At 46.3% G+C, this 230,686-nt stretch carries 204 protein-coding genes, 3 tRNA genes and 2 pseudogenes (2 of these 209 only partly in view); 61 read left to right on the top strand and 148 right to left on the bottom strand.

Annotation, left to right across the window (positions count from 1 at the left end; all coding sequences use genetic code 11):
- On the top strand, positions 1–402 hold the 3' portion of the coding sequence (locus AC0KUT_RS09120; protein WP_488835291.1) for a tellurite resistance TerB family protein. Its footprint begins 57 nt before the window's first position; the window shows 402 of its 459 coding nt (coding positions 58–459); its start codon lies off the left edge, out of view; its stop codon occupies positions 400–402.
- 19 nt (positions 403–421) lie between these two features.
- Here AC0KUT_RS09120 and AC0KUT_RS09115 read toward each other — a convergent pair whose 3' ends face one another.
- From AC0KUT_RS09115 to trmJ, 21 genes and pseudogenes are all read right to left on the bottom strand, one after another.
- Positions 422–904 carry an STAS domain-containing protein gene (locus AC0KUT_RS09115; RefSeq protein ID WP_488835289.1) on the bottom strand — a complete coding sequence of 161 codons (483 nt, stop codon included), beginning with the start codon at positions 902–904 and terminating at the stop codon, positions 422–424.
- Complete coding sequence (locus tag AC0KUT_RS09110) at positions 904–2,112, bottom strand: PP2C family protein-serine/threonine phosphatase (RefSeq protein WP_488835288.1); 1,209 nt, start codon at positions 2,110–2,112, stop codon at positions 904–906. Before AC0KUT_RS09110 ends, AC0KUT_RS09115 begins: the two co-directional genes overlap by 1 nt.
- A 182-nt stretch (positions 2,113–2,294) precedes the next feature.
- Positions 2,295–3,713, bottom strand: a complete 1,419-nt coding sequence (gene der, locus AC0KUT_RS09105; RefSeq protein WP_488835286.1) for a ribosome biogenesis GTPase Der — start codon at positions 3,711–3,713, stop codon at positions 2,295–2,297.
- A 166-nt stretch (positions 3,714–3,879) separates the two neighbouring features.
- Positions 3,880–5,106: an outer membrane protein assembly factor BamB gene (gene bamB / locus AC0KUT_RS09100; RefSeq protein WP_488835285.1), complete on the bottom strand. Its 1,227-nt coding sequence runs from the start codon at positions 5,104–5,106 to the stop codon at positions 3,880–3,882.
- Positions 5,103–5,798, bottom strand: coding sequence for a YfgM family protein (locus AC0KUT_RS09095; RefSeq protein ID WP_488835283.1), 696 nt, complete (start codon positions 5,796–5,798; stop codon positions 5,103–5,105). The genes bamB and AC0KUT_RS09095 overlap by 4 nt, the downstream gene beginning before the upstream one ends.
- Positions 5,799–5,883: 85 nt before the next feature.
- A complete protein-coding gene (hisS, locus tag AC0KUT_RS09090; protein WP_488835281.1) occupies positions 5,884–7,173 on the bottom strand; it encodes a histidine--tRNA ligase in 1,290 nt (429 codons plus the stop codon).
- Between the two features lie 43 nt (positions 7,174–7,216).
- Entirely contained in the window at positions 7,217–8,341 is a 1,125-nt protein-coding gene (ispG, locus tag AC0KUT_RS09085) for a flavodoxin-dependent (E)-4-hydroxy-3-methylbut-2-enyl-diphosphate synthase (protein WP_488835279.1), read from the bottom strand.
- Between the two features lie 25 nt (positions 8,342–8,366).
- Positions 8,367–9,251: a RodZ domain-containing protein gene (locus tag AC0KUT_RS09080; protein ID WP_488835277.1), complete on the bottom strand. Its 885-nt coding sequence runs from the start codon at positions 9,249–9,251 to the stop codon at positions 8,367–8,369.
- A 52-nt stretch (positions 9,252–9,303) separates the two neighbouring features.
- Positions 9,304–10,029, bottom strand: a complete 726-nt coding sequence (gene pilW / locus AC0KUT_RS09075; RefSeq protein WP_488835276.1) for a type IV pilus biogenesis/stability protein PilW — start codon at positions 10,027–10,029, stop codon at positions 9,304–9,306.
- Between the two features lie 91 nt (positions 10,030–10,120).
- Positions 10,121–11,311 carry a dual-specificity RNA methyltransferase RlmN gene (rlmN, locus tag AC0KUT_RS09070; protein ID WP_488835274.1) on the bottom strand — a complete coding sequence of 397 codons (1,191 nt, stop codon included), beginning with the start codon at positions 11,309–11,311 and terminating at the stop codon, positions 10,121–10,123.
- A gap of 54 nt (positions 11,312–11,365) precedes the next feature.
- A complete protein-coding gene (gene ndk, locus AC0KUT_RS09065) occupies positions 11,366–11,791 on the bottom strand; it encodes a nucleoside-diphosphate kinase (protein WP_488835272.1) in 426 nt (141 codons plus the stop codon).
- A 170-nt stretch (positions 11,792–11,961) separates the two neighbouring features.
- A complete protein-coding gene (locus AC0KUT_RS09060) occupies positions 11,962–12,393 on the bottom strand; it encodes a SufE family protein (protein ID WP_488835270.1) in 432 nt (143 codons plus the stop codon).
- A gap of 52 nt (positions 12,394–12,445) precedes the next feature.
- Entirely contained in the window at positions 12,446–12,982 is a 537-nt protein-coding gene (sufT, locus tag AC0KUT_RS09055) for a putative Fe-S cluster assembly protein SufT (protein WP_488835268.1), read from the bottom strand.
- A gap of 36 nt (positions 12,983–13,018) precedes the next feature.
- Positions 13,019–13,381: a HesB/IscA family protein gene (locus AC0KUT_RS09050; protein WP_488835698.1), complete on the bottom strand. Its 363-nt coding sequence runs from the start codon at positions 13,379–13,381 to the stop codon at positions 13,019–13,021.
- 26 nt (positions 13,382–13,407) lie between these two features.
- Positions 13,408–14,673 (bottom strand): aminotransferase class V-fold PLP-dependent enzyme, encoded by a 1,266-nt coding sequence (locus tag AC0KUT_RS09045; protein ID WP_488835266.1) that lies wholly within the window; start codon positions 14,671–14,673, stop codon positions 13,408–13,410.
- A gap of 3 nt (positions 14,674–14,676) precedes the next feature.
- Positions 14,677–15,969, bottom strand: coding sequence for a Fe-S cluster assembly protein SufD (gene sufD / locus AC0KUT_RS09040; protein ID WP_488835265.1), 1,293 nt, complete (start codon positions 15,967–15,969; stop codon positions 14,677–14,679).
- Between the two features lie 3 nt (positions 15,970–15,972).
- Positions 15,973–16,662, bottom strand: a pseudogene (sufC, locus tag AC0KUT_RS09035) (Fe-S cluster assembly ATPase SufC); the annotation flags it as partial.
- Between the two features lie 118 nt (positions 16,663–16,780).
- Positions 16,781–18,217, bottom strand: a complete 1,437-nt coding sequence (gene sufB, locus AC0KUT_RS09030) for a Fe-S cluster assembly protein SufB (protein ID WP_488835263.1) — start codon at positions 18,215–18,217, stop codon at positions 16,781–16,783.
- Between the two features lie 13 nt (positions 18,218–18,230).
- Positions 18,231–19,403 (bottom strand): aminotransferase class V-fold PLP-dependent enzyme, encoded by a 1,173-nt coding sequence (locus AC0KUT_RS09025; RefSeq protein ID WP_488835261.1) that lies wholly within the window; start codon positions 19,401–19,403, stop codon positions 18,231–18,233.
- 30 nt (positions 19,404–19,433) lie between these two features.
- Positions 19,434–19,922 (bottom strand): Fe-S cluster assembly transcriptional regulator IscR, encoded by a 489-nt coding sequence (gene iscR, locus AC0KUT_RS09020; protein WP_488835260.1) that lies wholly within the window; start codon positions 19,920–19,922, stop codon positions 19,434–19,436.
- A gap of 184 nt (positions 19,923–20,106) precedes the next feature.
- Positions 20,107–20,991: a tRNA (cytosine(32)/uridine(32)-2'-O)-methyltransferase TrmJ gene (gene trmJ / locus AC0KUT_RS09015; RefSeq protein WP_488835258.1), complete on the bottom strand. Its 885-nt coding sequence runs from the start codon at positions 20,989–20,991 to the stop codon at positions 20,107–20,109.
- A gap of 305 nt (positions 20,992–21,296) precedes the next feature.
- Between trmJ and AC0KUT_RS09010 the strand changes: the two genes are divergently transcribed.
- The gene (locus AC0KUT_RS09010) at positions 21,297–22,100 is read left to right on the top strand and encodes an inositol monophosphatase family protein (protein WP_488835256.1); all 804 of its coding nucleotides are present in this window, start codon (positions 21,297–21,299) and stop codon (positions 22,098–22,100) included.
- Positions 22,101–22,180: 80 nt separating this feature from the next.
- Here AC0KUT_RS09010 and AC0KUT_RS09005 read toward each other — a convergent pair whose 3' ends face one another.
- Complete coding sequence (locus AC0KUT_RS09005) at positions 22,181–22,477, bottom strand: hypothetical protein (protein WP_488835254.1); 297 nt, start codon at positions 22,475–22,477, stop codon at positions 22,181–22,183.
- 599 nt (positions 22,478–23,076) lie between these two features.
- Between AC0KUT_RS09005 and AC0KUT_RS09000 the strand changes: the two genes are divergently transcribed.
- The 3 genes from AC0KUT_RS09000 to AC0KUT_RS08990 all read left to right on the top strand — a co-directional run bounded on the left by AC0KUT_RS09000 (position 23,077) and on the right by AC0KUT_RS08990 (position 29,535).
- Positions 23,077–24,099 (top strand): alpha/beta hydrolase, encoded by a 1,023-nt coding sequence (locus AC0KUT_RS09000; protein WP_488835252.1) that lies wholly within the window; start codon positions 23,077–23,079, stop codon positions 24,097–24,099.
- Positions 24,100–24,257: 158 nt separating this feature from the next.
- Positions 24,258–26,957 carry a glycoside hydrolase family 3 protein gene (locus tag AC0KUT_RS08995; protein WP_488835250.1) on the top strand — a complete coding sequence of 900 codons (2,700 nt, stop codon included), beginning with the start codon at positions 24,258–24,260 and terminating at the stop codon, positions 26,955–26,957.
- 103 nt (positions 26,958–27,060) lie between these two features.
- Positions 27,061–29,535 carry a glycoside hydrolase family 95 protein gene (locus tag AC0KUT_RS08990; protein ID WP_488835248.1) on the top strand — a complete coding sequence of 825 codons (2,475 nt, stop codon included), beginning with the start codon at positions 27,061–27,063 and terminating at the stop codon, positions 29,533–29,535.
- A 564-nt stretch (positions 29,536–30,099) separates the two neighbouring features.
- Here AC0KUT_RS08990 and AC0KUT_RS08985 read toward each other — a convergent pair.
- From AC0KUT_RS08985 to queA, 5 genes are all read right to left on the bottom strand, one after another.
- Positions 30,100–32,106 (bottom strand): hybrid sensor histidine kinase/response regulator, encoded by a 2,007-nt coding sequence (locus AC0KUT_RS08985; RefSeq protein ID WP_488835247.1) that lies wholly within the window; start codon positions 32,104–32,106, stop codon positions 30,100–30,102.
- A 160-nt stretch (positions 32,107–32,266) separates the two neighbouring features.
- On the bottom strand, positions 32,267–33,427 hold the full coding sequence (secF, locus tag AC0KUT_RS08980) for a protein translocase subunit SecF (RefSeq protein ID WP_488835245.1): 1,161 nt from the start codon (positions 33,425–33,427) through the stop codon (positions 32,267–32,269).
- A 12-nt stretch (positions 33,428–33,439) separates the two neighbouring features.
- Positions 33,440–35,353, bottom strand: coding sequence for a protein translocase subunit SecD (gene secD / locus AC0KUT_RS08975; protein WP_488835243.1), 1,914 nt, complete (start codon positions 35,351–35,353; stop codon positions 33,440–33,442).
- Positions 35,354–35,501: 148 nt separating this feature from the next.
- Positions 35,502–36,623, bottom strand: coding sequence for a tRNA guanosine(34) transglycosylase Tgt (gene tgt, locus AC0KUT_RS08970; protein WP_488835696.1), 1,122 nt, complete (start codon positions 36,621–36,623; stop codon positions 35,502–35,504).
- Positions 36,624–36,710: 87 nt separating this feature from the next.
- On the bottom strand, positions 36,711–37,793 hold the full coding sequence (queA, locus tag AC0KUT_RS08965) for a tRNA preQ1(34) S-adenosylmethionine ribosyltransferase-isomerase QueA (RefSeq protein ID WP_488835694.1): 1,083 nt from the start codon (positions 37,791–37,793) through the stop codon (positions 36,711–36,713).
- A gap of 237 nt (positions 37,794–38,030) precedes the next feature.
- Here queA and AC0KUT_RS08960 point away from each other — a divergent pair.
- The 3 genes from AC0KUT_RS08960 (at position 38,031) to AC0KUT_RS08950 (ending at position 39,683) form a co-directional block, all read left to right on the top strand.
- Positions 38,031–38,117, top strand: a tRNA-Leu gene (locus AC0KUT_RS08960).
- Positions 38,118–38,271: 154 nt separating this feature from the next.
- Positions 38,272–39,207: an adenylate/guanylate cyclase domain-containing protein gene (locus AC0KUT_RS08955; protein ID WP_488835241.1), complete on the top strand. Its 936-nt coding sequence runs from the start codon at positions 38,272–38,274 to the stop codon at positions 39,205–39,207.
- Positions 39,208–39,224: 17 nt separating this feature from the next.
- Positions 39,225–39,683: an RDD family protein gene (locus tag AC0KUT_RS08950; protein ID WP_488835239.1), complete on the top strand. Its 459-nt coding sequence runs from the start codon at positions 39,225–39,227 to the stop codon at positions 39,681–39,683.
- Here the strand turns inward: AC0KUT_RS08950 and lptG are convergent.
- Positions 39,680–40,738: an LPS export ABC transporter permease LptG gene (gene lptG / locus AC0KUT_RS08945; RefSeq protein WP_488835237.1), complete on the bottom strand. Its 1,059-nt coding sequence runs from the start codon at positions 40,736–40,738 to the stop codon at positions 39,680–39,682. The genes AC0KUT_RS08950 and lptG overlap by 4 nt on opposite strands.
- Positions 40,731–41,828, bottom strand: a complete 1,098-nt coding sequence (gene lptF / locus AC0KUT_RS08940) for an LPS export ABC transporter permease LptF (protein WP_488835235.1) — start codon at positions 41,826–41,828, stop codon at positions 40,731–40,733. Before lptF ends, lptG begins: the two co-directional genes overlap by 8 nt.
- Positions 41,829–42,182: 354 nt before the next feature.
- Between lptF and AC0KUT_RS08935 the strand changes: the two genes are divergently transcribed.
- From AC0KUT_RS08935 to AC0KUT_RS08925, 3 genes are all read left to right on the top strand, one after another.
- Entirely contained in the window at positions 42,183–43,715 is a 1,533-nt protein-coding gene (locus AC0KUT_RS08935) for a leucyl aminopeptidase (RefSeq protein ID WP_488835233.1), read from the top strand.
- A 23-nt stretch (positions 43,716–43,738) separates the two neighbouring features.
- Positions 43,739–44,206 (top strand): DNA polymerase III subunit chi, encoded by a 468-nt coding sequence (locus AC0KUT_RS08930; protein ID WP_488835231.1) that lies wholly within the window; start codon positions 43,739–43,741, stop codon positions 44,204–44,206.
- 69 nt (positions 44,207–44,275) lie between these two features.
- A complete protein-coding gene (locus AC0KUT_RS08925) occupies positions 44,276–44,941 on the top strand; it encodes a hypothetical protein (protein WP_488835229.1) in 666 nt (221 codons plus the stop codon).
- A gap of 71 nt (positions 44,942–45,012) precedes the next feature.
- Here AC0KUT_RS08925 and AC0KUT_RS08920 read toward each other — a convergent pair whose 3' ends face one another.
- Positions 45,013–46,227 (bottom strand): sugar efflux transporter, encoded by a 1,215-nt coding sequence (locus tag AC0KUT_RS08920; protein ID WP_488835227.1) that lies wholly within the window; start codon positions 46,225–46,227, stop codon positions 45,013–45,015.
- 180 nt (positions 46,228–46,407) lie between these two features.
- Between AC0KUT_RS08920 and AC0KUT_RS08915 the strand changes: the two genes are divergently transcribed.
- The 3 genes from AC0KUT_RS08915 to AC0KUT_RS08905 all read left to right on the top strand — a co-directional run bounded on the left by AC0KUT_RS08915 (position 46,408) and on the right by AC0KUT_RS08905 (position 48,689).
- Positions 46,408–46,728 carry a hypothetical protein gene (locus AC0KUT_RS08915; protein WP_488835226.1) on the top strand — a complete coding sequence of 107 codons (321 nt, stop codon included), beginning with the start codon at positions 46,408–46,410 and terminating at the stop codon, positions 46,726–46,728.
- A 103-nt stretch (positions 46,729–46,831) separates the two neighbouring features.
- Positions 46,832–47,767, top strand: a complete 936-nt coding sequence (ylqF, locus tag AC0KUT_RS08910; RefSeq protein WP_488835224.1) for a ribosome biogenesis GTPase YlqF — start codon at positions 46,832–46,834, stop codon at positions 47,765–47,767.
- A 280-nt stretch (positions 47,768–48,047) separates the two neighbouring features.
- On the top strand, positions 48,048–48,689 hold the full coding sequence (locus tag AC0KUT_RS08905) for a hypothetical protein (RefSeq protein WP_488835222.1): 642 nt from the start codon (positions 48,048–48,050) through the stop codon (positions 48,687–48,689).
- A gap of 753 nt (positions 48,690–49,442) precedes the next feature.
- Here AC0KUT_RS08905 and AC0KUT_RS08900 read toward each other — a convergent pair.
- From AC0KUT_RS08900 to AC0KUT_RS08890, 3 genes are all read right to left on the bottom strand, one after another.
- Complete coding sequence (locus AC0KUT_RS08900) at positions 49,443–50,390, bottom strand: DUF4380 domain-containing protein (protein ID WP_488835221.1); 948 nt, start codon at positions 50,388–50,390, stop codon at positions 49,443–49,445.
- A 265-nt stretch (positions 50,391–50,655) separates the two neighbouring features.
- Positions 50,656–51,504 carry a thioredoxin gene (gene trxA, locus AC0KUT_RS08895; protein WP_488835218.1) on the bottom strand — a complete coding sequence of 283 codons (849 nt, stop codon included), beginning with the start codon at positions 51,502–51,504 and terminating at the stop codon, positions 50,656–50,658.
- A complete protein-coding gene (locus AC0KUT_RS08890) occupies positions 51,504–52,043 on the bottom strand; it encodes a YaeQ family protein (protein ID WP_488835216.1) in 540 nt (179 codons plus the stop codon). The genes trxA and AC0KUT_RS08890 overlap by 1 nt, the downstream gene beginning before the upstream one ends.
- 27 nt (positions 52,044–52,070) lie before the next feature.
- Here AC0KUT_RS08890 and AC0KUT_RS08885 point away from each other — a divergent pair, with 27 nt between their 5' ends.
- A complete protein-coding gene (locus AC0KUT_RS08885) occupies positions 52,071–52,952 on the top strand; it encodes an RluA family pseudouridine synthase (protein WP_488835215.1) in 882 nt (293 codons plus the stop codon).
- An 89-nt stretch (positions 52,953–53,041) separates the two neighbouring features.
- A complete protein-coding gene (locus AC0KUT_RS08880) occupies positions 53,042–54,262 on the top strand; it encodes a DUF418 domain-containing protein (RefSeq protein WP_488835213.1) in 1,221 nt (406 codons plus the stop codon).
- A 152-nt stretch (positions 54,263–54,414) separates the two neighbouring features.
- Here AC0KUT_RS08880 and AC0KUT_RS08875 read toward each other — a convergent pair whose 3' ends face one another.
- Entirely contained in the window at positions 54,415–55,869 is a 1,455-nt protein-coding gene (locus tag AC0KUT_RS08875) for a CotH kinase family protein (protein WP_488835212.1), read from the bottom strand.
- Between the two features lie 159 nt (positions 55,870–56,028).
- A complete protein-coding gene (locus AC0KUT_RS08870) occupies positions 56,029–57,240 on the bottom strand; it encodes an acyltransferase family protein (RefSeq protein ID WP_488835210.1) in 1,212 nt (403 codons plus the stop codon).
- A 204-nt stretch (positions 57,241–57,444) separates the two neighbouring features.
- On the opposite strand from AC0KUT_RS08870, the gene AC0KUT_RS08865 reads away from it, so the two are divergent.
- The 3 genes from AC0KUT_RS08865 to AC0KUT_RS08855 all read left to right on the top strand — a co-directional run bounded on the left by AC0KUT_RS08865 (position 57,445) and on the right by AC0KUT_RS08855 (position 59,664).
- Entirely contained in the window at positions 57,445–58,077 is a 633-nt protein-coding gene (locus AC0KUT_RS08865; RefSeq protein WP_488835208.1) for a LytR/AlgR family response regulator transcription factor, read from the top strand.
- Positions 58,078–58,130: 53 nt separating this feature from the next.
- A complete protein-coding gene (locus tag AC0KUT_RS08860; RefSeq protein ID WP_488829801.1) occupies positions 58,131–59,339 on the top strand; it encodes an IS256 family transposase in 1,209 nt (402 codons plus the stop codon).
- A gap of 76 nt (positions 59,340–59,415) precedes the next feature.
- The gene (locus AC0KUT_RS08855) at positions 59,416–59,664 is read left to right on the top strand and encodes a LytTR family DNA-binding domain-containing protein (protein ID WP_488835206.1); all 249 of its coding nucleotides are present in this window, start codon (positions 59,416–59,418) and stop codon (positions 59,662–59,664) included.
- An 11-nt stretch (positions 59,665–59,675) separates the two neighbouring features.
- Here AC0KUT_RS08855 and AC0KUT_RS08850 read toward each other — a convergent pair whose 3' ends face one another.
- The 5 genes and pseudogenes from AC0KUT_RS08850 to AC0KUT_RS08830 all read right to left on the bottom strand — a co-directional run bounded on the left by AC0KUT_RS08850 (position 59,676) and on the right by AC0KUT_RS08830 (position 63,804).
- Positions 59,676–60,656 carry a tetratricopeptide repeat protein gene (locus tag AC0KUT_RS08850; RefSeq protein WP_488835692.1) on the bottom strand — a complete coding sequence of 327 codons (981 nt, stop codon included), beginning with the start codon at positions 60,654–60,656 and terminating at the stop codon, positions 59,676–59,678.
- A gap of 7 nt (positions 60,657–60,663) precedes the next feature.
- Positions 60,664–60,798 carry a hypothetical protein gene (locus AC0KUT_RS08845; protein ID WP_488835838.1) on the bottom strand — a complete coding sequence of 45 codons (135 nt, stop codon included), beginning with the start codon at positions 60,796–60,798 and terminating at the stop codon, positions 60,664–60,666.
- Positions 60,750–60,887, bottom strand: a pseudogene (locus tag AC0KUT_RS08840) (group II intron maturase-specific domain-containing protein); the annotation flags it as partial. The pseudogene AC0KUT_RS08840 and the gene AC0KUT_RS08845, both read right to left, overlap by 49 nt.
- Positions 60,884–61,765 (bottom strand): group II intron reverse transcriptase/maturase, encoded by an 882-nt coding sequence (gene ltrA, locus AC0KUT_RS08835; protein WP_488835204.1) that lies wholly within the window; start codon positions 61,763–61,765, stop codon positions 60,884–60,886. The gene ltrA and the pseudogene AC0KUT_RS08840, both read right to left, overlap by 4 nt.
- A 758-nt stretch (positions 61,766–62,523) precedes the next feature.
- Positions 62,524–63,804: an ammonium transporter gene (locus tag AC0KUT_RS08830; RefSeq protein ID WP_488835690.1), complete on the bottom strand. Its 1,281-nt coding sequence runs from the start codon at positions 63,802–63,804 to the stop codon at positions 62,524–62,526.
- Positions 63,805–64,304: 500 nt separating this feature from the next.
- On the opposite strand from AC0KUT_RS08830, the gene AC0KUT_RS08825 reads away from it, so the two are divergent.
- Positions 64,305–65,306 carry an MraY family glycosyltransferase gene (locus AC0KUT_RS08825; protein WP_488835202.1) on the top strand — a complete coding sequence of 334 codons (1,002 nt, stop codon included), beginning with the start codon at positions 64,305–64,307 and terminating at the stop codon, positions 65,304–65,306.
- Positions 65,307–65,324: 18 nt separating this feature from the next.
- Here the strand turns inward: AC0KUT_RS08825 and AC0KUT_RS08820 are convergent, their stop codons facing one another.
- The 15 genes from AC0KUT_RS08820 to gyrA all read right to left on the bottom strand — a co-directional run bounded on the left by AC0KUT_RS08820 (position 65,325) and on the right by gyrA (position 84,620).
- A complete protein-coding gene (locus AC0KUT_RS08820) occupies positions 65,325–66,830 on the bottom strand; it encodes a polysaccharide biosynthesis protein (protein ID WP_488835200.1) in 1,506 nt (501 codons plus the stop codon).
- 487 nt (positions 66,831–67,317) lie between these two features.
- Positions 67,318–67,602: an integration host factor subunit beta gene (gene ihfB, locus AC0KUT_RS08815; protein WP_488835198.1), complete on the bottom strand. Its 285-nt coding sequence runs from the start codon at positions 67,600–67,602 to the stop codon at positions 67,318–67,320.
- A 186-nt stretch (positions 67,603–67,788) separates the two neighbouring features.
- Positions 67,789–69,468 carry a 30S ribosomal protein S1 gene (gene rpsA / locus AC0KUT_RS08810; RefSeq protein ID WP_488835688.1) on the bottom strand — a complete coding sequence of 560 codons (1,680 nt, stop codon included), beginning with the start codon at positions 69,466–69,468 and terminating at the stop codon, positions 67,789–67,791.
- Between the two features lie 380 nt (positions 69,469–69,848).
- The gene (locus tag AC0KUT_RS08805; protein ID WP_488835196.1) at positions 69,849–71,189 is read right to left on the bottom strand and encodes a UDP-glucose dehydrogenase family protein; all 1,341 of its coding nucleotides are present in this window, start codon (positions 71,187–71,189) and stop codon (positions 69,849–69,851) included.
- A 56-nt stretch (positions 71,190–71,245) separates the two neighbouring features.
- Positions 71,246–72,667 (bottom strand): mannose-1-phosphate guanylyltransferase/mannose-6-phosphate isomerase, encoded by a 1,422-nt coding sequence (locus tag AC0KUT_RS08800; protein WP_488835194.1) that lies wholly within the window; start codon positions 72,665–72,667, stop codon positions 71,246–71,248.
- 46 nt (positions 72,668–72,713) lie between these two features.
- Positions 72,714–73,613 carry a UTP--glucose-1-phosphate uridylyltransferase GalU gene (galU, locus tag AC0KUT_RS08795; RefSeq protein ID WP_488835192.1) on the bottom strand — a complete coding sequence of 300 codons (900 nt, stop codon included), beginning with the start codon at positions 73,611–73,613 and terminating at the stop codon, positions 72,714–72,716.
- 41 nt (positions 73,614–73,654) lie between these two features.
- Complete coding sequence (locus AC0KUT_RS08790) at positions 73,655–75,007, bottom strand: phosphohexomutase domain-containing protein (RefSeq protein WP_488835190.1); 1,353 nt, start codon at positions 75,005–75,007, stop codon at positions 73,655–73,657.
- Between the two features lie 270 nt (positions 75,008–75,277).
- Complete coding sequence (cmk, locus tag AC0KUT_RS08785; protein ID WP_488835188.1) at positions 75,278–75,970, bottom strand: (d)CMP kinase; 693 nt, start codon at positions 75,968–75,970, stop codon at positions 75,278–75,280.
- Between the two features lie 8 nt (positions 75,971–75,978).
- Positions 75,979–76,683 carry an orotidine-5'-phosphate decarboxylase gene (gene pyrF / locus AC0KUT_RS08780; protein ID WP_488835186.1) on the bottom strand — a complete coding sequence of 235 codons (705 nt, stop codon included), beginning with the start codon at positions 76,681–76,683 and terminating at the stop codon, positions 75,979–75,981.
- A 110-nt stretch (positions 76,684–76,793) separates the two neighbouring features.
- A complete protein-coding gene (locus AC0KUT_RS08775; protein WP_488835184.1) occupies positions 76,794–77,105 on the bottom strand; it encodes a ComEA family DNA-binding protein in 312 nt (103 codons plus the stop codon).
- 216 nt (positions 77,106–77,321) lie between these two features.
- The gene (gene cysN, locus AC0KUT_RS08770; protein WP_488835182.1) at positions 77,322–78,746 is read right to left on the bottom strand and encodes a sulfate adenylyltransferase subunit CysN; all 1,425 of its coding nucleotides are present in this window, start codon (positions 78,744–78,746) and stop codon (positions 77,322–77,324) included.
- A 76-nt stretch (positions 78,747–78,822) separates the two neighbouring features.
- Positions 78,823–79,731 (bottom strand): sulfate adenylyltransferase subunit CysD, encoded by a 909-nt coding sequence (gene cysD, locus AC0KUT_RS08765; RefSeq protein WP_488835180.1) that lies wholly within the window; start codon positions 79,729–79,731, stop codon positions 78,823–78,825.
- Between the two features lie 135 nt (positions 79,732–79,866).
- Positions 79,867–80,835, bottom strand: a complete 969-nt coding sequence (locus tag AC0KUT_RS08760; RefSeq protein WP_488835179.1) for a prephenate dehydrogenase/arogenate dehydrogenase family protein — start codon at positions 80,833–80,835, stop codon at positions 79,867–79,869.
- Positions 80,836–80,842: 7 nt separating this feature from the next.
- Positions 80,843–81,952 (bottom strand): prephenate dehydratase, encoded by a 1,110-nt coding sequence (gene pheA / locus AC0KUT_RS08755; RefSeq protein WP_488835178.1) that lies wholly within the window; start codon positions 81,950–81,952, stop codon positions 80,843–80,845.
- A gap of 4 nt (positions 81,953–81,956) precedes the next feature.
- Positions 81,957–84,620 carry a DNA gyrase subunit A gene (gene gyrA, locus AC0KUT_RS08750; protein WP_488835176.1) on the bottom strand — a complete coding sequence of 888 codons (2,664 nt, stop codon included), beginning with the start codon at positions 84,618–84,620 and terminating at the stop codon, positions 81,957–81,959.
- 436 nt (positions 84,621–85,056) lie between these two features.
- Here gyrA and AC0KUT_RS08745 point away from each other — a divergent pair, with 436 nt between their 5' ends.
- The 4 genes from AC0KUT_RS08745 to AC0KUT_RS08730 all read left to right on the top strand — a co-directional run bounded on the left by AC0KUT_RS08745 (position 85,057) and on the right by AC0KUT_RS08730 (position 88,648).
- Positions 85,057–86,388 carry a TRZ/ATZ family hydrolase gene (locus tag AC0KUT_RS08745; protein WP_488835175.1) on the top strand — a complete coding sequence of 444 codons (1,332 nt, stop codon included), beginning with the start codon at positions 85,057–85,059 and terminating at the stop codon, positions 86,386–86,388.
- Positions 86,389–86,439: 51 nt separating this feature from the next.
- Complete coding sequence (ubiG, locus tag AC0KUT_RS08740; RefSeq protein WP_488835174.1) at positions 86,440–87,144, top strand: bifunctional 2-polyprenyl-6-hydroxyphenol methylase/3-demethylubiquinol 3-O-methyltransferase UbiG; 705 nt, start codon at positions 86,440–86,442, stop codon at positions 87,142–87,144.
- Between the two features lie 3 nt (positions 87,145–87,147).
- A complete protein-coding gene (locus tag AC0KUT_RS08735) occupies positions 87,148–87,819 on the top strand; it encodes an HAD family hydrolase (RefSeq protein WP_488835172.1) in 672 nt (223 codons plus the stop codon).
- Between the two features lie 76 nt (positions 87,820–87,895).
- Positions 87,896–88,648 carry a YciK family oxidoreductase gene (locus AC0KUT_RS08730; RefSeq protein ID WP_488835170.1) on the top strand — a complete coding sequence of 251 codons (753 nt, stop codon included), beginning with the start codon at positions 87,896–87,898 and terminating at the stop codon, positions 88,646–88,648.
- A 165-nt stretch (positions 88,649–88,813) separates the two neighbouring features.
- On the opposite strand, the gene AC0KUT_RS08725 is transcribed toward AC0KUT_RS08730, so the two are convergent.
- From AC0KUT_RS08725 to fliE, 32 genes are all read right to left on the bottom strand, one after another.
- Positions 88,814–89,197: a DUF2802 domain-containing protein gene (locus tag AC0KUT_RS08725; protein ID WP_488835168.1), complete on the bottom strand. Its 384-nt coding sequence runs from the start codon at positions 89,195–89,197 to the stop codon at positions 88,814–88,816.
- A 45-nt stretch (positions 89,198–89,242) separates the two neighbouring features.
- On the bottom strand, positions 89,243–89,728 hold the full coding sequence (locus AC0KUT_RS08720; RefSeq protein ID WP_488835166.1) for a chemotaxis protein CheW: 486 nt from the start codon (positions 89,726–89,728) through the stop codon (positions 89,243–89,245).
- A gap of 167 nt (positions 89,729–89,895) precedes the next feature.
- Positions 89,896–90,987 carry a chemotaxis protein CheW gene (locus tag AC0KUT_RS08715; protein ID WP_488835164.1) on the bottom strand — a complete coding sequence of 364 codons (1,092 nt, stop codon included), beginning with the start codon at positions 90,985–90,987 and terminating at the stop codon, positions 89,896–89,898.
- On the bottom strand, positions 90,987–91,820 hold the full coding sequence (locus tag AC0KUT_RS08710; protein ID WP_488835162.1) for a ParA family protein: 834 nt from the start codon (positions 91,818–91,820) through the stop codon (positions 90,987–90,989). Before AC0KUT_RS08710 ends, AC0KUT_RS08715 begins: the two co-directional genes overlap by 1 nt.
- A gap of 329 nt (positions 91,821–92,149) precedes the next feature.
- Positions 92,150–93,028 (bottom strand): flagellar motor protein MotD, encoded by an 879-nt coding sequence (motD, locus tag AC0KUT_RS08705; protein WP_488835161.1) that lies wholly within the window; start codon positions 93,026–93,028, stop codon positions 92,150–92,152.
- 26 nt (positions 93,029–93,054) lie between these two features.
- A complete protein-coding gene (locus AC0KUT_RS08700) occupies positions 93,055–93,801 on the bottom strand; it encodes a flagellar motor protein (RefSeq protein ID WP_488835159.1) in 747 nt (248 codons plus the stop codon).
- On the bottom strand, positions 93,801–94,946 hold the full coding sequence (locus tag AC0KUT_RS08695) for a protein-glutamate methylesterase/protein-glutamine glutaminase (RefSeq protein ID WP_488835156.1): 1,146 nt from the start codon (positions 94,944–94,946) through the stop codon (positions 93,801–93,803). Before AC0KUT_RS08695 ends, AC0KUT_RS08700 begins: the two co-directional genes overlap by 1 nt.
- A 140-nt stretch (positions 94,947–95,086) precedes the next feature.
- Positions 95,087–97,354: a chemotaxis protein CheA gene (locus AC0KUT_RS08690; RefSeq protein WP_488835154.1), complete on the bottom strand. Its 2,268-nt coding sequence runs from the start codon at positions 97,352–97,354 to the stop codon at positions 95,087–95,089.
- Between the two features lie 25 nt (positions 97,355–97,379).
- A complete protein-coding gene (locus tag AC0KUT_RS08685; RefSeq protein ID WP_488835152.1) occupies positions 97,380–98,183 on the bottom strand; it encodes a protein phosphatase CheZ in 804 nt (267 codons plus the stop codon).
- 31 nt (positions 98,184–98,214) lie between these two features.
- The gene (gene cheY, locus AC0KUT_RS08680; protein ID WP_488835150.1) at positions 98,215–98,598 is read right to left on the bottom strand and encodes a chemotaxis response regulator CheY; all 384 of its coding nucleotides are present in this window, start codon (positions 98,596–98,598) and stop codon (positions 98,215–98,217) included.
- A gap of 236 nt (positions 98,599–98,834) precedes the next feature.
- Positions 98,835–99,545 (bottom strand): RNA polymerase sigma factor FliA, encoded by a 711-nt coding sequence (locus tag AC0KUT_RS08675; protein ID WP_488835686.1) that lies wholly within the window; start codon positions 99,543–99,545, stop codon positions 98,835–98,837.
- Positions 99,546–99,602: 57 nt separating this feature from the next.
- A complete protein-coding gene (locus tag AC0KUT_RS08670) occupies positions 99,603–100,427 on the bottom strand; it encodes a MinD/ParA family protein (RefSeq protein WP_488835148.1) in 825 nt (274 codons plus the stop codon).
- Positions 100,428–100,573: 146 nt separating this feature from the next.
- Complete coding sequence (gene flhF / locus AC0KUT_RS08665; protein ID WP_488835146.1) at positions 100,574–102,178, bottom strand: flagellar biosynthesis GTPase FlhF; 1,605 nt, start codon at positions 102,176–102,178, stop codon at positions 100,574–100,576.
- Positions 102,179–102,237: 59 nt separating this feature from the next.
- Positions 102,238–104,451 carry a flagellar biosynthesis protein FlhA gene (flhA, locus tag AC0KUT_RS08660; RefSeq protein WP_488835144.1) on the bottom strand — a complete coding sequence of 738 codons (2,214 nt, stop codon included), beginning with the start codon at positions 104,449–104,451 and terminating at the stop codon, positions 102,238–102,240.
- Between the two features lie 209 nt (positions 104,452–104,660).
- Positions 104,661–105,815: a flagellar biosynthesis protein FlhB gene (gene flhB / locus AC0KUT_RS08655; RefSeq protein WP_488835142.1), complete on the bottom strand. Its 1,155-nt coding sequence runs from the start codon at positions 105,813–105,815 to the stop codon at positions 104,661–104,663.
- A complete protein-coding gene (gene fliR, locus AC0KUT_RS08650) occupies positions 105,815–106,600 on the bottom strand; it encodes a flagellar biosynthetic protein FliR (protein ID WP_488835140.1) in 786 nt (261 codons plus the stop codon). The genes flhB and fliR overlap by 1 nt, the downstream gene beginning before the upstream one ends.
- A gap of 50 nt (positions 106,601–106,650) precedes the next feature.
- Positions 106,651–106,920 (bottom strand): flagellar biosynthesis protein FliQ, encoded by a 270-nt coding sequence (fliQ, locus tag AC0KUT_RS08645; protein WP_488835138.1) that lies wholly within the window; start codon positions 106,918–106,920, stop codon positions 106,651–106,653.
- A 29-nt stretch (positions 106,921–106,949) separates the two neighbouring features.
- Positions 106,950–107,807 (bottom strand): flagellar type III secretion system pore protein FliP, encoded by an 858-nt coding sequence (gene fliP / locus AC0KUT_RS08640; protein WP_488835136.1) that lies wholly within the window; start codon positions 107,805–107,807, stop codon positions 106,950–106,952.
- 8 nt (positions 107,808–107,815) lie between these two features.
- Positions 107,816–108,475 (bottom strand): flagellar biosynthetic protein FliO, encoded by a 660-nt coding sequence (gene fliO, locus AC0KUT_RS08635; RefSeq protein ID WP_488835134.1) that lies wholly within the window; start codon positions 108,473–108,475, stop codon positions 107,816–107,818.
- Between the two features lie 138 nt (positions 108,476–108,613).
- Positions 108,614–109,015 (bottom strand): flagellar motor switch protein FliN, encoded by a 402-nt coding sequence (fliN, locus tag AC0KUT_RS08630; protein WP_488835132.1) that lies wholly within the window; start codon positions 109,013–109,015, stop codon positions 108,614–108,616.
- Positions 109,005–110,012, bottom strand: a complete 1,008-nt coding sequence (gene fliM, locus AC0KUT_RS08625) for a flagellar motor switch protein FliM (protein WP_488835130.1) — start codon at positions 110,010–110,012, stop codon at positions 109,005–109,007. The genes fliN and fliM overlap by 11 nt, the downstream gene beginning before the upstream one ends.
- A gap of 12 nt (positions 110,013–110,024) precedes the next feature.
- Complete coding sequence (locus tag AC0KUT_RS08620) at positions 110,025–110,576, bottom strand: flagellar basal body-associated FliL family protein (protein ID WP_488835128.1); 552 nt, start codon at positions 110,574–110,576, stop codon at positions 110,025–110,027.
- Positions 110,577–110,843: 267 nt separating this feature from the next.
- The gene (locus AC0KUT_RS08615) at positions 110,844–112,457 is read right to left on the bottom strand and encodes a flagellar hook-length control protein FliK (protein WP_488835126.1); all 1,614 of its coding nucleotides are present in this window, start codon (positions 112,455–112,457) and stop codon (positions 110,844–110,846) included.
- A gap of 380 nt (positions 112,458–112,837) precedes the next feature.
- On the bottom strand, positions 112,838–113,188 hold the full coding sequence (locus AC0KUT_RS08610; RefSeq protein ID WP_488835125.1) for an Hpt domain-containing protein: 351 nt from the start codon (positions 113,186–113,188) through the stop codon (positions 112,838–112,840).
- Positions 113,189–113,266: 78 nt separating this feature from the next.
- The gene (locus AC0KUT_RS08605; protein ID WP_488835123.1) at positions 113,267–114,976 is read right to left on the bottom strand and encodes an ATP-binding SpoIIE family protein phosphatase; all 1,710 of its coding nucleotides are present in this window, start codon (positions 114,974–114,976) and stop codon (positions 113,267–113,269) included.
- A 49-nt stretch (positions 114,977–115,025) separates the two neighbouring features.
- Complete coding sequence (locus AC0KUT_RS08600) at positions 115,026–115,331, bottom strand: STAS domain-containing protein (protein WP_488835120.1); 306 nt, start codon at positions 115,329–115,331, stop codon at positions 115,026–115,028.
- A gap of 337 nt (positions 115,332–115,668) precedes the next feature.
- Positions 115,669–116,118, bottom strand: a complete 450-nt coding sequence (gene fliJ, locus AC0KUT_RS08595) for a flagellar export protein FliJ (protein ID WP_488835118.1) — start codon at positions 116,116–116,118, stop codon at positions 115,669–115,671.
- A gap of 26 nt (positions 116,119–116,144) precedes the next feature.
- Positions 116,145–117,503, bottom strand: a complete 1,359-nt coding sequence (fliI, locus tag AC0KUT_RS08590) for a flagellar protein export ATPase FliI (protein WP_488835684.1) — start codon at positions 117,501–117,503, stop codon at positions 116,145–116,147.
- An 83-nt stretch (positions 117,504–117,586) separates the two neighbouring features.
- Positions 117,587–118,594, bottom strand: a complete 1,008-nt coding sequence (locus AC0KUT_RS08585; RefSeq protein WP_488835116.1) for a flagellar assembly protein FliH — start codon at positions 118,592–118,594, stop codon at positions 117,587–117,589.
- Positions 118,595–118,657: 63 nt separating this feature from the next.
- Positions 118,658–119,686, bottom strand: a complete 1,029-nt coding sequence (fliG, locus tag AC0KUT_RS08580; protein WP_488835115.1) for a flagellar motor switch protein FliG — start codon at positions 119,684–119,686, stop codon at positions 118,658–118,660.
- Positions 119,679–121,370: a flagellar basal-body MS-ring/collar protein FliF gene (gene fliF, locus AC0KUT_RS08575; RefSeq protein WP_488835113.1), complete on the bottom strand. Its 1,692-nt coding sequence runs from the start codon at positions 121,368–121,370 to the stop codon at positions 119,679–119,681. The genes fliG and fliF overlap by 8 nt, the downstream gene beginning before the upstream one ends.
- Before the next feature lie 56 nt (positions 121,371–121,426).
- Positions 121,427–121,801, bottom strand: a complete 375-nt coding sequence (gene fliE / locus AC0KUT_RS08570; protein ID WP_488835111.1) for a flagellar hook-basal body complex protein FliE — start codon at positions 121,799–121,801, stop codon at positions 121,427–121,429.
- 238 nt (positions 121,802–122,039) lie between these two features.
- On the opposite strand from fliE, the gene AC0KUT_RS08565 reads away from it, so the two are divergent.
- Positions 122,040–122,240 (top strand): PA3496 family putative envelope integrity protein, encoded by a 201-nt coding sequence (locus AC0KUT_RS08565; RefSeq protein ID WP_488835109.1) that lies wholly within the window; start codon positions 122,040–122,042, stop codon positions 122,238–122,240.
- Positions 122,241–122,398: 158 nt separating this feature from the next.
- Here AC0KUT_RS08565 and AC0KUT_RS08560 read toward each other — a convergent pair whose 3' ends face one another.
- The 3 genes from AC0KUT_RS08560 to AC0KUT_RS08550 form a co-directional block, all read right to left on the bottom strand.
- On the bottom strand, positions 122,399–123,040 hold the full coding sequence (locus AC0KUT_RS08560) for a glycine-rich domain-containing protein (RefSeq protein ID WP_488835107.1): 642 nt from the start codon (positions 123,038–123,040) through the stop codon (positions 122,399–122,401).
- Positions 123,041–123,117: 77 nt separating this feature from the next.
- Positions 123,118–124,701 carry a sigma-54-dependent transcriptional regulator gene (locus AC0KUT_RS08555; protein WP_488835106.1) on the bottom strand — a complete coding sequence of 528 codons (1,584 nt, stop codon included), beginning with the start codon at positions 124,699–124,701 and terminating at the stop codon, positions 123,118–123,120.
- A 17-nt stretch (positions 124,702–124,718) separates the two neighbouring features.
- Positions 124,719–126,032, bottom strand: a complete 1,314-nt coding sequence (locus tag AC0KUT_RS08550) for a sensor histidine kinase (RefSeq protein ID WP_488835104.1) — start codon at positions 126,030–126,032, stop codon at positions 124,719–124,721.
- Positions 126,033–126,528: 496 nt separating this feature from the next.
- On the opposite strand from AC0KUT_RS08550, the gene rhlE reads away from it, so the two are divergent.
- Positions 126,529–127,941 (top strand): ATP-dependent RNA helicase RhlE, encoded by a 1,413-nt coding sequence (gene rhlE / locus AC0KUT_RS08545; RefSeq protein WP_488835103.1) that lies wholly within the window; start codon positions 126,529–126,531, stop codon positions 127,939–127,941.
- A gap of 146 nt (positions 127,942–128,087) precedes the next feature.
- Positions 128,088–129,419: a GGDEF domain-containing protein gene (locus tag AC0KUT_RS08540; RefSeq protein ID WP_488835101.1), complete on the top strand. Its 1,332-nt coding sequence runs from the start codon at positions 128,088–128,090 to the stop codon at positions 129,417–129,419.
- Between the two features lies 1 nt (position 129,420).
- Here AC0KUT_RS08540 and AC0KUT_RS08535 read toward each other — a convergent pair whose 3' ends face one another.
- From AC0KUT_RS08535 to fliS (AC0KUT_RS08510), 6 genes are all read right to left on the bottom strand, one after another.
- Positions 129,421–130,008 carry a hypothetical protein gene (locus AC0KUT_RS08535; RefSeq protein WP_488835100.1) on the bottom strand — a complete coding sequence of 196 codons (588 nt, stop codon included), beginning with the start codon at positions 130,006–130,008 and terminating at the stop codon, positions 129,421–129,423.
- Between the two features lie 54 nt (positions 130,009–130,062).
- On the bottom strand, positions 130,063–130,317 hold the full coding sequence (locus AC0KUT_RS08530) for a hypothetical protein (RefSeq protein WP_488835099.1): 255 nt from the start codon (positions 130,315–130,317) through the stop codon (positions 130,063–130,065).
- Between the two features lie 213 nt (positions 130,318–130,530).
- The gene (locus AC0KUT_RS08525; protein ID WP_488835098.1) at positions 130,531–131,982 is read right to left on the bottom strand and encodes a sigma-54-dependent transcriptional regulator; all 1,452 of its coding nucleotides are present in this window, start codon (positions 131,980–131,982) and stop codon (positions 130,531–130,533) included.
- 225 nt (positions 131,983–132,207) lie between these two features.
- On the bottom strand, positions 132,208–132,603 hold the full coding sequence (fliS, locus tag AC0KUT_RS08520; protein ID WP_488835096.1) for a flagellar export chaperone FliS: 396 nt from the start codon (positions 132,601–132,603) through the stop codon (positions 132,208–132,210).
- Positions 132,604–132,709: 106 nt separating this feature from the next.
- On the bottom strand, positions 132,710–133,000 hold the full coding sequence (locus AC0KUT_RS08515) for a hypothetical protein (RefSeq protein ID WP_488835095.1): 291 nt from the start codon (positions 132,998–133,000) through the stop codon (positions 132,710–132,712).
- Between the two features lie 25 nt (positions 133,001–133,025).
- Complete coding sequence (fliS, locus tag AC0KUT_RS08510) at positions 133,026–133,412, bottom strand: flagellar export chaperone FliS (RefSeq protein WP_488835093.1); 387 nt, start codon at positions 133,410–133,412, stop codon at positions 133,026–133,028.
- Between the two features lie 278 nt (positions 133,413–133,690).
- Between fliS (AC0KUT_RS08510) and AC0KUT_RS08505 the strand changes: the two genes are divergently transcribed.
- From AC0KUT_RS08505 to AC0KUT_RS08495, 3 genes are all read left to right on the top strand, one after another.
- Positions 133,691–134,053 (top strand): DUF2845 domain-containing protein, encoded by a 363-nt coding sequence (locus AC0KUT_RS08505; protein ID WP_488835091.1) that lies wholly within the window; start codon positions 133,691–133,693, stop codon positions 134,051–134,053.
- An 87-nt stretch (positions 134,054–134,140) separates the two neighbouring features.
- Entirely contained in the window at positions 134,141–134,746 is a 606-nt protein-coding gene (gene lexA, locus AC0KUT_RS08500) for a transcriptional repressor LexA (RefSeq protein ID WP_488835090.1), read from the top strand.
- The gene (locus AC0KUT_RS08495; protein WP_488835089.1) at positions 134,739–135,161 is read left to right on the top strand and encodes a cell division inhibitor SulA; all 423 of its coding nucleotides are present in this window, start codon (positions 134,739–134,741) and stop codon (positions 135,159–135,161) included. Before lexA ends, AC0KUT_RS08495 begins: the two co-directional genes overlap by 8 nt.
- A 184-nt stretch (positions 135,162–135,345) precedes the next feature.
- Here the strand turns inward: AC0KUT_RS08495 and AC0KUT_RS08490 are convergent, their stop codons facing one another.
- The 8 genes from AC0KUT_RS08490 to AC0KUT_RS08455 all read right to left on the bottom strand — a co-directional run bounded on the left by AC0KUT_RS08490 (position 135,346) and on the right by AC0KUT_RS08455 (position 144,657).
- On the bottom strand, positions 135,346–135,612 hold the full coding sequence (locus AC0KUT_RS08490; protein WP_488835088.1) for a hypothetical protein: 267 nt from the start codon (positions 135,610–135,612) through the stop codon (positions 135,346–135,348).
- Between the two features lie 100 nt (positions 135,613–135,712).
- A complete protein-coding gene (locus AC0KUT_RS08485) occupies positions 135,713–137,278 on the bottom strand; it encodes a hypothetical protein (RefSeq protein WP_488835087.1) in 1,566 nt (521 codons plus the stop codon).
- A 164-nt stretch (positions 137,279–137,442) separates the two neighbouring features.
- Entirely contained in the window at positions 137,443–138,618 is a 1,176-nt protein-coding gene (gene fadA / locus AC0KUT_RS08480) for an acetyl-CoA C-acyltransferase FadA (protein ID WP_488835086.1), read from the bottom strand.
- Between the two features lie 12 nt (positions 138,619–138,630).
- Complete coding sequence (fadB, locus tag AC0KUT_RS08475) at positions 138,631–140,778, bottom strand: fatty acid oxidation complex subunit alpha FadB (RefSeq protein ID WP_488835085.1); 2,148 nt, start codon at positions 140,776–140,778, stop codon at positions 138,631–138,633.
- Between the two features lie 132 nt (positions 140,779–140,910).
- A complete protein-coding gene (locus tag AC0KUT_RS08470) occupies positions 140,911–141,573 on the bottom strand; it encodes a helix-turn-helix domain-containing protein (RefSeq protein ID WP_488835081.1) in 663 nt (220 codons plus the stop codon).
- Between the two features lie 68 nt (positions 141,574–141,641).
- The gene (locus AC0KUT_RS08465) at positions 141,642–142,004 is read right to left on the bottom strand and encodes an MmcQ/YjbR family DNA-binding protein (RefSeq protein WP_488835080.1); all 363 of its coding nucleotides are present in this window, start codon (positions 142,002–142,004) and stop codon (positions 141,642–141,644) included.
- 58 nt (positions 142,005–142,062) lie between these two features.
- The gene (locus AC0KUT_RS08460) at positions 142,063–142,887 is read right to left on the bottom strand and encodes a UPF0149 family protein (RefSeq protein WP_488835079.1); all 825 of its coding nucleotides are present in this window, start codon (positions 142,885–142,887) and stop codon (positions 142,063–142,065) included.
- Between the two features lie 72 nt (positions 142,888–142,959).
- A complete protein-coding gene (locus AC0KUT_RS08455) occupies positions 142,960–144,657 on the bottom strand; it encodes an NAD-dependent malic enzyme (RefSeq protein WP_488835078.1) in 1,698 nt (565 codons plus the stop codon).
- 134 nt (positions 144,658–144,791) lie between these two features.
- Between AC0KUT_RS08455 and AC0KUT_RS08450 the strand changes: the two genes are divergently transcribed.
- Genes AC0KUT_RS08450 through AC0KUT_RS08440 form a run of 3 tightly spaced genes read left to right on the top strand, consistent with a single transcriptional unit; the run spans position 144,792 to position 145,938 of the window.
- A complete protein-coding gene (locus AC0KUT_RS08450; protein ID WP_488835076.1) occupies positions 144,792–145,145 on the top strand; it encodes a HopJ type III effector protein in 354 nt (117 codons plus the stop codon).
- A gap of 45 nt (positions 145,146–145,190) precedes the next feature.
- Positions 145,191–145,505: a hypothetical protein gene (locus AC0KUT_RS08445; RefSeq protein ID WP_488835075.1), complete on the top strand. Its 315-nt coding sequence runs from the start codon at positions 145,191–145,193 to the stop codon at positions 145,503–145,505.
- The gene (locus AC0KUT_RS08440) at positions 145,480–145,938 is read left to right on the top strand and encodes a secondary thiamine-phosphate synthase enzyme YjbQ (protein WP_488835073.1); all 459 of its coding nucleotides are present in this window, start codon (positions 145,480–145,482) and stop codon (positions 145,936–145,938) included. Before AC0KUT_RS08445 ends, AC0KUT_RS08440 begins: the two co-directional genes overlap by 26 nt.
- 69 nt (positions 145,939–146,007) lie before the next feature.
- On the opposite strand, the gene ffh is transcribed toward AC0KUT_RS08440, so the two are convergent.
- Complete coding sequence (gene ffh, locus AC0KUT_RS08435) at positions 146,008–147,396, bottom strand: signal recognition particle protein (protein WP_488835071.1); 1,389 nt, start codon at positions 147,394–147,396, stop codon at positions 146,008–146,010.
- A gap of 356 nt (positions 147,397–147,752) precedes the next feature.
- On the opposite strand from ffh, the gene AC0KUT_RS08430 reads away from it, so the two are divergent.
- Positions 147,753–148,550, top strand: a complete 798-nt coding sequence (locus AC0KUT_RS08430) for a cytochrome C assembly family protein (RefSeq protein WP_488835069.1) — start codon at positions 147,753–147,755, stop codon at positions 148,548–148,550.
- Positions 148,551–148,829: 279 nt separating this feature from the next.
- Here AC0KUT_RS08430 and AC0KUT_RS08425 read toward each other — a convergent pair whose 3' ends face one another.
- From AC0KUT_RS08425 to AC0KUT_RS08365, 13 genes are all read right to left on the bottom strand, one after another.
- Positions 148,830–149,687: a Cof-type HAD-IIB family hydrolase gene (locus AC0KUT_RS08425; protein ID WP_488835068.1), complete on the bottom strand. Its 858-nt coding sequence runs from the start codon at positions 149,685–149,687 to the stop codon at positions 148,830–148,832.
- Between the two features lie 18 nt (positions 149,688–149,705).
- Entirely contained in the window at positions 149,706–149,891 is a 186-nt protein-coding gene (locus AC0KUT_RS08420; protein ID WP_488835067.1) for a hypothetical protein, read from the bottom strand.
- Positions 149,892–149,906: 15 nt separating this feature from the next.
- The gene (cysS, locus tag AC0KUT_RS08415; protein WP_488835065.1) at positions 149,907–151,304 is read right to left on the bottom strand and encodes a cysteine--tRNA ligase; all 1,398 of its coding nucleotides are present in this window, start codon (positions 151,302–151,304) and stop codon (positions 149,907–149,909) included.
- A gap of 18 nt (positions 151,305–151,322) precedes the next feature.
- Positions 151,323–153,038: a glutamine--tRNA ligase/YqeY domain fusion protein gene (locus AC0KUT_RS08410; RefSeq protein ID WP_488835064.1), complete on the bottom strand. Its 1,716-nt coding sequence runs from the start codon at positions 153,036–153,038 to the stop codon at positions 151,323–151,325.
- Between the two features lie 156 nt (positions 153,039–153,194).
- Positions 153,195–154,265: an endolytic transglycosylase MltG gene (mltG, locus tag AC0KUT_RS08405; protein WP_488835063.1), complete on the bottom strand. Its 1,071-nt coding sequence runs from the start codon at positions 154,263–154,265 to the stop codon at positions 153,195–153,197.
- 79 nt (positions 154,266–154,344) lie between these two features.
- Entirely contained in the window at positions 154,345–155,199 is an 855-nt protein-coding gene (gene pabC / locus AC0KUT_RS08400; protein ID WP_488835062.1) for an aminodeoxychorismate lyase, read from the bottom strand.
- 72 nt (positions 155,200–155,271) lie between these two features.
- Positions 155,272–156,510 carry a beta-ketoacyl-ACP synthase II gene (fabF, locus tag AC0KUT_RS08395; protein WP_488835061.1) on the bottom strand — a complete coding sequence of 413 codons (1,239 nt, stop codon included), beginning with the start codon at positions 156,508–156,510 and terminating at the stop codon, positions 155,272–155,274.
- Between the two features lie 219 nt (positions 156,511–156,729).
- Complete coding sequence (gene acpP, locus AC0KUT_RS08390) at positions 156,730–156,966, bottom strand: acyl carrier protein (RefSeq protein ID WP_488835059.1); 237 nt, start codon at positions 156,964–156,966, stop codon at positions 156,730–156,732.
- A 191-nt stretch (positions 156,967–157,157) separates the two neighbouring features.
- Positions 157,158–157,901 (bottom strand): 3-oxoacyl-ACP reductase FabG, encoded by a 744-nt coding sequence (fabG, locus tag AC0KUT_RS08385; protein WP_488835058.1) that lies wholly within the window; start codon positions 157,899–157,901, stop codon positions 157,158–157,160.
- Positions 157,902–157,944: 43 nt separating this feature from the next.
- On the bottom strand, positions 157,945–158,886 hold the full coding sequence (gene fabD / locus AC0KUT_RS08380; protein ID WP_488835057.1) for an ACP S-malonyltransferase: 942 nt from the start codon (positions 158,884–158,886) through the stop codon (positions 157,945–157,947).
- 13 nt (positions 158,887–158,899) lie between these two features.
- Complete coding sequence (gene plsX, locus AC0KUT_RS08375; protein WP_488835056.1) at positions 158,900–159,883, bottom strand: phosphate acyltransferase PlsX; 984 nt, start codon at positions 159,881–159,883, stop codon at positions 158,900–158,902.
- A gap of 57 nt (positions 159,884–159,940) precedes the next feature.
- The gene (gene rpmF, locus AC0KUT_RS08370) at positions 159,941–160,123 is read right to left on the bottom strand and encodes a 50S ribosomal protein L32 (protein WP_488835055.1); all 183 of its coding nucleotides are present in this window, start codon (positions 160,121–160,123) and stop codon (positions 159,941–159,943) included.
- Positions 160,124–160,166: 43 nt separating this feature from the next.
- Complete coding sequence (locus AC0KUT_RS08365) at positions 160,167–160,697, bottom strand: YceD family protein (RefSeq protein WP_488835052.1); 531 nt, start codon at positions 160,695–160,697, stop codon at positions 160,167–160,169.
- A gap of 121 nt (positions 160,698–160,818) precedes the next feature.
- On the opposite strand from AC0KUT_RS08365, the gene AC0KUT_RS08360 reads away from it, so the two are divergent.
- Complete coding sequence (locus AC0KUT_RS08360; protein WP_488835051.1) at positions 160,819–161,427, top strand: Maf family protein; 609 nt, start codon at positions 160,819–160,821, stop codon at positions 161,425–161,427.
- On the opposite strand, the gene AC0KUT_RS08355 is transcribed toward AC0KUT_RS08360, so the two are convergent.
- Together AC0KUT_RS08355 and rluC are read right to left on the bottom strand one after the other, a co-directional pair.
- A complete protein-coding gene (locus AC0KUT_RS08355) occupies positions 161,404–162,048 on the bottom strand; it encodes an HAD-IA family hydrolase (protein ID WP_488835048.1) in 645 nt (214 codons plus the stop codon). The genes AC0KUT_RS08360 and AC0KUT_RS08355 overlap by 24 nt on opposite strands.
- A gap of 43 nt (positions 162,049–162,091) precedes the next feature.
- On the bottom strand, positions 162,092–163,090 hold the full coding sequence (gene rluC / locus AC0KUT_RS08350) for a 23S rRNA pseudouridine(955/2504/2580) synthase RluC (RefSeq protein ID WP_488835682.1): 999 nt from the start codon (positions 163,088–163,090) through the stop codon (positions 162,092–162,094).
- Between the two features lie 854 nt (positions 163,091–163,944).
- On the opposite strand from rluC, the gene rne reads away from it, so the two are divergent.
- The 7 genes from rne (at position 163,945) to AC0KUT_RS08315 (ending at position 169,548) form a co-directional block, all read left to right on the top strand.
- Positions 163,945–166,881, top strand: coding sequence for a ribonuclease E (gene rne / locus AC0KUT_RS08345; protein ID WP_488835047.1), 2,937 nt, complete (start codon positions 163,945–163,947; stop codon positions 166,879–166,881).
- Positions 166,882–167,059: 178 nt separating this feature from the next.
- Positions 167,060–167,150, top strand: a tRNA-Ser gene (locus AC0KUT_RS08340).
- Between the two features lie 244 nt (positions 167,151–167,394).
- Complete coding sequence (locus AC0KUT_RS08335) at positions 167,395–168,078, top strand: Bax inhibitor-1/YccA family protein (protein WP_488835045.1); 684 nt, start codon at positions 167,395–167,397, stop codon at positions 168,076–168,078.
- A 65-nt stretch (positions 168,079–168,143) separates the two neighbouring features.
- Positions 168,144–168,536 (top strand): sulfurtransferase complex subunit TusD, encoded by a 393-nt coding sequence (gene tusD / locus AC0KUT_RS08330; protein WP_488835043.1) that lies wholly within the window; start codon positions 168,144–168,146, stop codon positions 168,534–168,536.
- A 2-nt stretch (positions 168,537–168,538) separates the two neighbouring features.
- Complete coding sequence (gene tusC / locus AC0KUT_RS08325) at positions 168,539–168,901, top strand: sulfurtransferase complex subunit TusC (protein ID WP_488835042.1); 363 nt, start codon at positions 168,539–168,541, stop codon at positions 168,899–168,901.
- 1 nt (position 168,902) lies between these two features.
- The gene (tusB, locus tag AC0KUT_RS08320) at positions 168,903–169,211 is read left to right on the top strand and encodes a sulfurtransferase complex subunit TusB (RefSeq protein ID WP_488835039.1); all 309 of its coding nucleotides are present in this window, start codon (positions 168,903–168,905) and stop codon (positions 169,209–169,211) included.
- A 1-nt stretch (position 169,212) separates the two neighbouring features.
- On the top strand, positions 169,213–169,548 hold the full coding sequence (locus AC0KUT_RS08315) for a TusE/DsrC/DsvC family sulfur relay protein (protein ID WP_488835036.1): 336 nt from the start codon (positions 169,213–169,215) through the stop codon (positions 169,546–169,548).
- Positions 169,549–169,567: 19 nt separating this feature from the next.
- Here the strand turns inward: AC0KUT_RS08315 and AC0KUT_RS08310 are convergent, their stop codons facing one another.
- The 9 genes from AC0KUT_RS08310 to AC0KUT_RS08270 form a co-directional block, all read right to left on the bottom strand.
- Positions 169,568–170,917 carry an alanine/glycine:cation symporter family protein gene (locus AC0KUT_RS08310; protein ID WP_488835035.1) on the bottom strand — a complete coding sequence of 450 codons (1,350 nt, stop codon included), beginning with the start codon at positions 170,915–170,917 and terminating at the stop codon, positions 169,568–169,570.
- Between the two features lie 92 nt (positions 170,918–171,009).
- The gene (gene yajC, locus AC0KUT_RS08305; protein ID WP_488835033.1) at positions 171,010–171,354 is read right to left on the bottom strand and encodes a preprotein translocase subunit YajC; all 345 of its coding nucleotides are present in this window, start codon (positions 171,352–171,354) and stop codon (positions 171,010–171,012) included.
- A 92-nt stretch (positions 171,355–171,446) separates the two neighbouring features.
- The gene (locus AC0KUT_RS08300) at positions 171,447–171,890 is read right to left on the bottom strand and encodes a helix-turn-helix domain-containing protein (protein ID WP_488835032.1); all 444 of its coding nucleotides are present in this window, start codon (positions 171,888–171,890) and stop codon (positions 171,447–171,449) included.
- Between the two features lie 215 nt (positions 171,891–172,105).
- Positions 172,106–172,579 carry a thioredoxin-dependent thiol peroxidase gene (gene bcp / locus AC0KUT_RS08295; RefSeq protein ID WP_488835029.1) on the bottom strand — a complete coding sequence of 158 codons (474 nt, stop codon included), beginning with the start codon at positions 172,577–172,579 and terminating at the stop codon, positions 172,106–172,108.
- Positions 172,580–172,590: 11 nt separating this feature from the next.
- Positions 172,591–173,298, bottom strand: coding sequence for a GGDEF domain-containing protein (locus AC0KUT_RS08290; RefSeq protein WP_488835028.1), 708 nt, complete (start codon positions 173,296–173,298; stop codon positions 172,591–172,593).
- A 126-nt stretch (positions 173,299–173,424) separates the two neighbouring features.
- The gene (locus AC0KUT_RS08285; RefSeq protein WP_488835026.1) at positions 173,425–174,315 is read right to left on the bottom strand and encodes a carbon-nitrogen hydrolase; all 891 of its coding nucleotides are present in this window, start codon (positions 174,313–174,315) and stop codon (positions 173,425–173,427) included.
- A gap of 33 nt (positions 174,316–174,348) precedes the next feature.
- Positions 174,349–175,389 (bottom strand): agmatine deiminase family protein, encoded by a 1,041-nt coding sequence (locus AC0KUT_RS08280; RefSeq protein WP_488835023.1) that lies wholly within the window; start codon positions 175,387–175,389, stop codon positions 174,349–174,351.
- Positions 175,390–175,461: 72 nt separating this feature from the next.
- A complete protein-coding gene (locus AC0KUT_RS08275) occupies positions 175,462–176,019 on the bottom strand; it encodes a hypothetical protein (protein ID WP_488835020.1) in 558 nt (185 codons plus the stop codon).
- Between the two features lie 66 nt (positions 176,020–176,085).
- A complete protein-coding gene (locus tag AC0KUT_RS08270) occupies positions 176,086–177,852 on the bottom strand; it encodes a hypothetical protein (protein ID WP_488835019.1) in 1,767 nt (588 codons plus the stop codon).
- 249 nt (positions 177,853–178,101) lie between these two features.
- Between AC0KUT_RS08270 and AC0KUT_RS08265 the strand changes: the two genes are divergently transcribed.
- The gene (locus AC0KUT_RS08265) at positions 178,102–178,638 is read left to right on the top strand and encodes a J domain-containing protein (RefSeq protein WP_488835017.1); all 537 of its coding nucleotides are present in this window, start codon (positions 178,102–178,104) and stop codon (positions 178,636–178,638) included.
- A gap of 1 nt (position 178,639) precedes the next feature.
- Here the strand turns inward: AC0KUT_RS08265 and AC0KUT_RS08260 are convergent, their stop codons facing one another.
- Together AC0KUT_RS08260 and AC0KUT_RS08255 are read right to left on the bottom strand one after the other, a co-directional pair.
- Positions 178,640–179,059: an HIT family protein gene (locus AC0KUT_RS08260; RefSeq protein ID WP_488835015.1), complete on the bottom strand. Its 420-nt coding sequence runs from the start codon at positions 179,057–179,059 to the stop codon at positions 178,640–178,642.
- Between the two features lie 14 nt (positions 179,060–179,073).
- The gene (locus tag AC0KUT_RS08255; protein WP_488835014.1) at positions 179,074–179,919 is read right to left on the bottom strand and encodes a 4-alpha-glucanotransferase; all 846 of its coding nucleotides are present in this window, start codon (positions 179,917–179,919) and stop codon (positions 179,074–179,076) included.
- A gap of 767 nt (positions 179,920–180,686) precedes the next feature.
- Between AC0KUT_RS08255 and AC0KUT_RS08250 the strand changes: the two genes are divergently transcribed.
- Entirely contained in the window at positions 180,687–182,579 is a 1,893-nt protein-coding gene (locus tag AC0KUT_RS08250) for a DEAD/DEAH box helicase (protein WP_488835012.1), read from the top strand.
- 120 nt (positions 182,580–182,699) lie between these two features.
- On the opposite strand, the gene AC0KUT_RS08245 is transcribed toward AC0KUT_RS08250, so the two are convergent.
- From AC0KUT_RS08245 to rapA, 3 genes are all read right to left on the bottom strand, one after another.
- A complete protein-coding gene (locus tag AC0KUT_RS08245) occupies positions 182,700–183,518 on the bottom strand; it encodes a hypothetical protein (RefSeq protein ID WP_488835010.1) in 819 nt (272 codons plus the stop codon).
- A gap of 76 nt (positions 183,519–183,594) precedes the next feature.
- A complete protein-coding gene (locus AC0KUT_RS08240; RefSeq protein ID WP_488835009.1) occupies positions 183,595–183,879 on the bottom strand; it encodes a hypothetical protein in 285 nt (94 codons plus the stop codon).
- Positions 183,880–183,955: 76 nt separating this feature from the next.
- Positions 183,956–186,892, bottom strand: coding sequence for an RNA polymerase-associated protein RapA (gene rapA, locus AC0KUT_RS08235; RefSeq protein ID WP_488835007.1), 2,937 nt, complete (start codon positions 186,890–186,892; stop codon positions 183,956–183,958).
- Positions 186,893–187,047: 155 nt separating this feature from the next.
- On the opposite strand from rapA, the gene AC0KUT_RS08230 reads away from it, so the two are divergent.
- On the top strand, positions 187,048–187,977 hold the full coding sequence (locus AC0KUT_RS08230; protein ID WP_488835005.1) for a D-hexose-6-phosphate mutarotase: 930 nt from the start codon (positions 187,048–187,050) through the stop codon (positions 187,975–187,977).
- A 111-nt stretch (positions 187,978–188,088) separates the two neighbouring features.
- Here the strand turns inward: AC0KUT_RS08230 and AC0KUT_RS08225 are convergent, their stop codons facing one another.
- A complete protein-coding gene (locus AC0KUT_RS08225) occupies positions 188,089–190,281 on the bottom strand; it encodes a patatin-like phospholipase family protein (RefSeq protein WP_488835003.1) in 2,193 nt (730 codons plus the stop codon).
- A 302-nt stretch (positions 190,282–190,583) separates the two neighbouring features.
- On the opposite strand from AC0KUT_RS08225, the gene AC0KUT_RS08220 reads away from it, so the two are divergent.
- From AC0KUT_RS08220 to xthA, 4 genes are all read left to right on the top strand, one after another.
- The gene (locus AC0KUT_RS08220; RefSeq protein ID WP_488835000.1) at positions 190,584–191,657 is read left to right on the top strand and encodes a 3-deoxy-7-phosphoheptulonate synthase; all 1,074 of its coding nucleotides are present in this window, start codon (positions 190,584–190,586) and stop codon (positions 191,655–191,657) included.
- 313 nt (positions 191,658–191,970) lie between these two features.
- A complete protein-coding gene (locus AC0KUT_RS08215; protein ID WP_488834999.1) occupies positions 191,971–192,393 on the top strand; it encodes a hypothetical protein in 423 nt (140 codons plus the stop codon).
- Positions 192,394–192,728: 335 nt separating this feature from the next.
- Positions 192,729–194,858: a carboxy terminal-processing peptidase gene (locus AC0KUT_RS08210; protein WP_488834998.1), complete on the top strand. Its 2,130-nt coding sequence runs from the start codon at positions 192,729–192,731 to the stop codon at positions 194,856–194,858.
- An 85-nt stretch (positions 194,859–194,943) separates the two neighbouring features.
- Complete coding sequence (xthA, locus tag AC0KUT_RS08205) at positions 194,944–195,756, top strand: exodeoxyribonuclease III (protein ID WP_488834996.1); 813 nt, start codon at positions 194,944–194,946, stop codon at positions 195,754–195,756.
- Between the two features lie 125 nt (positions 195,757–195,881).
- Here xthA and AC0KUT_RS08200 read toward each other — a convergent pair whose 3' ends face one another.
- From AC0KUT_RS08200 to AC0KUT_RS08180, 5 genes are all read right to left on the bottom strand, one after another.
- Positions 195,882–199,400 carry a ThuA domain-containing protein gene (locus AC0KUT_RS08200; RefSeq protein WP_488834995.1) on the bottom strand — a complete coding sequence of 1,173 codons (3,519 nt, stop codon included), beginning with the start codon at positions 199,398–199,400 and terminating at the stop codon, positions 195,882–195,884.
- Between the two features lie 289 nt (positions 199,401–199,689).
- Entirely contained in the window at positions 199,690–201,879 is a 2,190-nt protein-coding gene (locus tag AC0KUT_RS08195) for a response regulator (protein WP_488834992.1), read from the bottom strand.
- Between the two features lie 90 nt (positions 201,880–201,969).
- Positions 201,970–202,167, bottom strand: a complete 198-nt coding sequence (locus AC0KUT_RS08190; protein ID WP_488834991.1) for a DUF2788 domain-containing protein — start codon at positions 202,165–202,167, stop codon at positions 201,970–201,972.
- A 215-nt stretch (positions 202,168–202,382) separates the two neighbouring features.
- The gene (locus tag AC0KUT_RS08185) at positions 202,383–203,390 is read right to left on the bottom strand and encodes an FAD-binding protein (protein ID WP_488834988.1); all 1,008 of its coding nucleotides are present in this window, start codon (positions 203,388–203,390) and stop codon (positions 202,383–202,385) included.
- Positions 203,387–204,142: an electron transfer flavoprotein subunit beta/FixA family protein gene (locus tag AC0KUT_RS08180; protein ID WP_488834987.1), complete on the bottom strand. Its 756-nt coding sequence runs from the start codon at positions 204,140–204,142 to the stop codon at positions 203,387–203,389. Before AC0KUT_RS08180 ends, AC0KUT_RS08185 begins: the two co-directional genes overlap by 4 nt.
- A gap of 326 nt (positions 204,143–204,468) precedes the next feature.
- On the opposite strand from AC0KUT_RS08180, the gene AC0KUT_RS08175 reads away from it, so the two are divergent.
- The 7 genes from AC0KUT_RS08175 to AC0KUT_RS08145 all read left to right on the top strand — a co-directional run bounded on the left by AC0KUT_RS08175 (position 204,469) and on the right by AC0KUT_RS08145 (position 211,752).
- Positions 204,469–206,130, top strand: a complete 1,662-nt coding sequence (locus tag AC0KUT_RS08175; protein WP_488834985.1) for an electron transfer flavoprotein-ubiquinone oxidoreductase — start codon at positions 204,469–204,471, stop codon at positions 206,128–206,130.
- Positions 206,131–206,145: 15 nt separating this feature from the next.
- On the top strand, positions 206,146–206,967 hold the full coding sequence (locus AC0KUT_RS08170; RefSeq protein WP_488834984.1) for a hypothetical protein: 822 nt from the start codon (positions 206,146–206,148) through the stop codon (positions 206,965–206,967).
- A gap of 283 nt (positions 206,968–207,250) precedes the next feature.
- A complete protein-coding gene (locus tag AC0KUT_RS08165) occupies positions 207,251–207,859 on the top strand; it encodes an HvfX family Cu-binding RiPP maturation protein (RefSeq protein WP_488834982.1) in 609 nt (202 codons plus the stop codon).
- Between the two features lie 57 nt (positions 207,860–207,916).
- Positions 207,917–208,552 (top strand): RNA polymerase sigma factor, encoded by a 636-nt coding sequence (locus AC0KUT_RS08160; protein ID WP_488834980.1) that lies wholly within the window; start codon positions 207,917–207,919, stop codon positions 208,550–208,552.
- Positions 208,546–208,797 (top strand): zf-HC2 domain-containing protein, encoded by a 252-nt coding sequence (locus tag AC0KUT_RS08155; RefSeq protein WP_488834978.1) that lies wholly within the window; start codon positions 208,546–208,548, stop codon positions 208,795–208,797. The genes AC0KUT_RS08160 and AC0KUT_RS08155 overlap by 7 nt, the downstream gene beginning before the upstream one ends.
- A gap of 51 nt (positions 208,798–208,848) precedes the next feature.
- Positions 208,849–209,601 carry a TSUP family transporter gene (locus tag AC0KUT_RS08150; RefSeq protein ID WP_488834977.1) on the top strand — a complete coding sequence of 251 codons (753 nt, stop codon included), beginning with the start codon at positions 208,849–208,851 and terminating at the stop codon, positions 209,599–209,601.
- A 273-nt stretch (positions 209,602–209,874) separates the two neighbouring features.
- The gene (locus AC0KUT_RS08145; protein WP_488834975.1) at positions 209,875–211,752 is read left to right on the top strand and encodes a cellulase N-terminal Ig-like domain-containing protein; all 1,878 of its coding nucleotides are present in this window, start codon (positions 209,875–209,877) and stop codon (positions 211,750–211,752) included.
- A gap of 149 nt (positions 211,753–211,901) precedes the next feature.
- On the opposite strand, the gene AC0KUT_RS08140 is transcribed toward AC0KUT_RS08145, so the two are convergent.
- A complete protein-coding gene (locus AC0KUT_RS08140) occupies positions 211,902–212,432 on the bottom strand; it encodes a CinA family protein (RefSeq protein ID WP_488834973.1) in 531 nt (176 codons plus the stop codon).
- A 111-nt stretch (positions 212,433–212,543) separates the two neighbouring features.
- Between AC0KUT_RS08140 and AC0KUT_RS08135 the strand changes: the two genes are divergently transcribed.
- Complete coding sequence (locus AC0KUT_RS08135; protein WP_488834971.1) at positions 212,544–214,127, top strand: serine/threonine protein kinase; 1,584 nt, start codon at positions 212,544–212,546, stop codon at positions 214,125–214,127.
- Between the two features lie 55 nt (positions 214,128–214,182).
- On the opposite strand, the gene AC0KUT_RS08130 is transcribed toward AC0KUT_RS08135, so the two are convergent.
- Both AC0KUT_RS08130 and AC0KUT_RS08125 read right to left on the bottom strand, forming a co-directional pair.
- On the bottom strand, positions 214,183–215,772 hold the full coding sequence (locus tag AC0KUT_RS08130; protein ID WP_488834969.1) for a sensor histidine kinase: 1,590 nt from the start codon (positions 215,770–215,772) through the stop codon (positions 214,183–214,185).
- Complete coding sequence (locus AC0KUT_RS08125) at positions 215,769–216,605, bottom strand: hypothetical protein (protein ID WP_488834967.1); 837 nt, start codon at positions 216,603–216,605, stop codon at positions 215,769–215,771. The genes AC0KUT_RS08130 and AC0KUT_RS08125 overlap by 4 nt, the downstream gene beginning before the upstream one ends.
- Positions 216,606–217,659: 1,054 nt before the next feature.
- Between AC0KUT_RS08125 and AC0KUT_RS08120 the strand changes: the two genes are divergently transcribed.
- A tRNA-Arg gene (locus tag AC0KUT_RS08120) sits at positions 217,660–217,736 on the top strand.
- Between the two features lie 227 nt (positions 217,737–217,963).
- Here AC0KUT_RS08120 and AC0KUT_RS08115 read toward each other — a convergent pair.
- The 5 genes from AC0KUT_RS08115 to AC0KUT_RS08095 all read right to left on the bottom strand — a co-directional run bounded on the left by AC0KUT_RS08115 (position 217,964) and on the right by AC0KUT_RS08095 (position 225,344).
- Positions 217,964–219,148, bottom strand: a complete 1,185-nt coding sequence (locus AC0KUT_RS08115; protein ID WP_488834965.1) for a glycosyltransferase — start codon at positions 219,146–219,148, stop codon at positions 217,964–217,966.
- Positions 219,149–219,254: 106 nt separating this feature from the next.
- The gene (locus AC0KUT_RS08110; protein WP_488834963.1) at positions 219,255–221,738 is read right to left on the bottom strand and encodes a glycoside hydrolase family 2 protein; all 2,484 of its coding nucleotides are present in this window, start codon (positions 221,736–221,738) and stop codon (positions 219,255–219,257) included.
- A 48-nt stretch (positions 221,739–221,786) separates the two neighbouring features.
- Complete coding sequence (locus AC0KUT_RS08105) at positions 221,787–223,088, bottom strand: alginate lyase family protein (protein WP_488834961.1); 1,302 nt, start codon at positions 223,086–223,088, stop codon at positions 221,787–221,789.
- A gap of 162 nt (positions 223,089–223,250) precedes the next feature.
- Positions 223,251–224,027, bottom strand: coding sequence for an SDR family NAD(P)-dependent oxidoreductase (locus tag AC0KUT_RS08100; RefSeq protein ID WP_488834960.1), 777 nt, complete (start codon positions 224,025–224,027; stop codon positions 223,251–223,253).
- Between the two features lie 48 nt (positions 224,028–224,075).
- The gene (locus AC0KUT_RS08095) at positions 224,076–225,344 is read right to left on the bottom strand and encodes a glycoside hydrolase family 88/105 protein (protein WP_488834959.1); all 1,269 of its coding nucleotides are present in this window, start codon (positions 225,342–225,344) and stop codon (positions 224,076–224,078) included.
- Between the two features lie 217 nt (positions 225,345–225,561).
- Between AC0KUT_RS08095 and AC0KUT_RS08090 the strand changes: the two genes are divergently transcribed.
- The 3 genes from AC0KUT_RS08090 to AC0KUT_RS08080 form a co-directional block, all read left to right on the top strand.
- Entirely contained in the window at positions 225,562–226,818 is a 1,257-nt protein-coding gene (locus AC0KUT_RS08090; protein ID WP_488834957.1) for a DUF4861 domain-containing protein, read from the top strand.
- 391 nt (positions 226,819–227,209) lie between these two features.
- A complete protein-coding gene (kduI, locus tag AC0KUT_RS08085; RefSeq protein ID WP_488834956.1) occupies positions 227,210–228,040 on the top strand; it encodes a 5-dehydro-4-deoxy-D-glucuronate isomerase in 831 nt (276 codons plus the stop codon).
- Positions 228,041–228,229: 189 nt separating this feature from the next.
- Positions 228,230–230,686 carry the 5' portion of a TonB-dependent receptor gene (locus tag AC0KUT_RS08080; protein ID WP_488834954.1) on the top strand. Its footprint extends 573 nt past the window's final position, so 2,457 of the gene's 3,030 nt are visible here — the first part of the coding sequence; its start codon is at positions 228,230–228,232; its stop codon lies off the right edge, out of view.

Raw genomic sequence — 230,686 nt, 5'->3', positions numbered from 1 at the left:
TCCGCGCCTCTCAGCACCCACCAGAAAAAACTGGCCTCTGCCGCACTTTTAATAGAAGTTGCTATGGCAGATCACGACTTCTCGCCCATAGAGTTAGAGCAACTGATTCGATCTCTGCAGCAGAAATTTGAACTGGATACAGAAGAAACACTTGCACTGGTTGATAACGCCAAAACTGAGCGTCGCGATGCAAGCTCACTGTATCAATTTACTCAGCTGATTAATCAACACTGTGATGAGACTGAAAAATTTGCCTTAATTAAAGCAATGTGGGAAATGGCTTACGCCGATGGGCAACTCGATAAATACGAAGATTATATTATTCGAAAAGTGGCAGACCTGATTCACATCACCCACTCTGATTTTATTCGCGCCAAGAGCCTCACCAAGACGACGCTCTAACGACATTCTCTCCTAGTCTCTAGCTGTTTTCTAGCATAGTAACCAAGTTACTAAATGTATCTGAATTTGATTTATTCAATCCCATCAAAATCTTGTGCGCCTCCAGCACCTTTTCCTTCACCAGCTGCTCATCACAGTCCATACAATTTAAAGGCGTAGCAGCCAATGCTGGTGAATCGAGACGCTCTACAATAGTAAATATATCAGCAAACCCCATGGTCGATAGTATTCGCTGAATGCTAGGGTTAGATGCCAAAATAACAGGCGTCATACCCTGGCGCTCTTGGCCTAAAATAGAAATCTTAGCCATCAGGCCTAGCGTAGTACTGTCTATAGCTTCCGCATCGGCAAGATCGAATAAGACTGACGTAAACTCTGGGTCAACAAACATGGCATCGATAAATTGATCAAAAGAAATGCACAGGGTTAGACGCACGTCCCCCAACATTTTAATCACATAGACACCGCCATGATCTGCAACCAGAATCTGACCTGGTTTCATTAACTAACACCTCGAGAGATGGTTAAAACAGCGATATCATCAGGATTATCGCGCATATCTTTAATAGCTAAAGTATTACAGACAGCGTTAAAACTGCCAGTTGTTCTAGCTACTCTTGCGAGCAGTTGCGCTTCTTTCTCCAAAAGCACCTCCTCTGGTAAAACTTCTAAAATACCATCAGAAAAACACGTCAACGCAAAAACATCAGGCAATTTATAGTGATATATTTGCCAGCTGACATCTTTGAAAATTCCCACTGGCTTGCCACAACCTTCTAAATACAAGGCTTTTCCACCCGTGCTAATTATAGGCAAAGGTAAATGCCCAGCCACCACATAGCGCATATCCTGAGTGTGAGTATCTATCACACCCACAAAAAACGTAAGATGGTGACCTAAGCGCGCCTCCAATAACTCACGATTGATATGCTGTAACATTCGATTTGTGTCCAGCTCAAAAGACTCTGCATCACCGAATAAACCCTCCTCTCGCACCATACGACTGACCAAATGCTTGAGCCAAATGGTAACAAAAGCAGAAGATGCACCATGGCCCGATACATCAGCCAGATAAAACGCGAGGTAACGGTCATTAATGTGCGCATAATCAACAAAGTCTCCACTCAAAAAAAGTGAAGGCGCTATGGCATGTGCTGCGGAATAACCCTCGGGAGTCAATAAGCCTGAGGGCATCATACGCCGCTGCACGCGACGCCCAGCGATTTGATCACGCTCAAGCGTACGCAGATTTTCTTTTAACTCGCGATTTACACGCTCAAGCTGTTCACGATAACGCAAATTCTCAAGCTCCAAATCACAGCGATCAAGCACTCTGTATATAGAATGCACGAGAACCTCTAAATCGACTATAGGTTTAATCAGGTAATCGCGTGCACCTAGACGTAAGGCCGTTACTACATCGCTCATAACACCAGCACCGGAAATCACTATGACGGGCAGCTTTGGCGATATATCGTGCAGTTCTTGAAGTAATTGCAGGCCATCTAAGCCAGACATACGTAAATCGGTAATAATAAGATCGGGATAGGTAGCAGAATGCTGGGTAATTGAGGCAAGTAGTTGCAAGGCACTGGCAGCATCCGCCAGCCCTTGAACTGCAAAGCCACTATCTTGGAGATAGGTCTCTATGCTTTGGCGGACGAGTGTGTCGTCATCGATGATAAGCAGTTTTCTGCTCGAGTTTGTCATCTGCTGCTCTGCATTTAGCGCTGGAGTTATAAGTGTGCTGAGGCGCGTAACACTACTCTTTCACCACCGCCAGTGCAAGCTTTAAAGGCGCTCAAAGCCTCCTCTAGGTATGGCAAAATCACCGAGAACTAAGCACCTGTAAGATGTGGTTTTTAAATCACATAAAGCCAGCAACCCCTAAATCATTTTTTTTTGTTCTCAAGTTGTTTTGCTAGATTTTTTTCACGCTCACTTTTACGTCTTACATCGATCAACTGACGCTGTGTCATTTTCTTTTTCTTTTCAGCATAAGGGTTTTCGTTATTTCTATACTCTATACGAATGGGAGTGCCATGTAAGTCCAACACGCGCCTATAGGTTTTTTCTAGGTATTTGGTGTAATGGCTCGGAATATCATTCGTTTGATTGCCGTGAATAACAATAATAGGCGGATTATGGCCACCAGGGTGCGCGTAGCGCAATTTAATCCGACGCCCTTGAATCATCGGAGGTTGGTGCTCGCGAACTGCATCCTGCAAAATTCGAGTTAAATAATTAGTACTGAATTTATCTGTTGCTGACTGGAAAGCCAACTCAATCGATTTGTAAAGATTACCCACGCCTGTGCCATGAAGTGCCGAAATAAAGTGAATCGTGGCAAAATCCACAAAACGCAAACGCCGCTCAATTTCACTTTTCACATACTGTTTGTGAGCGTCATCCAGACCGTCCCACTTATTCAACGCTATTACCAGCGCACGCCCAGCCTCAATGGTGGTGCCCATCAAATGCAGATCTTGCTCCACCACACCCTCGCTGGCATCCATCACTAAAATCACAACATTAGCGTCAGAAATAGCCTGCATCGTTTTAACAATTGAAAACTTCTCTACGACTAATTCTATATTTTTACGGCGCCGAACACCTGCCGTATCAATAATGGTATATGGCTTATCAAAACGGGTGTAATTGATATAGGTACTATCACGAGTTGTGCCTGGTTCATCATAAACCACCACGCGCTCTTCACCCAAAAGGCGATTCACCAGTGTCGACTTACCGACATTGGGGCGTCCTACTACAGCAATTTTGATACCCTTTGCTACTTCTGGTTGGTAATCCTCTGGCAGCTCGGGGATATCAGCCAAAACATCTTCCATCATAGATTTGACGCCGCGGCCATGAGATGCGGTTGTAGGATAAACCTCTCCTAGACCCAGCTCATAAAATGGCGCCAATGCAATGTCAGGATCCATACCATCAATTTTGTTGGCAACGAGATAGGTTTTTTTATTATTAACACGTAAATGCTTGGCAATTATATGATCCGCGCTGTTCAGGCCCGCGCGGCTATCCACTATAAACAGAACAATGTCGGCTTCCTGTATCGCAAGCAACGACTGCCCTGCCATCATATTGTCGATTCCCTCTTCTTCACCACTAATACCACCCGTGTCAATCAAAATAAACCGGTGGTTATCTATGGTTCCCTCACCATATTTGCGGTCACGCGTCAGACCGGGATAGTCAGCCACTAGAGCATCACGCGAGCGAGTGAGGCGATTAAACAAGGTGGACTTACCCACATTAGGGCGACCGACAAGAGCTATAACTGGAATCATAATGTGCATCAATTAGGAAAGGGTGAAACGGGAAAAATTGTAATCTAGATAAACTTTGCCTGACTTATAAACGGCCACTCAACAAACAAAACAAGCCGCAATGAATTTATGAGCAAAAAGCCCAATAAAATCAAGCGGCCAGAGTAACCAGCTTAAAAGCTAACGTTTATTTTTTCTGCTCGGCTTTGAATGCCATGAGTTTTCCACGGTTAGTGTATACATAGAGCATATCACCATTGGTAAGCATAGGAGCTCTTGCTCCCTTACGATCTAAACGCTTACGCGCCACAAACTCGCCGTCATTTTGATTGAGTACATGCATGTACCCTTGGAAATCGACTACGGCAACGTAGTCACCAAATACTTGGGGGCCATTTAAACCACGACGCAACATTTTGTCGTTAGTCCACAAAATCTCACCAGAACTTGCTGAATAAGCAATCAATTTACCATCTGCGTGAGCAACAAATAACTTACCTGATCCAAGTGCAAGGTTTTCGCTGGTTGATGCATCCTGCCCCCAAAGCGCCGAACCTGTACCGCGCGACAAGGCAGTCACACGACCCTGATAGCTACCTACATACAAAATACCCTCTTGGATAAGCGGGCTGGCAAAAATATCAACCATGCGTTCCAACTCAGAGCGACCTTTCGGTGCAGCTATGCGCTGATCCCACAAAATCAAACCATTTTTTGGATTAAATGCCATCAATCGACCCGTGGCAAAACCTGCATAAATGGCATTATCAGTCACTAACGGTGAAGGTGTTCCACGCAAAGTAAGAATGGGTGGTGGATTATCGTAAAACCATAACTGATCACCGGTTTTTGCATCAAATGCAAATAGCTTACCGTTAATGGTTTGGGCAGCAACGACTTGTCCATTAGTGCGTGGAGCAGCGACTACTTCACCAGGCAGCTGCTTACGCCAAAGCTCAGTACCATCTTCTTCACTTAAGGCAAGAACCTCACCCGCATAGGTCGCCACCAACAACAAACCGTGCTCAGCAGCTATACCACCAATGATTTGCAAGTTAGCATCTCGAGCTACAAAAAAGCTTTTTAACCAAGTCCACAGACCTTGCTGCGGTGCATTGATTTTACGCGACCAACGTTTTTTACCGGTTTCGCTGTCCACTGCTACAACCAAACCTAAATGATCGACAGCATAAATATGATCGCCATCAAGAGCTGGGGTAAGTCGACTAAAACTTTTGCCTTGACCATCGCCTATGCCACGCGACCAAACTTTATCCAGATCCAGTGTCTGTTTAAAATCGACCAACTCCATGGGTTCATTACCGGTTTTCTTACTAAACCAAGAACAACCAGAAACTGCGAAAGCGCAGAGCAATACTAACCAGTTAAAGTGCCTTACCGACAGCTGTATCATTGAGCCTTCTCCTCCGCCACAGCGGGAGCAGACTCAGACGTTTTCAAATCATCAACTTTCATTTGCAATAACATATAGCGCTCTTGTTGTTGAGGGTCGCTGGTATTAAGTGCGCGCTCATAAGCTGTACGCGCCGCCGCCAAATCACCCTGTAATTTTAAAATATCTCCGCCTGCTTCAGCATAATCCGAAGCAAATGCAGCAGCAGGTTCTGGGCTTAGCTGAGCTAATGCCTCATCGTAGGATTTTTGCGCAGTCAACACTCGCGCAAGACGCAAACGAGCTAATTGCTCAGTCGCGACCTCGGGTTTGGCAGATAAAATCCATTTAAGTTCAGCAGCTGCTTCATCTAATTTTTCATCCGTCACTGCTAATTTAGCGAGAAAGAATGCAGCGCTATGTGCATACATGCTGTGGCTATTACCATCTTTCAATTCTTGGGCTAAATGTTTAAACGTAGCGTGATCCGCCTCACTTAAGACTTTGCCTGGCGTAAAATCAGCCAATTTAATCAATTGTTCGTAAACTTCTGAGGCACTTTCTGCCTGCTGACGTTTATGATCTTGCCAGCTCGTAAAACCAAAATAACCTGCTATAGCAATAACACTCGCTACGACAATGGTTTTACCATGCTCTTTCCACCAGCGTTTCATGACTTCTAATTGTTCTTCTTCAGTTAAATGTACGCTCACAATTGACTCCTATTGGCCTTTAGCGCAATGCGCAAAAAATAAAATGTTTAGGTTATTCTTTTACTCAAATTACTTACTGGAAACTCTATAGATCAGTATCTTCCAAATCTAAGGTTTCGAGATAATCTATAGTTTCATCAAAACTTAAAGTTTGCTGCGGCAGCTCTTGGCGCAAAAACTTAATAGTCACCTTGCCAGCTGCAGACTCATCTTCACCGAGAATCAGCGCCAAATCAGCGCCTGACTTATCAGCTTTTTTAAGCTGACTTTTGAAGTTTCCGCCCCCGCAGTGACTCAGCAATCGCACAAAGGGTAATTCATCACGAATACGCTCTGCTAATTGCATAGCAGCTATCTGCACATTACCTACAGCAACTAAATAAACATCAGCCTGCTGCTCCAGACCTTCCGGCACCACAGCGACGGCCTGCAACAATAGCACCAAACGCTCTAGACCTATACCAAATCCCACTGCGGGCGTCGACTTGCCACCCAACTGTTCGACTAAGCCATCATAACGTCCACCGGCACATACCGTACTTTGAGCACCCAGTTTATCAGTAACCCATTCGAACGCCGTTTTACCATAATAATCTAAGCCGCGCACCAAGCGCGGATTAACCTCATAGGCAACACCCGCTGCATCAAGTAACACGCGCAGTCCAGCAAAATGCTCACGAGAAGCATCATCTAGGTAGTCTAAAAGTATGGGGGCATCACTTAACAGTGCCTGTGTGCTTTCAGCCTTAGAATCGAGAATCCGAAGCGGGTTTGTTTCCAAGCGACGAAGACTGTCTTCATCAAGCTGATCTTTAATACCACTGAGATAAGCAACTAACGCCTCTTTATAGGCTGCACGCGATGCGGTATCGCCGAGAGAATTAATTTGTAACTTTACATGCTCAGCAACACCTAAGTCACGCAATATACGGGCACTCAACAACAGCACTTCTGCATCAATATCCGGACCCTGAATACCAAAGGTTTCAACACCTATTTGATGGAATTGACGATAGCGTCCCTTCTGCGGGCGCTCATGACGAAACATGGGGCCCATGTACCACAGACGCTGAGTTTGATTATAAAGTAAACTATTTTCTTCACAGGCACGCACGCAGCATGCCGTTCCTTCAGGGCGTAACGTCAGTGAATCACCGTTACGATCCTCAAAGGTATACATTTCTTTTTCGACGATATCGGTAACCTCACCAATAGAGCGCTTAAATAATTCTGTAGATTCCACAATAGGGAAGCGAATTTCTTGATAACCATAGCGCAACAAAATATCTGAAACTACGGCTTCAACGTAATGCCAAAGCGGAGACTCGCTCGGCAAGAGGTCATTCATACCTCTAATAGCTTGAATTTTTTTCAATGTACAACCCTAGGACAAATTCGAATACAAAAAAGTGAGATTTTTAAGCCCGCGCAATAATATTTTCAGCATCTTTATCCATTTGAAGTTGCTTCTGTGCCGCTTTAGCGCGAATTAAACGCTCCAAATTATCAACTAAATTTTCATTACCCAACTTATGATTAGGCTCACCATCGATATATATTAAGTTGTTCGGGGTCCCACCAGCCAAACCTAAATCAGCCTCTTTGGCCTCACCCGGACCATTCACAACACAGCCAATAACAGCAACATCCAAAGGAACTGTAATATCTTCTACTCGCTGCTCTAAATCATTCATCGTTTTAATCACATCAAAGTTTTGACGTGAGCAGCTGGGGCAAGCGATAAAGTTAACGCCCTTACTGCGCAAACGTAAACTCCGCAACATATCCCAGCCGACTTTAATTTCTTCTACCGGATCAGCGGCAAGTGAAACGCGAATCGTGTCGCCTATACCATCCATTAACAGCGCGCCCAAACCGATCGATGACTTGACTGTTCCGGAGCGCAAACCACCCGCTTCTGTAATACCGAGGTGTAAAGGCTGATCGATCAATAGCGCCAGTTTGCGATAAGCAGCAACCGCCATAAAAACATCAGACGCCTTAACACTTACCTTAAAGTTATAGAAGTTTAATTTATCTAAGATTTCAACATGACGCATAGCTGATTCAACTAAAGCATCTGGCGTTGGCTCACCGTATTTTTTCTGAATATCTTTCTCTAAAGAGCCTGCATTTACGCCAATTCGAATAGGAATATTCAAATCACGCGCTTTATCCACTACAGCCTTAATACGTTTTTCACGACCAATATTACCTGGATTAATGCGCAAACAATCAACACCTAAATCTGCCACGCGCAACGCGATGCGATAATCAAAATGAATATCTGCCACTAGGGGAATGCTAACCCGCTTACGAATTGCACCAAAAGCTTCAGCAGCCTCCATAGACGGGACAGAAACACGAACTATATCTGCACCCGCAAGCTGTATGCGTTGGATTTGTTCGACGGTAGCGGCAACATCAGTGGTTTCAGTGTTGGTCATGCTTTGCACGCTGATCGGTGCATCGCCGCCAACGGGAACATTTCCCACCATTATCTGACGGGACTTACGACGTTTAATAGGAGATTCGCAGTGCATATTATTATCCGATTGCGACAACGACTTAGTTGTCAATACTCATATCTAAAACTCCGCTCGTAGTAGTTGGCAGGAGTGTAATCACTTGTTCATTAAGGCGAACCTGTGCAACACGCGCATTGCCCAGCTTTACTTTAAAAGGCGCAACGCCGCGCAAAGTCAATTGACTTCCTGCCGCCTGTAAATCTGTTGCCAAAACATCTCCCCGCGCATCACTTACCTCCAACCAACATTCGCCACTGAAGCTAAACGTTAGCAAATCCAGGCCATCAATTTGAGCGCTTTTAGAACTCGCAGCATGCTCTTGAGACGCAGCTGAAGATGCGCGTACCTCCACTGCAGGCTGCAACGCGACACCAGTAAGATCTTCGTCGACACCAGTAATAGAGACGCTATCGACCACATCAACAACGGCGTCCGAACTTACTGAAGATGAGGTGCCGATAGCTACCGACGGCGCAACAATAGCTGGAGGAGCATAAGATGACTGCTGACGATTATCAAAAAACCAAACAGAAACCAACCAGAGTCCAGCAAGGGCAGCCAATACGATTAACACAAACCGCCAATTCCCACGCCCTCCAATTTCTTGCGATTGCGGAGGATGAAGCTCATCAGCGAGCCCCACCTTTTGTAGATAGCGCTCATAGGCAGCCAGCACTTGCACGGCATCCAGCTTTAGCAGACCGGAGTAAGCGCGCAAATAACCACGTGCAAACGTTTGTGACGTTATATGCCGATAATCATCATTTTCAAGCGCGCGAACGCGTGTCAAGGTCATATAGAGCTCTTCGGCAACTTGCTCTTGGGTCAAGCCCGCACGCTCTCGCCCCCAAAGCAAAATTTTTCCCGGAGAAACCTCAACATTAGAGTTAGCTTTAGTGGGTTTTTTCTCATCTTCCAGAATCATTGAGTTCTCAATTTTACAGTTCAATTAAGCTTCAATGTCCAGCCATAAATGACTAGCGCATCATTGTTCGCTTATACTCCAGATACTCTTTGGAATAAGGGAATCGATTTTTCAAAATCAATAGGTAGCTAGCTTCCTTATCCTTATTGCCAAATATGCGCTCCAATCTTATACCTAACAGCAATCCACGCGGCGTATGCTGGCCTAAAGCCATAAAGCGATCCAAATTTTGCTTGGCACCCGCATACTCTTGCGCCTCAAAGTTCATTGCTGCTAATTCAATAAAAGCGTCAGGTAAATTACGATCTAAAATAGTGGCATGCTCAAGTGCTGACTTAGCACGCTCCTTATGACCGAGCTGCAAAGAAGTTCGCCCAACATTTACTAGGGCAAGAGCGCGCCCATCGTAATCCAAATCATTAGCTGCTTTTTCAAATTGAACTAAAGCCTCTTCATAGCGTTTGCTATCAAAAAGAAAAACACCGTAATTATTTTGCGCTAGCGTAAAGTCTTTTTTCCGCTTAAGCGACTTTTTGAAACTAGCCTCAGCTAACTCGCGCTCTCCCTCTAATTGATAGAGCAGCGCTAGCGTAGCTTCTGCTTCAGCAGACTTTTTGTCTATATCAAACGCTTTACGCAAATGATGACGTGCCGATTCACGATTGCCCTTATTAACATATCCCTGTGCTAATTTGATATGCAGTTCTAAGGCCTTATCCTTATCTACAGCTGCAGGCCCCATACCCGCCACATGACCACTCGATATACATCCGCTCACGCAAACCGTTAAAAATAAAATTACTAAAAGGTACTTTGTATGGCTCATTATTCGCTGCAACTGCATTGTTGACTCCATCCAAGATGTATAGCTATTGATTGAGAATTCTCACCGCTTGCTCTTCATCAAACTGTGCTCGATAGCGCTCACTACGCTTAGTAATGTCATTCACTGTACCTGCTAATTGACCGCAAGCTGCATCTATATCATCACCGCGAGTGGTGCGCACGGTGGTAATGTACCCTGCTTCCATCAATATATCTTGGAACTTGCGCAAAGCGTTGTTACTAACACGCTTGTAATTCGACAAATTAAATGGATTGAACGGAATAAGGTTGATCTTTACAGGCACATCGCGCAGCAATTCAGCTAATTCGTGGGCATGATGCGGGCGATCATTCACCTGATCGATCAACGTATATTCAATCGTAATTTTGCGATGAGTATCAGGCATGGACTCTATGTAACGCTTAGCCGAATCCAATAGCATCGCAATAGGATATTTGCGATTAATTGGCACCAGCTCATTGCGCAGGGCATCATTAGGCGCATGCAGAGAAATCGCCAAACAGGCATCGGTATACTGACTCAAACGATCCAACTGCGGCACTACACCTGAGGTACTCAAGGTAACACGACGCTTAGAGAGACCATAACAGTTGTCATGCATCATCAGATTCATGGAATCGACAACATTATCAAAATTAAGTAGCGGCTCGCCCATACCCATCATTACAACATTGGTCACCGACCGAGGCGCATTGGCCGCTAACTGGCCGAAGGATTTGGCTGCAATCCACACCTGTCCAATAATCTCTGCAGCGGTCAAATCGCGATTAAAGCCTTGCTTGCCTGTAGCACAAAAACTGCAATCCAACGAGCACCCCACTTGCGAGGAAACGCACAGAGTACCGCGATCACCCTCTGGAATATAAACAGTCTCAACTACACTGCCGCCAGTGACACGAATTAAGAATTTGCGCGTTCCATCAACAGAGTCGAGTTGCTTAATTACTTCAGGAGCGCGAATTTCCGCGCAGAGCTTCAACTTCGCACGTAAATCTTTACTGACATTGGTCATGTCATCAAAATTGTCAGCACCCAGTTGATGAATCCACTTCATCACCTGTACCGCACGAAATTTCTTCTCACCCAGAGTTTCAAAAAACTCGATGAGCTTCGTTTCGGGGAGCCCCAACAGATTAACCTTGGTCGAACCGCTATCGCCAACCCCAGCAGTATCCGCTGCGCTTGTTGATTCTGTAATAAGTGATTCGGTCATTGTGTTACCTGTTAGGTGCTACTGAAATAGATAGATATCTGTTATAAAAAAAACTTAACGAACTAAAACGTTATTTGCCGCAAAAAAATACGCAATTTCACGTGCAGCTGAAGCAGGCGAGTCTGAACCGTGAACAGCGTTGGCATCGATAGTTTGCGCAAAATCAGCACGAATAGTGCCGGGAGCAGCCTTAGAAGGGTCGGTAGCGCCCATCAAGTCACGATTGGCAAGGATAGCGTTCTCACCCGAAAGCACCTGAACTACAACAGGGCCTGAGATCATAAAATCTACCAGACTATCAAAAAATGGACGCCCTTTATGTTCAGCGTAGAAACCTTCCGCTTGCGCGCGACTGAGCTGCATCATACGCAAGGCAGCTATAGTAAGACCTGCAGCTTCAAAACGAGCAACTATGGCGCCAATGTGATTTTTACTTACTGCATCAGGTTTGATGATTGATAATGTCTGTTCGATCGCCATGTGTAACTCCGCACCCAAAAATTTAGTTAAATTCGACCTATTTTTTGCCACGTACGGCTACTTGAGGCCCTATGAAATACAAAACCCGCGGATTATACGCGGGTTTAGGTTATTTTTATATCTTAGCCATTGATTAATAAACAAAAAATGCTACCAACATGGGATCACGCTTAAGCCAACAACAATGCTTGCTGCGCCTTATCTTGAATTCTTTGCACCATAGATTTGAGCCCATTACCTCGCGTAGAGCTCAGATGCTGTAGAAGGTCTAGCTGCGCAAAATAGGTATCTATATCAAAATCCGCTATAGCGCGTGGCGACTTGCCGTTGTAGGCCGCCAACACAAGTCCCAGCAAGCCCTTCACAATAAACGCATCGCTATCCGCCTGAAAGTACAGCTTGCCATCGCGCAGATCGTCAACGAGCCACACCTGGCTTTGGCAGCCGCGCACCAATGAATCCTCTGTGCGTAAGGCCTCATGCATGGGCGGCAACTCTTTGCCCAAGTCGATAATGTATTTATACCTGTCCTCCCATGAATCAAAAAATCCGAGAGTATCAACTATGTCATCTACACTAACATCTATACCAAACTGGGTCATAAAAAAGTCTTTTTGCGGAAATTAGAAGAAGATGAACGAAGTAATCGGCAACCTAAAAGAACATTCCCGTCTCCAGCTGCGCCTCTTCACTCATCATATGACGCGCCCAAGGCGGATCGAAAACCAACTCCACCTTAACCGACTTCACATTGGGCACCTTACGCACACGATATTCAACATCCCCCACTAGCACCGGGCCCATACCGCAGGCGGGCGCCGTGAGCGTCATTTTAATCTGCACCTGCTGCGCAACTTGGTCGATCTCAACCCCATAAATCAAACCAAGATTTACAAGGTCGACCGGAATTTCAGGATCAAATACACTGGCCAGTGCCTGCCAGACCTGGGCTTCTACTATCTGATCATCTAGTGGTGCGGGAAAACTGATGGACTCAGCCTCAAGCCCAAGTTTATCAGCATCGGTACCGTCAACGCGCACCATCTGCCCATGATAGGTGACCGTATAGTTGCCACCCAATGCCTGAGTGATGGTAACAAAAGTATCTTGGGGTATAGTCAAAGGTGTTCCATCGGGAACGCGCCGCGCTGGGCAATCCGCCAGCGCTACTACCATGCGTCTTTCAGACATAATCTATCTCAGTTTGGAAGCAATTCACTTCAGACGTTAATTACTAACGCTGAAACTCTCGCCACAGCCGCAGTAATCTTCTACGCGCGGATTATTAAATTTTAATTGGCGATTAACGCCTTCAATGACGTAATCAATTTCCGTCCCACTGACCACAGGCAAGCTCGCCGGATCAACCAAAAGCTCTACCCCGCCTTCCAGCGCCAAATGGACATCCTCTGCCTTACCTTCGGCGACCAAGTCCACTACATACATCCAGCCGGTACAGCCACTCTGCTTAACACTCAGCCTGACTGCTTTAGCGTCCTCAGCAGCAGCAATTTGCCGCTTAAAGTGCGCCGCTGCGGCCGGAGTTACCGATACCGCATCTTGTTGCGGATTGAAAGATTCAACACCCATGATGACCTCGTTACGCTTGTGAAGAATCACAATAAAAACTGTTTCGCCTTTTCGATCGCCGCAAACAGGCGATCCACCTCGACAAAGGTATTGTAAAAACTAAAACTGGCGCGCACGGTTCCTGGAATTTTAAATTGCTCCATAATCGGTTGCGCACAATGATTACCGGTGCGCACCGCAACACCCTGCTTATCCAATAAGACACCCAAATCAGCCGGATGTGCGCCCTTGAGCATAAAGCTCATAACACCGGTTTTATGGGCGCTGGTACCAATCAATTCAAGTCCGTCAGTGGCACGAGCTTTTTCTTGAGCGTAGGTCAATAGCGCCTGCTCATGAGCCGCAGCGGCGACGCGATCAATAGAACTTAAATAATCCAGTGCAGCACCAAAGCCTATAACACCGGCAATATCTGGTGTACCCGCTTCAAATTTATAAGGGAGCTGATTAAATGTGGTTCCCGCAAAACTTACACTTTCAATCATCTCACCGCCACCCTGATAAGGCGGCATGGCTTCCAATAAATCACGCTTACCATAGAGCACACCCAAACCGGTAGGGCCAAATAATTTGTGCGCCGAAAACACATAGAAATCGCAATCGAGTGCTTGTATATCTACCGCCCAATGACTCACAGCTTGAGCACCATCTATTAGTACTTTTGCACCTACGCTGTGAGCCTGCTCAATTACAGTTTCAATTGGGTTGATAGTACCCATAGCATTTGATACATGCCCTAGCGCTACCATTTTAACGCGCGCATCCAACATGCCACTAAATGCCGCCAGATCTAAGGTGCCAGTTGCATCTACAGGAATCGCTTCAACTGTCGCGCCAGTCGCTTGAGCGATTAACTGCCAGGGCACTATGTTTGAGTGATGCTCCATAGCGGAAACTAAAATACGGTCGCCCGCCACTAGATTGCTACGCCCCCAAGACGCCGCTACCAAATTAATACTTTCAGTGGTGCCGCGCGTCCAAATAATTTGTGCAGAATCCGGTGCGTTTAAAAACTGCGCCGTTTTGGTACGTGCCGCTTCAAACTTAACGGTCGCGCGATCTGCTAAGGCATGAGCACCGCGATGCACATTGGAGTTGTCCGTGCGATAGTATTCGCTGATAGCATCTATTACAGCATTAGGTTTTTGCGTGGTAGCCGCGTTATCCAAATAAACCAAAGGCTGACCATTCACCTCTTGATGCAAGATAGGAAAGTCAGCGCGAATACGCTCCACATCAAAAACTGATGCAGGCTTTGATTCTTCAAATATAGTACCCGCGGTCACACTCATAACTTATACACTCATCTCTAACAGGGTTTGATCGCGACCAAAGAGTTTAGCCAAACGCGGCAGCAAATATTCTTGCACCGCTGGCTCAGCAACCTGCTGTAACAATTCATTGATGAAACCAAAACTCATCATAACTTCGGCCTCAGCACGCGATACGCCGCGGCTTTGCAAATAAAATAATGCACTCGCATTTAACTGGCTAATGGTTGCTCCGTGAGCACACTTCACATCATCTGCGTAAATTTCCAACTCAGGCTTGGTATTCACTTCCGCCCTGTTAGACGTGAGCAAATTTTTATTGCTCAACTCAGCCAGCGTTTTTTGCGCCTGTGGGTGAATATAAATACGCCCGTTAAAAATAGCTTGAGCCGAATCGGCAATAATGCCGCGAAACACCTCACTGCTGGTGCAATGAGGCACCCAGTGACAAACATTGGTATGGTAATCCACCATTTGCTTATTGCGCGGCAGATAAACACCCTGCAAATCCAGCTCAGCTCCTTCGCCGCGATGATTTATTTGGTAGTCGATACGCTTTAAACGGCTACCCAGTGCGAGAGTAAAACCGCGCAAGCGCGCACTGCGCTGCAAGTTCACATGCACAGCACCTATGTGTTGAATATTTTCTTCTTCAAGGTTCAGGCGATAATGCTGCAGATAGGCGTTATCGCCAACTACCACTTCAGTCAGCGCATTCACAAAACCATTCTGCACTTCACTGCTGGAAACATAATGCTCGATCACTTCTGCCTGCGCTGAATCTTCAAGCACTACCAACAAACGCTGATTGACTGAAGCAGGTTGCTCAGTAGCGGTAGAAATATGCACCACATAAATCGGCTTAGCTAATTGTTCAGCGCGCGGCACATGCACTAACACACCTTCATTCACCCATGTATTATTCAAGGTTGCAAAAAGATGCTGCACACCTTCCACGACCAACCCTAAGTGCCGCTTAATAATAGTTTGTTGTGCGCTATCCGCTTGTGAAAAACGCACCACACCCGCAGGCAAGTCACTCGAACGCGCGGCATCAAACACACCATCAACAAACACTAACCGGGTGGCATCTAGTGCAATAAACTCCACATCCTGTGTCGATAAAGAGGAAACCCAACTTAAGGTTGTCACTTTTTGCAACGCCGTTAGCGAGGTGTATTTCCAATGCTCAGTTTTACGCGTAGGCCAAGCCTGAGCCTGCCAATCATTCGCCGCTTGCGCGCGAAAATCTTGCAGCCAAGGCAAAGGCTGTTGCTGTTGCGCCAAGCGCAGTGCAGCTTGTTGAAAATCACTCATGAATTACACCGCCTCTTCTTCAAGCCAAGCATAACCCTTCTCTTCTAACTCCAGTGCCAATTCTTTGCCGCCCGTTTTTACGATGCGGCCATTGGCTAGCACATGCACATAGTCAGGCACTATGTAATCCAATAGGCGCTGATAGTGCGTCACAATAATAAAACTGCGCTCAGGCGAGCGCATGGCGTTAACGCCGTTAGCAACCACCTGCAATGCATCAATATCTAAACCTGAGTCGGTCTCATCGAGAATGCACAACTGCGGCTCCAACAACATCATTTGCATGATTTCGTTGCGCTTTTTTTCGCCGCCAGAGAAGCCTTCATTAACACCGCGTTTTAAAAAAGCTTGATCAAGGCTAACTTTTTTGCTCGCCTCGCGCGCCATTTTCATAAAATCGACTGCCGAAACATCCGGCTCACCGCGATGTTTGCGCTTGGCATCAACCGAGGCCTTGAGAAACTCCATGTTGCTCACACCAGGAATTTCTACTGGATATTGAAACGCTAAAAATAAGCCTTCACGCGCACGCTCTTCAATTTCTAAATCGAATAAATTTTTGCCATTAAACTCCACACTACCACCAGTAACTTCATAGCCATCACGGCCAGACAGGACATTACCCAAAGTACTTTTACCGGCGCCATTAGGGCCCATAATGGCGTGAATCTCACCCGGCTTAATCGTCAAACTTAAGCCTTTTAGTATGTCTTTTTCTTCAACCTTGGCGAACAAATCAGTAATGCGTAACATAAAATTCTTTAATCCAATAATGTTGATCTAATGCGAATTGGCAAAAAGGGCGCGGGACTTAACCCACCGAACCCTCGAGACTCACTTCCAGCAATTTCCCCGCCTCCACCGCAAACTCCATAGGTAGCTCTTTAAATACTTCGCGACAGAAACCATTAACAATCATAGACACGGCTTTCTCCGCATCTAAACCGCGCTGTTTGCATAAAAACAATTGATCATCACTCACCTTTGAAGTGGTAGCTTCATGCTCAATTACAGCACTGGGGTTTTTACTTTCGATATACGGAAATGTGTGAGCGCCACATTTGTCGCCAATTAACAGCGAATCACACTGGGTGTAGTTGCGCGCACCTTCAGCCCCTGGGTTCATGCGTACCAAGCCGCGATAAGCATTGGAGCTTTTACCCGCTGAAATCCCTTTAGAAATAATTGTCGAACGAGTATTTTTACCAATGTGAATCATCTTCGTGCCGGTATCGGCCTGCTGATAATTATTGGTTAAGGCCACCGAATAGAATTCACCCACAGAGTTGTCGCCGCGCAAAATACAGCTGGGATATTTCCACGTAACGGCAGAACCCGTTTCTACTTGCGTCCACGAGATTTTGGCATTGGTATGGCACACGCCACGCTTGGTCACGAAATTGTAGATACCGCCCTTGCCTTCTTCATTGCCGGGGTACCAGTTTTGCACCGTAGAATATTTAATTTCTGCATTATCGCAGCAGACTAATTCCACTACAGCCGCATGCAATTGGTTTTCATCGCGCATGGGCGCGGTGCAACCTTCAAGGTAGCTAACATGCGAACCTTCATCTGCCACAATCAAGGTGCGCTCAAATTGGCCAGTATTTTGTTCATTAATACGGAAGTAAGTCGACAGTTCCATAGGGCAGCGCACACCCTTGGGAATGTAAACAAATGAGCCATCCGAAAAGACGGCCGAATTCAGTGCGGCATAGTAGTTGTCTTTTTGCGGCACCACAGAGCCGAGGTATTTTTTTACCAGCTCAGGGTATTTATGCACAGCTTCACTGATAGAGCAGAAAATGACACCTGCCTCCATGAGCTTTTCACGAAAGGTAGTGACTACCGACACGGAGTCAAAGACTACGTCCATAGCAACACCTGCAAGCGCCGCTTGCTCGTGCAGAGGGATACCAAGCTTCTCGTAAGTGCGCAGCAACTCGGGATCAACTTCATCCAAACTTTGCGGCTTATCCGCCATAGATTTAGGTGCGGAATAATAAGACACAGCCTGAAAGTCGATATCTTCGTATTTCACATGAGCCCATTCCGGCTCATCCATTTCCAGCCAAGCGGCATAGGCCTTCAACCGCCACTCAAGCAGCCACTCTGGCTCATTTTTCTTGGCAGAAATAAAACGAATAACATCTTCATTTAAGCCAGGCGGCAAAGTTTCAGTATCAATGGTCGTATGAAAACCAGCGGCATATTCTTTCTTAATTAGATGTTCAACTTGTTCAGTCATGGCTAACCTCGGCTTATGACTTGTGTAGCTTAGTGACCAATGTGCGTACTTGATCAATAGCAAATTCGATCTCGGCAGCGCTGCTATAGCGCCCCAAACTGAAACGTAAAGATGCTTGCGCATCCTCATTGCTCAGGCCTATAGCCTTGAGCACATAACTCGGCGAGAGAGTTGCTGAGTTGCAAGCAGACCCACTCGATAACGCCAGATCGCGCAGCGACAACAAGAGCATCTCCCCATCGCAACCGCTAAACGCTACATTTATAATTCCACTTACACAGGATGTCGCAGAACCATTGCGTTTAATGCCTGGTAAATCCGCAAGGCCCTGCCAAAGCTGGTCACGCAAGGTAGCAATACGCACCGCATCCTGCTCTAGCTCAGTTGCAGCAAGCTGCGCCGCCAAACCCATTCCCACACATTGATGGGTCGCGAGAGTGCCCGAACGCATACCGCGCTCATGACCACCGCCATGCAATTGCGCAGCGATATTGACCTCAGGCGCACGCCGCACATAAAGCGCACCAACACCCTTAGGGCCGTAAAACTTGTGGGCCGATAGCGACAACAAATCCGCCCCGAGGGCTTTAACATCCACTGGAATTTTACCGGCAGCCTGAGCTGCATCCACGTGCAACAAACATCTGTGGGTTTTGCAGATATTTGCAAATTCTGCAACTGGGTTTATACAACCCAACTCATTGTTTACCAACATCAAGCTAACGAGAAAAGTGTCGCCCCGCAGCGCCGCAGTTAGGCTTGCAGCGCTGACAATACCATCGACTGAAGGCGCTAAGCGGGTGACACTGAAGCCCTGTGCCTCTAACCAAGTCGCTGGGTCAAGCACTGCCTTATGCTCAATCGCAGAGACAATGATATGACCACCTTTAGGATGCTGCGCTCGATAGTGCTCAGCGGCGCCTTTTAACGCCAAATTATTTGCCTCAGTGGCGCCGCTGGTCCAAACCACTTCGCGCGCATCCGCGTTAATCAATTCGGCGATCTGATCGCGCGCTGTCTCTACGGCTTCTTCGGCCTGCCAGCCATAAACATGGGAGCGCGATGCGGGATTGGCAAAGTTACCCTCTAGGGTCAAACACTCAGCCATAACTGCCGCAACTTGCGGTGCCACGGGCGTAGTGGCGGCATAATCAAGATACACAGGCTTAAGCAACGTAAGAAACACCTTTTAAAACTATGGATAACAAATTGAAAATTAAAGAATTTCACTGACAGAAATATGTTGATCTGAGCCCTGATGAGCACTGATACGCTGGCTCTGCCGCTGGCTCACCGCACGAATATCACCTCGCGCAACTAAATCGGCAAGGCTAATCCCACTTAAAAAATGATGTATTTGAGAGCTCAAATCCTCCCATAAATGATGGGTTAAGCAGACCTCACCATCATGGCAATTACCCTTGCCTTCACAGCGAGTGGCGTCTAAAGACTCACTCACTGCATCCACCACCTGCGCCACTGAAATGGTCGCCGTATCGCCCAACAAGCGATAACCGCCACCTGGGCCGCGCACGCTTTGTACTAGCTGTGACTGACGCAAGCGCGCAAAAAGCTGTTCAAGATAAGAGAGCGAGATACCCTGGCGCAATGAAATGTCCGCCAAGCTGACGGGGCCCTGCTCGCTATGTAGCGCGAGATCCAACATCGCCGTTACGGCGTAGCGTCCTTTGGTGGTGAGCCTCATAGCAAATATCCAGAGTAAATATTGAGAGAATAAAGGCAGCTGTACATCTAGCTAAGAGAGAACCAGCTACTAGCCTAAGCTAATCCCGAGTATTTTACTCAAGTATTCGACTTTTTCCAACAACTAGACACGAACGAGACGCTTTTCAACCCAAATACCTGCCCCTAAAGCGCTAATCCAACACCTAATCCTGTACTTTTGCATCAGCAGCCGCAGCGCGTTCGGCTTCTGTTCTTGGGGTTGGCGCTGTAGATTTATCCGCCAAGGCTTCCGCACGCAAGGCATCAACACCCGATGCAACGCCAAATTTAGCCAGCACCTTGCCGCTGTAATAGACGTAATTCTGCATGGCAGTTAAGACGCCACGCAAAATATTCACTTCCATCTGATCCATACGTACGCGATTGTAGAGGCGACGCAAGCGCGTCATGGTCTGCTTGGGATTGTCGCGATCCATGAAATCCAACTCCACCAGCGTTTTCTCTAGGTGCTCGTAATAGCTTTCTAAGGACTTAGCATCAGCAGGCGGCATATCCCATTGGTGCCCTGGTAGAGTGTTGCCCTCAGTTGCCTGCAAATACGCCATACGCACTTCGTAACTAATAACCTGCACTGCCGTCGCCAAATTGAGCGAGCTATAGTCAGGATTAGCGGGAATATGGACGTGAAAGTTGCACTTGTGCAGTTCCTCATTAGTCAAGCCGCGATCTTCGCGCCCGAATACAATCGCCACCTCATGCTGGCCAGCTTCATTAAAAACACTTTCTCCACATTGACGCGGATCCAGCAACGGCCAAGGAATACGGCGCTCCCGCGCACTGGTACCCACCACGAGCGAGCAGCCCGCAATGGCATCATCCAAAGTTTCAACAACGATGGCATCATCCAGTACATCGGTTGCTCCGGCGGAGCGCCAAACAGCCTTATCGGAGGGAAACTCTTTGGGATCAACGAGATAAAGACGAGATAGCCCCATGTTTTTCATCGCCCGCGCCGCGCCGCCAATATTGCCGGGGTGGGTGGTGTTCACCAAAACGATGCGAATATTCGCCAGAGGATTAGTGGTCATAAGCAGAATTCCAATAGTGCGCTCACGCGTAAACCATAGTGTTTAGGTCGCGCCGAGACAAAAAAGAGGCGCAGTATACAGTCACCCGCCCTCACTCACTAGTCGCGCACTGGTCAAATCGCATCATTACCGATTGGCAGCGAGCGCGAGCGCCTGTATACTCCGCGCCCTCGGCGAGAGATGTGTTTTTGACCATCTGCGGCCATGCTCTTTTACAATCCCGACCTCCTTCTTCATGTGCATCCGGCTTGCTGGAATCACATTGATATACCGACTTTGATATTCACTTTGAGAATTGGTGCTTTATGGAACCCATGTTGACTATTGCTCTGCGCGCAGGGCGCAAGGCAGCCGAATTGATTGAACGCGCATTCGAGCGCATTGATCTACTCACAATCGAAACCAAAAGTCGCAACGACTTTGTCACTGAAGTAGACAAAGCCGCTGAAAAAGAAATCATTTATCATCTGCGCAAAGCCTATCCGGATCACAGCATCCTGGGCGAAGAAGGCGGCTCACTTCCGGGCTCAAACCCCGACTATCAATGGATCATAGATCCACTCGATGGCACCACCAATTTCATTCACGGCCTCCCCCACTTTTCAATTTCGATTGCCTGTGTCTATAAAGGCCAACTCGAACATGCTGTAATTATCGACCCCATCAATCGCGAAGAATTTACCGCCAGCCGTGGCCGCGGTGCCATGCTTAACGATCGCCGCATTCGCGTTTCAACACGCCGTAATCTCGATGGTGCACTTATAGGCACAGGATTTCCGTTTAGCGGCTACGCCTTAGAAAATATCGTCCCCTACCTCGCCTGCGTACAAGAAATTGCCGGTCAAACCGCCGGCATACGCCGCTGCGGGTCTGCCGCGTTGGATTTAGCCTATATAGCAGCAGGCCGTTTCGATGCGTTTTGGGAAATGAATTTAAATAAGTGGGATATAGCGGCGGGAATATTACTCGTTAAAGAAGCCGGTGGACTTGTCAGCGATTTTAATGGCGGTAGCGACTTTTTTGAAACTGGCCACATAGTCTGTGGATCACCAAAAGTATTTAAGCCTATTTTGCAGGTCGTGCAAAAAAATCTTGGTCACATGAAATAGCTAACACCTCGCCAAGATTAAAAGAAAAAGCCCCCGTAGAATAGTACATCTGCGGGGGCTTTAATTTGTCAGCAAACTATTTATTCAGCTGCTTCTTCTAGTTCTTCTTTAGCTTCTTTAGCGGCTTTCTTCACTGCTTCGCTCGCATCTTCTGCGCCTTCACTGATAGCATCGCCCGCGTCATGCATGGCATCAACTGTATCGTCTTTCATTTCACCCATAGACTCCTTCATTGCTGAAGCAGCAGAGGAAATTTCTTGAGCCGCAATTGAAGCCGTTGCTTTCATCGACTCAGTTAGGGTTTCAGGTTCTTTTTTTGAACAAGCTACAAGTGTGCTCATGCCGATCACAGCAACCAACAAATGGATAGTTTTCATAATAATGCCCTTTAGTCGAAATATGCGTTGGACTCTCTGACCTCAACGCCAAAAGCCCGAGTCGTCCCGAGTCTACGCTACTTTAATGACTAAAATGTAATTCATCGCGATAATGCCAACTTCAGTCATGGATCACCTTCAGCAATTAAATGAAAGTAAATATCTATGCTCTTAGAACGTGGTTTTAATTACCCTCTATAAAGGGGTGCTGAGCCAAACCTTTTAGAAAGCTGGCAAAGCTATACCCATCCAAATAGGTGCACCTTCTCTATATCATTATTTATACCGGACAGTGAACTCGAACTTTGGAATATGCCATTTCCACGCTGGTAACACCATCTACAACACCATCTACTCCACCGTGATTTTTGGGCTCCCACTTGTCAAGAGCAGGCTCATCCAAATATTTCCAACTGATGCAGGCGAGCCCGCACCAGCACAAGGACTTGCTATTAATTTATCTTATAGTAATACTGACTATCAGCTGGCACTCTGTCCAGCTACAGAACCACGGCCCGCAAAATAAAATGGCCAAGGTCCAATAACACAACAGCAGCCAACAACAATAATTTAGATGCCAACTCCAATGAGGATAATAAATGCGCCAATCAACCCTGAAGCTCACCATCATTTCGCTTGTCACTTTTCTGTGCTCATCAGCCTTTGCCGATCACAACATTAAGCACTTTAAGGATATTCTTTGGGCTAGCCCCAAGGGTTTTGACCTGACTCTGGATATTGCCGTCCCCGACACCAAAACAAAAAACAAACCCGTGCTGGTTATTTTTCATGGCGGTGGCTGGCTGCTTAACAACAAATCAATCATGACTGACTTGGCTAACAGCATTGCCAGCCGCACCGATGTCATTACCGTAAACGCTAACTACCGTCTCTTATCTGACGTCAACAACACCACAACAGTAGAAGACATAGTGGAAGATGGTATGGGCGCGGTGCTATGGGTAAAAGACAACATTAAACGCTATGGCGGCGACCCGAAAAAAGTGGCGGTGACTGGCGATAGCGCCGGCGGACACTTAGCCGCCATGGTTGCACTTGGCGGCCGCAACCTCGGCAGCCATGGCTTTACCCAAAAGCCGCTGAAGTTTAAGCCCACTTATTTGCCCAAGGGAAAAACAGCAGAGCAAGTCGCGAAAAAAGATGGACTGAAACTCCAAGCAGTTATTTTAAGCTACGCTGGCTTCAGCATGGTCGATGTAGCCAAAAACAATTTTGAAACTGAAAAAAATCCCTTCTGGAAATATGCCAATGTTCAGCCGCGCGGCATGTTTGGTGACAAGATCAATCTCACCGACAATCTGGATTACTACGAGGCGGTATCGCCCAATCACTACCTCCCTAATACCAAAAAATATAAATTGCCACCGCAGTTTGTCCATGTGGGCGCGCTGGATGGTTTAACAACACCCGAGTCGGCAAAGCATTATGTCGAGCAACTGCAAAGCCTTGGCCAATCCGTGCAATTTAAAATTCACCCTGGCAAAAAGCATGGCTTTTTGGATAGCGGCTGCAACGACTATAACAACGGTTGTTTTAAAGAATTATCCGAACCAGCCGTGACCGATATGATTAATTTTTTAAACGATGTTTTCCATTTATAACCACTGGCTTTACCGCAACGAAAATTAGGAATTTAACCCTACCGAAAACAATCAATCACCTCGCAAGCTCTTAGCTTGCGAGGTGTATTTTTTGTCTGCCTATGCCGTTACTCGCATCGTTTTTTGCCGACAATCTAATGATAAGAATGGAATAAGTTATGTTTAAGGTCACGAATAAAAAAACACAACAGTCGCCAATGCAAGCATCCTTGCACTTTAAAAAGTCATTAATAAGCTGCCATAATCTAATACTGGCACTGCTGCTTTCCAGCGTCGTGCAGGCCCAGCCGCCAGCGCCAACCCCGCGCTATCAAGACACCTCACTTGACTTTGAAACACGCGCCCAAGATCTAGTCGCGCATATGACACGCGAAGAAAAAGTTCCGCAGCTAATCAATGATGCACCTGCAATTCCGCGTCTGGGTGTACGGGAATTTAACTGGTGGAACGAAGGCTTGCACGGCGTTGCAGCAGCGGGCGATGCCACCGTATTTCCCCAAACCATAGGCATGGCTGCCGCTTGGAATGAACAACTCATACACCAGGTCGCCGATGTCATCAGCACCGAGTTTCGCGCTAAGCACTATTCTCATTTGCATCGTTTCGGCGGCTCCGACTGGTTCGCCGGCTTAAGTGTCTGGTCGCCCAACATCAATATTTTTCGCGACCCGCGCTGGGGCCGCGGTCAGGAAACCTACGGAGAAGATCCTTATTTAACATCTCAACTTGGCGTTGCCTTTGTCAAAGGCCTGCAAGGCGATGATCCGCGCTATTTAAAAACCATTGCAACTCCCAAACACTATGCAGTGCACAGCGGCCCCGAAGCAACTCGCCACAGTGACAATGTAAATCCCAGCGCTAAAGATTTAGAAGAAACCTACTTGCCGGCATTTCGCGCCACAGTCACTCGCGGCGATGCACAGTCCGTCATGTGTGCCTACAACGCTGTAGATGGCGTTCCCGCCTGCGCTCATAAAGAGTTACTGCAAGAAAACTTGCGCAACAAATGGGGCTTTAAGGGCTATGTAGTTTCCGATTGCGGCGCAGTGTTTGATATTTATCACGCGACCAACCACGGTTACAGCACCACACCCGAAGCGGGTATTAAAGCTGCATTTGAAAGCGGCATGGATTTAATTTGCGGCGATGCCAGCGAAGCCAGCGAAGCCAACAATATCCTTAGCGCGCTTAAAAAAGGAATAATCAGCGAAGCGCAAATTGACACCTCACTGGTGCGCCTATTTACCGCGCGCATGCGTCTCGGCCAATTTGATCCACGCACTCAGGTATTCCCTAAAATTACCGCGAGCGATAATGACACTGATACTCACCGCCAACTAGCGCGCAAAATCGCCGCGGAATCCATGGTGTTATTAAAAAATGAGCAGGGTTTCTTACCTCTCAAAGCCGGTGAACATAAGCTTGCTGTTATAGGCCCTAATGCCGACAGCCTTGAAGCGCTGGTGGGCAATTACAACGGCTCCCCCTCACAGCCAGTCACTGCGCTTAAAGGTCTGCAAGCGCGTTTCGGCGCGGCCAATATTCACTATGAAGCCGGCACAGGCTTGCTGGTTCCGGTGCAAACGCCGGTGCCCGATACAGTGCTCTGCCGCGATAAAAAATGCCGCAAGCCGGGTTTAAATGCCGAATACTTTGCCGATAAAAATCTTAAAGCCAAACCCCGCACACAGCGAGTTGATAGCAATGCCAAACTTCATTGGCGCGGTGAAGTCGCCAGTGGCGCCGTTCGCTGGAGCGGCTATATCAAAGCACCAGAATCCGGCAGCTTCAGCCTGCGCTATCTTGCCGATGGCGGCTATCGTATTTGGCTTGACGATAAGTTGGTAATAGATGCTTGGAATGTGGATTGGCGTCCGGCAATTGTCAGCGGCACGCAAGATATGATCGCCGGCAAAACTTATCGCTTAACCATTGAAGCCTTTCAGCGCGGTGAACAAGGCGATGAGCAATTAGTCTGGAGTCTGCCCTCAAACGCCGCACAAGAGCGGGCGGTAACAGCGGCAAAAAATGCGGATGCAGTAGTATTTATCGGTGGCCTCACCGCGCAATTAGAAGGTGAGGAAATGCCAATACCCTCACCCGGCTTTACCGGCGGCGATCGCACCGATCTTGCCCTGCCGCGCGCCCAGCGTGAATTGCTAAAACGCCTTTATGCCACCGGCAAACCTGTGGTACTGGTATTGATGAATGGCAGCGCGCTATCCATCAATGAAGATGATACGGCTGCTACTGCCATCATCGAAAGTTGGTATCCCGGCGGCCAAGGCGGCGAGGCACTCGCATCACTCTTGGCCGGCGACTTCAGCCCCGCGGGACGACTGCCGGTAACATTTTATAAATCAGTCGATCAGCTGCCCGACTTTAACGACTACTCCATGGCCAATCGCACCTACAAATATTTCAAAGGCGAAGCGCTCTATCCTTTTGGCTACGGTTTGTCTTACAGTCAATTTCATTATGGCGCTGCCAAGTTGTCATCAAAGCAGTGGCAGCCAGGCAAAGCACTCAGTCTATCGGTAGATGTAACCAACAGCGGCGCTATGGATGCCGATGAAGTTGTGCAGGTCTATGCAACACGCAGCGATATTAAAAGCGCGCCGCTACGCACGCTAATCGGCTTTCAGAGAATTAATATTGCTAAAGGAAAAACCCAGAGCGTCAGCTTTAAACTCGACGACGAAAGTCTGAGCAGTGTCGACGACCAAGGTCAGCGCGCCATAGTTCCCGGCACGCTTTCGCTGTGGGTCGGCGGTGGTCAGCCGGCGCAACGTGAAGGCCTAATGCCAGCTGCAGGCAGTACGACAAGCCTAATTATCAAAAAAGGGAAACTGCTTTAAATCGGTACCTAGTGAGAGCTGTAAACACTGCAGCTCTCCACTTAAAAAACACAACGCCTTAGTACGCTAAAAAATTAAAACGACTGCAACACATGGCTCGCTTATGAAAGTATTTATTGTAATAGCCACACTCATCAGCGCGAGTTTGAGCGCACTACCTGCTGCCGCACAACAACTCTGGTACGAACAAGCTGCCAACCGCTGGGAGGAAGCCTTGCCGCTAGGTAATGGGCGACTCGGTGCTATGGTTTACGGTGGAGTAACGAAGGAGGAAGTTCAATTAAATGAAAACACCTTTTGGGCGGGCGGCCCGCACAACAATTTAAATCCAAATGCATTACCTGCATTGCCGAAAATACGTCAGTTGCTGAACAGTGGGGAATACCAAAAGGCAGAACAACTAGCCGCACAAGCCATTACCAGCCAAGGCGCCAACGGCATGCCCTATCAAACTGCAGGCAGCTTGCTATTGGAATTTCCCAGCCATGATCAATATAAAAATTATTATCGCGACCTGGATTTAAACACTGCCGTAGCCACCACGCGCTATTCAGTGGGAGATGTTCAGTTTACGCGCGAAGTCTTTACTTCTTTCGTTGATCAACTGGTAGTTATAAAACTCAGCGCCAGCAAAAAAGGCCAGCTAAATTTCACCGCGCACTTTTCTCACCCGGCCGCCATGCAATTCAGTCAGGATCAACAAGATCACAGCCTGACCATGAGCGGGCTAGCGCAGGATCACGAGGGAATAAAGGGTCAGGTAAAACTTGTTGCGCAAGCCCGAGTGCTCAACGAAGGCGGTAGCATTACCCTCGCCAATAATCGCCTTGAGCTTAGCCATGCCGACTCGGCCATTATCTTAATCGCCATGGCTACCAACTTTGTTAACTACGCCGATATCAGTGCCGATGCCAACGCCCGTGTTCAGCAGGCATTTGCTAAAGCTGAGAATTCATTTAAGGGCGGAAACTATGACGCTCGCAAACAGGCACACAGCGATTTTTATCAAAATTACTATTCCCGTGTCGCGCTAAACTTGGGAAAAAGCGAATACACCAATGAGCCAACCGATAAACGCATCGCTTTATTTGCCAGCCGTCACGACCCCGACTTAGCCAGCACCTACTTTCAATTCGGTCGCTACTTATTGATTTCATCATCGCAACCTAGCGGCCAAGCGGCCAACTTACAAGGCTTATGGAATCACAATGCGCAAGCTGCATGGGATAGCAAATACACGCTCAATATCAATGCTGAAATGAATTACTGGCCTGCAGAAGTTACCAACCTCGCCGAAATGCATGAGCCATTTATCAGCCTAATTCGAGACCTGGCGCAGACTGGGCAACAAAGTGCAAAGAACATGTACGGAGCACGCGGTTGGATGGCCCATCACAATACCGATATCTGGCGTGTGACGGGCGCTGTGGATGGCACCTGGGGCTCATGGCCAACCAGCAATGCTTGGTTAAGCCAACACCTGTGGCAAAAATATTTATACAGCGGCGATAACAACTATCTCGCCAGCGTGTACCCCATTATGAAATCGGCCTGTGCTTTTTTTGAGGATTTTTTAATTAAGGATGCTAAAACCGGCTGGCTAATAGTATCGCCCTCAATGTCGCCAGAAAATGCGTCTACAGCAACGGGAGTCAAAATTGCTGCAGGCGTAACCCTAGACAACCAATTACTATTTGATTTGTTTTCCAACAGCATAGCGGCAGCAAAAATTCTTAACCAAGACCGCGAGCTAATTGCAACCTGGCGCAAAATTCTCGACCAACTGCCACCCATGCAAATTGGCCAATATCATCAACTGCAAGAGTGGTTGCAAGATTGGGATGATCCACAAGACAAGCATCGCCATGTCTCACATCTTTATGGCCTTTACCCCAGCAACCAAATTTCACCGCTCAGCCAACCCGACCTATTCAATGCCGCACGAGTAAGCATGGAGCAGCGCGGCGACCCATCCACCGGCTGGTCAATGAACTGGAAGATAAATTTATGGGCGCGTCTGCTCGATGGCGATCGCGCCTTTAAATTAATGCGCGACCAAATCAAACCCGCAGGAGATACCCAAGGCGGCGTCGCAGAATCGGGCGGCACCTATCCCAATATGTTTGATGCTCACCCGCCTTTTCAAATCGATGGCAATTTTGGCTTTACCGCCGCCATGGCAGAAATGCTCGCGCAAAGTCACGATGGCGCCATACAGCTGTTACCAGCACTGCCCCACGAATGGCCAGAAGGCGAAATAAAAGGCCTAGTAATGCGCGGCGGCTTTGTCGTGGATATGCGTTGGGCCAAAAGCCAAATTCAGAAACTCACAATTCACTCTCGTTTAGGCGGCAACCTGCGCCTACGCAGCTATGCACCACTGCCCAAGCCTGTTGGTTTCAAAGTAAAAATGGTGCGCATCAACAGCAAAAATCCCAACCCCTTTTATCAGCGCGCGCACATTAAAACACCGCTAAAACACACAGCCATGCACTTGCCGCAATTATCCTTGGATAAGAGTTTGGTGGTTGAGTTGGCGACAGAGGCGGGGCGATCTTACCATTGGGGATCGCATTAGGTTTAACCAAATAAAATTGAGATGGCACTGCTAGGTTTAGTTATTATTCGGGTTAAACGCGACAAATTCGTAGGGCCGTTTTATTAGCCGAGTCAAGCACTTCACTTATCAACCCTAGTCGTTTGCTATGACACCCTACATTCAAAATCACCTAACTAATAAAGCTTATACAAAATTTAATGCCGACTTCGAAAAAAAATTTCGATCAATTTTAACCGTACGTCATTTTCTTCGCCATCAATAAAATGCGGGTAACGATGATCTATATGACACACAACTTTAAACGAGGGGTGTTATTGCCGCGTGAAGTTGATGAAGCTCAGATAGCTATGCCTGTTAAATGGGAACGAAAGAAAAAGCCCTCTCCAAGCGTGATTTACAGCCGATGTTGCGTAACAATCAGCTGAAAATAACGAATATCTGTTTTTCATTTTGATGGGTTCGCCTAAGAAAGCTCTTGAGATGAGTCGTGCAAAATTTTCAAAATCTAAATCATCGCGATAATGCCAACTTCAGTCACGGACCACCATTGCGAATTCAATGACAATAAACATCTCCCCAAGCTTATTCACCCAGCAACTCATTCAAAACACCAATTAAGCGATGAATTTCAACCGGCTTAGTCAGGTAATCATAAAAACCCGCACTTCTGCCGCGTTCTATGTCGTAAGGCATAGCGTTAGCGGAAAGGCCGACGACCGGAATTTTAGCGGTTTGCGGATCATTTTGGATGACTTGCAACACATCGTAGCCATCCATACCCGGCAAATTAATATCCAGAATAATCACATCGAATACTTGCGAGCGCGCTTTATAAATCCCCAAAAATGCCTCTTCAGCCACATCTAACTCCAACTGCGGATAGCGTGCAAATATTTGCTCTAACAAGCGAATATTGGTGGGGTTATCTTCCACATAAAGAATTTTACATTGCCGCTGCACCAGCAGCTTTGCCGGAACGTAATGCTCACTGTTACTCTTTTTCTCTAGCGTTTCATAATTCCATTCAGACGCGAGAGGCAAGTCAATCCAAAAGCGAGTACCGACACCATCAAGGCTGCTGAAATCCAAATCACCATTCATCATTTCTACCAACTGCTTGGTAATCACCAAGCCAACACCAGAGCCCTCGATGTTCGAGTTTTCTGCATTGAGACGATTAAATGGCTGAAATACTTGCGACTGCAACTGAGCGGGAATGCCGCGCCCAGTGTCGCGCACTTGAATACGCAGCAACTGGCCCAACTGGGCATTTAAGCTAACCTCCACCTCACCGCCAACATTATTGTATTTAACCGCATTACTTAGCAGGTTAAGCAATGCCTGCTTAAAACGCACATGATCAGCTACGATATAACTTTGTAAATAGCTCCCCAGCTCGGTTGATAAACGAATACCTCGCGCATCAGCTTGCGGCTGCACCAAGGTAAAACACTCCGCAATGACCCGTGACACCAACACTGGCTCCAAGGAGATTGTCATTTTGCCAGATTCGATTTTGGACAGATCCAATACATCATTGATCAGCTGCAAGAGATGCTCGCCTGCTTTGCGAATTTCACGCACATTGCCCATTTGCTGGCCACTGAGATTGCCATCGTATTCAAACAGCTGGGTATAACCGAGAATAGCGTTGAGCGGGGTACGCAACTCATGGCTCATACTGGAGAGAAATTCTGATTTGGCTTTATTCGCATTTTCAGCCTGCTCTTTTGCCTGAATAACACGCTCCTCTGCACGCTTCACTTCAGTCACATCCATATTACTGCCCGACATCATATGTGCTACGCCCTGCTCATCAAACACAGCACGTCCACGGGCACGTATCCAGCGAATCTCCCCTTGGCAGCTAATTAAGCGATACTCAATATCAAAGGGCGCTTCGCCTGCAAGGTGATCCCGCAGTGCATCATCAAAGATATGTAAATCTTGAGGATAGATATGCTTGCGCCAAATTTTTAAACGATCCTCACCCTGAGTGAGCACATCGTCGAGATCGTCATAGCCCAACAACTCCCAACAACGATGTGAAAAGTGAAAACCGCCACGGTCTGCATACCACTCCCAAATTCCATCACTGGAGGCTTGAATAATACGCACCTGGCGCGCCTCACTTTCACGCAGCGCGGCTTCCACTTTTTTCATTTCGGTAATGTCAAAGTTAACCCCTGACATAATCTGTGCCTTTCCATTCTCATCCCATTGAGAATCAGCACGCACCTGTGTCCAAATATAGTCACCATCTTTAATGCGGATGCGGTAACAAACATTCATAGGGAGCTTAGTGCGAAAGTGCTCACGCACCGCTTCAAGTGCAAATTCACGGTCTTCAGGATGAATAAAGTGTTGGATTTTAAAAGAGTCCGATATGGCCTCTGCATCCTCCTGACCATAGCCAAGGCGCTCCCAGAACTCCCCGGACCACTCAATATGCTGGGTCTGTAAATCCCACTCCCAAAAGCCGTAACCGCTGCCATTAAAAATACGCTGAAAACGCCCTACAGTGTTGCGCAGTAATTCAATGTCATTACTTGCGCGCAAGGCGGGGTTGAAACTGATGTGTTCAATCATGTTTATTATTAATCCATGTAGATAATCGCACGGGTTCTTACTGCAGCAAACGATAAACCACTTAGTGGTGAATAACCACTCTAGCCAGTTTTTTTATCAGGTGCCCAATACAAAAACAGCGCCCTAGGGCGCTGTTTTTGGCGATAAAGACAATCAAGCCCTAGGGCATATCGTCAAATTCCGCACCTTCTTTAGCGCGCGGCATCAAGTCTTCTTTAGCAATACCCAAACCCACGGTAATGTTTGCCGCAATATAAATGGAGGAATAGGTACCCACCACTATGCCAATGATCAGAGCACTGGAGAACCCGCGCAATAACTCCCCGCCAAACACAAACAAACAAACCAACACTAACATTACTGTCATTGAAGTCATGATCGAGCGACCTAAGGTTTGCGTCAGGGAGATATTGACCACCTCCAAAGGATCCATTTTGCGTAATATGCGAAAGTTCTCACGAATACGATCGTAAATTACGATGGTATCGTTAATGGAGTAACCAATCAGTGCCAATATCGCCGCCAACACGGTCAAATCGAAATCCCAACGGAAAAACGAGAAGAAACCTAAGGTGATAATAACGTCATGCACTAACGCTGTAATTGCCCCTACAGAAAACTTCCATTGGAACTGGATGGCAACATAAATGAACACGAGAACAAATGCGGTGAGCAAGCCCAAACCGCCATCATCGCGTAACTCATCGCCAATTTGTGGGCCAACAAACTCGCTCGAGCGAATATCAATCTTAGCCCCTGTCGCAACTTCCATTTTATCAATCAGCTGATCAACATAAGCCTTATCAAGGGAATTTTGCAGAGATACATGAGTTTTACCCTCATGCTCGGCGTATTCCACACGACCATAAGCTGACTCGGGGAAAATATTCTTTTGTTGTAACTCTTGCGCACTGGCACCCGCAATAATTACAACTTCCGCAAAAACATCTTGTCCCAGTTTTGGTCGCTCAACTTCAATTAATGAAGCCTTAGCACTTACCGTTGCAATCGCAGCTTCGGCCACTTCACGACCTTTCTTTTTCATTTCATCTTGGGTGCGGATCATAACTTCGTGCTCTGAACCAAACAGCACCGCAACAGGGCTCTCCAGTTTTTCTTCATGCAGTAAGTTACGCACTTTGTTCAGGTCAGCGGGGCGGTCAAACAAAACCTCCAGCTGTGTACCCCCGGTAAAATCCAAACCAAACTTCAACCCATTAATACTGAGTACGACAATAGAAGCTAGCACCAGAAAAATAGAGAGGCCGGACGTTAACTTCCGAACTCGCATAAAATCAATAATTTTCATTTCTTGAGACATGTCTGGGCTCTCTTATTGCAAACGGTTAAATGGCGGAAGCGCATCTATAGCAATGCTTTGCAGATTTTTACGGCGACCGTAAACCAAGTTAGCCAAGGCGCGGCTACCTACTATCGCGGTAAACATGGAGGTCAAAATACCCACGGTCAGCGTAATCGCAAAACCTTTTACTGGGCCTGTACCTATGGCAAACAAGATCACCGCCACAATTAAGGTGGTTAAGTTTGAGTCGAGAATGGTGACAAATGCGCGTTCGTAACCCGCATAAATGGCCTGCTGCGGCGAGGCTCCCGCTTTTAACTCTTCACGAATCCGCGAGAAGATAAGCACGTTGGCATCCACCGCCATACCTATTGTCAACACAATACCCGCGATGCCAGGCAAGGTTAGGGTTGCACCAAACATTGATAGGATTGTCATGAGCAAGAGTATGTTTAGCGCTAGTGCGATATTGGCGAAGACACCAAACATACGATAAAACACCAACATAAAGAGCACCACTATGCCCAAGCCCCAAAGGGTCGCGCTTACACCTTGTTGAATGTTCTGCGCACCTAAAGATGGACCAATGGTGCGCTCCTCAACAAAGTGCATAGGCGCAGCCAGAGCACCCGCGCGCAAGAGCAGCGCCAACTCAGATGCTTCACCGGGATTATCCAAACCGGTAATGCGGAACTGAACACCCAAAGCACTTTGAATAGTCGCCAAACTGATGACCTTTCGTTCTATATATTGTGTCGATTTCTCAACTTCTTCACCCGCCTCATTCTTACTCAGCACAGTACGTGTTTTGTATTCAATAAATAAAATACCCATGCCGCGCCCAACATTGTTGCGCGTTACACGGTGCATTTTGGTGCCGCCGAGACTATCGAGGGTGATATTCACCTGTGGTTGATTCGTCTCTGGATCAAAGCTGCTGGTCGCATTGGAAACACGATCACCCGTTACAATAATCTGCCGCTCTAGCACCGCGTTGCCGCGTTGCATTTGCGTCAGCTCATCTTTATAGGGAAACTCTTCTTTGCTTGAAACTAGCGTATCTTGCGATGCGCCTAAGCGAAATTCGAGATTGGCAGTTTTACCAATAACACGCTTAGCTTCTGCAGGGTCTTGAATACCAGGCAACTGAACAATAATACGGTTACGCCCTTGGCGCTGCACAATCGGCTCAGATACGCCCAGTTCATTAACACGGTTACGCAAAGTAATAAGGTTTTGGCTGAGTGCATAATCTTCAATTTCGCGCAGTGCTGCCTCACTCAAATTCGCCACAAATACAAAGCCGCCCGCTTCCACCTCGGCATCGGGTTTGCTGAACTGCATGGTGGGATAATCGCCGCGCAAGGTATCAAGTGCTTCGTCGCGAATTTCCACTGAGCGGAAACGCGCCACGATTTGATTCTCTTTATTGGCAGCAACTGAAGAGTAACGCACCTTAGCTTTGCGCAACTTTTCTTTCATCTCATCGGCACTAATGGCTTGGCGCTTGGCAACTGCATCGGCAGTATCAACTTCCAATAAGAAGTGAACACCACCGGCCAAATCCAAACCTAACTTCATAGGTTCCGCACCCAGTGACTGCAACCACTCAGGGGTCGTAGGCGCATTGTTAAGTGCCGCAACATAACCGTCACCCAGAGCTTGCTGAATACGCTTGCGCGCTAGCATTTGTTGCTCGCGATCAGCGATACGTATCATGGCACTTTTACCATTAGCCTCAGCGCCGAAGTATTCGATCTTAGCGTCTTTGAGGGCTGCTTCCATCGTCGCCAACACAGGGGCATCAATTACCCTTGCACTGGAGTCACCGGAAACTTGTACCGCTGCATCTGGCACATAGAGATTAGGAATGGAGTAAACGAAACCTACTGCTGTAATAAAAATCAGCATCAGGTATTTCCATAACGGATAGCGGTTTAGCATAGAGTTTCCCGTAATTATCCTGGCGAGTCGTAGCTCACCTGTTTTTTTGAGCACTGCACACAATGCGCTAGCCTGAACTGTGTGCGGCGGTATGGTCAAAGGCGCCGGATTATACCGATTAATTCACGTACAACAACGAACTCGTGACTCATTGTGGGGGCGCAGCGGGCACTTCCAACCCCTGGCGACCATAAAAGTCCGTCAAAAACGCGTCAAAGGTGTCATTACTGAGCGCTTCTCGCATATCCGCCATCAATATTTGGTAATGACGAAGGTTGTGAATAGTGTTGAGTTGGGCACCCAGCATTTCATTACACTTATCCAAATGATGCAAATAAGCGCGCGAGAAGTTTTTGCAGGTGTAGCAATCACAACGCTCATCGACTGGGCGCGTATCATCGCGATGCTTAGCATTCCGTAGCTTGAGTACACCTTCAGAGGTGAATAAATGCCCATTGCGTGCATTGCGACTGGGCATAACACAGTCAAACATATCAATGCCGCGACGTACACCTTCAACCAAGTCCGCTGGTTTACCAACCCCCATAAGATAGCGCGGCTTATCAACGGGCATTTCCGGTGCTATGTGCTCGAGCACTCGCAACATATCTTCCTTAGGTTCACCCACAGACAAGCCGCCAATGGCATAACCATCGAAACCTATATCGGCTAAACCGCGCAGCGACTCACTGCGCAAATTTTCGTACATTCCACCCTGCACTATGCCGAACAATGCGGAGGGGTTATCGCCATGGGCGACCTTAGAGCGCGCAGCCCAGCGCAAAGACAACTCCATGGAGCTGCGCGCCTCATGAATACTGGCCGGATAAGGCGTGCACTCATCAAAAATCATCACCACATCAGAGCCCAAATCGCGCTGTACTTGCATGGCAATTTCAGGGTCGAGGAAAACCTTATTACCGTTTATAGGCGATTTAAAGGACACTCCTGCCTCAGTAATTTTACGCAATTTGCCCAAGCTAAATACTTGAAAACCGCCAGAGTCGGTCAAAATGGGGCCTTTCCACTGCATAAAATCATGCAGATCACCATGCGCCTTGATCACCTCGGTGCCAGGGCGCAGCATCAAGTGAAAGGTATTCCCGAGGATGATATGCGCACCTATATCTTCGATATCGCGCGGCGTCATACCTTTTACCGTGCCATAGGTTCCCACTGGCATAAATGCGGGCGTTTCTACCGTACCACGGGGGAATTTCAACCGACCACGACGAGCGCGACCATGTTGGGTATCCAACTCAAACTGCATAAATGTATTGCTCAAGGTCTTATCTCTCGCAGAAGGTCGCGCAAAAGGTCGCGCAGATGGCGAAATCGCCGGGACATAAACAAACGGTTATTCACGTGCTCCTAGCAACTCAGTCTCAGCGGCAGGATTGGGCGTAATAAACATGGCATCGCCATAACTAAAAAAACGATACTGCTCCGCTACCGCAGCTTTATAAGCTGCAAAAGTATGACGGTAACCCGCAAACGCAGAAACCAACATAATGAGCGTCGATTCGGGTAAGTGAAAATTTGTCACCAATGCATCCACTACCGCAAACCTATAGCCTGGGTAGATAAAGATATTGGTTTCACCTTCATAGGGGTAAATTTCCCCCTTGTGCTCAGCATTCAAATAACCCTGAGCAGCGGACTCTAAACTCCTTACACTGGTCGTGCCCACGGCCACTACACGCTTACCGGCAGCCTTAGTTGCACGCACCAAGTCGCACACCTCTTGGGATACCTGCATAAACTCTGAATGCATCTGATGCTCAAGGATATTATCGGCGCGCATATTCTGAAAAGTACCGGCACCCACATGCAGAGTGACAAACGCAATCTGCACACCCTTGGCTCTTAGCTGCTCCAGCATCAGCTCATCAAAATGCAACCCTGCCGTGGGCGCGGCCACCGCACCCTGCTCCTGACTGTATACCGTCTGGTAGCGCTCGCGATCGGCCAACTCATCAGCGCGATCAATATAAGGCGGCAAGGGCATATGCCCTATTCGCTCCAATACATCTAGGGCCGATTCATCTCCCAAAAAAGCCCACTCGAAGAGTGCATCATGACGGGCCATCATTTTTACTTGGGTACCGTCCTGCAAAATAACGACACTATCGACCTTGGGCGCCTTGCTGGCACGGGTATGAGCTAACACATGGCGACTATCTAAAACCCGCTCCACCAGAATCTCCACTTGGCCTCCAGTCGCTTTTTGGCCGAAAACACGCGCGGGTATTACGCGGGTATTGTTAAACACCATGAGATCGCCTGGCGCCACCAAATCCAACAAGTCGGGAAACTGACGATGACTGAGAGAGCCGCTTGCGCCATTGAGACACAGCAACCGACTACCGCGCCGCTCAGCAGCGGGCGCGCGGGCGATTAATGCATCGGGTAAATCGTAAAAAAAATCCTGACGGCGCATAGATAAGGTCACAAAGACTCAACATAAGGAAATAAACGGCGGCAAGGGTATACCAATTCCCTGCAAGTGCAAAATCCATCCGCGTACTAATCGCCACCAGAAGCCCACAAAATAAACACCCTAACCGCTTTTTCACCAAACTGATCACTTCCTGTAATGAAGGTGAAAATAAAAGAAATATTTCTAAATTATTGTTTGACATACTTCGTCAAATCATTAGAATGCGCCCCACACATCGCCAGTGTGGCGGAATTGGTAGACGCACCGGATTCAAAATCCGGCGACCTTAAAATCGTGTCGGTTCGAGTCCGACCACTGGTACCAAATCTAAAAAGAGCCTGTAGCAATACAGGCTCTTTTTTTATGCATTAAACTGCCACAAGCACTCTACCAAGCCACCTCAACACAAAAAATACAAAATCGCTGCCCGCAACGCCTTTCCCTTTAGTGAATTTTGCACCCTGCACATAAAATGCTTATGATGCAACCCTTCTCCGCCCAAGCCTCCGCAAACCTTATGAACCAACAAAGCCAACCACAAGCCATTATGTTTGCCGATGTTTCTGGCAGCTCAGGGCTATATAAAAATATTGGCAATGAGCAAGCCAAGGCTATTATCGACCAAGCCATTGAATTTATGACCGCCCTGACCATAGTGCATGAAGGCACTCGAGTGAAAACGATAGGCGATGAAATCATGGCGCGCTTCAACAGAGCAAGCGATGCCTGCGAAACAGCCACCGCGATTCAACTGCGCTGCGCCAAAGAACCGCAACTTAAAGACCTCGGCGTGCGCATAGGTATTGCTTATGGCGCTGCACTCGTGACACACAATGACGTGTTCGGGGATACGGTCAATGACGCTGCCTATGTGGCTCATATAGCCCGCGCCAACCAGATTGTCCTAACCCAGTCTCTGGTTGATGAGCTGGATCAAACACAACGCCAAGACTGTCAAATGTTTGATCGAGTAAATATTAAAGGAGAGCACGAAAAAACACTGATTTATCGCTTGGACTGGGAACGAAGCGGCAAAAACAATCGAGCAACCCAGGTGATGTCACTGCAAGACATCACCCGATTTGTCACCAACTTTCAACTAAGTCTCTGGGTACAAGAACGGGAAATACAGATCCTACCCGATATAACACCTTATAGAATTGGGCGCGATCCCGAAAAATCCCAACTGTTAATTGAAAGCGATTTAGCGTCCCGCGATCATTGCCATATCGAATTTCGCCGCGGCAAGTATGTGCTAGTCGATCATTCCACCAACGGGACCTATGTGCGCGGCGATGATCAAACAGAGTTCTATTTGCGGCGCGAAGAACTCCCCCTGCAAGGCAGCGGGATCATAAGCCTTGGGCACACTACGCAACAAAATAGCGAATGGCTTATAGGCTACAAAATTTAATCCAACGAAAACTTAAAATGACAACAACATTCGAAGCACCTGCGCTTTGGCGCCGCTGCGCAGCCATAGTTTATGACACACTATTAATTGCTGCCGTCAGTATTTTATACGGTGCAATTATGGCGGGATTGCACAGCCTAATTTACGGCGCGCCTGCCGCGGGAGAAAGAATTAGCTGGGGCGCAGCCCAACCCCTAGTGTTTGGTGGTTGGCTGCTTAGCCTGTGCGGATTTTTTTGCTACTTTTGGCACAGTTCAGGCCAGACACTGGGCATGAAAACCTGGCGACTAAAAATAGTCAATATCGATACAAGCCTACCGAGCTACAAGCAATGCATGGTGCGCTGCTTACTTGCACCGCTATCACTATTATTTTTAGGTGCTGGTTACTGGTGGCTTTATGCGAATTCAGAGCGTCAAACCCTGCATGATCAGCTGAGTAAAACGCGTACATGGATGACCGAAAAAGCGCGCTAACCCGCGCGCTTAAGCAGGACAGCCCCAAGCAAAATACACAGGGAAATGGGGATCATGACGGCAATCAAAGGCGGAAAACCAAACACCAAACTCGATGGCCCCAATAACTTTTGAAACAGAACAAATACCACCCCAAAAACAACACCGGTAAAAATTCGCTGACCCATGGTCACACTGCGCAGCGGGCCAAATACAAATGAAATGGCAATTAGTACCAGGCTCGCTGTCGCCAGCGGTTGTAAACATTTCTGCCAAAAAGCCAAGCTATAATTGCTCGCTTTAAGACCTTGCGCGCCCAAATAATTCACATAGTAATGCAGGTTGCGCATAGACAAATCTTCTGGTGCCAACACCAATATATTAAACAAATTTGGTGTAAGCGGAGTCTCCCAGCGACGAGTAGCAAACTGCTCACTACGAACTGAATCCGCATTCAAATATGTGATGACTACATCCTCTTCCTGCCAATAACCTTGCTGATAAATCGCCTGCTTAGAAAAGCTGGCTGACGCCAACTGGTGTGCATCATTAAATTGATAACGTGTCAAACCGTAGATCACACCACTAGGCAAAACGGCATCTACATGCATAAATTCATTGCCTTCGCGATTCCACATATTTTGTGGCAAAGACTGAGTAATATTGTCTCGCAAAAAAACACGCCGACTATCTGCTGTTTGCTCAGTATAGGGCGCAATAAACTCCCCGATTAGCACCGCCAGCACAATAAAAAATAGCGCTGGACGCAACACCATCCAAGCGATTCGCTTTACCGAAACACCCGCCGCGCGAATAATCACCAGTTCACTGCTGCTCGCCAAGAGCCCCAGCCCCGCCAAACTACCGATCAAACAGGCATAAGGAATTAAATCATAAAGACGACGCGGCACCGTTAAGGCCATATAGTAAAATGCTTCCGTCGCGGTATAGTTACCCGCCACTTTTTCCAGCTGTGTGATGAGGCCAAAAATAAAATCGAGCGCTACAAACACCAAGAGCGTAACGGCAATACCACTGAACACAGTGCGCGATATATAAGCAGTAATTTTACGCATGTACAGCCCTCATTTGCTTAGCGGAGGGGCGCACTATGTAGTGCCAATTCAGCATCAATAAAGCCACCAATAAAAAGGGAATATGTACCACCCAAACACCCAACCACTCGGGCAGATCGCCTTTAGCCACAGCACCACGGGCGTTAATTAAAAAAGTGAGATAAAAAATATAAATCAAAATGGCGGGCAACATTTTAAGATAGCGCCCCTGGCGCGGATTCGTTTTACTCAAGGGCACCGCAAGCAAGGTCGCAATAAATACCATTAAGGGCATAGAAATACGCCACTGCAAAGCTGCACGACTTTCCAGCTCATCTTCGCGCAATAATTGTAAAGTCGACTTAGCATCTGATTTGCTTTCCAGTTCCGCCACACTGTTACTCGGCGGCAAATATCTACCCCACTCTTGAAAGCGAGTTACTTTAAATTCATTGGTACCCGGCTGCCCTTCGTAGCGATAACCATCGTGCAGTACTAGATAGCGCTGACCATATTCAGACTCATAAGACTGTTTGCCATTATTGGCCACCACAATAGATGCCATATTGCCATCCTGCTGCGCCACAAATACATTTTCAAGGCGCTTATTATCCTTCGCGACCGCTTCTATATAAGTCATGATGCGCCCCTGCCCTATAGCCTGAAACCGCCCTTCTTGTAAACTTTCAAACTCACTGCGATTACGCTGTTCGGCCAATACTTTCTCACTGAGCTGTGCACCCAAGGGGCTCAGCCAAAAACTAAATAGCGCCACAGTTCCCGCGACAAATAACGCAGGAAACAAAGTAATTTTTACCAGCTGCCATTGACTCATACCGCAGGCCGACAAGACGACCATTTCACTGTCCATATACATGCGCCCATAGGCGAGCAATATGGCAAGATAAAACCCAAGAGGCACAATCAATTCGAGCAGGCCCGGCATCCGATAAGTAATCACCGTAAACAGCACATCTACTGCCAATTTGCCCTTAGCCGCATCGTCGAGATAACTACTGAACTTACCCGAGAGAAAAATCGTCAAGAGCACTGCACTCACCGCCAAACAGGTGATCAACAATTCCCGAGAAAGGTAACGAAATATAATCAAAGTAATGTTTCCAATTGACAAAAAAAGAGTTCAACAACCTCTAACAACCTATTTGCAGTTGAGCTCTCACAAGTGCTCAGGCTGTCGAAAAACCGTACAAATAGTTGCGGCTTTGTGCAACGTACCCTATATGGTGATTAACAGTGCACAAGCTGCGACTACCTAGCCCGCACCAAGTTCATGATTTAGCCTCATCAGGTTCAAGTTTTGCCGTAATAAGGTGCCAAGGCATATTTAATCTGTGGCATTATCACGCACAGCACGTCATTTGTCTTGGTCGAATTCTTTTATCGCCATGTATAATTTAGACCTAAACCCATCTCCGACACACACGCTATTACCCAAGGGATCAATATGACCGCAACCAAGCCCGTCAAAATGCCTCGCTCTCACAGTGTTCAATACACAGCCAAAACTTTCGACCCCGTTAAACACAGCAGCCAATGCTTGGTCGTTGCCTGCTATGAGGGGCTACTTTTATCACCCTCAGCCGCGGCAATAAATGAGGCGGATGCACAGCAGCTGGAAACCCTTTTAAAACGCGAACATTTTCAAGGCAAACTCGGTCAAGCGCTACTGCTCTTAAATGTACAGGGTATTGCGGCGGAGCGCCTGCTTGTCGTGGGCATGGGCTCAGCCCACAAGGGCAAGATAAGCGCAGATGCTTATCGCAAAGCCATAGCCAAGATTGGAGAAAGCCTCAAGCCCACCCACTGCACAGAACTCAGCCTCGCATTTGGGGAAGTAGCCGTTGAGGATCAATCAGTAGAATGGCAAGCACGCCTCATCGCAGAAAGCCTCAGCCTCTTGGACTATCGTGCTGACAAGCTTAAAAGTAAGCCTGCTGACATTAGTCTGGATCTCAAAAAAATCATTTTTGGGGCAAGTAAAACCCAACTATCCAGCGCCACTCAAGGCTTAACCCTGGGCCAAGCAATAGGCAAAGGCGTCAACCTAGCCCGTGAGCTAGGTGATTTGCCAGGCAACATTTGCACCCCTAATTACCTCGCCAACCAAGCCAAGCAATTAGCACGCAGCCAAACCAAGCTCAAAGTAAACGTGCTTGAAGAGAAACAAATGAAAGAATTGGGGATGGGTTCACTGCTGTCCGTTGCGGCAGGCAGCGATGAACCCGCCAAACTCATCGTATTGGAATATAACGGCGGCACCAAAAAAGATGCACCTATAGCACTGGTCGGCAAAGGCATTACCTTTGACACGGGCGGCATCAGCCTCAAGCCTGGCCCTGGTATGGATGAAATGAAATACGATATGTGCGGTGCAGCGAGTGTGCTAGGCACTTTTCAAACACTTATAGAATTGCAGCTGCCGATTAATGTGGTAGGTGTAATTGCCGCCAGCGAAAACATGCCCAACGGCAAAGCCACCAAACCTGGCGACATAGTTACCTCCATGGCAGGTCTCACCATAGAAGTGCTCAACACCGATGCTGAAGGCCGCTTAGTGCTATGCGACGCCCTCACCTACAGTGAAAAGTTCAAGCCCAAAGCCGTTATTGATATAGCCACCCTCACCGGTGCATGTGTCATTGCACTTGGCGCCCATGCCACCGGGCTGTTCAGCAACAATGATGAACTCGCAAAAAATCTGCTTAAAGCGGGTGAAGAATCTGCCGATCGCGCGTGGCACATGCCACTTTGGGATGAATACCAAAAACAATTGGACAGTAACTTTGCCGATATCGCCAATATTGGCGGACGCGAAGCCGGCAGTGTCACCGCCGCGTGCTTCCTGTCTCGATTCACCAAAAAAGTCGCTTGGGCGCATCTGGATATTGCTGGCACCGCGTGGCGCTCCGGCAGCGCAAAAGGCGCAACTGGCCGTCCAGTGGGACTCTTAGTTCAATATTTGTTGAACCAACAATAAATGTAGGTCGGTACTAGCACACAATGACCCAAGTTGATTTTTATATACTGCCCGATGCTACTGAGGATGCCCGCTGGGTGTTCGCTTGTCGTTTAATCGACAAGGTGCAGCGGCTCGGGCACTCAGTATTAGTCGCACTGGACAATGAAACCCAGGCGCGTGCCTTTGATGAGTTGCTATGGACCTTTAAACCGGAGAGTTTTATTCCCCATCAACTCGTGGAGCAAGCGACGAGCAATGTTTCGCAGACCAAAGACAACCAAAAAGCACCTGAAGCCCAGCAAGCGAGCGTAGAAATCACCTACACCCCAAATGCCAATGGTCATCATGGCCTTTTGGTAAATCTGAGCAGCGAGATACCTAGCTACTTCAGCCGCTTTGAGCGACTCAGCGAAATCGTCATTCAAGCACCGCAAGAATTGCTTACTAGCCGCGAACGCTTTAGCTTTTATAAAAGTCGCGGCTACCCTATTGAAACAAGAAAGATATAAATGTAAAGCAAGATATAAATACGCTAAACCAATGAGCACACCCAAATTAGGGAACTGCAGGTAAAGATTATGGCCAACTCAAATAAAACTAAAGCCGAAATTTTGCAAGAGCTGGAATCTATAAAAGGTTTACTCTTAGAGAATGAACATATTCCGATACTGCAGGATATTTCCGCCCAACATCATCAAGATATATTTCAACCTGATACCCTTGCACATCACAACAATACCGCACACAGCATCGGCAGTACGCAAACTTCACTCTTCGAAGAAGCCATGCTTTTACATGAAGAAGCAACTACAAGTAGCATTGGAACAGCAGAGATTGCAGAGGCCTCGCTTGATCTTGATCTTGATCTTGATCTTGATTTCACGTCAACAGATAGCTTTCACAAAACCGACGCGCCTAGCAGCAACTTCACCTCTTTCAACGCGCAAACCAATAGCACGCCCCGATCACTGGTTAAAGCCAGCGGCGAGAATCCATTTTTACCACAACATATTCGCGAGCGTTTACACGGCAATAACCCACCGCCATTATTTGAATATGAAACGGCCAAAAAGATAGTTTCTGCTACAAAAAATATTCAACATAAAATCAACAAGCCGCGCCAACATCTCATCGATGAAGTTGTCGGCAGTATAATGCCGCAAATTGAAAGCGAGCTACGCCACCGGCTGTATACCATGAGCGTGGAAGACCTAACTGAATTACTCCAACAGGATGAGGAATAGTTAACCCGCAAGACCTCATCAATTCATAAAAAATGCCGCTTTTATGCGGCATTTTTTATTGTAAACATTGCTTATTTTTGCAGCCCCAACTCGCGCGCAGAGCGCACCCGCCCAAATGCCCAAATAGCAATCACCACCAGCAATATATTCACCAAAAATACTGAGCCATAACCAAATATGTCTGCGACCACCGCCACCATCAAGCTGCTGATTAAATTTCCCATGTGCGTTGTATTGGTATACAGCGCAGATGCGCCGCCCGAGCGGCCCGGCATTAAATCTTGAATCACAGAAACACCCAGCCCCGCCAATACACCCACAAAAACCGCATTAAAAATTTGCAAGGCAAACAATTGCCAGAGGGCTGTCGCAAAGTAAACACCGGTATACAACAGCAGCGCGGCAACACCCGCGCAACGGATTAAGTTAATCAAACGAAAGCGCGCCGCATAGTGGCCCGCTAAGAGCATAAAAGGAACCTCTAGCGCGGCAGTGGTACCCATCACCCAGCCCATCAGTTTTGTATCTACGCCCAAATTTTCTTTCAAATGTAACGGCAAGCTAATCAGGTACGCATTGTTAACGCCCCACATCAGTGAAAAGGCAATGGCGCACAGAATCAGTGACTGCTTCGCCTTGGGAGATAGGCTAGGAATAAGACTTGGAATTTCCTGCTCTGCTTCCGCGAGCTGCTGTTGCATTTTAGGTAGACGTGGCAACAACTTGATACTGACTGCACCCACCGCAAAAAATAAGCCTGCGGCCAATGCATAGGTAAACGTAAACCCATAATAGGAGGCGAATAAAAAACCTGCTGGAGGCCCCGCCACCCAAGCAAAGGCAATTTGCGCACGAACAATGGCATTGAACAAAGGAATGCGCTCGGCAGGGATTTCGCGCTCGGCATAGTCCAAGCTGTAGGCCAGCATTTGCGAAAAAGACACCATCGACAGGCTAAATAAAAATATCGCCGTAGCCGCCACTAACCAATAGTTACGCGAAAAAGCGAACACCAAACAGGCAAGCGTACCCACCAAACAAAAGCTCGCCACCAGGGGGCGGCGATCCGCCAACTTATCAGACCAGTGACCAATCCAATGGTTGTAGCCAATACTTGCCAAGGCGATACCTGCAAAGGGTAAGCCCACCAAAAACGGCCGCACCCCAATTTCTGCTGCCAAGAACAGGCTAAAGGTCGGTAGCACCAAGGCACCAACGACACCTACCGTAAAAAACAGAAAATAGATCCCTAGTGCTATGGGGCGAAAAAGCGGTGATGTGAGCATAGATTCCACACGAAAAGTGAATGACGAAAAAGGCGCGCATCATAACTGAAAGCATATGAAACCAGCAGAATAGCTGCGAGCTTAATCTTTCTTAACTCTCCACAGCCATGATGGGAGATAAAACCCTTCAGCAGCTGCTTTCTGTATAATGCAGCTCTTTAAACATGCGGAAGGCCATACATGCAGTGCATTAGCATTCAAATCCAGCCCGAATTTAGCGAAAACTTTGATCAAAATACGTTTTTACAGCGCGTGCGCGCCATTCGCTCACCCGAAGTAGATAGGCTTAGTGAACGCGGACAGACCTACTTAAGCTTCCACTTTTTTACCGAAAAGCCAGCTCAATTGTGGCAACGGCTCGCGCAATGCCTCTATCTGGACGCTGAATACGGCCCCCTACTTGCGCCGATTTCTATAGCGGTATGCGAAGGTGAAACACCCGCAGATTTCTGGCTGCTGCATCACTTTGACAGTAGTGAAAAGCTAGACAGTCTGGCGTAGATCACGCTTGATTCAAAAGATTTACAACACAATCTTTATACACCAAAACAACACACACTTATCTTTCTTGCAAAGCCCTTTTCTCTCAATAAAAGTAATCTCTATGTCGATTAACTGGTTCCCCGGCCATATGCACAAAGCCCGCAAAGAAATTGCGGAAGTCATGCCCCATATGGACATTATCATTGAGGTGATAGATGCGCGCATTCCATTCTCCAGTGAAAACCCGCTAATCCCCAGCCTACGCGGCGACAAACCTTTAATTCGCCTGCTGAACAAAGCCGACCTTGCCGACCCTGAGATAACCGCGCTTTGGGTTGAAAAAATGGAACAGGAAAGCGGCGTTAAAGCGCTACCTGTAAGCCAACAACAGCCCGAACAAATTCGTCAACTGCTACAGGTTTGTACCAGTATGGTGAGCGCACGCCAGCGCGAAGTGCGCCCTGCGCGCGCGCTGATTATGGGGATCCCCAATGTGGGGAAATCCACCATTATCAACACCCTCACGGGGCGCGTTATTGCCAAAACGGGTAACGAAGCAGGCGTGACCAAGGCGCAACAAAAAATAAAATTAGAAAATGGATTTTTATTAACCGATACGCCCGGATTTTTATGGCCCAAACTCAACCCACCTTCTTGCGGCTATCGCCTCGCCATTACTGGCGCCATCAAAGACACCGTTTTTGACTATGCCGATATAGCACTCTACGCCGGTGAATACCTGCTTAAAACCTACCCTGACGCCTTAAAGGGTCGCTACAAAATTGAAGAACTACCCGAAACCGACTTGGAATTACTGGATGCTATAGGCAAGCACCGCGGCTGTACGCGCAAGGGCGGCGGCGTGGATATACAAAAAGTAGCATCGATTTTAATTACCGAGTTGCGCGCCGGCTTACTCGGCCGCATTAGCTATGAAACACCAGAAATGGCACAAAAAGAAGTCGAAGACGCGCGTATCAGCGACGAGCTAAAGGCAAAAGAAAAAGAAGAGAAGGATCGCATACGCCGCCTAAAAACCCGCAAAAATCGCCGCTAATAACTGACGAAAAGAAAGGATTAAAGTAGCCTCAACATCTAAGAACCTAGACCAAGAATATTGCAGGGAAGAAAACAAGGAGGGTAAGCTGCAGGCGAGCTCAAGGCGGTAAGACTTATGATTTATAAGACGCCAATTGCTGCGAGTTCACTGGCCCTCAATCGCATGAAAGATTTTTGTGCAAATAATTTGTATCGTCTACAATCAATCAAATGTATTAATTAGGCAACGTTGATGCATCCAAAAACGCAAACTAAAATCATGAAGGATAAGCAACTTAATGAAGAAAAACCATAAAACAAAAAAAATAGCAGCCATATTCTTTTCACTTTCAGCTATGGCAGCTCAGGCATTGGACGCACCAGCCGCATTAATACCTGCAGGCCTAAGCCCTGGCGATCAGTTTTATATTATTTTCGTTACATCAACCGATCGAGATTCCACCAGCACGGATATTGCTGATTACAATGCATTTGTTAACACGGCGGCAGATTTATCCAGCACCAAGGATACCGACGATGCATCGATTACTTGGCGAGCCGTTACCGCAACGGCGGCGAACGATCAATGCGATCCCTATAATGGGGATGTTACAGCAACTCCTATCTATAACTTAAACGGCGTGAAGCTCGCCAATAACAGAGCTGACTTACTTGATGGAACAATCGCCGCTAGGGTTGAGTACGACGAAACGGGAACCAGTGCCGGATTTGATTTTGTTTGGACCGGGTGCTTAAACTCAGGAACCGAAGATGCAGTGAATCAATTGGGTACTGCAACACCTATGCATGGCAATAAATTTCAAACCACTTCAATATGGTTAGAGCAGGCCGCGCAACCAAACACGAATTCATATAGATTCTATGCGGTTTCTCCTAAGCTAACTGTGCCAGGAGCGCCAACGGCCAGTGCAAGCTGGTAAAGCCTAGCTTTTTAGTTAGTGGCGGGGCAGCATTTTTTAATCTGCCCTACCAGCCATTTTTTTCAGGTCAAAATCTTTATCGGTGTTTTACTTTAGAATGCTAAGTAATTCCCAATAGAATATAAAAAAAATTTGTACTGCAGATGGTGGTTCAAAATAATACCCTCCACCAACTTCTGACAGCTTACTGATATATGCTTTTTACCTAAAGGGGCCTAAGGCAAAAAAATCAGCAGTACTATAGTGACAATAGTGATGGCGGTCTATTTCAATATATTCAAAAAACGATTCGCGTGCCAGCTATCCATTCAGCAATGGTTCACCGTAAATCAATTCAACCTTTGGGGCACAAAAGTAGCTTTCTATACACGCATTAACCCAAGAATCGGCCCAGTAGCTCATGCTTATGGGCAGGATGAATAGACACAAATAAGTCACTACAATATCACCTCGGCGCTTCGCACCTGCATTGGGTAACTTTCAAGTCGCGGTGCCATGGAGAGCAAAGAAGGCAATCAGGTATATACAACTCAAAAAACTTATGATAAAAGTTCAGAAGTTATATTTTCACTGACCTTTAGATATTTAATGCTGGTGATATTTGAAGATCTAATAATGAGTTCAGCTATAATTTTTATAAGTATAATTATATTTTCTGTCAAACACTGCGACATATTATATTAAGAAGCTCTCCGATCGAACCCCCTACTAATCCACATAATTACGGTAATTATTAGTGAAGCAGTTTTTCTATTATTGCTGTAAAAGTTCACGCACAAAGTCTGCCATTAAGCGCGGCTCAGCGTTCTGCGCCAAGTCTGGCGGCAACTTAACCAAGCGCCAAATCACCGTCCACTCAAGATGCTCGCCTGGGGCGAGATCAGCAGCAGCGCTTTGCTGTTTCATTTCAATGAAGGTATGGTTTACGTGGGCAAAAATTTCAACTTCACGCTCTCCATCGACAATAACGTCAGGCGGATTATCGGTAAATTCCTTAACCAATAGATAACCCTTATTGCTATAGGCAACCCAGCCTTCTTTGCCATCCTCCATCAACTTATGATGATCATTGCGGATTTTAGCTTCGTCGTAGTGATACCAACTCAAACCATCCATTTGCTTCACATCAAGCGGATAAAAAATACCGCTGGTGGGATCGGTCTCGCCATGGGGGAAGAATACATCGCCCTCTGCAGGCAGTCGCGTTACTTCAAGTGCGCCTACACGCTTATGCTTAGTGGAACGATTAAATATGCGATAGGTAATAGCAATGCCATGCTGACCCGACAAAGAATAGCTTTTGCTAAATTGGTAACCGCTGTTAGGGTCGAGATCACTGGTCAATACCACACTATTTTCACTAACACTCAGCGCATAGGGATGATTGTCCAGTACATCAATCGGCGGCCACACCCATTCCGACTGTGGGCTGGACCAGAGGACTGTACCCCAGTGCTGTGGCTTATTGAGATCGCGAATGGGCACTAAGACATTATGATCGGCTAATTTAAATGCACCAACTCTGCCAGCAAAGTTAGGCAATATCTCCATTTGCAAAGGACCTTGCGTAATAACCAAGCTTGCAGACTGTTGCTGCACAAAGGAGGGCAAGATACTCGAAGGCTCTTGATTTGACTGGTCACACCCGAGCAGCATTACTGAAATAAGCAGTAGTGTTGTCAGGTAAAAACGTTTAGTCATTGTTGGTTACAATCCCCTAGCCCTGCGAGGCTGCCAATAGCGGTAGCTGATAATCAAAATGGGCGTTAAATTTCTATTAGAACCAAGGCTAGAACGCAGAATAAAAATACCTAACGAATAGCTTGAATAATAAGAGCTCATCAACACACATTTAAAAGTAGAACCTAGAGACGCTTATAATTAAACGTTCTTTAAAATCCATTAAATCTCTGTGGACAAGTGTACCTTCTTTTAACCGAATCGACTATTTAACCAGAGGTAAAAGCTAGTAAAGCAACGTAAATAATTTGCGCTGGAATTCTATCGCCAGGGGGTCGCCTTTACCCAAAGCTGCAATTATTGCGGTAAACGACTTACGCACTTCACCCTCCAAAAATTGGCGATCTCGCTGCAATATTGCCATTAAATGCTCAAGGGCCGAGCGGTAGTCATGCTCTTGATTTAACTGCAGCGCCAATTGATAGCGCACAGTCAAATCCTCTGGGTTAGCCTCAAATGTAGCCTCCAGTGCGGCCAGCTCCGGTGTTTTTGCCGCCTGCTTCATGAGGGCAATTTGCGCCACAAGCTGCTCATAGTGTGGCGACTGATCCACAAACTTAATATCACCTAAAATAGCTTCTGCATTATCAATACGATTCAATGCCAAGTGACATTGCGCTATAAGGCAGCCAATTGCAGCCAATCCATTTGCCGCTTCGTAAGCATTGCGCAACATAGGCAATGCTCCGGTGTAATCTTCTGCGGCCATCAGTGCCTGAGCTTCTGTTAAGGGCTGCTCCCAAGGCTGAGGTAAGAATTTCGCTAAAAACTCTCTTACCTGCACCTCGGTTTGGGCACCGTTAAACCCATCTACCGGCTGGCCATCCTTCATTACAATAACAGTAGGCAAGCTGCGTACACCAAACTGCCCCGCTATCACTTGCTGCTCATCTGCATTGACTTTGGCAAGCAGGAACGCGCCCGCATACTCATTCGCCAACTTTTCTACAATCGGCATCAATGCTTTACAGGGGCCGCACCAATCAGCCCAAAAATCAATCACTACTGGGCGATTAAAAGATTCATCAATCAATAAGGCTTGGGCATTTTCCAAGGAAATATCAACAATATTCATTACAACTGCTCCATAGTACGCAGGGTGACCGAGACATTTTCAGTGGCGCTAGACACATAAGCCATAGCCTCCGTAATGGTCACCGTTAAATTCATAGTTTTATCCGCCAGCGCGCTCAACGCCAGCAATTCATCGGCAGCAAAATAATGAATACTGACTTTAGGTAAAGCCTTAATCGCTGCGGCATTCGTTTTCCACCACATATCCAAGCCGCGCCCATAGGTGAAGACCCTAACGGCGAGTGACTGGCTCGATGCTTTTTTCAAACGATCAGGCATTGGCTGCCCTACTTCGATCCATTCCATAATTCGGCCATCGTCATGTTTGTGCCATAAATCAGGCTCTTCTTGTGACGACAACCCCTTCGCAAAGGTTAAATTTTCCGCAGCGCAGTAACAAAAGGCTAGAATACGCACCATCATTCGCTCGATGGTTTCAGAAGGATGAAGCGCCACCGTCAGGTTGTAATCGCCATACACATTGCGATCCATATCAGACAGGGTTAGGTTTGCTTTATAGATAGTCGCCTTCTCAGCCACAATTTTCTCTCTTATGTAACAATAAATATGACCGATACTTCGTTTGAAATACCACAAAAATTTGAACTCACCGTTACTCAACCCGAACAAACCGCACTGGATTTACTCGCCAGTGGTACCGGCCTTTCTAAGCAGCGCATTAAAGATGCCATGAATAAAGGCGCAGTCTGGTGGACGCTTAAAGGCAAAACGCTACGCCTGCGCCGCGCCACCAAGGTGCTTTACAAAGGGTCTAAAGTACAATTCTTTTACGATGAACAAGTACTCGCTCGCAAACCTGAGATCGCACAAAAAATCTACGATAATGGGCGTTATAGTATTTGGTTCAAGCCACCCGGCATGCTGGCTCAAGGCTCTCAATGGGGTGACCACTGTAGCATTTTACGATGGGTTGAGGTGAATGACCACGCACCCGATACAGGTGCAAAGCGTGAATGTTTTTTAGTGCACCGATTAGATGCCGACGCTTCCGGTCTAATGATCATCGCTCACGACAGCCAAAGTGCAGCAAAATTATCCACGCTTTTTCAAGCGCGCGACATGCGCAAATTTTATCAGGCATGGGTAATAGATAACTGCGAACTGCCCGCGCTGGGCATGACCCTCGATGATGAGCTAGACGGTAAAAATGCCATTACCCACATTAAAAAAATTGCATTGGGCGAAATGAAAATACAAGGTGCAAGTGCGCACAAAACATTGCTCGATGTACATATAGAAACCGGCCGCAAACACCAAATCCGTCGCCACCTTGCCAATATTGGCCACCCCATTGTTGGCGACCGCCTCTATGGCACTAAAGCGTCCGAAGGCTTACAGTTGCTTGCCTACAAATTGGAATTTACCTGCCCCTTTAGCCACCAACCCCTCACCATAGAGCTACTGCCCGAACAACAATTTCGCCCCTAAAGCAAATAGTTGAATCCAAACACCTGAGCGGGGCGTCTTAATAACCTAGCAACTTGCTATTTATATTATTAACCCGCTCAGGACCGCTTATGACCGCCAGCCTTCAACACCCCAGCGACAAATTACCGCGCATTATTGCCGTTGATGTTCTACGCGGCTTCGCCCTCTTTGGCATCCTCTACGCCCATTTTATTTTATGGTATGCCGGCGGCCCGCTAATGCCCGACGCCTATAAACCCAGCGGTGTCGCTGATGGTATTGCCATGGCCAGCCTGGTACTGCTGTTTATGGGGAAATTCTTTTCTCTCTTTTCATTTTTATTTGGCCTAAGCTTTCACATTCAAATTCAAAGCCTCATAAAACGCCACGAGAGTGTATTTAAGCGCTTTGGTTGGCGCCTGTGCATCCTCGGCCTCATTGGCACACTGCACCATATTGTGTGGCGTGCTGACATTCTCAGCATCTATGTGCCGCTTGGCTTTCTACTTATTTTCATGCGTAATCTCAGCAATAAAACCCTACTGGTAATTGGCGTGCTCTGTGTACTCAATATCCCCGGAAAAATTGCCGAATTAATTTCCATGATCGCAACCGGCAGCCAAGAATTGGTTCATGCCAACAATCCCAATGAAAATATTGAATACACTCGCATCATAAGCGAGGGCAGCCTGAAGGAAATGCTGCAACACAACATTAATGCTCTGGATGATAAATTCGCTTACCAAATCAACAGCGGCCGCTTACTGATTACCTTTGGCTTCTTTTTATTGGGCATGCTCGTAGGGCGCTTAAAATGGTTTGAAATGTTAGAACAACAGCAGCTTCGCCTCAAAACCATGCTAAAAAAAACTGGATGGATAATCGCAGGCAGCCTATTAGCTGGCATAGTGGCCTTTGCAGGCTTTAAACTGAGCGGCATAGATATGGAAAAGGCCCCCATAGTACCTTGGGTCGGCGGGCTTATTTTCGAAGTCTTTAATGCAAGTATTACCCTAGTTTACATTCTCGTCATTAGCTTGCTGATGCTCATCCCCAAATGGCAATCAAGGCTTGCACCCCTAGCTCATGTCGGCAAAATGGCACTCAGCTGCTACCTTATGCAAACAGCCATAGGCATTATATTATTTTTTAATATTGGCTTCGGATTATTTATGCAAACATCACAAGCACTAAATGCAATACTTGGCTTGCTAGTTTTTGGTTTTCAAATTCTTTTTTGCCGCTGGTGGCTCCAGCATTTTCATTACGGCCCCGTAGAATGGCTATGGCGCTCAGCAACTGACTTACAGTGGAAGCCGCTTTTAAAATAACATCGCACAACCAACTAAATAGACCGTAAAGCCGCCATAAATAGACGACTCAAGCTTCTCGAATTTAAATTGTATCAACCCATAGTTACCAACTCATACAAAAAAAAAGGCCTCAGTTTGAGGCCTTTTTGTCGCATTATTCATAGGCAACGCTACTTTGAAAGTTCTGCGTCCATCCACTGGAGGCGCGCACGCTGCCAGCGAATCATTTCTTTTACTTCCAGCTCGTAAGAGCCAAGAATAATACGGGTATACCAAGTCTCCCAATAAAAAATCTGCCAAAGGTTGAAATTTTTCGCCTGCTGTTTATCCAGCCATAATGCACGAGCTTGGGCGTATTGAAAAATTTGTTCCAACTTCCCCTCCGCCTTTAACACTTGCCAGCGCGCCTTAACCTTGGCAGCAAATACAGGGTCTTCAAACAATCGCTTAAACCACGGAAAGTTGCGAATATGCCAGCCAGACGTCGCATCTAAATTATTGTACCCTGCGTTCCCCAAGGCCAAGTCAAAATCCCAAATAGGGCCAAAAAACAACTTATCACCGCGTTTTTTATGGAGATATGCGCTAGCGCTAGCACCGTCTGCATTTTTAAACAACTCGTTAATAATGTAGTAATCCACCGTGGAATCCACATCGAGATAAGCCGCATAACCCAAGGATGCATCGGTAAAATTATCGCCAAATAACGCCGCTTCAGTTGCCGCAAAATAAGCTTCTATATAATCGCGTTGCGCTGCCCAAGCCGGGTCTAATAGGGTATCAGGTGACTTCAAGCAAAAGGGATCCATGCCATGCTTGGAGTCCATACAAAAATCTACGTCGCGCAAGGCATTGTGCCCACCGGCACAAAATGGGTAGATAGACTGATTAAATTGACTCGCGCAAAACACCTCAGACATACGGAAGTCAATTTCCAACAAATAGCCTCCAGATATTTTATCCGTATCGGTATCCGTGACCTTCAGCTCAGGAATGTTCACACGATTTTTATCAACACGAATATGCTCAACCAACTGATAGACACCTTGATAGACGCCATTAAGATTTAATTCCACATGTTGATCGCGAACGGTATAGGCCATACCTAAACTGCGGCTAAACATGAAGGCAATATCGTTTCGTATTAGAGTTTTATCAGCGTAGTTGGCCAGTAGCACCCAATGCTTTCCTGCGGGCATACCGAGCAATTCGGTCGATTTGGAAAGCTTTAATTTATAGGGCTTTTTGTCCCAATCCCAGGTGGAATTTCCGCGCCCACGCACTTCTAAGGCACCTTCAGTTGGCAACTCCACTGTGCTGGCAGCCAATGAAAAAGTAGCATTTACATAATCATCCTTAGAGACTATGGGGGCGGCATTTTCAGTCGTAATATTCAATACTGGAAGGGTTTCAGCTACACCCACAGGAAACCAAGCAGGAAGACTTGAACTGCTTGCCATCACCGAAGAAGAGGCCGCTGAAGATTTCGCACTGGATGGCAAAACCGAACTTACGAGTGAAGGACTTAAACTTGCAGCTACAGGAGAGGGACTCGATGATCCACCTCCACAAGCCTGCAAAAACATGAGTAAGGCAAAAATAAATCCTGATTGAATTCGCAACATCTATATATCCCTCTTGATTATTATTTAACAGCTAAATTCTAAAGCAGCTGTAAAATATCATAGCCGCCATCGCAAGACAGCCACATTATTGTCTCTATGATAATAATGTGGCTTCAAATTTAGACTGTATTGCTATAATCTCACACGACACCCATTTAACTACGCTGCCCCAACTTTACGTGGCCTAACACCAAACACTAGGTGCAAAAAAGGAATCCGCTTAATAAACTCATATAACAATACACAGGAAGAGAATACCAACACGATAAGTAATATAGGCTCCAGTAACGGCCCAAGCTTAAGTGGTGCAAGCCAATATGAAAAAACAATAATGAGTGTTTGATGCAAAATATAAAAACAAAAGATACCAGCATTGAAATAACGTAAATACAGATTTGTGGCCCTGAAAAAATGCTGTGCCCAGGCGACCACCGTCAACACCCACAGCCAGTTATTAGCCGACCCACATAAACGATTAACTTCTGACATTAACCATCCATCACCTAGATCACCGCCATGAAATACAAACAAAGTATAGCTATAGGTTAAAATAGCTGGCAGCAAAAAAATCCAGCGAAAACGCGCGAGCTGCAACCATAAACTGGGGGTACGCACGCCTAAAAAGCCCAAGAAAAACACCAAGAAATATCGCCCATGATTAAACCAATCCTCAATCAAGTTATGTGTTTGAGGGTAGCGATCATAGAGCAGCCAACTGTTCAATGTGAATATTAACGTCGGTACTGCCACCACCCAACCAATGGAAATACACCCGTTTAAGTAGCCCCCAAATGAAACAACACAAGGACGAATAAAAAGCGGATAAATGCACGCAACTATAAGGCTGTAAACAAGAATATAAGGTAAAAACCACAGATGATTCCACGTGAGGTGCATAGCACCGATGGTTTTATAGGGAGTAAACTCCACGCTACTTTGGTCGAGATAGATATACCAAAAGCGCCAGTAATTGTGTTCAATGATTTTCCCCGTCGAATTGGCTTCAACATAAACCTGGGGAACCACGACTACCAACATACCAAAGACAATTGGCAGGCTTAAAGCAATGAAGCGCTGGCGAATAAAAAACCAAGGGCTTTGTTTAGCCAACATAAAAGATACGGCTGCACCGCTGATTAAAAAAAGTAAGCTCATGCGCCATTGATTTGACCAAAGCATAATATTGGCAAGAAACTCACTAGAGTAAGCACTTTTGTAATGCCAACCCCAGCCTTGGGTATAAAGCATTCCCACATGATAAAAAATCAACAAACCAAACACTAAAACCCGCAGCCAATCCAGCTCTATCAATCGTGCTGTATTGGCATCCTGTATTATTGCCCTTGTATTGAGATTGGGTATCCTATTCATCAGCAGGCTCCTGTGCTCATTAGAGCAGCGAAGATAGCGCAAGCCAACAGGTTCAAGGTGTATCTAAGTGACTGATTTACAGCATAATGTGCTAGGCGGCAGCTGCCTGTGATCAAACCGATTGAGATTCAATAGAAAACAACCAAAACTATTGTTGCCTCACTTACTAGCAAAACATAGATTACAGAACAACGCAGGAACACCATGAAAAAATCGTCGACCCATGCAAGAAAATTTATAAACAATCAAACGCTGTGGGCAAAAGGATTGTTGCTGAGCTGGCTTAGCATCAATGTCATAGTGCTCGCTACAACACAACTCATGGAATATCGCCGAGCAGGCAGGCGGCTGCCAATCTGGGAGCCATTTTGCTGGGAAATTTCCAGTGCAGTTTTGCTCTTGTTGCTAATCCCCATCGCACTGGTTATTCATGATCGTTGGGTGGACTCACTGCGCTTTAGATACAAGCTACTCATCCACGCTCTACTAAGCTTGCCCTTTTCCATTACCCACGTGGCAGGCATGGTAGCCATACGTAAGGCATGCTATTGGCTAATGGAAAGCCATTATGACTTTGGTGATGTATGGATTGAGTTTTTTTATGAATACCGTAAGGATGCACAATCTTACCTAACGCTTGCGTTAGCTATTTTTGGCTACAGGTTGCTGGTGCGTCGCTTGCAGGGTGAGGCGAGCTATTTAAGTGAGGAAGAGGAAAATCCCCCAGTAGAAATTGAAGCGAGGCCTGAGCGGCTGCTAGTTAAAAAGCTGGGGCGCGAATTTTTAATTCAAACCCGCGCCATCGAGTGGATAGAGGCATCGGGCAAGAGACTGTAATTAAATCTGTGTAACTGTTTATCATTAACCCTCCGAAGGGAAGGATAAACAGTATGAACCCAAAAGACCTTGAAGCCTTTGCCCGCGAAGCGGCAATGCACCTGAAAACCGAAAAAGATCTGAGTAATTTCACCCAGATGCTGACTAAAGTCGCCGTAGAGGCTGCCCTCAACGGTGAGCTGGACGCCCATCTTGGCTATGAGAAGCACCAGAAATCCACCGCCTCCAATAGCCGCAATGGGCACACCACTAAAACACTGAAAACGGAAGAAGGTGAATTCCAGCTCAATACCCCGCGGGATCGTGAGGGCAGTTTTGAGCCGCAACTGGTGAAGAAGCATCAAACTCGCTTTACCTCCATGGATGACAAGATTCTGAGCCTCTACGCCAAGGGCATGACAACCCGTGAAATCGTCGCAACCTTTAAAGAAATGTATGGTGCTGACGTATCACCCACATTGATCTCCAAAGTCACCGATGCGGTGATTGAGCAAGTGATTGAATGGCAATCGCGCCCGCTAGATGCGGTCTATCCGATTGTCTATTTGGACTGTATTGTGGTGAAAATCCGGCAGGATAAGCAGGTAATCAACAAAGCGATTTACCTGGCGTTGGGCGTTACTATGGACGGCCAAAAAGAGTTGCTGGGCCTATGGTTATCAGAAAATGAAGGCGCCAAATTCTGGCTTGGAGTACTAACCGAACTTCAGAATCGCGGTGTGCGTGACATCTTGATTGCCTGTGTTGATGGTCTCAAAGGCTTTCCTGACGCCATCACTGCCGTCTATCCGCAAACCCAAATCCAGCTGTGCGTGGTGCACATGGTGCGCAATTCGGTGAGATATGTGCCTTGGAAGGACTACAAGGCCGTAACCACTGACTTGAAGCGGATATACCAATCCGTGACCGAAGAAGAGGCGCTTTTGGCGCTGGAGCAACTAGGCGAGCGCTGGGATGACAAGTACCCGCAGATCAGTCGCTGCTGGCACACGCATTGGGCGAACCTGCGCACGCTATTCCAATATCCTGAAGACATTCGGCGTGCGATTTACACGACGAATGCGATTGAATCCCTGAACAGCGTCATTCGCCAAGCCATCAAAAAACGGAAGTTATTTCCGACCGATGATTCTGCGAAAAAAGTTATTTATTTGGCGATTCAAGATGCGGCTAAAAAGTGGACAATGCCAATTCGAAATTGGCGCGCAGCATTGAACCACTTTATGATTGTCTTTGATGAACGCTTGAGCGATTATCAGTAACCGGCAGTTACACAGAAGTATTTACAGGCTCTCGGGCAATTATGCCAACCTGCATATCAAGGATTCTGTCTATCCCATGCGTATTACTATGGAAAAGCTCCAACAGTTACTGCCCGATAACTTTACTCGCGTACACAGATCCAGCATTGTCAATTTGGAATACATCAAGGAAATTCAAACACTCGATAGCGGCGATTATCAAATCACTCTGCACGCTGGCCAGCAACTCACCTTGTCGCGCCGCTATCGGGAGAACTTTAAACGCTTGCTCAGTTTGGAAAAGTCGTTTCAGCATCAGACTACAGATGAAATGGACTCACTGTAAACCTCAGATAACTACCAGGCGCAGGGCTCGCTTTTTGTGTAGTTATCCAGCGCCTTGAGCAGATTATTCTCTTGCAACATCTGCTCCGCAAGCAATAAGGCTTGCTGTTTGTGCTCAGGGTCAAGTTCTTCCAAGCTATACTTTGCTTCATTGGTCAATGTTTTAAGGAATGAGCCATAAAGGTTAGGGCTACCTTTAAGTGCGGCATTATATAGTGCAGCCGCTGCTGCCAAACTGGCTTGCGAAGCTCCCTTGCTCTCATAACAATCGGCCATCAGATAAATGCTATCACCATGCAACTTTGAAGACGCTGCCCGTAGCCACGGAAGGGCCTTATGCGGACCACCTGCACTAACATCGCCCATATAGTACAAACCTAAATCTGCTTGTGAGCTAAGATCACCTTTATCAGCCGCTTTCAATAGCCAGAATTCGGCATTTTTTAAATCGCCTTTAACCCCAGTGCCAGTTTGATAGTATTCGGCCACTTTTCTTTGCGCTTCCAAATTATCTTTTTTTGCGGCGCGCTCATACCAATAAAAAGATTTTGAGCTATCTCTTAAAGATTGGGGATAACCATTGTAATAAAATTTACCCAGCTCCAACTGAGCATTTATATTACCCGTTTCAGCCTCAGCAACCCATTGCTTTACATTGTCGGGAAGCTCGACTACTTCATCCGCAACCACAAGCTGAATATTCAGCGCACAAATCACAAACATCACCAAGAACTTAATCATGTTAATCTCCTTTTTTAGGATCGAGTAGGAGGAGGCCTCACGGCCTCCGTCCTCACACACCACCGTACATGCGTTGGTCGCATACGGCGGTTCTGGTGGTAAATTTAATAACGCGTAATTCTCTCGCAAGCTGTACAAGCCTTGCTCCTTAAACCATGCATTCGACAGCGCTTGATTAATCACTGGATTTCTCGATAGTCGCCACCAACCTTTCGAGGACATGGCCAGCTGCCACGCCAGAGTTGCTTTCACACCCAAGCTAATAATCCAACTTGCAATGCTGTAGCTTCGCTTGCGTTGCTTGAGTCGATAACACCGCAGTCGCCGCCTGATCCATTCGTCCAGACTTTGCAATTTTGTGCTTAATCTCGCCAAGCGAAAATAGTGCAGCCATCCCCTCAAGAATTGATTCAACTCCGAAATAACCTGCTCAAACGCGCGCCCTCGGTTTCGGTACGTCAGCTCCCTCACTCGTCGTTTCATGCGCATTTGTGTTTTCGGCGGTAGCGCCAAATCACCACTCTTGTGAATGGGTAACCCAGAAACTGCCGCTCACTCACCAACGCGCAGGCACTTTTAAGATCGTTGACCTTGAGTTTGAGTTTGCTTTCGATAAAACCTTTGACGCTGGTCATGACCCGTTCTGCTGCTGCCTGACTGCTGACATAAATATTGCAATCATCGGCGTAGCGACAGAATAAGTGACCGCGTTGTTCAAGTTCTTTATCCAGTTCGTCCAATACAATATTGGATAGCAGAGGCGACAAGGGACCGCCCTGCGGTGTACCCTTTTGTCGTTGCTCTACCAGTCCGTTTTGTAACAAGTCTGCCGTTAAATAGCGAGGGATCAATGTCAGTACATGCTTATCGTTTATTGCTTTCGATAAGCGCGACATCAACCGATCATGATTGACGCTATCAAAATATTTCTCCAAGTCCACATCCACCACATAGACTTTTCCGCTTTTCACGTAGGCACTCGCTTGTTTTAACGCATCGTGCGCGCTGCGCTTCGGCCGAAACCCATAACTGGAATTCGAGAATTGCGGCTCGAATAGCGGCGTTAATACTTGCGCTATCGCCTGCTGTATCCAGCGGTCGAGTACGGTGGGTATGCCCAGTTGTCTTTCGCTGCCATCTGCCTTGGGAATTTTCACGCCGCGTATCATTTGCGGGTGATAGTTTCCGTCGAGCAGTTGTTGGCGAAACTCACGGGCATTGTTGTGTGAACGCAACCAGTGTTCAGTGGCTTCAATCGTTAACCGATCCACACCTGCTGCGCCTTTGTTGCGTTTGACTTGTTTGAATGCGCTGTTTAAGTTTGACGGGGCGCAGATTGCGTCCATCAGTTCATTACTCATTATCAAGACTCGTGTTTTCTTTTCGCCTGTGCTGCTTGCTGCTCTTGATTGCATCGAGTTTCGGTGCCGCCGTCACCCAATACCAACGAGCGATGAAAAAAAACTACTCGCTTCATTTTCTTTTCACCCTTTGCTGCCGCACCACAACCCAGAGAGCGGACTCACTGCTTCTTGTTACTACCAGTTCAGGCCTTCGTTATTCTTGTACGTCGAATAACTACTATGCCCTCTGCTGACTTCTTGTTACGCATCATTCACCATCGCTGGCGAATTAGTTTCTCGCGAAACACACAACAAGATCTCCCGAGGTAAGACGACAATCTTTCACAGGGCAACGCCAGATCTACTGTTACACACGTCCGGTCGAGGTTTGGGTTATTTGCCTATTGCCAAGTTCCCCCGTTGTAGCAGCCTAACTATCTGATTTATACCTCGCTTCGCTCCTACCCTTCGGGCCAGCTAAAGCTGTTCAACACTTCGCTTTTGTCTGTTCGTCATCACCTTGCTTTGCCATTTGGTTACCGTTCCCTTCGGTCACTTTCGCTTCGCTCATGGTTTCCGCTGCGCTACAACTCCTTCAGATTCCACCTCACGATGGACACCCTTGCATAGGCTAGTGCTTCCTCCTCGACGAGGCGCACAGAGGACTTTCACCTCCTAGAATGTCGCCATGCTCAGCGCACCAATAAAAAGGCCATTCCAATACTGGAATGGCCTTTTTATTGGTGCAGAACTTTAGTTAAAACAAAGCTATCAAACTAAAGCTTATAGCCGTCTTCTTCATGCAAGCTTAAATCTAAGCCAATACTTTCTTCTTCTTTAGTAACACGTAAGCCACGCGTTAAAATACCGGTGATCTTAAGCAATAGGTAAGTTACTACTGCGGTATAACCAAAAGTTACTAGCACACCAATTAATTGAATACCCATTTGCTCACCCATGGTTTTCACGCCCTCTGCGAAGCCATGACCACTGAAAGCACCTAATTGAGTCGACGCAAATACACCTGCCAATAAAGTACCTAAAATACCACCCACACCGTGCACAGGAAACACATCGAGAGAGTCATCAATTTTCCAAGTGCGCTTCACCAAATGCGTCATGTAAAAACACACCACACCTGCTACAAGCCCTATGATAAGAGCGCCGCCTGGACCAACATAACCAGACGCTGGCGTGATAGTGCCCAAGCCAGCTACCATGCCAGTTACAATACCTAACACACTCGGTTTTTTGAATTTCAACCACTCGATTGTCATCCACGCCAATGCACCCGCTGCCGCGGACAGATGCGTCACCAGCATCGCCATGGCGGCACTACTATTTGCCGCCAAAGCACTACCTGCATTAAAACCAAACCATCCCACCCAGAGCATGCCAGCACCAGTGACCGTCATCGTCATATTATGAGGCGGCATCGCCGTTGTAGGGAAACCATCGCGCTTACCTATAACTATGGCCGCTACAAGCGCAGCAACACCTGCGGTAATGTGTACCACAGTACCGCCAGCAAAATCCAATAAGCCTAAATTAAACAGCCAGCCCGAACTCGCCCAAACCCAGTGACACACAGGAATATAAACAGCAAAAAGCCACAGCGCTGTGAATAGGAGCATAGAAGAAAATTTCATACGCTCAGCAAATGCACCCACAATCAACGCAGGGGTGATGATGGCAAATGTCATTTGATACATAGCATGTAAGCTGAGCGGTATATCGCCCGCCAGATCATCCTTACCAATAGACGCCATAAACAACATACTAAAATCACCAATCCAGCCGTTGCCTTCACCAAAGCTGAGACTATAACCAGCGATTAGCCATAAGACAGACACTAAACAGGCAATTGCAAAGCATTGCATGAGCACTGACAAAATATTTTTAACACGCACTAAGCCGCCATAAAAAAGAGCCAAGCCAGGCAAGGTCATAAATAACACCAAGGCAGTTGCAGTAAGCACCCAAGCCGTATTGGCACCATTAAGCCCAGATTCCTGAGCAAAGACCTGTTGCCCCGCGGTAAGTACAAAAAGAACCATAGCGCCGAAAGCGATTGACGTGTATTTCTTCATGAGAACCCCTAAATTATTTTTGTTTAAAAAATCACCTAGAATTATTAAGAATAAATGATTTTTCGCCCTATTTTGTAACAGCCACATCTGTAGCAAAGCAAAATAAATTAAATTTCACGCCAACAAAAACAAAAGGCGCACCTTAAAAAAGCATAAAATTCATTACATACGGTAATAAAGTCATTTATTTAAAGGATAGCAAAATTCAAACCATAAATTTTTTTCTATTTATATTCATACACTTATAAAAAAAGCATCAATAATTACCCCCAAAAAAGCACCGAACAAAAACACAACGAAACTTTAATGCACCAAATAAATACATGAATACAATTAATTAAAAAATGGAGAGCGAAAAGATAGCTCACGCCGAATGAGGCTCAAATAACAGACCCAATTCAACACAATGCAAATCAGCTAGAATGACCTCCCGAAATCTATTCTCATCTAATTCACTGGAGCTATTGGTGTATATCACAGCCCTCTTTTGCTTAATCGCTCTAGCCTTAGCATATCTAATATCAAAAATTGTCATCCACCTACTCGCCCAACATCTACTCGACCAACCCAACCATCGCAGCTCTCACAACATCCCTACGCCGCGCGGAGGTGGTATTGCTATATATTCAAGCCTCATTATTAGTCTTGGACTCTTTAGCTTTAGCACCCAATTTGACGCATTACTTTTTCTTTCTGTGCTTATTCCCGCCACCGGCATATTTATATTAGGCCTATGCGATGACTTCCTTAACCTTCATGTATTGCCACGCCTAGCCACACAAATACTCATTAGCGCTATAGCCATAGCACTAAATTGGCCAGACGAAGTGACGGCCAATGGTTTACATCTGCTAATAGCATGCAGTGCAATACTATTTTTAGTTGCTCTCGTAAATTTTTACAATTTTATGGACGGTATAAATGGTATAGCCGCAAGCGAGGCTATTTGCGCCTGCCTGGGAATGGGGTGCATCTATTGGCTTACGAACAACAATCAGGAAGATTTTTATTTGCTACTAATATTAGCGGGTTGCTCTGCGGGTTTTCTCTACTGGAACTTCCCCATCGCAAAATTATTTATGGGAGATTCCGGAAGTTTATTGCTCGGGTTCATTCTTACACTCTGCGCACTCAGGCAGCTCGAAAAATCACCAGAGCTATTCATAGGCTGGTTAATTTTATTAGGTGGCTTCATTGTTGACGCCAGCCTAACTCTACTAGTGCGCATCGCGTATAAACAAAAATTCTACTTACCTCATAGAACTCATGCGTATCAAAAGGCTGCAGACTTCCTAGGATCACACACGCTAGCAACCAACTCTCTCATCATCATCAATATTGTCTGGCTATTTCCACTTGCCTTAGCTGTATCGCTAGATTGGCTGCATGCCATTGCAGGACTCACACTCGCCTACCTACCCCTAACGTGGATTCACATAAAACTTAAGGGAGGAAGAGTAACAACCTAACGGGTAACCCAAATGCTTTTAACCCACAACTTGCAAGCTCGTCGCTTTTGACTTGAGGCGCTCTTTATTGGCATAACCTGTAGGCACGGCAGACAATAACTCGATGATTTTTTCTTGCTGACTATTTTCGCATGCATGGCGCAACCGGATTAGGAATTCATGCATGTCAACCCAAGGTAAAAACACCTCTCGGGCTCTAAATATACGCGCATGCATGGTCGCCGAGACATCATTACCTACCAACAATTCTTCGAACAATTTTTCACCTGGGCGCAGCCCCGTGTAAACGATTTCAATATCACCGTCAATATTAAACTGATCTCTCAATGACAATCCAGAAAGGTGAATCATACGTTTCGCCAAATCTACAATACGTACCGGCTCGCCCATATCCAAAACCAAAACGTCGCCACTTTCCCCCATAGTGCCAGCTTGAATCACCAATTGCGCAGCTTCACGAATCGTCATGAAATAGCGAATAATATCGGGGTGAGTTACAGTAACTGGCCCACCCTCTTTAATTTGTTTGCGAAAGAGTGGCACCACTGAACCCGAAGAATCCAACACATTACCAAAGCGCACTATAACAATAGAGGTTTCGCTCTGCTTCTGCGCCAAACCCTGCAGCAATAATTCAGAAAAACGTTTAGATGCCCCCATAACATTTGTTGGACGAACAGCCTTATCGGTCGAAATAAGTACAAATTGTTTGACGCCGGTATTTATTGCAGCCAATGCACACTCATAAGTACCCAATACATTATTTTTCATTCCCTCCACCACATTGCTTTCAACCAATGGGACATGCTTATAGGCTGCAGCATGATAAATAGTCTGCACGCAATAGCGACGCATGATAGTTTCTAATAAATGTCCATTTTGCACCGACCCCAATAAGGGCACCAGCTTGATTGAGTCAACAGATTTTTCAAGCAACTGCTGTTCAATCCGATAAAGACTGTACTCATTGTGGTCAAATAAAATTAAACATCGAGGCTGCAGATCAATGATTTGACGACATAACTCACCGCCAATAGAACCACCCGCGCCCGTTACCATAACCACTTTATTTAAAATAGAACCTAGCATTAATTCAGGCATCGGCTGTACAGCATCACGCCCTAAAAGATCATCGATATCCACATCGCGGATATTTTCTATCCTAGCCTTGCCAGACAAGATATCCGAGATTTCGGGGATGGTTTGCACATTAATATGATAGGGCTCCAAACGCTTAATAACCTTCAAGCGCAAACTATGTGAGCTTCTACCTAGCGCCAAAAGCAATTTAGATGCACCCGTGGCAGTCATTAATTTGGGGATAGACTTGGGGGAGTGTATTTTCACATTGGATAACAAGGTGCCATGCAGGGACACATTATCATCGACAAAAGCCACCACTCTATAACCCGTATCCTGCAGAGCAACAAAAAGCTGGTGCCCCGTTCTACCGGCCCCATAAACTATGACCGGTGTTGTATCCCTCAAGGGTAAATTGCCCATCAACAAAATAATATGACGCATGAGCAGCCTAGGGCCCCCAATAAGAATCATGGTAGTTGCGATATAAATGAAAGGCACTGAGCGGGGAATTTTTGAATACGTTAGAAAACTCGCAATCGCCAATGCGGCACCGGACAAAAACACACCAATTACAATGGTAACTATTGCGGGCTGAGTCATATATCTAAGAATTGCTCGATACATACCAATGCGAATAAATATCGTTAAACTAGCAACAATTGTCAACGCTAAAGCCATGAGCTCTTTAGAAGTTACAACAACACTAAAATCGCCCAACCGCAAGCAAACTGAGAAGTACAAACCTAAGGTTATAGCCAGCGTATCGTAGAACAACGAAATTCCACGCTTAGTTGTTCTTGAGGCCTCCAATAATTTCTTAAACATAAAATATTGACCTGAAGATCTCAAAAATAACGCAAAACATAAAACTGGGAAGGGGCGCTGTATTTAGCAAGCGCAAAAAGAAGATATCAAATGAAATTGGAACCTAGATACGCTCATTTACCCGATCGCGCATCTCTTTACCTGGTTTAAAATGAGGGACATACTTCCCTTCAAGAACAACCGATTCACCCGTTTTAGGGTTTCTTCCTGTACGTGGTGCACGGTAGTGAAGCGAAAAGCTCCCAAAACCTCGGATTTCAATACGCTCGCCGGATGCCAAAATATCCGACATATAGTCAAGCAACAACTTTACCGACATTTCAACATCTTTTATCGTAAGTTGGTTTTGCTTCTCTGTAATATATTCAATTAATTCAGACTTGGTCATGACTCGCTCTCTGTTATTAGGCAGCTTCAGATAAAAAGTCACCCGATACTTTTAATGCATCAATTATCGATACATCTTCAGAAACACACCATCCAAAGTGACAACTAGCAAGACTTTTATACACTATAGAACCTTAAACAAAAAATCAGAGACCGGCATATGCCGACCTCTGATCGCAAAACAATATTAGTCTTTGTTTTGCATTTGCGCTTTGATCAAATCACCCAAGGTAGTTGGAGCTGCTTGCTCCGTTTGCTTGGTAGAATGCTCTTTAATCACAGTCTTTTCTTCTTCTACATCTTTGGACTTCACTGACAAGTTGATACTGCGATTCTTGCGATCCACTGCAATAATCTTAGCCTCAACCTCATCACCTACTTTCAAGATGTTACGCGCATCTTCTACTTTCTCACGACTTAACTCAGACGCTTTCAATACAGCTTCAACATCATCCGCCAAGGTGATTACAGCAGCTTTAGCTTCCACTTCTTTAACGATACCTTTAACAACAGCGCCCTTATCATTTACAGAAACGTATTCTGAGAATGGATCGGTTTCAAGTTGCTTGATACCCAAAGAAATGCGCTCGCGCTCTGGATCAATTGCCAATACAACAGTTTCCAACTCATCGCCTTTCTTGTACTTACGTACAGCTTCTTCGCCAGCTTCGTGCCAAGAAATATCAGACAAGTGAACCAAACCATCGATACCGCCATCAAGACCAATAAAGATACCAAAGTCAGTGATAGATTTAATCTTGCCGCTGATTTTATCGCCTTTCGCACAGGTGCGAGCAAATGCATCCCATGGATTTTCTTGACATTGCTTTAAGCCAAGAGAAATACGACGACGCTCTTCATCGATATCCAGTACCATCACTTCAATTTCGTCGCCCAATTGAACAACTTTTGAAGGATGAATATTTTTGTTGGTCCAATCCATTTCAGAAACGTGGATCAAACCTTCAACACCTTCTTCCAACTCTGCGAAGCAGCCGTAATCAGTCAAATTGGTTACTTTTGCTTTCACACGAGCGCCTTCTGGGTAACGCTTGGTGATTTGAATCCATGGATCTTCACCCAATTGCTTCAAGCCCAAGGATACGCGGTTACGCTCACGGTCGAATTTCAATACTTTAACATCGATCTCGTCGCCAACATTCACGATTTCGCCTGGGTGCTTAATGCGCTTCCATGCCATATCGGTGATGTGCAACAGACCATCTACGCCGCCCAAATCAACGAAAGCGCCGTAGTCGGTAAGGTTTTTAACGATACCTTTAACAGCTTGACCTTCCTGCAAGGTAGCCAACAATTCATCGCGCTCAACAGAGTTGGCTTGTTCAAGCACCGCTCGGCGAGAAACAACAACGTTGTTGCGCTTTTGGTCTAATTTTATAACTTTGAATTCAAGCTCTTTGCCTTCAAGGTGAGTTGTTTCGCGCACAGGGCGAACATCAACCAATGAGCCCGGAAGGAAGGCACGAATACCAGCAACGTCAACAGTGAAACCACCTTTAACCTTACCGTTAATAACACCTTTGATAACTTCTTCAGCAACATGTGCTGCTTCAAGAATTTTCCACGCTTCAGCGCGCTTAGCTTTTTCACGAGACAATTTAGTCTCACCAAAACCATCTTCAACGCTTTCCAGAGCTACTTGAACTTCGTCACCGATTTGGAGATTTAACTCACCCAATTCATTGCGGAATTGTTCAGTAGGAATAACACCTTCTGATTTCAGGCCGGCGTGAACAGTCACCCAGTCCTTATCAATATCGATAACTACGCCGGTAATAATAGTGCCTGGCACCATATCAACGGTCTTTAAACTCTCTTCAAATAACTCAGCAAAACTTTCAGTCATACTCATTGGTAATACCTATAAAGTAGAAACACAGATGTAAAAATAAACACCCTGTTCATTCCGCACGGCCAGTCACGCGGGTCAATTAATGTGAGGCAAGGGCCCCCTCAGGCTGGGTTTGACAGCCCTCACCGCTGCTGAAATATCAAATTTGCTTAAAACCAAAGCGTCAGACAATCAGCAGGTGCGAGAGGGTAGCAGAATGAGCCTTATATATCAATATCTTAGGAACCTTCAGAAATCAGCTCCAGCGTATAATAAAGGACCTCATTAAAGAGTTTCCACACAAACAAAACCCCCGCAACACGGGTTACGGGGGTTTTGTTTGTGTGATTTAGTTACCACGGCCACACCCATAAGGCAAGCACAGACTAGACGCCTTAAAAAACTTTAACGCTCTTGCCGCGCCCCACTGCGTAATAAGCAAAGCCAGCTTCTTGCATGCGCTCCGGCTCATAGAGGTTGCGTCCGTCGAATATTACAGGGTTGACCAACGAAGACTTAATCAAATCGAAGTTTGGCGCCCTGAAGTTCTTCCATTCAGTACAAATCACTAAAGCATCTGCCTTTTCTAACGCAGCTTCTTTGGTCCCTACCAACTTAAGATCTTCGCGCAACCCATAAATCTCTTGGGTTTCCTCCATGGCAACAGGATCATAGGCTTGCACCTTAGCGCCAGCCGCCCACAGAGCCTCCATGAGAACACGACTAGGTGCTTCGCGCATATCATCTGTATTAGGCTTAAAAGACAACCCCCAAACCGCAAAAGTCTTGCCCTTCAAATCCGTTCCGAAATGTTTTTCTATGTAATTGAACAGTTTACTCTTTTGCGCCTGATTGACCTTGTCCACCGCTTCCATTAAGTCCGCGGAATAATCAACATTTTTCGCAATTTTAATCAAAGCTTTCACATCTTTAGGAAAGCAAGAGCCACCATAACCGCAGCCAGGATAGATAAAATGATAGCCGATACGTGGATCAGCACCTATGCCATTGCGCACTTTTTCAATATCTGCCCCTAACAGCTCGGCTAAGTTGGCCATCTCATTAATAAAGCTAATTTTGGTCGCCAACATTGCATTAGCCGCATATTTCGTGAGCTCAGCTGAGCGCACATCCATAAAAATCATACGGTTGTGATTGCGGTTAAAAGGCGCATAAAGCTCCGTGAGAAGCTTTTCGGCTTGCTCGCTGTCGGTACCTACCACAATGCGATCAGGCTTCATAAAATCAGTGACGGCAGCACCCTCTTTTAAAAACTCAGGATTAGAAACCACATCAAACATAAGACCAAGCTCACGAGCCTGTAACTCCTGAGCAACCGCAGCTGATACTTTTTCGGCAGTGCCTATAGGTACTGTCGACTTATTAATGATGACCTTATAGCCATTCATACGCTGGCCAATTGTTTTTGCAACAGCCACCACGTACTGAAGGTCGGCAGAACCATCTTCACCTGAAGGTGTTCCCACAGCGATAAATTGCAACTCGCCGTGCGCAACAGCTTGATCCATATCCGTAGTGAAATTTAACATGCCATTCTGCACAGCTTGCTTAACGATAGTATCTAGACCCGGCTCAAAAATCGGAATTATCCCATTTTTGAGATTATCTACCTTACGCTGATCAATATCGACGCAGAGCACGTCGTGCCCAACATCAGCCAAGCATGTGCCCGTCACTAAACCGACATAACCTGTACCAAAAACTGTTACTTTCATTGGAAACTTCCTAGATATTCAATTAAAAGAATCTTTCGTTCGGCTCTCTCGCCACCTTAAGTGCGCCCATAACTATCTTCATAGCGTATGACATCGTCTTCAGCCAAATAAGGGCCAGACTGCACTTCTACTATTTCTAAAGGAATTTTCCCAGGATTACTCAATCGATGTCGGGTTCCCACAGGAATGTACGTTGACTCATTTTCCGACAACAAAATAGTTTCATCGCCTTTTTGAACTAACGCAGTGCCCTTCACGACTATCCAGTGCTCAGCGCGATGATGATGCAACTGTAATGACAAACTTGCACCCGGCTTAACCCTTATACGGTTTACCTGATATCGATCACCATCATCAATCGCATCATAACAACCCCAGGGGCGATAGATTTCGCGATGTTGCAAATGTTCAGAGCGCTTTTGAGATTCGATTTGCGCAATAAGCGCCTTAACTTCTTGGGCTTTATTTTTATTGGCTACCAAGACCGCATCCGGTGTATTAATAATCAGTAGATTATCAACCCCTAAGGTTGCCACTAATTTATCGCGCGAAAACACGAGCGTATTAGTTGAACCTATATCGATGCTATCACCAATCAAACTGTTACCTGCCGCGTCTTTCCCAGACAATTCCCAAAAAGACTTCCAGTCACCCACATCACTCCAACCTGCATCGAGGGGAATACAAACAACATTCGAGCTTTTTTCCATAAGCGCATAGTCAATGGAAATATTAGGCGATGCAGCAAATGCCTCAGGGTCAACACGAATAAAATCTAAATCTTGCACAGCACATGCTTTAGCTTGCTCAGCGGTTACAACCACATCAGGACTCTGCTGTTGGAGTTCACTCAAGAACACGCTCGCCTGAAATACGAACATGCCGGAGTTCCAATAATAACAACCTTCCGCCAGATAGGCCTCTGCTGTAGTAGCATTAGGCTTTTCAACAAATTCAATGACCGGCAAAAAATTTTCACTTGCAACTCCTGACGAGCTGCTAGCCGTTTTGATATAGCCATAACCTGTTTCTGGGCGAGTAGGATTAACACCAAAGGTAGCTAAATAACCGAGATTTGCAGCTGCAATTGCACGATTAACAGCGGTTTGAAATATTGATATATCACGAATCATGTGATCCGCAGACAAAACCAATAACACAGGATCTTGATGCAAACTGCGAGCATGTAGAGCAGCAACTGTTAACGCCGGAGCCGTATTGCGCGCTACCGGCTCCAAAATGATGGAGGCATCTTGCTGCCCTATTTCTTGCAGTTGCTCCGCCACCATAAAACGGTGTTCGGTATTACACACCACTATGGGCGGCGCCAACTCAGGCAACCCAACTAGGCGCAATAAGGTTTGCTGCAGCATTGTCTGCTCACCAAACAACTTCAATAGTTGCTTAGGGTAGTGCTGACGGGAGAGCGGCCAGAGGCGCGTTCCAGAGCCACCAGCAAGAATAATAGGAACTATCAATTCAACGCTCCTTAAAGAAAATAAACTTAAACATCGAAATCCAAGGCTACTTTTTAGCTATAGCTCGCTCAGCCAAAAACTCACGAAATTCATCACCTATCGCAGGATGGCGCTCTGCATAAATAACATTCGCCATGGCATATCCAATCTTAGTGCCGCAGTCATGACTTCGTCCCACCAGCTGGTAGGCCTCTACCGTCTCTAGACCTAACAGGGCATCTAGCGCATCTGTTAACTGTATTTCGCCACCTGCACCCGGCATAGTTTTCGCCAAAAGTTCCCACACCGTGCTAGAGAGAACATACCGCCCGACTATAGCCATGTTTGAGGGAGCTTCATCTATTGGCGGTTTTTCAACCATGGCACTGATAGCCGCAGTTTGCCCTGCTGGAATTTGCACCCCTTTACAATCAACCACACCATACTTGTCGACCAGCTCTTGCGGAACCTGCTCCACCAAAATCTGGCTAAAGCCCGTTTCTTCAAAACGTCTTGTCATGCCTGCAAGGTTGTCTTGCTTCAAATTGCATTGAGCATTATCGACCAGCACATCAGGCAATAACACAGCAAAAGGCTCATCCCCCACTACCGCCTTTGCGGCCAAAATTGCATGCCCCAAACCCTTTGCTTCCGCCTGACGAACGGAAATCACCGTCAAACCAGGTGGCGTAATGGACCGCACTTCTGCCAACAAAGACCGCTTTAAACGAGCTTCTAATTGCGCCTCCAACTCAAAGCTCGTATCAAAATGGTTTTCAATGGCATTTTTACTGGCGTGAGTGACTAATACGATTTCCTTAATACCAGCAGCAGCCGCTTCTTCAATAACATATTGAATGAGAGGTTTGTCAACAACAGGTAACATCTCTTTCGGTATCGCCTTAGTCGCCGGCAACATACGCGTTCCCAATCCTGCTACGGGAATCACTGCTTTTTTAATTTGCATGTGTGGATCCTTGTGACCTTTTGATTGTTAAGGGAGCGCCGCTAACTATTTAGCAGCGCTAATATCTCTTTAGTTTTGATGTCCACCAAATTTTTATCAGCTCGGCTTTCAACATTCAAACGCACGACTGGCTCAGTATTAGACATTCTTAAATTAAAGCGCCAATCGGCAAATTCTAAACTTATACCATCGGTTTTATCGATGCTTAGCGCTTGCCCTGAATATTGCACCAAAACTTTTTCAATCGCTTTGGCAGGCTCCGCAATATAACTATTAATTTCGCCAGGAGAAGGGAATTTAGCAATCCGATCTTCAAGTAGACTAGAAAGCGTTTGTGATTTACGCGACAGGAGTTCGCACACTAACAGCCAAGGAATCATACCGCTATCACAATAGAAGAAATCGCGAAAATAATGATGTGCGCTCATTTCTCCACCGTATACAGCATCCTCTGCACGCATACGCTCTTTGATAAAGGCATGGCCTGTTTTGGATTGAATCGCGCTCCCACCATTAACCTGTGCAATATCCTGAGTATTCCATGTCAATCGAGGATCATGAATAATCTTAGCGCCTGGATTTTTCAATAAAAAAGCTTCCGCCAAAAGCCCAACAATATAATACCCTTCGACGAATTCACCGCGCTCATCAAAGAGAAAGCAGCGATCAAAATCACCATCCCACGCAATCCCCATATCAGCACCCGCGGCAATGACTGCATCTCCCGTCGCTGCACGATTATCGACCAACAATGGGTTTGGAATGCCGTTCGGGAAGGTGCCGTCCGGTTCGTGGTGTACCTTGATGAATTCAAAAGGTAAGAAGCGCTCTATAGCATCAATAACATGACCCGCCGCACCATTACCCGCATTGACCACAAGCTTAAGCGGTTTTAGCTGCGCAGGATCAACATAGGTCATCAAATGTTCGATATAGGCAGCAAGCGTGGATTGTTCAGTGTATTGCCCGCGCTGAGCAGCATCGACAGAAGCAAATTTATTTTCTTCCGCAAGGCGTTTAATTTCATTCAGGCCCGTATCACCACTAATAGGGCGGGAGCCTTCGCGAACCAATTTAAGCCCATTGTAATCAATTGGATTATGACTGGCAGTAACAACAATACCGCCATCTACGTTTAAGTGGCTGGTGGCGAAATAGATTTCTTCTGTGCCGCACATGCCAATATCTATTACATTTGCACCCTGATCGCGCAAACCGTTACTCAGTGCCTCCTTTAAAGACTTGCTGGTAAGCCGAACATCCCCCCCTACGACGACTGATTTAGGACGTAAATATTGAGCGTAAGCTCGACCAATTCTATAAGCAATTTCTTCATTGAGCTCTGTACCGAGCTTGCCACGTATATCGTAGGCTTTAAAACAGGTTAGATTCATGGGCATTTCCAAAGATTCCATTACGAGGTTGAAGTTCAATCCGAATCATCGCTGTTGCTCTTTTTAATAAAAGCTAATCTTTTTGGTTCAAATCGCATGCCAATTACTATGGCTTTATAATTTTTCTATTAGGTTACACACTATCAGTAGCTCACAGCCTTGACTTAAGCGATCCCAGCATAGTCATCAAAACTATATGTTACAGAGAGCCACACTAAGCAAAGAGTAAACTAGTGTCCCATTCTTACGATTTGTTGACACTCAACATAATTAACAACGAACGCGCACTAAATTCATTATTTGGTTAAAAACATCAGAAACACTAAGCAGAGTGCTGTCTATTACCAGCGCATCACCAGCCGCTTTTAAAGGCGACACACTGCGCTGCGTATCGCGCTCATCACGTTCGCGGATATCATTCACCAACACGGCCATATCGACGTTTTGCCCACTCGCCAATAATTGTTTATAGCGGCGATCTGCACGCGCTTCTGCACTTGCTGTCAAAAATACCTTTACCTGAGCGAGAGGGAAAACCATAGTGCCCATGTCACGACCATCGGCAATAAGGCCCGGCATGGTAGCAAAGACACGCTGACGTTCAAGTAATGCCTGCCTGACAGGCGGATAGGCGGCCACAACTGATGCATTCATACCCACTTCTTCACGACGAATTGCATTGGTTACATCTTGTTCCGCCAATAAAATACGCGTTGGCTCTGAAGACACATCAAAATATACATCCAAGCTTGAGGCCGTTGCAGCGACAGCGGCCTGATCAGTTAACTCGACCTGCTGTTGCATAGCAGCCAATGCAACCAAACGATAGAGTGCGCCGCTGTCTAACAAATGAAAGCCCAGCTCCTTAGCTAACATTTTGCTTAAAGTACCCTTACCTGAGCCACTTGGGCCATCAATGGTTACGACAAACGGGGATGAAACAGATAGTTCGCTCAAGATCATGCCTCTGTCTATTCAGTAAGTGATGTAATGATCTGACGACAGGTAGCTACCGGATCAAGTGATTGCGTGATGGGACGACCAATAACTAGATAACTGCTGCCTGCGGCTAAAGCTGCCGCAGGTGTCAGGGTGCGACGCTGATCGTCAGCTGGAGAAGATGGCAAGCGGATACCAGGCGTCACCAAACAAAAATCCGACCCAAATTCACCGCGCATCAGGCTAGCCTCTTGTGCAGAACAAACAATACCATCGAGCCCCGAGCGCTGGGTGAGCCTAGCAAGACGCATGACCTGCTGCTCAGGCGTCTGCTCAATACCAACGGCCTGTAAATCTGCCTGCTCCATACTTGTCAGTACAGTCACCGCGATTAAAAGTGGATTGGGGCCTGCCCGTACAATTAAAGCCTCGCGTGCAGCATTCAGCATACGCTCACCACCAGACGCGTGAACATTTACCATCCATACACCCAGCTCAGCAGCTGCTTTTACTGCCTTAGCCGTTGTATTAGGAATATCGTGAAACTTCAAATCGAGAAATATCTCAAAGCCCAGAGCCATTAGCTTTTCAACTATTACTGGGCCGCAGGCAGTAAAGAGCTCCTTGCCCACCTTGAGACGACAATCGCCGGGAGACAGGCGACGCGCCATTGCCAGACAATCCTCTGCATTATCAAAATCCATTGCTACCAAAATGCGCGGACCTGCAGTTTGCATGAAATACCCTCTTAGAAAATAAAAAACCCGAGCTTTGCAGCTCGGGTGCTATTAAAACAAATCGCTGGGTAAAATTCACGGACTAACGTAGCTCCTTAACCGCTAATTGATCAAATTTGAATTTTCGTGCGATTAGCCTCCAATGTAGCAGGGCCAATACCTTTCACTTCTGTTAATTGCTCAACCGTGGTGAATTTACCATTGGCTTCGCGCCAAGCCACTATGGCCTCCGCCTTCTTGACGCCAATTCCCTTTAACTGTGTCAAAGCCGATACGTCAGCTGTATTAATATTAACCATCTCCTGTTGAGCAGCGGCAGTAACTTCGCTTTTTACTGGATCAGTTACTTCGAGGGCGTTAGCGGCAGGAACTATAGCGAGGGAAAGAATTGCAGTGGACAAAAAAGCTAAGAAATATTTCATTGGTCAACTCCATGTAAGTAATTAAGTTATTTACACGCAACCTATCTGCTGCGCGCAAAGCTAGATTAGCCAATATTTCACATCTTACCAATTGGTTTTTTGCTGAAAATCATGTAAGCCAAAACTTACAAAAAAATGCGCCAATAAAAAACCATTCGTTTTGATTGCATCGAAATACTCCAGCAACAAAACGAATGGTTTTGCAAAGCACCAATACTACTTAGCCAGCAGCTTCTTTAAATCTACCGCATCCCAATGTGGGAAGTGCTTGCGCACTAAAGCATTTAACTCAATTTCAAACTCGCTAAAATTAGTTGAGACTTGGAGTGCTTCTGCCTCAAGCTGACGCACCACCATACCCGCCCCCACGGTAATATTAGTAAGGCGATCAATCACAATAAAAGCACCTGTTGCACGATTAATATTGTAGCTATCCGCAACCACATTTTGAGTCAAAAGCAAATCCACCACTGCAATATCATTGAGCTGCAGCTCAGCAACAGATAAATGCTCCTGAGTATTCACATCAATCCGATAATCAATTGCTGAAAGTTTACCGGCCACCAATTTACTGGAAAACTTAAAAAGATAATCAGTATTTGGGCTGACTGCCTTTTCTGCCATCCATACTATGTGTGCCTTTAAATGGTTGGACTGCGGTACAAGATCGTCCGCCAATACCAATACATCGCCACGGCTTACATCAATTTCATCCATCAAAGTAATTGTGATCGCCTGACCAGCAAATGCTTCTTGCAGATCACCGTCATAGGTAACCAGCGATTTCACCTTGCTTGTTTTACCTGAAGGCAAGACTCTGATGGTATCGCCAACGCGAACAACGCCCGAAGAAACATTGCCACAAAACCCACGGAAATTTAAATTAGGGCGATTGACATACTGCACAGGAAAACGGAAGTCTGCATAGTTTTTATCAGCCGCTATAGGTACATTTTCCAAAATTTCTATTAGGGTTTGGCCGCTATACCAAGGCGCGCGCTCCGAGCGATTTACCACATTGTCACCATCGAGCGCTGACATGGGCACAAACATTACATTCTGCATTCCAAGGCTTTGTGCGAAAGCCAAATAATCTGCCTTAATTTTTTCAAACACACTTTCACTAAATTCCAATAAATCCATTTTATTGATAGCGACAACAATATGCTTAATACCCAACAGTGAAGCGATATAGCTGTGACGGCGCGTTTGAGTAACAACACCATAACGCGCATCGATCAAAATAATTGCGAGGTCGCAAGTAGATGCACCCGTCGCCATATTGCGCGTGTACTGCTCATGCCCCGGAGTGTCTGCAATAATAAATTTGCGCTTAGAAGTGGAAAAATAGCGGTAAGCAACATCAATGGTGATACCTTGCTCACGCTCAGCTTGCAAGCCATCAACCAACAGTGCCAAGTCAATTTTTTCGCCGGTAGTACCATGCTTGGTGCTGTCGGAGCGCACGGCCTCCAACTGATCTTCGTAGATCATTTTAGAATCATGCAGCAAGCGACCTATAAGGGTGCTTTTGCCATCATCGACGCTACCGCAGGTTAAAAAACGCAATAATTCTTTTTGCTCATGTTGCGCAAGATAGGCATTAATATCTTCGGCAATTAATTCTGACTGATGACTCATAGTGATCTCTTTTACAATCGCTAACTGTTGTAAGTATTAAATAGTGGCGTTTGCCAAGGCTAGGCTGACGAAAATACTAGAAGTAACCTTCTTGCTTTTTCTTTTCCATAGAGCCCGAACTATCGTGATCTATCACGCGCCCCTGACGCTCAGAAGTCGTGGTCAACAACATCTCTTGAATAATTTCAGGCAAGGTACCCGCCTCTGACTCCACTGCACCCGTGAGAGGGTAACAACCGAGCGTACGGAAACGCACCATGCGCTCCTCAACTTTATCGTCTGGCCCTATCGGCATACGGTCGTCATCAACCATTATTAAAGTGCCGTCGCGCTCAACAACTGGGCGCTTAGCGGCAAAATAGAGCGGTACAATTGGGATATTTTCCAAATGGATGTACTGCCAAATATCTAACTCCGTCCAGTTCGACAATGGGAAAACACGAATGCTTTCACCCTTATCCACGCGTCCGTTATAAATATTCCACAACTCTGGGCGCTGATTTTTAGGGTCCCAGCGATGATTTTTATCACGAAAGGAATAAACACGCTCTTTTGCGCGCGATTTTTCTTCGTCGCGGCGCGCGCCACCAAAAGCAGCATCAAAACCATATTTATTGAGCGCCTGCTTTAACCCTTGGGTTTTCATGATATCGGTGTGCTTAGCACTGCCGTGGGTAAAAGGCCCTACCCCCATATCAACGCCTTCTTGATTGATATGCACAATCAAGTCCCAACCTAATTCCTTAACGCGCTGATCGCGAAACTCGATCATCTCGCGGAATTTCCACGTGGTATCCACATGCAATAACGGAAATGGTGGTTTGCCAGGGAAAAATGCTTTCATAGTCAGATGTATCATGACCGCAGAATCTTTTCCTACGGAATAAAGCATCACGGGGTTATCAAATTCAGCGGCGACTTCACGAATAATATGAATACTTTCAGCTTCTAACTGCTTCAAGTGAGTCAAGTTGTAGTTTGACATTAGGAGACTACCAATATGGATGAATACGATGTTTGACTGACCCGGAGGTCGGATGGCGGCGATTATATACAGCTAATCGCCTAGTTTTAATGACTAATTACTTCTATGGTTATAACCAGCAGTGCAACTCACCATCTAAGGGTTAGATATGTTGGTGTTTTTAGGTGGAAAATCCGTACCTTTTTGCTCTGCAAGCATTTGCGTGAATTGATCGCGCGTGCTTTTAGCCCGCGAAAAAACTTCCAACAAATAGGCGCTATCCTCCTGCTCTATGCCCTTGCGCATCCGCATAAGGTTGGCAATAAACATATCCAAGGACTGCAATACTGCAGATTTATTTGCGCGCATTATATCGTGCCACATAACTGGATCGCTCGATGCGATACGCGTAAAGTCGCGAAAACCACCGGCGGCATAGCGGAATATATTTGGGTTTGCGATATCCTGCGCTAGGGTATCCACCAAGGAATAAGCTATGGCATGGGGTAAATGACTGGTTGCAGCTAAGACCTCATCATGTTCCGTCACGCTCATACTGAGCACTTCAGCACCAACCCGCTCCCACATATGGGTAACTCGCGCTATGTGGGCTGGATCATTATTGGGAACAGGTGTGAGAATAACGCGGTGGTGTTCATAAAGATTAGGATTAGCGGCAGTTACGCCACTTTTTTCTGATCCAGCTATCGGGTGCCCCAATATAAACTGAGCTGGAACCTTACCAAATACATCTATTGCCGCACGCTCAACACTGCCTTTTACGCTAGCACCATCGGTAATCGTAACATCGGCGGAAATAAAATCATTAATGTCCTGCAAAACAGCCGTAACGGAAAGTGTAGGTACGGCAATAAAAATGACATCGCCCGCCCCCAGCTCACCTGCAATTTCTTGCAGCGAACAAAAGGCGCGATCCACAACCCCGAGCGCAACGGCTTGCGCGCAGGTTTCCGCACGACGCGCTATACCAATCACTTCGGTGCAGGCACCACGCTGCTTTAAACCCGTTGCAAGGCTGCCTCCAATAAGCCCTATACCAATAATCACCAGCTTATTGATCAAGGGAACGGCAATAACGGGTTGAACTGAAGAAGTTGACGTCATGAGAAAATCACAGCACAGCTTTAGGGTAAGAGCCCAAAAGCTTCAAATCTGCACAGCGACCAGCCACTTCTTTTATAAGATCACCTATCAACACATCATCCACATGGCCGGCAAAATCAATAAAGAACACATAGTTCCAAACGCCAGTGCGAGACGGACGCGATTCGACACGGGTTAAATCAATATGATGGCGGTGAAATGGCTCGAGCAAATTATGTAGTGCGCCAGGCTCATTGCGCATAGCAACCACAATAGAGGTCTTATCGACACTGCTGGCAGGTACGGACTGAGCCCCAATAATCAAAAAGCGGGTGGAGTTATCAGGCTGATCTTCTATTTTTTCAGCAATCAGGGTCAAGCCATATAACTCGGCGGCCATGCTGCCGGCAATCGCCGCCGAATTCCACTCACCCTTAATACGTTTGGCTGCTTCCGCATTGGAACTCACAGCTACCCGCTCTGCATGAGGATAGTGTGCATCAAGCCATTTACGGCATTGTGCAAGCGATTGGGAGTGAGAGTAAATACGGGTAATGTTATTGGTATTAGTTACATCAGAAACCATCAAATTGTGATGGATACGCAATTCCACTTCGCCGCAAATTTTTAAATTTGACGCCATGAAATTATCGAGCGTGTGATTGACCACACCCTCGGTAGAGTTTTCAACAGGCACCACACCATAATTAACAGCGCCGGCTTCTACCTCACGAAACACTTCATCAATCGCAGCAAACGGCAGCGCTATAGCAGAGTGACCGAAATGCTTGAGCGTTGCCTGCTGGGTAAACGTGCCTTCAGGGCCGAGATAAGCCACCTTGATAGGATTCTCTAACGCCAAACAGGCAGACATGATTTCACGAAACAGGCGCGCCATCTCTTCGTTGCTGAGCGGCCCCTGATTTCGCTCCATGGCCTTACGCAATACTTGCGCCTCACGCTCAGGGCGATAAAACAAAATTTGCGCATCCTCTGGCAAACTTGCCTTTTTGACATCAGCCACTTGTTGCGCACAAGCAGCTCGCGCAGAAATAAGGCGACCTATTTCTTCGTCTAGCGCATCAATTTGATTGCGCAGCGCGAGCAATTTTTCCAATTCAGTTGGTTCAACAGACATCTAATTACTCATCACTGCTGCTATCAGTTTCATCTTCAGAGGTCTTATCGTCGAGTATGACCTCGTCATCAACACCATCATCAGAAGGTTCTTTATCACCTTCGGCAGAATGCGCCAATTCGCGTTTGACACTTTCATCGGCAGATTCTTCGATACGTTCCAAGCCTTGCATGTGCTCGCCATCTTTAAGCTTAATAAGACGAACGCCTTGCGTATTACGACTCAACACAGAGACCTCATCAACACGCGTGCGAACCATAGTGCCCTGATCAGAAATCAACATGATTTCTTCTCCGTCGAACACCTGCACTGCACCAACTAACGGGCCGTTACGATCCGTTGTTTGCATGCCAATGACACCTTGCGAGCCACGACCTTTAGCAGGGAACTCACCGACTTCGGTACGCTTGCCATAGCCATGTTCACTCACAGTAAGCACTTGACCATTTTCCATGGGGATAACCATACCCACCACACGCTGTTCATCACTTATGCGAATACCCCGCACACCGCGCGATGTTCTACCCATGGCGCGAACTTGTGATTCACGGAAACGAGCCGCCTTACCTGAGCTTGAAAACAAAATCACATCACAATTACCATCGGTAATGGCTGTGCCCACAAGGGTGTCGCCTTCATCCAATTCAATTGCACGCAAGCCAACACTACGTTGACGCGCAAACTGGCTCAGTACTGTTTTCTTCACAGTACCTTTGGCGGTCGCCATGAAAATGTAATGATCATCGTCATAAGACTTAACAGGTAGGATTGAGGTAATGCGCTCACCCTCATCCAAATTAAGTAAATTCACTACCGGGCGACCGCGCGCTTGACGGCCCGCCACTGGGATCATATAAACTTTTAGCCAATAAACCTTACCGGCGTTAGTAAATAACAGAATAGTATCGTGGGTGCTGGCGATTAAGAGATGCTGTATGTAATCTTCATCTTTAACGGCGGTCGCTGATTTACCCATACCGCCACGGCGCTGCGCTTGATAATCATCCAGCGGCTGGCTCTTCGCATAGCCACCGTGAGAAATAGTCACCACACGATCTTCTTCGTTGATCAAATCTTCAGTGGTCAAATCTAAGGTTGACGCCATGATCTCAGTGCGACGCTCATCACCGTAGTCGGTAATGACCTGCTCTAACTCTTCGCGAATCACTTCCATCAGGCGTACAGCATTACCGAGAATCTCAAGGAACTCAGCGATTTGAATAAGCTTTTCATCATACTCAGCAAGCAGCTTATCGTGCTCCATGCCGGTTAAACGATGCAGACGCAATTCCAAAATCGCTTGCGCTTGCGCCGCAGACAAATAATATCTGCCGTCACGCATGCCAAATTCTGTACCCAAATCTTCAGGGCGACAGGCATCTTCGCCCGCGCGCTCAAGGTAGGGAGCCATTTCTGCCGCATCCCAACCGCGCACCATAAGGCCTTCTTTCGCTTCTGCGGGTGATGCAGAATTTTTGATTAAGGCAATTACTTCATCAATATTGGAAATCGCAACCGCAAGACCTTCCAATATATGACCACGCTCACGCGCTTTACGTAGCAAATACACGGTACGGCGCGTAACTACTTCGCGGCGGTGACGCACAAAGGCTTCAAGCAATTGCTTAAGATTGAGAATTTTGGGCTGGCCGTCTTCAAGCGCTACAACGTTAACGCCGAAGGTAGTTTGCAACTGGGTTTGGCTGAACAGGTTGTTCAGCAACACTTCGCCCGATTCATTACGTTTTACTTCAATAACGATACGCATACCGTCTTTATCAGACTCGTCGCGCAGCTCACTGATGCCTTCAATTTTCTTTTCTTTCACCAGCTCAGCAATACGCTCGATCAAACGCGCCTTGTTGAGCTGATAGGGAATTTCATGAACGATGATTGTTTCGCGCCCGGTTTTTTCATCCCGCTCAACTTCTGCCTTGGCACGCACAATGATACTGCCACGGCCGGTGCGATAAGCCTGCAAAATACCCGCGCGACCATTAATAATGGCACCGGTAGGGAAGTCTGGCCCTGGGATAAACTCCATCAATTCGTCAACGGTGATGTCAGCATTTTCAATTAACGCCAAACAGCCGCGTACGACTTCACCTAAATTATGGGGTGGAATATTAGTTGCCATGCCTACGGCGATACCAGATGAGCCATTCACCAAAAGATTGGGAATACGCGTTGGCATAACCGCAGGAATCATCTCAGTGCCGTCATAGTTGGGCACAAAGTCGACAGTTTCTTTATCTAAATCCGCCAAGAGATCATGGGCGATTTTAGACATACGGATTTCGGTATAACGCATAGCGGCCGCGCGATCGCCATCTACCGAGCCGAAGTTACCCTGACCATCCACCAGCATATAGCGCAGTGAAAATGGTTGAGCCATACGTACGATAGTGTCGTATACAGCGGTATCACCATGAGGATGGTATTTACCGATTACATCACCCACCACACGGGCGGATTTTTTATAGGGTTTATTCCAATCGTTTTTCAATTCGCTCATGGCGAACAAAACACGGCGATGCACGGGCTTTAAGCCATCGCGCACATCGGGTAAAGCACGACCTACGATAACGCTCATGGCGTAGTCGAGGTAGGACTGCTTCATCTCGTCTTCGATACTAACCGGTGATATTTCTTTAGCGAATTCGACCATGGGAATACTGCTTTCCTTATTATGGTGACGGCAGGATTGTTTACATAAGACCAACCAAGAATATGATTAGTCTATTTTTTGTTCTTTTTTAGTTCTTTTGTTCTTGGTAAGCCCGCAAAAGCGCTCAAAATGCGCTCTATTTGTTTGCGGATTATTTGGCTACCCCAGTAAGGGTTTAGTCAAATGCGCCTAAAAACTAATTTGAGGGCGAATGCTAACACAAAAACTCCAATATAGGCAGTTTAGCACTGCGTTTTAGCAAGAGTACTGAAGAGATAAATAGAGGTAAAAAAGACATGCAAATAACAACCAACAAATACCTCTAAATGAACCTTACATCTGACCTAACCCGTGCATTGCATCCAGCCCACTCAACACCAGCATCAGTTATACTGCCGTCCACTTTTTGCCTCTACCTACAAGGCCTAATCCCCTTATGACATCCAGTGCCACTACTCAACTCAGCGTCGACTTGATTATTAAAGCCCGCTGGATAATTCCCGTGATTCCCGAAAATCGTTTATTCGAGGACTGCGCGCTGATCATAGACAAGGGGCTCCTTCTTGCCCTGCTACCACAAACTGAAGTCGCCCAGCGCTATGTAGGCAAGACCGTAGAGCTCAACAACCACCTATTAATACCCGGCCTGATAAATGCCCATGGCCATAGCGCCATGAGCCTGCTACGCGGATTCGCAGATGATCACCCACTGCACACTTGGCTCAACGATCATATTTGGCCAACCGAAAAACGCTGGGTAAGTCCCGATTTTGTTCGCGATGGCACTCAATTGGCCATGGCAGAAATGATTAAAACCGGTACAACTTGTTTTGCCGACATGTACTTCTACCCAGAACAAGCGGCCCAAGCCTGCCTTGATGCTGGCATGCGTAGCCAAATCAGTTTCCCTATATTTGATTTTGCGAGCGCCTGGGGTTCCGGCCCAGACGAATACTTCGCCAAAGGCTTAAAGCTGCACGACAACTACCGCAACCATCACCTTATATCGATTGCCTTTGGCCCCCATGCACCCTATACCGTCGCCGATGAGCCGCTCCAAAAAATTGCCGTCTTAGCCCAAGAAATGGATATGCCGGTGCAGATTCACCTGCATGAAACCGCGCAGGAAATCCAGCAGTCAATGGCAACCTACGGCAAGCGCCCGCTGCAGCGATTGCAGGATTTAGGTCTGTTGTCACCGTTGGTGCAATGTGTTCACATGACCCAAATAAATGACGACGATATAGCCATCCTGCAAGCCAGTGGGGCACAGGTTATTCACTGCCCCGAATCCAACCTAAAGCTCGCCAGCGGCTTCTGCCCAGTGCAGCAATTGCTTGATGCAGGTATAAATGTCGCTTTGGGTACTGATGGCGCAGCCAGTAATAATGATTTGGATTTATTCAGCGAACTCAAAACTGCCGCTCTCTTAGCCAAAGCAGTCGCGCAGGATGCCGCTGCCCTCAATGCTCACAGCGCGTTGCGCCTAGCCACAATCAACGGCGCCAAAGCACTCGGGCTAGAGGAAAAAATTGGCAGCCTTGAGGTCGGCAAAGCTGCCGATATAACCGCCATAGATTTCAGCAGCCTCGGCATGCAACCGCTGTATAATCCACTTTCACAACTTATTTATACCCACGCTGGCCAGCAAGTCACTCATGTCTGGGTTGAAGGTAAGGCACTCCTCATTGAGCGCCAACTGCAAACACTCAATGAACACGAAATACTGGCAAAAGCGCATCAGTGGCGCAAACAAATTGCCGTTTAAACGGCACCCACAACAATAATCACAACACCATTTCATAACGGGGAACGACCTATGGCCAACGTTGATAGCGCTGAAATTGCAAAATTTGAAGCTCTCGCCAGTCGCTGGTGGGATAAAAACAGTGAATTCAAACCACTCCACGACATCAACCCGCTGCGCGCCAACTTTATCGATCAACGCTCGCCAGTCGCAGGCAAAACTATTATTGATGTCGGTTGTGGTGGTGGCATTTTGGCCGAATCGCTTGCGCTGCGCGGCGCCCACGTTACCGGCATCGACATGGGTGAAGCGCCGCTCTCTGTGGCACGCTTACATGCATTAGAAAGCGGGGTTGAGCTCAACTACGAACAAACAACTGCCGAAGATAAAGCAGAGCAAATGCCTGGCGCTTTCGACATAGTTGCCTGCTTAGAAATGCTTGAGCATGTACCCGATCCTTCATCGGTTATTCGCGCCTGCGCACAACTGGTAAAACCCAATGGCGACGTCTATTTCTCCACCATTAATCGCAACCCAAAAGCCTATGCCTTTGCTATTTTAGGTGCAGAATATTTACTGAAATTACTCCCGAAAGGCACACACGAATACAGCAAATTTATTCGCCCGTCTGAGCTGGCGCAGTGGCTACGCGCTGCCGGTTTAGAATTGCAAACCATCACTGGCATGACCTATAACCCCATCACTAAACACTACAAGCTCAACCCTAATGATGTAGCAGTAAATTATTTGGTTCACGCCAAGAGAATCAGCGAGTAATTCATGAGCAAACCTATACGTGCAGTCATGTTTGATCTGGATGGCACCCTGCTAGATACGGCACCCGATTTTATCGCCGTGGTAAATCAACTACTTATTGAGCAACAGCAAACGCCTATTGCGCCTGAAAAAATTCGCGCATCAGTATCCAATGGATCAAAGGCATTGATTAAAATGGCATTCTCCATCGACGAGACCCATGCGCAGTTTGAACCGCTACGCCAACGCCTACTTGCGCTCTACTCTGCTCACATCGCTGATTTTACCTGCCCATTTCCTGGCATCATGCCGCTACTAAGTAAATTAGCAGAACATCAAATCCCTTGGGGCATAGCAACCAACAAACCCGCAGCCTACACTCTCCCCTTAATGGCTGCCCTTGACTTACAGCCAGCCCCCTTAAGCATCATTTGTCCCGACCATGTTGCTCACAGCAAGCCCGACCCCGAATCACTTCATTTGGCAGGCCAACAGCTTAACTGCGCAGCACATGAAATTATTTATATTGGCGATCATAAACGCGATATCGACTGCGGCAAGAATGCAGGCAGCATTACCATTGCCGCCGCCTATGGATACATAGATGCCGAAGACTCTGCACAAAACTGGAATGCTGATTTTTGCGTAAACCATGCCGATGAAATATGGCCCATAATCCAAAAACATTTGAATTAATTGGAAAATCCACCATACAACTTTTAGACCTGCTCTCAAACGCAGCGCAACACACACTTACGACTCGAGGTGAGACATGCACATTCCCGCTGATTACAGCATCAAGGCAGAGTGCCTTAAAGACAAAATTATCGTCGTTACGGGTGCGGGCGATGGCATAGGTCGCGTCGCCGCCAAAAGTTTTGCGGCCAGCGGCGCCACAGTCGTTCTCATGGGCCGCACTCTGGCAAAACTGGAGGTGGTTTACGATGAAATTGAAGCAGCAGGCCACCCGCAGCCAGCCATCTTGCCAATCAATTTTGAAAGCGCAGTAGAAAAAGATTACATCGACATGTGCAATGTTTTAGAAGAGACGTTTGGTAGAGTCGATGGAATTTTATATAACGCAGGCGATCTGGGAGAACGAACGCCCATCAGCAATCATTCTCTCGGCGCATGGCAGCGCTGCATGCAAGTCAATGCCACAGCACCTTTTATGATGACTCAAGCATTATTACCACTATTAGCTAACGCACCTCATGCCAGCATTTTATTTACCAGCTCTAGTGTTGCATTTAAAGGTCGCGCCTATTGGGGTGCCTACGCTGCATCCAAAGCAGCAGCAGAAAATCTAATGCAAACTCTCGCCGATGAATTCGAAGGTACTTGTAATATTCGCAGCAATAGCATTAACCCTAGTGCTACACGCACAAAAATGCGTGCCGCTGCCTATCCCGCGGAAGACCCCATTACCGTAAAAACAGCAGAAGATCTTATGCCCGCTTACACCTATTTAATTGGGGATGACTCACTCGGCATTTCTGGCCAGCAATTTCAATTTAACAATTAAAACATCCAATAATTGCACTCTGCACTGCTACATAGTGAAATTTAAAAACACAAAAGGAGATCAATTGATCTCCTTTTGTGTTTTTAAATTTTATGCCACTTTTGACTGTAAGACCCAGCTAGTCCAGCTACAGTTTGAACCTGCTTATTAATAGCAACTTAAACACTAATGGCTATTTTTCTGCATCATCTCTAACAATGACGCCTCGGCACGCGATAGCCCGCAGCGGCGCGCCACCTCATCGCAATCTATGCCCATTTTAAAAAGCTGTGCAGCTTGAGAGTAAGGCTGAAACTCTTCATCTTGGTAATAATCAATTTTTTCGGATTTTTGTGGGCCCGACTGCAAACGCTTTTCCATTGCCATCAGACGCTGCCCCATCCCAACTGAGCCGCTGTTAGATACAGCCAACTCACGCATTACTTTTTGAAGAGTTTTTTCTATTTCTAGAGCCTGCGCACGCGACTGTTTTAGGCTGTAAAAAGCCAGCACAAATGCCATAAGGCTTAAGAGCAGGCTTATAAGTAGACCTATTTCCAGTGTTGTCATTTGCACGTTTATATCCAACTTTTACCGCCTAAAAAGCTCATGCAACTAAATATCCTCCAGCTCTGACCACTCTTCCCCCGTCAACAGCTTATTCAATTCAATCAGTATGAGCAGCTCATTATTCTTATGACAAACACCCTGAATAAACTTGGCGCTTTCTTCATTGCCAACATTAGGTGCCACTTCAATTTCGGACTGACGCAAATAGACCACTTCAGCTACGCTATCAACCAATATGCCAATAACGTGACGATCAGTTTCTATAATCACAATACGGGTATTGTCCGTTATTTCACCACTAGGGAGATTAAACCTATGGCGAGTATCGATAACAGTTACTACATTACCGCGTAAATTGATAATTCCCAACACATATGATGGAGCACCAGGCACTGCAGCAATTTCTGAGTAACGCAAAACCTCCTGCACCTGCATTACATTAATACCATAGGTTTCACCGTCTAAACGGAAAGTAACCCACTGCAATACAGGATCATCACTACTTTTTTGTTTTGTTAAATCAGTTGCCATCGTTTATTCCTCTGCTACTCGGCAATTGCCGCGCTCCCGCCACATCAAACAGCTAAGCGCCACAATCGGTTAAATGTCGATATAACTATAGTCTAGAGCGCAACGAGTGCCACTTTATCCACTGAGATCATCTATTTGGTTTTTCTGGGCTCATAACAGTGTTCGGATTAGCTGTGCTTTGGCTGAAAATTTTTATCTTGGTCTATTAAAATCTGTCCAATTTGAGGGATATCCAACAATGCACACATATGATCCTTCACGGTGCCGGCCAACCACGGCCGCTTACTGCGATCAGAGCGCCACTTCACATCCTCGGGCTGCAAGCTAATAGGTTGATTAACCGAATCAACTGCAAGCCCCCAAGGTACTCCATTAATTGACACCACATACTTTGCAGTCTTTATGAAGTTCTCATCATATCGCTCAGGCATCACAAATTTAGCGGTATTTACTGTGCTGATTTTTCCTGTAGTCGTCAGCTGAAATCCCATAAACCAATCTGCCTGCCCAAACAAAGGAGTCAGCTCCTCAGTAATTGGTCGAATTTGACCTAAAGCGATTAAAGGCACAGCAAGGGTTAAACCAGACACTTTAAAAAGCAATACATCAAACCGCGCCTGCGCCCAGACGGGGCGGCCATTCTCCAACCACTCCACACCTGCTAACTTATAGGTGAGTGCGTCAGCAGATGCCACGACAGGCTCAGCTTCACACACCGCCCCTGCAGGAAAATCACTTTCCAGTGACGATACGGCTTCATAATCACTCTCTATATCCCACTCCTGAATCTCTTCAGGTAAGGCTATAGGCTCGGCAATTACGGGCGGCGCGCTTGGTGCTACTATCTCTTGTGCAATTCGGAGGGAAATTTGAGTCGAATCGACCAATAGCTGTGTGCGAGCCGTTTGCAGTAATTTCTCCAATTGTTGTTTTTGCTCAGGCGTTTGACGAACAACGGGCTCAGCAAAGTTCTGCACTTCAGGAAATTGACTCGGCGCACTACGTACTTTAGTTTCAGGGGCAGAATAAACCCTAGTGTTCAAGCTTGACGCCTGACCAAAGCGATTTTCTAGCGTTTTAGAGATTGGTTTTTGGGCAAGAGATTTTTTAGTAAGACTAACAACTTTTGCTACTTTATTATTAGTATTAGTCGTTGCAGCAGACACAGAATCTCGCTGTAGCTGCGGTAGTTCTTCGGCGCCGAGCAGCTCATCAAAATAGCTACTCAGGCTATCATCTGGCGGTTTTATATCTGCCACTAGATTGCACCTGTTTTTGACGAGTTCGATGCAGCTTCCGCTTGATCAAACTGTTCATCTTCAAATAGCTTTTTCTCCAACCAATGCCAAAGCGACCTGTAGGCTTCGACCCCACGACTCGTAGCGTCAAATAAATGTGGGGGAACTCCCGCCTTACTCGCATCGCGAAAACGAGTATCTATAGGTATATGCCCCGGCCAGACATGTTCACTGTGATTATTGCGAATACTGCGCAAACTCGTTACGGAAGCCTGGGTACGCCGATCAAACATCAAGGGGACAATGCTGTAAGGCAATGCTTTTTTACGTGAACGCGACATCATAGTGAGCGTATTCACCATCCGCTCCAGTCCCTTCATCGCCAAAAACTCTGTCTGAACTGGCACTAATAAATATTGACATGCTGCCAACGCATTAATCATGAGTACACCCAGCAAAGGCGGTGTATCTATGATCACATAATCATAATCATTACTTAAAAGGGCTAGAGCACGCATAAGCACTAGCCCCATACCATCTTGACCTATGGCTTGACGCTCTAACGTCGCCAAAGCGGTAGTCGAGGGCATTAGATCTAACAGGGGGTAATTAGTCGTTTGAATCAAACGTAACACACTGTCGCGACTTAACTGTTTGCGCTCTTGAAATAGGGTGTAACTACTCAATGCCAGCTGATCAGCATCAAAACCGAAATAGGTACTCAATGAACCATGAGGGTCAATATCCAACAAAAGTACGCGCTTGCCCGTTTCGGCAATTAATCCACCGAGGGAAACTGTGGTGGTGGTCTTACCCACTCCACCTTTTTGATTGGCAATTGCAATTACACGCACGGATAAATCCTTGCTGGCGTCAAACACCAGACATTTTCTTAAAGGCAAGTATATCCAGCAAACTTTATGCCGTTTTTTAAATTTAATTAAAATTTCACGCAAAAATAATGAGTATCGTCCTAGTACGGAATGCGGCTAAGAATACTTAATGTATACAATACTACTCAAAACAGTCTTTTTACATAAACTCCTTAGACATTTTTGAGGCGCCGGAACGAAACATTGAGGTGATAATGCGTAATACAGAAAAGGAGTAAGTGATGGGATTAAAGTGGCTGACTTATACAACAATGCTGAGCTATTAATAATCCACGACGCTGAAGATTTAATTAAGGCGCAACTACCGGCTCATCCGCCCCCACAGAGCGACCTAAAGACACCTTAGGGCGATCCATTTTTCGCTTAGCAACCATAATAGCAACCCGTCGATTTTGCGCTCTGCCCACCGCAGTATCATTACTAGCAGTCGGTTGATACTCTCCATAACCAACCGCCGATAATCGCTCCGGCGCAACACCACTATTAACCAATACTTTTACTATAGCACTGGCTCGCGCTGCCGACAGTTCCCAATTTGTAGGGTAACGCGGACTATTAATGGGAATATTGTCGGTAAAGCCTTCAACCTGCACAGGATTGGAATAGGTTTTTAATATAGTTGCAATTTCATTAAAAATACTAAGAGCCTGAGCACTAGGGTCTGCACCACCGGAAGAAAATAAAATACTATCCTTCAATTCAATCTGCAGCCAAAGCTCATTGCTCGACACTTGAATCACTTGGTCATTTATAAGCTGTGAAAACTTTTCACTCACCAAGTCAGAAATTTGCGTCAGTTCATCACTGGTTTTCACAGCATTCGGCTCACTATCATCTGCAGGAACAGTCGGGGGAGTCTGATCACTTACGATAGATATTTGTCCATTTTCAATGGCTTGATTTATTGATGTTTTACCCATATCCAACGGAGTAATGGGATCATTCGATGGGGAAAGTTGTGCCTCAGGGTTTAGGTCAACTTGGGTATCTTTAGGCTTATTAAACGCTTCAACGAACGTTTCAGAAAGTACGCGGTACTTGCTATCGTTGACTTGCGAAATAGAATACATCACCACAAAAAAGGCAAACAACAGCGTAATAAAATCGGCATAAGAAATTAGCCAACGTTCTTGATTAACATGTACCTCTTGTCTTCGACGACGCGCCATGGCTCAGCCACCAAACCTTATATAAATCAAAGGGGGTGTAAATACCCATTTAACTTCATTGCAATAGAGCGTGGATTCTCGCCATCAGCAATTGAAATAATACCCTCAATGATCAACTCGCGATATTGAGAGTTTTCATTCACACACATCCGCAACTTATTAGAAATAGGAATCAGCAAAAGATTCGCGATAGCCACCCCATAAATAGTCGCGACAAAAGCAACCGCTATACCAGGTCCCAAGAGTGCGGGATCAGCCAAATTATTCATTACATGAATCAAACCCATAACGGCACCCACAATACCTATTGTCGGCGCATAACCACCCATTGATTCATAAAACTTGATAGCGTCGATGTCACGTTGTTCATCTACAATCATGTCAGTTTCTAAAATACGACGAATAACTTCAGGTTCGTTACCATCCACCAACAACTGCAAACCTTTTTTTGCAAAAGCATCTTTCTCTCGCTCAGATACCTCTTCAAGGCCTAGCAACCCATCTTTGCGCGCCGCCGTCGCCCAGCGCACTATGTTAGCAATACCTTGTTTAAAAGGAACATAGGGCGGTTTGAATACCCATACAACAATTCGCAAGGCGCGCTTTAAACTATGCTTGGGGGTTTGTAAAATAGCCGCGCCTAAAGTGCCACCAAGAACAATCAAAGCAGCGGGCCCATTTATCAGGGTTGTGAAGCCACCACCCTCTAAAAAATTTCCGCCAACAATAGCTGCAAACCCCAAAATTACGCCAACGATACTGAGAATATCCACTACACAACCTCTCGCGCCAGACGTGGCCCAATTTCTTTTAGGCTGAGAACCTTATCACTTAATCCTGCGCGTGCTACTGCCATCGGCATGCCATAAATCACACAGCTCGCCTCATCTTGTGACCATAGTGCAGAACCTGCATCTTTCAGTAACCGCGCACCTTTGCAGCCATCAGACCCCATTCCGGTTAAGACCACACCTAAAACTCTATCTGCATAACAATTTGCGGCCGAGCCGAAAGTAATGTCCAATGAAGGTTTGTAGGTAACACGATCATCATCCACAAATACCCGCACTGAGCCACCATTGCGTTTATCGAGCATTAGTTGCTTACCACCAGGAGCCAATAACGCAAGCCCTGGCTCTAACACATCACCATCTACAGCTTCACGCACACGAATTTTGCACAACTTATTTAAACGTTCAGCAAAAGCTTTAGTGAAGTTTTCAGGCATGTGTTGCACCAATACAATTGGTACGGGAAAGTTTGCCGGTAAAGCAGCCAGAACCTCTGCCAAAGCCACAGGCCCGCCAGTGGAAGTACCAATCACTAAAAGCTTAGGCTGCTTTTTTAAATGATATGTATCCAGACCTGAACTTTTTACATGGTCTGGGGTTACACTTTTTGAAATTATAGGCTTTGAAACTGACGCAGCCGCTGGCAAGGAGCGTGGTGCTGGTGTAACTGCGGCTTGCGCACCTACTGCCGGCTTAACATCCGGTGAAGATGGAATGCGCCATTGTGTGCCCGAGCGCGCCAACGTAATTAAACGCTCATGCAAACGCTTTTTTAATGCTGCCGAACTACGTGAAACCTCAGCAAAATCTTTAGGAATAAAATCTAAAGCCCCAGCGGCTAAAGCATCCAGAGTGATTTTAGCCCCTTCGTAAGTAAGCGATGAAAACATTAAAATGGGCACTTTTCCATTAGCCATAATATGTTTAACGGCAGTAACACCATCCATTACTGGCATTTCAAAATCCATCGTAATGATGTCAGGCTTTAATTCAGCGGCTTTCTCAATTGCTTCTCGGCCATTGCTGGCAATGCCCACCACTTTTAAGTCGGGATGTTCGTTAATAATATCTTTCAACCGATGCTGAAAGAAACTCGAATCATCAACTACTAGTACCCTAAGTGGCATCTACATTACTCCGCAGCGTCAACTGCACTAAATATTAATTGATCAGCGCGATGGGGCCACAATACCTTAAACTACAGATTCTCTCACTTAGCCTTAATAGTTGACTACACCATAATCACCAGCGATATTTTCATCTCAGATTAACTGTGGCCCCATGCAGTGGTGCCCTTAGCATAGCGACGCAATAAACTAGGTATATCTAAAATTAGCGCTATAGTGCCGTCGCCTGTAATAGTGGCGCCGGCCATCCCAGGTGTTCCCTGCAACATTTTACCCAAGGGTTTAATGACAACCTCTTCTTGACCGACTAATTGATCCACGACAAAGCCTACACGTCTTGTTCCAACAGTCACTATAACCACATGTGCACTATCAGGGCGCTGCCCGTAACTCGCTTTGACCAACCAATCTTTTAAATAAAATAATGGAATAGCTTGATCGCGAATCGCAACGCAATCTTGCCCGTCAATAATATGACTTTTGGTTAGGTCCATATGAAATATTTCATTGACGCTCACCAAAGGAAAAGCAAAAGTTTGCTTGCCAGACATAAACATTAGGGTTGGCATAATTGCCAACGTCAAAGGCACTTTAATAATGAAGCGAGTGCCCTTCCCTAACGTAGACTTAATATCTACACTGCCATTAAGCTGTGTAATTTTAGTTTTCACCACATCCATACCGACGCCACGCCCCGATACGTCAGATATTTCTTTTTTGGTGGAAAAGCCTGGTGCAAAAATTAAATTGTAGGCCTCTGTATCAGTAAGACGATTAGCGGTGTCCTCATCATATATTCCTTTTTCCACAGCAATAGCGCGCAATCTATTTGCATCCATACCTGCACCATCATCACTAATGGATAAAAGTATGTGGTCACCTTCTTGCTCTGCGGCCAGTATCACTTGCCCAATACGGGGCTTTCCATTTGCTTCTCGCACATCTGGAAACTCTATACCATGATCGACAGAGTTACGCACTAAATGCACTAGCGGATCTGCAAGCGCCTCAACGAGATTTTTATCTAGATCAGTTTCTTCTCCGACTAATTCAAGACTTATTTCTTTTTTCAAACTACGGGCCAAATCGCGCACCACCCGAGGAAAGCGACCAAACACTTTTTTGATCGGCTGCATCCGTGTTTTCATAACAGATGTTTGTAGATCAGCCGTTACCACGTCAAGGTTTGCAACTGCCTTCACTAGTTGCTCATTGGTGGAAGAATTGCCTAAGCGAACTAGGCGATTACGTACCAACACCAACTCGCCAACCATATTCATGATGTCATCGAGCCGCTGAGTATCAACACGAACCGTAGTTTCAACTTGCTGACTGTCTTTATCTGCCGCAGAGGGCGGTTTAATAGGGTCAGGTTTTTTGATTGGTGTAGGTGCGGCAGAGGCTGCCACTTTTGGTTTTACAGCAGGCGGCGTGGATATCGCCGCAGTAACAACAGCCGCTGGAACAGGAGCTGCACCTGGAGTCGGAACGGTTGGACCTTTACCTTTTCCGTGTAATTGATCGAGCAATGCTTCAAATTCATCATCATTAATTAGTTCAGCATTCGCTTTTTCTATCGCGACCGCGGGTATAGGAGCAGGAGCAGAGACTACTGCTGCACCTTCAACACTTGGGCCCTTACCTTTCCCATGTAATTGATCCAGTAAAGCTTCAAATTCATCATCACTGATATCACTTGACTCTGTTGCGGGGACTACTGGTGCAACTACACTCGCAACAACCGCACTCGGTGCCGCAATGCCAGGGCCTTGTCCTTTACCATGCAACTGATCCAAGATAGCATCAAATTCATCATCGCTAATATCATCATTAGAAGATGATGACGGCTTAACATCTGGAGTCTTAGAAGTGGATTGAGCTGGCGACTTGTCTGCAATAGCATCCAAAAGCTGTTCGAACTCGACATCGGTAATATCGCCGTCTTGATGCGTAGCCGGATCTGCTGAAGGAATACGCTCCGACACGCTAACAGACTCTGCTTCAGCCTCATTTAGATCATCACAAGAAACCAATCGTTCAAGAGCCGCGATAAGCGATGGATCAACCGGTGGCAACTCTTCGCGCTGAGAAACCAATTCAAATTGTTGATTGACTAAGTCTAGTGCTTGCAATACAACGTCCATCAACTCCGATGTAACGCTGCGTTTACTATTACGCAGAATATCAAAAAGATTTTCCGTCACATGGCAGCACTGCACCATAGGATTTAAACCGAGAAAACCTGCACCGCCCTTCACGGTATGAAAGCCTCGAAAAATTGCATTGAGTAAATCTTTGTCATCAGGGCGCTGCTCGAGGTCGACCAGCTGCTGCGACAAGCGCTCCAGAATCTCGCTTACCTCAACTAAAAAATCCTGAAGAATATCCTCGTCGTCACCGAAACTCATTCAACTTTCCTCAAGTAACCGGACATTAAAAACCAAGACTTGACAATAAGTCATCGACTTCGTCTTGCCCGGAAACCACATCAACACGCGAAGTGTTAATTTGTGGACCTTCTGCCTCTGTTTTGCGCTTTTGCATTACATCCTTATCATGACTGATGGTTTCTTCATCCATCGTCAAGCCAGTAACTTCTTCCACCTGCCCTGCAATACGCACCAAACTCACCAAGTCTTTTTCTACATCATTTATCAGACCAATAACGCGTTTAAGTACTTGACCGGTGAGATCTTGAAAGCCCTGCTCCAAGACTATATCTTGCAAGTTTTTACTAAGTTGATCTGTACCAGTTACCATTTGCCCAAGGAATTCATCCATTCGCGCATAGAGCTGACGAAACTCATCGCCACTCATTTCACGTCGCTTGAGTCGCGCCCATTCTTCACGAAGACTGCTTGCCTCCTGGCCCAAATTCATTGCAATAGGGGCGGCCTCATCCACGACATCCATGGTTTTTTCAGCCGCTTTCTGTGTAAGCTCTATTACATAATTTAAGCGATTAGAAGCATCATGAATATCCGAATTTTCAATCTTTGGCGGCTCCTTTGATAAATCCGCATCGACATTAAAATTCACTATGGCGTTATGTAAGCCACGTGTAAGGCGCCCAACGGACTGAAAAATATGCCTGTCGCGTGATTGAGTTATGCTTTGAATTAAGACTGAAGCCTCGTCAAACTGATTACTCTGCAATTTTTCTGCGAGCAACTTCGCACACTCTTTAAGCTCAGTAACAAACTCACTATTAATGTCTGTTTGGATTTCAGATACCATTGCGACGCCTTTTTATAATTGACGCGAGGAATTAACCTACACGCTCAAAAATTTTCTCAATTTTTTCCTTGAGTGCCTGTGCAGTAAACGGCTTAACCACATAGCCATTAACGCCTGCTTGGGCTGCCTCAATGATCTGATCGCGCTTGGCCTCTGCCGTCACCATCAGTACCGGCAAACTACGCAATTTGTCGTCGGCGCGAACCGCTTTTAACAGATCGATGCCTGTCATACCCGGCATATTCCAATCTGTCACTAAAAACTGGAAATCTCCATTTTTTAGCATTGGCAACGCCGTGACACCATCATCCGCCTCGTGAGTATTGGAGAAGCCCAAATCACGCAGTAAATTTTTAATAATCCGTCGCATTGTTGAAAAATCATCAACAATCAGGATCTTCATATTCTTATCCAATGCAACCTCCACTACCCCTAACGGGAATTTCAATTAATCTTAGTCTAGTCGGAGTTAAGGCTTAGGCCAGTAACAAAGGCTTATATCCTTAACTTTTATAACAAAACCTAGCCAATATTTTCACAATGATCATAAATTCATCTGTATCCGCACACAGGCTGTACATTTTTTGATGAATCTGCAGAAATTTCTATCACCCGATTGAACAGCCAAATTGCCGACACATGTTTTTTGTTTTACCAACCAGAAAGCTTTTGCCGCAAGCGTGCCGCCGCTTGGCTATGTATTTGACTTACACGGGACTCGCTAACACCTAGCACCAAACCTATCTCTTTAAGATTCAATTCCTGATCATAATAGAGCGCCAGTACCATCCTCTCTCGTTCAGGAAGATTTCCAATTGCTTTAACAAGTGCTTTTTTAAGCCCGTCGCGCTCTAACCCCTCTATAGGGGTGACAAATGAACTGCCATGTTCCGAGGCATCTATGTTGCTATCGTCATCGCCAAAAGTTTCTTCATAGCTAAACAAGCGGCTGCCATTAGAGTCCTGCAGCATAGTAAAATATTCATTAAGTTCAACACCAAGTTCAGCGGCAATTTCAACATCGCTGGCGTCTCGACCTAAACGCGCCTCTACTTTCGCCACAGCCTGAGCTATACGACGCGCATTGCGATGCACAGAGCGCGGCACCCAATCGCCGCGCCGCATTTCATCTACGATTGCACCGCGAATACGAATCCCAGCATAGGTTTCAAAACTTGCACCGCGCGCCGAATCGTATTTTTGAGTAGCTTCTATAAGCCCAATCATGCCGGCCTGAATAAGATCATCGACCTGTACGCTCGCGGGCATACGCAGCATCATATGATAAGCAATACGCTTCACCAAAGGAGCGTAATCTTCAATATTGAGTTGTTGTTCGGCAAGTTGCTTTTTATCGTACATGGCTAAACCATTGACTGCGGCCATTTCTGAGCACCTGTTCTGACACACCGAAAAGTCTTAGCGCGCATTCGCTGCTTGCAGTAAACGCTCGACAAAAAATTCTAGGCGCCCTGTCGGTGAATTAGGCAATGGCCATCTGTCGACGGCCTGAGCCAAAGCGCGAATTGCCACAGCAGCTTTTGAGCTGGGCGCAAATTCCAATAATGCTTTTTGCTTTTGAACCGCTTTGCGCACATTTTCATCAAAGGGTACTTGACCCACAAACTGCAAGGTCACATCTAAAAAACGTTCACATACGTGATTGAGTTTATTAAACATGTTGATACCTTCTTGAGCTGTACGCGTCATATTCGCGACGACCCTGAAGCGGAATAAACCGTATTCTTTATTTAATAACTTAATTAATGCATAGGCATCCGTTATTGATGATGGCTCATCGCACACGACAATGATGACCTCATTAGCCGCACGCACAAAACTGACCACAGTGTCGGAAATACCAGCGGCTGTATCTATGACAAGAACATCAACTTGGTCGGACAGATCATTGAAGGCATTAATTAAGCCCGCATGCTCAGCAGAACTTAATTCCGCCATGCGTTGAACACCGGAAGAAGCAGGGACAATTTTTACACCACCAGGACCAGTTACGAGCACCTCACTTAAGCTGTGGGTACCCGCTAAAACATCAGCCAGCGTATGTGTGGCCTTGATACCCAGCAGTACATCAACATTGGCCAAGCCCAAATCCGCATCTAAAAGCACCACCCTGCGGCGCATTTCAGCCAAGGCAATACTGAGATTTACGGAGATATTGCTTTTGCCTACTCCGCCCTTCCCGCCAGATACGGCGATGACTTGAACTGGTCGCGTTTGACTCATCTAACTTTAACTCCAAGCTCGCTTACTACTCTAAGAGGTTCAACTTTAGTGTGAACTGAGTATAGATATAGATTTGCAGTCCGGCTGACTAATTTCATATTACGAATCCAGCAAGCCTGCTTATAACCTATAGCCTTATATTCGTCTTAACATGCGGCAGCGGCGGGGTTGGCCTTTAACAACCCAACTGCTTTAGCCACCAGCTGATGTGCACGCGCCACATCTAGGTTTTTAGGTATGTCCTGCCCGTCAGTGGTGTAGGTAATAGCCAAGCGACTTTGCATGACCACGCCCAAAGCTTCACCCATACTGGCCGTCTCATCTAATTTAGTCAGAATGCAACCCTGAAGCCGCGCACTACCATAAGCATGAATAGACGCTTTTAGCATTTGTTCTTGGCTGTTACAGGACATGACCAAGAAGGTTTTTACCTGCTGCTGTGTGGCCAATGCATCCAACTGCGCCTTAAGATGCGGATCGCCTTGGCGAAAGCCCGCTGTATCAATTAATACCAATGAACAGTGACGTAGACTACGCAGCACCGTTTCCAGCGTATTGTTCTCATCTACAACTCGTACAGGCACCCGCAATATGCGCGCGAGTGAGCGCAATTGATCATGGGCCGCAATACGATAGGTATCCGTAGTGATAAGCGCCACCTTATCTGCGCCATGTTCAAGTACGTAACGTGCAGCTAGCTTGCCAATAGTCGTTGTTTTCCCAACGCCAGTTGGCCCTACAAACGCAAAGATACCGCCCTGATTCACAACATCGCGGCCATTGATCGGTAATTGATGTGCAAGATTGGCCAAGGCATCAGGCCAAGCCTCACTAAGACTTGATGTTTTTTTACAGCTTAATATTACTTTCGCTATAGCCTCTTTTGGCAAACCAAGACGCACAAGACGGCGACTTACACTGGCCAAAATAGGAGAGTTTGGATAATTCGTTGGCTGGCCCGTTAGCCGATCCAACTGCTGCTCAAGTAAATAGCGCATATCGGCAATTTCCGCCTGCAGCTCACTTAACTGGGCAGACTGATCCGTGGATGGCATTAAGTCTTTTAGCAGTAGATCTTTAAACGAAGGCTCAGATTTTTTTGGAGCCAATAGGACATCATCATCAACAAGAGGATATTTTTCAGCTGCACTCATTGCCTTTTTCGATCCGACACTTTTCACACTTTCTTGCCTATTCACTTTTTGATCGGCAAGGGATGTATTGCGCTGAAGCTGCGGAGTTTCATTAGCTAGACTGTTTTGCTCTATTCCCTGCGCCCGACGCGGAATAGCTGCGTTGACGCGGTTATCACGCCCCACCAAATACTCTTGTGCAGACGCTTTAGCTGTATCTTCAGCCTTGCGTTTTGCGAGCATACGCTGACGCGCCAGTTCAATATCTTCAGCTAACTGAACACCACTTTTACCGGCATTCGGATGATCCAGCTTCGGGCTGAGAATAGCAGCGCCGCCTTTCGTCATTTGGTAATCGCGCGCTTGTTGATTATCGCGTGCTTGAGTTTTTCCGAACGCGCTATCGCTCAACAGCGGCGCAGCACTATGTCCTTCAAGCTGACCAAATGGCTGCTGTTGTAATTGCTGAAGTTCACTATCCGTGCCCATAGTTGTGAGCAACTCCACGCCTTCTGGAATACGATTACTGGAGAGAATAATGGCATCAGGCCCGAGCGATTGGCGAACCAGTTCGAGGGCTCGACGCATATCAGCAGCGACAAAACGTTTAACCTGCATATCAATCTCCTAGAGTAAAAACTCACAATTACTAACCAGCGCAGCACGATGATGGATGGTTATTTATCAGCACCGACAGTCGCATCAATACTGATTTGTTTGTTATCGGGTATCTCGTTGTAAGCCAAGACCCACATATCGGGAACACTATGGCGGACGAAGCGCGCCATCATTACACGTAGCGGTGCAGCAACTAATAACACTAAGGGTTTACCTGATGCCTCTTGCTTTTGTGCGGTCCTGATTAAGGATTGTTGCAAGCGATCAGCCAACCCCGGCTCAATGAAGGCGCTGTCATCAGCGCCAGATTTTTGTGCCTGCTGAACACTACCCAGCAATAACTGTTCCAAACTTGGCTCAAGGGTGATAACAGAGAGCTCAGACTCTCTACCTATAATGTTTTGCACCATTTGCCTCGCCAAGGCGACCCGCGCTAAGGCGGTTAAAGCGGCGGGATCTTGACTCTTTGCAGTATTTCCCGCCAAGGCCTCGGCGATGGAGCGAATATCTCGAATAGCCACGCGTTCCCGCAATAGGTTCTGCAGAACCTTTAACAACACATTCAAATTAAGCGTATTTGGCACCAACTCTTCAGCGAGCTTGGGAGAACTTTTAGCCAATAGATCCAACAGCTGCTGCACGTCTTCGTGACCAAGCAACTCAAAAGTATGCTGTTGCAATATTTGATTGAGATGGGTTGCCACTACGGTACTAGGATCAACAACCGTGTAGCCGAGAGTTTGGGCCTGTTCTTTTTGGTTGGCGCTAATCCAAATCGCATCCAAACCAAAAGCAGGGTCTTTGGTCTTGAGACCTTCGAGCGTGCCGAATACTTGGCCGGGATTAATTGCTAAATCTCGATCAGGATAAACATCAGCTTCAGCCATAGTCACACCCATGAGACTGATGCGATAACCAGTCGGCATCAAATCCAAATTGTCGCGAATGTGTACCGAAGGTATAAGAAATCCCATTTCTTGCGAAAGCTTTTTACGGACGCCCTTAATGCGCCCCAGCAACTCCCCCCCTTGATGTCGATCAACCATCGGAATTAAGCGGTAGCCAACCTCCAAACCAATCACATCCACTGGTTGTACATCGTCCCACCCCAGCTCGGGCGACTCAGGCGCACCTGCTGGTAGCGCAGGCGCTGTACGTTGCGGTGCAAGACTCGCCTGACCGACAGGGGCGCTAGTCTCATTTGATGTTCGCCCTGCCGAGGGCGTATAACCACCCTCCTCCACAAGAGCTGGCTGCTGTTTTTTCCAATGAATGTAGTAGGCCAAGGCGGCGCAAATGATGCCCAAACCAAGAAAAGCTACATGGGGCATACCAGGCACAGACCCCATAATGACCAACATTATCGCCGCCACACCAAGCGCTTTTGGGGACGTAAATAACTGGCTGACAACTTGTGCGCCCATATCTTCAGAGGTATTAACACGTGTTACCAATATCGCTGAAGCTACTGATAATAAAAGCGAAGGAATCTGCGCAACCAAACCATCACCAATGGTGAGCAGCGTGTACTTTTGAAAAGCATCCGCAGCCGTCAGATCATGCTGCATCATGCCTATACCCAAACCGCCAAACACATTGATAAACATAATCATGATGCCGGCTACAGCATCGCCGCGAACGAACTTGCTGGCACCGTCCATCGCCCCATAAAAATCTGCTTCCGAAGACACTTCTTGGCGACGAGTACGCGCCTGATCTTGGTCGATTAAACCGGCATTCAAGTCTGCATCAATCGCCATTTGTTTGCCCGGCATGGCATCCAAGGTAAAGCGCGCGCTCACCTCAGAAATACGCCCAGCACCCTTGGTAACCACGACAAAGTTAATGATCATCAAAATGATAAACACCACTATGCCCACCGCAAAATTGCCGCCGATCACTACATTACCAAAAGCCTCAATTACCTTACCGGCAGCATCGCCACCTTCATGGCCCTCAAGTAAAACCACACGGGTTGATGCCACATTCAAGCCAAGACGCAAGAGAGTTGCGATCAACAAAATAGTGGGGAACGCGGCAAAATCGAGAGGGCGCATGGCATAGACGCTCACCAAGAGCACAACCAATGAAAGCGCAATATTGAAGGTAAAGAAAGCATCCAGTAACAACGCTGGAATCGGCAATATAATCATTGCCAACAGCATCATAAGTAAAAGGGGAATGCCGATATTGCCACGCCCTAAACCACGCAGGGAATTAAAGGCTGACTTGCCATCAAAACTATTGAGCTGACTAAAAGTAGGTAAGGCCATAGGGTACGGTTTCTTGACGGTTAATTGCTCTTTTAAGAGCTATCGCAAGAAGCGTACCTACTATCAAATAGTTTTTATCAAATAGTTTTTATCAAATAGTTTTACTATTGTTTCGAAAATGTGGAATGCGGGGGTATATGAGTGCTTATGTAATCTGACAACCACTAAAAGACCTAAGAACAACCTCACCCCAATAATCCACTTCGAATTTATTCAGGTTTTCCCGAAGTATTAAAGCGCATATCTGAAGGGACTTTTACATTGCGTGGATACTTGGGGCGCTCACCGCGCCCTTTGCGATAAAGTCGAAGTTGAAATACATAAGCTAGCACCTGTGCTATGGCTAAATAAAGACCCGCCGGAATTTCATCGTCAATATCCGTAGTATAAAAAATCGCCCGCGCCAACACGGGTGACTCAATAATTTCAATGTTGTGTGCCTTGGCAATTTCACGGATTTTCAGGGCTGTGTGATCGCCCCCTTTTGCCAGCATGACGGGTGTTGCCATAGTTTCGGGATCGTAGCGTAGCGCAACGGAGAAGTGCGTGGGATTGGTAATAATAACATCCGCCTCGGGAACATTTGACATCATGCGCCGCTGCGCAATTTCCCGTTGTAACTGACGAATTCGCCCTTTAACTTCCGGCTTGCCGTCAGTGTCTTTGGATTCGTCCTTCTGATCCTGACGCGACATTTTCAATTTCTTATTGTATTCATAGAGCTGAATCGGCACATCTATAGCGGCAATCACAATCGTCGTGGCGGCCAGCGCTATAGTAGCCAGCAACGAAATATCTAACGAATGCACTATAGAGCTGTGAATTGACTCATCCACCAACCGAAACATGTCCTGCGCAAAATACTTTAACAGCCACACAGTGGCCAATAAAATCACTAGCACCTTACCAATAGACTTAAACAACTCAATTAGTGATTTCACCGAAAACATGCGCTTTAGTCCAGCCATCGGGTCCATACGGCTCAACTTCGGCTCAACGGCCTTGCCACTAAAGTTCCAGCCGCCCAAGGCAATAGGGCCAACAATAGAAGCAATGATCAACAGCGTCATAAGCGGTGCCATGCTCATAAGACCATCGTAAATCCCCCGAGCAAGCAAGCTAATCATGGTACTGGGATCATAAATCGCTTCGCGCGTTAAAATAAAACTAACGCGGGTAATACCTATAATTTTTTCGCCCATAAAACCGGCAAATGCATAAAGACCTATAGCAGCAAGCAATAACACAGCCGTAGTAGTAAGGTCGCGCGATCGGGGCACCTGCCCTTCTTCGCGCGCCTTCTCAATCTTTCGGGAACTGGCCTCTTCCGTCTTTTCCTGGCTGCTATCCTCTTCTTCTGCCACTAAGGAACCTCCGCCAGAATACGCAAAGTCCCCATACCCTCATCTATAATCAAGAAAAATACTGGGAGGAAATTTGCCAAGGAAAACCACATGAGAATAAAACCAAATATGAGTGTAATCGGGAAACCCACGGTAAAAACATTGAGCTGAGGCGCAGACCTACTCATAACGCCAAATGACATATTCACAATTAAAAGCGACGTAAATAACGGCAGGGCTATTACCAAGCCGGCATTGAACATCCAAGACCCCATCTCCACTATTGCAAAAAACTGCACAGGCCCCATGCCGCCAGCAGCAATAGGAAAGCTGGTAAAACTATTGATGATAAGCTGCAACATCACCAAATGGCCGTTAATACTCAAAAACAATAGCGTTGAAAGCAACAAATAAAATTGTGACAAAATAGTTACGCTCACACCGCTTGATGGATCATTCATCGATGCAAAGCCCAAACCTATTTTTAACGCAACAAATTGCCCCGCCAACACAAACACATGCAATACAATTTGCATTGCAAAGCCTAAGGCGAAACCTATCAGAACTTCCTGTATAACAATTATAAAACCCTGTATTGATACAAACGAAATAATCGGAGCAGCAGGTAGTACAGGCACCAGTATGATGGTCGTAAAAAGAGTCAGTATAATTCTAATTCGCGCAGGCACTGTGCGCGCACCAATTATGGGTACAGCCGAATAAAAGGCGCCAATACGCAAGAGCGGCCAAATATATTGACCGATAAATTGCATTAGTTGCTCTTCCGAAATAATCAGCTCTTGCATAGCAATATCATTTGACCAAAAAACAGAGGGTAAGAATACGCGTTTTCACATCACCCAATTAAACTCGGCACACTGGAATAAAGCCGATTAAATAAATCCATAAATTTAGTCAGCAGCCAAGGGCCTGTCATCATCAGGGTTGCAATAGTGACTATGAGACGAGGTAAAAAGCTCAAGGTCTGTTCGTTAATTTGCGTCGCCGCTTGAAACATACTCACCACCAGCCCCACAATCAGTCCTGGCCCCACAATCACCAACAGCATCATAATAATGAGCATAAAAGCGTCAGCGAAAATATCCATTACCACTTCAGGTGTCATAACCTTCTCCGCGAAGTTAACACTGCCCGTTAAATGCCGTAACTAGCGGCCAATGTGCCCACGATCATTGCCCAACCATCCACCAAGACAAACAACATAATCTTAAAAGGCAAAGAGATAATGAGGGGTGAAAGCATCATCATCCCCATCGCCATAAGCACACTAGACACTACAATATCAATTACCAAAAAGGGGATAAAAATAATAAACCCAATCTGAAAGGCTGTTTTTAATTCACTGATAATGAATGCGGGCACCAGAATATTAAACGGCGTGTCCTCTGGTGTTGCGATTGGCGGGTGCTTTGCAATACCCACAAACAAGGAAATATCGGATTCTCGCGTTTGCGCCAACATAAAAGTGTGAAATGGCGCTGCTGTTTTTGCAAGCGCATCCTGTGCTGAAATTTGCTGATTAATATAAGGTTGGAGCGCGTCTTGATTTACCTTATCTAACACTGGCTGCATAATAAATAAGGTTAAAAAGAGCGCCAATCCAATTAAAATTTGATTTGACGGCGACTGCTGCAGGCCTAGCGCCTGCCGCAAGATAGAAAAGACAATAATAATGCGAGTAAAAGACGTCATCATCATCAAGAGTGCAGGCAAAAATGTCAGCGCCGTCATGATAGCGAGAATCTGCAGAGTTACCGTGTACTCTTGCGAACCATCTTTATTCGTCTGTACCGTAAGCGCCGGTAGGCCAGGAATAGCAGGCAATGAACCTAACCCCAAATTACCTGTTTGCGCCAAGGGCAACTTGTTTACTGACTGGGGATCAGCCACAGGAGGTGTAGTTGTCTGTGCATTCACAATGCAGGTTAGGAACAAGAGTGAAAGCAGAATACAGCGAGTCACCACACTAATTAAAGAAAAGGAAACCTTCATGTCACATCCTAGGTCGCGGCATTAGAGTCATTCGCCGTTTTATCAGCAGCGGATGGTTTTTGTCGCATAAGTTCCATCAATTTCTGACTAAAATCTGAATTTTTATGCCCACCTAGTTCGCTGCGTTGCATAGCAGATACGGGCGTTTGAAAATGATGTAAATTAGTAATACTGGTTGCAGTTACACCCAATAAAATTGACTCGCCTGCCGCATCAATCAATAACAGCCGCTCACGCGTCCCAAGGGGTAAACTGGCAATAATTTTTAAATGTTGATTGCCAGAAAAGGCACCCTGGCTAAAACGTTTCACCAACCAAGACAATGAAAATATCAGCGCAACTATGGCAGCTAAACCAAGTGTTACATTCATTAGGTGACGTCCACTCCCAATTGAGGGAGTGCTTTTTGGCGCGAAGGTTCTAGATGTTGCAGCGAGTGACGATGTATTGGTAGTGGGAGGACTGACTTCCGCTTGACTATTTAACTCACGAGAAGGTGAAGTAACCGCTAAAACAGTGTCTACCGACTCCGATGCAGGAAAATCGTTGCTTTGCGCAGCTTGTGCCACGGAGACGCTAGTCACCAGACCATAAAGAACGAACAACAGCAGCGCACGGAACGGCAGCTTTAAATACAAAAAATTAGTTGATATTTTCAAACTATTCACACACATAAAAGCGCTCCAACGCCGACCCACAATTTATACGCCTATATATATTATTATTTCGTATCAAAATTTATGTGCATACTTTTTTATCGATTAGGTTGCTTTTAAACCCCATAGTAAGCAGATATTGCTGCGCATTTAGCGCAGCTTTTTAATACGCTCTGCAGGGCTAATTACATCGGTCATGCGGATGCCAAATTTTTCGTTAACTACCACCACTTCGCCGTGGGCTATCAGAGTTCCATTTACCAGAACATCAAGCGGTTCGCCCGCAAGGCGATCCAACTCAATAACTGATCCCTGATTCAATTGTAATAAGTTGCGAATAGTAATGGAGGTACGTCCCACTTCCATGGAGATAGAAACCGGAATATCCAAAATAACATCTAGATCGGGATTGCCGTTGTTCGCCGTTACTTCACTTTTTAATTCATCAAAAGTCACAGCACTTTCAGCTTCTTCCTCAACGTCACCCTGCTCTGCCATAGCGGCAGCCCAATCATCCGCCATTGAATCCTGATCAACATCATCATCTGCCATTTTTATCACCCTTTGTTCCAGTTATATTGTAGGCATTGCTACGATCAATAAATTCGCGGACTTTTAATGCCAAATTGCCATTATGCTGTCCTACTTGGGTTCTAAACATAGGGACACCATTTGCGGTCAACACATGATAATCTGGAAACTCAATTGGAATTATATCGCCAGCTTTTAATTCAACGATATCGCGCAAGGTAATATCACGCCGCACTATATCGCACTCTAAATCCACCTTTGCCGACAGCACATCTTCACGCAGCGCCTTAACCCAACGATCATCGTGCTCATCACTATCGCTTTGTAATCCAGCATCCAACACCTCACGTATTGGCTCCACCATAGAATAAGGCACGGTTATGTGCATTTCGCCACCGCCGCCATCCAACTCTATATGGAAGGTGCTCACCACCACTACTTCACTAGGGCTTACAATATTAGCCAGTGATGGATTTACTTCAGAGTGAACATATTCAAAATTAATGGGGAATACTGCTTTCCATGCTTCGGTAAGATCTATAAAAACTTGATTCAATACCATCTGCACTACACGCAATTCCGTAGGTGTAAACTCACGCCCTTCAATTTTTGCGTGACGACCATCACCACCAAAAAAATTATCAACTAATTTAAATACTAGGCGCGCGTCTAAAATAATCAACGCCGTACCGCGCAAAGGGCGAAATTTCACCATATTTAAACTGGTTGGAACATAGAGCGTGTGAACATATTCGCCAAATTTTTGTATTTGAATACCACCGACTGATACATCCGCGGTACGGCGTAGTAAATTAAACATACTGATGCGTGTATAACGCGCAAAGCGTTCATTAATCATTTCCAGCGTGGGCATACGCCCACGTACGATTCGATCCTGACTGGTAAGGTCATAGCTTCTGACGGAGCCGGGTTCCGCGTCCGCATCGGTGTCTATATCACCGTCGTCAACGCCATGCAGGAGCGCATCAATTTCGTCTTGGGACAGTAAATCTTGCACAGCGAGTGTCCTTTATTGCATGACAAAGTTGGTAAACAAGACCTGCTCTATTTTACCTTTAGGTAAAGCTTCACTAGCCTCTGGTTTTTTTGCCAATATATCTAACTCTTTACTCACAATCGATTGCACTATTTCCAATGCCTCAACACGCATAGCATCCTTACCTTCTTGCGATTGCAAATCATCAAAATCTTTGTTGCTCAACATCATCACCAAGCCATTGCGAATAGCAGGCATATGCAACTTAATGAACGGTTCTAATGCAGGATCGCGATAAAGTAATGTGATTGCGGCCTGTAAAAATCGCTGCCGCCCATCAACACTAAAATTAATCATAAAATTTGGCGCCAACTCTAAATAAATTGCAGGCGCTGCCTTTACTTCAGCAACTGCCTCTGCTGGATGATCACCTGCTGGGCTTGCTGGTGCCAATATTTTTAGAGCGGCTACAGTGCCGCCTATAGATATGGCAACGAGCGCGACGCCAATTCCAACCATCATGATTAATTTTTTCTTGCCGCCTGAACCGGCCGCTGCTTCTGCCTTTGGGGGACTTGCCGCCATGTCAAAACTCCGTCACTTTTAATCGCCAATAGGAATGGAGCAATACCTATGCCAGTATCACCAAATGAAGCTTAGCAGCGGATTCTAGGTTTGCGAGGGAATTACCAGAGAAAACAAGGGATTAGAAAGAAACAAAAAAGCAGAGGAAACACTCAAAACGACGAAGATATGAGTGACAACCACAAGCCCACACGAAGAGGGCTCTGGCTACCTAATGATAAATATGAACTATGCTGATATATCACATGAAAGTAGGAACCAACTGATTTAGGCGTAATGATCGACTAAGCGCAAACTCAACGGCTGCACATTAACATCGCCCTCTAGATGATCATCCTCATCGAGAGCTCCATTTCTCTGACCTTTAGCATCCTGACGCGACTCCTGCTCCTGCCGAGCAAACGATTTATCGGACACATCAACATTTACTTGATTCATACCTTGCTCGGCAAACATATCGCGCAGGCGATTAAGTTGTGCATCCAAGGCATCTCGAACCTGCGCATGCGGGCTAGTAAAGTTTACATTGACCTGATCTTGATGCACTGTCACCTTGACCTGCATAGGGCCCAATTCGGGAGGATCTAAACGAATTTCAGCAGAGCTTATATTTTGAGCCGCCATCCACAACACCTTGTCACTTACCGCCTGCCCCCATTGTGGCTGAGCAATATTGGTTGCTATAGCAGCTTGGGCTACGAACGATCGAGCGCTAGGCGCCAATGCGCTTGTCATTTCTGTAAATGCAGCAAGCCCCGCCACCCTAGGTGATGAATTATCCTGAAGCGAGTCACTCGCCAACAACTTGCCACCCTCTAGAGTTTGGCGCTCGAGCAGGGTGTTGAATGCAGCCTTAGTACTTACCATTGATTTGGGATTAGGCAAACTTGTGTCCAATTCAACGTCGCCATCGCCTACAAGAGCATCATCACCTAGACCGTCTAGGCCATCAGATTCCAGATTTAAGGTAGCAGATGCCGCCAAACCCAGATTAGACGCCCCGCCCTTTGCAAATCTTTCATCCACACCTGCAAATGGAACATTTGTTTTTTGCTCGCCTTGCAACACGGACGCTATAAAGCTCTGCGCAGTTGCCGACGAAAGATCACTGACCCCCATAGAATCAATCGATACTGTGTCTGCTGTATCATCCACAGCCTCACTATTACTCAATGATATTTGCGCAGAGGCCAAAACCCCCACTGAGGACCCTATCTCGTCATGTTCACCTTCACCTAACAAATCCTTGGCATCAAGACTGTTAGTATCCGTAAATACACTCAGGCCTATAGAGGGATAAATGGAATCGTTTTGCACAATAACCTCAGACTCGGATGAGATATCAAGCTCAGTATTCAGTGAGAGATAAGAAAAACTGCTGTCGCCCTCTTTTATCATATCCTCTCTGCGCAACTCAGCCCCAAGAGTACTGACAACTGCTGAGCCGTCATCTTGTTCATTACTAAGGTCCTGCTCGCTCGCTGTCTCTGTCTCTGTCTCTTGCTCTGCAGTGCGCGAATCCGGTTTTGTTTGCGATACCTGCTGAGTAACCGCCTCCCGATCCTGTGCTACAGGCTCAGGCTTTACATGTTTTCTACCTGGAGTGGCTGCTTCTGTAGGCTGGCTACGCTGTGCTTTTGTCTGCATGCTTTGCCGTTCATCAGCCTTAGCATCATTTACGGCCAGCTGAGCCCGCGAAGAATCAATTCTCGCCTTAGACGCAGCAGCGGTTTTTGCGGCAACATTTAACCGCTGCTGCTCCATAGCTGTTTGAAACTGTAAGGAGTTATCAATATTCGATTTAGGTGTACTCACTTTATTAGCCGGTACTTGAGGTGCGGTGACGCCGAGTAAGGAATTTACCAAATTGGCATTCTGCATGAATTCAACTCCTGTTCCGACATACGGCAAAGGTTTGCCGTTCGGACAATCAATAGAAAGGTTCAGGATGTTATTTGCAAATGAAATGCCAAGAGGGTGTAAATTAAGTAGTAAGCTAAATTCACGAGGGAATACAAAAGAAACGAGTGCGATACAACTAAGACCTCGGCCACTGATCTTGCCTAGATATTAATCATATTCTTAAGGTAAATTAGCGTGGTTTGGCAAAGATACAATGTACAAAAACGACGTTATTTTAATAAAAGTATTTCAAGTAGACGTCGCGCCTGCGGGGGGAATTTAATACCACTAGAACAAGCTGGCTAACAACTAATAATTTACCAAAACTAAAAGGCAAGCCCGTGGGCCGATAGTATTATTCAGTCTACCAAGACCAGTAGCAGGCTACGTACATGAGTGAATTCCTGTTGAATTAAGCCCACATGCACATTTAACCCCTGCAAATTTCCAGCAAGCGCTTTAGCTTCAAGCTCAGCACAAAGCTTGGTAAGCAGCACAGCACCTATATTGCTACAACTTCCTTTAAAACTATGGGCGCCACGTCGAATCGCATCACTATCATTACTGTCTATGATGGCATTCAGCTTTTCTATTCGCTCTTGAGAGTCAGCGACGAATGTATCAATCAAAAGAGAAAAGTCATCCTCCATGACATCTTTTAAAGTATTTATTGCGTCGTAATCCAAATGATCCATTAGATTCATTCTCATAAGTACATGTTGTGTACACATATAATTTTGGCGGCATTTTCACTTACAACTGTATCAACAACTGAAGAAACACTTACACTAATCGTCATTAACCCAAGAGAATTCAACTTCTGCAATATTTCCGCAGCCATGGTATTTAACGGAGCTGCACAACTTTTCAACCAAGGCTATTCCTCGCCCGCTATACCCATAGCTCGTAAGGCCGCCCGCCGTATCACGAGTATAATCAAAACCGTCACCACTATCTTCAATGCGTACTTTTAATGTACCTCCATCAACATGCGCCATATGGGTAATATAGATCCGTACAAAACCCTCTGTGACTTCATTGATTCGCTGCTCGCGTTGCAGATAATACTCGGAGAAGCCTGCTGGCGTGCTCTTTAGCACCGAGTCTAACTTAAGCACACCATGATCTAGGGCATTGGTATAAAGCTCAGCCAAAATAGTGTAGAGCGTGCTGCTAAAACCGCGCAAGCTCGGCACTTCCATCAACACATTGAGCAAGGTAGAGAGCGGGTCAAATATTTTAAAACTAGTAGGCTTTACCTCAAAACTCATTTCCCACTCTATTTTCGCATCACCATATAACCGCACAGCATCCTTACAAAAACTATTCACATCTTCAGGCTCTACCATGCGGATTTCTAGGAGCGATAAGTCATCATCTTTTTCTCCCGTACCGATAAACTGCTGTACACCGTCAATTACTTCATCAAATAGAGTTTCTGGATTTTTATTTTTATCAAATACATCTTTTAAACGTTCTTCACCAAACATATCACCATTAGTGTTACGGGCCTCATGAATACCATCTGACCAAAGATACAATCGATCCTGAAGTTCTAAATCAAAATATTCACAATCATCTTTAAATGCGCGACTTGAAAGCACCCCCAAAGGTAAATGGGTAGATTTTATGGGTGTCGTCCGCGCATCCTTATGGTGATATAAAAAACAATCCGGCAAGCCCCCATTCCAAATCTTTAAACGTTTCTTGCGGAAGTTAATATCAAAAATAGTGGCGCAACAGAAAATACCAACCGGTAGAATATTTTTAAGCTTTGAGTTTATTTCCCGTAAAACATCCGTCATGGAGAAACCTTTCGGTACCATGCCATAAAAGGTTGATGCCAACGGCATAGCACCTATGGCTGCGGGTAATCCATGCCCAGTAAAATCACCTAATAACACCATCATACTGCCCGATGGCCGCATGGCGGCAACCATCACATCACCATTAAAAACGGCGAGTGATGAGAGGAAATAACGGACATTATTCGCATTTAAACAGCCGCTGTGCGCCACATTATCAAACACATGTTTAGCAACAGTTTGCTCTTGCAATAGATGATTATTGTATTGAACGATTTGATCGCGCTGCGCCAGCATAGTGCTGTGCATTTCACGCATACGATTAAAGGATTTTATCTTGGCTTGCAAAATAACCCGATTATAGGGCTTGGATAAAAAGTCATCGCCACCCGCATCAAGACATTTCACCAACGATTCAGTATCTGATAGCGAGGTCAAGAAAATTATGGGAATGAGGTGATCACCCGCAAGAGCTTTGATTTGGCGTGCTGCGCCAAATCCATCAAGCTCAGGCATTAGCGCATCAAGTAGAACAATATCAGGCTTTTCCGCAGCGAAAGCAGCTACCGCTTCAACACCATTGCGCGCCACAATGACGTTGTGGCCTTCCTTACGCACTATGGTTTCCAATATCAGTCGATCAGTATCGGTATCATCGGCCACGAGCACTTTTAACTGACGACTATCATTCATATCTTCGCTTCCATACAGTCTGCCGAGCAACTAACCAACACACTATCGATTACTGGATATCGAACAACTGTTCAAAATTGGAAATTAAAAGGATTTTTTTTACATCAGGCGTGCAATTAACAATTTGAATATTAGATTTTTCACCCCCAGCATAATCGCGCAATAGCAACAGCATGCCGAGCGCCGAGCTATCTAAATATGACGTACCCTGTAAATCCACTTTGAAAACAGAAGGTGCAATCGTCAGCTTTTCATAGGCACCGCGAAATTCTTGGTGAGAGCTAAAGTCGAAGCGACCTTGGATATATATAGTGACTTGATTGCCGTCAGGAGAAACTGTTGACGTGATCGCCATGTCTTACCTCATCAAAATTACTTCTGAAAATTCCCAGAGTTACACTACTCCTTACTAAAGCGCATTCATCTTTCACGCAGCTAGCAAGAGCAGCCATTATTCTCATTAAGGGCCCAGAACAAATAAGGCCACCTAAGTAAACCTGCAGTATAGCGCGAGTGCAGCGCACCGACGCAGTTTACCGCATTTACAAAGACATTCTAAGGATAGCTGATAATAATTAAAAAGGACTATAGCTGTCGTCATATGGCATTGAAGTTTACTCAAAAAAGAGCAATGAACCGCCATAAACGCAATCCTCCCCCCAGAGATGTAAACAACTTCTTAGCAATTCCGTTTATTCCTGCTGATTGCGTAGTAATTGCTGCGCACTTAATTCATCCAACTCTTTCTGTAGGCGCCTGTCGATTTGCACCGTTTCGTCACGTTCCAAGCGAGCAATTAAGTCCTCTAGATTTTTACGCTTGTGATGTTTCTCTCGCCACTCTTGTTGCGCCATCCCCAGCTGTCGCTGTAAGCGCTCAATTTTGGTGCTTTGGTCGCGGCAGGCTTCGCCTAAGCGACCAATAAAATTAGTGTAGTTAATGAGTTCATCAACGCGCACCCCTGCTCGCACCGCACCTTGCGCCTGTAAATATTGCTCTTGGTACTCTTCTAACGCTTGCAGTTGTGCAGACTCAACGGACAGCTGCTCATTAAGCCCCCCTAGCCGCTGCGCCACCTCATCTTCATGACGCTTGGCCACCAAAAGTACAATTTTCATTCGTTGCGCACGCGATTCCGCCATGGCTTAACCTCTACGTTTCGGTGCGATTAGGTCTTGTTACGATGTTGCGCAGCCAAAGGGCTATTGCCCTTGGTATTGGCGGGTGGTTTCAGTAATACCCGAAGATTAGCGAGCGACTCAGGCATGTGTACTGCTTGTTTAATCCCCTGCTGAATAAAATTGCGCAAATGGGGAAATCGCTCAATCGCTATATCCGTTTCAGGGTCGGCCCCGCGGGTATATGCCCCTATGGCAATCAAGTCGCGATTTTGTTGATAGCGCGCTAGCATCTGTTTAAAGCGCTGCATTAATTTCAGCTGTTCGTCGTCTACGATATTCTGCATAGCACGGCTGATGGACGCCTCTACATCTATTGCGGGGTAAACCCCCTCTTCAGCCAGCTTGCGCGACAGCACCACATGACCATCCAGAATTGCACGAGCAGAATCGGCTATGGGATCCTGGAGGTCATCCCCCTCCGTCAGCACAGTATAAAATGCCGTGATGGAGCCCTCGCCCTCTGCTGCATTACCCGCTCGCTCAACCAATTGTGGAATCTTGGCAAAGACCGAGGGCGGGTACCCTTTAGTCGCCGGCGGTTCGCCAATTGCCAGGGCGATCTCCCTTTGAGCTTGTGCAAAACGCGTTAATGAATCCATGAGCAATAAAACATTCTTACCCTGATCGCGATAATACTCGGCAATTCGACTTGCCAACTGTGAAGCGCGCAAGCGCATCAAAGGCGCATCATCGGCGGGCGACGCCACCACTACCGCGCGCCGCAGACCCTCTTCACCTAAAATATGATCGATAAATTCTTTTACTTCCCGACCTCGTTCACCAATAAGCCCTACGACTACGATATCGGCCGTGGTGAATTTGGTCATCATGCCCATGAGCACACTCTTACCAACACCACTCCCCGCAAATAGACCTAAACGCTGTCCACGGCCGACGGTAATTAGGGCATTAATAGCGCGCACCCCCACATCAAGGGGTTCGTGAATGGGGTGGCGCTGCAAGGGATTTATTTCACTGGGATTAAAATCGAGGAACTCGTCACCAAGCAGCGGCCCCTTTCCATCAAGCGGTTGGCCTATACCATTGACGACACGCCCTAATAGTTGTGGACCAATACGCATGCCCATTTGACTAGCAACAGGCACAACCCGCGCGCCGGGCTTTAAACCTTCTACACGTTTAATGGGCATTAAGAAAACCTTGTCGCCCGCAAAGCCCACAACTTCGGCCTCAATACGTCGATTATCGCTATTAATAACTTCGCATTGGCTCCCTACGGATACTTTCAAACCAACAGCCTCAAGCGTCAGGCCGACGGAACGGGTTATGCGCCCTTCCGCCTGCGGCTCAACCTGAGCTTGAGTACGAGGAAGATAACTGCGCATGCGTGCACTTAGAGAGTTGTACTCTGACATAGAGTGAATCCGGCAGATGGGCGACCGCACAATCGTCGCCATTAATTCGTGGATTAGGTGTTGCGACTAGGCTCGTTTGACGACACCTGCTCACCCGTTTGCTCTGTTGATGACTCTGTTGATGACTCTGTTGATGACTCTGTTGATGACTCTGTTGGCGATTCTATTGGTGACGCTATCGAGTGCTCTACTGGCGACAAATCATCTGCTGCGTTGGTGGTAGCGGATTTTATCGGCGACTCTGGTTCATGATCCGATGACTCAACCTCAGTCTGATCATCGAGATCTCCACCAAGCTGTTTGGTCAGGAACTGCGCCAGCACCTGTTCCAAGCGCTTAGACACTGAGAAGTCTACTCGGCTCTCTGGTGTTTCGATGATGCAACCGCCAGGCTGCAGTGTTTCGCTACCCATAAACTTCCAATCGAGCTGCTGCTCTTCCGCATAGGTTTCTACCGCTGCTAAATCATCAGGATTTAGACTAATACGCAGATTTTTTGCACCTATTGGCAAAGCCTCCACGGCATCTTTCACTAACGACAGAATATGCGAAGAATCCGTCATCAATTCGCGCTGCACAACGCTCTGGGTCAAACTGCAGATTGCATCCAGCAGCATCTGCTCAATATCATCTTCCTGTTCAGCCAAGGGATTAAGTAACTGTTGCGCCAACTTTTGAAAGCGCTGCTGCTCCGCAACCATTTTAGGACGCAACTCCATTAAGGCTTGTTGCTTGCCTGCCTCATAACCCTCGGCACTACCTTTTGCCAATCCTTCTTTAAATCCCTCTGTGTGCCCTTGCTCAAAACCATTCTCTTGCGCCTCATCAAAAATAGCCTGCATTTCTTGTGCAGTCATGCCAGAGTTAGTGGGCGACTCGGGAATATCGATGGTTTCGATCGTTTCACTTTTGCGCTTAAGCAGAAGGTCGCGGCGCTCCTTAGCCTCTTTTTCTGCAGAAGAGAGCGTGCGCCCATTATCATCAATCGGCGGCAGAGCCCAAGTGGTAAAGGTGTCGACCGTTTCACCAGGAATACGGTTGAGCAATGTTTTATCCGTCATAAATGACTCATCTCACAGGCGCTAAGGTATTAGGTAAATTGCGACCTACTTTAAAAATGATCACTAGACCATTTGATCGCCACTGCCACCTAGCATAATTTCTCCCGCATCGGCCATGCGGCGTGCAGTAATGAGAATTTCTTTTTGTGCTGCTTCTACATCGGCCAAACGCATAGGTGGCTTGGTCTCCAAATCGTCGCGCAACAATTCTGCAGCACGCTTTGACATATTTTTGAATATTTTTTCCTGCAATTCCGTTTCAGCACCCTTGAGCGCAACCACCAACACATCCGAAGACACTTCGCGCAACAGCGCTTGAATACCACGATCCTCCACCTCTTTGAGGTTGTCGAATACGAACATTAAGTCTTGGATCTGATTACCCATATCCTCATCCAGTTCTTTAATCCCATCCATCAAATCGGCTTCAATAGAACCATCGAGATTATTCATAATCTCCGCCGCCACTTTATAACCACCCATGGCTTTCGTTTGCGATGCGCCATTACCCGAGAATTGTTTTTCCAGAATATCGTTCAGTTCTTGCAAAGCACTGGGCTGAACTGTGTCGAGTGAGGCTACACGCATCATAATATCCAGACGCACTTTTTCAGGGAAAAACGACATGATTTCAGCAGACTGATCTGCGTCTAGATAGGCGATAACAATAGCCTGAATTTGCGGGTGTTCGTTACGGATGATATCGGCTACCGAGCGCGCATCCATCCACTTCAAGGTATCCAACCCAGTGGTGTTCCCCCCCAGCAGAATACGATCAATCAAACCATTGGCTTTGTCTTCACCCAAAGCAGTCACAAGCATTTTGCGAATATAGTTATCTGCCCCAACACCCAAGCCGGTGAGCGTTCCCACCTCTTCTAAAAAGTTACTCATAACCAGCTGCACGTCTGCTTGCTGCACATTTTGCAGCTGAGTCATGGCAGCGCCTATACGCTGCACCTCTTTAGGCCCCATGTGCTTAAGAATTTCAGCGGCATCTTGTTCACCCAGCGACATCAATAAAATCGCCGCCTGATCTACATAGGCCAGTTTAGTTTTAGCTTTTTCAGGACTTTTATTGCCATCAGTCATCGCGATTTATCCACTTTTTCACCACCTGGGCCACACGGCCAGGATCGTCGGCTATTAAGCCCTTGATTGCATTAATTTGCTCTTCATAACCCTGTGGGCCCGACAGCAGCAGCGAACTGCCACCACTCAAGGTCACGGTCTCATCCGATATTCCATCCAAACCTGACGCCGCTTCTAGGGCTGCCAACTGGCGCGCCTCTTCTTCCTCTGCGATACCACCACCGGTGCGCGAAAGACTTTTAAACATAGGCCGCAAGAGCCCAAACACTATGGCGAGAATCACCAACACACTGGCGATGTACTTGATATTAGGAATGACCCACTCCCGCCACCAAGGCGCATCCTCAATCACCAGATTACTGTCGTCGCGCACGCTAAACGCCGAATTCAATACATTGACGCTATCGCCGCGCACAGCACTAAAACCTACCGCATCGCGTACCAGTATAGACAACCGTTCCAATTCGCCCTCACTCCATGGCACAAGACTTTCAACACCTTCTGCATTTCGCACTAACTTGTCATCCACCACTACCGCTACCGTCAAACGCTTTAACGTGCCCTGCTGGTGTTTGGTATAGCTCACGGTGCGATCTAACTCGTAGTTACGCGTAGCCTGTTCACGATTATTCTTAGCTGGTTTAGCAGCTACGGGCTGCCCTGTGGCAGGATCGATCTGCTCCGGCGCCTGCGCAGTGCCCGGTGGCTGATTGGTCAATGCACCCGGAATACCCTCGGCGGCATCACCTGCAGAGCGCGATTCATTTAAGGTTTGCTCGGAGCGAATGGCAGGTAAATCAGGGTTGAAGGTCTCCGCGGCTTGCTCCACCGCCGTAAAATCTATATCGGCACTAACCTCAGCTTTAAACTTTCCGCTACCCAAAACCGGTAGGAGAATGCCGTTAATGCGCGAAACCACACTGTCCTCAACTTCCTTAGAGTATTGATGCTGCTTTGTCGCTAACAGCAACTCAATATTATCTTCACCTGTAGAGAGTAAATTGCCCTGCTGATCCACAAGGGTTACATCTGCCACGTTCATGTCGGGCACGGAAGATGCCACCAAATTCATAATGGCCTTCACTTGCGCGGGCTCAACGCGACGCCCTGCAAACACTTCCACAAATACTGAAGCCGTAGGTTTAGCGACATCGCGCACAAACACGGTTTTTTTCGGAATAGCCAAATGCACGCGTGCACTGCGAATACTGGTAATACTGGTAATGGTACGCGCCAACTCGCCTTCAATACTGCGCTGATAGCGGGTATTTTCTACAAATTGACTTGTTCCCAATGGCTGCTCTTTATCCATCAGTTCAAACCCCTGAATAGGGTCATTCGGCAAACCAATCTCCGCTAACTTTAAGCGCGCCATGTGAATATCTTCCGCCGCCACCAAAATGGCGCCGCTGTTAGTATCCATTTTAAATTTAATACGGTTTTGCTCGAGCACATCGATTACGTTGCCCGCATCTAAATTATCCATGCGACCATAAAGCGGCCGATAATCATCACCCTGCATCCACATGACAATGGCAACGCCTATTGCCACACTCGCCGCCAAGGTGATCATTAACCCAATTTGGCGCAATAGCGTAAGGCTGCTTAAACCTTCTAAAAAATCACCGCCTGGCTTAGTCTTTTCCGGCAGTTGTTCTGAATCTGTCGCTGCTGCTGTGGCCATAACCTAAACCTTAAAATTATCGAATCAATTGTTATTGATACTGCACGAGTGAACGGTTAAATAGGCATATTCATAATATCGCGATAGGCATCTATCAGCTTATTACGCACCTGTACTGTTGCCTGAAAAGCCACGGATGATTTTTGCGAGGCGATCATTACATCGGTAATATCGACACCCGCCACACCGCGCTCATAGGCATCGGCCATATTGCTCGATGTTTTTTGCACTTCGTTCACCTTGCTCACCGCTTGGGTCATTAGATCGCCAAAGCTCGGGGCCTTTGTCGTTCCCTCAACTTTCAACCCATTTTGATTAACGCCGGTCAATTCGCGCGGCACCAAACCTTGCGGGCGTTGAAACGCTTGCGTTTGCGCCTTCATCGAACGCATATCATTTAACAGGCGGCTAATATCAACTCGGTCGGTCATGATTAAATTCCCATCTGACAAACTAATAAAGGCGACAAAATATTGGCAGACTCAGGTCTTATTTCGTCTTTAGCAGAGATATTGCACAAAGCAGGCCAATAATTGCCGCATGGCAAGTGCTTGCCAAAAGCCGCCCTTATGAGGTGATAAAAATAATCCGCGCCGCTAAAAATAGTCACAATGCTGTCATTTACACCCATTATTATCAGCGTAGTTTCTAAACCATCAGGAGATTTTCATGCGCAAAATGAATATGGTGAGCGAGCTGGATATTTTTGAAAGTGCAATGGCAACGTTTATTGCTGGCATGGTTACATCTAAAACTAAATCGCAAAAAATGCGTCGCAACATGGAGTGTCGCCGCAAGCTTGAATTAAAATTGGAAGAGAAAAGATTAAAGAGGGAATTGAGTGAATACGAGTTTGAGTTTGTGTCCTAATTATTAACGCGCTCTTAGTGGCAGCATTGCAACTAAGAGCGTTACAGAAGCACCAAGAGCGGGATTAAAACGCGGCGGCATATCCAAGATAAAAGTAGAATCCCTTAGCGCACTGTAGAGGGATCAATTACTTCTATCCTCATACTAAATTCCGACCACTAATCACCACCGCCACAACCGCTACTGCAGCCTGAAGTGCCGCTATCGCTACTATCGCTACCCGATGACCCGCCCCCGCAACCAATATCTCCGGCACAATGGCTGTTACCTGGCGCATTCTCAGCGCGACAATCTAGACTATAGTGAAAACCATTCGGCATGTTTAAAAGTGCATCCAAGGCGAATATAAAAGGTAATCGATTAGGCTGTTTAGGATTGATGTTTTCACCCACGCAGGCTAGACGCCACGCGCGCTTAATGCCATCTTGCACCGCGCTCTTACCCCTCATAGCCTCTGCTGGCACATGATGGATAAAACGACCAAAGGCTTTCTTGCAAAAATATTGATAGCTGCGCGTATGTAAAATAAATTCGTGCCAGAGCTCATCTGCAGCCTGGGAAGGCATGGATACAAAACTTTTATTAGCGTTATGACACAACAAAAAATACTGCCGCAACCCTCTCGCCACCTGTGCCATATGTGCATCGGTTAAATGAGGGTATTTTTCGCGCACCTTGCGCGCCAGCATATTGGGAAATACGTAGCTCCTAATATATTTAACCCGCGCAGTTGCCCGCATTTTGAGGAAAACAACCGTCACTACGAAAGTGACAATACCCAATACTAGAAAAAATACCATTTCGCGCCAGTTCCTTTTAAAGAATCATATAGAAATCCCTTCTAAATGTGCCCTAACACCACACATGAAGCAACAGACTATTCAGTAATTTCGTAACCTTCTTCACGCAAACGCGCAATTTTATAACGCAAGGTACGCGCACTAATCCCTAAACGCTCAGCCGTATTCTTGCGGCTGCCGCGCTCTATATGCAGGGTATTCATAATAATTTCATATTCGCGCTGCTTTAAGTCATTCCCTAAGGCTGGATTATTAAGCGAGGAGTGCTGCACAGGCGTATTACTTACCAACGCTATGTTTTCTGTATTAATGCCACTCACCGAAAAGGGTTGCACCGCATAAGGCTGGTTACCTAACACTGAATTAGTATGACCGGCATGAGAACCTGCTACCTGATGCGATACGGTTTGGGAGCCCGAATATGCGGAGGGCTGCACAGCCTGAGCGGCTTGGAATAAATTGGGCTTTTGGCTGTAACCAGAAGGACTCTGGCTATAGCTATCGTTGTCATTCAGGCCCAAATCTTCTGCCTGAATGGTTTTACCCATCTGCAAAATTAAGGCGCGCTGCATAATATTATCCAGCTCGCGTACATTGCCCGGCCAGGGATAAGACATCAATAATTGTTGCGCTGATGGCGACAAGGTTACGCCGCGTCGATTTTGCTTGTGAGCATGTTTCTGCAGCAGCTTTTCTGCCAGCGGAATAATATCTTCAATGCGATCGCGCAGCGGCGCCCACTGTAGCGGCAATACACTTAAACGATAATACAAATCCTCGCGGAATTTCCCACCCACAACTTCACCGCGCATATCGCGGTTAGATGTTGCTATAACACGGACATTTAATTTTATGGTTTTACGGCCACCCAAACGCTCAACTTCTCGCTCTTGTAATACACGCAGCAACTTTGCCTGCAGACCAATATCCATTTCCGATATTTCGTCGAGCAATAGAGTACCGCCATTGGCCTGCTCAAATTTACCTGGGCTGCTGGTATGCGCACCGGTATAAGCGCCTTTCTCATGACCGAACAACATAGCCTCCAACATATTTTCAGGAATAGCCGCGCAGTTAATCGCAATAAAAGGCTGATTGCGCCGCGGCGAGTGATCGTGAATATAGCGCGCCAATACTTCTTTACCGGTGCCCGATTCCCCCACAATAAGTACGGTAGAGTCCGACTGCGCTACACGCTGCGCCAATCTTAATAGCTGACAGCTTGATGCTGCATGAGCCACAGGCTCATCACCTGCAATTTGCGCAACACCAAGATGACGCGCAACCGCCTCCACCAAGGTTGTAGGTGCAAAAGGTTTCACTAAATAATCCACTGCGCCCTGCTTCATGGCGTCAACTGACTCACTGATGCTGGCATAGGCGGTAATCAGCATCATGGGTATTTGTGGATACTGTTCTTTTACCGCGCTCAAAAGCTCATGGCCACTAATGCCACCCATGTTCACATCCGACACTATCATGCGAATATCACTTACCAGCGCGAGCTGACGCAAGGCCTCTTCACCGCTATCCACCGCTATCACACCGTAATCGGCAAGCTTCAAGGTATCGGTCAATGCCTCGCGTAGATTGTTGTCATCCTCAACCACGAGTACTCTTAAGGCATCATCAAATTCGGTGGTCTGTAAGGCGAGAGCCATGGTATTTCCCCTAGTATTTAAACTTGTGCAAAAGGCATCAAAATACTGGCGCAGGTGCCCTGGCCAAGTGTTGACTGCAATAAAAATTTACCGTGATGCGCGCGCGCAACCGCCTGTACCACACTCAAACCAATACCGGTTCCTTGCGCCTTAGTGGTCACAAAAAGATCGCCGACGCTATTAAGAATGTCAGGCGCTATACCCGGCCCCTTATCACATACGCGAATCCATAGTTGCGGTGCGAGCCCAGTCGCTGGCGCATCGCCTGCTGCAGGTTGAAAAAAATTCAACTCCAAACGCAAGCTGGCTTTGCGTTCCGCCGCCTGAATCGCGTTATTCACTAAATTTAAAATGGCGCCAGTGAGCGCCTCACGATTACATTGAATATATTGTTCGCGACAATTCACTACCCACTGACAGCGCGATCCACTGGTCATCAAGGGCACCTCCATCGCCTCGGCCAGATCGCTCTGCAACTCCGCCACACTGATCACATCATTCAGCGGTAATTCGCCCTTAACGTAGAACAACATGTCTTGAATTTGACGTTCAATATTATTAAGCCGTCCTAAAGTTTTTTCGGAAAACTCTTGGCGTCGCGTTTCATTCAAGGTGCCACTGCACAAATGGCCGGCATACAAGATGGCTGCAGATAGAGGTGTGCGGATTTGATGCGCAAGTGTGCCCATCATTTTGCCCAGTGCAGAAAGGCGCTCATGACGACTAAGCTCACCCTGCAAACGACGCGTTTCGGTTTGATCGGTTAAAAGAATAATTTGACCATCGGCGCCCAAATTGCGGGTTTGTATGCTGATGCGGCGACCATCTTTTAAAGACACCTCATGGCCATCATCTTGGCGCGGAGAAAAGGCGCGCTGAATTACATCGCGCCATAACTCACCGACGAGCGGTTCACCCAGTAAATCCCTAGCAGCAGGGTTGGATTCAGAGATGCAACCACTAGAATCAAGCACCACCACACCACCGGGCAAAAAATTCAGGAGACTTTCAAGGCGATTAGCGAGCTTTTCTTTTTCCGCCAACTCCTGCAGTCGCTGATCACCCAAGCTATGCAACTCATCATTTAGCTCCGCCAAGCGGTTTTCTAAAAAGCGATAGGAATCGGCCAGCTGTTGTGGCATTTGTTGAAATGAGGAAACTGATAAACGGGGATTTCCAGACTTAGCGTTTAAACGCAACACCTCGGCTCCCTTAAGGGGAAGATGTTCAGCCTTAGGCAATAATGGGCTGAGATTATTGTCAACCTCAACTACTTCTTTGGTCTCGGCTGCTTCTTTAATATTGGTAAGACCTGAAATTGCTTGCGCCATAAAAACCCCAGTTTTCTGTTTTTGTTGAACCACTGACTGCAAACGTCAACAACTCAACACTTTTGAACGTCATACAGGGGTAATAGCAAACACAATGCCAATTAATTTTTAACATACAAATCAATGACATAAAATCAAAACAGGAATAGAAGTCAAACAATTGGCAAATAGAGGGTTAAATTTAAAACAACAAAAATAACTTGAAGGTCGTGCAAAACGCATAACTAAAAACCAGTTCACAAGGGAGTTATTGAAGGGATATTTCCGTTTTATGCATGCTCTCACCCAATTAAGGCGCAAGGTCTCATATATTTATCTAGCTCTGGGCGCTTATAAACTGTACTATGCGCGCCCGACACCCTTAAGGTCAGTGTCGCCTCTCACCAAGCCGTTGTAATTACTTCTTAGTCGCCACTGGCACTTTCAATTACAACGCGTCTTCTTTCGCTCGCCAGACCTTGCCCGCATAGCGGGAGGCCGAGCACAGGAAAAAACTATGTCTTTCGAAACTCTCGGCTTGCGAGCTGATATTCTGCGTGCTATTGCCGATGAAGGTTATACCTCGCCTACACCCATTCAATTAAAAGCGATTCCCGCGGTACTCCAAGGCGGCGATATTCTCGCTGGCGCGCAAACCGGTACCGGTAAAACTGCAGGCTTCACCTTACCTTTATTGGAAAAGTTGAGCGCCAACCCAATACAAGCACAAGGACGTCGCCCCGTGCGCGCCCTCATCCTAACGCCCACCCGCGAACTCGCTGCTCAAGTGTTTGAAAGCGTGCGCACCTATGGCAAATACTTGCCGTTGCGTGCCACCGTGGTATTTGGCGGTGTGAGCATTAATCCGCAGATGATGAAGCTGCGCGGCGGTGTTGATATTTTGGTGGCAACACCAGGTCGCCTCTTAGATTTGGTCAACCAAAATGCCGTATCACTGCGCGAAGTAGAAGTGCTCATTTTGGATGAAGCCGACCGCATGTTGGATATGGGCTTTATTCACGACATCAAAAAAGTATTGGCACTACTGCCCAAGAAACGCCAAAATCTACTGTTCTCTGCGACTTTCTCCGATGAGATTAAAACGCTGGCCGACAAATTACTTAATCAGCCCACCTTAATAGAAGTAGCGCGCCGTAATACAGCCTCTGAGCGCGTAACGCAACGCGTACACCCAGTTGATCGTAATCGCAAACGTGAAATGCTGTCATTTTTAATCAAACAAGACGACTGGCAACAAGTATTAATTTTTATACGCACCAAACACGGCGCCAACAAATTAACCGAACAACTTAATGATGACGGTATCAGCGCTGCAGCCATTCACGGCAATAAGAGCCAAGGCGCACGCACCAAAGCACTGGACGACTTCAAACGCGGCGCGATTCGCGCATTAGTAGCAACGGATATAGCCGCGCGCGGTATTGATATTGATCAATTACCTCACGTGATTAACTATGAGCTGCCAAATGTACCCGAAGACTACGTTCACCGTATCGGCCGTACCGGTCGCGCCGATGCCGAAGGCGAAGCTATCTCATTGGTATGCGTAGATGAAATTAAATTTCTGCGCGATATCGAAAAACTGATTAAGCGCGATATCGATCAAGAAGTCCTGGCTGGATTTGAGCCAGACCCAAATGTGCGCGCTGAACCCATAGTACTAGGCCGTCGCATGACTATTGGTGCGGGTGCAGGCAATGGTCGAGGTCGATCAGGCTCTGGCTCAGGCTCAGGCAAGCCAGCGTTAGGCGCCAAACCAAAAAATGGTGCCAGCAAGCCCCAAGGTAGAAATAACTCCGGTGGTAAGTCACAGGGCGGCGCTAATGGCTCACAAGCCAATGGCAACAAACCTGCAGGGAATAGTAGTAATAAGAATTATCGCGGCAACAAACCAAAACAAGCAGTTTAACTGCGCGTTATCAAGCACTTAAAAACCCCCATATCCGACAGGATATGGGGGTTTTTTGTTATAGGGCAAAGTTTTCAAAAAAATCAACTAGAATGAAAGCACAGCGATAATCGTATTCATATAAAATCACATGTTTGGCGCTCCCTATGAATAAAAATGTTACCAACTCTTACTCCGCGTTAATACTTGCCATTTTATTAACCATAATTGCACTCTACTCCTACCGTTTTATACCCGAAAAACACTTAGTGCTAGTGCCTGCCTTTAACGATAGTGAAATCAACATTTACTCGACAAAACTCTCTAACAATGAACCAGCAGGCCAATGGCTCGATAGAGAAAAACTTAGCTTTCGTTGTAGTTACCCACAAGGTTTTGTCGACAATGACTATTACTGTAGTTTCAATCGCACCTTAGCGACATCAGAAACAAAAGGCCTAGACCTCTCACGCTATGAGCGTATAAAAATGAAGATCAACTACCAAGGTAAAGCACCTAAACTACGCTTATTTGCGCGTAACTTTAATCCGCACTACTCAAAGGCTGGCGACGTGAACAGCACTAAATACAATGCTGTATTCCTTCCCACTGTAGACCTTGAAAAAGATGTGACGATCAATTTAAACGAATTCACCGTTACTGAGTGGTGGCTCTTAGCTTACAAAATACCACGTAAATATGCACATCCAGATCTGAGCAATGTGGTCGGCATGGGAATTGATTTCTCCTACCCCATGACCGAGGGCGATCATGACATCACCATCGAGAAAATTGAGTTCATCGGCGAGCGCATCGCAAAAGACAAATGGTACCTTGGGCTATTTAGTATTTGGCTCGCAGGCATTTTTATCTATGCAATTAATCAACTACATCTACTAAAAAAAATAAACCAACACGACTTAGAGGTCATTGATACGCTGAGTCACGACAATAAACGTCTGCAGCTAGAGAGCTCAAAGTTTCGTCGTTTATCCACTGTTGATCCACTGACAGAACTCTTTAATCGATTTGGCCTGGATCAAATAGTCACATCACTCACCCAAGACTCAAGGGTCCCATCGGTAAAACCGGTACCACAGATGTCGCTGATACTTATCGACCTTGATCACTTCAAAAATATCAATGATACCTATGGGCATGATGTCGGCGATATAGTACTAAAAGAAACTGCAGAATTGATCAAGAACAATTCACTTGAAAATGAATTTATTGGGCGCTGGGGAGGAGAAGAGTTTTTAATAATATTACCCGCAGCCACCACTGATGAAGCACTAACTCTCGCTGAAGAACTGCGCACTAAAATCTCCATGAATGACATAGCATTCAACACCAAAAACCACATCACTATCACCGCGAGCTTTGGAGTAGGTGATTGTAATAATAGTGATTTCCCTAGTGCATTCAAACGCGTAGATCTAGCTCTATATAAAGCCAAAAATCAGGGTCGAAATAAAGTCATATTGGCAGACAATGATTAAATCACTTGCGAGGGGGCATCCCGCCCTGCGGGATCTCATAGAATGGGTTGGTTAAATAATATAAACGTTTCTTTTCCAGCTTTTTTATCACACTCAACTCATCAAAAAAATAATGATTTAATAAGCTATCCAAATGCCCAGACATTTTAACGCGAGCCAAACCTAACCTTAATCTTTCCGCTAGTATCGGCTTCTTAGCTGAAACGTAGTAAACCATAGGCATAGGGAAAAAAACTATCGGCTGAGGCGCGACTTCAAGATGATCACCATACTGATTCAGAATATTTTCAACTTCCACCTGACTAACAGGTACATAATCAAATCGCTGCCCCTTCAGCATGGCAAATAAATTAGATGCATTGGCATCGTCATTAACGCTATAACCATTTGCTTTATAAATTTTCACATCGACCCAGCCCTTTCCTTGCCCAGCCACTAAATTTTTTAATTGTTGCTCCTCATTAATAGCAATGAACTGTGCTGCACTGTCTACACGCACAATAAGACGTCTATAAGAAAATAAATTATTAAAAATTGGCTCATCAATTCTAATGCTCGGCTCACTGCCCAACGGGAGCTTTTCATCCATCGGACGCCAAGGCCCAACATGGACATTAATTATATTGCCCCGCCCTATCTCACGTCATGCTCTTGAGGTGCTAAAACTAACCTTAACCCGTTCCAGTTTATAGGAACCATATTGCTCCACAGTCGTAACAAGCGCTGCTTGCAATAATTGGTATTGATAATTATCGCGCCGCTCTGACATCCCCCAATCCCAATAACGATATACCATAGGCTCAGCCGCACTGTTTTGCGGCACACCAGCATCTGCGTAAGAAACAAAAATTACTGGTCCACATAAGAGGAATACAATTAACCATAGATTATTATGCATTTTAAAACTGCTACCCTATTAGCACCAAGAAGATAGATTGATCTTTATGGCCAGTATTAATAGCTCGACAACAACTTGATAAACCGCGAATAAAACCCTGCTGGAAACTTAAGAAGCAAGCCCTCTTCTCTTACTTCTGGCGACAAACAGCTGCAATGACAGACATAAAAAAAGGTGGCTTAGCCACCTTTCATAACATGACCTAAGGTAAGCTTAGCGCGTCATATCATATTTGCGCATTTTCTCCACCAAGGTAGTTCTGCGCACAGACAGCTTATCTGCAGCGCGCGCCACTACGCCGCCACAATCATTGAGTGCTTGCTGGATCAGGCTCATTTCCATATTGGTAATGTATTCACGTAAATCTATCCCCTGCTCGGGCAATAACGGCGTATCGTTCATATTTACATAACTAGCATTGCCACCTGATGCGCCTTGCTCCCCTGCAACAAGAAACTCATCCTCATCAACATCTACATGGCGATACTTAGGTGGTAAATCCTGCACCCCAATTACACCATAGGGATGCGTGATCGCCATGCGTTCTACCAAATTTGCTAACTCGCGAACATTACCGCTCCACTCATGTTGGCATAGGGAAAGAATGGCTGATGAGTTAAAACGAATTGAACCGCGCTGCTCACTTTCCATGCGCGCCACTAACTCATTCATCAACAAAGGAATATCTTCTGAGCGCTCTTTAAGTGAAGGTAACTCAATAGGAAATACATTAAGACGATAATAGAGATCTTCACGAAAACTATTATCAATAATCATTTGTTCTAGATTACGATGCGTTGCGGCGATAATACGCACATCGACAGCTTGTGTTTTATTGCTACCTACGCGCTCAAAACAACGTTCTTGCAACACCCGCAAAATTTTAACCTGCATATTGAGCGGCATATCGCCAATTTCATCTAAAAATAGCGTGCCACCCTCAGCTAGCTCAAAACGACCAGCACGACTATTAATCGCCCCAGTAAAAGCACCTTTTTCATGGCCGAACAGTTCGCTCTCAAGCAACTCCGCTGGAATTGCACCACAATTTACCGGTACAAAAGGCATGTCGCGACGAGGAGAGTTGTAGTGCAAGTTACGCGCAACTACCTCTTTACCGGTACCCGACTCGCCAGTAATTAATACCGAAACGTCCTTATCGGCGACCTGCGCCATCATTTCGCGTACATTTTGAATTTCACGACTTGTTCCTACTAAGCTGCGAAATAAATGCACTGGACGATGCTGAGGCTGACGTTTACTAGAGGATTGTGCTTCGCGGTAAAGCTGAGCACGATGCAGGGTATCGACCAGTTTATTATATGTGGGAGGCATGGGGATTGTTGCAATCACCATTATGCGATGAGGGTCTTCAAGCTGTGCCGCTTCCTGTTGTAGTGCTTCGCTAAGCAAGACTACCGCAATCTCATCATTCCAAGATCGAATCTCTTTTAACAAAGCACTTAAATCATGCTTACTGTCGCGAATATCACCAATAAAAATAACAACATAATCTTCGCCGCCATTTTCTTCCGCAACTGCGGCTTTCCAGCTTTCGCTATCCGCGGTGAGCGTGGTTTCGTTAAGAAAATCGAGAAGAACCTTGAGATCGTGACGACGCTCTTGATTGTCATCAATGACCAATACTTTATTGTTATGCCACATACCCAAGACCTTTCCATTTCGTATTAAAACCTTCAGCCCTAACAGCGGCCTAAGCAAAGACGGCGAGATGACTTATGGGTGTAAGTAATAGTCGAGCTAAGTGGCTTAGTCAAATTTATGGCGGGAAGTTTTTGTCGATTACAAACAGAAAAAAATCTTAGTATATATATTAGTCAAATTTTTAGTGTGAGCGTGACTCATCATGGAGTACACACTGTAAAACAATCATGATTTTTCTACAGCGATTTCATCCCAAGCAGACTTAAGCGTCTTAATCAACTGAATAACCTCTGCCACTTTTTCACTATCGTTTTGGCGCGAAGCTTCTAATAAGCGAAGATTAATGTAATCATAAAGGGCAGATAGATTATCTGAAAGCTCGCCTGCCGACATATCCAGTGAAGCCTGTAAGCCAGAAACTATCCCTATGGCCTTACCCAACGCCTCACCTTTTACCGCGACATCACCGCGCTCTAGTGCACCCTGAGCAATAGCTAAACGGCCTAGAGCACCCTCAAATAGCATCTGAATCAGGCGATGTGGTGACGCATGATTAACCTCCGACTCAATGCCAAGCTGACGGTACTGCTTCAGTGCTTCTTGCGGGTTATAGTTAGACACAAAAACAACTCCTAGGCGGATAAATAGTGTCCTAAGGCTAGCAGGGCTGAGCATTTTTTGCGAGTCTTGCTATAAAAAACAGTTTTTAAAAACTGAACACCTAAAATCATGCCCCAACGACTTTATGAGCCATAGCATCAACTGCCTGCTGACACTGTGCAATCATATTCGCATATACGCCCTTTAACTCGCTCAACGCTAGAACGAGCGTAGTCTTATCATCTCGATTGGCTGCAATAACACGCTCAATAAGAAGTACACAAATAGCATCCAGATGACGAATCTTCGCCCAATCATCATCCTTAACAGCCCGATTAAGCTCAGACTGTAAGGAGCGCATAGCGGCTATGCCCGCTACCCCAGAATACTCTGGCTCATCAATCAACCTAATACTCATGTATTTCGCCTCCTAAAACTTAGAATTAAACTTGGGCGGCAATAGCATCCCAAGATGATTTAATATCCCCCAATAGACGCCCACACTCATCCAAATACTCGGGCTTATTTTCGTAATTTGCTTGGGTTAGTCGGCGAATAACATAGTCGTACAAGCTATCAAGATTAAGTGCCAGATCGCCCCCGTCCTTATCATTTAAGCTGCCCTGTAAACCCGCCACTATATTGACTGCCTTACCGATTAATTCACCCTTTCGTGCTATTTGATTCTGCGCCATAGCGCCCTTAGCTTGAGCAATACGTTCTAGTGCACCTTCGAATAACATCTGAATCAGCCTGTGCGGTGAAGCCTCTTCAACGCCAGAGTGCACTTTCACGTTGGAATAACTTTGAACTGCAGAGAAAGAATTCATCGCATACCCTTATTAAATTGACAGACAGATTAAATTAAAAAGAAAGTATCTAGGCTGGCTAGGCTTTAAAAAAACCGAACATTCCTGTCACATTAAGATGCCAAACACTTATTACTCGCCCCAATTAAGGTTGCGGCTGAACCAGCAAAATCTTTAACGTAAATACAAAAAATCCTTTCTGTTAACGGCGTTATCGATAAAAAAGTTCAGGAGCTATTCAGACATAAAAACGGAATATTTAGCTCACACAGCGGTCACTATTTTTTCAGGAAAAATCAATGAAAAACCTTATAAAAACAGCCAGCCTTGCCCTAACATTAAGCCTCATTTGCACACCTAGCCGCGCCGAGTCCTTACGCTGCCAAGGCAAACTCGCAAAAATAGGCGATACGAAGTTCGAAATTACCGAGAAGTGCGGCGAACCCGTGGCTACTGATCACTTTTGCCAACCAATCGAAAACCCACCCTTAATTCAGGCTGTTCAAAATGGCACTCAAAATACACAAATCAATATTGTCAGCCAAAGCTGTATAGATGTAGACGTATGGAGCTACAGCCCTGGAAAGGGGCGTTTTATCACTCACCTTTACTTCACCCAAGGCCAATTAGTCGATATGAAGTACGGCGACAGGATTAAATAACAACCAATTCGAAAAACTATTGCACACACGAGAATACTGTATATAATCACAATCACTGTATAAATAAACAGATAACTCGGAGTGCCTATGCTTAACCTTACTAACCGCCAAGAACAGGTTTTACAGATAATCCGACAACATTTAGAAGAAACTGGCTACCCACCTACTCGCGCAGAAATTGCCAATATCCTAGGCTACAAATCAGCCAATGCGGCAGAGGAGCATATAAAGGCGCTTGCACGTAAAGGGGCTATTGAAGTCATACCAGGAGCATCACGCGGTATACGCCTTCCTGAAACCACCAACAATGGCATTCCAATCATTGGACGTGTAGCTGCAGGCAACCCAATACTGGCGCAAGAACATATAGAAGACTATTGCAACATACCCTCCAGCTTCTTCTCGCCCAGTGCAGATTATCTCTTGCGTGTAAACGGCATGAGCATGAAGGATGCTGGAATAATGGATGGCGACCTGCTGGCCGTACACAGAACAGATCAAGTACGAAATGGGCAAATTATTGTTGCACGCATTGGCGAAGAAGTAACCGTGAAGCGTTTCAGACGCAGTGGTAATCGCGCTCAGATTGAACTTCTCCCAGAAAACCCTGATTTCGACATTATTCATGTCGATATGCGCGACCAAGAATTTTCTATAGAAGGATTAAGCGTAGGAGTAATTCGCCGTGACTAATATCGCCTATCAAATTACCACTAACACAGCATCCATTAACCATAAATCTACCCAGCAAACCAGTGGGGTCACAGAGTTGGTACTCACCAGTGATGCACCTGAGCAACTGGTACTGCTATTACCTATGATTGCATTCTTAAGCAATAGCTGTAGCGATCGCTGGATTACGTGGGTTGCACCGCATAATGTCGACCGCAGTTTATTAGAAGCCTATGGTGTCAACACTCGCTACATTCGTCTAGTGCACTGCCAAGACCTACCGCAACTCTTGCGCGTAACCCATAACGCACTCGCTAGCGGCAATAGTCACACTGTCATCGCCAGCCCCGGTAAATTAACAGACAAAGAGCTCATACACCTTGAAAGTGCAGCAGCAGAAGGACAATGCCAATGCCTGCTATTACGCGTGCGCTAATTAAGGGGTATTAGCTCGCAAAACAATAACACAGGGTTTTAAGGAAGGAGTCTTATAAGAATCAAAACCAGAAAGGTACCTTAGTAAGTAAGGTAATAACGCGAACTTTCCACCTATCAAGCACAACACAAACTAAAAAACGACATTCACCTAGGCTCTTATTGAACGATAGATTTAAGGCAACTCAGTGTAAAATCAATTTTTCATGACCACCGATTTCATCTGGCATGTCGTCTAGCACTGCATCTGCTTGTAGCTCAGTCAAATCACCCACCGCATCCATACCAGCCTCAATCATAGCTTTAGCAACAGTAAACTTTGCTTCACCTAAAAACGCCAACGATTCTGCAGAAAAGCGAATTGTGACCATGGGCTCATTTTTTTCGCCATCTGGTCGCTGTAGGGCTACATCGCCATTTATTAGCTCAATAATTTCATAAAAAGTCGACATAAACACCTCAAAAATACACAACAAATAATACAAGCATAAAAAAATTGGGCGCGATTCTAGCACCCAAACATAGGGCAGATGAATTAAATATAGCTGGCTACTAAATTTCAGCTTTTAATTGATGTTTGGCTAGCGCGCTAGGCAACGCCAACAACAGCAAACATTCGACCTCGATGTTAAAGCTTAAAATACCGGAACCCGCAGGCAATAGCATTGCCTGCCCCGCTGAAAAACTATTTTCAGCATTACCTTCTCGATAGAGCCCGAGCTGTTCGCTCATCACAAAAGATATACTTCCATGAATTACCATCAATAACTGATAGCTATCGGTATTAAGCTGCAGAACACTATTTTCTACTGCTGAGATACGGCGCACCTCAAATAATTCGAAGCTGGCAACTCGTTCAATTTTTACTCCGGCCTCATCGCGTAGAAGCTGAAATAACTCTTGCACAGGTGCATCGAGAATAATTGACTCTAATGCCAATTCAGTATCCCAATGCGACTGAGTAAGTACTTTCTGCGCAAAACTAAGAATCTGCCGCTCATAGGATTGATTTTGGAACTCCACTGTGCGTACACCATGTTGCAAGGCATGAGGAACATGACATGGGATTTTGACAACATCACCGCGCTGCAAAGGCTGCATAGCAATAAAACTATACATATGTTGACGCAACTGCTGCTCGCGTAAGAGCAACTCCTTATGCGTTGAATCTTGTGCAATAACTGCCAACCAAGACTGCTGCTGTAATGCAGATACAGGAGCATACAGATCAATACCTTCTGTATGGCGCAATTTATCCATAAGCACATCCAAAGCAATGCGTACCTCTTTATACGCATTCACCGCACAAAGATAATCTGTTTTAAATAGTTGATCGTTACCAAACTCAGCACGTTTACGCGGACAAAAACCTAATTGAATACCACCACGACCACTTGGCCATGCACCTGCATCAATATCTGTAACAAGGTACACCTCCTCCTTAGATGTGTGCATTTCAAAGTATAAATCGCCAAAAACCTCATCCGGCAATGGATCTAACACTTTAAGTAACGTTAACCCTCGTGCATTACCTGCAGCTAATCTATTAGGCAAAAATGACAACAACCAAGGTAGAGGAACAATCTGATCTTGGATTCGAATACTTGCACAGCCGCGCTGCTCAATACCTGTGTACCAAATTTCCTGTCCCCAAGGCTTTGGAATTAACACAGGTTCAAGCAACAAAGGCACAGAAAAATTTATCCAAGACCAACTTTTCTGTGCAGCATAATCGAATAACGTTAAACGCCGCGCCGATATGGCGGTAAGAGCTTGTATATCAATTGCAGAATAAGGCATTACACTCGCCTCAATCACAACATCATCCATTGATGCCAAACAAGATATTGCTACCACGGCGACAAGCGACATATTCTTAATGGGGTCGCAATAATAGGCCTCATGCCCAAACACTATCGCAAAGCAATCCTCTGCCTGCCCAGAGCTCAAAAATTGATCCACCCTTCCAATGCTTTTGACAGGTGTATCTATAGTAGAGATGTCCAGATGATTGGCAGCACACACATCTGTCGTCCTTAGGCTAGCTAGCAAGTCCCGAATACGAGCATCAATAAAGTCTTCAGGGCACTCATGGGGAGCAAGTTGGTAAACATTCAAGACAAAAAACTCTACATAAAAACAAAATAAGGAGCGATTGTAGCGGGGATGCATTAAAAAAACGATGAAACCAGGGCATGTAAACTAAAACACTATGGCCAAACCTCCAAAGAAAAAGCCAGCATATTGCTGGCTTTTTTGGCTAGCTGGAAAAGAGCGCAGCCTTAGTTTAATCGCTCCAAGACAGTGGTGATACCCTGCCCTAAGCCTATACACATGGTAGAAACACCCAAGGTTAAATCACGATCCTGCATCACGGTTAAGAGCGACCCCGTGATGCGTGTACCTGAGCAACCAAAGGGATGGCCCAATGCAATAGCACCGCCGTGTACATTCACCTTATCCATATCGTCTAAGAGCTTCAAGTCCTTCAGCACTGGCAAGGCTTGCGCAGCAAAAGCTTCATTCAATTCAACTGCTTCAATATCTTCAATAGTGAGATTGGCTGCTTTAAGTGCTTTTTCGGTAGAAGGCACAGGGCCATAACCCATAATGGAAGGATCAACACCAGCCAAACCCATAGAGACTACGCGCGCAATAGGCTTAAGACCCAACGCTTGTGCACGCTCGGCTGACATTACCAGCATGACCGAGGCGCCATCGCTCAACTGAGAACAGGTGCCCGCCGTCACCTGACCATTTTTGGGGTCGAATACCGGGGGCAATTTCGCCAAAGTTTCGACAGTCGTTTCTGGGCGAATAGTTTCATCTTCTTCTATCGGTAACAAAAAACCATCAGGATTGTGCCCTTCAACCGCAATAATTTCACGGTGAAATTTGCCCAACTCACGCGCTTTAGCGGCCAAATGGTGTGAACGAGCGCCAAATTCATCCATTTGTTGACGATTAATACCGTGCAATAAGGCTAAATATTCTGCTGTCATACCCATGTTGCCTGCGGCCTTCGCAACAGACAGACCCAGCAAAGGGTTGATGTTAATAGATTCATACATGGGCAAATGCCCCATGTGCTCCACACCACCAATTAAGTAGACATCACCCAAACCGGCGCGAATGTTTGCAGTAGCCGAATGCAAAGCAGACATAGATGAACCGCACAAACGATTGATGGTTTGCGCAGGAACTGAATGAGGGAGACCAGCGAGCAACAAAATATTACGTGCAATGTTGAACGCCTGTTCTTCGCGCTGCATAACACAACCCCAGAGCATGTCATCGATGGTGGCGGGGTCTAGCGCGGTATTGCGCGCCAGCAAACCTTTAATAATAGTTGCCGATATATCATCGGCGCGCACATTTCGGAAACAACCATTTTTAGAGCGCCCCATAGCGCTACGCGCAAAATCGACGATTACGGCATCACGTGAATGTAAAGTCATTATCTATTCCCCTTAGCCGTAGAATTTTTGGTTATTGGCAGCCTTGGCTGCAAGACTGGCAGGTGCCACATAAAGCCCACCAAGATCACTAAACTTCGCTGCCATTGTGCAGAATACATCCGCACCTATGGTATCTATCCAACGGAAAACACCGCCCCTGAAAGGAGGAAAGCCAGTCCCGTAAACCAATGCCATATCAGCTTCAGCTGCAGTTTCAACTATGCCCTCTTCCAAGCAGCGCGCCAATTCAGTGGCCATAGGAATCATCATACGCGCCACTATATCCTCATCGCTCAACTCAAGGCTGCCAGTAATGCTTGGCTTGATGATTTCAAGTGCCTCAGGTGAGGCCACTTTGGCAGGCTTACCTTTTTTATCGAGAGAGTAATTATAAAAGCCTTGGGCATTTTTTTGACCTAGACGACCCGCCGCAAAAAGTGCGTCAACAGACGTAGCGTAATCACGTTTCATTCGCTCTGGGAAACCGTCCGCCATCACTTTTTCGCCGTGAACGGCTGTATCTATACCCACCACATCAAGTAAATATGCTGGACCCATAGGCCAACCCCAAGCTTCCATTACTTTATCAATACGCTGATAATCAACACCATCACGCACCAACATGGCGAAACCCGCGAGATAAGGGAAAAGTACGCGATTGACCAAAAACCCTGGGCAATCTTTCACGACAATAGGTTTCTTACCCATGGAGTTGGCATAGGCAACTGTGCGCGCTATGGCATTGTCAGAGGTCTTTTCACCACGAATCACTTCCACCAAGGGCATCATGTGCACAGGGTTAAAAAAGTGCATGCCGCAGAAATTTTCTGGACGAGAAAGCGCTTCGGCTAACTGACTGATAGAAATAGTCGAGGTATTCGATGCGATCACAGTATCGGCGCCCACTTTGGTTTCAGCTTCTGCTAGCACAGCGCGCTTCACCTTAGGATTTTCTACTACCGCTTCAACAACTATATCAATCTGATCAAAGCCATCGTACGTTAAAGCAGGTTCGATGCGATTCAGCACATCCCCCATTTCACTGGGGCTCATACGCTTACGCTCAACACGCTTACTTAATTGTTTGTTAGCTTCTGCCAAGCCTAAATCAATACCGACTTGCGCAATATCTTTCATTTTAATCGGTATGCCCTTAAGCGCAGATTGATAGGCAATACCGCCGCCCATGATCCCTGCTCCCAATACTGCAGCACGCCCGATTTTTTTATCTGCTTTCTTTTCCCAGCCCCTGGCTTTTTTGCTCAACAATTGCTCATTGATAAAAATACCCACAAGAGATTGGGCGACTGGAGTCTGTGCCATTTTGGCAAACGCTTCTGCCTCAATTTGTAAAGCCTCATCACGGCCTTTATCAGCCGCTTTTTGCATTGCTTTAATTGCCGCCACAGGCGATGGATAGTTACGGCCAGCTTGAGCACCCACAAAGGCTTTGGATGTTTCAAACGCCATCATAGATTCAATGAAATTGAGTTTGAGGGGTGCTTTTTTCTGCGTACGACGCGCTTGATAATCAAGCTTTCCCATAATGCAAAGTAAAAGGGTATGCAATGCAGCTTCACGCAGTTTTTCCGGTTCAACAACCGCATCAAGCACTTTTGCAGTCAACGCTGTAGCCGCGTCATTTTCTTTACCTCCCGCAATCCACTCTACTGCGGTATCTAAACCAGCAACTCGCGGTAAGCGAACAGTGCCACCCCAACCAGGCAAAATACCCAGCTTGGTTTCAGGCAAGCCTATCTTCGCTTTAGTGCTACCGACACGATAGTCACACGACAGACAAAACTCACAACCGCCGCCGAGAGCGAAGCCATTAATAGCCACCACAGTAGGAAATGGTAAATCCTCCAGGCGACAAAAATTGCGATTGTTATTGGCCAAATGACCCGTAATCTGGTCTGCGCCAGCAGCAAATACAGCACCGAATTCCATGATATCGGCACCAACAATAAAAGTATCTTTGGCGCTGGTAATCAAAAGACCTTTGACGTTGGAGGACTGTTCCAATAGCGTTAAAGCTTGTTCTAGCTCAGCAACAGCCAATAAATTAAATTTGTTAACCGACTCGCCTTGCAAGTCAAAAATCAATTCCGCTATGCCATCGGGCAATAGGGAAACCGAAAGGGCTTTTCCTTGAAACATAGTGAACTCGCTATTATTTGAGGAGGGAGAAGACGCTTTTGAGTGTAGCAGGCTAGAGCCCGCTTGCCCTTATTCAGGACAAAGGACATAGCTATTTTGCAGATTAAATGCTTAAAATTAACAATACAGCACTCAACATTGCCCAAAAATCGAGCAACACAATAGACAGGCATCATGTTCTGTCGAGTTAATAAAACGATAAGTTTGATTAGCATGGATATAAAAACTGTCGCCGCAGTAGAGCTTATAGACTTGTGCTGCAATCATAAGTTGCACTTCACCAGCCAAAAGTTTCCCCGCCAAATCGACACCGCCAGCAGGCAAAGCAAAAACAGTCGCTCCAGAAGGCGGCAATATAAGCTGATTGATATTTAGCTGGGCCGCAGTACTCGCAGGTGTTGCACTTGCTTGACTAACCCCATTTACAGTTGACCACGGCAAGGACTGAGCGCGAACGATCAACTCGCTTTCTATCAAAGGTTCCTTAAAGTTCCAGCCGAAAAAAGTCTCTAAACTAACGGGGAAGGCACTTAGAATACGCCCTAATGAATGCACACTTGGGCTCACCTGCCCCTGCTCAATCATGGAGATATTACTATTAGTGATAGCAGCACGCTTAGCCAGCTCTCGCTGGGAGAGGCCATAAAGCTCGCGCAAAGTCTTCAACCTAAGCCCAAGCTCACAATCAGCGAATACTGAATGATCGGAGGGTTCAGGCTCAACTTGAGCAAGGGAGTGCGCTTGTGGTGGAAAAAGGCCTGCATTCTTATGCTGGCCCAAATCATCAGGTGGCATACTTGAATTGCCTTTTGATTGTGCGCCAAGACGAGCCTAGCGCCACTCAGTAAAAACAGCAGATAAAACTAGACCTTTGACGCAAGCAACTGCTCGCGTTCAACCGTAGGCAGATTATCAACGATCAACTGATAAGAATGATCAATCATACGTTGGATCTGCGCATCCGGAACAGAACTATCAAGAATAATAGTATTCCAGTGTTTTTTGTTCATCTGAAAACCAGGTCTAACTGCTGGGTATTGCTCGCGTAGCTGTAGAGCCAAATCAGGATCGCACTTAAGGCTAACACGCGGCACGCCACCTTCAGCGGTAAGAGTAGCAAACATCTTGTGGCAGACTTTATAAACAGCTACATCAGGTCCAGAGGGGAACATCTCTTTTGCTTGATGCTTTGCAGCAATATATTTCTGGGTAGATAAAAAATCCATGTTTAATCCTTTATCGAACAACTCAGGTCGATTAAAAAAGCTATAAATGCGATTTGAATCAATGAAGACAACAGCTTTTAAAATTTTTGCCACTACCACAGGGACAAAGATTCTTTTCGTCTTCATCAGCCAAACCATCTTTAGGTACTAACTCAGTTACCAAGCACTCTGATGCAAAGTGCTCTGGCTGGTACTCATCAGAAGGCGTCGAAGCTGCTTTTGCTTCAAGCGCCAAATCATGTTCGTGCAATATGCGCCCAATGTAACCACAAAGAATGATCGATTTTGGTAAACGTTCAAAAACTTCTTTGAGATCTTCTACACTGGTGCCTTGTTCAAGTGCGTATTCTGCATCAGCTACAGTAGAAACGATATAGATAATGGCGTCCAATTCATCAAAAAATGGTTCTCCGTCTAAATTCTGCTCAGTTTGGCCCGTAGCAGCCCGCGCCAAACCCCCATTCCAGCTTGCCTCCATGACGATATAACCCTGCAGGTAGCCTCGTGCCCATTGCTCCAAATTGATACGCGCCTCTCGAAGACTAGCATATATGGATTCACAGGGTAAATTACACAGACTTTCAGCCACCTGATGCTGATGAAAAGCATACAAGCTTAGAATATTATCGCGAATAGATAGCTCCTCCTCTGAACTGGCGTAAGTGGGTAGTTCATCATGAAATATAAGCGGAAACCAACTCGATATAGGGAGCGACGCTACAGGCGCGCAAGCAAGTGCACGTAGATAGCCATCTAATTGGTAAAAATTCATACTATGCTGGGGAACAGCGGGTGATTCTAGAAATGCTGACAATGCGGGTTGATCGACCCTATTAAGATCAAAAACGTTCGATGAATCAGGATCAATATATAGTTCAGTCATGAAATAGCGTAGCAAACCTCTTTTATCAACATATCTATAACAACTACAGCATTCACTTATTCCACCACTGACTCAAAAAGATGTGCGCCTATAATCTCTATATTCTGGCTGCCAAAAGTTACTGTCTATTTTCGACTCAATCAACTCTTCAGGTATTGGCAGCGCCACACCATCAGCTATGGCCTGCAACACAACCGCTTTGGCAATTAACTTACTCACAGTGCGAATAGACTCAAGAGGAGGCAAGAGCGCTCCATGCCCCTGCTGCACCATTGGCGAACAAGCAGCCAAAGCCTGGCTCGACGCCATCATCATATTATCGGTAATACGTGTTGCCTTCGCCGTTATTACTCCAAGACCGATACCTGGGAAAATATAACTGTTATTACACTGCGCAATTTCAAAATGCTTATCGCCCATATCCACTGGCGCGAAGGGGCTACCGGTAGCGACCATCGCCTTCCCGCCGGTCCAACGCATGATATCAACGGGCTGGGCTTCAACCTGTGAATTAGGATTGGAGAGCGGTAGTATAATGGGCTGTTCACAATGCGCTTGCATTGCCTCAATCACAGCTTTGGTAAACAACCCCGCTTGGCCAGACACTCCAATCAGTACTGTTGGGTGCGCATTAGTCACGACATCTAGCAAATTCACAACACCATCGTTTTTAGCATGGGTAAGCGCCCACCCTTTGACCAATTCGTCACTAACACAGAATGAACGCTGAAAGTCAAAGAGGCCACCAGAGCTTTCCTGAAGGAGACCATCGCGGCTAGTGAGAAATATACGACTGTGTGCCTCTTTATAACTAGCACCTTCAGCCATCATCTGTTTAACGATATGCTCAGCAATACCGCACCCCGCAGAACCTGCACCCGCGAACACGATACGCTGCTGCGACAATCGCTCGCCCTTACCCTGACAGGCTGCCATCAGTGTCCCCACAGCCACAGCTGCAGTTCCTTGAATGTCGTCATTGAAACAACAAAGCTCATCTCGATAACGAGTCAGCAAGGGGGTCGCATGATCTTGTGCAAAATCCTCAAATTGCAATAAAGCATTAGGCCAGCGCAACTTGATAGCCTGAATAAAGGCCTCAACAAACCGATAATAATCGTCACCGGTAATGCGCGGATGACGCCAACCCATATACATAGGGTCCTCAAGCAATGCCTTGTTGTTAGTACCAACATCTAATGCAATGGGCAATGTATAAGCCGGACTAATCCCACCACATGCGGTGTACAGAGCCAGTTTACCAATAGGAATCCCCATGCCGCCAATTCCTTGGTCACCCAAGCCTAAGATTCGTTCACCATCAGTAACTACTATAACTTTTACTTTTTGTTTGGTTGCGTTTTGCAACATGTCGTCAATGCGATCTATATCAGGGTAGGAAATAAAAAGCCCGCGTTTACGACGATAAATTTTTGAAAATTGCTGGCACGCCAACCCTACTGTCGGTGTATAAATAAGCGGCATAATCTCGCTAAGGTGATCAGTAATTAAACGGTAATAAACCGTTTCATTGGTATCTTGAATGTTGCGTAGATAAATATGCTTATCGATCGGTGACTCAAACGAGCAAAGCTGGTGATACACGCGCGCTTTTTGCTCCTCAATCGTTTCGATATTGTAAGGCAACAACCCTTCAAGATTAAACTGCTGACGCTCGCGCTGACTAAACGCACTGCCTTTATTAAGGAGAGGAGCTTCTAATAATGCTGGCCCCGCAAAGGGAATATAGATTGGGCGCTTCTTGCTCATAACATAGACTTCTATTGCCACAGAGTGGCTACAACCATAGCGCATCTACCGATGAGTCACCAGCAATATAGCAAAATTAATCCACTGTAAATGCATGCTAAAATCCCAACTTTAACCACGAGATTATTTTCCCCATGAGTATTTCTGATTTTCTAACCCATTTAACCACAGCACCCGACACTATTCACTTTAACGACACTATGACAACCATAGACGCCAACTATCATTTCACTCCAAGTAGTTTTCACAATGGCGAGCTACTCAACAATGCTGGGCAAAATTCAGGCTCATGTAAACTATTTGCTTTTGCAAAATTACACCAACTAACAGAAGCGCAAACACTCGCTTGTTTCGGTGACTACTATCGTCAAGATGTGCTTGTTCACCCCAATGCAAGCGACCACCAAAACATTCGTAACTTTATGCGCAGCGGTTGGGGCGGCATTCGCTTTGAACAACAGCCACTGGCAGCGAAAGAAATAAGCTAACGCGCAATTATTTATGCCCTCAACAAGCCAGTATGGAGTAAACAGATGTTTTATAAATTTATTTTATTGGCACTTTGCAGTGCAGCTTTCAGTAGCTGCAGTCATCAAACTATCGCACCTACTGGCTCAACGAATGACACCATACAACCAAATAACAAATGCAGCGCCACTCGCCCTGAAATTTGCACCCATGACTATCATCCTGTGTGTGCGGAGCGCGACACTCAAGTGCGCTGCATTAAAGCACCCTGCCCAGCCAGCGAATTAAAAACTTACAGCAATGCCTGTCGCGCCTGCGCCGACCCAAAGGTCATGAGCTATCAAATAGGTAGCTGTGAAACAACACAAACTAAACCCTAGCGAACAACTAATTATGTGGACTCAACGAACAATAGGTTTAGCGGCACGCCCGCGCGGCTTTCACCTGATTACGAACGATGTGGTGCAACAATTGCCAGAACTGGCGAATTACAAGGTGGGAATACTTAATATTCTGATCCAGCACACATCAGCTTCGCTCACCCTTAATGAGAATGCCGATCCTACAGTGCGTAAAGATTTTGAAAACTTTTTCAATCATGCAGTACCAGAAAACGAACCCTATTATTTGCATTTGGATGAAGGCCCAGATGATTTACCTGCACACTTAAAAGCTAGCATTTTTGGCGCAAGCCTCAACATTCCCATTACCAATGGCCGTTTAAATTTAGGAATCTGGCAGGGTATTTATCTTTGCGAACACCGCAATCATGGCGGCAATCGAAATCTAGTCCTCACCCTTAATGGCGAATAAAAATAACGCAGAATTGCAGCTTGTACCTAATAAAAACCCGCTCTACGCGGGTTTTTATTAGGTACTTAACTATTTACGAAAGCCAGGTGGTAAGGCGCCACCGGTTGGCATGCCGCCAGGCATCATTCCACCCATGCCACGCATTAACTTTTGCATCCCGCCGCCTTTCATTTTCCCCATCATCTTCGCCATTTGCTTGTGCTGCTTCAACAGGCGATTGAGATCCTGAATTTGCGTACCAGACCCCAAGGTGATGCGACGCTTACGCGATCCACTTAAATCATCAGGGTTACGACGCTCACTAGGTGTCATGGAATTAATAATAGCTTCCATCGTTTTGAACTGCTTATTCATAGTGGCGGACTGCGCCACCTGCGAAATATTGCCCATGCCCGGCAACTTATCCAGCATCGAACTCAGCCCACCCATATTGTTCATTTGCTGTAGCTGATCTTTTAAATCATTAAGATCAAATTTTTGACCCTTAGTGACTTTACTAATCAGCTTCTCAGCTTTTTCTTTATCTATGGTGCGCTCGGCTTGTTCGATCAAGGACATTACATCGCCCATGCCCAAAATCCGCGAGGCTATACGCTCAGGATGAAAGGGTTCAAGCGCATCAACTTTTTCACCCACACCCAAAAACTTAATAGGCTTACCGGTGATATGACGCACTGATAAAGCAGCACCACCACGTGCATCACCATCAGCCTTGGTCAAGATCACGCCGGTCAAGGGCAATGCATCATTGAACGCCTTAGCAGTATTTACCGCATCCTGGCCGATCATAGCATCAATCACAAACAGGGTTTCAATAGGGTTAATTGCTTTATGCAAGTCCTTGATTTCAGTCATCAAGTCTTCATCGATATGCAAACGACCAGCAGTATCCACAATCAGCACATCAAAAAACTGACGTTTCGCGTGATCTATAGCGCCGCGTGCAATATCAAGTGGTTTTTGCTCACCTGTCGAAGGGAAGCATTCCACACCCACTTCAGTTGCGAGGGTTTGTAACTGTTGGATAGCAGCAGGACGATATACATCTGCGCTCACCACCAATACTTTTTTCTTTTCGCGTTCTTTCAAGAAGCGCGCTAGCTTAGCCACAGAGGTCGTTTTACCTGCACCCTGCAGACCCGCCATCAAAATTACTGCAGGCGGCTGCTGTGCCAAATTCAACTTTTCATTGGCCTGCCCCATGGTGGCGACCAATTCTGCCTCAACCAATTTAACAAATTGTTGACCAGGATTAAGTGCCTTACTGATCTGTTGACCGAGCGCACGGCTACGCACCTGATCGATAAAAGCTTTAACTACGGGTAAGGCAACATCTGCTTCCAACAGCGCCTTGCGCACATCGCGCAGCGCATCTTTGATGTTGTCTTCACTCATCCGCGCCTTGCCGGTAAGGCTGCGCATAGTATGGGATAAACGATCCGATAAATTCTCAAACATAAGTCGTCTCGAACAGGCTGTTGATTCGTATTGAGGCCAACCCGAGCGGTAAAACCCTCGGAATGGTAAAAAGTGGGCGCGATTATACCTCCAATCGCACATAAAAGTCCCACCTTATAGCGACTTGCAGTGAGTTGCTGTGGGCCACTCAGCCCGATTTCCTCGATTCATTCCAACCTAAACCGCGAGGAATTTCTGGATAAGTATCCTTCTCATTTACCCTTCTCTTTAAGCATGCCTTGTGACACACTTACAGCAGTTTATTTCTGCGCAATGTGCCAGTACTTGTCGAATAGAGTATCGACACCTCATCAAAGACTCAGGCCGCGCGCCTCAGTAAGGGATTCCGTATCAACATGCTAGCTCTTTTCGCCAATGTGATTGCCTTAACGCTCTACACAGCAGCGGCCTTCTTTTTTAGCCGCAAATTTGCCCGCCAGGAATCCATCACTCGCGCTGGTTTAAGGCGCTCTGCTGCCGTGGCTCTCGTTTTTCACGGCTTAGGCGTATTTAGCCTCAGCTTTGGGGCTAATGGTTTTTTACTCAGTGTCACTGTGGCTGGTTCGTTCATTTTTTGGGTTATCAATACCATAGTACTCATTAGCAGTTTCAAAAAAGAGTTACACAATCTTTTTTTATTGCTATTCCCCCTGTCGGCGCTGGTCATTGCAAGCTCGATTTTCTTTAATTCACCCGAGACACAAAGCTCTTTGAGCTATAGCCTTGCGCCGCATGTGGTGTTGTCTATTTTGGCTTACAGCCTTATGACCATCGCCAGCTTACAAGCACTACTGCTTGCCTATCAAAATCACGCCCTCAAGCACAAAAACCTCAGTAATATGCGCCTGCTTCCACCGCTACAAACCATGGAATCACTTTTGTTTGAATTACTTTGGGTAGGCGAAATTTTACTAAGTTTCGCCATAATTTCAGGGTTCTGGTTTTTGGAAGATATGTTCGCCCAGCACTTGGTACACAAAACCGTATTTGCGCTCACCGCTTGGTTTATTTATGCATTACTGCTCTGGGGAAGATTTAAAATGGGGTGGCGCGGCAACAAAGCTATTCGTTGGGCATTAGCGGGGTTTATCTGCTTAATGCTGGCCTATTTTGGCAGCCGATTAGTACTGGAAGTGATTCTTCATAGAGTCTAACGCCTATAGACTCAAAAACGAACAAATACCTACCTAGAGAGACTGCAGATTTATTTATTAGCATTGCGCCAAGCGGTAAACTTGCGTAGTACCCAAGCCAGCAATAGTGCAGTGCCTATAACGCAGGTCATTATTACTAAAAAACTCAAAAAATACCTACCTAACTCCTCCCAGGTCATGTCCCACCCGTAGATAGCTAACATCAAAAAACAAGCGCTCGCCAGCAAATTCACACCAAGCCCACGATGCTTAAAAAGTCCACGCCAATTCATTCGTTAGCTACCTTCCATTATGTGTAATTAGAGTTTCAAGCGCAAAAGCGACGCCGGCTTCATCTGCAGGTTTCGTTACCCAGTCGGCCACCGCTTGAACATTTTGACGCGCATTGCCCATGGCCACACCAATCCCCGCCATATGTAAAAATTCCATATCCGACTCAGCATCACCAAAGGCGATGACTTCATGTGCCGCACAACCGTGATGCGCCAATAGCTGCTCAAACGCATGCTTCTTGGTCGCCTTACCGGAAATCACACTCGCAAATTGCCATTCTGGGTGCGCTGTAAGATAAGCTCGTGCAAATATAAGCTGAGGAAAGACCAACTCCAGCTGGGAAATAATATCGCCCTGCTCTGCTGGCTTGACGCCAATTAAAAACTTAAACACAGACTCCCGCTCAATAAGCTGTTGTAGTGATGTGATGTGCGGCTCCACCCGTAAGTGCCGTGCATGCACAGCGGTTATAGACGCAAACTCTGCAAGATGAAAACCTTGCCGTGTATAAACTTCGCAATACAGTGCCAACGACTCTACTTTTTGCAAAAATTGACGCGCATCAGCTTGCACAAGAGTCGTAGCTGCTAACTCAGCTTTTTGAGCGGGGTCATATAGATAAGCACCTGTGTGGAACATACCTGCATCAGTAAGCTTTAACTCATCAATCAAATACTGTGCGGCAAACAAAGGTCGTCCCGAAGCTATAGCTGTTTTTATACCTAAGGCTTGAATACGCGCAATCTGCTCGCGTACAGAGCTGAGAATTTCCCCCTGAGAGTTCAATAAGGTGCCATCCACATCAAAAAAAGCCAGGTGTATAGCGCTGGCTTTTTGTAGAAGCTTTTCCGAAATAGGATTCATATTGTGCAATCCAGTTTCTTAGTTAAACCACTTAGCGAAGCCATAGCCAACCACAAAAAAGCCTAGCGCTAAAAGTTTAACAAATACACTTTTCTGAATACGCGAGAAGCGTTCAAACATTTTTAAATTGGAAACAGCAAGCTGAGCAACCACATAGATCGCTATAAAACCCACAGCCCAATAAACTGCAAATTCATTTGTCATGCAAACTCCGCATCATTAGGCTTCACGACGCCATTGAGTAGTGCCATCGCGTGAATCTTCCAGCACCACACCTTCTGCGAGCAATAGTTTGCGAATCTCATCAGCGCGACCATAGTTTTTATCCAACTTCGCCTGAATGCGTTCAGCCACTAAGCGATCCACTTCTGCTGCAGCGATTGCATCACTGGCGGCGGCCTGCAAGAAAACATCAGGATTCTCCTGCAATACGCCCAGAATCAAACCGAGAGCTTTTAATTGCGCAGCCAATTGAACAGCCAAAGCCACATCTACTTTGGCATTATTTAAATCGCGCACTAAATCATACATACCCGCCAGAGCAACACGCGTATTAAAATCGTCATTCATAGCAGTGACGAATGCTTGGTAATAGCGGCTATCAGCAAGGTCCGCCAGCGATGCTGGAGCGATATCAGCATAATCGCGCAAGGCGCCATAAAAACGTTCAATCCCAGAGCGCGCTTCCGTGAGACTTTCTTCTGAGTAATTAATCGGGCTGCGATAATGACTGCTAATCATTAAAAAACGCACGACTTCAGGATGATACTTCTCCAGCACATCACGAATCGTAAAGAAATTACCAAGGGACTTGGACATCTTCACACCGTCAACGCGCAAAGGAGCCGCATGCATCCAATAATTTACATACTGCTGCCCATTCGCCGCTTCACTCTGTGCAATTTCATTTTCGTGATGAGGGAACTGCAAATCAGCACCACCACCATGAATATCAATATGATCGCCACAGCAATGCTTGCTCATGGCAGAGCATTCTATATGCCAGCCTGGACGCCCATCACCCCAGGGAGACTCCCATGCGGGCTCGCCGAGTTTGGCTGCTTTCCACAACACAAAGTCACGCGGGTCTTCTTTAACATCGCCCACATCAATTCGGGCGCCCGCTAATAGCTCATCAACATTTTTATCGGATAATTTGCCATAGCCTACGAAGCTCGCAACGCGATAATAAACATCGCCATTTGTCGCTGCATAAGCATGTCCTTTTTCAATAAGTGTGCTCACCAAGTCGATGATGGGCGCAATAAATTCTGTCGCACGTGGCTCAATGCTCGGCGGCAACACACCCAAACGCGCCTCGTCTTCATGCATCGCATCAATAAAACGTGCTGTGAGCTGATGATATTCTTCATTTAGCTCATTGGCGCGGCGAATGATTTTATCGTCTATATCCGTGATGTTATGGACATAGTTGACATCCCAGTTTTGACTACGCAGAAAACGCACCACCACATCAAAGGCAATTGAAGTGCGCGCATGACCGATATGGCAATAGTCGTAAACGGTTATCCCACAGACATACATAGAAATTTTACCGGGATGTATCGGCTTAAAAATTTCTTTTTGACGCGTGAGTGTGTTGTATATCTGGAGCATGTGTAATCGATTCCGTAATTAGTCTTCGGTTTTACCAAAGCTGTCTTTTAAGCTGATAGTTCGATTGAAAACAATCTTGTCTGCACTGGAGTACTTGCTGTCTAAACAGAAGTAGCCTTGACGCTCAAACTGAAAGCGATCCTCCACAGTGGCCTTGGCTAAACTTACTTCTGCTTTACATCCTTGCAGAATCTCTAAATTATTAGGATTTATAGAATCTAAAAAGTTTTTACCGCTCGCATCCGGTGCTTCATCATTAAAAAGTCGGTCATAGAGTCGCACTTCGCAATCAAGATATTGCGTTGCCGACACCCAGTGAATAACACCCTTGGGCTTCACACCGTCTTCAGGGTCTTTACCGAGTGTGCCGTCAATAATACGTGCGCGCACTTCAATAATATTGCCCGCATCGTCTTTAATCGCCTCGTCGGCCTCAATCACGTAGGCGCCGCGTAAGCGCACGCGTTTACCTACCACCAAACGTTTATACTTTTTATTGGCTTCCTCGCGGAAATCTTCCTGTTCAATAAAGAGTGTTTGGGTAAAAGGAATTGTTCTATCGCCCAAATCTGTACGATTAGGGTGGTTATGTACATTCAAGGTTTCTGTTTTATCTGCCGCATAATTCGTCAGTGTTAACTTCAAGGGTTTGAGTACACACATGGCGCGCGGCGCATTTTTATCCAAATCGTCGCGCACACAAAACTCCAGAACACCCACATCTACAACGCTGTCTGAGCGAGTCACGCCAATGCGGTCGCAAAACTCGCGCAGAGCTGCAGGGGTGAAGCCACGGCGACGCATGCCTGAAATTGTCGGCATACGCGGGTCATTCCAACCATCCACATGATTCTCATCCACAAGTTGCTTGAGCTTGCGCTTACTGGTGATGGAATAATTTACATTCAACCGAGCAAACTCATACTGGCGCGGTTTAGCAGGCACGGGCAAATTTTGAATAAACCATTCGTACAGTGGGCGATGGTCTTCAAACTCTAAGGTACATATTGAGTGAGTAATGCCTTCTAGGGCATCACTCTGACCATGAGCAAAATCATAAGAAGGATAAATGCACCACTTGTCACCGGTTTGGTGGTGATGTGCTTTTTTAATGCGATAGATAATAGGGTCGCGCATATTGATATTGGGCGATGCCATATCGATTTTGGCGCGCAGTGAGCACGCACCCTCATCAAATTCACCTTTACGCATTTTTTCAAAAAGCGCGAGGTTTTCAGCCACAGCGCGCGCGCGGTAGGGGCTGTGTTTGCCTGGTTCAACAAGAGTGCCGCGATATTCTCGCATTTGTTCAGCATTTAAATCACAAACAAATGCCAAGCCTTGCTCAATTAAATACACAGCCCAAGCATGTAGTTGATCGAAATAATCGGAGGTATAACGTACCGCGCCATCCCACTTAAAACCCAACCACTCCACATCCTGCTTGATGGAGTTAACGTATTCTTCATTTTCTTTTTCTGGATTGGTATCGTCAAAACGCAAATTGCATACGCCACCTACTTCCGCCGCCACGCCAAAATTCAAACAGATAGATTTAGCGTGACCTATGTGTAAATAACCGTTGGGTTCTGGTGGAAAGCGAGTCACTACTTTTTGATGAATGCCCTGCTCCAAATCCTTGCGAATAATTTGCTGGATGAAATGTAAGGGCTTAACTTTAACGTCAGTGTTTTCGGTTTGACTATTAGCGTCAACTGAATGATGTTCGCTCATGGGACAGATTAATCCAGATAGTAAAAATGGCCAATCTCAGACGACCTATATAACTATCGACAAGTTACCTTTAAGATAAAATCATCGATAAATAGATGCCCAAGCCAGTAAAAATGTCGGCTATTGTAACGGCTCAAGCTAGGTTTTGATACCAACTTAGGGCTGTGATTGAGCGGCGGGAGGCGGGGCCGCACGATAATCAGCACGACGCTTTAATTGATAACGACGCACAGCATTATTATGGTCGGTTAAGTTCTCAGAAAATTCGCTCGTACCATCGCCCTTGGCAACAAAGTAGAGCGCCTTACCCTCCGCTGGATGCAAGGCGGCATGGATAGACGCTGCGCTAGGCAAGGCTATAGGCGTGGGCGGCAACCCATCAATTACGTAAGTATTATAGGCGTTGGGCTCCTGGAGATTTTTACGACCAATCTTGCCCTTATAGCTATCGCCCATTCCATAAATTACCGTTGGATCAGTTTGCAACTTCATGCCCTGCTGTAAACGTCGCACAAAAACACCTGCTATTTGCTCTCGCTCGCTGTGATGCCCTGTTTCACGCTCAATGATTGACGCCATGATTAAGGCCTCATAAGGAGCCTTATAAGGCAAATTCTTCGCTCGCTGCGACCACTCTTCACTTAGCAACAATTCCATTTTGGCGTGTGCTTTACGCAAAATATCAAGATCGCTGGTATTGCGGCTAAAGCTGTAAGTATCAGGAAATATCCAGCCTTCTAAACTTTCCACGGGTAAAGCCAAAAGCGCTAACTGCTCAGCTACAGACTTACCATCTAACGCCGAAACAACAGCTGGGTTCTTCGCTAAGGCCGCAATCGCTTGCTTATAGGTCCACCCCTCCACAATCGTCGCCTGATAAAGAACAACGTCGCCCCGCTTCAGTTTTTCTAATAAACTGAGCGGGGTAAGTCCGAACTCAAGCTGATACTCCCCCGCATGAATTTTGGGCGACCCCATAAGGCGCGCATAAAGGCGCAACAAGCGTGGGTGGGACAATATACCTGCCTGCGCCAAATCATTCGCCATATGGCTCAGGGATTTTCCTTGCGTTAATTCATAGCTATAGGATTCTTGCGGAATGGTAAGCGGTGCCTGCAGCCAATGCTGTACATAAAGCCAAGCGCCACTTAATAGCATCAATCCGCTTAAAAATAATGTGTTAAATAAACGAAGCAACTTAGAGCCCAGTGATTTTTTTTCAGCCATAAAATTCTAATATTGAGTAATGATGTAAAAAATAAACCCAACTGCACAAATTTTGGTAAACCTTAATCCACCAAAGACACTAGGGCTGTAAATAACGTTCAAGTGACACCTGCACAGCGAGAGTTACCGGCCCAAGCGCTAAATTAAGTGGCGACTCAAGCAACAATGCTTTCACCGGCCAGACTCCAAAGACACTGTTACACAGAAACAATTCATCTGCAGCACTCACGATATTCAAATCAATGTGTTCAACACGAGTCTGTAGCTTCAGTGCTGGCGCCAACTGCTCAATAATCAATCGCCGCATAATGCCCGAAACTCCAGCATAGGTTAGATCTGGTGTAATCAAGCAGCCATCAACAACAGCAAAAAGATTACTTACTGTAGCTTCGATAACCTGCCCTTCGGTATCGAGCAGCAAGCCCTCATCAACTTCATCACACCATTCATTGCGTGCAAGAATGTACTCCAGACGATTGAGATGCTTCATACCCGCCAAGAGTGAATTACGTGCGAGCCTGTGGTTACAAACACGTAACCTCACACCCTCTAGGTATTGTTTGCTGTGTAAATCAGAGCCTGAATATAAACCGAGACAATAAGTAGGCTGCACCTCATCAGGCATTTTGTAGCCTCGCCCGCCAACGCCTCGAGTCAGAATGATCTTTAGCACCCCAGCATTCTGTATTTCAGCCTGCCCCTGAATGAGCAACTGATCGCGATACTCTTCAAGTAAATCAATCGCTACAGGAATACCTAACCGCATAGCACCCTGCAGCAAACGGTCGAGATGAAGAGACCACAAAGGGATTTTGCCGCGATGAATTCGACAGGTTTCAAAAACACCGTCACCATAGGCAAAACCGCGATCTAACGGCGAGATCGCAGCACCCAATACACCGTTAACAGAAAATAGGGGAAGTTTTAGCGTCATAAGTATGAGTCTATACAAAAACGCCGAGCTGTCTCCAGCTCGGCGCCAATATTTACCGATATATCCGGCAATTTATATCTTCCGGAAAATCAATGAACCGTTAGTACCACCAAAACCAAAAGAGTTAGACAACACCGCTTCAATTTTACGCTCTTGTGCGGTGTGTGGAACTAGGTTGATATCACAGCCTACATCAGGGTTGTCTAGATTAATGGTTGGAGGAGCCACTTGATCACGAATCGCTAAAATACTGAAAATCGCCTCGACAGCACCTGCAGCACCTAGCAAATGACCAATCATAGATTTTGTAGAACTTACTGCAACTTGATCTATCGCTGTGCCCATCACGGACTTAACCGCCTGACATTCAGCCTTATCGCCCGCCAAGGTAGAGGTGCCGTGCGCATTGATATAATTGATCATATCAAGTGGAATACCTGCATCCAAAATCGCATTGCGCATGGAAGCTGCCGCACCTGCGCCATCCTCTGGCGGCGAGGTCATGTGATAGGCATCACCGCTCATACCAAAACCAATCACTTCAGCATAGATTTTGGCACCACGCGCTTTGGCGTGTTCATACTCCTCCAGCACCATTACACCAGCACCATCCCCCAGTACAAAACCATCGCGATCCTTATCCCAGGGGCGACTTGCCGCCTGTGGGTTATCGTTACGCGTTGAGAGCGCACGCGCTGCTGCAAAGCCACCCAAACCCAGTGGCGTAGTCGCCATCTCAGCGCCGCCCGCCACCATGGCATCAGCGTCGCCGTATTGAATCATACGCGCCGCAAATCCAATACTGTGCGTCCCTGTGGTACAAGCTGTTGTTATTGCTACATTAGGGCCTTGCAAACCAAACATGATCGACAAATTGCCAGAGATCATATTAATAATGGCGCTTGGCACAAAGAAGGGAGATATTCGACGAGGGCCTTTGTGCTCGAGCGTTGAGGACCCCTCTTCAATCGTACCAATACCACCAATACCTGAACCTATAGAAACACCAATACGGCCCGCATTAGTTTCAGTAACTTCCAAGCCTGAATCGCGGATTGCCTGGATACCAGCAACCATACCGTATTGAATAAAGGGATCCATTTTGCGCGCTTCTTTACTGGGAAAGTAATCATCTACCACCAGATTTTTTACCGAAGCACTAAATTGCGTCGTAAACGCAGATGCATCAAATGCGCTGATAGTCGCAATGCCGCTCTTGCCATTCACTATGCCATGCCAAGTATCGGCAACCGTATTGCCCAGCGAACTAATCATCCCAAGGCCAGTAACTACAACTCTTCTGCGTGACACTCTGCGTTTCTCCTACAAAGATGATGCGGCAGATGAAAGTACTGCGTGTACTCGCTCTGCAAACAATCAATAAAAATTTCTGCTTACTCGCTCAACAAAACACCAAGGCGAATAGCCGCGAGAATTTAGTGCACATTTTAAATCATTAAGAAAAGAAAAAGCCGTACTATTTTGCAATAATACGGCTTTTAAAAAATACCAAATCAATGGATAAGAAAATTATCCCAAGTTGGAATTGATGTAATCAATAGCCAATTGAACAGTGGTAATTTTCTCAGCTTCTTCATCTGGAATTTCAGTTTCGAATTCTTCTTCGAGAGCCATTACTAACTCTACGGTATCCAAAGAATCAGCGCCTAGATCTTCGACGAAAGAAGCTTCATTTTTCACTTCTTCTTCTTTCACACCCAGTTGCTCAGCAACGATCTTTTTAACGCGTTCTTCAATGCTACTCATGATGTTATATAACTCCTAATGGTTGTATATGCGAAACACTTAATCACTTAGTCGAATTCAACTCGGATACATGCTTCGTTCAAAATCGACGCTCATTTTACATATATTTTGCGACTCTGGTAATGGCAAGAGGCAAAATTCTTTAAATTTAACACTTTTATCTTTAAAATCAATGGGTTATACGGATAAATTTAGGCCATATACATGCCGCCATTGACATGAATAGTCTCGCCACTTACATAACCACCCGCATCACTTGCCAGAAAAACGACCACCGCCGCAATTTCCTCAGGTGCCCCTAAACGGCCCAACGGAATGCGCGCCAGCAATTGTTGCTTTTGCTCTTCTGGTAACACCTTGGTCATATCAGTATCTATGAAGCCTGGCGCAACCGTATTGACGGTAATATTACGCGAACCCACCTCTGCCGCCAACGAGCGAGCAAAGCCCGCCACACCCGCTTTAGTGGCAGCATAATTCGACTGCCCCGGATTGCCCATTGCACCGACAACCGAGCTAATATTAATAATGCGCCCCCAGCGGGCCTTCATCATGCCGCGCAACACACCCTTACTCAAACGATAAATAGAGCTGAGGTTGGTATTGATAACATCAAACCACTCATCATCACTCATGCGCATCAGTAAATTATCTTTGGTGATACCCGCATTGTTCACTAAAATTGCAGGCGCACCGAACTCTTCTTGCACGTCTCTTAATAAACTTGCCACCGAGTCAGCATCAGTCACATTCAATACTTTACCTGCACCGCGAATACCCTGTTCAGCAAAACGTGCTGAAATTTTGGCTGCGCCAGACTCACTGGTTGCAGTGCCAATCACAATAGCGCCAGCTTTGCCTAACTGTTCCGCAATAGCCGCGCCTATACCGCGACTCGCACCCGTCACCAGTGCAACCTTGTCATGTAAAGTCATAAAACGTCCTACTTATAAAAAGATTTTTTAGATTACAAATTAATTATGACAAGCTTGCCAACACAGCCGTTAGCTCATCTGTTTTTTCAACTGAATAGGTAATCAATTCAGCGTTAATTCTTTTATTTAAACCAGACAATACCTTGCCAGGACCACACTCTAGCGTGGTAGTGACACCCATAGCCACTAATGCATTAACACATTCAACCCAAGGTACTGGGCTAAAAATCTGCTCAATCATCAGCTGTTTAATTTTTTGCGGATCAACTTCTATTTTTGCAGTTACATTGTGAACCAAAGCGATCTTAGGTACAGAAAAATGCGTAGCTGTTATTTGCTCCGCCAAACGCTCCGCAGCAGGCCGCATCAACTCCGTATGAAAAGGCGCACTTACTGGCAAAGGCAAGGCTCGCTTAGCCCCAGCTTCCTTGCACAGCGCACTGGCGCGCTCTACTGCCGCTGCAGCGCCTGCGATAACGACCTGGCCCGGCGAATTGAAATTAACCGCCGCCACCACTTCGCCCTGCTCCGCCTTTTTACAAGCATCAATTATCGCCGCATCATCCAAGCCTATAATTGCCGCCATAGCACCCACACCAGCAGGCACAGCTTCTTGCATAAACTTTCCGCGCTGCTGCACAAGCTTTACCGCATCCTTAAGCGCAATGACATCAGCACACACCAACGCCGACCACTCACCCAAACTATGTCCAGCCATATAAGCAGGTTGAGCACCATTCTTTTCTTGCCAAACGCGCCAAACCGCAACACTCGCCGTTAACAGCAAGGGCTGCGTGCGCTCGGTTAAATTTATATCCTCCTGCGCCCCCGTCTGCACCAAAGCCCAGAGGTCATAACCCAAAACTTCCGACGCCTCCGCGAAAGTTTGCTCAACCACAGGATAATTAGCTGCCAAATCCGCCAACATGCCGATTTTTTGTGAACCCTGACCTGGAAATACAAATGCGAGATTTTTTTGCATCATAATGATTTCTTAATTACTGAGAATGAATTGAGAGAAGTTGCTGCTGAATAAGTGCAGGAAGCTGCTGAATTGCCTGCTCACGCGCAACTACCAATGCTTGAAAAAAAGCTTTTTCATTAGCATTACCATGACTTTTTATCACGGTTTTAGATAAACCCAAAAAGCTAGCGCCATTATAATACGCTGGATCTAAATCTGCCCTAATATGCCTCAGAAGCGGAAAGCAAAGCAAACTTATCAATTTCGTGAAGATACTTTTTGTTAAGGTGCGAGCAATTTTATTTCTAATAAAATGTGCAACGCCCTCACTTGCCTTTAAAGCAACATTGCCATGAAAACCATCGCACACAATAACGTCGACTTCGCCTGAGAAAATTTTATTTGCCTCAACAAAACCAACGTAATTTAAATTTTTATCTGCCTGCAACAAAACTGCCGCCTCCTGCAGCACATCAGTTCCTTTTAAACTTTCAGTGCCTATATTCAAGAGCGCAATACGAGCCAAATCTCCTTGATTATGACCACCAGCCAATACAGCACCCATCAACGCGAACTGATGCAACTGCTGTGCAGTACAATTGATATTAGCGCCGAGATCCAGCAAATAGGTGAAGCCGGACTCAACCGGCATAGATTTACATATTGCAGGGCGATCAATACCCGCACAAGTGCCCAACAAATACTTCGCCATTACCAATAGCGCACCCGTATTGCCCGCACTTACGCAAGCTTGCGCACGCTCATCTCGCAGCGCAGTAAGCGCCAGCCACATGGAAGATTCTTTTTTATGGCGCAACACCGTGCGCGGCGCATCCGTCATGAGCACAATATCGGCAGCGTGGAGTATTTGAACAGAGGGGGGAGATTTAGCAAGCTCAGGCGCGAGCATCAAAATTTGATCGCTATCACCTACCAGCAGAATGTCGACATCAGAATAGCGAGAGGTAAATTTTTGTACAGCGCGAATAACAACGCGGGGACCTAAGTCCCCGCTCATAGCGTCTACCGCTATAGTAATTCTTGCCGACAAGATGCAATCGTCGCTGTTGCGAGATTACTCGTCGTTGCCTTTATCTATCACTTTACGACCACGGTAAAAACCATCGGCAGTAATGTGATGACGCAGGTGTTTTTCACCGCTAGTTGCGTCTACTGACAAGGTTGGACCGGTCAACGCATCGTGTGAACGACGCATGTCACGTCTTGAACGAGATTTTTTGTTTTGTTGTACTGCCATGATTTGCTCCTATTTACTTACTCGTTGGAACCGAGGCGCCTCGTTATTTCGGCGAGCTCTTTAAATGCTCCAACACCTGAAATGGGTTTCGCTCTTTCTTTACCTCAACAGGAGTGCCACTGCTCAATAACCTGCTATCTATGCAAGGCTCCTGATGGTAAGCGACTGCGGGTAAACTCAATAACAGCTCTTCCTCTACCATTGCATAGAGGTCAGCTGCTCCTTCACCAACTATCCAGGGATCAAGATATTGCGGAACTGCTTTTGCAGCATCCTCATCCCAAACAATTGCCAATGAAATTTCGCTTTCAACCGGAACACTTACCGGCTCCAAACAGCGTTGACACACCAATACCAAGTTTGCACTGGCATGGCCTTTAATCACTCGCTTTTTGGTTTCGTTCAAGCCAAACTCAAGTGCCACCTGAATATTACCAGCTGACTCTTGCGCCACTCCAACCATTCTCGGCAAGTCCGCAACAGGAATAAAACCTTCGAGCAATACGCCTTGCTGGGCGAATTTCCGTGGGTCTGCAAGGCGCGGCAGGAGCTTGTCAAATGGGGGCTTAAACATAAGCGCGCAATCATAGGGATCTCGCCTCCATCTGTCAAAGAAAAAAACAGAAGAATAGCGATATTTAGTGGCTTGAGACTAGAATAGGCACCTTATCTATGGGACAAGGCAAGAATACCAAATGAAGCATCAGCCAATACTGCTCGCATCAAGCTCACCCTATCGCCGCTCACTACTCCAAAAGCTGAACCTAGAGTTTGAATGGGCGAACCCCAAGATAGATGAACAACCCCAACCAAACGAGAACGCCAACGCACTCACCGCTAGGCTTGCCGAACAAAAAGCCAAAGCCTTAGGGGCGCAATTTCCCCAGCACCTAATAATAGGATCAGATCAAGTTGCATCATTCAATGGGAAGATTATCGGCAAACCACACACCCATACCGCCGCCACCGCGCAACTACGCCAATTTCGCGAGAATCAACTGCAATTTTTAACAGGCCTATGCCTCTACAACGCCAAGACCGGTAAAACTCAAATCAGCGTAGAGAGCTATAAAGTACAATTTCGCGCGCTTAGTGACACACAGATAGAGCAATATCTACAGATGGAAAAACCTTACGACTGCGCAGGAAGCTTTAAATCAGAAGGGCTGGGCATTAGCCTATTCAGCAAACTCGAAGGTGAAGACCCCAACACCCTCATCGGCCTACCACTTATCGCTTTGATTCAAATGCTTGACAATGAAGGAATAGATCCGCTCGCATCAACCCAACCGAGGCCAAGCTAATATTTGACTGAAGTGATCCATACACAGATCCGGCTCATAGATACGCAGCCGATCAACATGATGCGCACCATAACTCACCGCAATGCGCGGCATATTAATAAGACGCGCCATTTCCATATCATATTCTGTATCACCCACCATCACCGCATCATTAGGTGCGACACCAAACTCTTGTAGCAATTGCTCCAACATCAAAGGATGAGGCTTTGATGCTGTCTCATCAGCGCAGCGCGTCGATACAAATAAATCGGCCACACCCAACACATCTAAAATCCGATCCAAGCCCTTGCGACTCTTACCGGTAGCGATAGTTAATGTGTGACCGTGATCCTGCAGGCGAGCCAAGGTATCAAGCACCCCAGGAAAGAAGTCTGAAGGACGAGCCTCATCCAATGCCAAAAAACGACCTGCATAGGCTTCGCGTAGATGAAGATACTCAGACGGGTCACGCTCCGGATAAAGCGTCGCCATAGCCTCCGGCAAGCCCAAACCAATAATATTATGTATCTTATGATCCGCCAAAACGGGCCAACCGAGATCACCCGCAGCCAACTGCATTGCGGTCGTAATTTTGGCGGTTGAATCACTTAGGGTGCCATCCCAATCAAAAATAAACAGCAATTCACTTCTCCATCAAGCACACAAAATACTTTCGCATCAAAATCTAGCTCGCAACCACCAAGTCAAGCAACCCTAAAGGCAACTGTAAATCCGAGGGTAATGGCGCCTCCACCAACGTTGACTCAAGCGCACCAGGCAACTTAAAACGCAACGCAGCCGCATGTAAAAACAAACGCTTAACACCTAAATCACGCATCTGCGCATTCACTTCATCGCGACCGTATTTTTCATCCCCCACAAGACTATGCCCTGCATATTGGGCGTGCACACGAATTTGATGGGTTCTCCCCGTAATAGGTCGCGCCTCAACAAGGGTAAACCCCTTAAATTGCTGCAACACCTTAAACTCCGTCAAGCTAGGCTTACCCTCTGGGTGCACCCTCACTACTCGCTCATCTGCGGCCACCTCAGATTTCAATAGCGGGGCATCCACGCGCCTACAACTCGAAGGCCACGCACCAATTACCAAGGCGCGATACACTTTTGAAATACCGCCAGCATCCTTATCGCGCAAGGCCGCCTGCAAATGACGCAGATAACTGCGCTTTTTTGCAATCATGATGCATCCTGACGTGTCGCGATCCAAGCGATGCACCAACTCTAAATAGCGCGCGTCTGGGCGCATTTGGCGCAAAGTTTCTATCAACCCCAAACTAATGCCACTACCGCCATGAACCGCAAGCCCCGGAGGCTTATTTATCACCAACAAACCATCATCTTCATACAAAACAGATGCCGCCAATAGTGCCAATATTTGATGACTTGCCTTGGCTTCCGGCGCTTTTTCGCTGACTCGCACTGGAGGAACACGCACCAAATCGCCAGCACAAAGCTTGTAATCAGGCTTCACTCGCCCCTTATTGACCCGCACCTCGCCTTTCCGAATGATGTTATATACCTTGGATTTAGGCACACCCTTTAAGCGTGCCATCAAAAAATTATCCAATCGCTGCCCAGCTTGATCTTGATCTATGGCAAGCATAGCGACCTGAACTGGAAGACTGGATGAGTTGCTAGAGGGATGATTTTTCATGGTGGGCATCATACCTGATCGAACCACCAAGGATAAGCTCTCAACCTCTACTCTCAACCTCTATAAGACTGGCGCATTGCCGCACTTGCTTATTACTGCTATATTCAGCGGGCTGATACAGGCTGGTTTCCGGATAGCGCATATACATAGGCGAATCGCAAGGAAATACCGCTGCCAGCAGAGACTTCGTCAATCGATTAATGCCAAGGTTAACACCAAGGCAAAAATTAATGCGAAGTGCTCCAACAAACAACGGTGATACGCGTGGCTCAGCCCCGCAAACACCTTAACAATTGCGTCAACCAACGTTGCAGTCATTGTTAACACAGTTTGTGTTTTGTAGAACTCAGAACTCTATTTGTAACACACCATGTTAGGCTTGAGAGCCACACGCAGATCCGTACACAGCGCGGCTGCAGGTAGCAAACTCTTAATAATATGCCTTAAGCACTCATGCTAAGCATATGATTAAAAAGCTAATGATGAGCTAAAACCTAAGCTTCATTAGCCTTCGGCACACCGACTGCCGAGCTTACACAAGATGGAATTCACGGCAATACTCTTGCCCCGAATTCAAATCGCTCGCAGGGAATACCAGCGAGCAACGAACAAATAGATAGGCCCAAACCAAGGTTAAGCCTAAACCATGAGCCAAATGAAGTGCCCTCTTCCATCAAAGAGTGTGGCCTAAAGCATCAAGCCGCTGCAAAGCGATGCTTCTTGAGCTAGACCCAAGTGCCTTCACCAACCGCTGTTGCGAGCACCCAAAGTAGCGCAGCAGTCCATAAGGTTGCACAAAACAGTACAGTGCTAACGCTGATTGTAAGGTTTGCCATACGCAAACTCTCACAATTAGGTAACACATGAAAAGAATGCTCATTAATGCAACTCAACCCGAAGAGTTGCGCGTAGCACTGGTCGACGGTCAATGGCTTTACGATCTAGACATCGAAAACCGCAACCGCGAACAAAAAAAATCCAATATTTACAAAGGCCGTATCACCCGCGTTGAGCCCAGTCTCGAAGCCGCATTTGTGGATTACGGCGCTGAGCGCCACGGCTTTCTCCCCCTGAAAGAAATTTCACGCGAATACTTCAGCAAAAACCCTGGTGAAAGCGACGGTCGCGTCAAAATCAAGGATGTCCTCAAAGAAGGCACAGAAGTTATAGTGCAAATTGACAAGGAAGAGCGTGGCAATAAAGGCGCCGCCCTCACCACCTTTATCAGCCTCGCTGGTCGCTATCTCGTACTTATGCCCAACAACCCTCGCGCCGGCGGCATATCTCGCCGCATTGAAGGCGAAGATCGCGCTGAACTTAAGGATGCACTTGGCTCTGTAGAAGTACCACAGGGAATGGGTGTCATCATCCGTACTGCAGGTGTAGGTCGCAGCTCTGAAGAACTACAATGGGACCTCAATTACTTAATGCAACTTTGGGACTCTATCGAAGTCGCCGCCAAAAGTGCACCAGCACCCAATTTTTTATTCCAAGAAAGTAACGTCATTATTCGCGCCATTCGCGACTATCTTCGCCAAGATGTCGGCGAAGTGATCGTAGACAACAAAGAAGCATTTGACCTTGCAGCTGGTTTTATTCAGCAAGTTATGCCCAACTTCAGAAGCAAAGTAAAACTCTACGAAGACGACATACCACTCTTCAACCGCTACCAAATAGAGTCACAAATCGAAACCGCATTTCAGCGCGAAGTGAAACTACCCTCCGGCGGCTCTATTGTTATTGATGTAACCGAAGCCTTGGTTGCCATCGACATTAACTCATCACGCGCCACCAAAGGCGGCGACATTGAAGAAACCGCACTGCAAACAAACCTAGAAGCAGCCGATGAAATCGCACGCCAATTGCGCCTGCGCGACATGGGCGGCCTAGTGGTAATTGACTTTATCGACATGCAGCCCGTGCGCAACCAACGCGAAGTTGAAAATCGCGTGCGCGACGCTCTACTCATGGACAGAGCACGCGTGCAAATTGGCCGTATTTCACGCTTTGGTCTGCTCGAAATGTCGCGCCAACGCCTGCGCCCATCACTGGGCGAAACCCACTCAAAAAGCTGCCCACGCTGTGATGGTCAAGGCACTATTCGCAGCACTCGCTCTTTGGCACTGTCGATACTACGCCTTGTTGAAGATGAAGCCCAAAAAGAACGCAGTGCCGAAATTCGCGCCATATGCCCCGTTTCTGTTGCAACTTACCTGCTGAACGAGAAACGCAAAACCATTTCCAGTATCGAGTCTCGCAACCACACTCGCGTTGTAGTCGTGCCTAGCGCAGAGCTTATGACCCCTCATTTTGAGCTTCAACGCCTGCGCGATGATGACGAAGGAACTCTTGAAACAAGCTATAAAATTCAGGCTCACACCGATGAAGCAAAGGACGACGAGGCAGAAATGAAAGCAAAGCCCTTCGTTGCGCCGAAACCTGCAGTACAGCCCACAGCCCCTAGCCAGCCCGCTCCTGCTGCCACACCAATTGTCATACCAAGCATATTGAACCGCGTGATCAAAGCCATCTCTCAGCTGTTCTCCTCCGACAGCGAAGACGACAGCAAAAACACCAAGCGCGACACCAAGCGCGACCCACGTAAAAATACCGGTAATCGCAATCGCCGCGACACACGTAATCGCCGCGATCGCGACCGTAAAGACGACCGTGAATTACGCGACAACCTTGAGCCACGCACCAATACTGAAACGAAGCCGGTGAAGGATCAAGAAAAAACCGAAACTCGCAATCCACGCAACAATCGCGAACCACGCGAGCCAAGAGAAAATCGCGAAGCTCAAAGTGGCGAGACAGAAAACCGCCAAGGCCGCAATCGCAGTCAACGCGGGGAGCGCGATAACAATCGCCGCCCAGCACCTGCGAAAGAGGAAGCCACCCCGAGTGTTATAGAAACAACTAATCTCGCCGCTGAGACCGCCGAAGCAACAGAAGAATTTGATGATCAAAGACCCGCAAAGCGCCCTTCAGGTCGTCGCACCCGCTCCCAACAACGTCGCCGCGGTCGTCGTGACGCCAACGACACCGAAAGCACACTAGATTCTAGCGAGAACACTGCTCCCGCAAGCACTGCAAGCACTGCAAGCACTGCAAGCACTGCAAGCACTGCAAGCACTGCAAGCAAAGAAGAGCCTAAAGTGTTAAGTGAAGCTGCGCAATTGGCACAACAAATTTCTGCTGCAATCGCAGAACACGAACAGCAAGTTCAAGCAACCAAAGTTGCCGATCCCGCTTTGGCTTTTACCAGTGACGCAGCAGCAACGCAAAACGATGACACGGCAACTATTACTACGCCAGCCACCGCCCCGCTGATTGCCGCCGTTACCGAAACAGCCAAAGCCTCGGAATCATCTTTAACTGAAGAAGTTAATGACAATTTTGCGACCCAAAAAACTGAGAGCACCGCCACCGAAGCCAAAACGGAACAAATGGCAGTAGACGTTCAAGTTGTCGAACATATACCTGCCAGCAAATCAACGCCGGGCACAGATACTGCGGAACAAGAAATCGCCGCTCCGAAAGCTGAAGTTACACAACACCTAACAACTACAACTATTGACGCACCAACAGATGCCAACGAAGCACCAGCTCGCGCGACCAATGATCCACGTCAAAGACCAAAACCTATTAGTCAGGTTACAATTTTGACAGAAACCATTACGCCGCAAACGTCAAACTCACTCGATACCAGCTTGCCACCTAGCGTAGATCACATTCCTCGCGCCCTAAGCCGGCCATCGAATGACCCGCGCTCAAAAAAGCAATCTAGCAGTGATTAGCAAGCGAAAAAGATACGATTATTAATCCGCGAAAAAACTAACAAAAAAACCGAATTGGAAACAATTCGGTTTTTTTGTTTAAAAATAATCCACTCTTTTTTCAATCAGCAATTTAAATTAAAAAAACTGTAATAGCAGCTTGCTCATTGAAAAAAGCTCTGTATAATCTGCGGCACTCGGAAGGGTGGCAGAGTGGTTTAATGCACCGGTCTTGAAAACCGGCGTGGGTTTATAGCCCACCCAGGGTTCAAATCCCTGCCCTTCCGCCATAATTAAAAAGGCGCTAGAGAAATCTAGCGCCTTTTTTCTTTATGCGATTCACTGTATCCTGCTCCTCACACTAGAATGAAACTTTTTCCACCAAAACAGCTCCAAAATACTAATCACGCCCAAATTATGTTCGTAATGCTAATTTCATATTGAATACTTGGCTTTACAGCTTCAGCTTTGTATTATCTTTAGCAGTTTTGACACTGGACTTCAAAAACATTCACCCATAACGGAGTAATGCCCATGAACGATATTTCTCATGCTCAACCGAGCTATGCCAATACGCAACTAGCAACCCATAAGGTATTGCGCAATACCTACATGCTTCTAGGTATTACACTTGCATTTAGTGCAGTTTGTGCAGCCCTATCTATGGCAGCCAATCTTGGACACGGTGCAGGCTTTATTATGAGCATCATAGCCATGGGGCTCATTTGGTTCGTACTGCCGAGAACTGCTAACTCAGCAAGCGGTTTATTGGTTGTTTTTGCCTTTACCGGCCTTATAGGTGCAGGGCTCGGTCCAATTTTGAATAAATACCTCACATTTACCAATGGCTCAAGTATTATCACGCAAGCGTTGGGCGGCACTGCTTTTGTGTTTATAGGTCTCTCAGCTTATGTACTTACTTCACGTAAAGACTTTAGTTTTCTCGGCGGATTTATCGCGGCAGGCATGATACTTATGCTTTTAATTATGGTCTTTTTGATAGGCGCCTCATTTTTTGGTTATGCATTTTCGGGGTTAAGCCTTGCCCTGTCCGCTGGCGTTATCCTGTTAATGTCTGCCTTGATTTTGTACCAAACAAGCGAAATTATTCACGGTGGAGAAACAAATTATTTATTGGCCACCACCAGTCTTTATCTTGCTATCGTCAATATGTTTACCAGCCTGTTACATATTCTTGGTGTAATGAACGACGACTAACCACTACTCAATTTTCACAAGGCTCCTCTTGGAGCCTTTCTTTTTTCAGCACAGGCTTGAATAATATGGTCTTCAGTCTTGCAATTTACTCTGCACCCTATAGTTCCCAAGCAAGCCACAGCGCATACGAATTCGCCAAAACACTACTAAGCCAGGGGCATAAATTACATCGCTTATTTTTTTATCACGAGGGTGTACACAACGCCACATCGATAGCCGCCCCCCCACAGGATGAATTAAATCTTCCCCGCGCGTGGCAGCTACTTATAGATCAATTCAAATTAGATGCCGTTGTCTGTATTGCATCTGCACTTCGACGCGGCATCATCAATCACGAAGAGGCACAACGTTACGACAAGGTGTCAGATAATTTAGCCCAAGAATTCAGCATTAGCGGCCTCGGACAATTGGTCGATGCCGCGGTATACTCTGACCGACTCATCACCTTTGGCCCCTGATCATGCCCTCAAAAATTCTTTTGATAAGCCGGCACAGCCCCTATGGTTCAAGCCTAGCCAAGGAAGCGCTTGATGCTGCTTTAGCCGCCTCAGCTTATGATCAGGACCTCAGTATTTTGTTTATGGATGATGGTGTATTTCAATTGCTGCAAAATCAAGCTGCAGAGGATATTCATCAAAAAAGTTTCAGTTCCATGCTTGCGGCACTGCCCCTTTACGGCATTGAGAAGCTATTTGTACACAGCGAGTCTCTTACGCAGAGAAAAATAACCATGGAAGAGCTGGCAGTCGATCAAATACAAGCAGTCAATAACACACAGATTGGCGAACTTTTTAGTCAACAAGACCATCTCTTGAGCTTTTAGTATGAGCACACTTCACACCCTGAACAAATCCTCCTTTGCACACAATACCCTAAGCTCCTGCCTGTCTGTGTGTATGAATGCCGATGGAATATTACTACTGGAAGATGGAGTTTTTTGCGCGATTTCAGGCGCACCTGGCGCCGAAGAATTGCAAAGCTTGATTAAGCGAGGGGTTAAAGTATTCGCACTGAATGGCGACATAAAAGCACGAGGCTTGAGCGAAAAAGTACAGCCCAACATTCAACTGATCGACTATGATGGATTTGTAAAACTCAGCATTGAACATCGCTGCGTTCAAAGCTGGTATTGAAATGTCATTGATTGTAAATTCTCGTCAAATAATAGCCACCGACAAAAATGGCTACCTGCAAGATCTCAACGACTGGAATGAGCAAGTTGCAATGCAGCTCGCAGATGAAGAGAATATTCAGCTCACACCCGAGCACTGGGAAATTATATTTTTATTACGTAAATTCTATAATGAATATCAACTCTCACCGGCAATGCGTGCGCTGGTAAAATTTACCGAAGTACAGCTAGGAAAAGAGAAAGGACGCAGCATCTATTTAATGCAGCTTTTCCCCCCCAGCCCCGCACGAATAGCCAGCAAAATTGCCGGTCTCCCCCGCCCCACCAATTGCCTCTAATTTAACCAACTCAAAACAATTAAGATTCCTTTGTAGCAAAATATTTTTTGGTCAGCTGGATAATTACCGGACTCAACACTAATAATGCTATTAAATTTGGAACCGCCATAAGTGCATTGAGAGTATCTGCAAGTAGCCACACAAATTCTAACTTCACGACTGTTCCGATAAAGACAGCCACAACCCACAACAACCTAAAAGGCATTACCGCCTTGCGACCCAGCAAATAAATCCAGCATTTCTCCCCGTAATAACTCCACCCCAAAATGGTAGTAAAGGTAAATATCACTAAAGATATTGCCACGAGATATCCGCCCACACCAGGCAGCACCGCCTCGAAGGCTGCCGATGACAGACTTGGCCCATTCGCTCCACTTGTCCAAGCGCCAGAACACACAATCACCAAACCGGTCATAGTGCAAATAATAAGAGTATCGATAAAAGTGCCGATCATCCCAATCAGCCCCGAGCGCACGGGGCTCTGGGTTGTTCCCGCAGCCTGCGCAATACCTGCCGTACCTAGGCCTGCTTCATTAGAAAAAATCCCACGAGCCACACCATGCTGAACAGCCATCATTACCGTAGCTCCTGCAAAGCCACCCGTAGCAGCTGTTGGCGTAAACGCCTCAGAAACAATCAATACGAATGCTTGGGGAACTTTATCAAATTGTAAAATCAACAGAAGCAATGCAATCAACACATAGCCAACACACATAAAAGGAACCAATGAAGCTGAAACACGCGCAATCCGCTTTACCCCCCCCAGTATGACCGCAGCAACCACCAACATAGTCACCAACCCAGTAATCCAAGGCTCCAGCTTAAAGGTAGAATGCAACACCTCAGCCATACTATTGGATTGCACCATATTGCCAATCCCGAAACCTGCCAAGCCACCAAATAATGCAAAGAGAAACCCGAGCCACGCCCAAGATTTCCCCAAACCATTTTTTATGGCGTACATGGGGCCACCGATAAATTCACCTTGCTCATCACGCTCACGAAAATGAACGGATAACACTATTTCTGCATACTTAGTAGCCATACCCACCAATGCGGTACACCACATCCAAAAAAGTGCCCCTGGGCCTCCTAAAAAAATAGCCGTGGCTACACCCGCAATATTACCTGTGCCTACAGTTGCAGAAAGCCCCGTCATCAGTGCCTGAAATGGGCTTATCTCGCCAGTCGATGCATCACCTTTTGAGCGTCCCTGCCACAACAATCGAAACCCCATAGGAATACGCAACAAAGGCATCCCCTTAAGCATTAACATCAAAATAAATCCGGTACCCAAAATCAAGATAAGCATGGGAACACCCCATACAACACCATTAAGCCAAGTGACCAAGCTCGAAATACGCTCCATAGCGATGCACCTAATTATTTAAAGCAGGAAAGTGTTAAAGGGTTTAGCGAGGCATAAAAGAAAAGGGAGCCGAAGCTCCCTATTTTTGGCAACTAGGCTGCATCAATAGACTTGATGGTCCCCTTGGGCAGCACTGCATGTACCGCAACTTTCTGAAATTTAAGCTCTATGTTATTGCCAGTTTCTAGGACCACATAGCTATCATCAACTTTGACGACCTTACCCAACATACCGCTCGTCATAATCACTTCATCACCTTTACCTAAGGCAGAAACGAGATTTTGATGTTCTTTTTGACGTTTGCGCTGAGGGCGAATGATCAATAGATACATGAACAAAAACATACCACCAAACATTAGTATGGTGATCATCGGGCTACCCTGTGATGCTGTCGCGCCCTGAGTCTGGGCCATTGCAGAAGAAATAAAGAAACTCATGAATCAAACCTCGAAGTATAAAGAGCGCTAACTGTACCTGTTTTGCTTATTTCAGGCAATTAGCGCACCACTACAATCGAAGAATTAGAGCATCAGGCATAATCGCGGAATAACTTGCGGAATACACTCGGAGAAAGGCCAGTCCAACGCTTGAAGGCATTCGTAAAGCTAGTGCGATCTGAGAAGTCCAGCGCTTTAGATACAGCATCGACACTCATATGCTCGTCGATAAGATATCTAATAGCGTAATGGAAACGCAGAATATCGCGTAACTGAGCAAAATTTGCAGCCTGCTGCTGCAAGCGACGCTGCAAAGTGCGCTTAGAAAGTTTTACATCTTCAGCTATTCGATCAATAGAGAGATCTTCACTGCCCACCCTAGCGGTCAAGGCATCTAATACGCGCGCAGATACACCCTCATATTTAGGTATTTCCGCAGATGCAACATACTCCTCGTAAGATCTAATTTCAGACCCATCAAAAGAGTTTTCTGAAGCGCTATCGCTAAGGCGATATATGCGTTGCAATTGAATCATGCAGGCGTCTCCTTTGCCAAAAAGGGCATTAACTATCGATTAGAGTGTGTTATTAATTATCAGCAGCCATCTATGGCTAACCAAACCTGCGATATTTCAGCCGTCGCTAAGCTAGTGGTGATTATAGACGAACTTTATTCACAGCAAAGTGATAAACGTTTAATTTTCATTCAAAACAATTATTTTTTATTTCTTGCAATTATATTAATTCTACTTTAAATGCCATTTCGTATAATGCTCAGCATATCTTGATCATGAGTCTTGGTCTTGACCTTAGTAGTCACATAACGAACACAACCTTCTTTATCTATCAAGAAGCTAGTACGCACTACTCCCATAAACTCACGGCCCATAAATTTTTTTAAATCCCAAACGCCATAAAGCTCAGCGATAGCATGATCTTCATCGGCAAGAAGATCAAAATTTAGCAATTGTTTGTCTACAAATTTCTGTAACTTAGATGGTGCATCAGGGCTAATCCCTAGCACTACCGTGTTTAACGCATCAAAATCAGCACGTGAATCACGAATACCGCAAGCTTGCACGGTACAGCCAGGCGTCGCCGCTTTTGGATAGAAATAAAGCAACACATTTTTTTTGGCCTTGAAGTCACTAAGGCTCACTACATCCCCAGCTTGGTTCAACAAACTAAAATCCGGCGCTAAATGACCAACAACTGGTAATACCATGAATTTTTACCTTAATTTTTATCGGGCGGTAGGTTAAAAGCACCAAAAAGTGCATCCTTCTCATCATTAGTAACCAATGATTCTACAGCACTTTCTACTGGAACAGGCCCCATTACACAGTTACGCCCGGCATGCTTGGCTTTGTAAAGCCAAGCATCAACACGCGCTAAAAACTCTTCTGGGGTGTCTATATGGTTTGTGCGAAACTCATCCACGCCTAAACTTGCCGTTATCGAAATAGGATCAAGGTCGGCATTGGCTAAGGGAGAAAGCGATATAGCCTCACACAGACGCTCAGCGACATTCGCTGCTTGGCGTAGATCCGTATTAGGTAAAATAATAACGAACTCCTCCCCACCAAATCTACACACGAAGTCCAACTTTCTAACAGTGAGATTAATCATATTGGAGATATGTTGTAGTGCTTGGTTACCTAGCTCATGACCCCAGCGATCATTGAATAATTTAAAGTGATCAATATCCAATAAAATTAACGATAACGGCTGAAAAGAACGACGCGCACGCTCCATTTCAAGCGGCAAGGTATCGGCAAAAAAACGATAGTTATAAAGCCCCGTTAAGGCATCTGTACGAACCTGCTCTTTGAGAAAGCTAATCTCATTTTGCAAGTGAGTTAGTTCACCACTAATGGGGCAAGAAGACTCACCGTGAGGACAGGTGAGTACAGAAGTAAGGTGAGGAGATGTCAAAGATTCCATAAGTATTCTTAATGTCTGCTACTGGCTTGAGTCTAGTCGAAACATCAGTATTACGAAAGTGAGCCCTTTCAGGATTTAACTCTGACAACAAACAGCAATTGAGTTCAAAAAACACCCACGGATAAATTAATCACGATAAATTTTAAGCAAATCACCATAGTAATCTATACGGCGATCGCGTAAATACGGCCAAATACGTCGTACTTTCTCACCTCGCGTCATATCAATTGCGACTACATCGGTAACTTCGCTTTGGCTAGTTGCTTGGTATAAAAACTCCCCTTGAGGCCCTGCAACAAAGCTACTACCCCAAAAGTTTATTCCCGCACCTCCAGCCGGATCTGCCTCATGCCCTACTCGATTCACGCTAATTACAGGCACTCCATTAGCAATCGCATGAGCCCTTTGCACCGTAACCCAAGCATCTCGTTGACGATCTTTTTCGGTTGGATCTTCATGTGGATCCCAGCCAATAGCGGTGGGATATATTAATAACTCAGCCCCTGCCATAGCCATTAACCGCGCCGCCTCGGGAAACCATTGATCCCAACAGACTAAAATTCCCAGTTTGCCTAAACTTGTTGATATAGGTTCAAAACCTATATCACCGGGAGTGAAATAAAATTTCTCATAAAACCCAGGATCGTCGGGAATATGCATTTTGCGATATTTTCCCGCTATGCTGCCATCGCGCTCTAACACTACGGCAGTATTATGATGCAGCCCAGCGGCACGGCGCTCAAATAGAGAGGCAACAATAACTATATCCAACTCTTGAGCTAAGCTGCCCAAACGATCGGTGCTTGGACCGGGAATGGATTCTGCAAGATCAAATTCATCTGTTGACTCCTGCTGGCAAAAATACAATCCGCGATGCAGCTCTTGCAGTACAACAAGTTGCGCCCCCTTTGCTGCGGCCTGACGAATTTGTACAATCGATTTTTCTAGATTTGCGCTGAGATCTGCACCGCAAGATTGCTGCACTATGCCTACATTAAGTTGTTTTAACTGACTCACTTTTCAAACCCATTAAAAATAAAAATGCAGAGATTAAATAAATTGCAATACACCCTCAGGAATTTGCATGGTTATGCAGTGTAAACTTCCGCCCTGCTCAATTAAAGTTGAGCAAGGAATCCCCAAAATTTCATAACCAGGAAAAGCTTGGAAAATCACCTCCAATGCATATTCATCACTAGGCAAATCATAAAGTGGCACGAGAACCGCTTCATTGATAATGAGGAAATTAGCATAGGTTGCGGGCAAAGGTTCATCGTCATCATTTAAAACCACACCAGGCCAAGGCAGTGGCATTAAGCTATAGGGTAATCCTTCAGCGTCCGTCATGGATTGCAACTCTGCCTCCATTAATTTTAATTCTGCGTAATGTTCGTCAGTCTCATCATCACAAGCCGTATATACAATAATATTGTTAGGGCAGAGTCGTGCCAAGGTATCAATATGGCTATCAGTATCGTCTCCTGCCAAATACCCGTGATGTAACCAATTAACTTTAGTCACACCAAATGCGGCTTTTAACCGAACTTCAAGGTCAGCTTTGCTTAGAGTAGGATTGCGGTTTTTATTAAGCAGACAAGCGGCTGTGGTTAACAGCGTACCGCGGCCGTCCGTTTCAACAGAACCGCCTTCAAGCACCCAGTCCATAGTCTCGAGGGTTGCTTGCGGAAATGCCTGTTGAGAAAACAAATGTTGTGTAATTTGATTGTCTAAATCACTCGCGAATCTCCCGCCCCAGCCATTAAATTGAAAATCTAACAATTTGAGCCCTTGAGACGTGACAACCGTAAGCGGACCATGATCGCGCGCCCAAGTATCATTTGTCTCACAGGGATAAAATGCAATGTAATCCATTTCTGCGCCCATGGCCTCAAGGCGTTCACGTACCTTCGTAATCTCAGCCTCTGGGAGTGCAATAATGAGATCTGCATAATCACAAATAACGGTGGCGAGCGCTTCATAAAGCTCGGTCACTTCCTCAAGAATCCAATTCCAATCTGTTTGACGGTGGGGCCATGTCAAGAGCACTGCATCCTGAGGCTCCCATTCTGCGGGCAAGCGTTGGACTGTCATTACAAGACCTCAATCAAATAAAAGAAAATAATGGGGGCATTATAACTAAAAATCGACAAAGCAGTCTTTTATCTAGGGAGAGACAATGGTTTCTTGCGCAGGGAGAATAATCAAATCGCTACTACTCTGCTCGGCAGAAGTGGTTTGCTTCTTAAGCAGTCTATTGACATCCTGCGTATTCGGGGTGGGACCGGCCACTTCTATTATGGCTGCCAAAACTCTGCTGGATTTATAGCCATCAACCAAAGTTTGGATATGTAAATTCACATAGTGACGCCCAACACTCAACGCCTTCACCTGTAAAATTACGGGATAAGTTTTTGATGAATTTAAGTCAAAGCTAAATTCAGTCGTCGGTGAAATTAACACCAAATCTTTACTCGTAGAAACATCTAGATTCATAGAGCCCTGCTCGGCCCCAGTCTGCAGATCTAATTGCACAGCAACCGTTGTCGCCAACGGCACCGCAAATGGGTCACGGGTGGCAAGATTGACATCTGCACCAGGCTTAGCCCTAATATACTTTAACTCAGGTTTTGCAAGGGGCTGCTGTAATCCTATTTTTTCTTGCTCAGATTGAGGTGTACAGCCCGCAAAAAAAAGCATACCGAGTAACACAATGTATTTCATATATTCTCCAAAATACGATACTAGAAGCCATCACAACTACAGGAGCATCTGCCAATGTTTCACATCTTAATTACGCACTAGACTCACATCGAAACATGCACGCAACTCATCGCTCACCAGCTCATCGTGAACTTGTGCCTCAAACAGTTCAAGAATATAGGTACCTACCGCTAAGAAAACACTCACACTTTCCTGATTTTCCGCCGCACCAAATGCGCTCATTACCACATTCCCTTTGCTGTAAATAATCATGTCAGGATCAGAGTTAATCAAGCTAGTACCCTGTTGACGAGCAGTAAGCTTATAGGTTCCAGCACTGGTTATTTGTAACTTCGCAAACTGACTATTGCCCAGCTTATTGAAGTTTCCATAGCTATTAGTGCTGCAAACATTAATGCTCATGCCATTGGCATTTAATGTCTTGTAGAGAGGTAATACATTTTGTGTGCCGCCCGAGTTACTTTCGCCTTGTCCGTACTCATCGGTTACAAAAATATTTTGCTCTTGCAATAAACGATTAAACAGCGGTGCATGCTCCGGCTTAAGTTCACGCAACATCTGAGCAAACAAAAAAATGGAGACCATAGCATCGCTATTAGCATAGCGACTGGACTTTAAAATCGTTAAAATATCGACCAGCTCAAATGGGGATTTTTCAATCGCATCGGCATAATAATTGTAAAGTACAGATTCTATTGATGCCTCAGCATACCAACCACGTACCGTATGATTCTTTCGGCGCAAGTCATAAAAAAAGCCATTGGTTTGGCGAGCACCATTGGTGTCACGGTAGATTGGGTCGTTAAGTAGTATTGCGGCGAATGCATTGGCATAGCCTTCTGCCATGGCAACCCGAAAATCAAGCCTGTCACCATAGCTATGATCACCGCCCGGTGAATCTGAACGAGAGAATAGCGCCTCTACATAATGGCTCCATTCATGCAGTATCACATCAGGGTCATATTCATCAGTATCATTATTAGCATCGCCAAGTAGATAAATAGCAGCACCATCAAAATAACTCGTGGAAATTTCACCCAAAGAAATATCGCCATCTGCAGGCTTATTTTGGCTGCTCCACCCTATTGATAGGGGCGTAAAATTGGTTTGATGACCCGCGTCCGACATGCGCTGCAGCCCAGTATAAATAGTATCCAATATCGCAAAAGGTGCAGCCACGCGCAATTGCTGATAGCTATCGTTTACCCAGCCGGATAACGCATGTAAATTGCGCTGCGACGACAGATTGCCTGTAGAGGCTAGCGTACCCGCCATCACATAAAGCTGATTTTTTTGGGTGTTATCTACAACTTTCACATCCCACGTTGGTAAAGTGCTTTGTTGTAATTGAGCTTTAACTCTGACACGGACCAACTGGTTTTGCTGCACATTAAAACTATAATGACCAAAATTATCGGTTTGCGTTGCGGCAAAGAGATTATCTTTATCATCCACAAGCTCAACAACTAATCCTCGCCCTGGACGAATTTCGGTTGCAGCATAGTTTAATCCAATGTAATTACTATTATGGGGCACGTAGTCATAACTCACTACTCCACTCAACTGAAGGGGCCCAGCAACAATAAGGCTAGAGCTATGAGAAGAAGACACAAGTGGTGAAAGACTACGGCTCGACAAACTCGCGCTTACCGAGCTTGGGAAGGCACTGGTCTGTGCCTGCACTAGAGATTGGCTGCTCGATTGTGCGAGGAATGTATTTCCCGAACCGCTACTGGCACCACCACAAGAGGTAAGTAATAACGCAGCCAACAATAACCATACACAGTTACAATAGCGCCAATCAACTAGGTAATCGTCAACGTATTTATACATAACACGAAGTATCCACAGAGTGTCAAAAAATAACTATTGGCTATATTCAGTCTTTAGCCATTAGAAAGAAGCCTGTTATTGTAGGCAAACCTCTTTCCTCACGCCCAATCCAATACCCAAAAGTATAGATTACTAAATAAGGCCATTTCCTTCCGTGTGTTACCACTCGCACCAGCAAACAAGCGCTCATTTATATTTCTTTAGTTCATGAAATTGCTTTATGCTAAATACAACTGACTAGAGGCTCTTATGTTCAAACTACTGCTCGTCGCCGTCATACTGACCTTATGCATTATTGGGATTGGAAAGTTTCGACAAAATTATCGCACCCAACAGAAAAAAGCCTTATGGCAATTAGCAACGGTATTATTTTTCGGGCTATTAATACTCTTAGTGGTTACCGGCCGCATGCATTGGGTGGGTGCATTATTGGGTGCACTGCTCCCCTTTCTACGGGGCGCATTAGGGTTTGTTCCACAATTGTTACCGCTTTGGCTCAAACATAAACAACCCACTCAAGTAGAAACACCCTCACAAATAAGTATTCGCGAGGCACTAGAGATACTCGGACTACAAGGCACATTAGACCCCAACACCCTAATGACATTTAATCACCCACCAACGCCCGACACGTCGAATGGTTCAGCTAAGAGCGCGCGTGAAATTATTGTGCAAGCACATAAACAACTTATACAAAAACTTCATCCTGATCATGGTGGTAGCGATTATCTCGCCAGTAAAATCAATCAAGCGCGCGATATACTCCTCGCGAAACTCAACGATTAAATTACACCCTAGACTCTAAATGCCCTTGCTGCTGCAGCTCATTGCGAATACGCTCTGCAAGCTGCTGCAAGTGGGTAGCCTCCGCATTTTTTGCAAACGCAAAACTCAAATCCTCCATGGAATCCATTGGCACCAAATGGATATGCGTATGAGGAACTTCTAATCCAGCAATCATCATACCTACCCGCTGCGCCGGAAAGAGCACCTTAAGCGCATTGGCAATTTTATGACTCACCTGCGACAAATGCGCCATAGTAGCGAGCGGCAAGTCACTCCACTGATCAATTTCTTCGCGCGGAATAACCAGCACATGGCCATCGCGAATAGGCTGAATCGTTAAAATTGCCACGGCAATATCATCCTGCCAAACAAAATTCCCCGGGATTTTTCCCGCCATAATCAAACTAAATACACTTGCCATAGATACTCCCAGTTTTAATAAATGGCGATGCCGCACTGCAGCAGTTCACGCGCAATGATCTCATCAATTTGTTGAATGTTTTCAGTGCGAAACTCGATATATTTCACACCGTGTTTTTTATAGTGCCCGTATTTATCCAGCTCCGCCGCTATAACACCAAGATGATTTGAATTACCTACTAACGCATCAGCCCAGACCTCAACACAGAGTTGCGCGTCCGGCAGATAAAAGTCCGCCTTTATTGTCTCCAATTCCCAGAGCACTGAGTAGTTGCGCGCATGTACAACCGCCGCCAAATAAAACCAGTTATCTAATCGACGCTGCAAGGCGCCATTTACACTATGGCCGTCCAAGGTCGGCTGCCCAGCTAAAGATTCATCGCCTTGCAGCTGGCGCACCGATGCTAATAATTGCGACTCATCTATAAGGCTTTCGGGCCAAGTCACAAATGGAATACCCGAGGCTTCGGCAGTATGTTGCTGCCCCCCCAAACGTTTACCTTCCGCCGTTAGCAGCCAACCGCGAATATGCTTTTTTATCAATTTTCGCTCTGCGAGTAATAAATTCACCAATCGCGCAGGCAGCTCCCACTTATGGCCTAACTGAGTTGCCGTTAAAGGCGCCTCAGGCAGCAACTTGAGCAGCTGATGTTGCTGAATACTTTCCGGCCAAGCAATGTACTCGCCATATTTGGGATGATTAACATAAATCCCCCCCTCAAATCGTCCCTTTTCCGTGAGCTGCCAATGATGATCGACTTTCAAAATCCAGCCACCGCCGGTCAGTAGAATAAACAATTCCTTACTTTCCTTGCCCAGTAAGCGCCCCAAAGCCGTAGTCGATATGTACTTTTCTGCCATAAACCCGCCTCTCAATTCATTACCGGAGTGTAACTGAAATGAATTCATTGAGAAAAATTATAGAGTTACAACGCCACCTTATTTAGCACCCTTCAACACCTAGCCACTAAAACCAGATAGCGATATTTAACCTATTTAGGCTTTATTTACCTTTAATGACCTCAGAAATAGCTAGCGAGCCAAATTTTACTGGCGCAAAACCCATCAAGCCCCTATAATTCGCGCACTTTCAGTAACCCCTCTCTTGATCGTGAATGTCTTGTCTTGGGGTAATGCTGAACAGACACTGGATGTCTGAGGGCTGCCCGTTTACCGCGTTTATTTAAGACACTGGTAAATTTTCTTCACTGAACCGACGGATTTATTCCGAATATCGCTTTAGTCTGCCCCAAAGTGCGCAATCTTATTTCCGAGCCGGACGCTCGCGGATTGCACAGTGACCAACAGCTTTTATAGAGGTCACACGGGATTTCGTTGATTTAATCGCCTTTTTACAATTGCTCTAGAGCCCTGACGCCACACAATACTCGGCGCCTTTGCCTCGCCTGTAATTGAATTCTTGTATCTAGAAAGTTTCTGGTACACCAGCGATCCGATCATCGCCCCCACATATCGTGCCCGCTCATTCACTATGGTCCTCGCGACTATGATTTACGCAGGCACACACTAGAAAATTAATAAAAATAACCTACAAGCTGCAGCACAAATGACACTCATTTGGGCACTGTTGTGGGCACCTTTTTTATTATTTAATTACAGGTTATTACATGTCTGAACCCATTTTGTTTTCCGATTTAGCTCTTTCTGAACACATCCTAAAAGCGATTCAAAAAGTAGGCTATGAGGTTCCCTCTCCTATTCAAGCTGCGGCCATTCCAATTTTATTGGACGGTGGCGATATAGTAGGTATGGCGCAAACCGGTACCGGTAAAACAGCAGCATTTGCTCTGCCTTTGCTGTCACGTATTGATATTAAACAAGCTGACCCACAAATTCTGGTTTTGGCACCTACGCGCGAACTCGCCATTCAGGTTGCTGAAGCCTTCCAAAAGTACGCCAGTGAAATCCCAGGTTTCCATGTACTGCCTATTTACGGCGGTCAAGATATGACCAGCCAGCTGCGCCAATTAAAGCGTGGTGCTCACGTTGTAGTAGGCACCCCTGGCCGCGTTATGGATCACCTGCGTCGCGGCAGCTTGAATCTTAGCAACCTAAAAAGCTTAGTACTCGACGAAGCCGACGAAATGTTGCGCATGGGCTTCATTGACGATGTTGAATGGATTTTGGAGCACACACCCAAAACCCGTCAAACCGCGCTTTTCTCGGCCACCATGCCCAAAGAAATTCGCCATGTAGCCAACAGCTATTTGAACAATCCCCAAGAAATCAGCATCACCGGCAGCCAGTCTACCGGTGACAACATTGAACAGGTTTACTGGATGGTGAGCGGCACCAACAAACTTGATGCACTGACCCGCATCTTGGAAGTTGAGCCCTTCGACGGCATGATTATCTTTGTGCGCACCAAAACTGCCACAGTAGAGCTGGCCGAAAAATTAGAAGCGCGCGGCTATTCCGCTTCTGCACTTAACGGCGACATGAATCAACAACTGCGCGAGCGCACCATTGAGCGTCTAAAAACCAACAAGCTCGACATAGTTATTGCGACTGACGTAGCCGCTCGCGGCATTGACGTTGAACGCGTAAGCCATGTTGTGAACTATGACATCCCTTACGATTCCGAAGCCTATGTTCACCGTATCGGCCGTACCGGCCGTGCTGGTCGCAGCGGCAAGGCCATTTTATTTGTAGCACCGCGTGAAAAACGTCTGCTTTATACCATTGAAAAAGCAACCCGCAACTCTATTACCATGATGGAATTGCCCAGTGGCGCAGCGGTAACCAAGCATCGTATTGATCAGTTCACCCAGCAAATCACCACCGTATTGGCTGGACAATCTGATTTGTCATTCTTTAATGACTTACTTGCTGAATACAGCCACAAAAATGATGTGTCGCCAGAAGAGATTGCATCTGCACTCGCCTACCTCGTGCAAAAAGAGCGCCCTCTGCAGGTGAAATTTGCCGATGTTAAAGCGGATCGTTCTTCTGACCGCTCCTCAGATCGTGGCGGCCGCGAAGAGCGCGGTAGCCGTGATCGTGGCCCACGTGAAGATCGCGCCCCGCGCGAGCGCAGTGACCGTCCACGTCGCGAACATGCAAACGACGAAAATATGCAGCGCTACCGCATTGAAGTAGGCCGTAATCATGAAGCTCGCCCTGGTGATATCGTTGGCGCCATCGCCAATGAAGCAGGTATTTCCAGCAGCAATATTGGTCACATCAAATTACACGACGAGTTCTCTACCGTTGACTTGCCCAAGGGCTTGTCGGGCGATGTATTGAGCCAATTGAAAAAAGTGCGGGTGCGCAATCGCCCACTGGAAATCAGCGTTGATCAAGGTGGCGCAGCTACTAGCGGCAATGAACGCAGTCCACGCAGTTTTGACAAGCCGCGCGCTGCCAACGACAAACCACGCAAAGACTTTGGTGGTAAAGGTCGCGACGACGCACCTCGAGGTAAATTGGGCTTTGGCGACAAACCAAAAGCCAAAACAGGCGATGCTAAAAAAAGCTTTCGCCCAAAAAAGTTTGATTAAATAAAACTTTTTTGGCTTAGCTAAGATGCTCAGCCTAAAACTGTTTTACGTTAAACTCCTTTGATCGCCATTCACATGTGAATGGCGATTTTTTTTGCCTCGATTTAACTCCAAACAAGATTAGTGTCGGCTGTGAAAATCGCGCTCCATATTCTCAATCATTTCCTCACTGCTGGATTTACCACCGCAGGCTCGCAGATACCAATTTTTAACCGCACCTGCTTTAGCTTCAGGAGAGGACATGCAATTGCCACTCGGAAGCTTTATCCAAGTGGACCCACTAACATCCATCCAGGTTTGAGCTGCTGGCTCCGACACACTTGAGCGTACTGGTTGCTGTTGACGTAATTTTTCACGCAAACGCGGATCAAAAATAGTCGATGCAGTAGCGCCCTCTCCTCCTTGTGCAGCGGTGATAGCAACCAAATCATCACGTTCAAGCGACTGAATTCGGATTGCAGTAATAGACGTCGCCGATGATGCTGCGGGCTGCGATTCAATAATTCGTTTTTGGGGTAGTCGGCGCGGCGCGGGATTTGATGCTGTCGAAACAGAGGAGACTGGAGCAGTATGAGACTCAAGCGGAGAAGGCAGTACAGCCTCAAGCAGAGATGCATCAATAACATTTGGATGCCGAACAAGGGCGGGACTCAACACTAAATGTATTGAATGTTTTTGTTGCGCAGGAGCAGTGAAAAATGAAGAACTTAAATTAGGTTTGCCCAACAACAGCAATAATATATGCAGTAGTAAGGACAACAACAACGCCAGTAACAAGATGGACACGGATGGGAACCGCACAGGCTCTGTAGGTGCAAGTTCACCGCTCGCCGCGTAAAAAACCTGAATCCCGTCGTCAGCACCGAGGGCTTTAAAAGAGACTGAACGCTGCAAATGCGTCCAATCCTGTATTACCTCTATTTCAAATATCCCTGCCACACGAGATCCCATTGCTGTTTGATTCAGCAAATAGACCCAAGAAGATTTTATTAGTTCAGCAAACTACCTTTAGGCACTAAACCTCATCAAACATTTGAATCATGTAGCCGTCTTTAATAGCTTCAGCCATAGCTTTATCGGCGGCAACTACACGCGGGTCATCGGTTAAATTGCTTGGTACTAACTTGCGCTTTTCAATTTCGATCTCCGTAAAGCCAGCGCGCATTAGGTAAATCTTGCACATCTGTTCGGCACCAAACAAATCGCGAAAGTTGATATAAACAATAAAAGGAACCTTTTGCCCTTCTTTAATATCATCAAAAGATTTCCGTGCTTTACCACTGGCTGAAAATATATACATAAAAGCCTCACTCAATTTATTTGTCTTGCGCTGTATAAAAAATGCCTTCAGCTAAGCGCAGCTGAAGGCAACAGGATTAAACTGTCATCACCACGCGCAGCGCATCTAAACGCAACTTGGCTTGAGACAAAAAGTGCTGGCTACTCGCTAAACGCTGCTCAAGGTATTCCACTTCCTGTTGGCGCACATTGGGGTTTACTTGTGCAAGTGCTTTCATCCGCGCCAATTCACCCTTAAGTTGCTCAGTCACCAACTGTTTGGCTTGAGCGATCAAATCAGATTGTTTAGCGGCGGTGATTTGCTCAGCACCTTGCAGCATGGTGGTCAGGGTTGGGCGCGCATGTCGCACCAAATCTTGCGCATTATTACGCGGCACTTTTTGCAACAGCTTACTGAATTGATTGATACCCAAGACGGCAGTTAAATCCTTGCCCTTGTCATCAAGTAAAACGCGAATTAACGACTGTGGCATATAGCGGAATAATTGTAGCTCTACTGGCGCGGGGCAATGCAATACAAAAAGCGCTTCCAACAATAGCGTGCCGGGTTTTAAGGGTGGCAACTTTAAAGTGCAAAATGCAGTATTGCCAAATTCACTTAAGGCAATTAGGTCTTGCGCGCCCCGCACCAGCGGGTGTTCCCAAGTCAAAAACTGCATGTCTTCACGAGCCAGCGCTTGATCGCGTTTATAGGTCACGGTCAAACCGTCTTCAGGCAGGCCGGGGAAATGCTCCACGCGCATGTGATCGCTGGGGTGCAAGACCAAACTATGTTCACTGTGCTTGTCATAGTCAATACCAAAACTATCGAACACCGCTTCCATATAATTTGGCAAAGTAGCCTGCTGGTCATTCTCCGCCAAGGCCTCGACCAAGGCTTGCGCCTCCTGCGGCTTACAAGAATTTAATTCAAGTAATCGATCGCGTCCTTTTTGTAACTCTTGCACCAGCTGCTGTGAAAACTCACGGGTCTGGGCCAATAGATCATCGAAGGTGTGGTCATCAGTGTTAATCAATGCAGGCAGCAGTTGCTCAGCAAATTTTGCATAAACGCTCTGGCCTATAGCGCAGGTTTTCTCGAAAGCATTTAGCCCCTGGTGATACCAGTCGAGCAAACGCTCTTGCGCGGTATCTTCATAGTAAGGCGCATGCACATTGACCGTTGCAGTTTGGCCGATACGATCCAAGCGACCAATACGCTGCTCTAACAAGTCCGGGTTTATCGGCAAATCAAACAACACCAAGTCTTGTGCAAATTGGAAGTTGCGCCCTTCACTGCCGATTTCTGAGCAGACTAATACTTGCGCACCGTCTTCCACTTCGGCGAAATAGGCGGCTGCGCGGTCGCGCTCAATTAAATTTAAGCCTTCATGGAATACGGCGGTAGCAAAACCTTTACGCAAGCGCAAAAACTCTTCAACGGCTTGAGCCGTATCTGCATTGGCGCAAATCACCAAGGTTTTTTTACGGCGATTTAGCCGCAGCCACTCAGCCAGCCACGTCACCCGCGGATCTTGCAACCACCACTCTGTATCGGTTTTTGTTTCCCAATAAAGCTCAGCGCGAACCTGTGTTGTAAGCGGTTCAGCAGTGAGTGCTAGCAGATCTTCACCTTCTAGCTCAAGCGGGTGCGCATGCAAACAACGCTCAGGAAAGCCCGCGACAGAATTGCGCGTATTGCGGAATAAAACACGCCCAGTGCCGTGACGATCTAACAAATAACTAATGGCTTTATCCATCGCAGCGGCCAAAGATTCTTGCGCAGCTTGCACCACTAACTCTTGCAGGGTCTCTTCTGGCAAATAACTCGCAAGCTGTTTCAGCAACACAGAGGCGATGGCTCCCGTGTCATCACTGCGCTCACTCAATAGCGTCTGCACCAACTCATTCAGTGGCTGATAGGCTTGCTGCTCAGCAATAAATTTAGGCAAATCGTAATAGCGATCTGGGTCGAGCAACCGCAAGCGTGCAAAGTGACTCTCTAAACCCAGCTGCTCGGGTGTAGCCGTCAGCAGTAAAAGACCCTTAGCTATTTTTGCCAAACCTTCAATGCATTCATAAGCTTTACTGGCTTTTTTCTCGCTCCACTGCAAATGGTGCGCCTCATCTACCAGCAGTAAATCCCACTCGGCTTTTAAAGCCTGCTCATAGCGGTAGGGATTTTTAGTGAGAAAGTCGAGCGAACATATGATGAGTTGCGCCGCCTCAAAAGGATTGCTGTTATCCCCTTTTATCGCTTGATCATCGTTAAAGTCATCATCAAAATCATCGGACTCTTCAAAACTATCTAAACCCACTAACGCGTTACAACGGGCTTCATCCAACAACGTAAACGCGAGATTAAAGCGGCGTAGCATTTCCACTAACCATTGATACTGCAGACTAGCGGGCAATACTATAAGCGCTCGCTTTACGCGGCCACTCATCAACTGCTGATGCAAGATCAATCCTGCTTCAATCGTTTTACCTAAACCTACTTCATCTGCTAATAAAACCCGTGGCGCGTGACGCTGTGCCACTTCACTAGCAATGTATAGCTGGTGAGGCAAAAGCTGCACGCGCGGGCCCGCTAAACCAAAGTAGGGTGCTTGGCGATGTTGATGCTGGTAGTGAAGTGTTTGATAACGCAGGGTGAAATGATTGTGCTTGTCGATTTGACCTGCAAATAAGCGGTCGCGCGGCGTACTGAATTGCACAAAGCTGTCCAATTCAAACTCAGGAATTGCTACCTCCTCGTTTTCAGCCGTAAGGCCAACATACATCAGGCAACTGGCCTGCTCTACAATGCGTGCAATTTTAATTTTGGTGCCGTCTTGATGGCGCACCTGCTCGCCTATCTCATACTTCACACGGCTTACCGGTGCATTGTCCATCGCGTAGGTGCGACGCTCTCCGGCGGCGGGGAAACTCAGGGTCAGGCGGCGATTTTCGACATCCAATACTATACCCAATCCTAACTCTGCTTCTGACTCACTGATCCAGCGCTGACCTATAACAAACTGCGTTTTACTCACTCAAATACCTATATAGTACGATTTATCAATTATGGAAAAGCTAAAAAAGGCATGCATGATACTGTTTTACGCCCCACAAAACCAAAAGAAATTGGCTGCCAAGCGCTAGGCTTTTCGATAGAATCCAAGGCTATATCACTCTCCCGGACTTAATTATGCATACTCAATCCCTCGATGCCGCCAGTCTTCAAGCTTTAGAGCAGCTGATTAGCCAACATGATTTTCTGCATTTAAGTTCCAATAAAGAGCTATATCCCGAGTCCCTAGGAGCTGGCATGCCCTTGATTGAGGTCAAGACTGAGCTGTGTCACGCGGTTATTTCACTGCAGGGAGCCCAACTGATGGGGTTCCAGCCGCGCACAGGTGATCAACTCTTGTGGGTCAGCCCCAATTGCGACTTCACGCCCGGCGCAGCCTTGCGCGGCGGCATACCTATATGCCTGCCTTGGTTTGGCCCCAATCAAACCGACCCCACCAAACAAAAACACGGCTTCGCACGTAATGAATACTGGCAACTAGCCAGCTCACATCTTTTGAATGACGGCAGTGTTGAATTAGCATTCTTATTTTTACACGATGCCAATCATCTTTTTGCTTACGACTTCTCAGCTGAGCTGCGCATAACTCTCGGCGCCAGCGCCAAATTGGAGCTCACCGTAAACAATACCGATACGGAAGATTTTCCCTGCAGCTGGGCAATGCACAACTACTACCCCATTGCCGACTTGGCGGCAGTGAAGGTAATTGGCTTGGCTGAACGCAATTATTTAGACAATTTAGAAGGCCATTCCGTAAAAATGCAGACCGACGATCTTGGCTTTTCCGGCCCCGTCGATCGCGTATTTCCCGACATTAATAACAGCCTGCAAATCAGCGGCGCACCGCAAATAGAAATACATCACCATAACTGCCCAAGTGTTGTCACCTGGAACCCAGGGACAGAGGCAGCCGCGCAAATAGAAGATATTGGTGCTGGCCAAGAGCAGGCTTATATATGTGTAGAGCGCGGGGCAGTTTTAGCGGAGCAATGGCAAATACCAGCGGGTGCCAGCCAAAGTGCATGGATGGAATTCAAACAAATTTAATGCGGAAATTTACTGAAGATTGTGTCCGTTTCACAAATGAATCATAAAATAGACAACAATTTCAGCAATGCAAGCATGCTTATGTACACTTGATCAAATGCTTACGCTTGGCTAATAAGCGCCCAGCTGAAAGTACAAATTAAAATCGCCCTTTAAATTAAAGCCATAGCCAATGTAAACCGGCCCCACGGGGGTTTCGCCCCCCAAGTAGATCACACCTGAATCAAGCCAATCACCCTCTTCAAGCTGATTGTAATTAACGCCCATGTGCGCTGCCTCTATACCAATCCCTAGGCGTATATCGCCACTCAGGCCCAATGGCATGCGCCCCATGATGCGCTCTGCACGCAAATGGGTATAAAACACTTCATCGGCTAAAATCTGATTGCGCGCATAGGCAGATAAATGCAGAAAGCCACCTAAACGTACATAATCATAAACAGGCAAATCGCTCGCAAGCGATGTCACATAATTCACTCGCCCCGCCAGCACAAAGTCGTCGACAGCATAGGCATAATTTATATCGCCATTAATTTTCTGATAATCCATCTCTCTGGAATCAAAATAACTGAGCTCGCCATACCAACCTCGCGAAGGGAAAAAGAGACGGTTGCGGTTATCAACAACGACACCCGCATAAAACCCGCCGTATTGCTCGTTAATACCGGGCAATAAGACCTCGCTAATTTCTTGGTCTGCTCTTATACGATATTCACGCCAACCAACCTTAGCCTGCCCATAGATCCCCAAATTACGCCCCAGCATCCAATCGGCATAGGCTGTATTGAGCTGGTATTCCGCTATTTTTTCAGAGCCTAAATAAATGGGTAGGTCTTCGCGCCGACTCACATACGCAGGCTCAACAAAATAATCTTGGCGAGAATTTAGAGGTTGATAGAAGTTGAGTTCCAGTGAGGTTTTGCCGCCAATATTAATCGCGGCAAAAAACTCCCCACCTAAACTATTAAGCCAAGTATTGCGATATGCGGTACGCAGATTAAATTCCGAGCCACGCTGGTATTCAGCATCCAAATTAAAACCAAAGGAGAGGTAATCCGAACTCCAATTATTTTCCTTCGCTTCCACCATAAGAATATTGCGCTGTTCACGCTGCTCAATTTGATAGTCAACGCTTTCATAAAAGCCATCGCCATAAATTCGGATGAGGTCTTGCTCCAGCTGCGCTCGATCTAAATACTGCCCACTGCGCTGCCGTATCTGCCGCTGCACATAGTCTGGGTGTACATGCTGCAACGGCGCCACTTCTACAGCATCGATAAATAAGGGTAGATCATTTGCAGCTATAGCACGCGCGCGTTCAGGCAGAGCAACAGGAGACGCCAAAGCCTGCAGGCGCGGCAGTTCACTTAATGCAACTTTTCGCCCTGCGGCTATGGCATCTTCGGAGCGCTGAAAATCTACTGCACCTATATCGCCCAAATCAGGGTAAAGATAAATATCTTCAGGCTTAAGGGAGGCAATAGAACGCGTCACATTTTGATCTGTTAGCACGCCAATCATTTGCCCCGTCACACTGATTAAGGAACCAATTTCATTGGCTGGGCGTAAGGGTGATCCCACATTAACCGCAATGATATGTGTCGGTTGGCATAGGTCACGCGCTACCGCCACAGGAAGGTTATCGACCAAGCCGCCATCCACTAATTTACGCCCCTGATAATCTAAAGGGGCCATAAACCCAGGTACCGACATACTCGCACGCATAGCATGACTGAGGCTGCCCGAGCGGAACACCACCTCTTCTCCCGTGCCAATGTCGGTGGCAACTATGGCCACAGGGAGCGGTAAATCTTCGATTTTTCTTACACCATAATCAGCCTTAACTAACTGATTAAAAAACAATTTTATTTTGGTTCCCGCAATCACGCCTGAGTGAAATTCAACGCCTTTACTGGTAACGCCCAATTCCACACCCGACAAATAGCGCTGGCTAATTCGTTTTTTGCGGTAGCTCAATTGCCCATAATCGGCGCCGTCGAGAAACATATCCCCCCAATCTGCCGCCGATAGCTGCCGCCTCATTTCCTCTGGCGTCATACCCGCTGCATAGGAACCCGCCACCAAAGCCCCCATGCTGGTACCTACAACACATGCAAGCGCAATATGCTCGCGCTCTATTATTTCCAGCACACCAATATGCGCTGCACCACGCGCGCCCCCGCCCCCCAACACCAAGGCGATGCGAGGCTCAGCAGTGTTTACCCTAAGTTCCTGCCCCAACGCCATTGAATGCGCTAAGCACAATACAACGACTACAGCTATGTACTTGCGTATACAAAACATTAACTAATCCCTGAAATACCTACATTTACTGAATAACGTTTATTCAGTGCGACCAAAAACTACTTTTTTACTAGCGGTAGAAAAATCTTATTGAGGACAATAATGCCAAAACATCGCGAATTTCCCACAAATCACGCAATGATTTTGCAGTGAATAACCCCATGCGTAAACTGAATATTTCGCGAAAAGTTGAAAACAGAGAAATTACCTTAAATTATGGCAATAATTGAAAAAAACATCCCACCTTTTGGCTTATATTAAGTAGAATAACCCTCGAATTGACACTTTTATGGAATAGAATCATGACCGACACTCAAGTTGATGACCTCAATGTGGTCTCGCAAGAATTATTGATTTCCCCCGCAGAACTCAAAAAGAACATCCCCTTAACCGATGCCGCGCGCACTGTCGTTACCCAAGGGCGCGCGACTATTCGCAAGATTCTCGACCGCAAAGATCCGCGCATATTTGTGGTCATCGGCCCCTGCTCTATTCATGACGTAGATGCCGCCAAGGACTACGCCCAGCGCCTCAAGAAACTCGCCGACGAAGTAAGCGATTCTATTTATATCGTAATGCGCGTTTACTTTGAAAAACCACGCACTACCGTGGGCTGGAAAGGCTTAATCAATGATCCGCACTTGAATGACTCATTCAAGATTCAAGAAGGTCTGCACATTGGTCGTCAATTGTTGCTCGATATCAGCGAAATGGGTCTTCCCACCGCGACCGAAGCGCTCGACCCTATATCGCCACAGTATCTGCACGACTTAATCAGCTGGTCGGCTATTGGCGCGCGCACCACAGAATCGCAGACTCACCGCGAAATGGCGAGCGGCCTGTCCTCCGCTGTGGGCTTTAAAAATGGTACTGATGGCGGCCTCACCGTCGCTATCAATGCGTTACAATCCGTGTCTAAACCCCATCGTTTTTTAGGCATCAACACTGAAGGCCAAGTGGCCATTATCCACACCCGCGGCAATGCTTATGGCCACGTAGTGCTGCGCGGCGGCAACGGCAAGCCTAACTATGATTCCGTCAGTGTCGCAGTGTGCGAACAAGAACTCGCCAAAGCAAAAGTTACACCCAATATTATGGTGGACTGCAGCCACGCCAACTCCAACAAGAACCACGAATTACAAACTCTGGTTATGGAAAATGTTGCCAATCAAATATTAGAAGGCAATCAATCTATTATTGGGCTTATGGTGGAAAGTAATATAAATGCAGGCAATCAAAATATTCCTGCTAATTTGTGCGACCTAAAATATGGCGTATCCGTCACTGATGCTTGCATCGACTGGGAAACTACTGAAAAAGCAGTGCGTCAAATGCGTGCAATCATTAAAGATAGCCTCGCAAAACGCAGCCTTTAACACTAGCAGGCTCAATTTTGTCCCATAAAAAGCGGCCTAGGCCGCTTTTTTAATGTGTGTACTTCCTACACAAAACCCCTAATAGCACTCAATTTGTCAAATTTATCGACAAATTGACCTTGCTAGTATGGTCTTTTGAAGCTTCGACTGATAGATTCTAGTGCAAGGAATAGATCTTTTTGCCTGCATGCTGGGCAACTTAGGACGTAACAATAAAAACACTAACTACGTAAATTACATCTTATCTACAGCTGTGCTCTGTAGTCCTAAAACCCGTCCCGCCGTTAGCGGGAATAGTTAATAGGAAACTCTTATGGCAACTGCCCAAGTCAGTGCGAAAAAAACTAATAATCGCCATGCGGAACCGCTCAACAACCTCTTAGAGTTACACGATTTCGCTGTCGCTAAAGCTATACATCAACGCGAATTTGACCTGAGCATGAGCCAGTTATTGGGCTGCGATTATCTCTTTATTCGCCATAAAGGCCCGCATCGCCTACTCGGTCAAGATCAACTTGCCAGCACCCTGCAAGAGCTGCTCGAGATTTTTGAAAGCTCACCGCGCCAAAGTCAGATCATCGGTATTGATGAAAGCCAGCCAGTACCGCTGCAGTTCACGCGCTACGACTTTATGTGGGAAGACAATCAGGTGCGCAATGCTCTCAGCACACAGGTCAACCAAGCAGAGCAAATCGATTTTATGCAGATGATGTTTGAATGTAGCTCAGCCTGCTGATAAGGCCATACACAACTATACGAGGTGAGAACTCTCAGAATGAGTATCACCTCATAAAACCGCGCCGCGCCTCCCTCTTTTGACTCACCCACTCCACAAGTACAATCCAATGGCGACTTTCCCTCTCGCAACTCTGTGTATGAGTAAAAACAATCGGTACTTCACCCCAATAGCACTTCTGCGCCACGTGCATGTCTATAGCTGCAGAAACCAACCGAATTGATTAATCCACCTGACTAACCCTGCCTTTAAACACGCAATTCCGCTATAGTGAGCGGGTATAAATCCAGACGCGGCCAGAGCTGTCGCGCCTTTGACCATTTGAGACCTTCTTTATGCAAATCGTTGTTGTGAGAATGCTAAAACTTTCCTTGGTAAGCCTGCTTTTCGTTCTTTCTGCGCTAACCCATGCCGATAACATCAAAAACCTCGCCCCAACCTCCGAGCAGAGCAAGGCAGCCATTGAAGTGGTTGGACGTCTTAATCAGGAACACTATCGCGATCAAGAGCTGAATGATGCCCTTTCATCTCGCTACTTTGATGAATATCTCAAATCCCTTGATAGCTCGAAAAACTTTTTCTTGCAGTCCGACATTGTAGAGTTTGAAAAATATCGCAAAACTTTTGACAACGACTACGTAAAAGGAAAGTTAAATAATAGCTTTACGATTTACAACCGCTATAACCAACGCTTAATTAAGCGCCTCGAACAAGTTGTTGCGCAGCTTAAAGATCCTGCAACTAAATTTGATTTTGATGTAGAAGAGTTCATCGATACCGACCGTAAGAAAGCGGAATGGCCAGCGTCTGCCGCAGAGGCCGACAAGCTCTGGAACAGCTATATTAAATCCAATATTTTAAGTTCCATGCTCTCAGGCAAAACCCTCGACGAAAGCAAAACCAATTTGCGCAAGCGCTATGCAAGCCAGCTGCGCCGCCTCAAGCAACAAACCTCGGAAGAAGCCTTCAGTGTCATGATGAATGCCTTAACCATGCTCTATGATCCGCACACCAATTATCTCTCACCTGAGAATGCTGAAAACTTTGACATCAGTATGTCGCTGGAACTGCAAGGCATAGGCGCGGTATTACAAAGCGATGAGGACTACACCAAAGTAAGCAGTCTAGTCTTTGGTGGACCAGCTCAAAAACAAGGGCAACTAAAACCCAACGATAAAATTGTAACCATTGCCCAAGGTGCCGAAGGCGAATGGGTCGATGTTGTAGGCTGGCGCTTAGATGAAGTAGTGAAACTTATTCGCGGCCCCAAAGGCACTCTGGTACGTCTTGAGGTCATTCCATCTGACCCAACTGCGGTGGGTAACAAAACGATTACCATCAAACGTGAAACGGTAAAACTGGAAGACCAAGCCGCCAAGAAGGCCGTATTCGACGTTAAAGACGGAGACAAAACCTTCAAAATCGGCGTTATTGATATCCCCACCTTTTACATGAATTTTGAGGCGTTTCAAAAGGGTGACCCTAACTACAAAAGTACCACTCGCGACGTATTGAATTTACTGAATGAATTAAATAAAGAGCATGTCGATGGCGTCATCATTGACCTGCGCGACAACGGCGGCGGCTCACTGCCCGAAGCTGCGATGCTCACTGACTTGTTTGTCGATCCGGGTCCCGTTGTACAAATTCGCCAAAGTGATGACAGCGTATCGCGCAACTATCGCGCTTATCAGCCTGCCGTTTATCGCGCACCTATAGCGGTTTTGATCAATCGCCTAAGCGCCTCAGCATCAGAAATTTTTGCTGGCGCCATTCAAGACTATGGTCGCGGCATTATTGTCGGCTCCACAACCTTCGGTAAAGGCTCTGTGCAGAATCTTATCGATTTAAAGCACGGCAAATTAAAAATCACCGAAGCTAAGTTTTATCGAATTTCAGGCGATAGCACCCAACATCGCGGCGTAATTCCAGATGTACAACTGCCCAGCTTGCTCGACCCAAGCGAAATAGGCGAAAGCAGCTACGATAACGCTCTCCCCTGGGATCGCATCCATGCCGCACCGCACCAAAACTATTATCAGATGAGCAAGTTTTTACCCAAAATTGAAACTGAACACCAAGAGCGTATGGCGATAGACCCAGACTTCATTTTTCTCAATAAGCAAAGTGAGTTATTTAAAGAAGCCGCGGCCAAAAAACAAGTTTCTTTGAAATTGGATACCCGCAAAAAAGAGCAGAAAGAAATAGAGGGCCGGACATTGGCAATGGAAAATCTACGTCGCACCGCCAAAGGCGAAAAGCCCTTTGCTGATTACGCCGCACTAAAAGCCGATGCGGGCGGCGGCGATGACGAAGAAGAGAACGAAGAAAAAGCCAAAGAAGCCGCCGAAAAGGCTAAAGAAATTCATCCACTTGAAGACCCCTACCTCACTGAGACTGGGCACATTCTCGCCAACTTTATTGAGCAGCTCAACCAACCGGAAACAGCTGTCGCAAAACACTAAAAGTAGATGAAAACCCCTCAACACCCGCGCAGCAATGCGCGGGTGTTTTACTAAGTAAATATCACTCTCGCGATTGGATCAGTTTATGAAAGCCATTTCCTACAACGTCAACAGCCTGCGCATGCGCCTGCATCAACTAGAAGCGGTAATAGCAACGCACTCGCCCGATTTTATTGGCCTGCAAGAAACCAAAGTAAACGATCCAGATTTTCCGTTAGCAGCGATTGAAGCTATGGGTTACCACGTAGAGTTTATCGGGCAGAAAACCCACTACGGCGTTGCGCTCATGTCAAAGCACCCCTTTAAACGTGTTATTAAAGGCTATCCAACCGATGAAGAAGGCGCACAGCGACGCTTCATAGGCGGCGTATTTGATACTCCCTCCGGTGAAGTTACCGTACTAAACGGATACTTTCCTCAAGGTGAAGGCCGTGACCATCCCGTAAAATTTCCAGCCAAGCAAAAATTTTACGCCGACCTCTTAGCATTCATAAAAGCTGAATTCACTCCGCAACAACAAATTATTTTAATGGGAGACATGAATATCTCCCATCAAGATTGTGACATTGGTATTGGTGAAGTTAATCGCAAACGCTGGTTGCGCACTGGAAAATGTAGTTTTTTACCTGAAGAACGTGAATGGTTAAATGAATTGTTAGCCTGGGGTTTCAAAGATAGCTATCGCGAACGCAACCCCGACGTAAACGATAAATTTAGCTGGTTTGATTATCGCAGTGGAGGCTTTGAAGACACACCAAAGCGCGGGCTGCGCATCGACCTTATTTTAGCCACGCAACCCTTAATGGATAAGTGTATAGATACAGGCATTGACTACGATGTGCGCGCAATGGAGAAACCTTCGGATCACTGCCCGATCTGGGCAAGTTTCGGGGTTTAGCCTGCAGGCTGTTTAAGAACGAGTTGAATTGGCAAAAAAAAGGGCGCTCTGTTGGCGCCCATTTTTTATGGGTAAATCAAAAGAAGGGCATCGTGTTTAAACCAACCCTTCTCGCTTAATGCTCATTATTTTTCGAAACTAATGTCACCTAGATGTAAAAAACTGGCGGCAGGAGTTTGTGACTTTACGCGAATAGAAATAGATCTCGCACCCTGCGTAGGGGGTAACGGAAGTGCTAACCGTTGATAAGAATCCAACTCTGTATTTTCCAAGGTTGTACTTGCTAACAAAGCACCCTGCGCATTTTCAGCACGTACTTCAAGTTCCCAAAGCTGAGTCACCCCCTTCGACCAAACACCCACTTTCAAAGCTTTAATCGTGGTCAAGTCAACTGCCTGTAAATTCACGTTTAGCCAATCGCCTGTTGCTGAAAACTTAAGTGTGTCCATATCAGCAAGCCGTTCGGATTCAACACCCTTGGGTAAATTATCTGTCTTTGTTAAACGCGACAGCGCTATTCTTGCAGGCAGAAGAGTGAATTCACGCTCAACCTGAATAGGGGCAATAGCTACAGCGCCTTTATCGCTAAACACGACATTCAATGTGTAATTTTCTAAGGCGGCATAAGGCGTCGCTTCTGTAGCATTTTTTGCTGAAAAACTATGCTCAGATAAATTTAAACTGCCCTTTAAGGGTAAGCTACTTGGCTCAGCAGCGCCCAATGAGAGTACATAGCTTGCTAAGGCTTTTCTATCATCTTCTGCCAAACCCGAAAAACCGGGCATATTCATTTCACCCCAAACTCCGCTGCCACCATTGGCTATTTTTTGCATTAAATAGCTTAAGGCTTTGGGGTCATTCGCATATTTCAACGCTACATCTTTATAGGCTGGGCCAATCGATTTTTCATTAAGCTTATGGCAACCCAAGCAATTATTGGCAGCCACCAATGCCTCACCCTGTTGAATCAAACTAAGCGCCTGATGCCCCTGAGCTTTAATCCCTGATGCATAACGCAAACTGATCATAGGATTTTTTTCGCTGACAGGCTGATTTAAACGACCATCCTCTTTGTCATTTATCTCAATGTTATAACGCAGAGAAGGTGTTTCTGGCCAATAAAAAGATATATTTTCCGTTGATGACAAACTAATCTGCGGCGGCTCATTACCAATGGCTAAGTCTGCATAACTCTGCGTGATTGCGCCATGAGCATCTACCACCTTCAGTTGCAATTGATATGTGCCTCTTGCTTTAGGCGTAAAAGCTATAGTTTCCGTATTACCCAATAACGTGGAAGAACAAGCAGGCGTCACGCAATTCAAATGCCATTCAAAAGAAATTTTGTCGCCGTCCAAGTCAGTAGACTCAGCTGCGCTCGCTTCGATTAAAGCCCCCGCTCCCGCTTGATGTTTATTAAGTTGAATTTGTGCGCTAGGCGGCCGATTGCCCGCGCCAACGTACTCAACACGCGTTAGGCGCGCATCAGGGTTCCCTGTAAACCAAGACATGCCATATTCAAGGACATAGAGGGTGCCATCAGGTGCAAAACGTGCGTCTATAGGTAGTGCGTAATTTATTTGCGGGGCAAAAGGTTCGATTTTATGAATGCGCCCCTGCTCATCAAAGCTCACCACTTTTATCCAAGCGCGCATAAAATCCATAATGAAGAGTTTATTATTGTAATAAGCAGGATAGCGGTGTTGCGATGCGGGATAATCATTTGCATGAAATACATCAGCGACTAACGCGGTGCGCCCGCCTGTACCCAATTCAGGGAATTCGTCTGAGGTGCCGTAGGGATAAGCAATAAACGCTGGCTGCGCTGGCGGCAATTCTTTTGCACCAGTATTATGCGGTGAATAGTTGATCGGTTTATTAACGTCTACATAATCGCCCGTTTCTTGCGTAACATAATTAAATTTTCTGTAGGGATGATTTTTACCAATCACCAACGGCCAACCAAAGTTACCCGCCTGCGTCACACGATTAATTTCATCATAACCGCGCGAACCTTTAAGCTCAGAATCATTCGTCGCATCTGGCCCTACATCACCATAAAACAAGGTTTTGGCGGCATCATCATAAGTAATACTGTACGCATTGCGCGTACCCATCACGTATATTTCTGGACGGCCCTGCGTTGCATCCGAGAATAAATTACCTGCAGGAATTGTGTAGCTACCATCGGCTGCCAGCTTAATACGCAGTACTTTTCCGCGTAAATCCATTGTGTTGCCGGCACCGCGCAGTGCATCATTTTTTTGTAAACTTGGACGGAAGTCTAAGGGCGCATAACCATCCTGCTCATGAGGATTAGTATTGTCGCCTGTAGACATAAACAAATTCCCATCCGCATCGAACTCTAGGTCTCCACCCGTATGGCAGCAATTCGTATCGATGGGATACTCCAATATAAGCGTTTCAGTCGCAGGATCTAGCTGATTTTTATTCCAAACAAAACGCGCTAAGCGAATAAATAGCTGGTTACTTGCATCCTGCACTGAAAAGGCTGCATAAATAAAATTATTGGTTTTAAATTCAGGATCAAGTGCCACCCCTATCAGCCCCAATTCAAGATGGCTAATAAATGCCACACCAGGAATTGCGCCCGCATCACTCAGGTCACCAGACTTATAATCAACGCGCGCCAACTTGCCCGGACGCAGGGCAATTAAAGCATCACCGTTTGGAAAGAAAGCTAACTTTACCGGCTCATCGAGATTTGCGACCAACACTTTTTTAATGAAGCGATTATTTTCAGGGCGCGCATGGGTGTAATCCAATGTGGGCTGCGCTGTACCAAGATGATTCAAACCAACGACGTAACCTAAGCCTGCTTTAATGAGCTGTAAAAAATGGGGGTCACTATAGGTTTCAATTGAGTGACCTAAGCCCGTATAAAATGCCCGTCCTCCGTCATATTCATGGAGCCACGCAATAGGATGATCGGCACCATGCTCACCACCTTGATAGGTCGTTTCATCAACAGTGGCCACCACCTGAATAAATTCATAGAAGTCTTTGTAGTTATACCATTCATCTTTGAGCGAAAAATTTGCGCCCTGCCCAACACTAAAAGGACTGCCCTTTTGGGTAAAATCAACTCTAGCCTCTTGTACATTACTGGGGTCTTGCGGGTGATTTTTAAATACCGCACCCACTAAGTTGCGATACCAAAACCAATCACCTTCCCACTCTGTATCCGCAGCGGCATGCACCCCCACAAATCCACCACCTGCTTGAATATAGCGCTCCATCGCCAACTGCTGATTTTCATCCAGTACATCTAAACTGGTATTTAAAAACACAAGCGCATTGAATTTGCGCAGCTCAGCATCAGTAAACAAGGCGGCATCTTCAGTCGCAACGAGCGAAAAGTTTTCTGCATTTGCCATTTTCTGTAATGCATTGATACCTGCAGGTATAGAATCATGACGCCAGCCGCTGGTTTTGCTAAAGACGAGAATGTGCGCTCCCTTCAGCTCTGTTAACTGCACTTGCTGTGCAGCTTCGGGGGCAGGCGGTACGCTCGGCAGCGCCTCAGCTACTTTCTGCTCGCAAGCCGCCAAGAAAAAAATCGCGCTAAACAGCAATCCCGTTAAGATGGAGCTATAGCGAACAGGCGTGATTATTTTTAACATAGCAGTTCCCAATAAAGAAAAAGACAGCTCAGTAGCATTGATTAACTATAGAGTCTTTTGGACACAATGCGAAGGGTAACAAGAGTGGCGCAACAACGAGTTACTCAGTAGAGCTCATAAAAGCACCGTTGATTTTACTTATGCCCTAAACGCAAAAGCCGCTGAGTTTATCAGCGGCTTTTGCAATCTGCATGTGGCTTTACGGTTATAAACGAATCTTAGCAACTGAACTGCTTTAAGCCCTACAACTCAAATCAGCGCAACCGTTAATATGCATTTATTCGCATGCCTATTCACGCTCAAACCAGCGCGCCAGCCTCCGCTCCAAGTCATCATAACGAATAGGCTTGCTGATATAGTCATCCATACCTGCTGCTAAATATACTGCCTGATCAACATCTGTTTGAGCTGCAGTTACCGCAACAATATGCACGGGATGCAAGCTGTGAGTCATTTGCTCATAGCTGCGAATTTTCTGAGTGGCAAATTGGCTATCACGTTCATTCATGTCGTAATCCAACAGCACTAAGTCAAAGCGCTCTTTATCCACGATCTCTATCGCCTCCAAGCCATTTTGCGCAATCTGCACATAACAGTTCAGTTTTCTTAACATGGCACTAATCACCATTTGATCGACACGGTGATCTTCTACCAGCAACACTTTCAGCACCACACCGGTAGACGTTGGCTCGCGTTCTAATAGACCGCGCTCATCTTCAAGTAGCTGCGAACTCAACAAACGCTGCACCATAGTATCGTGCAAGCGTTTACGCATAATGGGCTTTTCAATCACCGAGACTTGCGGGTGATTGCGTAAATGCAATTTCATTTCATTGCTGTCGCTTTGCAGAATGCTCATTGCAATGACTTGCTTAATATCAGCCAGCTCTGGTCGCGCCAACAATTCACGCGATAGGAGTAGCCCATTAAAATTATTGAGTTTGGTGTAGATCAAGACCAGATCAAAAGGCTGTTCACTTTTACTGGCTTCCAGTAAGCGCGCTATGGCTTGATCCTGCCCTACGGCCATAGCCGCATACATACCCCAATGAGAAATTTCATCCGCCAAGGCATGGCCATTATTCTCAGGTAGATCAATTAAGAGTGCGCGCTTACCCTTAAGCTTATGCTCAAAGCCAAAACGACGCTCTTCATGGGTGACAACTTGGAGCGAGACATTGATGAAAATATGGCTGCCGCGATTACGTGTTTCGCGCAGGTGAATACTTCCTCCCATGCATTCTGCCAAGCCCTTACAGATAGACAGCGCAATTCCACGATGACTACTTTCTACAACATCCTCTTCCTGCTGCTCAGAGGTGCGCTCACTATCACTGATAATGACCTGCAACTCACCGAAATAATCTTGCTCTTGATGAAAGCGCGCCTCGATAAAAATGTATTCAATGCGGCTTACTTTTAAGGCATGGTTTAGCAGCGTCGCCAAAATTTGATTCATGCGCGCCACGTCACCCTTAACGCGGGAGGGCATTGCAGGATCGAACAGATAATAAAGTTCTACGCCTTGCTGGTGCGCATCTAAGGAGAAGTCTTGCACAAACTTCTCTAGCACCCGACGAAGATCAAACTCCTGCTGTTCAAGTACCAGAGATTTGGTCGTGATTTTGGAAAAGTCGACAACGTTATTAACCAAGTCAATTTGACGGCCACCCGCTTTAGTGGCCATGGTTAATAATTCGCGGTGATGCTCGGACAACTGACTGTCATCAATCAGCGATAGCGTGCTCAACACATCGCTGATTGACGCGCGGAATTCCTGGCCAATATTCACCAAAAATTCGTTCTTTAATTCTATTTGCGCCTGCGAGCTGCGCTGTTGATTTTCCAAACCTTGGGCGCGCTCGCGCAAAGAGAAGTTTGCCTCCAAACGTTCCCAGTAGGCGATCGATGTCACTTTCCCCTGATGATTAAGCATGACGTAAAACATCAGCATGATGAAGCCATACAAAATACCTTCAGCATCACCCAATAAAATTGCGGTGATAGCAGCGGGTATTTGGCCTATAGCGAGATAGAGCGTTAAAAAGTGACGATAGGGTGCAAACACATTGGCAACACTGGAATAGAACACCACAGAGTACAGCCACATAATAAGCGTTTCATCGCGCATGCCCTGCACCCACGTCAGGGTAACCAGAATAATGCTCCACCAAGCGGCGCCAATACAGGATGCAAGAAAGTATTGATTGCGCCAACGTGTAGGCGCTCGCGCATAGAGCGCATCAAAACGAAACAAATAATAAATGCGCCAGAGCGTCACCAACAGCAGCCCGGTGATCAAGACAATTGCCGTATTGTGCTCACGCTCTTGAAAATCACCAAACGCCAAACAGAGAAGAAACACGATGAAATTCAGCACGAGACCGCGGCGACTGTATTTGGCAACACGCGCATCTGTATCGCGCATATTGGCGCGATCTTTTTGTACTTTGGAGCTAGGCACAAAGAAATGAAACATAGACGATCAACTCTTGGCGAGATAGGGAGCTAGCAGACTGCTAGATAAGAGACTAGAAAAAGCACTCGCATGCGGAACAATTAACCCAGGTTATTCCAGTAGCTTCACGGCCACTTCTTTAATAACGAAGACCATAATTGCCATACCCAAAACGCCAAATAGGACAATAGTGCCCAATTTTCCCGCTTTGGACTTTTTGGCTAAATCCCAAATAATAAAAAACATAAAACAGACCAAACCTATCACGCAGATATAGAGTGACCAGGTTTCAAATTGCTCTACCGACATATTCAATCAACCCACCGTGAGATTCAGTTCAATACCGCGTTGATGCGACTGCTAGCCCACGCAGTGATGAGTATTTAGCAGTGCAGCGGCATTGTAGCGAAAAGCACAGTGCAAGTTTAGCGCTATTACACCTGAGAATGCGTCTTGGGCAAGCCACAACGTAAAACAGCCGCTGAGCGCGACTGTTTTAAGGCAAAAAAATAGGGATGCACTCCTCAGTTCGCATCCAATGCGGCTATAAGCTCAGGTACCGCCTCAAACAGATCCGCCACTAAGCCATAGTCCGCCACTTGAAATATGGGGGCATCAGCATCCTGGTTAATCGCTACGACAATTTTGGAGTCACGCATCCCCGCGAGGTGCTGTACAGCACCCGAAATACCTACGGCTATGTATAAATCCGGCGCAACTGCTTTACCGGTCTGGCCCACTTGCATGTCGTTGCCAGCCATACCGCCATCCACCGCTGCACGGGAAGCGCCCACAGCGCCACCTAAGGTATCGGCCAAACTATAGAGCAATTGAAAATTCGCAGCAGACTGTAAACCACGACCGCCAGAGACAACCACGCGCGCCGTTGTTAGCTCGGGGCGCTCCGTGGCACTAAGGTCCTCACGCAGTAGGCGACTTAAGCCAGCGTCTACTGGGCTGGGTAAGGCTACGAGTACAGGTGATAAGAGAGATGCTTCCACTAGGGAAATTTTATTAAGCAGCTGAGGATTAAACGCACTGACTCTAAAACTGAGCATCTGGGTTGACTGCTCAGTGCGCAGAGTTTGCAAACCATTGCCGGCATACACGGGGCGCACAAAAGTGTTCGCATCCACAATCGCCACTATGTCTGTTATTGGTTGCAGGTCGAGTAGTGCGGCAGCTCTGGGAAGCAGGTCCTTACTCCAGGTGGTTGCACCCATAACAACATAAGCGTAATGAGCACCCTTCTCGGCGACATAGGTAGCAATATAGGGGGCAAGGTTCTCGGCTAAACCCGCCGTCGCACCTAGATCGACCCAATTAATTTCATTCACTAACCCCTGTATAGCCACAAACGCTTGTAGGGATTCACTCGGATTACCGAATACCAATAAATCTACAGCGAGTGGCACATGTTGATTCAGCTCGGCCAAAGCCCCCAACAAATAGCGGGCCGACTCAACTTGATTCACTTCAGCACCAGGCGCTGCTGGCTCTAGGCAAAGTAAGCATTTTTGCAGGTCGCTCATAGTACTCCCGCCTCCTGCCGTAATTTTGTAACAAGAGCAGCAACAGAATCCACCATGACACCAGCAGTCCGCGCTTTAGGCGCACTCAAGCTAAGTTGTGTGAGGCGTGGAGCCAAGTCTTCGGCGGATAAATGCGCACCAAGGTCCAGTACTTCTAGCGGCTTTTGACGCGCTTTCATAACATTAGGCATGGTGGGGAAGCGCGGCTGATTTAACCGCAAGTCACTGGTAACCACAGCGGGTAGCGCCAAACTTAAGGTTTGCAAGCCAGTGTCTAATTCCCGCGTGACCTCTAGGCGCCCCTGATTAAAAACGACTCTCGAACTAAATGTACCCTGACTGTAACCGCACAGGGCCGCCAACATCTGCCCCACTTGATTGTGTTCGCCATCTATTGACTGCTTGCCCAACAACCACAAATCTGGCTGTTCACGCTCGCTAACCATTCGGAGTGACTTAGCAATGGCTAAAGGCTCCAGGCTGAGCGATGTCTCTAGGTGAATAGCGCGATCGGCACCTAGCGCCAAGGCGCTGCGCAACTGTTCTTGTACCTTAATGCTGCCGATACTCACCGCAACCACTTCTGTTGCAATGCCCTGCTCCTTTAAACGCACCGCCTCTTCCAAGGCTATTTCACAGAAGGGGTTTATCACCATTTTGGCGCCTTGAGTATCCATGCCCGTGCCATCTGCCATGGGTCGCACCCGCACGCTAGGGTCGACCACCCGTTTAATTGCTACCAATATTTTCATGCTTTTGTTCCTTTCCTTAGTGAATACCGAGTGGCGCCTCTGTATGCGCCTTATCATGATCTAAACGTAATAGTGTCGCTCTGACTTTGCACAAAAACTGAACATAGGGTTCAGGCCTTTAATTAGCTGTGCGCAAGCTAACCAAATAATCTTTTTAATTCAAACACATATCCAACAAATATCGAGATAAAATCAAGGCTAATTTTTGCAAAACGCAAACTGTGCCCCATGAAGTTTAGCGCCTAAGCTCTATTCTCTAGGCGAGCCCGAGCTATACCCGAACAAAAACATATCGCCACACACCATTTCACTCGCAAAGGAAATTTATGCAACGCGAACAAATGCATTACAACCTGCTCATTATAGGCGCGGGGCCAGCAGGCTTGGCCGCGGCCTGTCGCTTGCGCCAACTCAATCCGCAGCTGAGTGTTTGTGTTCTCGAAAAAGGTGCGGCAGTCGGCTCTCACATTTTATCAGGCGCAATTTTTGAAACCCGCGCACTCGACGAACTTTTTCCCGATTGGCAAAAAAAAGGCGCGCCCATTCACACCGCCGTCACCACTGAGGCTTGGCACCTATTTACGGGCAAGACACATAGCTGGAAGCTACCTCAGTGGCTGCTCCCCAAACCCCTGCACAACCAAGGCAATTACATCATTAGTTTAGGCAGCCTCTGCCAATGGCTCACGGAACAGGCCAGTGAACTGGGTGCGGATATTTACCCTGGGTTCTGCGCCAGTGAATTGCTCTACCGTGATGATGGGAGTCTCGCAGGTGTGATCACCGGTGATATGGGCCGTGCAGCTGATGGTAGCGAGTTAAGTAGCTTTGTCGCGGGTATTGAAATACATGCGCAGTACACCCTCTTATGCGAAGGCGCGCGTGGGCACTTAGGTAAAGCACTCATACAGCAATACACTTTGGATGCTGGGCGCGACCCGCAACACTATGCACTCGGCATTAAAGAAATTTGGCGAGTCCCCAAAGCGCAGCACCAACCAGGCCTCGTCTTACACAGCCTCGGCTGGCCCTTGAGTGAATCCAATACCTGCGGCGGCGGTTTTCTCTATCACCTCGACAATCAAGAGGTAGCGCTGGGCTTGGTTACCGACCTAGGCTACAGCAACCCCAACCTCAGCCCTTTTGATGAATTTCAACGCTATAAGCACCATCCACAAATCGCGCAATATTTAACGGGCGGCGAGCGCATTCTTTACGGCGCGCGCAGTATTGCCCGCGGCGGCCCCCAATCTCAGCCGCGCATGTACTTCCCCGGTGGATTATTGCTCGGCGACGATGCAGGCACCCTCAACTTTGCCAAACTCAAGGGCACGCACACCGCCATGAAGTCCGGCATGATTGCCTCCGAACAAATCGTTGCCGCCCTTGCAGCCGGTAAAACCCAAGCGGCGTTACACGAATTCGAATCGGCCTATCAAGTATCTTGGGCATATCAGGAACTGCTTGAACAGCGCAACATAGGCCCAGCGCAACAGCGTTGGGGGTGGTTTTGGGGTGGCGCTTATGCACTTGCAGATTTACATCTTGGCGGCAAACTGCCCTGGACGTTGCACAATCGAGCAGCGGATCACACTCGCCTTAAGGAATTAACCCAAGCCAAACCCCTTACCTACCCCAAGCCTGATAACTGTCTGAGCTTTAATAAGCTTTCTTCCGTCTATTTGTCGAATACTCATCACCGCGAGAACCAACCCTGTCATCTGGAATTGCTGGACGCCAACCAACCAATCGCGCACAATCTGCCCCGTTTCAACGAACCCGCACAGCGCTATTGCCCCGCAGGCGTTTACGAGATTATTTCCGCCCCTTCGAACGAAGATTCAAACGATGAAAAGGGCGGTAAAAAATTGCAAATCAATGCCGCTAATTGTCTTCATTGCAAAGCCTGTGACATCAAAGACCCCACCCAAAATATTCGCTGGGTTGCCCCCGAAGCTGGCGGCGGCCCGCAGTATTCCAAGGGTTAACCTCTCGAGAACATCATGCGTATTACCAAGTTTATTGGCTTTGCCACTCTTTGCTTACTGCTCAGTGCCTGCGTCTCTTCGCTACTCATAGGCAACCAGGTGCAGAGCAAGTTGATGTGGTCATTCCTCAAACCTTTAGTGGGGTTCGACCCCAACGAGGTTAAATTTTTTGAAGCGCCCATCATTAAAGACCGCATGACCGCACTCTTGGGTGAAAAATACGAGCCCACGATGAAGCTGCTGCGCACGGCGCAAGAAATCCAGCAGGAAGGTGCGCTTTTTTATGTCGCATCGCGCTACGCCCCCACGCAAGTTCAAAGCATCACCGATAAAGCTGGTATGGTGTGGAATGCCGATACCAATCAAATGGCGGTAGTCTTAATTAAAGATGGCGTGCCAGAGATATTTTCGGAACAGGCTGCCAGCGTCAAAGGAAAAATCGACAGCGCCAAAGAAAAAATCACCCCTAAGTTACCCGCCGAATTACAGCGTGCCTATGACAAAGCCCAGGACACTAAAAAAGCCCTAGATGAAAAACAAAAGCAATTGTTTGATACCCAAGAAATCATCAACCAAAGTTTAGAAGGTGCAAAATCAACTGCTATTCAAACTTCAACCAAAGCAATAAGCGCACAACTGCCTGAGGCCAAGGCTGTGCTTCCCGCCCCCAGCCCATTAGAAAAACCTGTTGCTGCAGCTAAAAAACTGCACGAAAAAGCGAATACAACAGAAAAGACCGTCAAAGCAAAAAAGGAAAAATTAACAACACCGACGCCAGAATTAAACATTGAAGAAGACTTTGAAGCCGCCCTCAAAAAAGAGGCGGCACAAGATTAGGCCGCGCTTTCAAAACTAACTAACTTATTTTGCGTCGCCGAGAAGTCTCGACAGTGCGCAAAACAAGATAACAAAGCTCGGCAACTACTATCGTAGAGTTGCCGAGCCGATTTACCCGCAAATTATTTTTTATGCCCTCTTACGCTCATCTTACAAGCACGAATCTCTTCCATTATCTACCTACATTTTTATCTAGCACTCCCAAGCTCACATTTTGCAATCTGTAACAATTTCATAGTCAGCGCATCTAGGTTTTATGCATCATTTACCTTGGATAAACTCTATGAAACTTTTGGCGCTCGCCTACACAGCTCAAACCTATCTCACCAACACCAGTAGCGATCTCGCCGCACTTGCACTGCGCCTTTATTTAGCACCTATTTTTTGGATGGCAGGGACAAATAAACTACAACATTTTAATGATACCGCGGCTTGGTTTGGCAATAGCGACTGGGGCTTGGGCCTACCCTTCCCTACACTTATGGCCGCACTGGCAACTGGCACTGAGCTCGCGGGTGCCGTACTTCTAACATTCGGCCTATTCACCCGTCTCATCAGCATCCCACTCATCATTACCATGCTTGTTGCCATTGTCAGTGTGCACTGGGTAAATGGCTGGCAAGCCATTGCCGATGCGCAGGCACCCTTTGCCAATGCACTCGTATTAGAGGCCCCTGATAAATTGGCGCGGGCGCGCGACATACTGCAAGAGTATGGCAACTATGAATGGCTCACATCGAGCGGAAAATTTGTCGTGCTGAATAATGGTATTGAGTTTGCGGCAACCTATTTAATTATGCTCTTAGCGCTCATAGGCTTAGGTGGCGGCAAGCACACCAGTTTGGATTATTGGCTGTGGCGCAAATTTGGAAAACAGATTCAAACCCACTAATACCCAAAGCAAACCTCAGCTGCTAAGCTTGAGCAACTTTTTTGCCCGAGCCATGCCATGACTGATTTACCGACAGATAATAGGGATGACGAACGCCGCATTATTGAGCAGCTCATTGCGGGGGACGACAACACCTTTCGCAGCCTTATAGCGCAATACCAACAATTAATGCTCAGTATTGCGCGCGCCATTATTGGTGACACCTTTGCAGAAGATGTAGTCCAAGAAGCTTGGGTCTCTATTCACAACAATATCAGCAAGTTTGAACAGCGCTCATCACTTAAAACCTGGATGCTCACCATCGTCAGTAATGAGGCCAAATCACGCTTAAGACGGGAGTCGCGTCAGGTGTCCCTTGAACAACTCGATGGTGAAACACCTGGCAGCTATCTTGATGGTGCAAACTTCACCAGTAATGGTCACTGGCAACGCCCCACGCCGCGCTGGAACAATGATTCACCGGAATCACTGCTGGAAGAAAAGCAATTGCAAAAATGTATCGCCAAAACATTGCAGCTTTTACCAAGTAATCAAAAAGCAGCTTTTATTTTACGCGATATTGAGCAAGCAGATTTTGATGAAATATGCAGTATTTTACTGGTCAGCGCCGCCAATGTTCGTGTACTGCTGCACCGCGCGCGTTTAACGCTCATGCAGGTCATAGATCGCTATCAGGAGACGGGCACATGTTAAGTTGCAAAAAAGTTGCTCAACGTGCAAGCGACTACCTTGAAGCCAATGCCAGCACAAGCTTAAAGTGGCAAATGCGCCTGCACCTTATGATGTGCAGTAACTGTCGCCGCTTCGTTAAGCACCTCAGCATCACCAAAACGGTAAGCGCAACCATAGCGCAACAATCGTTGCGCACAGATCCTGAGCCACAGTGGGAAAAATTACATCAGCGCCTAAAAGAAAAACCCCAGCACAAGCCTGAATAACTCAGCATTTACCCTATAAGAAACAACACCATCTAAAAAAGTTAGAATGCTATGGAGTTTGCAACAGAGACACTGGTTTTACTTTTTCTCGCGGCAGCCTGTGCTGGCCTCATGGATACCCTTGCAGGCGGGGGCGGGCTTATTACCATTCCGGCACTCATCATGTCTGGAGTGCCGCCTTTAGCAGCCCTAGGTACAAATAAACTGCAAGGCTGCTTAGGTACAGCCACATCGAGTTATTTGCTCTTTACACGCAAAAAAATCCATTGGCGAGAATTGCGCGCACCTATGCTGTTTGCTTTTATAGGCGCAGCTGCAGGCGCAGTAGCCATTCAATACATTAATACTGCCATGCTCAGATTTATCATCCCCTGTACACTAGTGCTTATTGCTGTTTACTTTCTCCTCTCGCCCTATCTAAAACTCAATACAGAAAAGCCGCGGCTCTCAGCTGCGGCTTATCAAAAATTTGTTATGCCAAGTATCGGGGCTTACGATGGTGCCTTTGGCCCAGGCACTGGCTCATTTTTCGCACTTGCAGGCGTCAGCTTACGCGGCCTTGAACTTATCAAGGCGACCGCCGCCGCCAAACCACTAAACTTTGCCACCAATCTTGCTTCGCTTATTATCTTCATCTTTGCAGATCAAGTTCTTTGGCTTCCCGGCGCAGTCATGATTATTGGGCAAATGCTTGGCGCATGGCTTGGCTCTCACTTTTTATTTAAGATCAATCCCGCTTTCCTGCGCCTGCTAATTGTCAGTATCTGCTGCCTTATGCTGGTGCGCTATTATGTCGTGGGCTAAATACAACACCCGACATAAAAAAGATGTTTAAAGATAAAAATACAGTTGTAGGGATACCAACAAGGAAAATGTAAAGAAGGGCAATGTTAATAACAGCACAGAATCTGTGGTAGCAAGTTTACAGCCCTTCATTCAGGCAACGAAGCAGACACAGAAGACATAAATTAATAGGCAGGTAGTCTCTCAAAACTGCTATATTTCTACTTCAGCAACTGAGTCAATTCATAAGAATAATAATACTAATCCCCTTAAGGTCATCAAAGAGAACTCAACATGATTAGCTTCCAACGCAAGATCAATATCTCCACAGCATTAACTTTTCGTCAGATGTCACTGATGGGATTAGCCCTTTTTTCTGCTGTATCAAGCAATTGCTTTGCCATTGACGATGGCAGCCAAATGCAGGAGAAATTCAGAGTTAACTATGCCGGTTACTTACCCCAAGCAGCCAAAACAGCGCTTTATCTTAGCGATCAAAAAGGCGCGATTAACTGGACACTTAACACCGAAGGCAAGCCCTGCTCCGGCACCAGCAGCCAATATGTAAGTAAGGACAAAAGCTCTGGTGACAGCTTCTATATCATCGACTTCTCTATGTGTACCACACCCGCACAGCATGCAACTCTTAGCGTGGGTACAGATAAATCGCTGCCCTTCGATATTTCCATGGACCCTTATGGCAACCTCAAATACGATTTTTTCAAATACTTTAAAGACCATGAAACTCGCGCGACCTTTACCAACGCCAAAAATAATTGGGCTAAAGATCTCTCCATTGAATTCGACTATGTAAAAGATGCCGGCGACAATGGCGCCTACCCTGTAAATACCGCTGAAGCAGCTTGGGCATTAATTAACATTCTTGAAACCTATCCTGCGATTAACACCTATTACAGCTCCAATGTAAAAGGCGCGCGCACTGTTTACCAACAGCTCATTATTTTAACTGATCAATTTAATCACCTGTTTGATCACCCCGGTAAATTAGCCATCCCCAAATTTCACACCAATGTGAACGATAGCTACGCCATTTGCGCCCCTCATACCAGCGGCACCTGCATTTCTGAGCCAGAAACAAAAGCCACCTTCTCCACGGCGCGCACGCTCGCCGCCATGGCTCGCTTACACGCGGTATACGGAACATCCGCACTCGCACAAAAAACCTTTACACAAGCAGTCTCAGCAATGGATGCAGCGCAAAAAAATCCACTGGTATGCAATCAAGTTAAGTCATTTGGCGGTGAAGGGGGTATGTATCCCGATAACGATAACCACAGCTTAAAACGCAACCCCAAACAAAACTGGGACAACTGTGTAGCAAGCAAAGACAACACCCAAGACGACGAATACGCAGCTACTGTAGAGCTCTACCTTGCTGCACTAAAGTTAAAAGACACTAAAGCGGCAAAACACTACCAGCAAGCCGTTAAGACGCATCCTCGCTTTGATGAAGTCTCTTCCTATTGGTGGGGCGCTGTGGCGATGGAAGGCAGTCTTTCATTGTTAACCAATGAAAAACTGCACAAGATCAATTTGAAAAACCTCAAAACGAAACTTTTGGCAAAAGCCGACAGCATTCTTGGCTTTCAAGCTCAGGGATATCCAGGCGTAACTTGGGATGCAAACTCTAATTATTGGGATAATGGCGACCAAGATGATGCCGACAACAATGTGCGTTGGGGTTCCCATCGCAATGCATTAAATGATGCACGCATCTTAATGGCGGCAGCCGATATCGCTAAGGCGAAAAAAGCCAAGGCACAAGCGGCAAACTACGCACGCGGTGCCATTAAAGTACTCGATCATATGGCGGGTATAAATGCGGTTAACTTGGCTATGTTTACCGCCAAAGGCTATGACTATATTGAAAATGCCGTAACGCGCACCCACGATGCAGCAGATAATGGTACAGAGTGGCCAGGAAAATTAGTGCTGGGGCCAAATAACTGGACTAACGCAAATGACAGCGCCATGCCAGCGTTTAACTCTCAACCAGGCTTGAAAATGTTCGCACTGAAGGAGACTGGCTGGTCATCGCGCGAAATATCCATAGATGCTAATGCATCACTTATTCCAGTGGCTTACTACACACTTGAACAAGCACCCACCATTTTAAACTTGGCGCCTATTAATGTGACGGCCAAAAAATAGATCAATATCGATATATAAATTTCAACCAGAATTTTATATATGCTCATAAAAAACGGCGCTAATTGGCGCCGTTTTTTATCCTAGCGAAGAAGACATTAAAATCTATTGGCATTTAGGTTAACGAATTAACTGTACGCACATTCATACCGCTAATAACGTTCTGAGATTCGCAGCAATCCGTCCAAACCGCATACTACCGCTTGGCGCTGCACCGCAAGACGATCTCCTTCAAACCTGTGACACCTAACCTCTGCATGCCCCTGAGCAGAGAGCCACGCAAACCACACAGTACCCACTGGTTTATCTTCACTACCACCGCTCGGCCCCGCTATACCGCTCACCGCTACAGCTATATCTGCCCCGGATAAGGCGAGTGCGCCCTTTGCCATCTCCTGCACCACTGCGTGGCTCACCGCACCCTGCTGTGCCAGCGTTTCCAAAGCAACGCCCAAAAGCCTATGCTTGACACTATTCGCGTAGCAGACAATGCCGCACTCAAACCATGCCGAACTGCCTGCAGTGGCGGTTATAGCGGCGGCTATAGCACCGCCAGTACAAGATTCCGCCGTCGTAAGCTGCAGGCCTTTAGCGCCAGCTACCCGCCCCAACTGCGCACTCAGCTGCAATGCACTAGCTGACCCTAAAGCCGCTAGGCTTGCGTTCTCACCTGAATTATTCATAGCAACTCATTCTTCATATTCAAGCCCAAGCAAACGGCCATATTCAGTTAAAAACTTTACTTATGGCGATTCTATCTATACTGGTTACAAACATTTTGTGAGAATGAACCTGTGCAGATATCAATTCCCGGCTATTACTTTAAGACTCCTTTGGGCGAAGGCGGCATGGCGAGCGTCTATCTCGCTACACAAAAATCGCTCGATCGCCCAGTCGCCATCAAAATTTTAAATGCTACATTCACTCAAGATGCACTCATTCAACAACAGTTTGCACAGGAATCAAAACTCATCGCACAACTCAATCACACCAACATAGTGCAGGTGATTGATCAGGGCGTAACCGACCAGGGTCAGCCCTACTTTGTTATGCCCTATATAAAAAGTATTTCCCTCGACAGTATTTTGTTGCGCGATGATATTAGTGTAACGCGCAAAATGAACATCTTGATTCAACTGTGCAGTGCCCTCGCCTACGCTCATCGCAATGGAATTATCCATAGAGATATCAAGCCGGAAAACATTCTAGTCGATTACGATGGCTTAGTGCGCTTGGTCGATTTTGGTATTGCGGGCTATTTTACGGCGAATAAAACGCCTGAGCCGCAAGCAGCAGACGATGAAGTGGTCATGGGTACTGAAGCCTATATGGCACCCGAGCAATTACAAGGCAATAGTTTTAGCAGCCAACTTAGCGATATTTACGCACTCGGCATGCTTATGCATCAAGTCATGTTTGGCGTATTACCCGCGCACGCCGATCAAAAAACCTATCAAAACCACACAAGCGACAAATATCAAATGGCGGCGGCCATTCGCCCGTTAATCACGGCGTGTATTCAAACAGATCCTGCTCTGCGCCCTCAAAGTGTAGAGGCCCTACGCCAAGAGCTTTTGCTCATTACCCAAGGGCGACACCTCAACACCAATCGCTGGAGCATTGATTCCACCCGCGACAACATTCCCCCCAACTACACCCTGCTGGACGTGCTCAAAGAGAACCCCTTTGGCGCAACCTATTTAGTCAACGATCCTAAACACAACCGGCTGCTGGTCATTAAAAAACAACGCCTCGATCAAATTGGTGAAGCACAGCTATGCGCGACCAAACTAATGCATATACAGCACCCACATTTGGCGCGTATTTTTGGCAATGGTAAAAATAATCGCGTATTAATTACGGCTGCTGAATTTTATCCTGGTGGTAGCTTACAAGATCGATTAACACAGGCATTTAGTCTGGGGCAATGGTTGAGTACAGCACAGCAACTTTGCAATGCACTGGCCTGTGCGCACTCTTACGGTATTGTTCACGGTAATCTACGACCAAGTAATATTTTATTTGCGGCAGATCACCATTTAAAAATTGGTGATTTTGGCTTTCCGGCTCACACTTACGGCGATGATAGCCACTGGTATCAGCCCGTTAATGAGCCCATATCGCTCAGCAGTGACATCTATGCAGCGGGTGCTATTTTATGCCAATTATTCAGCGGCAAAACACCTTCACCAAGCTGGTGGGGATTAAAAAATAAATGGGCATTACGGCGTCTACCTAAGCCCTTACGCCAATTGATTTTGCACATGATTGAACCCAACTCCAAAAAGCGGCTCGCCAGTGCCGAGGCAGCAGCCCAAGGGTTTAACCGGCTGCAAGAAGAACAACAAACAACTGTTTTAGCTAAAACCATTAAATAATTACAATACTCAATTAAAAAAGTACCGCGTATGGCGTTTATTAAAATCGAGGAATTTAATGTTTATTATCCGGTGATGCGGGTAAGGTAAACCAAAAACAACTTCCACAACCTGCTTCAGGATTATTGTTATCTGCGAGCGCTGCAGCTCCAACACAAGCACCAGGGGCGTCATAACCCACCTCACCACCCAAGCGCTCAATAATACGCTTAACAATCGACAAGCCCAAGCCATGCCCTTGCGATGTGGTGGGGTCTAAACGAGAAAACTGTAAGAAAAGCTCTGCGCGACGCGCGACAGGAATACCAGGACCATAATCACGCACCCAATACTTCACCACACCAGATTCTAGTAGCTCACCACCCAACTCTACCCGCGGCGGCACACCACCATACTTAAGTGCGTTTGAAATATAATTTACCCAAACCTCCTCGATCCATTGTTTATAGCCCAAAGCGCTTGGCCATGCCCCCACAAATTCGATTTTTGCATTGGCGTCTTGCGCAATAATATTCAAGCGCTGCTGCGCCTCCTGCGCCAAGGCTTTTACGTCAATATTTTCGATATGGACTTCTTCCGCACGCCTAACACTGGCCAGCAACAATAATGCATCGATAATATTGGCCATTTTCTTGCCGGTCTTATCGATGGTTTCCAATGATTTCTGCATCTGCTCTGGTGAAAAATGTTGCCCACCACTCTTTAATAAACCGGACAATCCGAGCAACGTAGTCAGTGGATTTTTTAAATCATGTGCCACACTTTGAGCATAGGCATCAAGTTCATGATTTTGCGCTTCCAACTCTAATGACTGCAGCTGTAAGAGTAAATTTTTCTCTTCCAGTTCAGAGGTGCGCTGTGTCACAAGGGATTCTAAATTGTTCTTATGTTGCTGCAGTTCTGCTTCAATTTTCGCGCGTATTTCTAAGTCCTCTTTTAAGGAAGACTGCATAAGATTAATTGACTCCACTACAGTATCCAATTCATCCTTTACTGCCGTTGTAGGTCGATCCAACACCAATTTTCGATCAAGATTCGTGACATCCAATGTTTCAGCAAACGCTGCCATATGATCTAAATGACGACTAATCCAGCGCCGAAACAATACTAATACAAGTAGCGCACCGAGCATTAAGGTCGCCGCCGAGGTAATAGCAATGCCGAGTGCACGCGCCTTAAGCTCTACAAAAATCCTCTGACTGTTCAGCTGAACTTGCAGGCTACCAAGGGCATAGCTCGCATCACCATCCCGATAAACTAACGGATATATATTATTGGCTAAGATATCTTTCGTAGGGCTATTGCGCTGTATTCTCACCCCATCCTCATCAATCATTTCCACAAAGCCTACATAGGGTAGCTTGGCAATACCGTCGAGTATCGCCTCGATACGCGGTGAGTTCATCTCCCATAAACCAGCCGTCAGGCTAGGGATATAGGTTGTTTCTATCTGAACAAAACGGGTGCGCGCTGCATCAACCCCATCGCGGTAGGCCAAATAAATTTGCATACCGCTCACCAACAAGGCCACCAACAAACTGTAAAGCAAGGTCGCACTCATTAAGCGAACACTGAGATGTCGTCCCTGCAGTAGAGCATGAGGCGTATGCGTTAAAACACGCGACTTCAAAAACATCCAGGTCATGGTGCCAGCTCGCCTAAATCAAACCACAGACTAGATTCTGCCAAAGGTGTAGCGACAGGTAATTCACTATTTTTAAGCTCTATGACATGACGCTCAGACAATCGCGCCCGCGCAATCGCCACCCCATAATACTCATCAAATAATTGCTTCATACTGCCATCCGCGAGCGCTTGCCTAAGCCCCTTTTCAATTGCTACAGCCAGGCGATGGTTATCTTTTTTCACAAAATAATACATGGCAGCGGGATAGTGGAATGCCCACTTTGGCTCTACTTCCAAGCCAAAATTACGACTATGGGTAGCCACCTCAGGCCAAATTTCACTAATAGAACGCGGGAAATATTGACTATGACCACGACTCAACATAGCAAAAAGCCCCTCATAACTACTGCCAGTTGATACATTAAAGTTATTCTCCCGTAAAACCTGAGTGTCAGGCCAATCATGACCCTGCCCCGCACGTAATTTCGCCAGCTCTTGTACAGTAGAAATTTGCGAAAAAAATTCCTTATCACCACTGCGAATCAACAATAACCGCCAACCAATTAAACCGCGGTCAATGGGAATACGAATAGGCAATAAACGGCGTTCTCGCTCTATGCTTGTGAGCGTCCAAACCACATCAATACCTTGCCCTTGTTCCAAAAGGCGCAGAGAACGCCCCTGCTGCATAGCAGTATCATTTTGCTTAAGCTGAAAATCACCGCCTGATTTCGCCAAACATAAATGCAACAGCGCTATAGGGTAATCTAAGCGAGCATCCGCGGCAGACTCGGGCTTGGAGTGATAAACCCATGTCTGGGCCACTACTGAAGGCACACCCCCTAACCACATAAATAAGATTAAAAAAGTGCAGCGTGAAGCACTCGAGCTTAGCAACCACGTTAAAATAACCAATTTAAAGATATTCGGCTGCAAAATAGCATCACAGCAATGCCGACTATGCAGCACATTGCCCGCAGGCATCACACCCATATTTAAATACCACGGTGTTAACATCGAGAGCCTATTCATATACAAGATAACTTCAGCTTAGCTCTTAGTATTCACTTATGCACAACCACACTTAATTTGTTTGACTCAACGTTAATATCACTATGGGGCTGAATGGCGGCTGCGGCTGGGTATCGCCTACGCCTAAATAGCCGCCTTCTGCGAGCCATGTGTCTTTTATTTAGTCGCAAACATCTAAAGACCGCTATTGTGTGGGCAGTGACCACTTTTACAAAGCCATCAAATACCAACCACACTGATGACTTCAGCGCCGCAAGAGCCCTATTTAAAAGTACCAACACCGGCAATAACCTTGAGCATTACTTTAGAGTTTTAAAATTCAAGATGGTCTTGATAAATTAGATGGGTGTATATAGCGCCTAACCAATAGGTATTTTACGGTAAGACACCTGTGTAATATTTAATATCTTGTAAAACCTAAACTTAAATCAGAATTTGGGACGCATGCTAAAAATAAGCAGCGCGCATTAGCGCAATACGTTAAACAATGGAGAGTATGCCCACGTAGCCAACGCCATAGGTTTATCACATACCGAAAGCTTGATTGGAGAATGCAATCTTAAATAATATGCGCACGCGCCTGACGAGAATAAAAAAGAATACAAACAACAGAATAAACACCAATGAATACAATTAGTTATGGTGTGCCTCATAGCGTGCTGGTATACTCCGCTCGTGCATTTTTCAACGTATTGCCTAAGAGCAATAGGCGAAAATCACTGATCTATGTTTTGCTGGGATGTTATATGCTCAACTTGATCAAAATTTGTATTCCGTTGATTTATAACGCATTAATTTGAGTATTTCGAAAAAGAAAAACAAATAAATGCTTGACGGACTAGCGAATGATTTATAGAATGCGCGCCTCAACAACGCACTCATAGCTCAGCTGGATAGAGTACTCGGCTACGAACCGAGCGGTCGGAGGTTCGAATCCTCCTGAGTGCACCAAATAGTAAGACCTAAACCCCTGAAAATTCACAAGATTTTCGGGGGTTTTTGCATTTGGGGGTTGTGTATGCCGAAAGTGCGCAAAAGCTTTTTATTTGATTTTCTTTAGCCAGCCGATATCACGGCATTTAATATATAAATACTTGGCAAAAGCGCGCCATGCATAGTTAAATCAATTGAGCCATGAACCAGCACCTGCTGTACAACAGACCCACACTAGTAAGCGATTAGACATAACCCCCACCCACTTTCATCGAAGGCATTATTCGCAATTTAATCTCAGCACAATTTGAATCGAGCATCTGTTGAATTACAACCTCTGGGGCTAAGTGTTTTTCATAGTAGGTAATTGCACCTTTCGCTAAAGTATCAATCTCCGCCGCAGGCATGGCGATTACGCGCTCTATTAACGCAATTAACTCACCCTCATTTGCATAAACAAGACAGTTTTTCCCATTCTCCAACGGCGGAAATAGCAATTCTGGATATTGCAAAATAGGGATAGAACCCACCGCCAAGGACTCAATTAAATTATGCGACATAGGATAGCGCACACCAGGACAAGCAAGAAAAAAATGCGCTTTCGCCAATGTTTCCAGCCAGCACTCTGGTGCAATTTTACAGTGCCGCGTATTAATCAATACCAGCCCCGCAAAAGTTGATGTCAAATAATCCGCGAGCTCTGCTTGATTGGCAGGTGCTACACACAAGGGGGCAGCAAGGTGCGTACTGACGCAGGCAAGTACTTTTGCGCGCGGTAATTTTTGATAAATATTACTAATACTCGCCTTAGTGTATTTTTCAACATGCGCATCACCACCAAACAACAGCCGCCACTGACGCGCCTGAGCGCGATAGCGACCCAGCTGGTAATCTTGACCAGTTTTATATATTGCGGGGAACATAGGAAATGGCAGAGGAAATACAGCCTCGCCGAGCGAATAACCAGGAGTGTAATCTACATTTATTTTGGCTAAACAATGAGGCGCATTAACTGCGGCCTCATGGTTTTTACCTAATTGATCAGTTACCAGTACATGTGGGCGATTGATATTCGCTGAGCGCGCTATAACAGTGAAATTTTCAGCGCAACAATAGCCTTTAAAACGCGCCTCCATATTGTGTAAAAACAAATAGTTTTCACGTATTACAGGATAAAAGCCCGCACGTACAAAAAATATAAAGAGGTGATAAAAACGACGTCCTTGAGGACCGTCAATACGCGTGTCCACAAAATCAAATACCACAAGCGGCCGCTCAGGGGTTAGATCCACTGGAAGAATGCGAGATTGTCCTAACAACCATTGCCGATAACGTCTATAGCGGGTGAAATTAAGCACACAACGATAGCGTCGCCAATGACTATCAAGCTGATGCCCCCAGTGACTGAGCTGTCTAGATGCAGATGGCATACGCTACCTCCACGAATTAAGCTGTTTAAATTCTTAACAACCTAACCCATAGAGGTGTCATAGATATGACAATAAAAGAAAGTATCTACACAGATAGCTCTTATGGCTACTCAATTGTTAAAAACACACCTTTAACATTCTGAGTTCGGAATTCTATAGCCGCTGCTCCATCACCCGCTTCAAATTCAATTGCTGCGTAGCCATTGGCCATCTCGATAGTGCTGCTGCCGTGCGGGGTACCTTGATTTTCTAACAATCGCCCTGACTCTCCCATATTGAAAAAATAAGCACGTTCAGAAAAGTCCAGCACTCTATTACCATCCTTGTCCAAGGCTTCGGCTTCTATTAAATAACGTTTATTTTCGATGGGCCTTGCCGATAATTTTACTTCAGAAAGTGGACCGTGATGGCCAATTAAATAAGTAATCTCAAGATTATCCTCAACCGTCACATCCGGTGTACGGCCAACAACTTTTAATGTATTGAGACCATTAGCAAACGGAACGCTCCACACCAAGCCACCAGCAGGAAATTGTTTGGGATCACGTGTTTTAACACCTAAACTTTTTCCATTTAAAAATAACTCTGCTGTTTTGGTATTACAAAATGCCTTAAGCTCACGCCACTTGCTTGGCCCTTCGCGGTGAGTCCAGGTTTTAGATTCCAAATAGCAGAAGGGCTTTTTAGACCAATAACTCGCAAAAACATAATAGGCATCCTTAGGGTTACCAGCACGATCCACTAAACCTTTTTGATTGACGTATGGAATGGGATTCTCTGGTCGCGTGGGCGTAGCAAAATCTTTGAATGCCCACTGTGCATTACCACCAAAGCCCGCTTTTCCTTCAGAAATATGAAGATGCCAATCAAATAAATTAACTATGTAATTTTCATTCCAATCACTATCTTTGGCTACACTTTTCACTACGGCTTGATTCATAGCTTCAGTCACAGAAACCTGCGCATCCTGAATACCCTCTGCACCTATTGGCGCTTCTGAATGACGCCCGACATGACTAGAACCACCATATTCCATATGCACAAATGCCGGATAGCTTTTCATGGCCAAACTAATAGCCTCATCGTATTGCCCGTAAGCGCCACCGTACCAACCAGCCCAAATAGAAGGCGAAAATGCATCCACAATCTTAGCGGCAGGATAAAATTTTCGCAGTGTTGTCATGCGACTTGAATCGAGTTGCTTCACTATGCCATTCAATTTTTTCACGTAATCAGTTACGGCCACGTCTGCCCCACCACCGGGAAAATCTTCTTCCCAATTCATTTCATTGCCGAGTGACCAAAACGCAATGCTAGGGTGATTGCGATTTTGCGCAATTTGACGACGCAAATAGCTTTCCGTATTTCTCTCCCACTCCTCACCACCCTTACCCCCACGGCACCAAGGTAACTCATCCCACAAAATAAGCCCCAGCTCATCAGCAGCGCGATAAACCTCAGGGTCTTGTGGATAATGCGCGAGCCGCACGAAGTTTGCACCCATATCTTTAATCATTTGCATGTCGCGACGATGAATACTATTTGGCAAGGCGGCGCCCAATCCTGCCGTTTCTTCATGGCGATGAGTGCCGCGAATTAATAGTCGCTCGCCATTTATAAAAAAGCCCTGATGTGAACGCATTTCAAACCAGCGATAGCCAAACTTATCGCTAAGCTCATGCTGCACCGCACCCTGCGAATCCAGTAATTGCAATTTAACTTGGTAAAGGTTGGGAGAATCGACCGACCAAAGCTTGGGCGATGCAATTACATCAAACACTATCGTTTGTTCAGCCATAATGGGAGCGGCGATATTTGCGTTTCTTTCTTGCACAACAGCACCATCCGGTGCGATTAATTGTGCTTTCACATTGAAGGTATCATTGTTAACACGAAGTTGATTGAGCGTGAAAGAAATTTGGGTGCTGGCACTGGCATGAGAGACTTGAGGGGTATCTATAGTTAAGTTATCTACAAAAGTATTCGGCAATGTTTTTAACCACACATCGCGAATAATACCGCCATGAATAAAAAAATCTGCTTTTTGAGAGGGTATTAAATTGGGGTTGTACGCATTACTGACACGCACCAAAAGAACATTCTTCTGGCCGCGTTTTAAATAAGGGGTTAAGTCAATTGTGAAACCGATGAACCCACCAGTATTGGTGCCCGCCAAACGGCCATTAACATAAACTTGTGTCTCCATGTTAGCGCCTTCGAAATACAACATTTGTCGAAAGGTCGGTGCAGCCTCAAAGATCTTTTTATACCAACTCGCATTACGTCTATAGCCCGGAAGAGCATCAACGGTATCAGTTGCATTCCAAGTATGCGGTAGACTAATTGTTTGCCAGTCAGCATTTACAGCCGCCGCCTCAATGTCAGGAGTGTTATTCTGCCAATAACGCCAATCATCATTAAATAATTGTGTTTTCACAACGTCCGCAGTTTGTAAATGTTTGGTGGAGCTATTTTTTAATGCTGTACAACCTGTAATAAGCAATAGAGTTAATAGTGCAGAGATCAATAAAAAAGTAATCAAACAACGGCGACTCTTCCCCGTATTGATAGCAAATAAATAAGTGTACATAGAGGTACCTTTGCAGCCACTGAGTGACTGCATTACAATGAATATGTATTAATAGAAACAAGGCTTAAGATCGCCAGAGGAAGTCAAGTTTAATGACTCAATATTGGCATTGGAGAACAACAAACTACATTGCAACCACTGGGGATGGCCCAATGCAATCTGATCAATCGACTGAAGTTTTTTTATCGGCTTAAGCTTATCTACTAACTTCATATGATTTACGCCGTAGACATTTGCATACTCTAACAACATAGGAACAATGATATCCTGAGCTATCTCAGGCTCTTCTGTGCCGCCCCAGTTGGTTTCTTTTTCCATACGTGCTAGCACATAGTTCATTCCAGCTTTAATGCGAGCATCCTGCGCCGTAGGATAATTCCAAAGGTCTACATTTAGATCTTTTGCCATTTTTGCTAAGCCAAAAAAGGCTTGTAAATTAAATACGCTGTAGTGAAATGGACGGGTACGTTCCAACTCGCGCCATTGTTTACCTTCGGTATCAAATTGCTCGGTAATACGCTTTTTTGTTTGCTCAAGTGTAGCGCGCGCAATATCTTCACGCCCCGCAAAAAGAGCGAAAGCCACCACTTGCAGATCATAGAAAGTACCATGATTATTGAGCGCCTTGCGTTCATCCTGCCCTAAAGAGCTCTGCACCAACCAATCGACATAATCTGCAAACCATTTCTGCAATCCAGCCATCTCCTTCGGCGTAAATACACTTGCAGTATCAAGCAAACGAATACTGTCAACAATTCTATAGAGTAAACGACTATCGATAATACCGATTCCACGCCCATCGAAACTACCGGGAATAGCTTGCGCATAGTTTAAATGAGGATTCATTTTAGTTGCCTCATCAAGAAACCAAACCCGAATTAACTCTGCAGCTTTAGTCGCATAAAGTTTTTTTTGCGTAAAGAAATAAGCTGAGCTTAAAACTTGGGTACTATTTACTAGCTCATTCAATGCAACCTTATCAGATTGGCTATCCCGCGATGCCGGATTAATTTTTCCATCCAATTGAATCCAAGGCATACCATCAGCCGTTTTAGGATTAGGCCACCAATAAGGGGCAAAACTAAAGTAATCATGTGGGTTACCGCTCGCGGGCAGTACTGTTTTATTAACTATGGTAAGCGGCTTAATATTTAGCAGCTTAGCGGCCTGCGCATCAAGTTGATTAACTCCACTCACATAGGGTTTTTTACCCTTATTAAAGTTATTGCGTGCACTTAATAGCTGTGTGTAATCCAAGCGAATTGTGGTATTTTTAGCACTAACAGGCGTTGCCTGTGCCACTGAAGTCAACAAAAGCATTAGGAGTGAAATTCTTAACGACGTTAGCATCTATTTATTCCTCATTATTTATTTTGCACTCATATTTTAATAAAATAAATTCATGGCTATTAACGAGTGCCTAATTAACCACTCTAGCAATTAGTCCCACAGCCCATTAATTACTTTCATAATGAATAGGCTGTATTCTGAGGATCGATTAGAAGATAAACCTTAACGTGCCATCCAACCGCCATCCACTAGCATCACATGACCATTCACATAGTTAGCTGCAGGGCTCGACAAAAATATTGCCGCACCGACGAGATCCTCTGGGCCCCCCCAACGCACGGCGGGAATGCGCGCACTAATACTGGCAAAGCGTGCTTCGTCTTTACGAATATTGGTGGTGTTATCCGTATTAAAATACCCTGGCGCAATTGCGTTAATTTGCAGGTTACTGGACGCCCATTCATTCGCAAGCGCTTTAGTCAACTGAGCCACACCACCTTTACTCGCGGCATAGGCAGGAACGGTAATGCCACCTGAAAAACTTAGCAGCGATGCTATATTGATGATTTTCCCACTACCTTGCGCTAACATCACTTTTCCCGCTGCTCGGCAAAAGCGAAACACTCCATTCAAATTAGTTTCAATAACTTCATGCCAATCTTCGTCAGAAAATTCAGCAGCTGGAGCACGGCGAATAGTGCCCGCATTATTAATTAATATATCGACCCGTCCAAACTCTGCCATTACTGCATCGAGTACTTGAGTTATTTGCGTAGGTTCGCGCTGATCACAAGCAAGAGCTAAACAGGGCACACTCATCGCTTGCAATTGCTGCATAGTTTCTTGCAGATTTTCAATTTTTGATCCCACCGCCACAACACTGGCACCTGCTTGTGCGAGCCCCAATGCCATAGCCTGACCAAGCCCGCGGCTAGCGCCTGTTACTATGGCTACTTTTCCAGTTAGGCCAAACAAGTTACTCAAAAAGTTATCGCTCATTATTTCACTCACATTGATAATATTTTATTGACTCAAAAAAACGCGTCATTATTTAGCATCTACCAGTTTATAAACTTCAGATGCTGCGAGCAGAAATGCACCCGTACCATAAAGTTCAGTATCATTTTTAGTAGCGCTGCCTGGGGCAAAGGCTACCTGTTGAACCCAGCCCAACTTTCCAGTTTTATCGGTACTGCGCACAAGTGAAGCCCACGCTTTTTCAATAACAGGTAAATAGGTAGCGCGATCTAAATAACCATTATTGACGCCCCACGCCAAGCCAAATACGAGCAACCCCGTACCACTTGATTCTGCAACAGGCTTTGCCGAGGTATCCAAGAGCGATGAAGGCCAACTGCCATCTTTACTTTGAGCAGCGCGTATGTGTTGACTCATGTCAGTAAATAATTTTATGTAATCTTCTCGCTTAGCGAAATCTTCGGGTAAATTAGGAATAATGCGCGCTATACCCGCCAGTACCCAGCCATTACCACGTCCCCAATAAATAGCCTGCCCATTGCTGTCGCGCTTAGAAAAGTAACGACTATCGCGTAAATAGAGATGCTCTTCTTTGTTATAGAGATAATTCGTCGTGACCCAAAATTCTTTATCCATAAATTCTAGATAACGTTTATCGCCTGTGATTTTACTTAATTGCGCCCAGACTGGCGGTGACATGAAAATGGCATCCGCCCAACACCAACGCTGAGTACACCAAGGATCTTCAAATTTTCTATTTGCAGTATTCATCAACTCCATTTCGGGTGCTTCAAATGCTAAATCGCGATTACTCGGGTGCTGCAAAACCCAATCAAAAGTTTCCTGCAAATTGGCAATCATGTGTTTATTTCCATAGCGTTGGTAAAGGTCCATATAAACCTGCCCCATAGCATGATCATCCGCATGATAAAAACGTGGCCCAAGCCGCCAATCATTAATCGCAGAAATATTGCGCACTGCTTGAATATACGCTTGGTCTTGACGTGTTTCGCCCCAGGTTAAAAGACCTATATTAAAGGTGGCGTAAATCCAGCCTTGAGGAATAGCACTGGCACGCTCTTCTGGGCGCATTTGATTAGAGCGAATGTCATAACGACTTAATTGCCAATCGGCAACCTGATTAGCGATCGCAGCAATTTTTTCACGACTCAATCCAGCACTAAACTTTTGTGCCTTTGTTCCCGGTACTTTATAGGCAACGGGTTCAAGCCAAGCGTCCGTAGAGTACACAACCGCCTCACTCTCAGCGGCAACAAAGTTGACGGCACTTAAAACAGTGCAGCCAATTGCTACTAAAATTAAATTCTTTAACGTCATACTCCGCCCTCATTTTTTAAAGTCTGTAGAAACTTTCTTACTTGCACTCAACTGCCAAAACAAACGAAGTGAAGAAATCGTTCAGTGTAAATATAGAATAGCGTACAAATAATCAAAGTGGTAATGTGGCATTACCAATTATCCTATAGTATATTGCACAAACTACAAAGTCTATAAATTCATTTCATCCCAGAGTCACCAGCCAAGAGATACCAGAATGAAGAATAAAACCTGCATATCACTGCTAGCCGTCTGCGCCCTACACCTGGCCCATAATGCTCAAGCCAACTCGGCAGCCACTGTAGAAAAAACCACCTATATAAAAGCAGAAAACTCACTCAGCACCGAGCGTCTAGGCGCAACCACGCTGATTCCTCTGAAGCTGTTGGCTCAGGACACACCTCAAAAACAGTATCTAACTGAAATCAACAACCAATATGTTGCCAATCAAAAAGTAGATATCAATAACGATGGAGTACTCGATACTTTATTAGTAATAGCCGACTACGCACCTAATGCCAGCGTCGAAATTAAAGTTACCGCTCCAATCTCAGGCCAACTGGCACTCACATACCCCCCACTCACCCAAGCAGAAATGGGTATGCGTCTTGGAGGTGTTATCAGCGCAGAGGGTATTAACAGTGGCGGTGCCTACTATCCTATGAGTAGCATGACCTTGCCGCCAAGCCATAAAATTGGCGATAAGCTCTATAAATATGAAGGCTTTGGCTGGGAATCTGACCGCGTTGCCTATAGATTTTATTTTGACGAACGCGGCTTGATCGATATTTTTGGCAAGCGAATCCCCAATCTCGTTTTAGATCAAGTCGGGCTAGATAAGGGCGATTACCACACCCTCAGTGACTGGGGCATGGACATTTTAAAAGTGGGCCCTTCGCTGGGCATGGGCGGTGCAGCGGGCTGGTTAGATGGCAAGGTGCAGCATCCAAACAACCTCAGTAATCTCAGTGTAACCCTCGACAATGGCCCGCTTCAATCAGGTGCGAAGGTCACCCAGTCCGGCTGGAAGCTGGGTAAAAAAACACTTGATTTCTCACGTAAATTTTCTATTGATGCACACTCAAACCTAACCCACACCCAAGTGACCAGTAGTGCAGCAATGGGGTCATTAGCTATAGGCATAGTCAAGCACGGTGTCGCCAAGCTGGAAAATATTACAGCTAATAGTGAATGGAACTATCTCGCCACCTTTGGCAAACAAAGCCTTGCGGAGGATGCACTGGGCATGGTGGTTTTCTTTCGCCATAGAGATTTACAGCTCATCACTTCTGATGAGTTTAATGAACTTGCCATACTCAAGATGAAAACCACTGCCGATTATTATTTTGGCGCGCGCTGGCAGGGTGAAGCGCAGAGCATAACCACTCAAGAGGCTTTTTATGACTATCTTGAAAAGACCCGCATTGAGCTCAACACCCCTATAAATGTAAGCATAAATCAGCAAAAACACTGAGAGCCTTAAAAGACAGTCAAAACAATCCAAAAAATTATCTGATCTGTAGCTAAAGCGCCCACAGCAAGAGGCTGTGAGCGCTGTAGTTCAACCTAAGTGCACCACTCTTGAAACCCATACATTTACTAGCGCTAACTAAAAAGGTTTCACACGACTCATTGACTCGCTATCTAAAAAAATTTATCCCACTGATCTGCGCAAACAAACCGCGAGTTAATCTAAATGTAAAAATATTTTTATTAGCAATAAGTACATTCAACCGCGCAGATCTAAGCCCAGCAGCCAACACATCCATCAAGTTGATGGAATTAGTTTTTTACTTGCAGCGCCCTGTCCATTCCGAGCGCTTAACTTATTCAGAATTTTATTCACAAACTACGAGATACATTTTATGAAAATGCTCTACACCGCCGACCCCATTCGCTACCAGCGCATGACCAATGCCGAACTTAAAGACACTTTCATTATTAGTGACCTTTTTCAAACCGGTGAACTTAGCCTAACCTATACCGATGTCGACAGAGCAGTCGTTGGCAGCGCCGTACCCACAACAGAAACACTGCTATTACCCACTCATAAAGAACTCGCCGCCGCCTATTTTTGCGAACGCCGTGAGCTGGGAATTATTAATATCGGCAGCCCCGGTAAAGTAAGTGTCGATGGACAAATCTACACCATGAACAATAAAGACAGTCTCTATGTCGCCCGTGGCAGCAAAGACGTGTCATTCCTGAGCGATGATGCCAGCAACCCCGCTAAGTTTTACTTTGTAAGCTACCCCGCCCACCGCGTCACATCTACCAAACACGTTCCTAAAGAACAAGCTAACGCCCTCGCCATGGGGACTCAAGCTGCATGCAACACACGCACAATCTATCAATCTATTTGCCCTGGCGTCGTAGACAGCTGCCAGTTAGTCATGGGAATTACTGAGCTGGCAGAAGGAAATATTTGGAATACTAAACCTCCCCATACCCATAAACGCCGCACAGAAGTTTATATGTACTTCGATATAGACGCGGACAATCGCGTATTTCATTTAATGGGAAAACCAGAAGAAACCCGCAGCCTCGTGCTGAAAGCAGGTGATGCCATAGCTTCTCCCAGCTGGTCTATTCACAGTGGTGCCGGCACCTCAAGCTATAGCTTTATTTGGGCCATGGGTGGCGAAAACCAACAATTTGACGATATGGACCATCTCACCATGGCCGAAATAAGCTAAAAGGTGACCTACACCTTTGATTAAATCTAATGTTATTTATTATAAAATAAACTGGTAAGGCCACTTGACAGCAATACATTTATATTTGAAGATAGTGGCTCATCGCATACTCAAGGCCTAACCTTTGTATGCGAAATGACCGAGAAGAAGACATCAATAATGAATCAGTAACACTCAAGGGCAAACATAATGACAAAACACACAGAAAATCTATCACATCCATTATTCTCCAAAACGTTGCTCAGCGCGCTGATTGCAGTGACTATGAGCAGCGCTCAAGCGCAAGATAATGGCGCTCAACTTGAAGAAGTATTAGTAACCGGCCAATTTCAGCGCAACCTGCAAAATGCGTTGGACATTAAGCGCAACGCATCAAATATTGTTGATGGCATATCTGCTGACGACATCGGTTCACTACCAGCACTCGACATGGGTGAAGCCCTGCAAGCCGTAGCTGGTGTACAGCTTAACCGCGAAGGCGAAAGACGCGAATCTAGTATCAACCTGCGCGGCCTGCCTTCTGGCTTTGTGATGACCACCGTAAACGGCCAGCAAATAGCGGCGCCAACTCGTGTTAATAACCTAGAGTCAAGTCCTTTTGGTGCACCATCACCGCTCGGCGCATATGACCCTGCAGTCTTTAGTGGCATTCAAGTTATAAAGACCACCACCGCCAACATGATTGAGGGCGGTATTTCTGGCACTATCAATCAGGCTGTTGGTGGCGCACTTAAAAAGCCCGATGGCAAATATGTAATCTCAGTTGCAAATCGTTACGAAGACTTAGAAGAGTCTAACGATCCAGAAATTGTGCTGAGTGCATCAAAACACCTCATTCAAGACACATTAGCAGCAACAGCTACTTTTGCAACGTCGGATCAAAGTTTCCGCCGCGATACGATTAAAATTAATCAGTACAACGACCTAACCACCAAGAACTTCATGGGCGCTAACGGCGAAACTTTAGACGCGTGGAAAGCAGCCAATGGCCTGAACGCCAATGACACAGTGCAAATTCCCGGCGAATTGCGTCAAAGCTCTGAAATCAGTGAAGGTACTCGCACCTCCTTCTCTGGTGGTCTTGAATGGCAAGCAACTGACGAAGTAAAATTGGGCTACAACCTGATGTACACCAACAGAGACATGAGCGACAATACCCAGCAAGAGCTTGATCTACGTCCTCGTACCACCAACACAAGAATCACCCCATTAACTGCACCTTTCGCAACCGGTAAAGATGCTACTTCAGGTGGCAAACTTTACAGTGTAAGCGATATTTCTTTTGAAAATGTACAGTACGGTGCTACATCACGTATTTATGATTTAGGGGAAGAATCTACCGCACATATAATTGATGCAGTCTGGGAACTTGATCGCTTGACACTTGATGCCAAAGCGAGCATTTCATCTTCAGAAAGCATCCAGAGCGAAGTCTTCTTCTCGCCAACATACCGTGTAAATGGCGCCGGAAAAACCAATGGTATTAGCGGCTCGCTCTCTACCGGGCGTGGCGACATAGGCAACTATCAAACCACCCTAACAGGAACTGGCCAAAGTGCAGTTGACGCATTGAATCTCGATCGCGTTTGGGTTTCCAAAAATGAGCTTTCAACAAGTGCCGATGTTGCCTCTGAATCGCCCAACCTAATCCGTACCACCATGACAGGCTCATATCGTAAGCTTGAGCTAGACAATAATGCCGTTGAAGCCAATGGTAAATATTTGTTGGAGATGGGCCCACTTGAAAGCATTCAGTTCGGTGCCAGAATCTCTACCGAATCTCAAGACTTTACTAACTTAAGAAACTCCCCTGCTGGTATTGATTTCAGCACCGGACTTTACAACGACTCGGTAAAAGAAGCTCCGCACTATACCGCCAATGGTGCAAACAGTTTCTTTGGTGGCGAAGCCCCTGGTTTTGCCGGCCCAGATGCAGGATGGTTTGCAATTAATGTTGACCAGTTATTGCCTAAGTTAACTGCCACTATCGATTTAGCTTCTGTAGCGCCATTAAATGGTGAAACGGCCCTGATAGTACCTCAAACAGGAATGGTTCAACGTGCAGGCCAACAAAACAGTTTCCCTGAGTACCAAGCCGATATTGATACCACCGCACTTTATGCAATGTCAGATTTCAAATTTGATATGGGTAATGTTCCCGTTGCGGTGAATGCAGGTGTTCGCTGGATTACCTCAGATGTAACTTCAAGCGGGCTTCTGTTTGCGACTAAAGGTTCTGTAATCACTTCCACTCCTGCTCAAAATAAAGATGACTACAGTTTCTTATTACCAAGCGTAAATGCCTCGTTTGACTTACTGGAAGACTTAAAACTGCGCTTAGCTTACAACCAAACTATTGTGCGCCCTAACATTGCAACCGTAAGCCCGCTTACCACCGTAAAAGAGATTGATGGCGCAACCGGTACAATTGACGTGCGTCTATCTGGCGCCCAGTTGGAGCCACTGCAAGCAGAATCTTTTGACCTTTCTTTGGAATGGTATAACCGTGAAGGCAGTTCAGTTACCTTGGCACTGTTTCGCAAGAATATTGATGGTTACTTTAAAGACCAAAGCTTCTGCACCAACTCCGTATTAGGTAAATATGGTGTTACGTCCGATGAAGTTGGTCCACTCACCTTCTCCAAC

This window comes from Cellvibrio sp. 25HG11W-0, from assembly GCF_057815475.1.
The sequence above is the reverse complement of the archived record's forward strand: the minus strand, read 5'-3'. Positions and strand labels throughout refer to the sequence as shown.

Coding starts and splice junctions, on each gene's coding strand:
- pyrF (WP_488835186.1), bottom strand. CDS start 76,683: ATGCAAACTGCAGGTCCGCGCATTTTGGTAGCAATGGATTTTGATAAT.
- AC0KUT_RS08105 (WP_488834961.1), bottom strand. CDS start 223,088: ATGCTAACGTCGTTAAGAATTTCACTCCTAATGCTTTTGTTGACTTCA.
- cysD (WP_488835180.1), bottom strand. CDS start 79,731: ATGTCAAACTACAACTTGACTCACTTGAAGCAGTTAGAAGCTGAAAGT.
- AC0KUT_RS09005 (WP_488835254.1), bottom strand. CDS start 22,477: ATGAAAACTATCCATTTGTTGGTTGCTGTGATCGGCATGAGCACACTT.
- cysS (WP_488835065.1), bottom strand. CDS start 151,304: ATGCTCCAGATATACAACACACTCACGCGTCAAAAAGAAATTTTTAAG.
- AC0KUT_RS09115 (WP_488835289.1), bottom strand. CDS start 904: ATGAAACCAGGTCAGATTCTGGTTGCAGATCATGGCGGTGTCTATGTG.
- AC0KUT_RS08985 (WP_488835247.1), bottom strand. CDS start 32,106: ATGATTGAACACATCAGTTTCAACCCCGCCTTGCGCGCAAGTAATGAC.
- sufB (WP_488835263.1), bottom strand. CDS start 18,217: ATGACTGAACAAGTTGAACATCTAATTAAGAAAGAATATGCCGCTGGT.
- fliE (WP_488835111.1), bottom strand. CDS start 121,801: ATGACCGACCGAGTTGATATTAGCCGCCTGTTAAATGATATGCGTTCG.
- tusB (WP_488835039.1), top strand. CDS start 168,903: ATGAGCACACTTCACACCCTGAACAAATCCTCCTTTGCACACAATACC.
- AC0KUT_RS08845 (WP_488835838.1), bottom strand. CDS start 60,798: ATGGCTGCACTATTTTCGCTTGGCGAGATTAAGCACAAAATTGCAAAG.
- AC0KUT_RS08115 (WP_488834965.1), bottom strand. CDS start 219,148: ATGCCATCTGCATCTAGACAGCTCAGTCACTGGGGGCATCAGCTTGAT.
- AC0KUT_RS08860 (WP_488829801.1), top strand. CDS start 58,131: ATGAACCCAAAAGACCTTGAAGCCTTTGCCCGCGAAGCGGCAATGCAC.
- AC0KUT_RS09010 (WP_488835256.1), top strand. CDS start 21,297: ATGGAACCCATGTTGACTATTGCTCTGCGCGCAGGGCGCAAGGCAGCC.
- AC0KUT_RS08410 (WP_488835064.1), bottom strand. CDS start 153,038: ATGAGCGAACATCATTCAGTTGACGCTAATAGTCAAACCGAAAACACT.
- AC0KUT_RS08620 (WP_488835128.1), bottom strand. CDS start 110,576: ATGGCGGCAAGTCCCCCAAAGGCAGAAGCAGCGGCCGGTTCAGGCGGC.
- AC0KUT_RS08160 (WP_488834980.1), top strand. CDS start 207,917: ATGACTGATTTACCGACAGATAATAGGGATGACGAACGCCGCATTATT.
- acpP (WP_488835059.1), bottom strand. CDS start 156,966: ATGAGTAGCATTGAAGAACGCGTTAAAAAGATCGTTGCTGAGCAACTG.
- AC0KUT_RS08675 (WP_488835686.1), bottom strand. CDS start 99,545: ATGTACGATAAAAAGCAACTTGCCGAACAACAACTCAATATTGAAGAT.
- fadA (WP_488835086.1), bottom strand. CDS start 138,618: ATGACTTTACATTCACGTGATGCCGTAATCGTCGATTTTGCGCGTAGC.
- lptG (WP_488835237.1), bottom strand. CDS start 40,738: ATGCGTAAAATTACTGCTTATATATCGCGCACTGTGTTCAGTGGTATT.
- cysN (WP_488835182.1), bottom strand. CDS start 78,746: ATGAGTCATCAGTCAGAATTAATTGCCGAAGATATTAATGCCTATCTT.
- tusC (WP_488835042.1), top strand. CDS start 168,539: ATGCCCTCAAAAATTCTTTTGATAAGCCGGCACAGCCCCTATGGTTCA.
- AC0KUT_RS08150 (WP_488834977.1), top strand. CDS start 208,849: ATGGAGTTTGCAACAGAGACACTGGTTTTACTTTTTCTCGCGGCAGCC.
- AC0KUT_RS08865 (WP_488835208.1), top strand. CDS start 57,445: ATGAAAAAATCGTCGACCCATGCAAGAAAATTTATAAACAATCAAACG.
- AC0KUT_RS08125 (WP_488834967.1), bottom strand. CDS start 216,605: ATGTGGTTAGGGGGTGTGCCTTCAGTAGTGGCCCAGACATGGGTTTAT.
- AC0KUT_RS08745 (WP_488835175.1), top strand. CDS start 85,057: ATGACATCCAGTGCCACTACTCAACTCAGCGTCGACTTGATTATTAAA.
- AC0KUT_RS08935 (WP_488835233.1), top strand. CDS start 42,183: ATGACCGCAACCAAGCCCGTCAAAATGCCTCGCTCTCACAGTGTTCAA.
- ltrA (WP_488835204.1), bottom strand. CDS start 61,765: ATGAGTAATGAACTGATGGACGCAATCTGCGCCCCGTCAAACTTAAAC.
- AC0KUT_RS08220 (WP_488835000.1), top strand. CDS start 190,584: ATGACCGACACTCAAGTTGATGACCTCAATGTGGTCTCGCAAGAATTA.
- AC0KUT_RS08165 (WP_488834982.1), top strand. CDS start 207,251: ATGAAACTTTTGGCGCTCGCCTACACAGCTCAAACCTATCTCACCAAC.
- plsX (WP_488835056.1), bottom strand. CDS start 159,883: ATGAGCGGGGACTTAGGTCCCCGCGTTGTTATTCGCGCTGTACAAAAA.
- AC0KUT_RS08615 (WP_488835126.1), bottom strand. CDS start 112,457: ATGCAGAATGCCAATTTGGTAAATTCCTTACTCGGCGTCACCGCACCT.
- AC0KUT_RS08450 (WP_488835076.1), top strand. CDS start 144,792: ATGAGTATTTCTGATTTTCTAACCCATTTAACCACAGCACCCGACACT.
- AC0KUT_RS08315 (WP_488835036.1), top strand. CDS start 169,213: ATGTCATTGATTGTAAATTCTCGTCAAATAATAGCCACCGACAAAAAT.
- AC0KUT_RS08145 (WP_488834975.1), top strand. CDS start 209,875: ATGATTAGCTTCCAACGCAAGATCAATATCTCCACAGCATTAACTTTT.
- mltG (WP_488835063.1), bottom strand. CDS start 154,265: ATGGCTGAAAAAAAATCACTGGGCTCTAAGTTGCTTCGTTTATTTAAC.
- AC0KUT_RS08420 (WP_488835067.1), bottom strand. CDS start 149,891: ATGACAAATGAATTTGCAGTTTATTGGGCTGTGGGTTTTATAGCGATC.
- AC0KUT_RS08250 (WP_488835012.1), top strand. CDS start 180,687: ATGTCTGAACCCATTTTGTTTTCCGATTTAGCTCTTTCTGAACACATC.
- AC0KUT_RS08275 (WP_488835020.1), bottom strand. CDS start 176,019: ATGAAATACATTGTGTTACTCGGTATGCTTTTTTTTGCGGGCTGTACA.
- AC0KUT_RS08885 (WP_488835215.1), top strand. CDS start 52,071: ATGACCGATACTTCGTTTGAAATACCACAAAAATTTGAACTCACCGTT.
- ffh (WP_488835071.1), bottom strand. CDS start 147,396: ATGTTTGAGAATTTATCGGATCGTTTATCCCATACTATGCGCAGCCTT.
- AC0KUT_RS08875 (WP_488835212.1), bottom strand. CDS start 55,869: ATGTTGCGAATTCAATCAGGATTTATTTTTGCCTTACTCATGTTTTTG.
- ndk (WP_488835272.1), bottom strand. CDS start 11,791: ATGGCGATCGAACAGACATTATCAATCATCAAACCTGATGCAGTAAGT.
- fliI (WP_488835684.1), bottom strand. CDS start 117,503: ATGCGCAGTTATCTTCCTCGTACTCAAGCTCAGGTTGAGCCGCAGGCG.
- tusD (WP_488835043.1), top strand. CDS start 168,144: ATGGTCTTCAGTCTTGCAATTTACTCTGCACCCTATAGTTCCCAAGCA.
- ylqF (WP_488835224.1), top strand. CDS start 46,832: ATGTCGATTAACTGGTTCCCCGGCCATATGCACAAAGCCCGCAAAGAA.
- AC0KUT_RS08820 (WP_488835200.1), bottom strand. CDS start 66,830: ATGCGTCATATTATTTTGTTGATGGGCAATTTACCCTTGAGGGATACA.
- fadB (WP_488835085.1), bottom strand. CDS start 140,778: ATGTTTCAAGGAAAAGCCCTTTCGGTTTCCCTATTGCCCGATGGCATA.
- AC0KUT_RS08905 (WP_488835222.1), top strand. CDS start 48,048: ATGAAGAAAAACCATAAAACAAAAAAAATAGCAGCCATATTCTTTTCA.
- AC0KUT_RS09050 (WP_488835698.1), bottom strand. CDS start 13,381: ATGGGTGTTGAATCTTTCAATCCGCAACAAGATGCGGTATCGGTAACT.
- AC0KUT_RS08155 (WP_488834978.1), top strand. CDS start 208,546: ATGTTAAGTTGCAAAAAAGTTGCTCAACGTGCAAGCGACTACCTTGAA.
- AC0KUT_RS08600 (WP_488835120.1), bottom strand. CDS start 115,331: ATGGCGATCACGTCAACAGTTTCTCCTGACGGCAATCAAGTCACTATA.
- AC0KUT_RS08915 (WP_488835226.1), top strand. CDS start 46,408: ATGCAGTGCATTAGCATTCAAATCCAGCCCGAATTTAGCGAAAACTTT.
- rpmF (WP_488835055.1), bottom strand. CDS start 160,123: ATGGCAGTACAACAAAACAAAAAATCTCGTTCAAGACGTGACATGCGT.
- AC0KUT_RS09110 (WP_488835288.1), bottom strand. CDS start 2,112: ATGACAAACTCGAGCAGAAAACTGCTTATCATCGATGACGACACACTC.
- trmJ (WP_488835258.1), bottom strand. CDS start 20,991: ATGACCACTAATCCTCTGGCGAATATTCGCATCGTTTTGGTGAACACC.
- AC0KUT_RS08505 (WP_488835091.1), top strand. CDS start 133,691: ATGAAAAACCTTATAAAAACAGCCAGCCTTGCCCTAACATTAAGCCTC.
- AC0KUT_RS09080 (WP_488835277.1), bottom strand. CDS start 9,251: ATGATTCTGGAAGATGAGAAAAAACCCACTAAAGCTAACTCTAATGTT.
- lexA (WP_488835090.1), top strand. CDS start 134,141: ATGCTTAACCTTACTAACCGCCAAGAACAGGTTTTACAGATAATCCGA.
- AC0KUT_RS08280 (WP_488835023.1), bottom strand. CDS start 175,389: ATGACAGTCCAACGCTTGCCCGCAGAATGGGAGCCTCAGGATGCAGTG.
- AC0KUT_RS08920 (WP_488835227.1), bottom strand. CDS start 46,227: ATGCTCACATCACCGCTTTTTCGCCCCATAGCACTAGGGATCTATTTT.
- AC0KUT_RS08775 (WP_488835184.1), bottom strand. CDS start 77,105: ATGAAATATTTCTTAGCTTTTTTGTCCACTGCAATTCTTTCCCTCGCT.
- AC0KUT_RS08685 (WP_488835152.1), bottom strand. CDS start 98,183: ATGGTATCTGAAATCCAAACAGACATTAATAGTGAGTTTGTTACTGAG.
- AC0KUT_RS08950 (WP_488835239.1), top strand. CDS start 39,225: ATGACAACAACATTCGAAGCACCTGCGCTTTGGCGCCGCTGCGCAGCC.
- AC0KUT_RS08515 (WP_488835095.1), bottom strand. CDS start 133,000: ATGAGTATTAGGTTGATTGATGAGCCAGAGTATTCTGGGGTAGCGGGC.
- tgt (WP_488835696.1), bottom strand. CDS start 36,623: ATGCAGTTTGAGTTGGATACCCAACATGGTCGCGCTCGTCGTGGTCGG.
- AC0KUT_RS08240 (WP_488835009.1), bottom strand. CDS start 183,879: ATGTATATATTTTCAGCCAGTGGTAAAGCACGGAAATCTTTTGATGAT.
- AC0KUT_RS08760 (WP_488835179.1), bottom strand. CDS start 80,835: ATGACGTCAACTTCTTCAGTTCAACCCGTTATTGCCGTTCCCTTGATC.
- AC0KUT_RS08930 (WP_488835231.1), top strand. CDS start 43,739: ATGACCCAAGTTGATTTTTATATACTGCCCGATGCTACTGAGGATGCC.
- rhlE (WP_488835103.1), top strand. CDS start 126,529: ATGTCTTTCGAAACTCTCGGCTTGCGAGCTGATATTCTGCGTGCTATT.
- AC0KUT_RS08925 (WP_488835229.1), top strand. CDS start 44,276: ATGGCCAACTCAAATAAAACTAAAGCCGAAATTTTGCAAGAGCTGGAA.
- AC0KUT_RS08425 (WP_488835068.1), bottom strand. CDS start 149,687: ATGAATCCTATTTCGGAAAAGCTTCTACAAAAAGCCAGCGCTATACAC.
- AC0KUT_RS08870 (WP_488835210.1), bottom strand. CDS start 57,240: ATGAATAGGATACCCAATCTCAATACAAGGGCAATAATACAGGATGCC.
- AC0KUT_RS08805 (WP_488835196.1), bottom strand. CDS start 71,189: ATGAAAGTAACAGTTTTTGGTACAGGTTATGTCGGTTTAGTGACGGGC.
- AC0KUT_RS08585 (WP_488835116.1), bottom strand. CDS start 118,594: ATGACGGATAAAACATTGCTCAACCGTATTCCTGGTGAAACGGTCGAC.
- AC0KUT_RS08365 (WP_488835052.1), bottom strand. CDS start 160,697: ATGTTTAAGCCCCCATTTGACAAGCTCCTGCCGCGCCTTGCAGACCCA.
- ispG (WP_488835279.1), bottom strand. CDS start 8,341: ATGCACTGCGAATCTCCTATTAAACGTCGTAAGTCCCGTCAGATAATG.
- AC0KUT_RS08090 (WP_488834957.1), top strand. CDS start 225,562: ATGAAGAATAAAACCTGCATATCACTGCTAGCCGTCTGCGCCCTACAC.
- secF (WP_488835245.1), bottom strand. CDS start 33,427: ATGTCTCAAGAAATGAAAATTATTGATTTTATGCGAGTTCGGAAGTTA.
- AC0KUT_RS08690 (WP_488835154.1), bottom strand. CDS start 97,354: ATGAGTTTCGGTGACGACGAGGATATTCTTCAGGATTTTTTAGTTGAG.
- fliR (WP_488835140.1), bottom strand. CDS start 106,600: ATGCAAGAGCTGATTATTTCGGAAGAGCAACTAATGCAATTTATCGGT.
- AC0KUT_RS08200 (WP_488834995.1), bottom strand. CDS start 199,400: ATGTTAAAAATAATCACGCCTGTTCGCTATAGCTCCATCTTAACGGGA.
- AC0KUT_RS08695 (WP_488835156.1), bottom strand. CDS start 94,946: ATGCCACTTAGGGTACTAGTAGTTGATGATTCGAGTTTCTTTCAGCAT.
- kduI (WP_488834956.1), top strand. CDS start 227,210: ATGAAAATGCTCTACACCGCCGACCCCATTCGCTACCAGCGCATGACC.
- AC0KUT_RS08100 (WP_488834960.1), bottom strand. CDS start 224,027: ATGAGCGATAACTTTTTGAGTAACTTGTTTGGCCTAACTGGAAAAGTA.
- AC0KUT_RS08260 (WP_488835015.1), bottom strand. CDS start 179,059: ATGGCAAGTGTATTTAGTTTGATTATGGCGGGAAAAATCCCGGGGAAT.
- AC0KUT_RS08310 (WP_488835035.1), bottom strand. CDS start 170,917: ATGGAGCGTATTTCGAGCTTGGTCACTTGGCTTAATGGTGTTGTATGG.
- fliQ (WP_488835138.1), bottom strand. CDS start 106,920: ATGACACCTGAAGTGGTAATGGATATTTTCGCTGACGCTTTTATGCTC.
- AC0KUT_RS08880 (WP_488835213.1), top strand. CDS start 53,042: ATGACCGCCAGCCTTCAACACCCCAGCGACAAATTACCGCGCATTATT.
- pabC (WP_488835062.1), bottom strand. CDS start 155,199: ATGACGCTAAAACTTCCCCTATTTTCTGTTAACGGTGTATTGGGTGCT.
- AC0KUT_RS08550 (WP_488835104.1), bottom strand. CDS start 126,032: ATGGCGCAAGCAATTTCAGGTCTTACCAATATTAAAGAAGCAGCCGAG.
- AC0KUT_RS08270 (WP_488835019.1), bottom strand. CDS start 177,852: ATGTATAAATACGTTGACGATTACCTAGTTGATTGGCGCTATTGTAAC.
- AC0KUT_RS08995 (WP_488835250.1), top strand. CDS start 24,258: ATGTTTAAGGTCACGAATAAAAAAACACAACAGTCGCCAATGCAAGCA.
- AC0KUT_RS08210 (WP_488834998.1), top strand. CDS start 192,729: ATGCAAATCGTTGTTGTGAGAATGCTAAAACTTTCCTTGGTAAGCCTG.
- motD (WP_488835161.1), bottom strand. CDS start 93,028: ATGGCGCGTCGTCGAAGACAAGAGGTACATGTTAATCAAGAACGTTGG.
- AC0KUT_RS08170 (WP_488834984.1), top strand. CDS start 206,146: ATGCGTATTACCAAGTTTATTGGCTTTGCCACTCTTTGCTTACTGCTC.
- AC0KUT_RS08180 (WP_488834987.1), bottom strand. CDS start 204,142: ATGAAAATATTGGTAGCAATTAAACGGGTGGTCGACCCTAGCGTGCGG.
- AC0KUT_RS08530 (WP_488835099.1), bottom strand. CDS start 130,317: ATGCATAATAATCTATGGTTAATTGTATTCCTCTTATGTGGACCAGTA.
- AC0KUT_RS08720 (WP_488835166.1), bottom strand. CDS start 89,728: ATGGCAACTGATTTAACAAAACAAAAAAGTAGTGATGATCCTGTATTG.
- AC0KUT_RS09045 (WP_488835266.1), bottom strand. CDS start 14,673: ATGAGTGTGACCGCGGGTACTATATTTGAAGAATCAAAGCCTGCATCA.
- AC0KUT_RS08555 (WP_488835106.1), bottom strand. CDS start 124,701: ATGGCTCTCGCCTTACAGACCACCGAATTTGATGATGCCTTAAGAGTA.
- AC0KUT_RS08430 (WP_488835069.1), top strand. CDS start 147,753: ATGCTAGCTCTTTTCGCCAATGTGATTGCCTTAACGCTCTACACAGCA.
- fliP (WP_488835136.1), bottom strand. CDS start 107,807: ATGAAGGTTTCCTTTTCTTTAATTAGTGTGGTGACTCGCTGTATTCTG.
- AC0KUT_RS08470 (WP_488835081.1), bottom strand. CDS start 141,573: ATGCCACCTGATGATTTGGGCCAGCATAAGAATGCAGGCCTTTTTCCA.
- pheA (WP_488835178.1), bottom strand. CDS start 81,952: ATGTCTGTTGAACCAACTGAATTGGAAAAATTGCTCGCGCTGCGCAAT.
- AC0KUT_RS08110 (WP_488834963.1), bottom strand. CDS start 221,738: ATGTACACTTATTTATTTGCTATCAATACGGGGAAGAGTCGCCGTTGT.
- fliJ (WP_488835118.1), bottom strand. CDS start 116,118: ATGGCGGAATCGCGTGCGCAACGAATGAAAATTGTACTTTTGGTGGCC.
- AC0KUT_RS08185 (WP_488834988.1), bottom strand. CDS start 203,390: ATGAGCGACCTGCAAAAATGCTTACTTTGCCTAGAGCCAGCAGCGCCT.
- AC0KUT_RS08830 (WP_488835690.1), bottom strand. CDS start 63,804: ATGGTTCTTTTTGTACTTACCGCGGGGCAACAGGTCTTTGCTCAGGAA.
- yajC (WP_488835033.1), bottom strand. CDS start 171,354: ATGAGTTTCTTTATTTCTTCTGCAATGGCCCAGACTCAGGGCGCGACA.
- AC0KUT_RS08725 (WP_488835168.1), bottom strand. CDS start 89,197: ATGACAACACTGGAAATAGGTCTACTTATAAGCCTGCTCTTAAGCCTT.
- AC0KUT_RS08265 (WP_488835017.1), top strand. CDS start 178,102: ATGTTCAAACTACTGCTCGTCGCCGTCATACTGACCTTATGCATTATT.
- secD (WP_488835243.1), bottom strand. CDS start 35,353: ATGCTAAACCGCTATCCGTTATGGAAATACCTGATGCTGATTTTTATT.
- gyrA (WP_488835176.1), bottom strand. CDS start 84,620: ATGGTCGAATTCGCTAAAGAAATATCACCGGTTAGTATCGAAGACGAG.
- AC0KUT_RS08465 (WP_488835080.1), bottom strand. CDS start 142,004: ATGGATTTTTTATCTACCCAGAAATATATTGCTGCAAAGCATCAAGCA.
- queA (WP_488835694.1), bottom strand. CDS start 37,793: ATGCGCCGTCAGGATTTTTTTTACGATTTACCCGATGCATTAATCGCC.
- AC0KUT_RS08900 (WP_488835221.1), bottom strand. CDS start 50,390: ATGACTAAACGTTTTTACCTGACAACACTACTGCTTATTTCAGTAATG.
- AC0KUT_RS08190 (WP_488834991.1), bottom strand. CDS start 202,167: ATGTCGGTAGAGCAATTTGAAACCTGGTCACTCTATATCTGCGTGATA.
- AC0KUT_RS08445 (WP_488835075.1), top strand. CDS start 145,191: ATGTTTTATAAATTTATTTTATTGGCACTTTGCAGTGCAGCTTTCAGT.
- trxA (WP_488835218.1), bottom strand. CDS start 51,504: ATGAATATTGTTGATATTTCCTTGGAAAATGCCCAAGCCTTATTGATT.
- fabG (WP_488835058.1), bottom strand. CDS start 157,901: ATGACTTTACATGACAAGGTTGCACTGGTGACGGGTGCGAGTCGCGGT.
- AC0KUT_RS08560 (WP_488835107.1), bottom strand. CDS start 123,040: ATGGTATTTTTTCTAGTATTGGGTATTGTCACTTTCGTAGTGACGGTT.
- cmk (WP_488835188.1), bottom strand. CDS start 75,970: ATGATCTTGAGCGAACTATCTGTTTCATCCCCGTTTGTCGTAACCATT.
- flhA (WP_488835144.1), bottom strand. CDS start 104,451: ATGGCCTTACCTACTTTTAGTCAGCTCAATAGTTTTGATGGCAAGTCA.
- fliS (WP_488835093.1), bottom strand. CDS start 133,412: ATGAATTCTTTCTCTGCAGTTCAAAGTTATTCCAACGTGAAAGTGCAC.
- AC0KUT_RS08670 (WP_488835148.1), bottom strand. CDS start 100,427: ATGAGTCAAACGCGACCAGTTCAAGTCATCGCCGTATCTGGCGGGAAG.
- sufD (WP_488835265.1), bottom strand. CDS start 15,969: ATGAGTGATTTTCAACAAGCTGCACTGCGCTTGGCGCAACAGCAACAG.
- galU (WP_488835192.1), bottom strand. CDS start 73,613: ATGCAAATTAAAAAAGCAGTGATTCCCGTAGCAGGATTGGGAACGCGT.
- AC0KUT_RS09060 (WP_488835270.1), bottom strand. CDS start 12,393: ATGACCCAGTTTGGTATAGATGTTAGTGTAGATGACATAGTTGATACT.
- bamB (WP_488835285.1), bottom strand. CDS start 5,106: ATGATACAGCTGTCGGTAAGGCACTTTAACTGGTTAGTATTGCTCTGC.
- AC0KUT_RS08335 (WP_488835045.1), top strand. CDS start 167,395: ATGAACGATATTTCTCATGCTCAACCGAGCTATGCCAATACGCAACTA.
- rpsA (WP_488835688.1), bottom strand. CDS start 69,468: ATGACTGAAAGTTTTGCTGAGTTATTTGAAGAGAGTTTAAAGACCGTT.
- AC0KUT_RS08525 (WP_488835098.1), bottom strand. CDS start 131,982: ATGTGGCATAACAATAAAGTATTGGTCATTGATGACAATCAAGAGCGT.
- AC0KUT_RS08730 (WP_488835170.1), top strand. CDS start 87,896: ATGCACATTCCCGCTGATTACAGCATCAAGGCAGAGTGCCTTAAAGAC.
- AC0KUT_RS08955 (WP_488835241.1), top strand. CDS start 38,272: ATGATGCAACCCTTCTCCGCCCAAGCCTCCGCAAACCTTATGAACCAA.
- rluC (WP_488835682.1), bottom strand. CDS start 163,090: ATGCCCACCATGAAAAATCATCCCTCTAGCAACTCATCCAGTCTTCCA.
- AC0KUT_RS08095 (WP_488834959.1), bottom strand. CDS start 225,344: ATGACGTTAAAGAATTTAATTTTAGTAGCAATTGGCTGCACTGTTTTA.
- AC0KUT_RS09000 (WP_488835252.1), top strand. CDS start 23,077: ATGCGCCAATCAACCCTGAAGCTCACCATCATTTCGCTTGTCACTTTT.
- der (WP_488835286.1), bottom strand. CDS start 3,713: ATGATTCCAGTTATAGCTCTTGTCGGTCGCCCTAATGTGGGTAAGTCC.
- AC0KUT_RS08225 (WP_488835003.1), bottom strand. CDS start 190,281: ATGTTTTGTATACGCAAGTACATAGCTGTAGTCGTTGTATTGTGCTTA.
- rlmN (WP_488835274.1), bottom strand. CDS start 11,311: ATGACCGAATCACTTATTACAGAATCAACAAGCGCAGCGGATACTGCT.
- xthA (WP_488834996.1), top strand. CDS start 194,944: ATGAAAGCCATTTCCTACAACGTCAACAGCCTGCGCATGCGCCTGCAT.
- bcp (WP_488835029.1), bottom strand. CDS start 172,579: ATGGTATTACCAGTTGTTGGTCATTTAGCGCCGGATTTTAGTTTGTTG.
- AC0KUT_RS08855 (WP_488835206.1), top strand. CDS start 59,416: ATGCGTATTACTATGGAAAAGCTCCAACAGTTACTGCCCGATAACTTT.
- fliN (WP_488835132.1), bottom strand. CDS start 109,015: ATGGCAGATGATGATGTTGATCAGGATTCAATGGCGGATGATTGGGCT.
- AC0KUT_RS08790 (WP_488835190.1), bottom strand. CDS start 75,007: ATGAATCTAACCTGTTTTAAAGCCTACGATATACGTGGCAAGCTCGGT.
- AC0KUT_RS08300 (WP_488835032.1), bottom strand. CDS start 171,890: ATGATTCAATTGCAACGCATATATCGCCTTAGCGATAGCGCTTCAGAA.
- AC0KUT_RS08610 (WP_488835125.1), bottom strand. CDS start 113,188: ATGAGAATGAATCTAATGGATCATTTGGATTACGACGCAATAAATACT.
- AC0KUT_RS08230 (WP_488835005.1), top strand. CDS start 187,048: ATGCATACTCAATCCCTCGATGCCGCCAGTCTTCAAGCTTTAGAGCAG.
- AC0KUT_RS08140 (WP_488834973.1), bottom strand. CDS start 212,432: ATGAATAATTCAGGTGAGAACGCAAGCCTAGCGGCTTTAGGGTCAGCT.
- rne (WP_488835047.1), top strand. CDS start 163,945: ATGAAAAGAATGCTCATTAATGCAACTCAACCCGAAGAGTTGCGCGTA.
- AC0KUT_RS08290 (WP_488835028.1), bottom strand. CDS start 173,298: ATGGAATCTTTGACATCTCCTCACCTTACTTCTGTACTCACCTGTCCT.
- AC0KUT_RS08175 (WP_488834985.1), top strand. CDS start 204,469: ATGCAACGCGAACAAATGCATTACAACCTGCTCATTATAGGCGCGGGG.
- flhF (WP_488835146.1), bottom strand. CDS start 102,178: ATGCAGGTTAAACGTTTTGTCGCTGCTGATATGCGTCGAGCCCTCGAA.
- ubiG (WP_488835174.1), top strand. CDS start 86,440: ATGGCCAACGTTGATAGCGCTGAAATTGCAAAATTTGAAGCTCTCGCC.
- fliG (WP_488835115.1), bottom strand. CDS start 119,686: ATGACTGATGGCAATAAAAGTCCTGAAAAAGCTAAAACTAAACTGGCC.
- AC0KUT_RS08540 (WP_488835101.1), top strand. CDS start 128,088: ATGAATAAAAATGTTACCAACTCTTACTCCGCGTTAATACTTGCCATT.
- AC0KUT_RS08605 (WP_488835123.1), bottom strand. CDS start 114,976: ATGAATGATAGTCGTCAGTTAAAAGTGCTCGTGGCCGATGATACCGAT.
- AC0KUT_RS08255 (WP_488835014.1), bottom strand. CDS start 179,919: ATGGCAGAAAAGTACATATCGACTACGGCTTTGGGGCGCTTACTGGGC.
- AC0KUT_RS08130 (WP_488834969.1), bottom strand. CDS start 215,772: ATGACCTGGATGTTTTTGAAGTCGCGTGTTTTAACGCATACGCCTCAT.
- AC0KUT_RS08455 (WP_488835078.1), bottom strand. CDS start 144,657: ATGAGCAAGAAGCGCCCAATCTATATTCCCTTTGCGGGGCCAGCATTA.
- fabD (WP_488835057.1), bottom strand. CDS start 158,886: ATGATGCAAAAAAATCTCGCATTTGTATTTCCAGGTCAGGGTTCACAA.
- AC0KUT_RS08490 (WP_488835088.1), bottom strand. CDS start 135,612: ATGTCGACTTTTTATGAAATTATTGAGCTAATAAATGGCGATGTAGCC.
- sufT (WP_488835268.1), bottom strand. CDS start 12,982: ATGTCTGAAAGACGCATGGTAGTAGCGCTGGCGGATTGCCCAGCGCGG.
- AC0KUT_RS08735 (WP_488835172.1), top strand. CDS start 87,148: ATGAGCAAACCTATACGTGCAGTCATGTTTGATCTGGATGGCACCCTG.
- AC0KUT_RS08535 (WP_488835100.1), bottom strand. CDS start 130,008: ATGGATGAAAAGCTCCCGTTGGGCAGTGAGCCGAGCATTAGAATTGAT.
- ihfB (WP_488835198.1), bottom strand. CDS start 67,602: ATGACCAAGTCTGAATTAATTGAATATATTACAGAGAAGCAAAACCAA.
- AC0KUT_RS08195 (WP_488834992.1), bottom strand. CDS start 201,879: ATGTTTCATTTCTTTGTGCCTAGCTCCAAAGTACAAAAAGATCGCGCC.
- AC0KUT_RS08215 (WP_488834999.1), top strand. CDS start 191,971: ATGGCAACTGCCCAAGTCAGTGCGAAAAAAACTAATAATCGCCATGCG.
- AC0KUT_RS08990 (WP_488835248.1), top strand. CDS start 27,061: ATGAAAGTATTTATTGTAATAGCCACACTCATCAGCGCGAGTTTGAGC.
- AC0KUT_RS08460 (WP_488835079.1), bottom strand. CDS start 142,887: ATGACTGAACTATATATTGATCCTGATTCATCGAACGTTTTTGATCTT.
- iscR (WP_488835260.1), bottom strand. CDS start 19,922: ATGAGGCTCACCACCAAAGGACGCTACGCCGTAACGGCGATGTTGGAT.
- AC0KUT_RS08360 (WP_488835051.1), top strand. CDS start 160,819: ATGAAGCATCAGCCAATACTGCTCGCATCAAGCTCACCCTATCGCCGC.
- AC0KUT_RS08565 (WP_488835109.1), top strand. CDS start 122,040: ATGCGCAAAATGAATATGGTGAGCGAGCTGGATATTTTTGAAAGTGCA.
- fliF (WP_488835113.1), bottom strand. CDS start 121,370: ATGGCCACAGCAGCAGCGACAGATTCAGAACAACTGCCGGAAAAGACT.